The organism is Acidovorax sp. 69 (genome assembly GCF_002797445.1).
Classification (GTDB): Bacteria; Pseudomonadota; Gammaproteobacteria; order Burkholderiales; family Burkholderiaceae_C; genus Acidovorax.
In genome coordinates, this window is record NZ_PGEP01000001.1 from 2204233 (window position 1) to 2434918 (window position 230686).

Consider the following 230686-nt stretch of genomic DNA (forward strand, 5'->3'; position numbering starts at 1 on the left):
ATCGAGGCGATTTATTACTTGCTATTTCCTCTTCTGGGTTTTTGGGTTTTGAGAAATAATTGGTTTTTCTTGGCTTTTTTTCTTTCGGTTTTAATTCAGTTTTGGTGGATAACGGAAAAGATCGGTTCTCCGGGAGGCTATCAAGATAATATTGTTGCACTTCATCAGCCGCAGGCTTTTGTTGCCTATTTTTTTGGCGGCTGTTTTTTGGGCTACCTGCGATACAAGGAGACAGAGCCTTTGTTATCTAATCGTGTGATCGGACTATTGGTTGCGTGTGGGTTTTTTGCCATTGCAGCTTTGAGTCCTGAGAAGGCAGGAGACGAATTGCTGGGTGTGCGTGGTGTTGCTGGTTTTTGTGTGTGTTTTTTTCTTGTCTGGATCATTGGCGGAATGAAGCTTCAGAATAAGTTTGCAAAAACTGCTGAATTTTTGGGAGATGCCACCTATGGCTTGTATCTCATTCACCCCGTAGTTTTTTTTGGCGTGGTGTTGGTGATTTTTCCAAAAATGGGTTGGGCAGACCCTGTTTTGTGGACCCAGGGTTCGCGATTGGGATTGGTTTTTTTGATTTTGATCATTGCCGCTGTACTGGCTTTGTTGAGTGAAAAATTCTTTGAAAAGCCAATTCGAAATAAGGCAAAACTGCTACTGAATAAATAAATAATTGAATTTCTTTCATTATTTTTGAAATAAAGTATTCAGAAGCACTATTGAAATCGTTTTGCATTTGTTCGCTGCCGCACGCGGACCTCGATCTAATTGATCCCTGGCTTTGCGACAATAGGGCGCATGAAAGCACTGCGCATCCACGTCGGCCCCCGCGCCCGCGAACATATTGAACACAATGGCCTGCAGCCCGGGGACGTGAGTGTCATTCCCGCAGCAGCAGGGGGGCCCAAGGGATTGATCCTGGGGCCGCTGGACCGGTTCATCTTTGGGGATTGGCTGGCGCGCTCTAACCAGCCCGTGCATCTGGTAGGTGCGTCAATTGGCGCATGGCGCATGGCGACGGCATGCCTGAGGGACTCGGCGCCAGCCTTCGAGCGCCTGGAGCACGACTACGTCCACCAGGACTATGAATTGCCACCGGGCAAGAAGCGCCCGACGGCCGCGCATGTGAGCGAGCGCTTTGGGCGTAACCTGCAAGCCTTTTATGGTGGGCGGGTGGATGAGGTGCTGAGCCACCCCCGGTTTCACCTGCACATCGTGACATCGCGTGGCCGCCACCTGCTGGGGCGCGAGCATCGTGTGGCCACGCCGCTGGGTTACCTGGGGGCTTTTCTGACCAACACCGTGCACCGCAAGGCGATGGGGGCATGGCTGGAGCGGGTGGTGTTCTCGTCACCCGATGCGTCGGTGCCAGGTGCCGCCTGCGCAGCCTTGCCGTTTGGCACTTCGGACTACCGCACGCGGCAGGTGGGGCTGAGTGCAGCTAATTTCATGCCGGCGCTACAGGCGAGTTGCTCCATTCCATTTGTGCTGCAAGCGGTGCATAACATTCCCGGTGCACCGGCCGGTGCCTATTGGGACGGTGGCATCACCGATTACCACCTGCACCTCGCCTATGGCAGGCAGGGGGATAGCGCTTCAAAGTTGATAGCTACAAGTGAAGACGGAATAAGCGCTGGTGGCCAAAAAGACATGGGGTCGACTGCACGGGGGCTGGAAGGTGCCGACACGGCCACCTCCGGTATCGTTCTGTACCCCCATTTCCAGCACAGTGTGGTGCCCGGCTGGCTGGACAAGGGCCTCAAGTGGCGCCACCGCTCCACATCTGCGCTGGATAGCATGGTGGTGCTTTGCCCCAACCCTGATTGGGTGCGCACGCTTCCCAACGCCAAGCTGCCGGACCGCAAAGACTTCACCCACTATGGCACGGACAGCCGTGCCCGCGCCCGGGCGTGGCTCGCTGCCACGCGAGCGAGCCAGCAACTGGTGGACGAGTGGGCTGAGTGGCTGCAGCGGCCAGACATGGGTGTTTTGCAACCGTTGTAGGAGACTCTGGCGCCTGAAGCGATGGGACTTGCCGGGCGCAATGTGTGCGTATCAGGCGGCTGCAGGTCGTCGGGCAGTGTCTTGTGCTGTTCTGACGGCATGGCGGGCTGAATGCTCACGGGCCCAGCCCAGCACTTCGTGCGCAGGCATGGGCCGTGCAATGCCATAGCCCTGCGCCCGTTCGCAACCCAGCTCCAGCAGCTTGGCGCAGTGCTCGGCGGTCTCCACGCCCTCGGCCACTACATGGCGGTGGAATGCGGCGGCCAGCGCCACGATGGCTTGGACCAGGGTGAGGTCGTCGCCATCCTCCAGGATGCCGCGTACGAACGACTGGTCGATCTTGATCGTCTCGGCCGGTAGGCGTTTGAGGTAGGACAGCGATGAGAAGCCGGTGCCGAAGTCGTCCAGCGCAAAACGCACCCCCAGGGCCTGGCAGCTTTGCATCATTTGGCGCATGTACTGCATGTCCTCCAGGGCAGCGGATTCGAGGATCTCCAATTCCAGGCGCGTGGGAGACACTTCTGGGCAGGTGTGCAGGATGTCTTTGAGGCGCTGCACAAAGTTGGGCCGGTGGAAATGTGGCGCAGCGATGTTGACGCTGATTTCCCATGACATGCCCGCATCGGCCCACTGCCGCATCTGTGTCAATGCCTGCAGAAGCACCCATTCACCCAGTTCCACGACCAGGTCCGTGTCCTCGATGAGCGGCAGCACATGCTGCGGGCCCAGCAGGCCGTCTTGCGGGTGCTGCCAGCGGAGCAGGGCTTCCAGCCCGATGATGTTGCCCGTGCGCAGGTTGACCTTGGGCTGGTAGTGCAGCACCAGTTCGCCGGCGTGCAGGGCTTGCGCGACGCGGGTCTGGCGCGTGTGCTGGGTCTGCACGGCGTGGTCTTGCTGCACGTCGAACACATGCAGCTGGTTGCGGCCAAAGCGCTTGGCCTGGCACATGGCCTGGTCGGCGTGGCGCAGCAGGGTGTCGGGGTTGGTATCGTCGTGCGGGAACACGGCCACACCGATGCTCACCGTGGTGTTCACCTCGCGGCTGTCGATGGCATATGGGGCCGCCAGCTGCTGCATCAGCACCGCTAGGCGGGCTTCGATGGCCGGGATGTCCGGCTGCTCGCCCAGCAGCAGCACGAATTCGTCACCCCCCATGCGCGCTACGGCATCGCCCGGGGTGATGAAGGCCCCCAGGCGCCGGGCGGTTTCCTTGAGCAGGCGGTCGCCCACGCGGTTGCCAAATGCGTCGTTCACGGCCTGAAAGTGGTCCAGGTCGAGCATGCACACGGCCAGCAGCCGGCCTTTGTTGCGGGCCATGAACAGGGCGTGCGTGAGGCGCTCGGCCAGTGCCGCGCGGTTGTAGAGCCCCGTCAGCGGGTCGTGCCGGGCGTGCCAGGAGATCTGGTGTCGCAGGTTGCGGGCTTCGGTCACGTCGCGAAACACCAGCACACAGCCCACAGCCAGGCTGTCGTGTTTGCGGATGGGCGAGGCGGTGTATTCGATGGCGTAGCGCTCGCCCGAGCGGTGGATCAGTACCTCTTGCGTGGCCTGCTGCAGCGCGCCGGGCTGGCTGTCGCGCTCGGTGGCTGTGCTGGTGCTGCGGCTGGCGGGCTCTTCGTACAGGCGGAACACATCGTCCAACTGCCGACCTACGGCCTGCTGGGCTGTGAAGCCGGTCATGAGCTGGGCGGCCTCGTTGAGGGTGTCGATGCGTCCTGCCAGATCGGTGGTGATGACGCCGTCGCCAATCGAGGCGAGGGTGACCTCTGCGCGCTCCTTTTCGGCGTGCAGGGCCTCCTGGGCGCGCTTGCGCTCGGTCACGTCCACCAAGGTGCCGATGGTGCCCGCCAGGGCACCGCTGGTGCTGGTGAAGGGCGCTTCGTAGTAGGCCATGTCCAGCGGGGGCTGGTGGGCCGGGTGGATGCGGATGACGTTGTCCTGCGCGTTGGCGACCTGAGCGGAGTGTTCGGGCGACAGGGCTTCCGGCACGGTGGTCGCGGTGGTGGCCAGCCCGGTATGGGTCCCCGCGGGGTCCACTGGGGCCTGAAAGAGCCGCTGCCATGCGCGGTTGGTGTCGAGGTAGGTGCCGTCGGCATTGCGCACAAACACGGGCAAAGGCAGGGCGTCGATCAATTGCCGAGTGAAGTGCAACTGCTCGCTTTGCTGGCGCTGGGTCTCATGCAGGGACAGCACCAGCGACTGGACTTTGCCCGCCATGTCGTTGAACGTGTCGGCCATGGCCCGCGATTCGAGGGTGCCGGTCACCTCCATGCGGGTGCCCAGATAGCCTTGGCGAAACGCATCGGTGGCCTGCGCCAGGCGCCGCAGCATGCGCGCATTGGCGCGCAGCAGCAGCGTGAGCAGGAACAGGACCGTGAAGATATTGAGCGCCGAGATGCGCGCCTGGATGATCACGGTGCTCCAGACCCGGTCTACCAACGGTTGTGCATGCAGGGCGATGGTCAGGCGGCCCTGGGTGCCGTTCGCCAGGCGCTGGCCAGATTGCTGCAGGGGGCGGGCGATGTCCAGCCAGCGGGCAAACCAGCCGGGGGCCAGGGCGATTGGGGAGGGTGTGGATACCTCGGTGGCGGGGTGGTCGGCCGACTCCCATTTGAGCGCCTGAACACCGGGGCCCAGGTGGGTGATGCCCTCGCGCAAAAGGCCAGCGATGGCGGTGCTGTCCGGGACGGGCTCGGCGGCCAGGCGCGGCTGGAGGTATTCGCTCATGCGCCGGAACTCGGTAGCGGCATGGCGATGGACTTCCTCGGTTTCTGCTTGCAGCAGGTAGTGGTAGCGCACGCCGCTGACCAGCAGGATGATCACCACGATGGGGAGGTACAGCCGGGGGTAGGTGCCTCGCAGAAGCCAGGTGGTGAGATTTCCTGTGCGCATTGACGTTGGTCCTCTCCCACAACCCGGGGGTAATGAATGGTTAATTAATTGTTGACAGCAGGAAGTCTAGCGTGGAAGGGGTTGCGGTCCGATTCCTGGACAGCGCAATCCTGTGCGGTGTTGTAGATGTGTGACGGTTTGTAAACAACGCCAAGATCAGAGGGCGCCCCGCGTGTTCCCCGGCCGCGCGCACAGCCACCTAGCCGCAGTCGGCTGACGCTGCCGGGCGGGCCAAACGGGCGGGTGAAACGGGGGGCGGTGGGTCAGAGCGACTGCGCCAGCATGTCGCGGTATTCCTCGGGCGTGGCAACGCGGGGGTTGGTCTTGTGGCAGTGGTCTGCCATCGCGCCCTTGATGATGTCGTCGAACATGGCCTCGGTCACGCCCATGGCGGCCAGACCTGTGGGCAGGCCCAGGCGGGCATTCATGTCGCGGATGGCCTCGGGGATGTCGCCCGCAGCGGCGAGGCCCATGGCGTGGGCCATGCGTTCCAGTCGCTTTTCCTTGCGCACCGATTCGGCCTGCGCGTTGAAGCGGATCACGGCGGGCAGGAACATGGCGTTCAGGGTGCCGTGGTGCAGGCGCGGGTTCACGCCGCCCAGGCTGTGGCTGAGCGAGTGCACGGCGCCCAGGCCTTTCTGGAACGCCATGGCGCCCTGCATGCTGGCGCTCATCATGTGCAGGCGTGCATCGCGGTCGCTGCCGTTCTTGGTGGCCAGTTCGATGTTTGCCCAGCCGCGCGTGAGGCCGTCGAGCGCAATCCCGTCGGCGGGCGGGTTGAAGGCCGCCGACATGAAGGTTTCCATGCAGTGCGCAATCGCGTCCATGCCGGTGGCGGCCGTCAGCCCGGGCGGCAGGCCCAGCGTGAGGTCGGGGTCGCAGATGGCGGTCTTGGGCACCAGGTTCCACGAGTGGAAACCCAGCTTGCGGTGGTCGTCCACGATGATGATGGCGCCACGCGCCACCTCGCTCCCCGTGCCGCTGGTGGTGGGCACGGCAATCAGCGGCGCAGCGCGCTCGGTGATGCGTGGCGAGCCGCCTTCGATGGTGGCGTAGTGGGTGAGTGGCCCTTCGTGCGTGGCAGCAATCGCGATGCCCTTGGCACAGTCAATGGCCGAGCCGCCGCCCACCGCGATCAGGCCGTCGCAGCCCTGGGCCTTGTACATCTCCACGGCGGCGCGAACGGCGGCCTCGGTGGGGTTGGAGGGGGTCTGGTCAAACACCGCCACGGTCAAACCGGGCAGGGCGTCCAGCGCCTTTTGCAGCACACCAGCGGCCTTCACGCCGGGGTCCGTCACGATCAGCGGGCGCGTGATGCCGACGCGCTCGCATTCTTGCTTGAGCAGCCGGACGGCGCCGAATTCAAACTGGATCTGGGTGACGTAGTAGATGAAAGCCATGGTGCAACAGGATGTGTGAATGGGATTGCCAGCGATTACGATAGCCGTAGCGGTCCACTTTATAGGCAGGAGACACACATGAACACGAAGCAAACCCTGATGGTGGCCCTGGTAGCCGTCGCCTCTGTGACAAGCGCCCAGGCCCAGTGCCTGACGGACGCGCAGGCCGCCGAGCTGGTGGCCAGCTATGTCGCCAAGACCCCGGCGGCCAACCCCGAGAACCTCTCGGATGCCGACGGCGCCTGCACCCGGGGCAAGGTCAATGCCTTGCTGGCCCAGCGCCTGGGCAAGGTGATTGGCTACAAGGCGGGTCTGACCAACCCGGCGGTGCAAAAGCGCTTCAACACCGACAGGCCCGTGTGGGGCAAGCTCTACCAGGGCATGGTGTTGGCGAGCGGCGCCACGGTCGACCCCGCGTTTGGTGCCCGCCCCCTTTACGAAGCCGACATGCTCGTGCGTGTAAAAAGCGCCGCCATCAACCAGGCCAAGACCCCCATGGACGTGCTGGACGCCGTGGACCAGATCATCCCGTTCATCGAGCTGCCCGACCTCATGGTGCAGGCTCCGCCCAAGCTCAACGGTGCGGGCGTGACGGCCATCAACGTGGGTGCACGCCTGGGCGTCGCCGGTGCGCCTATTGCCGTACCCGCCTATCGCGGCGAGCGGTTTGCGATGCTGAAGGCGTTGGCCGACATGAACGTGTCGCTGACCGACGGTGCGGGCGTGCGCCTGGGCGGCGGCAAGGGCAGCGACATCCTGGAGCACCCGCTCAACGCCGTGGTGTGGCTGGCCGGCGCGCTGGCGCAAGAAGGCCTGGCCATGCAACCGGGCGACCTGATCAGTCTGGGCTCTTTCTCGCCGCTGTTGCCGCCCAAGCCGGGCCTGTCCGTGACGGCGACCTATGAAGGCCTGCCGGGTGCTGCGCCCGTGCGGCTGAGCTTCAAGTAAACCTTGCCTCCGTGGCCCGCGCAGAGCGGGTCTTTCTTTCTGCTGCCGAGACCCTGACCGTTGACCGACCTGCACATCCACCACACCCGCCTGACCCCCCAGATGCGCAGCGTGCTTGAACGCATGGCCCGCGCGGGGCACCCGCCGCTGCACACGCGCACGCCGCAGGATGCACGCATCGCCTACCAGGCAGGCGCCGATGTTCTGGAGGTGCCCAAGGCCGCGCTGGCGCGGGTAGAGGATCTGCAGATACCGGCCCGCGATGGCGTCCTGCTGCCCGCGCGGCTGTACGCCCCCAGCACCGACAAAGGCCTGCCTGTGCTGCTGTACACGCACGGCGGCGGCTTCACCATCGGCAACATTGCCACGCACGACATCCTGTGCCGCGAGCTGGCGCGCCTGGCTGGTTGCATGGTGGTATCGCTGGACTACCGGCTGGCGCCAGAGCACCGCTTCCCTACGGCCAGCAACGATGCGTGGGATGCGCTGCAGTGGCTCGCTGCCAACGCCAAGAGCCTGGGTGCAGACCCTGAACGGCTGGCCGTGGGCGGCGACAGCGCTGGCGGCACACTGGCCGCCGTCAACGCCATCCTGGCGCGTGAGGCAGGCTTGCCACTGGCACTGCAACTGCTGATCTACCCCGGCTGTGCGGCGCACCAGGACACGCCATCCCACACCACCTTTGCACGCGGCCTGGTACTGGAGGAGCCTGCCATCAGCTGGTTTTTTGGTAACTATGTGCAAAGCCGTGCAGAGCGTGAAGACTGGCGTTTTGCACCCCTGCTGGCCCCGGACCTGGAGGGTGTTGCGCCCGCCTGGATCGGGCTGGCCGAATGCGATCCGCTGGTGGATGAGGGCATCGAATACGCCGACAAGCTGCGTCTGGCGGGCGTTGCGGTGGACCTCGACATCTACCGGGGCGTGACCCACGAATTCATCAAGATGGGCCGCGCCATCCCCGAGGCGCGCAAGGCCCATGCCGACGCGGCCCGCGCGCTGCGGCTGGCTTTTCACCTGGAGTAACGAATCCATGCAACGCAGTGATTTCCGTTGTTTCCACCGGCTGCGCGTGCGCTGGGCCGAGGTGGACATGCAAAAAATCGTGTTCAACGCACACTACCTCATGTACGTCGATACGGCCATGTCTGAATACTGGCGCGCGCTGGCGCTGCCGTACGAGGCGAGCATGCTGGCCCTGGGCGGCGAGATGTATGTGAAGAAGGCCACCGTCGAATACCACGCCTCGGCGCGGCTCGATGACACGCTGGATGTGGGCCTCCAATGCACGCGCATCGGCAACTCTTCGTGCCTGTTCACAGCGGGCATTTTTTGTGGAGATCGCTCGCTGATCTCGGCTGAGCTGGTCTATGTGTTTGCCGACCCGGCCACGCAGACCTCCCGCCCCGTGCCGCCCGCGCTGCGCGCCATCTTCGAGGGATTCGAAGCAGGCACCGACATGGCCGAGGTGCGCACTGGCGACTGGAACACCCTGGGCCGCGATGCGGGCCGTGTGCGCACGGATGTGTTCGTGCGGGAGCAAGGCATTCCGGCAGAGGTGGAGGCGGACCTGAAGGACATCTCGGCCCGCCATGCCGTGCTCTACAACCGGCTGGGCATGCCGATCGCTGCAGGCCGCCTGCTGCAGCAGTCACCGGGTGTGGGCCGCATTGGCCGCATGGCGGTGGACCGCTCGGTGCGTGGCGCGCAATGGGGGAGGCAGTTGCTGGATGCGCTGGTGGATGCCGCGCGGGCGCGGGGCGACACCGAGGTTCAACTGCACGCCCAGCGCAGCGCCGAGGGCTTCTACCGCCGTGCCGGGTTCACCGTGGTGGGCGAGCCCTACGAAGAGGCGGGCATTGCGCACATCGCGATGGCGCGAAGGTTGTAGTGGTTTGCTATTAAAAAATGAGCTATCAGCGCATATTCAACAAGCGCTACAGCCCATTTTTATTCAAATGTCATCGAGCAGTGCATAGGGCAGGGGCTCCAGCGACAGCGCCACACCGTCCGCCGCACCCACCTGCAGGCTGCCTTCCTGCGTAGCTGCAATCTGCAGCGACACGATGGCATCGAAGCCGCCGGCGGGGGCCGGTGCCACTTGCACCACGGTGCCGCATGGCTGCTCCAGGTCGGTGGTGCTGAACACCTCGGCACCCACCGCCACCTCTGCCGCAACATGGGCCACATAGGCACGGCGCTTGAGCGTGCCCCGGAACTGGCTGCGTGCCACCACTTCCTGGCCGGGGTAGCAGCCTTTCTTGAAGTTCACGCCGCCCACGGATTCGTAATTGAGCATCTGGGGCACAAAGGTTTCCACCACGGGTGTGGTCAGTGTGGCCACGCCGCTTTTTACCTCGCTCCAGAGCCACAGAGCCGTATCCAGTGCCGGGCCTGCGGGGGCGGGGTCAGACGCGGGGGCCACCCACAGCGCGCGGGGCTGGCCGTCGGCGGGATACAGGTGGACCACAGATGCCGCTCCTGCATCGGACTTGGTCCAGGCGGGTTGACTGCCGTCTGGGACCGCATCTCCGGCCAGGCCGTACAGGGCGAAGTCGTTCGTGGCATCGGTCAACTTGGCCTTGGCGCGCAGCACAAACATGGACAGGCGCTTGAGCGTGGGGGGCAGCAGGTCGCGGCTGCAGACCAGCAGCACCTCGGTGGCGCTGCGCTTGAGTCCAATGAAGCTGGCCTGCATGCGGCCCTTGGCCGACAAAAAAGCGGCCAAGCGGGCCTGGTCCATGCCGAGCAAGGCGAAGTCCTGGGTGAGCTGGCCGTGCAGGAACTTGGCCGCGTCTTCGCCTTCCACGCGAATCACGCCGAGGTGGGAGAGGGGGGCAATGCCATTCAAGGGATAGGTCATCGCTGAATTATGATGCCCTGATTCATACATATCGGTAGCAGGGTTGTGCGACGTTTACTGGCTTTGATCGTGTTGGTTGGGATCGCACTGGGCGGCGCTGCGTATTGGTGGCTGCACCAGCCGCTGGACCTGGGCCCTGAGCCGCTGGAGCTTGCCATCGAGCCCGGCACCACGCCGCGCGGGGTGGCCCGCGATGTGGTGGCCGCAGGGGTCAAGACAGATTCCCGCCTGCTGTACGCCTGGTTTCGTGTCTCGGGGCAGGACCGTGCCATCAAGGCTGGCAACTATGAAATCCCGCCCGGCATTACCCCGATGGGTCTGCTGCAAAAGCTTGCCCGTGGCGAAGAGGCCCTGCGTGCATTGACGCTGGTCGAAGGCTGGAATTGGCGCCAGGTACGCCAGGCGCTGGCGCGGGAAGAGCAGATCAAACCAGATTCGGCCCAACTCACCGACGAGGCGCTGATGGCGCAACTGGGCCGCCCCGGCGTGGCTCCCGAGGGGCGGTTTTTCCCGGATACGTACACCTATGCCAAGGGGTCGAGCGACATGGCCCTGCTGCGGCGCGCGCTGCATGCGATGGACCGCCGCCTGGAGGCCGCCTGGGCGCTGCGTGCGGCCGACACGCCCCTCAAGTCGGCCGACGAAGCGCTGACCCTGGCCAGCATTGTCGAGAAGGAAACAGGCAAGCCCAGCGACCGGGGTCAAATTGCGGGCGTTTTCGTGAACCGGCTGCGTGTGGGCATGCTGCTACAGACCGACCCTACGGTGATTTATGGCCTGGGCGAGAAATTCGACGGCAACCTGCGCAAGCGTGACCTGCAGGCCGACACGCCGTGGAACACCTACACCCGTGCTGGCCTGCCGCCCACGCCGATTGCCATGCCCGGCAAGGCGGCGCTGCTGGCTGCCGTGCAACCGCAGGCCACGCGCGCGCTGTACTTTGTGGCCAAAGGCGATGGCACCAGCCACTTCAGTGCGTCGCTGGACGAGCACAACCGCGCCGTCAACCGCTATCAGCGGGGGCAGTGAGCGGCCTCTGTGAACGTCAAGCGCCCCGATTCAACCAAGGTTCCCATGTCACGACCCGGTCTGTTCATTACCTTTGAAGGCATCGATGGTGCGGGCAAGTCCTCGCACATTGAGGGCTTGGCGGCGGCGTTCCGTACCCAGGGCCGTACGGTCACCGTGAGCCGCGAGCCCGGCGGCACTCCGCTGGCTGAAAAGCTGCGCGAGATGGTGCTGAACGACCCCATGGACGCACTCACCGAGTCCCTCTTGATTTTTGCTGCCCGCCGCGACCACCTGCTTAACGTCATTGAACCGGCCCTGGCGCGGGGCGATGTGGTGCTGTGCGACCGGTTTACCGATGCCACCTTCGCCTACCAAGGGTCGGGGCGGGGCTTTGATCTGAGAGTGCTATCAGTTTTGGAGCGTCTGGCGCAGACGGGACTTGCGCCTGATGCCAATTTGATGCGTGAACCGGACCTGACGGTGTGGTTTGATCTGGCCCCCGAGGTGGCGGCCGAGCGCCTGGCTGGAGCACGTGTGCCTGACCGTTTTGAGGCCCAGCCCGTGGAGTTCTTCCGCCGCGTAGCCCAAGGTTATGCCGACCGCGCCGCCGCTGCGCCCCAACGCTTTGCGCGTCTGGATGCGGCGCAGGAGCGCCACCGTGTCTGGCAGCAACTCACCAGCGTGTTTGTGCGCAAGGGGTGGCTGGCCATCATGGTGGCCGCGCAGGGAGGGCCCCAATGAGCGTGCCCGCCGCCGCCATGGCGCCTTGGATTGCTTCGCAACGCACCAGCCTGCTGACCCAGCGTGGCCATGCGTGGCTGCTGCAGGGGCCGTCAGGGATGGGGCAGTACGCCTTGGGGCTGGAGCTGGTCCGCGCATGGCTGTGTGAGGCCCCTGGGGCCAACGGCGCTTGCGGCCAGTGCGGCAGTTGTCACGCCATCGACGTGCGCACCCATGCCGACCTGTGTGTGCTCATGCCCGAGGTACAGATGATGGCGCTGGGCTGGCCGCTGTCGGAAAAAGCCCAGGCCGACATCGACGACAAGAAGCGCAAACCCAGCCGCGAGATCCGCGTCGAGGCCATGCGTGATGCGGTGGAGTTTTCGCAGCGCACCTCGGCCCGTGGGCGGGGCAAGGCGGTGCTGGTCTACCCGGCAGAGCAGATGAACCACATCACGGCCAATGCGCTCCTCAAGACCTTGGAGGAACCACCAGGCGATGTGCGTTTTGTGTTGTCCAGCGAAGCGGCCCACCAGTTGTTGCCCACCATTCGCAGCCGTTGCCTGGGGCATACCATGGCCTGGCCTGCCGAGGCTGACATGCTGGCGTGGTTGCAGGCACAGGGCGTAGCCCGGGATGCGGCGACCTCCTTCCTGCGCGCCGCGGGCGGGCGGCCCGAGGATGCTCTGGCGCTGGCCCAGTCCGGTCGCAGCCCGCAGGCTTGGGGCGCCCTGCCACAGGCCATGGCCCGTGGTGACGTGACGGCCCTGGGCGACTGGGCCCCGGCCCAGGCCATCGACGCATTGCAAAAGCTTTGCCATGATCTGCTGGCCGCCAGCGTGGGCAGTGCTCCGCGCTACTTTGCGCAGGCAGACCTGCCCAAGGTGCCACCCCTGGGTGCACTCACACGCTGGTCGCGCGCATTGGCCAAGGAGGCGCGCACAGCGGACCATCCGTTCAATGCCGGCCTCATGCTGGAGGCGCTTGTCGCCCAGGCGCGAAACACCCTACACTCCAAACACTAAGCCGCTATCTCCTACTCATGAGCAGTCCATCCACCGCGCCCCGTCCCAGTGTCATGCAGCTGGCCATCAAGGAGAAGGCGGCCCTCTACGCGGCCTACATTCCTTTTTTTGCCGAAGGGGGCATTTTTGTACCCACCCAGCGCGACTACAAGCTGGGTGATGATGTGTATGTGCTGCTCACGCTGCCCGACGACCCGCAGCGCTACCCTGTGGCGGGCCGTGTGGCCTGGGTCACTCCTGCCCGCGCTGCAGGCAACCGCACGCAAGGTGTGGGCATCCAGTTTCCCAAAGACGAAAAATCGCGCCAGCTCAAGGCCAAGATCGAAGAACTGCTGGGAACTGCCCTGGGCTCCGACCGTCCTACCCAGACGATCTGACCGGCTCTGCCGCTGCCCTGTGCCGACCCGCGCTGGCGGGTCGGCTTTTTTGTTTAGGACTTGCGCAAAGAAGGATGTAAGAAATCGTTTCCCTTTGGGAGAAGCTGTTTCTCCAGCCCGTTTTGCGCAAGTCATATTGCTTTGAAACCGCATGTTCACTGATTCGCATTGCCATCTCAACTTCCCGGAGCTGGTCAGCCACTTGCCCGCCATCCGCCAGGCCATGGCCGAGGCCCAGGTCACCCGGGCCTTGTGCATCTGCACCACCATGGAAGAGTTTGAGGGCGTCCATGCCCTGGCCACGGCCCACGACAACTTCTGGAGCACGGTGGGCGTGCACCCCGACAACGAGGGCGTGACGGAGCCCAGCGTGCAAGACCTGCTGGACCGTGCAGCCCTGCCGCGCGTGGTGGCCATTGGCGAAACGGGGCTCGACTACTACGGCATGGAGGACCGCAAGGGCGGGCGCAGCATTGCCGACCTGGAATGGCAGCGTGACCGCTTTCGTACCCACATCCGCGCGGCGCGGGCCTGCAGCAAGCCCCTGATCATCCATACGCGCAGCGCATCTGACGACACGCTGGCTATCCTGCGGGAAGAGGGCGAGGACGGTGCTGGCAACCGCGCTGGTGGCGTGTTTCACTGTTTTACCGAGTCGATGCAGGTGGCGCGGGCCGCGCTGGATCTGGGCTACTACCTCTCGTTCTCGGGCATCGTGACCTTCAAGAGCGCGCAAGACCTGCGTGATGTGGTGGCATTCGTTCCACTTGACCGCATGCTCATCGAGACCGACAGCCCGTATCTGGCGCCGGTGCCTTACCGCGGCAAGACCAATAACCCATCGTACGTGCCCTATGTGGCCCGGCAGGTGGCCGAGACCAAGGGCCTTGCGCTGGAGGTCGTGGCTGAGGCCACCAGTCGCAATTTCGACACCTTGTTTCCTGGAGTGATGGCATGAGCTTGCACCGACGTTCTGCCTTGGCTGCTGTGGGTTTGGGGCTGGTCTCTGTCCGCGTTTGGGCGGGAGCCTATGAAGACTTTTTTGTGGCCATCCTGCGCGACGATGGGGATGCGATCACCACATTGCTGCGTCGGGGTTTCGACCCCAATACCCGCGACCCCAAGGGACAGGTGGGGCTCACGATTGCGCTGCAAAACGGCGCGAACAAGGCTTTTTCAGCACTGCTGGCATCGCGCAAAGTGAATGTGGACGCGCGCAACGCTCAGGACGAAAGCCCGCTCATGATGGCGGCGCTCAAGGGCAACGTAGAGGCTGTGAAGTCGCTCATCGTGCGCGATGCCGATGTGAACAAGACCGGCTGGGCGCCGCTGCATTACGCGGCATCGGCAGGTTCTCCGCAGCACGCGATGATCATTGCACTGCTGCTGGAGAACCATGCGTATATCGATGCGGGGTCGCCCAATGGCACCACCCCTCTCATGATGGCTGCGCACTATGGATCGATCGAGGCGGTGCAGCTTTTGCTGGATGAGGGTGCAGACCCCACGCTCAAGAACCAGCTGGGTTTGACGGCCACGGATTTCGCAATGCGCGTGAGCCGTACGGACTCGGCTGAAAAAATCGCTGCGGCCATACGGCGGCGGCAGCCAAATCGGGGCAAGTGGTAGCCGGGGCATCGTCTCCGCCGTTGAACCGCACTGAGGGTTCAGCGGGCGCTGGCGCGGTGGTGGGTCTATTCCAACGCAGCAGCGTTGTTGCCTGCCACCGGACGCGCCTGCAGGCGCGCATACAGCCCGCCTTGGGCCATCAGTTCGTTGTGCGTGCCTTGCTCTGCGATACGCCCCCGCTCCATGACAACCACCCGGTCAGCATGCTCGATGGTGGACAGGCGGTGTGCAATGACCACTGTGGTGCGCCCTTGCATCAGGCGCTGCAGAGCATCCTGTACCAGGCGTTCCGATTCGGTATCGAGCGCTGAGGTTGCTTCGTCCAGGATCAGAATGGGAGCGTCTTTGTAGAGGGCCCGCGCAATGGCAAGCCGCTGGCGTTGCCCGCCCGATAGCTGGGTGGCGTTGTGCCCCACCACCGTGTGAATGCCTTGCGGAAGGGCAGTCACATGTTCTGACAGATTGGCGGCAACCAGGCATTCGAGCACGCGCTTTTCATCCACGGTATGGCCGAGCGCAACATTGGCGGCGATCGTGTCGTTGAACATCACCACGTCCTGGCTCACCATGGCAAATTGTGAGCGCAGCGAACCCAGGTCCCAGTCAGGCAAGGCGTGTCCATCGACCAGGATGCTTCCCGATGCGGGCATTACGAACCGTGGCAACAGGTTGACCAGCGTGGTTTTTCCTGCGCCGGAAGGGCCGACCAAGGCGACGATCTCACCGGGTGCAACCTGCAGGCTCACGCGGTCCAGTGCGGGCGCATGCTCCGGGCCAAAGGCCACGGTCACGTTGTCGAGGGTGAGCGATCCTTGGACGCGGTCGACTCGGTATTGACCACCGGTTTCTGCACCGGTGTCGCCCAGAAGGCCCAGGCCGCGCTCCAGGGCCGCCACACCGCGTGTCACCGGACTGGCCACGTCGGCCAGGCGTCGGATGGGCGCGATGAGCATGAGCATGGCCGTGATGAACGAGACGAATCCACCCACCGTGACGTCCTTTGCATCAACAGTGCCCCTGCTTTGCCAAAGGGCGATACAGATCACCACCGAGAGTGCTGCGGCCGCGAGCAGTTGGGTCAGCGGGGTCATGGCCGCTGATGCAATCGTGGACTTGATGGCCAGACGCCGAAGGCTATGGCTCAGCCCCGCAAAACGCTGGGCCTGTCCTGCCTGTGCGCCATGCAGGCGAACCATGCGGTGGGCCAGCACGTTTTCCTCCACCACATACGCCAGTTCGTCGGTCGCCTGCTGGCTGCTCTTGGTGAGGTGGTACAGCCTTCGCGACAGGGTCTTCATGATCCATGCCACGCCTGGAACTACCACGGCGACGATCAGCGTGAGTTGCCAGTTGAGGTACAGCAGGTAGACCAGCAGCGCCACCAGTGTGAATCCGTCGCGCGACAGCCCCAGCAGCGCCTGCACCAGCAAGGTGGCGCCGGTCTGGACTTCATAGACCACGGTGTTGGACAGCGCGCTGGCAGATTGGCGTGAAAACAGGCCCATCTCTGCAGCCAGTACCCGGTCAAACAGGGCTTGCCGCAATGCCAGCATGCCCTCGTTGGCGATGCGCGCGAGCGCATACTGACCTACAAACTGGGAGATGCCCCGAACCAGGAAGACTCCGAGAATAGCCAGCGGCACCATCCAAAGCTGCAGAGTGCCTTGGGTGAAGCCTCTGTCGAGCAGGGGTTGCAGCAGGGCCGGAATGAGTGGCTCGGTGATGGCGCCGACAAGCGTCGCAACGATAGCCAGGCCCCAGGCCAGCCGCTGGTTGCCAAAGTAGATGGACAGCCGCTTGAGGCGCGCGGTCAGGCTGGCGGGAGGGAGGGAGGCGTTGGCAGGCGTGGCGCCCGTGTCATTGGCTTGCATGTGGCCCGGATTCTAAGGTTCCGTGGCTACGGACTACCTATACGCGCCATGGAATGACGCGCGCGCCCCTTGGAAGGTGTGAGAGAGAAGTTGATCGGCGCGCACAGTTTGTCACAGAGGGCTTTCTGCTGTGTGTAACATTCGGGGCCTGCCTTTCGGCATATGTTCGGCTACCGCTGGCTGCCAATGACCACAGATCGAATCTCCAAACACCCATCTCCTGCGGCTTTGCCGCTTCCCTTGCGTCGCCAATTGCTGGCTGCGTTGATCGCTACACCTTCTCTACCGGCTTTGGCGCAGTTTCGTGTCGAAGTGGTTGGTGTGGGCCTGACCCAGTTGCCCATTGCCATCGCCCCCTTTCGGGGCGATGCCCAAGCTCCACAGAAGATCGCTGCCATTGTCCAGGCCGATCTGGAGCGCAGTGGCCAGTTTCGAGCCGTCGATGCTGCGGGTGTGGCCTTGGATGAAACCGCGCGGCCCGATGTGGCGCTGTGGCGGCAGAAAAGCGCTGACTCGCTGGCGACGGGGAGTGTCACTCGTTTGGCCGATGGACGCTTTGATGTGCGTTTTCGTCTGTGGGATGTGATCAAGGGGCAGGACCTGGGAGGGCAGAGCTTTGTAGTCACGCAGGGCGATTTGCGTCTGGTGGCGCACCGCATTGCCGATTTCATCTACGAAAAGCTCACAGGCGAGCGCGGCGTTTTTTCGACGCGCATTGCTTATGTGACCAAGACCGGGCCCCGATACAGCCTGTGGGTCGCAGATGCCGATGGCGAGAATGCGCAGTCGGCGCTGTCGAGCCCTGAACCCATCATTTCCCCGGCCTGGTCGCCCAACGGCGGGCAACTGGCCTATGTGTCTTTTGAATCCCGCAAGCCGGTTGTCTATGTGCACGACGTGGCATCGGGTCGCCGACGCTTGATTGCCAACTTTCGGGGTTCCAACAGCGCGCCGGCCTGGGCCCCGGACGGGCGGTCGCTGGCCGTGACGCTGAGTCGCGATGGTGGCTCTCAGCTCTACAGCATCGACGCCAATGGCGGTGAGCCGCGTCGCCTGATGCAGAGCGCCGGCATTGACACGGAGCCGGTGTTTTCAGGCGATGGTCGCAGTATCTATTTCGTTAGCGACCGCGGTGGCGCACCGCAGATTTACAAGGTGGGTGCATCGGGCGGCAACGCCGAGCGTGTGACCTTCACCGGCACGTACAACATCTCGCCCACGGTGAGTCCTGACGGTCGCTGGTTGGCCTATATCTCCCGCGTGGGAGGCGCCTTCAAATTGCACGTGATGGATCTGTCCTCCGGTACCGTGAATGCCCTGACCGACACTACGGCGGACGAAAATCCCAGCTTTGCACCCAATAGCCGTCTCATCGTGTACGCCACTCAGCAACAAGGCCGTGAAGCACTCATGACGACCACGCTGGACGGAAAAATCAAAGCCCGTTTGGCAGGACAAGCGGGTGATCTTCGCGAACCGGATTGGGGTCCGTTTCAAAAGCAATGAACTTTCACGCACTTTCAGTTATCAAGTCTTCAGGAGAAATTTGGATGATCAAACGCATTACCCTTGCCCTTACCGTTGTCGCATTGATGGCGGGTTGTAGTTCCGGCGTGAAACTGGACGATGTTCCCGTCGAAGATAAAAATGCAACCTCCACCATGGGCGGTGCCAACGGTGGCGCCAATTCGGGCAACACTTCGCAAAGCGGGGTTGCCGGTGTCGATCTCGGGCAGTCCGGGCGTGATGGCGCGGGCCCTGTGGGCGTGGCACGCATCGTGTACTTCGACTACGACAGCTATGTCATCAAGCCCGAATTCCAGTCGCTGATTGAAGCGCACTCCCGTTTCATCAAGGCGGGCTCCGGTCGCAAGGTCATGATCGAGGGCCACACCGACGACCGTGGTGGCCGCGAGTACAACCTGGCGCTGGGTCAAAAGCGTGCAGAAGCCGTGCGTCGTTCACTGGGCTTGCTGGGCGTATCTGACAGCCAGGTGGAAGCGGTGAGTTTTGGCAAAGAGAAGCCAGCAGCCCAAGGCAATAGTGAAGATGTGCACGCGCAAAACCGCCGTGCCGAACTGTCCTACCGTTAATGCGAGCCACTGCCGTGGTCTTCCCTTTTAAGGTGCTGGCTGCTGCAGCACTGTCGGTGGTCTTGATGCCCACCGTCAATGCCGCCATTTTTGAAGATGGTGAGGCACGCCGAGCTATCTTGGAGATGCGCCAGCGTGTTGATGGAATGCAGTTGTCCAGCCAGCGTTCCACCGAAGAGCTTCGTAAGTTGGGTGAGGAAAACGCTCAGTTGCGTCGCAGCCTCTTGGACCTGCAGACGCAGATAGAGACCCTGCGGTCCGAGCAGGCGAAGCTCAACGGCCAGAACGAGCAATTGTTGCGTGATGTAGGGGACTTGCAGCGTCGCCAGAAAGACATCGCACAAGGTGTCGATGAACGGCTTCGCCAGTTCGAACCGATCAAAGTGACTGTCGATGGGAAAGAATTCCAGGCGGATCCTGCAGAAAAGCGGGATTTCGAAGCCGCTTTGGCAGTCTTCCGCTCTGGCAAGTTTCCAGACGCAAGTGTCGCTTTTTCTGGTTTTGTGAAGCAGTATCCCCGCAGTGGTTTTGTGCCGTCGGCACGTTTCTGGCTCGGCAATGCCCAGTATGCGACCCGTGAGTACAAGGACGCTATTGGCAATTTCAAGCAGATGCTGTCTGACGCCCCAGGACATGCCCGTGCGCCCGAAGCCGCTTTGTCAATAGCCAATTGCCAGATCGAACTGAAAGACACGCGTACTGCCCGCAAGACGCTGGAAGACCTCGTGCGGGCCTACCCACAATCTGAGGCGGCGGTTGCGGCCAAAGAGCGCCTTTCCCGTTTGAAGTAATGTCAGGCGAAGTACCTTCGCCTGCAGTGCCACTGCTGGATGACATGGAAGCATCTTTAGAGCGCCGATTTGGCGGGCTTGAGCGGCTGTACGGTGTTGTGGGTGCTGCACAGATTCGCCGCGCTCACATCGTCGTGATCGGTATCGGGGGCGTGGGCTCATGGGCTGCGGAGGCATTGGCTCGCAGCGGGGTTGCACAGATCACGCTGGTTGACCTCGACCATGTGGCTGAGTCCAATATCAATCGGCAGATCCACGCTTTGACCGAAACCGTGGGCCAGGCCAAAGTGCTGGCGATGCGGGACCGGATTGCCCAGATCAACCCTGTTTGCAGAGTTCACTGCATCGAGGAGTTTGTCGAGCCGGGAAATTGGCCGGGACTTCTGACGGAACCCGTAGATGCTGTCATTGATGCCTGTGATCAGGTGAAGGCTAAAGTGGCCATCGCAGTCTGGGCCAAGACCTCGGGGGTTTTGCACATCACGGTTGGGGCTGCCGGTGGCAAAAGGCAGGCACACAAGGTTGATGTGGATGATTTGGCGCATACAACCCATGATCCCTTGTTGGCTCAGGTGCGTTACCAGATGCGCAAGAACCACCGGGCACCACGTGAAGGTAAACGGATTGGAGTGACCTGTGTCTTCAGTCGAGAGGCTGTCGCACCGCCCGACGCTTCCTGCAATATCGAGGGAGATGGTTCCTTGAATTGCCATGGATACGGATCCGTGGTCGCGGTCACGGCAACATTTGGTCAATGTGCAGCTGGCTGGGTGCTCGACAAACTTGCGACAGCTTCAAAATCAGCTGAAAAAAAGACGCTATAATTCAAGGCTTTGCAGCAGGCAACTGATTGCTGCAATCGGCCGGGACGTTAGCTCAGTTGGTAGAGCAGCGGACTTTTAATCCGTTTGTCGTGGGTTCGACCCCCGCACGTCCCACCAAGGTATTCAAGGGCTTAGCCGTATGGCTAGGCCCTTTGTACTTTTGGACGTGACAAAAACGTGACCAAGTCGACTACGTTTTCATCACGGACGCGCTGGACGCGGCTTGCAGCGACAGCCAGATGTTCCGTGGCGTACTTTGCATAGCGATCCACCATCACCCTGGATTTCCAGCCGCCCAAGTCCTTGAGCTCGTCGCAAGACGTTCCCGCCTGGCGATGCCACGAGGCCCACGTATGGCGCAGGTCGTGAAACCGGAAATCCTCGATGCCAGCAGCCTCTAACGCGCTGTACCAAGCAGTGTTTGTAATCGCCCGCTGGATTGGTGCACCCCGGAAGGTGAAGCAATACTTCAGGTTCTTGCCTTGCTGCTCTTCCAATACTTCAATCGCATCTTCATTTAACGGTACTCCCCTAGGCGTTCCGTTCTTGGTTTTGTTGAGCCAGGCAGTCTTGCGTTGCAAGTCCACCCGGTTCCACTCCAAGCCTGTGATTTCGGATGCACGGCACCCCGTTGCCAGGGCAAACCGTACCAGGGCTGCAAGGTGACCCGGGCAGTGGGAAATCAATCTTTCTGCCTCTTCTCGTGTTAACCAGCGGTCCCGCTCAACCTCTCCAGTCAGCAGACGGATTTTCGGCATGGTGTCGATCCACTGCCATTCGTCGCGGGCCATCCGAAGAAGGCTGCGCACCGTGGCCAGATAGCGATTCACCGTGGCGGGTTTGTTGCCCTTCTTGAGCTCTCCCTGCACGATGCTCCAGATCAGATCACCATTGATTTGTCTGAGTGAAGCATCGCCCAGGTAGCGGTCCAGGTGGCGGCAAATCCGTTGCACATCCGAAAAACTCTTCAGCGTCCTTTTGAGTTCAAGGTACCGAATCACAGCCTCTTGCCAAGTGCGTTCCGGCTTAATCCCAAAATGGGTTTCCCGGTAAGCATCCAGCTTGAGTTTGGCTAAGTACGCTTCCGCGTCGGCTCGGTCGGCAGTCCCAGAGCTTTGGCGTATGCGCTTGCCGTTGGGGAGCGTTGCATTGATCCACAAGTGGCCGGAATCCGGCCGCTTGTAGACACCTTCATTACGGGCCATATCTGTTTCTCCTTTCCGGCCCGCCTTCGCTCGTCCTTATGGTCTTCGAGCCAAGCGTCGAGGTCAACCCTGTCGTACACACAGCGCCGTCCAAAACGAACAGAAGGCACGTCCAACTGGGCTAGGAGCGTGACGCCAATACCCAGATAGGCAGCGGCATGTTCCTTGGACAGACAGCGGGCCGCAGGCAAAGGCAGGCCGGTTTCTTCCATGGTTAGCCTCGTGACTGGCGTTCGTACTCGTTGCGCTGGTAGGTCTCAGGCGCTGGCGGCAATGGCGGATTCATGCGCGTGTTGTAGAGGCGTGTGAGGGCCTGGACTTTCTCGCGAAAGAACTGCTCATCGCCCACCCCGCTCAAGCCGCCGCCGTTCTGCTTGCCTAGGACGTCGTACGCGTGTTTCTTGGCCTCACGTGCCGCCGCATCGAAGTCCGTGATCCCTGTGATCGCACCGATGGAGGCATAGGCCGAGAGAGTGCGAGCACCGAGCCATGCGAGGGAAGGGGCCCGTAGCGCCTGGTAGCTGCGTAGCAACGGGCCTCCTTGCGCGCCCCAATCTACCGACGACAGAGCCATCCATAGGGGATGGATAGGCCAGCGGCTGCGGGTGTTGTCCGCTTCTGTTGGGAGGCACATACGCAGCCAATCAGTGGTGGCATAGCTCCACAGGCCTGCACGGTTTTCCATCACAGAGCCCAGGGTGTCCAGGTCCAGTTGCACCAAGACTTCGCGTTTGAATTGGAATTCGAGGCGCCAGACAGGCATATCTTGACCCCAACCCGCTCGTGCCCAAAGGTCGAGGAGGTATTCCTTCCCGCTTTTCTTGCACTCCAGGAGCTTGTGATACAGGCGCGCCATGAGAGCGCCACCCGCCCCGATGGTCCAGCCAGTGAAAGTCTTGTCTTCCGCGTACTGGTTGACGGCACAAGCGCGAGTGACCCAGGCCTCCCGGCCCCAGCCTTCCATACTCAGATCGCACGCGAAATCGAGGAACAAATCGACTCGGCTGACCTTTGGGGCGTGGACTTCCCCTAGTTGGCGCAGCAGGTCCCGCAACTCCGATTCAATCTCCATCGGCCCCTTGTGGCTCAAGAGTTGGCTGGAGACCTGGACATAGGCCATGGGCAACTGCTTGGATTTGCCAGCGCCCAGGCGGATCATGTACGAGCCGTCCACCAGGGTGAACGCGAACAGGCCAGAGCTTTTGTCTTTGACTTCGAAGACATGGGAGCCCAACTGCAATTGGGCTTTGGCCGCTTCATGCTCTGGTCCTTGGGCTATGGATTTGAGGTGGCGGAGTTGAGAAACGCGATCCGGCGAGAGGACGCCGGGGTAAGACAGGTACAAACTGTCGACGCCCCATCGCAGAGGTTGGTAGTGGAATTTGCTGTTATCAGGTGCTGTGTTACCAGGCGCCGCACCTGCAATACCTTCCGCATCGGATTCGCCGGTGCGCGCTCCGCGCGCCCCCATCGAATCCGACGCGGCCTGGTTTTGGGTTTGTGGGTGCTTCGTGGCCTCGCCACCAAAGTTTCGCTTCGACATGGATTCCATCCTTTAACCGCGCCAGGCATGCCACGCTGGCTTCCTGGAACGGTTATGGATTCAATACATCTACTGCCAACTGGACGACCATCTCAAATCGCGATTTCAGATGGTTTTTATTTTCTTGGAGCGCTGGTATTGGGCGCTGAGGTTTTTGGCGGCACCTGGGGCACGGGGGTACACCTTGAGCAGGTCCACCATCAGGTGTTCCAGGTCTTTTTCGGATAGATCATTTAGCCCCATTTCGCGAAGCATCAGCAAGACATAGCGCATTGGCTCCAAGCCAATCATGGGCTTCTTGGAGGGCCCCTTGAATGCGGCTTGCAAGTGCTTGAAGAACCTCTTGTCGCTTCGAATTTGAGCCCTGGCAAGATGCCGCATTGCCGTCGAGCAGCCGATGACTGTCCGGACCATACGAATCGCCTTGAACAATGAGTCGTGATTGTTGTATTCGCGAACGTCCTGGAGCAGGCTTGAGATACTCCGTCCATAGGTCACCATGCTTTGCATGGTCCGGTTCAAGGAGTAAATCAGCGTCAAAACTTCTTCATCGGTGAATGCTTCGTGCTGGGGCTTGTCCTCGACTTCATCACGCTGTCTCAGCATTTCGAGGGCGGCTTCCTGCGGATCGGAAGAGCTGGCAACGTCCCTCACTTCCTCTTGTCTGTTCAGCGCGAGGACTACCCAGCTAAGGTGTTCGACGAATGGCAACTCATACAAATGGCTGTAGTCGCCCCAGTCTCCAGGAAACACCTTGTCGAACCTTGCACTAGGCGTAAGAGCTAGCAGGTCATCTGAACCGCCCCGGGTTTTGCGGAGGCTGTTTGGTTTAAGTGCTCATGCCACTGCAGCCGATTGCTCGACGAGTTGGCGGTAGTAGTTTGCCTCAGCTTCAGCAGGCGGGATGTAGCCCAGCGGCCCCATCAGACGGTGGTTGTTGAACCACGAGACCCAGGTCAGCGTGGCGAGCTCGACGGCCTCGCGGGTCTTCCAGGTCCGTCGGTGGATCACCTCGGCCTTGTACAGACCGTTGATCGTCTCGGCCAAGGCGTTGTCGTAGCTGTCGCCCTTGCTGCCCACAGACGGCTCGACCCCCGCCTCTGCCAAGCGTTCCGAGTACCGAATCGAAACGTACTGCGACCCGCGATCCGAGTGGTGAATGAGGCTGCTGTCGCGCTCAGGTTGCCGGTCGTACAGCGCTTGCTCCAGAGCATCGAGAACGAAGTCCGTGGTCATCGATGTGCTCACGCGCCAACCCACGATGCGCCTGGCGAAGACGTCAACGACGAAGGCCACATAGAGCCAGCCCTGCCAGGTCGAGACATAGGTGAAGTCCGAGACCCACAGCTGGTTCGGCCGCTGCGCATGGAACTGCCGATTCACCTTGTCCAGCGGGCACAGTGCCTTACGGTCACTGATGGTTGTGCGAATCACCTTGCCGCGTCTGACACCCTGCAGCCCCATTCGCTTCATCAGGCGCTCGATCGTGCACCGAGCAACGACCTCGCCCTCGCGGTTCATCTGCATCCACACCTTGTCGGCGCCGTAGACCTGCAAGTTGGCGTTCCACACCCGAGCGATGGTCGGCATCAACACCGCATCGCGCTGGGCCCTGTGGCTGAGCAGGCCGGTGTCGCGCAACCGGGCTGCATGCCTGCGATAGGCCGACGGGGCGATCTGCAGCAGCCTGCACATCGGCTCGACCCCGTGGACTTCGCGGTGTTTGTCCACGAGCCGGTACATCACTTCAACCGGCGGTCGAGCTCCGCCTGGGCGAAAAACGCGCTGGCCAGCTTCAATATCTCGTTGGCCCGGCGCAGTTCTTTGACCTCGCGTTCCAGCTCCTTGACACGCTGGGCTTCGGCTGTGGTGACACCTTCTCGCGTACCTGCATCCACTTCAGCGCGCTTGACCCACTCGTTCAAGGTCTGCGGCACGCAGCCAATCTTGGGGGCGATGGACTCAATGGCGGCCCACAGTGACGGGTACTCCCCGCGCTGCTCTTGCACCATCCTCACGGCGCGCTCACGCACCTCAGGCGAGAACTTGTTTGTCTTCTTCATGGCTCAATCCTCTCAGAGTGTTGAGCCTCCTCAAAAACCGGGGCGGTTCAAGCTCTTGCGCCCTGGCATTCCAGCGCGCATTGACCCCTATAGCTACCACGTGAAGAACGACCCGGCAATGCTGGATTGGGAGTTGCGAGGAGGTGCCGCATGAGCCTCTACAAACGCGCAAATTCTCCGTATTGGTGGATACGTCTTCCCCCTACCAAAAACGAGCTCAAACCCCTGCAGATCTCCAGCGGCACGGCCAACAAGCGGCAGGCCCAGCAGTACCACGACAAACTCAAGTCCGAGCGCTGGGAGCAAGAAAAACTTGATGTAAAGCCACGTCGAACTTGGGACGAAGCCGCCGAGCGCTTTTTGATCGAAACAACGCACAAGCGCACGCAGGCCTGGGACAAATCCATGCTGCGCTGGTTCCACCCACATCTAGGGGGGAAAGCCTTGGACGAGATCAGCAAGGCCTTGCTTGACGAAGTGAAGGCCAAACGGTCAAAGGGCGTGGCTGCTGGCACCGTTAATCGGTACATGGCCCTTGTCCGAGCGATCTTGCGCAAGGCCTGCTACGACTGGGAATGGTTGGACCGAGTCCCAAAGGTGGGGATGTTGCGCGACAAGGGCGGGCGTATCCGCTCGCTCACAAAGGAAGAGTTCGCACGCTTACTGGATCAGCTTCCCGAGCACTTGCGGGACATGGCTGTTTTCTCGGTGGCAACCGGCCTGCGGCAAAGCAACGTGACCAAGTTGCAATGGCGTCAGATCAGCTTGGAGCGGCGGCACCTTTGGGTTGCGGGCGAGGACCACAAGAATGGCAAGGCCCATTCCGTGCCGCTGAACGAAGCTGCTATGCAAGTGTTGCAAAAGCGCCAGGGCGATCACCTGACCTATGTGTTTACCTACGAAGGCAAACCCATCGTGCAGGTCAACACCAAGGCATGGCGGGCAGCGCTAAAGCGAGCGGACATCGAGGATTTCCGATGGCACGACCTGCGGCATACCTTCGCCACGTGGCACCGGCAGGCGGGCACGCCCACCCATGAATTGCAGCGGTTAGGTGGTTGGAAGACGCTGGAAATGGTGGAACGCTATGCACACGTGGCGCCGGAAGGCTTGCAGATTGCGGCCTCGCGCCTTGATAATGTCCTCGCGGGCACATTCTGACTACATGAAAAAAGCCCTGACTCTTGCGAATCAGGGCTTTTCATTTGGTGCCGGAGAGATGAATCGAACACCCGACCTTCTCATTACGAATGAGCTGCTCTACCGACTGAGCTACACCGGCGTTAGCCTTGCATTATAGCGTGGAATGATAGCTCGTTGCGCGTTCTACTTCATTTTTTGAACCCAGAATCACGCTGACGCGCTCATGCAGCTGTGTAGGCTGGATGTCCAGGATGCGTTGCTTGCCGTTGGTGGCCGCGCCGCCAGCTTGTTCGACCAGCCAGCCCATGGGATTGGCTTCGTACATCAGGCGCAGCTTGCCAGGCTTATGGGGCTCGCGTTTATCCCAGGGGTACATGAAGACGCCGCCACGGGTCAGGATGCGGTGTACGTCGGCCACCATGCTGGCGATCCAGCGCATGTTGAAGTCCTTGCCGCGCGGGCCTTCCTTGCCTTGCAGGCATTCGTCGATATAGCGCTTCACGGGCTCGTCCCAGTGGCGCATGTTGCTCATGTTGATGGCGAATTCCTTGGTGTCTTCGGGAATTCGCACGTTTTCTTCGATGAGCACGAAGGAGCCCTGTTCGCGGTCAAGGGTGAACATGGCCACGCCGTCGCCCACGGTGAGAACCAGGGTGGTCTGCGGGCCGTAGATGCAATAACCTGCTGCCACTTGCTGGGTGCCGGGTTGCAGGAAGTCGCCTTCCTCCACGCCACGGTCGCCATCCGGCTTTTTCAGCACGCTGAAAATGGTGCCGATGCTCACGTTCACGTCGATGTTGCTGGATCCATCCAGGGGGTCGAACAGCAGCAGGTACTCACCCTGTGGATAGCGGTTGGGAACCAGGTAGATGCCATCCATTTCTTCGGACGCCATGGCGGCCAGGTGGCCGCCCCATTCGTTGGCTTCGATCAGAACTTCGTTGGCGATGATGTCGAGTTTCTTCTGGATCTCACCTTGCACGTTTTCGCTGCTGGCCGTGCCCAGAACCCCCCCAGCGCACCTTTGTTTACGGCGTGGCTGATGCTTTTGCAAGCACGGGCCACCACTTCGAGCAGCAGGCGCAGTTGCGAGGGAATGAGGCCGTCGACCCGCTGTTGCTCAACGAGGTAGCGGGTCAGGCTGATACTTTTTGCCATCTCAAATATTCCTTTCAATGAATCCGATATGCCGCTGGTGCCGCGACGGCCTTAGACGCCATCGCGGCCCACGCAAGTGCCACCTTGGAACCGGCTTTGCCGGGTCAGGAATGGAGCCCCCCGTGAGGGGGAAGACGCGAAGCGGCTCAGGGTGCGCATTTCAATCTGCGAGTGCACGGGTAACTACCTCGCGCACATCGTTGGAGAGGTCGGGCTTGGCGGCAACGCGGGCGATGGCTTCGCGTGCGGCACTGCGCCAGGGATTGGCCAGTTTCTTCCAGCGATCAAGCGCACGCGCCAGGCGGGCGGCGACCTGTGGGTTGATGGCATCCAGCTCGATCACGCGTTCGCTCCAGAACACGTAGCCCGCCGCGTCGGTACGATGGAAGGCGCCGGGGTTGGCGCTGCAGTAGCTGAAGATCACGCTGCGTGCGCGGTTGGGGTTTTTCAAGCTGAAGTCGGGGTGCTGCATGAGCTGGCGCACGGCCGGCAGCACGTTGCCACCCCGGTCGGGACTGCCGGCCTGCAGCGCGAACCACTTGTCGATGACCAGGGGTTCATCCTTGAACAGCGCATGAAAGCGTGCCAGTGCCGGTGTGGCCAGCTCGCTGCCACTGGCCACCAGGGCGGTCAGCGCATTGAAGCGGTCGGTCATGTTGCTGGCCACCTTGAAGCGCTGGTAGGCCTTGCCGGGCCACACCACATCGCCAGTGCGCTGTGCAGCGATGCATAGCATGTGCAGCGCCAGGCCGCTCAGGGCGCGGCGGCCAGAGGAGATGGGGTCTGGGCTGTAGCCCCCGGTGTCCTGGTTCTGCTCCCAGACCGCTTCCCAAACCGCCTGTAACGACAGGGCCAGTTGCTCGCGCATGGCCTCGCGCACGGCGTGAATGCGCTGCGGGTCGACCACTTCCAATTGCTCGGCGATGTAGGTTTCAGACGGCAAGGTGAGCACCAGTTCCTTGAACGCCGCATCGAGCAAGGGGTTGTGTAGTACGGCGCGCATCGCATCCACAAACTCTGTGGGGAGGATTTGGTGGTCAAAACGGCCGTCAGCGCTTGTCTTTTGTTCGCTATCAGCTATTGCATTGATAGCAATGCGCAGCGCCAGGCGCTGGCCCGCTTCCCAGCGGTTGAAGGCATCGGTATCGTACGCCAGCAGGGCCAGAAGTTGCGAATCGGTGTAGTCGATGTCCAGCACCACGGGCGCACTGAAACCACGCAGCAGCGAGGGCACAGGCTCAACATCCACGTTGGTGAAGGTCAGCGTCTGCGATGCTTCGGTGAGCACGACCACGCGCGAAGTGGGCGCGCTGCTGCCCACCGTGCCTTCGCCTGACAAGTGCAAGGGCAGGGTGGCGCCGGTGCTGGCGTCGATCAGTCCCAGGTCCACCGGGATGACGAAAGGCAGCTTCTCGCTCTGGCCGGGCGTGGGGGTGCAGCTTTGTGACAGTGTGAGCGCATAGCAGCGCGTGGCGGCGTCATAGCGGCCTGCCGCGCGCACGCGGGGGGTGCCCGCCTGGCTGTACCAGCGTTTGAATGGTGCAAGGTGCTGTGTGAGCGGACTGCCAGGGTTGGCATCGGCGATGGCCTGCACGAAATCATCACAGGTCACGGCCTGGCCGTCGTGGCGCTCGAAGTACAGCTTCATGCCTTTGGCAAAACCTTCACGGCCCACCAGGTTGTGCTGCATGCGCACGACCTCGGCACCCTTTTCGTAGATCGTGACGGTGTAGAAGTTGTTGATCTCGACATAGCTGTCGGGCCGCACGGGGTGGGCCATGGGCCCAGCGTCTTCCGGGAACTGTGCAGTACGCAGCACGCGCACGTCTTCGATGCGCTTGACGGCGCGGGCCGACGGGCTGCCTGCCAGGTCCATGCTGAATTCCTGGTCGCGGAAGACCGTGAGGCCTTCCTTCAGGCTCAGCTGAAACCAGTCGCGGCAGGTGACGCGGTTGCCCGTCCAGTTGTGAAAGTACTCGTGGCCGACCACGCTTTCGATGTTGCCGAAATCGGTGTCGGTGGCCGTGGCTTCGCTGGCCAGAACGTACTTCGTATTGAAGATGTTCAGGCCCTTGTTCTCCATGGCGCCCATGTTGAAGTCGCTGGTGGCGACGATCATGAACCGCTCCAGGTCCAGCGGCAGGCCAAAGCGCGCTTCGTCCCAGGCCACGCTGTACATCAGCGAATTCATCGCGTGTTCGGTCTTGCCCAGGTCGCCCGGGCGCACATACACCTGCAGCAGGTGGTCGGTGCCCGATCGGCTCTTGATCTTCTGCTCGCGGGCCACCAGCTTGCCTGCGACCAGGGCGAAGAGGTAGCAGGGCTTCTTGTGCGGGTCGACCCACTTGGCAAAGTGGCGGCCGTCCTCTAGGTCGCCACTGTCCACCAGGTTGCCGTTGCTGAGCAGCACCGGGTAGTGGGCTTTGTCGCCGCGCAGGGTGACGGTGTAGCTGGCCATCACGTCCGGGCGGTCGAGGAAGTACGTGATGCGGCGAAAGCCCTCGGCTTCGCACTGCGTGAAGAACGTGCCCTGGCTCACATACAGGCCCATGAGCTGCGTGTTCTTGGCTGGGCAACAGGTCGTGAAGATCTCCAATGCAAAGGGCTCGCTGCCCTCGGGCAGGTTCTCCAGCACCAGGCGCGAGCCCTCCATCTTGAACGAGGTGCCCTGGCCGTTGACCAGCACACGCGCCAGGTTCAAATCGTCGCCGTCGAGCTTGAGCGGTTGCGCGGCCACATCGGGGTTGCGGCGCAGTGTCATGCGGTTGAGCACACGGGTCTTGTTGGGGTCCAGGTCGAAAGTCAGCTCGACGCTGTCGATCCAGTAGGCGGGGGCGGTGTAGTCCTCGCGGCGGATGGCTGTGGACGGGCCTGTGCCGTCTCCGCTTCCGTCTGCGTTATGCAGTTGCAACATGGATGCTCTCCAGAAAATCGGTGTTCATGAGTTCGGTGTAGTCGCGCACGGCAGCCAGCACATGGGGCCCGGCCAATTGCTCGGGCGTGTGGGTGCTGCAAATGGCCACGGCGCGCATGCCTGCGCGGCGTGCGGCTTCGATGCCAAAAGGCGCGTCTTCAAAAACGATGCAGTGCTCGGGCGCTGCAGCAATGCGGCGCGCGGCTTCGAGAAAAATGGCGGGCTGGGGCTTGCCAGGCAGGCCCTCGTCGCCGCGCACGATGGCCAGCGGCGCAGGGTGCAGGCCCAGGTGGCCCAATGCAAATTCCACGTTGCCGATGTCCCCCGCAGTACCCACAGCCACCTTCAGCCCGCGCCGATGCACCTGCGCGGCAAACTGGCGAAAGCCCGCCACTTCGGCAAAGCGGGGGGCAAACAGCTCGCGGTAGATGGTTTCTTTCTCGTGCGTGAGTGCATCCGCCTCATCTTGATGCACGGCGCGGCCCAGCAGTTCGACGATGCACTCGTTGCCGTTCTTGCCGGTGGTGCGCGCCATGAGGTCGGGCACATCGATGTCCATCCCCCTGCGGCGCGCGAACTCGACCCAGGCCTTAGCGTGCCAGGGCATGGAGTCGATCATGGTGCCATCCATGTCGAAGATGATGGCCGCAGTGGGGGCAGTCATCGACTAAACGCCTTGCTTCAACGAGGCTTCTATGAAGGCGTCCAGGTCGCCGTCAAGCACCTTCTGCGTGGCCGAAATTTCGACGTTGGTGCGCAGGTCCTTGATGCGGCTGTTGTCCAGAACGTAGCTTCGGATCTGGTGGCCCCAGCCCACATCGGTCTTGGTGTCTTCCAGCTTCTGCGCTTCTTCCTGGCGCTTGCGCATCTCAAAGTCGTACAGCTTGGAGCGCAGGCGCTGCCATGCGATGTCGCGGTTGCCGTGCTGGCTGCGGCCGTCCTGGCACTGCACCACGATGCCGGTGGGCATGTGGGTCAGACGCACGGCCGAGTCGGTCTTGTTGATGTGCTGCCCGCCCGCGCCCGATGCGCGGTAGGTGTCGGTGCGCACGTCAGCCGGGTTGATGTTGATCTCGATGGAGTCGTCGATCTCCGGATAGACGAACAGCGAGGCAAACGAGGTGTGGCGACCGCCGGACGAGTCGAACGGGCTCTTGCGCACCAGGCGGTGCACGCCGGTTTCGGTGCGCAGCAGGCCGTAGGCGTATTCGCCCTCGACCTTGATCGTGGCGCTCTTGAGGCCGGCCACATCGCCTGGGGTTTCTTCTTCGACCGTGGTCTTGAAGCCCTTGCGTTCGGCGTACTTCAGGTACTGGCGCAGCAGCATGCTGGCCCAGTCGCAGGCCTCGGTGCCACCGGCGCCAGCCTGGATGTCGATAAAGCAGTTGAGCGGATCGGCCTCCATGCGGAACATGCGGCGGAACTCCAACTGCTCGATCTCGGGCTTGAGCTTGGCGGTCTCGGCCTCGATGGTCATCAGGCCATCTTCGTCGCCTTCTTCCTTGCTCATGTCATAGAGCTCGGTGTTGTCGGCCAGCTCGCGCGTGAGCTTTTCCAGCGTCAATACGACGCCATCAAGCGACTTCTTTTCTTTGCCCAGCTCCTGGGCCTTCTTTGGATCGTTCCAGACCGAAGGGTCTTCCAGCGACGCGTTTACCGTGCGCAGGCGTTCAAATTTGGCATCGAAGTCAAAGATACCTCCGTAACTCTTGCGTTCGCACGGTCAGGTCGGAAAGGGTGTTGCCAATGAGGTTGATACGTTCTGCGTCCATGATTCTTGTCCTGGGTGTTCTGTGGAATAACCCGCAATTTTCTCATGGGATGGGCCAGAGCCCTATCAATGTCCCCTGGCAGGGCAGATCGCGCCACAGAGACCCCGGTCCACCCACGTTCAGGGAGGGTAATTTTTTAAAATTGATAGCAGCTGACGCTTTGGGGATAAGCGCTAGCGGCCGATTTTATTCAAATTCTGATCACGCCTCGTTCAGGAACTGCTCAATGAGCTGCGCCACCTGCTCGGGCTGGTCGTGGTGCAGCATGTGGCCCGCTTCTTCCACCATGGCGGTGCGGCAGGCGCGCACATGGGTCAGGCGCTGGTGGTATTCATCCAGTGTGTATTTGCCTTTCCACCACTGGGTGAGGCTGTCTCCGCTGGCTTCGATGGCCAGTACGGGGGCCGAAATGCGCTCGTAGATGGCCAGGGCCTCGTCCACGCGATACAGCTGGGCGCTGGTGATCTTGTGGGCCGGGTCGCCAAGGATCTCCCACAGGCCCTGGGCGTTGGGCCGCGCCCAGTGCTGGGCCAGCCACTGGGCCTTGTCCTCGGACAGGCGGGGGTTGGTCTTCATCAGGCGGCGTGCCACGCCGTCAGCGCTCTCATAGGTCTTCAAATCCTTGTTGCCCTGGTGCAGCTGCTTGATTTCGTCGATCCACTGCGCATAGCGCGTGGGCGCTTGCGCCGGGCGCGTGGCGGGCATGCCAAAGCCTTCCAGGTTGACCAGCTTGCGGATGCGCTCGGGCCGCACCCCGGCGTACATCATGGCCACGTTGCCGCCCATGCTGTGGCCGACGAGGTCGATGGCCTGGCCTGGCGCGTAGTGGTCTAGCAGCAGGTCCAGGTCGGCCAGGTAGTCTGCAAAAAAATAATGATCGGCCTGCGCGCTGGACGTGAGCCCGAAGCCGCGCCAGTCGGGCGCGATGATGCGCCGCTCCTGCTGCAGCGCGTCCACCGTGAATTGATAGGAGGCGCTCACGTCCATCCAGCCGTGCACCAATACCAGCGGGGGCAGATCACTCTGCTCGGGGCCCCAGTGGCGGACGTGGTAGTTCAGGTGGCGCAGCGCCAGCGTGCTGCTGCGGGAGGGTTTGAGGGCTTGGTACATGGAGGGCAGGGCGGTCAGTGTGATGCATAGGGAGGGGCGCTGCGGCAACCGTTTGGGGCGGCGCAGGTGGCTGCACGGCGCGCATCCTGTGTGGCGGTGATGTTACGTCGGGCGCCAGCCTAGGGTGGGGCGGGGCCTGTCGCCTAGGTGGCTCGGGGTGGTAAGGGCAGTGCAGGCCGCGACAAGCATGGAGTTCGGCGGCATGCGGCCGGTCAGGACAAGCGGTCTGCAGCGGACAAAAGGCGGATCAAGCCCGCTGGGTATGGAAATTGCTCTTTTGATGCATATCAATGCCGTGCAACGTCGAATGTGCTGCACCCACTCCCCACGAAGAGGTTTTTTCTGATGGCGTCCCTGTCTGCCTTGTCTCTGGACCTGTCTGCCCTGCAGAGGCGGCCGGTGTTCACCTCGGACGCGCGGGTGGATTCGCATGATCTGGTGGCCCGCGAGTTCTCGGACCATGGCCTGAAATGGTGCGGCGGCGCGGTGGACACGGCGCTGTCCAAAGTGCGTATCCGCCAGTTGCAGATGTTCATGCTGCAATACGGTGCGGAGGTGGAGATCCGCCCGCGCCCCTTTGATGACTTCGTTTTGGTGCATCTGTCGCTCTCGGGCGTTGCCGAGATGGTGTCGGATGGTGTGCCCATCCGTTTGCCGGCCGGGGCCGCTGCACTCATCGCGCCGCGCCGTGACCTGCACATGCGCTGGCAGCAGGGCGCGCGCCAGCTCATCCTCAAGGTGCCGTGCCAGTTGCTGCGGGCGTTGGCGCCTGAATCCCTGCAGAACGACACCCGTTTTGTGCACCCCGTCGTTGCGCTGTCGTCAGTGCAGGGCCAGCAGTGGCATTTTCTGATGCAGTCGCTGCTGCACGTGAGCCAGCAAACGGTGGAGAGCGCCGCCCATGCCCGCTGGGTGGATCACATGGAGAGCAATGTGGCGCTGTTCCTGGCATCGTGTGCGCAGGGCATGCCGGTGCATACACCGCCCACGGTGCCGCAGATCGAGGTGTCGTCCAGCACGTCTGCGGCGGGTGATCTGCGCCGCCTGGAGCGGCTGGATGACTACCTGCGCAGCCGCCTCAGCGCCCCTGTGGCGCTGGACGACCTGGCGCGTGCCGCTGGCATGAGCGTGCGCGGGCTGAACATGCTGTGCCAGCGCCACCATGGCGAATCGCCCATGGCGCTGCTGCGCAATCGCCGCCTGGACGCCGTCCGTGCGCGCCTGCTGGCACAGCCGGGCCACTGCGTGACGGACACCGCCCTGGAATTCGGCTTTGGCCACCTGGGGCGCTTTTCGAGCTACTACCGCGAGCGCTTTGGCGAGCTGCCGAGCCAGACGGCTGGCGTCTGAACCCTTTTCCTGATACCGAGCTGATGTTGCTCTGCAACCCTTGCAACGCTTGCATGCGCTGCAGGGCGCTGGCTTGCGCCCTTTGCATCATGGCGCCGTCTGCAGATTTGCAAGAACCGGACAGGCATTGCGCGCATCGTGCCGATACTGGATAGCGCGAGTGCGCCGCGATTTTTAGCATGAGGCATCCCATCGAAAAGGTGCTGCCCATGTCCGAAATCCCTGTTGTTGAAGTTGCACCACCTGCCTCGCTGAAGGCCCAGCGCCAGGTGTTTTTCCCGCAGCCTGATGGCTCCAACGTACCGTACCGCGTGTTCAGTGCGCAAGAGGTTTACGACCGTGAACAAGAGCGCATCTTCCGGGGCCCCGTCTGGAGTTTTCTGGGGCTGGAGGCCGAGATACCCAACGTGGGCGACTTCAAGTCCACCTTCATTGGTGATACGCCCGTGGTGGTCACCCGCACCCCTGACGGCCTTTCGTGCTGGGTCAACCGCTGCGCCCACCGTGGCGCCATGGTGTGCCGCGAAAAGCGCGGCAATGCAGCGAGCCACACCTGCGTGTACCACCAGTGGAGCTTTGCGGCCAATGGCGACCTGCAGGGTGTGCCATTTCGCCGGGGGCAAAAGGGCATGGTCGGCATGCCCAAGGACTTCAAGCCCGAAGAACACAACCTGCATAAGCTGCGAGTGGACAGCTACAAGGGCCTGCTGTTTGCCACCTTCAGTGACGACACCCCGCCGCTGCCCGAGTACCTGGGCGCCGAGATGCGGCCGTGGATCGACCGCATCTTCCACAAGCCCATCGTCTACCTGGGCTGCACGCGCCAGTACTCCAAGTCGAACTGGAAGCTGTACTTCGAGAACGTGAAGGACCCGTACCACGCGAGCCTGCTGCATTTGTTCCACACCACGTTCAACATCTTCCGCGTGGGCATGAAGGCGCGCTCCATTCCCGACGCCACACACGGCCTGCACAGCATCATCACGGTGACCAAGCCCGAGGTGGAGACGGACACCGCTGCGGCCTACAGCGCACAGAACATCCGCTCGATGGACGAAGGCTTCTCGCTCGAAGACCCGACGCTGCTGGGGCAGATCAAAGAGTTCGATGAGATGACCACCAACCATATCCAGCCTATCTTTCCGCAGCTGGTGGTGCAGCAGATCCACAACACGCTGGTGGCGCGCCAGCTGCTGCCCAAGGGGCCCAGCAACTTCGAGCTGGTGTTTCACTTTTTTGGCTACGAGGACGACACGCCCGAGATGCGCGAGCTGCGCCTTTTGCAGGCCAACCTGGTGGGGCCTGCGGGCTACATCTCGATGGAAGACACCGAGGCCACCGAGCTGGTGCAGCGCGGCACCGTGCGCGATGGCGACAAGCATTCCTACATCGCCATGGCCCGCGAAGCGCCGGACCAGCAGGACACCGTCATCACCGAAAACCTGATCCGCCGCTTCTGGGTGGGCTACCAGAAGCTGATGGGCTATTGAGGAACCACCGAGATGACAACACAACAAAGACTGCAACTGTGGACCGAGTTGCTGGAACTTCAGCACCGCTATGTGAGTGCGCTGGACACCAACCGGCTGGAAGACTGGCCTGGCTTTTTCGTGGAGGACTGCCGCTACGAAATCATCCCCAAGGAGAACTTCGATGCGGGCTTTCCGGCGCCCATCGTGTATTGCCGCAATGCTGGCATGTTGCGCGACCGTGTGCTCTCGCTGCGCAACGCCAACATCTTTGAGGACCATGCTTATCGCCACGCCACGTCGGGCCTGGTCATCACCGGCGTGGAGGACGGCGTGGTGCGCACGCAGTCGAGCTACATCGTGGTGATCACCGGCCAGGCCGGGGATTCCAGCGTGTACCAGGCGGGCACTTACCTTGACGAAGTGGTGCAACACGAAGGCGAGTGGCGCTACCGCAGCAAGCGGGTGGTGTACGACACCTTGCGCGTGCCGACCTTGCTGGCCACTCCCATCTGAGGCCCACCATGCAAACAACCACAGACATTCAGAACACCGAACCCACCTGTGCCGCTTGGCACGACGTGGGCGAACCCGATGATTTCCCGGACGGCGCCGTCTGGCCCGTGGTGGTCGGTGGCCTGCCCGTCGCGGTGTTCCGTGAGGGTGAGGGCTTGTATGCCCTGTACGACCTGTGCACCCATGGCGCCGCCAAATTGTCCGACGGCTACGTGGAAGACGGCTGCGTGGAATGCCCCTTGCATCAGGGCACCTTCGACATCCGCACGGGCGCCCCTTGCAAGGCGCCGGTCACCGAAGCGGTGCGCACGTTCCCGGTGCGCGTGGTGGCGGGGCGGGTCGAGGTGGGCGTGTAGCGCCCTTGGTGGTGCATGCGCCCGCAGAGCGGGCGGTTGGCAGACCAGGTGGTTCGCACCGATTTTCTTTTGAACGTTGTTAGACAAGGACTGAACATGGCTCTCACATTTCGCTCAACCTCCCGTGTGCACGCAGTGGCGCGCCTGACAGCCCTGGTGGCCCTGGTGGCCTGCACCTCGGTGTCTGCCATTGCGCAGTCCGGCCCTATCAAGGTCGGTATGGCGCTTGACATCTCGGGCCCGTTTGCAGGCCCTGGGGCCGAGGCGCGTGACGGCTTTGCCCTGGCGATCAAACAGCTCGGGGGCAAGCTGGGCGGCCAGCCTGTCGAGTTTGTGCAGACCGACATGGCGGGCAGTCCTGATCAGGCCAAGCAGCTGGTAGACCGCTTTGTGCAGCGCGAGAAGATCGATCTGTTCACCGGCCCCATTGCCTCCAATGTGGCGCTGGCCGTGGCACCGTCGTTGTTTGCAGCCAAGGTGCCCTACCTGTCGAACAACGCAGGCCCCAGCCAGCTCGCAGGCGCCCAGTGCAATGCCTATTTCTTCGGCACGGCTTACCAGAACGACCAGTTCCATGAGGCCGCAGGCCAGTTTGCGGCCGACCAGAAATTCGGCCGCATGGTGGTAATGGCGCCCAACTACCCTGCGGGCAAAGATGGCATCACCGGCTTCAAGCGCAAGTACAAAGGCCAGGTGGCCGATGAGATCTACACCAAGGTCGGGCAGATCGACTACGCCACCGAGCTGGCCCAGCTGCGCGCAGCCAAGCCCGATGCGGTGTATTTCTTCCTGCCCGGTGCCATGGGCATCAACTTCATCAAACAGTTTGTGGGCGCAGGCCTGTCCAAGGACATCACGCTGGTCACCAGTGGCTTCTCGGCCGATGAGGACATCATTGGCGCGGTGGGCGACCCCATGCTGGGTCTGTTCAACACTACACATTGGGCGCACGACATGGACAACGCGGCCAACAAGGCCTTTGTGGCCGCCTTTCGCAAGGAATACGGCGGCCGCTATCCGTCCATTTACGCAGCCCAGGCCTATGACGTAATCGCAGCCATGGACGCCGCCGTGAAGGCCGCAGGGGGCAAGGTGAGCGACAAAGAGGCCCTCATCAAGGCCTTGGCCAAGGCGCAGTTCCCCTCGGTGCGCGGCTCGTTCCGCTATGCCAACAACCACTACCCGGTACAGAACTTCTATCTGCGCACCATCGGTAAAAACGCCGAAGGCCGCGTGACGAACAAGACCATCAAGACGGTGCTGGAGAACTATGGCGATGCCTATGCCAGCCAGTGCCCCTTGAAGTGATCGTTGGCAGCCCATTTGCACAGGCCATTGCGCACCATGAATCCGATACTTGTCTTCGAGCAACTGCTCAACGGCGCGGGCTATGGCCTCATGCTGTTCCTCATCGCTGCGGGCCTTACGCTGGTCTTCGGCATCATGGACGTGATGAACCTGTCGCATGGCTCGCTGTTCATGGTGGGGGCCTATGTGGCGGCCACAGTGCATGTGCAAAGCGGCTCGCTGGCAGGCGCCGTGCTAGTGGCCATTGCGGCCACGATGCTGGTGGCCGTGCTGCTGGAGGTGACGCTGATGCGCCGCCTGTATGGACGTGACCACCTGGCCCAGGTGCTGGCCACGTTCGGTGTCATTCTGGTGGCCGACGATGCCGTGAAGATGGTGTGGGGCCCGTCCCCCGTGATGGCGCCCACGCCCGCCGCATTGGCGGGGCCGGTGGAGCTGTTCGCCGGCTTGCCTTATCCCTCGTACCGGTTGGTAGTGCTGGGCGCCGGGGTGCTGGTGGCAGGGCTTTTGTACCTGTTGGTCAATCACAGCCGCGTGGGCATGCTGGTGCGGGCGGGGGCGTCCGACCGGTGGATGGCCGAGCTGATGGGCGTGCGCGTCAAGCGCGTGTTCAGCGGCATCTTTCTGCTGGGGGCTGCGCTGGCCGCACTGGCCGGTGCGCTGATGGGGCCCATCATGGCCGTGCAGGTGGGCATGGGTGAATCCATTTTGATCCCTGCGCTGGTGGTCATTGTCATTGGCGGCATTGGTTCGGTGCGGGGTGCCTTTGTGGCCGCGCTGCTGGTGGGCCTGGTGGACACCATTGGCCGGGCATTCTTGCCGCTGCTGCTGCGCGCCACACTGCCGCCGGCCGTGGCTGCGGACCTGGGACCGCTGTGCGCCGAAGTGGCCATGTACGCATTGATGGCCGCAGTGCTGTCTTTCCGCCCTGCGGGGCTGTTTTCTGCCAAGGGCTGAGATGTCTGCCTCCCTGACTTCCACATCTGCCGTACTGCAGCCCGCTGTGGCACCGCGTTGGCGCGGTGCGTTAGTGCCTCTGTTCCTGCTGGGTGCGCTGGCGCTGTTCCCCCTGGTGGCTGCGGCGCTGGGGCTGGATTTCTACATTGGCTTTGTGCGCCGTGTGCTGGTGGTGGCACTGGCCGCAGCCAGTCTGAACTTCATCATGGGTTTTGGCGGCATGGTGGCGTTGGGGCATGCCGGTTTTGTGGGCGCAGGGGCCTATGCGGTGGTCATGCTTTCAGACGCGGGGGTCACATCGGCCTGGCTGGTGTGGGCTGGGGCCATGGCTCTTGCTGCATTCGCTGCGTTGCTGATCGGCGCGGTATCGCTGCGCACCAAGGGCGTGTACTTCATCATGATCACGCTGGCTTTTGCGCAGATGCTGTATTACGTGTTTGTGTCGCTGCGCAGCTATGGGGGCGATGATGGCTACACGCTGATGATGCGGCCTGGGCTGGGCCTGGGGCTGAACAGTGCTGATGAGTCCCCGCTGTATTGGGTGGTGCTGGCGCTCGTGGCTCTGGTGCTGTGGTGGCTTGACCGGGCCACGGCCTCGCGGTTTGGTACAGCGCTCGCTGGCATTCGCGACAACGAGTCCCGCATGCGGGCGCTGGGATACCCGGTGTATCTGCTGCAGCTCACTGCGTTTGTGTTGGCGGGCGCCGTGGCGGGCCTGGCGGGTGCGCTGCTCGCCACAGGCAATAGCTTTGTGAGCCCGTCGATGATGCACTGGACGCAATCAGCCACGCTCATCGTGATGGTGGTCATTGGTGGCCTGGGCCGGCGCTGGGGCGGTCCGGTGGGGGCTGCGGTGTGGCTCACGCTCGAAGAGGTGCTCAAGCTCAACACCGACTACTGGCACATGCCCTTGGGGGCGCTGTTGATAGCCACCGCGCTGTATGCGCCCAAGGGCCTGGCTGCGCTGGCAGACCTGCGTGCAAGGAGCACCCGATGAGCCTGTTTCAAGTCGAAGGTCTGGTCAAGCGTTTTGGCGGCCTGCTGGCCACAGACCATGTGAGCCTGTCGGTGGAGCGGGGAGAGATCCACGCGCTGATTGGCCCCAACGGCGCGGGCAAGACCACGCTGGTCCACCAGATCTCGGGCCTGCTGCAACCCGATGCGGGGCGTGTGCTGCTTGATGGCGTAGACATCACGCCGCTGCCCATGCACCGCCGTGTGGTGCACGGGCTGTCGCGCTGCTTTCAGGTGACACGCATCTTTCCTGCGCAGACGGTGCGCGACAACCTGCTGCTGGCCGTGCAGGCGCACAGCGGTTCCAGCTTTCGTTTTTTGCAGCCACGTTCGCAAGCAATTGACCTGTACGCCAAGGCAGAACAACTGGCCGAACGCGTGGGGCTGCAACACCGCCTTGCCGACACAGCGGGTGCCTTGCCGCATGGCGCGCAGCGCACGCTGGATGTGGCGCTGGCACTGGCGGCGGCCCCCAAGTTGCTGCTGCTGGATGAGCCGATGGCTGGCATGGGCCCGGATGAGTCGCAGCAGATGGTGCAGCTCATCGAGGCCTTGCGCAAGGACATGGCGGTGTTGCTGATCGAGCACGACATGGAGGCAGTGTTCCGCCTGGCCGACCGGATCTCGGTGCTGGTGTATGGCCGTGTTCTCACCGCTGGCTCGCCCGACGAGATTCGCAACCACCCCGAGGTGCAGGCGGTGTACCTCGGCACCGAAACGTTGGAGACCACTGCATGAGCGCGCCAGAGCCCTTGTTGAGTTGCGAGGCCCTGGAGGCCGGCTACGGCGTGAGCCAGGTGTTGTTCGGCATTGACCTGCAGATCGCGGCAGGCGAAGTGGTCTCGCTGCTCGGGCGCAACGGCATGGGCAAAAGCACCACCATCAAGACCCTGGTTGGCGCGCTGCGCCCCACAGCCGGTGGCATCCGCTTTGCGGGGGAGGCGACCGGCAGGCTCAGGTCCGATGCGATTGCCCGCTTGGGCATGGCCATCGTGCCCGAGGGACGCCATGTGTTTCCCAACCTTACCGTGCGCGAGCACCTGGTGGCCTTTGCCGACCATCGCAATGGCCTGCGCGATGCGTGGGACCTGGAGCGTATCTACGGCGTGTTTCCGCGCCTCAAGGAGCGCCAGAACAACCTGGGCAACCAGCTCTCGGGGGCGAGCAGCAGATGCTGGCCATTGGCCGCGCGCTGTCCACCAACCCGCGCCTGCTCATTCTGGACGAGGCCACTGAAGGCCTGGCCCCGGTGATCCGCGAGGAGATCTGGCGCTGCCTGGCCACGCTCAAGGCGGCAGGGCAGACCATTCTGGTGGTGGACAAATACGTGCACCGGCTGGTGGATCTGGCCGACCGCCATGTGATTCTGGAGCGCGGGCGGGTGGTATGGCAGGGCGACTCTGCCGCGCTCAATGCAGACCGCAGCCTGTGGTCGCGTTACCTCACGGTGTGACGGGCAAAGGGCTGGGTCATGAAAGACTTTGATTTGGACTTGGACTTGGATCGATTGAACCCGCCATCTGCACCGGTATCTGGTGACCCCTCTGCGCAGGAGCACCGTGTCACGTTGCTTCCGGCTGGCAAGGTGTTTGTGGCCCGGGCCGGTGAGAGCCTGCTGGACGCTGCGGCACACGCGGGCATCCGCCTGCCCCATCAGTGCAAAACGGGCACCTGTGGCGCCTGCAGGGCGCTGGTGCTGAAGGGGCGGGTCGACGGCATGGCAGGGGCTTCACCCACCGCATTGACGACCGAAGAGCGGGCCCAGGGCCAGCGCCTGTTGTGCTGCTCGGCAGCGGCGGGTGATTTGGAGCTGGAGTGTGCCGAGATTCCCCACATTCCGGGTATCGAGGTGCGCAAGCTGCCGGTGCGGGTGGTGGCCATGGAGCGCCTGGCAACCGATGTGATGCGCGTGCAGTTGCAACCGCCTGCTGGCCAGCGCTTGCACTACGCGGCAGGCCAGTATGTGGATGTGCTGCTGCCTGGCAACCGGCGGCGCAGCTATTCGCTGGCCACCCCGGCGCGCGAGGGGACTGAACTGCTGGAACTGCATATCCGTCACCTGCCGGGCGGCCAGTTCACCGACCAGGTGTTCGGCAAACTCAAGGTCCGCGATGTGCTGCGTATCGAAGGGCCGCTGGGTACCTTTGGCATGCACACCGCCACCGATACCCCCGCCATTTTGTTGGCCAGCGGCACGGGCTTTGCCCCCATTCAAGCCCTGGTCGAACAATCGGCACGCAGTGGTAGCCAGCGCCAGGTGCACCTGTATTGGGGTGGCCGTACCCGATCTGACCTGTACCTGCACGGCCTGTGTGGGGAGTGGGAGCTGGCATGGCCTGGGCGGCTGCGCTATGTGCCGGTGCTGTCTGAAGCCTCGGCCGCTGATGGCTGGACCGGGCGCACCGGATGGGTTCACCAGGCAGTGCTGCAGGACCACCCCGATCTTTCGCAGCATGAGGTGTACGCCTGTGGCGCCCCTGCCATGGTGGATGCAGCGCGGCGGGATTTTGTGGCCCATGCAGGCTTGCCGTCCACCGCGTTCTTTGCTGACGCGTTTGTGGCGCAACGTGACCCAAAGGTGTAGTGCGCTACTGAATAGATAGCTGCTAGCGCTTGATGAATAAGCGCTTGTAGCCATTTTTGTTCAATTTTTCGATGGAATACGGGTGCGTGTCGGCAGGGGGCTCATGCGCGGCAGGCGTGTGTGGCGCGGCGTCTGCCGGAGCGGTGGGTCGCCCGATGCCCCCTGGCACACCCCCAACGGCGTTCGCTTGTACCATCCTCCACCGTAGCCGAGGCAGCCCACCGTACTGGCTGCGGCGGCGGCCGCCTCGTGCAGGTGATGGTCACGGGCGGTTCTCCGTCAGTGCTGCAGCATTTCTTTCCTTGTCTATTGGAGTTTTTTCCGCATGAACAAAGTCCCCTTGGGTCAGAGTGACCTGCTTGTCACCCCCATCTGCCTGGGCACCATGACGTTTGGTGAACAGGTCCAGGAAACCGATTCGCACGCCATCCTGAGCCGGTCGCTGGAGCGGGGCGTGAACTTCATCGACACGGCCGAGATGTACTCGGTGCCAGCCAAGGCCGAGACCTTTGGCGCCACCGAGACCATCATTGGCAACTGGTTTGCCAAGAACCCCGGCGCGCGTCAGAAGCTGGTGGTGGCTACCAAAGTGGCGGGCCCTTCGCGCGGCATGCCCTGGGTGCGCGAGGGCAAGAGCATGACCCCCGCAGACATCGTGGCCTCGTGCGAAGGCAGCCTGCGCCGCCTGCAGACCGATGTGATCGACCTGTACCAGATCCACTGGCCTGAGCGCCATGTGCCTGCCTTCGGCACGCTGTACTACGACCCCGCCAAGGAGACCTCGACCACGCCCATCCACGAGCAGCTCGAAGCGCTGGCGGGGCTGGTGAAGGCGGGCAAGGTGCGGTACATCGGTCTGTCAAACGAAACGCCCTATGGCGTGCACGAGTTCGTGCGCCTGGCTGAGCAGCACGGCTTGCCCCGTGTAGCGACGGTGCAGAACCCGTACTGCCTGATCAACCGCACCTGGGAAAACGGGCTGGATGAAACCTGCCACCGCCTGAATGTGGCGCTGCTGGCCTACTCGCCGTTGGGCTTTGGCCTGCTGACGGGCAAGTACGACGACAGTGGCATTACCGGCCCATCGGCACCCCAGGGCGCGCGCATTGCATCGTATGAGTCTGTGCGCAAGCAGCGCTGGGGACGCCCCGAGGCGCTGGAGGCCTCGCGCCGCTACAACGCACTGGCGCGTGCCAACGGCATGACACCCACGCAGATGGCGCTGGCCTTCTGCTACACCAAGTGGCAAGTCGCCAGCACCATCATCGGTGTGACCTCGGTGGTGCAGCTGGACGAAGACCTGGCGGCCTGGGGCACGACGCTGTCGCCCGAGGTGCTCAAGGCCATTGACGCCATTCGCTGGGAGATGCGCGACCCGGCGCTGTGATCGCGTGGTTGTCGGGGAAGCAAAAAAGGGGCTGAAAGCCCCTTTTTTTGTACGGCCTTGAGCTGGGCGCCTATGCCGCAGTGGTCAGGCGGCCTTCGTGCCATGGCGTGCCGTGCGCCTCGCCCAGATCCCAGAAAATACCCGCCATGACGGCCAGCCCTTCGCGCGCCACGGGGGCCAGAAGGTGCTCATTGGGGGCATGCTGGGCGCAGGCTGGGTATGAGTGGGGCACCCACAGCGTGGGCAGGCCCAACTGGTCGGCGAAGATGTCGTTGGGCAGTGAACCCGCCAGGTTGGGCAGCAGCGTGGCGGGTTGGCCCGCGCTGGCCTCCAGAGATGCCAGCGTCCAGTCCACCCACGGGTTGTGCAGGTCCAGCCGCGTGGCGCCGCACACCATACCCATGGTGATGGTCACTTCCGTGAATCCGTGTGCGTCCAGGTGCTCACGCAGCGTGGCTTCCACGTTTTTCCAGTCGGTGCCCACCACAAAGCGCAATTGGCAATGGGCCACCGCTTGGGAGGGAATGGCATTCACCGGCCGCTGTGCGTTGCCCGAGCCCAGTGCCAGCACCTCCAGCGTGTTCCAGCCCACCAGTTGCTCTGCAGGCGTGAGGCCGGGTTCGCCCCAGCCGGGCGTGAGCGCCGGGTCATCGGCACCCGTGCCAATGGCCACGTCTTTCAAGGCAGTGCGCAGCTTGTCGGGCACTGCGGGCGGCAGCAGGCCCTTGACCAGAATGCGGCCCTTGGCATCCATCAGCGTGGCCAGGGCGTGCGTGAGCACCGTCGCCGGGTTGGCCAGCACGCCACCCCAGTTGCCGGAGTGGTAGGCCTTGTCGCGGCTGCGCACCGTGAGCGAAAAGTTGATGGCGCCACGTGAACCCAGGAAGAGGGTGGGGCGCGCAGCGTTCACGCGCGGGCCGTCGCTGGCCACAAACAGGTCGGCCTTCAATGCGTCGCTGTGCTGCTCGCAGAAGGCGGCCAGGCCGGGGGAGCCGGCCTCTTCACCCATCTCCATCAGCAGCGTCACGTTGTAGCCCAGGCGGCCTTGGCGGGCTTGCAGCGTGTGCGCCAGCGCCGAGAGGCTGACCGTGTGCTGGCCCTTGTTGTCGGCGGTGCCTCGGCCGTACCAACGCTCGCCTTCAATGGTCAGATCCCAGGGCGACAGGCCCTCACGCCAGGCGCTGTCCTGACCGTTGACCACATCGCCGTGACCATAGGTCAGTACCGTGGGCAGAGCGGCGTCTTCCACGCGCCGCGCCAGCATCAGCGGGCCGCCATCGGGGGCTGGGTTGTCCAGCACCTGGCAGTCAAAACCCAGTGGCTCCAGCCAGGGAACGATCTCGTCCGTGAGGTAGGTGCGCAGCGCGGGCACCACCTGCCCCGTGTCGCTTTCAGTGCGCCAGGCCACGCGACGGCGCAGGTCGGTGGCAAAGCGGCCATCGTCGAAGTAGCGTTGCACGCTCTCCATCAGTTGTTGTCGGTTCATCGTGCTTGTCCTTGTCTGGTGTGTATCAATCCACCACGATCTTGGCGCGGTGGGCCAGTGCGCGGTAGCGACCAATCTCGTTGTCCATGGCAGCATGCATGGCCTTGGGGCCCACAAACACGGGTTCCATGCCCTGGGCACGAATCTGTTCCTGCAGGTGGGTGTCACGCATGGCGGCCTCCACCTCCTTGATCAATTTGTCCACGACGGGTGCGGGTGTGCGCGCCGGGGCGGCCACGGCATACCAGCCATCAAAGGCCGCGTCAGGCAGCTTTTGCTCCACCACGGTGGGCACCGAGGGCAGGGCACGGGCGCGCTCGTTGCCCGCGATGGCCAGTGCCCGCAATTTGCCGGAACGCACATGCGGCGCAGCACTGGCCACCGTATCGATGGCCATCTGGATCTCGCCGCCGATCAGCCCCATCATGGCCTGCGCACTGCCCCGGTAGGGCACATCCTGCAGGCGCACATTGGCTGCTTGCTCCATCAGCGCCCCGACCAGATGTGGGGCCGAACCTGATCCGAACGTGGCGTAGTGGATGGTTTGGGGCGCGGCCTTGGCTGCTGCCAGCAGTGCGGCCAGGTCTTTGTAGGGCGAGTTGGCGTTGACCACGATCACCAGTGGTGCGCGCGCAATGATGGCCACAGGGGCCAGGTCCTTGAGCGGGTCATACGGCAGCTTGTGTCGCAGCGCTGCGTTGACGGTGTAGCTGGTGGAGCCCGACACCAGCAGCGTGTAGCCGTCGGGTTCTGCTTTCACCACGCTATCTGTGCCGATGATGGTGGAGGCACCTGGCTTGTTGTCTATGACCACTGGTTGGCCCAGGCGCGCAGACAGCTTCTGGCCCAGGGCGCGGGCCACGGCATCGGTGCCGCCTCCGGGAGGGAAGGGTACGACCATGCGCAGCGGGCGCTGTGGCCAGGCCTCGGAGGAGGGGGTTGTCTGGGCAAAGGACAGGCCGCTGGTGCTGGCGAGGGCGGCCAGGGCAACGGACAACAACGAGATTCGAGCAAGGCGTTTCATGCGGACTCCGGTGGTAAGGCCCTGGCAACAGGTCGCACCGCCGGAAAAGCGGCGCGGCTGGTGCGCAAGGGCATGGATGAATTGGAGCCTCAAGACATGCAAGATGGATGCTGGTTTACCATTGCTTTGAATAGAGATTTGGCAATTGACCGTTGCCTTTATGTGAATCAATAAACCATGCCCATTTCACTGCTCAGCCTGCCTTTGCGCTACTTTCTGGAAGTGGCGCGCGCCGGCTCCGTCAATCAGGCAGCGCAGCGCCTGCACGTGGCCGGGTCGGCTGTGAGTCGCCAGTTGGGCAAATTGGAAGGCAGCCTGGGTGTGGTGCTGTTTGAGCGCCAGGCCCGTGGCATGAGCCTGACCGAGGCGGGCACCCGGTTGCTGGCCCATGCCAATGCCCACGATGCGCAGGCACTGGAGTTGGTGGAGCAATTGCACGACCTGTCGGTGCAAGGCGCTCTGCGGGTTCGACTGGCCTGCACGGAGGGTTTTGCGGCCAGCTTCATGCCGCTGGTGATGTCGGGCTTTCGTCAGGTCCATCCCCAGGTGCAGCTGCAATTGCAGGTGGCCGTGCCGCAGGAGGTGTCCACATTGGTGCTGCGGGGCGAGGTCGACCTGGCACTGAAGTACAGCGTCGCACCCGAGAAAGGGCTCCAGGTGCTGCATTCGGCCATTGCCCCGATCTACGCGATCATGCCGGTGCTGCATCCGCTGGCCCGCCAGCACAGCGTGAGTGTGGCCGATGTGGTGCGTTACCCGCTGCTTCTGGGGGCTGGCAACACGACTGGGCGGCAATTGTTTGACCTGAGCTGTGCCGTGCAGGGCGTGCGCTATGTCCCGGCGGTGGAGAGCAATTTTTCGTCGGCGTTGCTGCCCTTGCTTGAAGGGCACGATGTGGCGTTGGCCAGCTATTTGACGGCGGCGCGCTGGGTGGAGGCGGGGCTTCTGGCAGCCCGGCCCTTTGACGAGGCGCAGTTACAGCAGCGGCGCCTGCAGGTGTTGGCGGCCCAGGGGCGTTCTCCGTCAGCCTTGGTGCAGCAGTTCACGCAGGCGCTTGTGGCGGCCATCGAGGAGTATGGCAAGCGCAAGGTAGGGCGGCGCAAGGGGGCGACCAACGAGGCAACTAAGAGGGCTGGGGCCGTGTTCTGATCCTGCTGTGGTTTTGGGGTGTGCACAAATGGATACCATTGGCGATCCACGCACTTTGCACCATGGCCAAGAGAGATCACGTTTCCGAGACACCCGCCACCCAGTTGCTCAAGGCGAACAAGGTGGTTTTTACCGAGCACCCCTACGAATATCTGGAGCATGGTGGTGCGCTGCACAGTGCCCAAGTCTTGGGGCTCGACCCTTACACCGTGGTCAAGACATTGGTCATGCAGGACCAGGATGCCAAGCCCCTGTTGGTGTTGATGCATGGCAATCGCAAGGTCTCTACCAAGAACCTCGCGCGCCAGATTGGGGCCAAGTCGGTGGAGCCTTGTGCGCCGGAGGTGGCCAATCGGCACAGTGGTTACCTGGTGGGTGGCACATCGCCGTTTGGCACACGGCGAGCGATGCCGGTCTACGTTGAGGAGACCATTCTTGCGCTGCCGCGCATTGCCATCAACGGTGGACGCAGAGGTTTTCTGGTGCAGATCGATCCACAGGTCTGCCTGCAGCTGCTGGCCGCAAAACCTGTGCTTTGCGCGCTGGCAGAATAGCCCGCCCGCCATGAATCTCATCCATAAGGAGTTGCTTTGACCGCCGTGTATCCCGTTCTTGCCGCTGTGGCCGCCTACCTGCTGGGCTCGCTGTCGTTTGCCGTCATCGTGACGCGTGTCATGGGCCTGAGCGATCCCCGCACCTACGGCAGCAAGAACCCCGGGGCCACCAATGTGCTGCGCTCTGGCAGCAAGCCTGCGGCCATCGTGACGTTGCTGCTCGATGCCATAAAGGGCTGGTTGCCCGTGGCCCTGGTCATGTGGTTCGGACACCCCTATGGCCTGGAAGACGGTACTGTGGCGATGGTCGGATTGGCCGCTTTCCTGGGGCATCTGTGGCCGGTGTTCTTTCGTTTTGAGGGTGGCAAGGGGGTTGCCACGGCCTTGGGTGTGCTGTTCGGCATCAGTGGCTGGCTGGGCCTGGCCACAGCGGCCACCTGGCTCATCATTGCGTTCTTCTTCCGCTATTCCTCGCTGGCGTCTCTGGTGGCTGCCGCTTTTGCGCCGGTGTATTACCTGCTGGTGGATGGTGTGGTTTGGTATGCCGAGGGCACGATCGCTGCCTCGATGGTGGTCATGGCGCTGCTGCTGGCAGGGCGCCACAAAGAGAACATCCAGCGGCTGATTGCGGGCAAAGAATCACGCCTGGGCAGCAAAAAGGCCAAGGCTGCCGCAAATGGTTCGGGCAAGGCCCCGAAATAGGCGGCTAACTATTGCCAGTTCGATGGCCGCGCCTGGCCGATCGGGCTGCTGTGGAGGCTCAGAGCGAGCTTGGCCCGGTGATCAGTCCGCGCAGACCCGTGCTGTGCTGGGCTGCATACAAACCCAAACGCACCATGGTGCGGTGATTGAGTTCCAGGCTCACCGCAGAGCGTGCCAAGGCCGACTGGATGCGCGGTTTTCCAGAGGCAGTCTGGTACAGGCTAGGCTGGACCTGGTGCGTGCCAGTGTGGTCCAGCAGACTGGCTACCAGCGGGTGGTTGGCCTTTTCGCTGCGGCGCAGCACGATGGCGGTTTCACCGTTGTCCAGTTTCACAAAGGTGCCCGGAGGGCATAGGCCGATGGACCGCACCAGGGTGTAGCTCACCTCATCACGCTGGTCCACTTCTTGCCCCACGATGGCACGCACCGAATCGGTGGCGCTGCGGCCGGCGCGCGATTTACGGGGGCTGATCATGGCTGCATAACGGTCTATGGTTCCCAGAATGCGTGTGAGCCGGTCCTCTGGTTCCTGTTGGGCCAGAGGGATGCGCTCCGCAATGTTGGCGTGGTGCTGCCCTACCACGTCCAGCCACAGCGCATCGTTGATGAACAGGCGCTCCAGCAGCATCATGCTTTCTTCCGGATGGCTTTTGATGGCCTCCTGCTGCGTGGCGTTGGGCCGCTCGCGTTGCTCTGCCAGCTCGTCCTGCAGGGCCGTCATGCCAATGTTCATGGTGAGCGCAGCCCGCACCAGACTGTCGCGCTCCCGTTGCGGGAGTTGGAGTTCAAGCGCCATGATGTGGCACAGCGTGCCGCAGACCAGCGCATGGGACGCGCTGTAGCCCACGGTAGAGGTGGATGCCAGCTGGAACATCAGGTACAAGGCGGCATCGTTATCGTGCGCCACCAGGTCCTGCAACCACTTGTCGAACTGCCGCACCTTCCCCGGAAAGTCTTGCACTTGCAGGGGCCGGGACAACAAGACCGACAGGGCTGATTCCAGATCAGACCAGAGGCTCAGAAGATCCTCGTACTCACCTTCGGAGTGCGGGTGGCTGACGGGAGGGTGGGCAGACATTGCGCGGGCCGTGTCAGTTGCGTTTTTCCAGCACCATCTGGTCGTTGATGCGGGTCATCTGAAATTCGGTCAAAAAGCTGTTGCCCAGCAACACATAGGGCATGGATTGAGAGGTGATGATGGCTTCCACCCCAAACACCTCTACATCACCAATGCGGACGGAGTCGAGTTTCATCCGCCACCCCTGGCCCATGCCGTTGGCGGTATTCACCCGCACTGGCTGGCCGTTTTGGTACTTCAGTCCCATGCGTTCGGCGTCGGGCCGTCCAATGGCCACGGTGGAGGCACCTGTATCCACCATGTATTGCATCACCTGTCCGTTGATGGTGCCGTTGCTCACGAAATGCCCGCGGCTGTCTGCGACCAAAGTGACCTTTTTGCCGCCACTGCGACCGCCAACGCTCACGGGGGCCTCGCCCAGGCGAAGGGTGCGCCGCGCACCTTTGACCTCCACGGTGGCTTCTTCTTTAGTGACGGCAATCACTTTCACGCCCTGGTATTCGTCTCCGGCACCCACAGCACGGGGTGGGTTGGCATCCACCACCAGCAAAGCCTTGCTGCCCAAAACGCCCGCCAGTGCGACCGCCTGTGCTTGGGCCCCTGTCGGCACCAGCAACAGCCCACAAAGGGCTACCAGAGTGGGTAGCCGGCGCGGCGTCTGTAGGCGTGACATGGCAAGGGCGTTGTCTGTGAGGAATGCGGCGCGTTCGTTTGCCGCTCAGTCGCGAAAGTTGTCAAAAGACAGTGGCACGTCGGTCACGTCCTTGCGGATCAGCGCCATGGCGGCCTGCAGGTCGTCGCGCTTGGCACCGGTGATGCGCACCTTGTCCTCCTGGATGGCTGCTTGCACCTTCAGCTTGCTTTCCTTCATGAGTTTCTGGATCTTCTTGGCCAGCTCGCTCTCGATGCCATTGCGCACCTTGATGACTTGCTTGACCTTGTCTCCACCCATTTTCTGCACATCGCCCATGTCCAGAAAGCGCACGTCCACGTTGCGTTTGGTGAGCTTGTTGCGCAGCACGTCTTCGATCTGCGTGAGCTGAAAATCGGCGTCTCCGATCAGCGTGATGTCCTTGTCCTTGATCTCGATGCTGGCTGACGTGCCCTTGAAGTCAAAGCGGGTGCCAATTTCCTTGGCGGTGTTCTCTACGGCATTCTTCACTTCAACCAGGTTGGCTTCGCAGACGGTGTCAAAAGATGGCATGGTGGCTCTCAATCTCGGGAATACGGGGGCGGTCCGCTCGGCCCTCAGAGGGGCGGATGCGACAATCGGGCCAATGGTAGTCGAGAAAAACGTCCCTTTGCAGCCCTGGAACACCTTTGGCATCGCTGCACGTGCCCAAACCCTGGTGCGCGTGCGCTCCGCAGCAGATTTGCACGCGGTGCTGGCCGATTCAGCGCTGGCCCCCTTGCCAAAGTTTGTGCTGGGTGGTGGCAGCAACATCGTCCTGACGGGGGATGTAAAACCCCTGGTGCTCAAGATAGAGATCAAGGGGTTGCGCCTGGTTGAAGAAACCCCCAAGGCCTGGATCGTGGAGGCGGGCGCGGGAGAAGTATGGAGCGATTGTGTCGCCTGGACGCTGAAACAGGGATTTCCTGGGCTGGAGAACCTGGCGCTGATACCTGGCACCGTGGGGGCTTCGCCTGTGCAGAACATTGGTGCCTACGGTGTGGAGTTGCAGGACCGTTTTGAAGCGCTGGATGCCATTGATCTGGCCACGGGCCAGCCATTCAGGCTTGATGCGGCGCAATGTGGTTTTGGCTACCGGGATTCGGTATTCAAGCATGCCCCCTCGGATGCGCAGGGCGCCGGTGAATTGCCGCGTGGCATGGGGCTGGCGGGCCGAGCGGTGATTACGCATGTGCGGTTTCGTCTTCCCAAGCCGTGGAAGCCCGTATTGGGCTATCTTGATCTGGAGCGCCGCCGTATGGAGGAGGGTGTGGAGCACCCCAGCGCGCAGCAGATCTTCGACTGGATCTGTGACATCCGCCGCGCCAAACTGCCCGATCCCGCCGTGGTGGGCAACGCGGGCAGTTTCTTCAAGAACCCCACGGTGTCGCCCGACCAGTGCGCCGACATCATTGCGCGCGAGCCCAAGATCGTTCATTACCCCATGCCGGATGGCAGCATCAAGCTGGCCGCTGGATGGCTGATCGATGCGTGCGGCTGGAAAGGAAAATCCATCGGCAAGGCGGGCGTTTACGAGAAGCAGGCGCTGGTACTGGTCAACCGTGGCCATGGTGGAGATAGCGTGACGGGGGGCGAGGTCATGACGCTTGCCAAGGCGATTCAGACCAGCGTTTATGAGCGCTTTGGCATTCGCCTGGAGCCCGAGCCGGTGGTGGTGTGAGTTTTTCAGTGCACGGTTTTTTTCAATGCCTGGTGGCTGGGGTGTTGTGCTTCGCGGCCTCGCTGTCGGCCGCCCAGCAGCTCTCCGAGAGTGAGACGGTCTATCTGGCATCACAAAATCCCGTGAGCCTGTGTGTGGACCCTGACTGGTGGCCGTTTGAGACGATCAACACCTCCGGGCAGCATGTGGGTATTTCGGCAGATTTGCTGGATCTGGTGGCAAAACGTCTGGGAATGCAATTCAAGCTGCACCAGACCCGCACCTGGGAAGAGTCCCTGGTGGCGTCGCAGGCGGGAAACTGCCGTCTCATGAGCTTTCTCAACCGTACGCCTGAGCGCGAGCGCTGGCTCATTTTCACGGAACCCCTGCTCAGTGACCCCAATGTGCTGATCACCCGGGAGGAACACCCCTTCATCGCCAATTTGTCTACGCTGTCTGGCAAAACCATGGCCCTGCCGCGTGGCACGGCCATGATGGAGCGGTTGCGTGTGGACTACCCCCATCTCATTCTGGTGGGCACGGAGTCCGAGGCCGAAGCGTTGAAGATGGTGTCTGAGCGCAAGGCCGACATGACGCTGCGCTCTCTCATCGTTGCTGCGCACACCATCAAACAGCACGGCTGGTTCAATCTCAAGATATCTGGGCAGATACCTGGGTATGACAACCAGTTGCGTGTGGGCGTTCTCCAATCCGAAACGGTTCTCCGTGATCTGCTCGACAAGGGAATCGCCACGCTGACTGCCGAGGACCGGTCGCGTGTGGTGGATCACCATGTGTCGATCAATGTGGTGACTCAGGTGGATACCGACTACACCCTGGTTCTGTGGCTTTTGGCCTTGTTGGCCGCCGTGGCGCTCACCAGCCTGGTGTGGATGCGCCGACTGCACCAGCTCAATGCCCAGTTGCGTACACAGTCGCAGACAGACCTGCTGACCGGCTTGCTCAATCGCCATGGTCTTGCGCGCTCATTTGCACTCGACGTGGAGCGTGCGCAGCGGTATTTGCGCCCGTTGTCGGTGTTGATGCTCGACATCGACCATTTCAAGCGCATCAACGACGGCCAGGGCCATCTGATGGGCGACAAGGTGCTGGTCGAGTTGGCACGCGTGATCCAGGCGACGGTGCGACAGGTGGATACCGTGTGCCGCTGGGGTGGCGAGGAGTTTGTGGTGGTCTGCCATGAAACCACGGGCGAGCAGGCTGCGCAGCAGGCCGAGCGCTTGTTGCAGTGCGTGCGTCAGCATGCTTTCGCCCATGGGCAACCGGTGACAATCAGCGCGGGCGTGGCCACGGTACGGTCTGGTGACTCGGTGGAAACCCTGCTGGCACGGGCAGATGGTGCCCTGTACCAAGCCAAGACCACTGGCCGAGACCGTGTGTGTGATGAGCCACCGCAGTCGTGAGACAGACCTTCTTTTTGCTATGTAATTTGTAGCTACTGGCGCTTTATTGACGTGCGCTGCCGGCAAAAATGGCAATAAAAAAGCGCCCCGAGGCGCTTTTTTATCATTGCAGCGAGGTATCCGCTTTATTTGTCGTCGTTGCTCAGCTGCGGCAGCGGCGAGCCGTGCCCCAGTGTCAGCAGCCCAGACTTGGCATAGGTCATGAGCTTGCTGCGCGTGTCCACGATATCCAGATTGCGCATGGTCAGTTGACCGATACGGTCTGCGGGGGAGAACGGTGCGTCCTCCACCTTCTCCATCGACAGGCGCTCGGGGTGGTACGTGAGGTTGGGGCTTTCGGTGTTGAGCAGCGAATAGTCGTTGCCACGGCGCAGTTCCAGCGACACGGTGCCGGTCACGGCGCGGGCCACCCAGCGCTGGGCGGTTTCGCGCAGCATGATGGCCTGCGGGTCGAACCAGCGGCCCTGGTACAGCAGGCGGCCCAGCTTCAGGCCGTTCATGCGGTACTGCTCGATGGTGTCTTCGTTGTGGATGCCGGTCACCAGGCGCTCGTAGGCGATGTGCAGAAGCGCCAGGCCAGGGGCCTCGTAGATGCCGCGGCTCTTGGCCTCGATGATGCGGTTCTCGATCTGGTCGCTCATGCCCAGGCCGTGGCGGCCACCGATGCGGTTGGCTTCCAGGATCAGCTCTACGGGGTCGTTGAACTCCACGCCGTTCAGCGCCACGGGCTGGCCTTCTTCAAAGCGCACAGACACTTCCTCGGCCTTCACTTCGACTTCTGGCTTCCAGAACGCCACACCCATGATGGGGTTCACGATGCGGATGCCGCTGGACAGGAATTCCAGGTCCTTGGCCTCGTGTGTAGCGCCCAGCATGTTGCTGTCGGTGCTGTAGGCCTTCTCGGCGCTCATCTTGTAGCCAAAACCGGCCTGCGTCATGAACGCCGACATCTCGGCGCGGCCGCCCAGTTCGTCGATGAACAGCTGGTCCAGCCAGGGCTTGTAGATCTTGAGGGATGGGTTGGTCAGCAGGCCGTAGCGGTAGAAACGCTCGATGTCGTTGCCCTTGAAGGTCGATCCGTCGCCCCAGATGTTGACGTCGTCTTCCTTCATCGCGGCCACCAGCATGGTGCCGGTCACTGCACGGCCCAGGGGTGTGGTGTTGAAGTAGGTCAGGCCGCCGGTGGAGATGTGGAAGGCGCCAGCCTGCAGGGCGGCAATGCCTTCATGGGCCAACTGCGTGCGACAGTCGACCAGGCGGGCTTGTTCTGCACCGTATTCCATCGCCTTGCGGGGGATGGCGTCGTAGTCGGGTTCGTCGGGCTGGCCTAGGTTGGCGGTGTAGGCGTAAGGTATGGCGCCCTTGAGCTTCATCCAGTGCAGCGCAGCGCTGGTATCGAGGCCGCCTGAAAAGGCAATACCGACTTTTTGCCCGAGGGGCAGGTTTTGGAGAATGGTGGCCATGTGCGGAGTCCGTTGCAGTCTGGGTGCGATTAGCCGAAATGGCAGACGTAGTGGTAAGCCTCGGTGACGCGGATGTCAAACTTCGAGTTGCCGGGCACGCTGAACTTGTCGCCGGCTGAAGACTTCACCCAGGCGTCGGTGCCAGCCAGTTTGTATTCGCATGAACCAGCCACGCATTCCATGATTTCAGGAGCGCCGGTATTGAATGTGAGCGTAGCGGGCAGTACCACCCCCACCGACTTCTTGGTGCCATCAGGAAAGGTGATGCCATGGCTCACACACTTGCCGTCAAAGTACACATTGGCCTGGGTGGTGACGGACACGCCGTCGATTTTTTCGGTGGTCATGGATGCGCAGGTTTGGGTGAAGGAAACCCAAGATTTTAGGGCAGGGTGAAAGTGACGTTTGCTGCGCAGGCCTACGAAACCTGCAGGCGGGGCCATTGACTCCAACAAAAAGAGCCCCGAGGGGCTCTTTTCTTCATGTCCTGCTGGCGTTGCGCTGCAGATGCTTCGTGTCTAGCGCCAATAGGGATTGCGATGGTGCGGGTAGTAAGGCCGCCCGCTGTCGTAGCCGTATTCAATCACCGTGACGGGCGGTGTGACGTAAGTGGGGGGCTGTTGGTAGACCGGTTGCGCAGGGTAGGTGGATGTCACTACGCCGGGCTGGCTGTAGACACCTTGTGCGGCATATGGGTCTGGCTGGGTGGAGTAGGTTTGACCTGCAGGCTGGACGTTCACTGGAATCCAACGACCCGGATCGTTCTGGGTCCGCGTGGTGTATTGCCTGCCAGCGTATTCGTAGACCACGTTGTAGCCTACGGTGCGGTTTTCATAGTAAGTCTCGGTGGTGCAGCGCTGCACGTTTTGGTACTGCGGCTGACCGTTGCCCTCGATCTGATTGCCCACGACGGCCCCACCCAGCACGCCAATGGCGGTGGCGGCAGCACGGCCACTGCCTTTGCCAATGCTGTTACCGACAGCGCCGCCTGCGATGGCGCCAATCACGGCGCCAGTCCCTGTGGTGCGGTTGCCGTTGTAAACGGTTTCATTGCCGCATACCTGCTGAGGGATGCCGACCTGCTGAACGATGGGCGTCGCAGACAACACGCGGCCCTGTTCTTGCGCACTGGCCATGGTGGCGATGGCTGCCATGGCAGAAAAAATGACGATCTTTTTCATGGAGAAACTCCTTTTCGGGTCGGTACATAACGCACCAGACGGAAGAAAAGTTTAGGCCCGTAAGGTCAATTCGGGGCCTGGCCGTCGTAAATCTGCGTAAAGATTTGTGCGATTTTCCCGTGTTGGCTGGCAAATCTCAGCCAGATCCCTGTCAGTCAGATCCACTTCCGCGGGTTTGTCCGGTTTTGTGTTCTGCGTCCAGCCATGTTTGCCATTGATCGGGAGCGTAGCCCACAGAAAGCCGGGTATGGCCTGCGCTGCGCCACTCGACCACAGGGCGTTTGATCACGCTCGGCTGGCTTTGCATGAGAGCGCTGGCGCTGGCGTCGTCTTTCACTGCCGCCTGCACGTCGGCCTCCAGCTTTCTCCAGGTGGTCCCCTGGCGGTTGACCAGCTTGTGCCAGCCCAGGGCGTTCATCCAATCGGGGAGATGTTCCGTGGGGACGCCTTGTTTTTTGAAGTCATGAAACTGGTAGTCGAGCCCATGTTCGGTGAACCAGAGGCGGGATTTTTTGACGGTATCGCAGTTCGGAATACCGTAGAGGGTCATGCTCACGTTTTTCATGCCGAGCATCATCCTCGAAATTCAAATGGTGAAGTCAGCTCGGCGACAATCCCCCGCTGTATGCAAATCAAACCCCACACACTGGAAGGGTGGCTGCGCCACTGCGAGCAGTTGCACCCCCACAACATTGACATGGGCCTGGACCGGGTCAGTGAAGTTGCGCGTCGTATGGCGCTGCGTTTTGAGTGTCCTGTGATCACGGTGGCGGGCACCAATGGGAAGGGCTCCACCTGCGCCATGCTGGAAGCCGTGGCCCAGCAGTCGGGCTACCGAACCGGGGTGTACACATCGCCCCATTTGGTGCACTTTGAGGAGCGCTGCCGTGTACACGGGGAGAGCGTTTCTGCATCTGATTTGATAGCGCACTTTGATGCTGTGGAGTGCGCGAGAACGCAAAATGGCAATGAAATATCCCTGACCTATTTTGAGTTCACTACCCTGGCTATCCTTCGGTTGATGAGCCACTCGCTGCTGGATGTTGCGATTCTTGAGGTGGGGCTGGGCGGTCGTCTCGATGCGACGAACATCATTGATGCCGACTGCGCCATCATCACCAGCATCGACATCGATCACATTGAATATCTTGGGCCCGATCGCGAGAGCATTGGCCGCGAGAAGGCGGGCATCATGCGCACCGGTCGCCCTGTGATCGTGAGCGATCCCGTGGCCCCGCAGAGTGTGGTGGACCATGCGCGGGAGATTGGTGCGGACCTCTGGAGTTTCGGGCGCGATTTCAATTTCTCGGGTGACAAGCAGCAATGGAACTGGGCGGGGCGCGGTCGGCGTTATGCGGGGCTCGCATATCCCTCCTTGCGCGGAGCGAACCAGTTGGTCAATGCCTCGGGCGTGCTGGCTGCGCTGGAGGCCTTGCGGGATCGACTTCCCGTGACCGCGCAGGCGGTGCGCAATGGCTTGGCTTTGGTTGAGCTTCCAGGCCGGTTCCAGATCGTGCCGGGCCAGCCGACCTTGGTGTTGGATGTGGCACACAACCCCCATTCTGTGGCGGCACTCACGGCCAATCTGGATGCGATGGGGTTCTTTCCCACCACGCATGCGGTGTTTGGCGCCATGGCTGACAAGGACCTGGCGCCCATGCTGGCCAAGGTGGGCCCCTTGGTGGACCGTTGGTACTTCACCAATCTGCCAACCCCCCGCGCTGAGTCTGCGGCTACCTTGCAGCAGAAATGGAATGCCGTCCACATGGTGGCGGGCGGCCGGCGTGAAGTCACGTCCACCTTGCATGCCGACCCCATGCGGGCCTTGCAGGCAGCGGTCGCTGCCGCAGACCCCGCTGATAGAATCGTGGTCTTTGGCTCGTTTTACACGGTAGGTGGTGTGCTGATCAACGGAACACCTCGCCTGCACGCCAAACATCTGGGCGCATAAGGTCCGCACGAGTCGTTACTCCATGGCATTTTTCAAGTTTCGGTGGCCCGGTCAGGGCGAGCAGCAACAGGCCGAAAAGCCGTCCAAGCGCCCGCGAACCCCACAGGGCGAGAGTATTGAGGTCATGCGCCGTCGTGCCCGACATCGGCTGATTGGCGCTGCGGTGCTGGTGTTGCTGGGGGTGATTGGATTTCCGCTGCTGTTTGATACCCAGCCACGCCCTATTCCGGTGGATATTCCCATTGAGATTCCAGACCGGAACAAGGTAGCTCCCTTGGTGGTACCTGCGCCCGTGGCCGAGGTGCCTGCCGCGAAACCTGCGGCCCCTGTTGTGCCGCAAGCCGCAGCTGTGACCCCGCGTTTGTCGCCGTCGCGCAGCGCGGCTGCCAACGGGCTGTCGGAAGGCGAAGAACTGGTGCAGGGGACTCGCCCTGCGGTGTCCAAGCCTGCCTCGGTCGCTGCCGCGCCTGTGGTTGCGCCCAAACCGGAGGTAAAGCACGACACCAAGCCTCCCGTTGCACCTGCGCCCGAACCAAAGCCGACACGCACCGACGACTCCCTGCGCGCACGAGCGCTGCTGGAGGGCCGCAGTGCTGAGTCCGCACCGCCTGCAGTAGCCGGGGCCGAAGATGGGCGGTTTATTGTGCAAGTGGGGGCTTTTGCCGATGCGGACAAAGCCCGCGAAGCGCGCGCCAAAGTAGAGCGTTCCGGTCTCAAGACCTACACCCAGGTAGTGGATACCAAGGACGGAAAGCGCACGCGGGTTCGCGTGGGGCCTTTCACCAACCGGGTCGAGGCCGACAAGGCGGCTGCGCGCATCAAGGCGCTGGACCTGTCTGCTTCGGTGCTCACGCTGTAAAAGGCCCAGGTTTCTGGCATCTATGGCTGCGCTGGATTGGATTTTTGTCGCGGTGCTGCTCGCCTCGATGCTGATCGGGGCGTGGCGCGGTCTGGTGTTCGAGGTGTTGTCGCTCTTGGGGTGGGTGGTGTCTTTTTTTGTTGCGCAGTGGTTTGCGGCAGATATGGCGGCCCTGCTGCCCATGGGTGATTCCGCAGGTTCGCTGCGTTATGCGGCAGGTTTTGTGGTGGTTTTTGTAGCGGCGGTTTTTGTTTGCGGGTTTTTGACCTGGCTGGCCAAGAAGCTCGTGGAGGCCATTGGCCTGCGACCAGCCGATCGCACGCTGGGGGCTGTGTTTGGAGTGCTGCGGGGGCTGGTGCTGTTGTTGGCCTTGACCGTCGTGGTGGGTTTGACTTCACTGCACGAAGCCGCTTGGTGGCAGGAATCGCAGGGTGCCCCGGTACTGGCGGAAGTGCTCAGGGGCTTGAAACCGGCATTGCCGGAAGAATTTGGTAGGCATCTGCCTTCTTGAGATATCACTGCGGCAGCGGCCAGAAGCTGTTGTTGCATGGTTGCCGCGGGGCTGTTCCCGCAAACGGATGGAATACAACTATGTGTGGAATCGTCGGCGTCGTCAGTCCAGCGCCCGTCAATCAGCTGATCTATGACGCTTTGCTGCTTTTGCAGCACCGCGGTCAGGACGCAGCGGGCATCGTGACCCAGCAGGGCCGCAAGTTCTTCATGCACAAGGCCAAGGGCATGGTGCGCGATGTGTTCCGCACCCGCAACATGCGCGCGCTGCCGGGCAATGTGGGCCTGGGTCAGGTGCGTTACCCCACGGCAGGCAATGCCTACAGCGAAGAAGAAGCGCAGCCGTTTTACGTCAATGCTCCGTTCGGCATCGTGCTGGTGCACAACGGCAACCTGACCAATGCCCGCGAGCTGCGCACTGAGTTGTTCCAGACGGACCATCGCCATACAAACACGGACAGCGATTCGGAAGTCCTGTTGAATGTGTTTGCCCATGAGCTTGAACGTGCCACCCGTGGTGTGCCTCTGCAGCCCGAAGAGGTGTTCACCGCTGTGCGCGCTGTGCACAAACGTATCAAAGGTTCATATGCCGTGATCGCATCGATTGCGGGCCATGGTTTGCTGGCTTTCCGCGACCCGCATGGAATCCGCCCGCTGGCCATGGGGCGCAGTCAGGATGGCACCGTGATGGTGGGCAGCGAGTCGGTCGCGCTGGAGGGCACATCGCATGTGTTCGAGCGCAATATCAATCCTGGTGAGGCGATCTTCATCACGATGGACGGCAAGGTACATGCCAGCCAATGCGCGGACAACCCGCAGCTCAACCCCTGTATCTTTGAATTCGTCTATCTGGCGCGTCCAGACTCGGTGCTCGATGGCATTTCTGTCTACCAGGCCCGTCTGAACCTGGGCGAGGCGCTGGCCAAACGCGTGGTGTCCACCGTGCCACCCAGCGAAATCGATGTGATCATCCCGATCCCTGAGTCCAGCCGCCCCAGCGCGACGCAACTGGCGCATCTGTTGGGCGTTCCCTACCGGGAGGGTTTTGTCAAGAACCGCTACGTGGGTCGTACCTTCATCATGCCAGGGCAGGGCGTCCGCAAGAAGTCTGTGCGTCAGAAGCTCAACGTGATCGCCAGTGAATTCAAGGGCCGCAATGTGCTGCTGGTGGATGACTCGATCGTGCGTGGCACGACCAGCCGTGAAATCGTGCAGATGGCGCGCGACGCAGGTGCTCGCAAGGTGTATCTGGCCAGCGCGGCTCCACCGGTGCGTTACCCCAATGTGTACGGTATCGATATGCCAACCAGCAGCGAACTTGTGGCCCATGACCGCACAGTCGAAGAAATTCGCCAGGCGATTGGTTGCGACGCACTCATCTATCAAGACGTGGATGGCATGAAGAAGGCTGTGGGTTCGCTCAACAGCGCTATCGTGGGGTTTGATGCGTCTTGCTTCGACGGGGTCTATGTGACGGGTGACATTACCGCCGAAGGCATTGCCCGCCTGAACGAAGGGCGTGTAGGGGTGGAAGAAGGCGAGGAGGATACGTCCCGTCTCGCACTTCCGAACGCCCAGGAGGCGTGAAGAACTCCTCCCGTTCAAGGGCTTGTCGTGCGGTGGGGTGGCGCGTCGCCCTGTGCCCGTCGAATTGACTGAATCTTGAAACTGGCCCCTTGAGGGGCCAGAACTTATTGATATGACTGAAAACATTGCCTCCGGTACGGGCCGCATTCGCACCCGTTTTGCACCATCGCCCACGGGCTTTATTCACCTGGGCAACATTCGCTCGGCGCTCTATCCGTGGGCGTTTGCGCGTGCCACGGGTGGAGATTTCATTTTGCGTATTGAAGACACCGATCTGGAGCGTTCAAGCCAGGCGGCGGTGGATGTGATCATTGAGGGCATGGCCTGGCTGGGCCTCGATCATGATGAGGGTCCTTTCTATCAGATGCAGCGAATGGACCGCTACAAAGCAGTGCTCGCCGATTTGCAGTCTGCCGGTCATGTGTATCCCTGCTACATGAGCGTTGCGGAACTCGATGCCTTGCGTGAAAAGCAGATGGCAGCCAAGGAAAAGCCCCGTTATGACGGCACTTGGCGTCCTGAAGAAGGCAAGGTTTTGCCAACGGTTCCTGCGGGGGTGCAACCGGTGCTGCGTTTCAAGAATCCGCAGGGCGGTGTCGTGGCCTGGGAAGACAAGGTCAAGGGGCGCATTGAAATCAGCAATGATGAACTCGATGACCTCGTGATTGCGCGGCCTGACGGAACGCCCACCTACAACTTCTGCGTGGTGGTAGACGATATCGATATGGCCATCACGCATGTCATTCGGGGTGATGACCATGTGAACAACACGCCGCGCCAGATCAACATCTTCCGTGCACTGGGCCAGGAACCCCCGGTATACGCCCATCTGCCCACAGTGCTCAACGAGCAGGGCGAGAAGATGAGTAAGCGCAACGGCGCCAAGCCTGTCACGCAGTACCGTGATGAAGGTTATCTGCCCGATGCCATGGTGAACTACCTGGCGCGCTTGGGCTGGAGCCACGGCGACGATGAGATCTTCAGCCGTGAGCAGTTCCTGCAGTGGTTCAACCTGGACCACCTGGGCCGCAGCGCGGCGCAGTTCGATGAAGCCAAGCTGCGCTGGGTGAATGCCCAGCACCTGAAGGCCATGGCCGACGATGCGCTGGCGGTGCTGGTGATGCCGCAATTGCAGCAGCGTGGTGTTTCGGCGGAGGCGCTGGCCGATGGACGCTTGCCCCGTATCTGTGCACTGTTCAAAGACCGCTGCGATACAACCGTTGCTCTTGCCGACTGGGCGCATGTGTTTTATGGCGAGGTGACCCCTGTCGATGCCGAACGTGCTCAGCATGTCACGGAAGCTATTGCTCCTGCGCTGGATGCCTTGGCCGATGTACTGTCTGCCTGCGAATGGGACAAGGCATCTATCAGTGCTGCGTTGAAGCAGGTGCTGGCTGCGCAGGGCCTCAAGATGCCCCAGTTGGCCATGCCTGCGCGGGTCTTGACCGTGGGCACGGCACACACCCCATCCGTTGATGCCGTGCTGGAACTGGTCGGACGTGAAAAAGTTGTAGCGCGTTTGCGAAACCGTTAAAAATCTGTCTATAATTCAAGGCTCAGGTGATGACAAAAAACACAGTGTGATTGATGTCATTAAGTGGGGGTATAGCTCAGCTGGGAGAGCGCTTGCATGGCATGCAAGAGGTCATCGGTTCGATCCCGTTTACCTCCACCAAGATTTGTCAGTTTGTTGTTATCGGTTAGTTCCAAGGTTTTGACCCCATCGTCTAGAGGCCTAGGACATCACCCTTTCACGGTGAGTACCGGGGTTCGAATCCCCGTGGGGTCGCCAAGTTGTAGCGCTTGGCTTGTGTTGAGAAACGCAAGCGAAAAGCTGCCTGCCAGGAGTGGTAGTTCAGTTGGTTAGAATACCGGCCTGTCACGCCGGGGGTCGCGGGTTCGAGTCCCGTCCACTCCGCCAGTCAAAAACCTTTGCAAGTTTCTTGCATGCAGGGGTTTTTCTTTGGCTTAAGTCAAAGAGGTTTGGGGGTATAGCTCAGCTGGGAGAGCGCTTGCATGGCATGCAAGAGGTCATCGGTTCGATCCCGTTTACCTCCACCAAGATTTGTCAGTTTGTTGTTATCGGTTAGTTCCAAGGTTTTGACCCCATCGTCTAGAGGCCTAGGACATCACCCTTTCACGGTGAGTACCGGGGTTCGAATCCCCGTGGGGTCGCCAAGTTGTAGCGCTTGGCTTGTGTTGAGAAACGCAAGCGAAAAGCTGCCTGCCAGGAGTGGTAGTTCAGTTGGTTAGAATACCGGCCTGTCACGCCGGGGGTCGCGGGTTCGAGTCCCGTCCACTCCGCCAGTCATCCACCGCTGCAGTCGCAAGGCTGCAGCGGTTTTTTTGTTTCTGGGGCCGGATGCGTCTATTTTGGGTTGAAAATCGGCGGTGCAAAAATGTGTAACAGCCCCGCTGCGCTGAGGGCGGGGCGAGCGAAACATCAATAAGGTGCCCATGACCCTTTTCAGGTGGCAGATCCATCCTCAGCACATCGCCAGTTTCCGGAGCATAGCGCCCATCTTGTGGCTGCTGACGGGGGCGATGGTGGTCGCATGGGGCTATTTTTCGGTCGCGAGCCCTGATCGGGTGCAGCACTACCTCGTGTTGCACCAAGGGTTGGAGACCCTCTCGATTGTTGTGTCAGCACTGGTGTTTGCAGTCGGCTGGAAGGCGCACAGCATCAACCCTCAGCGAAATGTCTTCATCCTCGCCTGCGGTTTTCTGGGTGTGGCACTGCTGGACTTTTCGCACATGCTGTCATATGCCGGGATGCCCGACTACATCACCCCCAATTCGGTGGCCAAAGGCATCAATTTCTGGTTGCCCGCTCGCTACGTGGGTGCCGTGAGTCTGGTTTGGGCGTTGAGCCTGCATTGGCACGCACTGGGGGAGTCGGTATCTGAAAGCCCACGACGATTTGTGGTGCTTGCGCTGGTGCTGTGTGTCGTTGCTGCTGTTCATCTGCTGGTTTTGGGGTATCCGCACTGGTATCCGGCGACCTACGGCCCGGAAGGCCTGACGCCGTTCAAGATTTGGGCTGAATATGGTGTGATTGCCTTGTATGCCACTTCGCTGGTGTTGTTGTTGCGCTTGGCCAGGTTGCGCACGTCCTTTGATGTGGCCCGACTGTTTGCTGCGGTTTGGGTGATGGCGCTGAGCGAATTTTTCTTTACTTTTTATGTGACGGCCACAGACCCTTTCAATCTGCTGGGCCATGTGTACAAAGTGGTGGGGTACTACTATTTGTACCGGGCGATCTTCGTGGGCACCATTGAGGCACCTTATCGTGCCCTCAAGCAGTCTGACAAAGCCCTGCGTGCGGTGCTTGATGCAGTGCCTGATCTGATGTTTGAGGTGACGCGCGATGGCCACTACGTGCAGGTTCATACGCGTCAACCAGAGCTGCTGCTGATGCCCTCAGACCAGGTCCTGGGGCGTTCTGTTCGCGATACCCTTCCCCCGAGGCCGCCGCAGTGGCGCAAAAGGCTATCGACACGGCTGCGGAGCATGGTGTGGCGCGGGATTTTCAGTACACACTGGATTTGCCCGATGGGAAACACTGGTTTGAGCTTTCTGTGGCCCGAAAAGTGATGGACGAAGAGTCCCAGGCCCATTTCGTGGTGTTGTCTCGCGATATCACCCAGCGTGTGCAGACGTTGGATACGCTGCGCAAACTGCGCCATGCCGTGGAACAGGCACCCAATTCGATTTTTATCGCCGGAGCAGAGGGCAATATCGAGTACGTGAACCCGGCGTTTTCCGTTACCACCGGGTACAGTGCGAGCGAAGTCATGGGGCGCAATCCACGCCTGCTGAGTGCGGGCTCTGCGCCTCCGTCGTTGTACGCAGACCTCTGGGCACATCTGACATCCGGGCGAGCGTGGCGCGGCGAGTTTCTCAACCGCCGCAAGGACGGCCGCGAATACTACGAATCGGCCATCATTTCGCCACTCCATGACGAGCAGGGGAGGATCACCCACTATCTGGCCGTGCAGGAAGATGTCACAGAGCGCAAGCGTGATGAAGAGCGGATCCGCAATCTGGTCAACTTCGATGCGCTGACAGGGTTGCCCAACCGGACGATGTTTGCGTCGCGCTTCAGTCAAGCGTTGGCACTGACCCAGCGCAGCGGGCAGCATCTTGCACTGCTGTACCTGGATTTGGACCACTTCAAGAATGTCAACGACTCCCTGGGTCACCAGGTCGGAGATGAGTTGCTGGTGGAGATCGCGCGCAGATTGCAGTTGGTGGTGCGCGATGAAGATACCGTTTCGCGTCCGGGCGGGGATGAATTCATCATCGTGTTGCCCCTGGCGGATGCACAGCATGCCGCGCATGTGGCCGAAAGCCTGCAATCCGAGGTGCGCCGCGTTTGCCGGCTGGGTCATCATGAACTCGTGGTGACATCATCCATTGGTATTGCTCTCTATCCTGAAGACGGCCATGAGTTTGAAACTCTGGCCCAGTGCGCTGACGCGGCCATGTTCCGCGCCAAAGAGACCGGGCGCGATAGCTACCGGTTTTTCTCTACTGACATGCAAGCCCACTCGTTGCGCGTGTTGCAGATCGAAAACGCGCTGCGCAGTGCGGTGGTGCAAGACCAGTTGGCCTTGCACTACCAGCCCCAGATCCGGTTGCGCGACCGCAGGCTTGTCGGGGTCGAGGCATTGTTGCGCTGGAATCATCCGGATCTCGGTGCGGTCAGCCCGGCCGAGTTCATCCCGGTCGCAGAAAGCAGCGGGCAGATTTTGGGCATTGGCGAGTGGGTCTTGCGCACGGCGTTGGATCAAGCACGCAAGTGGCGCGCTGCAGGTCACACCGGGTTCACGGTGGCGGTGAATTTGTCGATGGTGCAGTTTCGCCATCCAGGGCTGGTGGAGATGGTGCGGCAGGCACTGGCTGACAGTGGCGTGCCACCCCAGATGCTGGAACTGGAGTTGACCGAAAGCATTGCCATGGATGCCCCGGAAAAAGTGATTGCGATTGTTCAGCAGTTGTTTGATCTTGGCGTCCAGCTGTCCATCGACGACTTTGGTACCGGATATTCCTCATTCAGCTACATCCAGCGCCTGCGCGTGCACAAACTCAAGATTGACCAGTCGTTCGTGCGCCATCTGGGCGAAGACCCCAGTGCCCAGCACATCGTGCACGCCATCATCGGACTAGCGCAAAGTTTGGCTCTGGAAGCCATTGCCGAAGGGGTTGAGACCGCCCAGCAATCTGCAATCCTGTTGTCTTTGGGTTGCGATACGGGTCAGGGTTATTACTTCAGCCGACCGGTGCCTGCTGCGCAGCTGGACGGTTTGCTGACGGAGCCCAGTTCAATCGTGGTCTGATCAGGGGCCGGTCGCGCGAGTGAAGAAGAGGCAAGCCCCACCGCAGGTGACGCAGAGTGTGCGGCGGCTGCGGGACCACGAGGGTGTTGCCCAGTGCCGGTGATGGCCGCCACACATCCTTTGTGGGGGTTTTCGGCCCCTAGCGCACGTTCTAAATGCAGTGAATGCTATCAATAAGAGAGCATTTCAGGCGATCGTGCGACCGCGTTGCAAAGGCAATCAGCGTGGGGCCAGGCGGATGGCGCCATCGAGACGGATGACCTCGCCATTGAGCATGTCGTTCTCGAAGATGTGTTGCACCAGCTTGGCGTAGTCCTGGGGAGTGCCCAGACGGCTGGGGAAGGGAACGCCAGCGGCCAGAGCATCCTGCACTTCCTGTGGCATGCCAAACAGCATGGGGGTGCCGAAGATGCCGGGGGCAATCGTCATGTTGCGGATGCCGTTGCGGGCCAGGTCGCGGGCGATGGGCAGGGTCATTCCGACCACGCCACCCTTGGATGCGGCGTATGCTGCCTGGCCGATCTGGCCATCGTAGGCGGCGACGCTGGCGGTGGAGATCAGTGCTCCACGCTCGCCCGTCGATTCGGGCTCGTTCTTGCACATGGCTTCGGAGGCCAGGCGGATCATGTTGAAGCTGCCGATCAGGTTGACCGTGACAGTCTTGCTGAACAGTGCCAGCGCGTGGGCGCCATTCTTTCCGACCGTTTTTTCAGCGGGTGCAATGCCGGCGCAGTTCACGAGCCCCATCAGTTTGCCAAGCGATACGGCCTTGGCCACCACGGCCTGGCCATCGGCCTCGTTGCTCACATCACACTTCACAAAGGCGCCACCGATCTCCTTGGCCACGGCTTCGCCTTTTTCTGCCTGCATGTCGGCAATGACCACCTTGCCGCCCTGCGCGGCCAGCATGCGTGCCGTGCCTTCACCCAGACCGGAAGCGCCGCCGGTGACGATGAATACCTTGCCTTTGATTTCCATGTTCTGTCTCCATTAAGTGACGTTAACGTAAACGTCAATTATGGCGCATCTCCCGTGCGCCATGCAGGCGTAAAAAAGCCCGGACAAGGCCGGGCTTTTGCTGGGGTGAAGCGCCGCCGCCGGGGCTCTTTTATTGGAAGCCCACGCGGTCCAGCATCTGCTGCACCTTGGTCATATTGGCGCCCACAGCACTGATCGGAATGGTTTCGCTCTTGAACGGCTTGCCACCCGTCATGGCCTTGAGCGCAGGGTTGTCCAGTGTCACGCCCTTGGCGGCGGGCCATTCGTTGTTGCCGTTGGCAAAGTAGTTCTGGGCTTCGGGGCTGGAGAGGTATTCCAGGAACTTGATGGCGTTGGCCTGGTTCTTTGCATGTTTGGCCACAGCGCCGCCTGCAATGTTCAGGTGCGTACCCCACGATTCCTGGTTGGGGAACACCACGCCCACTTTGTTGACCACGGCCACGTCTTCGGGCTTGTTCGAACGCATCATGCGCGCCAGATAGTAGGTGTTGGTCACTGCAATATCGCACTCGCCAGCAGCCACGGCTTTGATCTGATCAGTGTCGCCACCCTTGGGGGGACGCGCCAAATTGGCCACCATGCCCTTGAGCCATGCTTCGGCTTTTTGCTCACCCATGTGCTCGGTCACTGCGCCGAAGAGGCTCAGGTTGTAGGGGTGAGAGCCTGAGCGGATGCACAGCTTGCCCTTGTTTTTGGGATCACCCAGCTCTTCGTAGGTGTCCACATCGGTCTTTTGCACTTTGACCTTGTTGTAGACGATCACCCGGCCACGTGTGGACAAGCCAAACCACGAAATCCCCCCGTCGGCTGCCGGATTGCTGCGAAGGTTGGCGGGGATGGCGTCGTTAAGCACCTTGGATTGGATGGGTTGGAACAGGCCATCGACTTCACCCTTGTACAGCCGGGCGGCGTCCACCAGCAAGATCACGTCGGCAGGAGAGGCCGTGCCCTCGGCCTTCAGGCGGGCCAGGATGCCCGCATCGTCAGCGTCCACGCGGTTGATCTTGATGCCGGTGGCCTTGGTGAAGCCGGTGTACAAGGCTTCGTCGGTGGAGTAGTGGCGGGCCGAGTAGAGGTTCACCACTTGGTCCTGGGCATGGACGGCGCCAGCGGCAGCGGCCAGGGCGCAAGCGCTCAACAAGGCTTTCACAGTCTTCGACATGGGATGCGTCTTTCGGGGTTGGTACTTCGGCAATGATAAAGCAAACGCGAACTATTCTTAATAAACGCCTTGGTTGCGACCCGGATTCTCAGCAGCTTCATGATGCAACGCAACGGGAATGAGCGCGGTGCGTAGGCGCTTCAGCTGCGTGGCAAGGAGGAGGGCGCAGCAGGGGGGCTGGCGACAAAGGGGTCGCGCGGAACATCGGGGCAAAAAAAAGCCCGGTCGTAAAACCGGGCTTTAAAAGGATCCCTGAAACGGGGGTTTCGAGAGGATCCAAGGAGACAACTGGGGCGCTGTGAACGATGTTCGCAGCGCATGGTTGAATTATCAGGGTATTCCCTGAACGCGACCTAGAGTTTGCACTCCAGACCGCATGTGCTTGATTTAGCGCTTGCGGGGTGCAGCTGTCTTGGCGGCGTTGGCAGCGGTGCTGGCCACAGCGTTGAAGTTGGCTTCAGCCACGTCGGACGCTTGCTTGACAGCCTTCTGAACCGATTCAAATGCGTTGTTGGCGGCAGAAACGGCACTCTTCATGACAGCCACGGCGGTTTCGGAACCGGCAGGAGCGTTCTTGGCGGCGCTGTCCACCAGATTGGTGAATGCCTTTTGAGCGTCGGTGGTCTGGCTTTCGAAAGCCTTGCCGAATTCGGCGCCCGTGCCCGAAGCGATGTCATACAGGTGACGGCTGTAGGCAGCGGTTTTTTCAGCCAGGGGCTGGAACAGGCCAGCCTGCAGAGCCAGCAGCTCTTGTGCGTCCTTCACGCCCAGCACAGCTTGGGTGTGGTTGGCGGCTTCCGACAGGGCGGCGCGCGAAGCGGTCACGTTCAGTTCCACCAGCTTTTCCACGCCTTCGAAGGCCTTGGTGGTCAGACCAAACAGGGTTTCGATGTTGGCTTTGTGCGAGGCCAGGATTTGTTCAGCGGTCAGCGTCATGTCATATCTCCTAAAAATGGGACCCAAAGGGCCAGGGTGGCTTACAGACATCTGCGCTGACCTTGACTCGGTAAAATCATGTTGCAGTGCAGCATGGGTTGAATTTTAGGGGCTTGGTGCGCTATTGCAAGGGTTTTTTGTTGCGCTGCAGCAAATTAGGGACGATGCCCCAGAAATCCCTGGCTTGCCACAATCGTGTCATGCACGCCTATTACGCCGACCACTTTGTGTTGCCCCTGCCGGAAGGCCACCGTTTTCCCATGGCCAAGTACCGCATGCTGCGCGACCGGATTGCCCAGCAATTGCCAGGCGTTGCGCTTCAGGTCGCCTTGCCCGCCTCGAACGAGGAGCTGGCGCTGGTACATGCGGTGGGCTACATCGACGCCATCGAGCAAGGCAGCTTGCCGCCTGCTGCACAACGCGAGATTGGATTCCCTTGGAGCGACGCCATGGCCGAGCGCGCGCGGCGCTCGGTGGGGGCTACGGTGGCGGCCAGCCGTCAGGCGCTGCAGCAAGGGGTGGCGGGCAATCTGGCCGGCGGCACCCACCACGCTTATGCGGACAAGGGCAGTGGGTTCTGCGTGTTCAACGATGTGGCCGTGGCTGCCCGGCTCATGCAGGCGGAGCAGGGGCCGGGACGACATGCCAAACCGCTTCAGGTGGCCGTGATCGACCTGGATGTGCACCAGGGTAACGGCACGGCCCACATTTTTCGGGACGATGACAGCGTGTTCACGCTGTCGTTGCACGGGGCGCGCAACTTCCCTTTTCGCAAGGAACTGAGCGATCTGGATGTAGAACTACCAGATGGCTGCGCGGACGACGAATACCTGCAGGCCCTGGACCAGGCCCTGGACACGATCGAGCTGCGATGCACGCCAGATCTGGTGTTCTACCTGGCGGGCGCAGACCCGCATGTGGGAGACCGCTTGGGGCGCCTGGCCTTGAGCCATGACGGCCTGGAGGCGCGTGATCGGCGTGTGTTTGACTGGGCGTGGCAGCGGCGAATTCCGTTGGTCTTCGCCATGGCCGGTGGGTATGGCAACGATCTGGAAGACACGCTCCAAGCGCAGCTCACCACCTGGCGCGTGGCGTTGCAGTACCACCAGCGCTGGCAGAATGTGCGGCCATGACCTCCGCAGCCAGCACCCCCACCAATGCTCCTTGCGCGCCGGCACGCCCGGCGCCTCAACCACGCAGCGCTTACCGCGTGTTTCGTCCCATCACCACCCGCTGGGCCGACAACGATGTGTATGGCCATGTGAACAACGTCGTGTACTACAGCTGGTTCGATACGGCGGTGAATGCGCACCTGATCGATCAGGGCGTGCTCGACATCCATGCGGGCGAAACGATTGGTCTGGTCATTGAGACGCAGTGCAACTACTTTGCGCCGCTGGCTTTCCCCCAGACCGTGGAGGCCGGTATCCGCGTGGCTCGGTTGGGGGGCTCCAGCGTGCGCTACGAGGTGGGCCTGTTCGCACAGGGCGAGTCGCTCTGCGCTGCAGCCGGTCATTTCATCCATGTCTACGTAGACCGTGACAGCCGCCGGCCGGTGCCAGTGCCCGAAGCGCTGCGCAAGGTGCTGCAGGCTCTGGTGATGCCGGTTTGAGCGCGGTCCAATCGTCTGCAATGAATTTGATAGCGTAAGGTGTAAGTGCAATAAGCGCTAGGGCCCAAAATGCCTTCAATTTCAGCCTGCTGCTCAGTGGTGTCTGAACACTGGCTGACACCCCAGGCCTTGCCCTGCGCCCTGCGCCGCTATGGCCTACACTTTGCGGCTTTGTTGCCCGGTCTGTGGCCTGGGAGTCGCATTGGCGGTTTCCAAGGCTCGCCCTGCCCATGATCATCACCAGCCTGCTCGACACCGACCTGTACAAATTCACCATGATGCAGGTGGTGCTGCACCAGTTTCCGGGGGCGCAGGTCGAATACAAGTTCAAGTGCCGCAACCCCGGCGTGCAACTGGCACCGTTTGCCAACGAGATCCGCGATGAGATCCGTTCGCTGTGTTGCCTGCAGTTCCAGGATGCCGAGCTGGCCTATCTGCGCTCCATGCGCTTTATCAAGAGTGATTTTGTGGATTTTCTTGGGCTGTTCAAGCTCAACGAAAAATACATCACCGTCACGCCCCAGCACAACGGTGAGATAGAAATCTCCATCCGGGGCCCTTGGCTGCACACCATCCTGTTTGAGATCCCGGTGCTGGCCATCATCAACGAGGTCTACTTTCGCAACACCCAAAAGGTGCCCGATTTTCCCGAAGGCCGCAGGCGGCTGGACGCCAAGATCGCCTTGCTGCAGGGCGAGGGCCTTTCCGACCTCAAGATCGCTGACTACGGCACCCGCCGGCGCTTTAGCCGCGCCTGGCATGAAGAAGTGCTGCGCGTGCTGGTGGCGCGTCTGGGCACGGGCGACCGCCGCCCTGGCGCGCCCTCAGGCCCCGGGCAGTTTGCGGGCACCAGCAACGTGCTGTATGCGATGAAGCTCGGTGTTACCCCCTTGGGCACCATGGCGCATGAATACCTGCAGGCCTGCCAGGCGCTGGGGCCCCGGTTGCGCGACAGCCAGGTGTTTGGTTTTGAAATGTGGGCCAAGGAATACCGGGGTGACCTGGGTATTGCCCTGTCGGATGTGTACGGCATGAGCGCCTTTCTGCGCGACTTCGACCTGTATTTTTGCAAGCTGTTTGATGGCGCACGGCACGACAGTGGCGACCCGTTTGCCTGGGGCGAGCGCCTGTTGGATCACTACCGCAAGAACCGGGTCGATCCGCTGACCAAGACGCTGATCTTCAGCGATGCACTCACCATCCCGCGCACGATCGAGCTGTACCAGCAGTTCCGTGGGCGCTGTCAGTTGGCCTTTGGCATTGGTACCAACCTGACCAACGACCTGGGCAGCCCCCCTGAGCATGAACCCTTGCAAGTGGTCATCAAGATGACGCGCTGCAACGACCAACCCGTGGCCAAGCTGTCCGATACGCCTGGCAAAGGCATGTGCGATGACGAAAAGTACCTGGCCTATCTGCGCCAGGTTTTCGACATTCCCTCGCCGGTCTGACCTTTGCGGCGCCCCGGTGGCACCACTGTGCGCCCCCCGTTTTCTTGACAATGTGATGGAGACAAAAACCATGAAATTCTCGCGTGGGCTGGCGGTGGCCAGTCTTCTGGTTGCCCTGCCGGGTTGGGCCCTGGCGGCCGACATTGACGGCAGCGCGCTGTCCGCGCTGTGGGGTGTGCCGTTTGCGGGTCTGCTGCTGTCGATTGCGCTCATGCCCTTGCTGGCCCCCATCTTCTGGCACCACCACTTTGGCAAAGTGGCTGCGGGCTGGGCGCTGGCGTTTTTGCTGCCGTTTGCCGTGGTCTTTGGCCCGGGTGCTGCGGGTGCCAGCTTTGTGCATGCGCTGGTGGGTGAATACATTCCTTTTGTCATCTTGCTCACGGCGCTGTTCACTGTGGCGGGGGGTATCTACATCCGGGGCAACCTGCATGGCAGCCCCGCGCTGAACACCGCCATATTGGCCGTTGGCGCGGTGCTGGCCAGCTTCATGGGCACCACGGGTGCGTCGATGCTGATGATCCGCCCGCTGATCCGCGCCAACGACAACCGCAAGCACACAGCGCATGTCGTGGTGTTCTTTATCTTCATCGTCTCCAACGCAGGGGGCTCGCTCACGCCGCTGGGCGACCCCCCGCTGTTTCTGGGCTTTTTGAAGGGCGTGGACTTCTTCTGGACGGTGGGCCATATCTTCCCCGAGACCCTGTTCCTGGTCGGCGCGCTGCTGGCCCTCTTTTTTGCGCTGGACTCCTGGTACTACCACCGCCGTGAAGAGGTGCTCCGGGCCGACCCCACGCCCGACACCAAGGCCATTGGTTTTGATGGCAAGGTCAACTTTGCGCTGTTGGGCGTGGTGGTGGTGCTGGTGCTGCTCAGCGGCATCTGGAAGTCGCCGGTGTCGTTCAGCATGGCGGGCACCGACGTGGGCCTGCCCGGCATCGTGCGCGACGTGGGCCTGATTCTGGTCACGCTGGTATCGCTGTACCTCACGCCCAAGCAGGTGCATGAAGACAACCAGTTCAGCTGGGGGCCCATGCAAGAGGTGGCCAAGCTGTTTGCGGGCATTTTCCTGACCATCATCCCGGTCATTGCCATGCTCAAGGCGGGTTTGAATGGCCCCTTCAGCGCTGTGGTGGCGGCCGTCACCCGTCCCGACGGCACGCCCGACCCGGCCATGTACTTCTGGGCGTCGGGCGTGCTCAGTTCCTTCCTCGACAACGCACCCACCTACCTGGTGTTCTTCAACACCGCCGGTGGTGACCCGGCCGTGCTGATGACCACATTGGCCCCTACGCTGGCGGCCATCTCGGCGGGTTCGGTGTTCATGGGCGCCAACAGCTACATCGGCAACGCGCCCAACATGATGGTCAAGGCCATTGCCGAAGACCGTGGCGTGAAGATGCCCAGCTTCTTTGGCTACATGCTGTGGTCGGGCGGCATCCTGGTGCCGCTGTTCGTTGTGATGACTTTCATCTGGTTCAGGTAATGGACATCCCCCTGAGCGGCTGCGTCGCTTCCCCCTTCTTTCGTGCCGATGCGCGTTGCGGGAAGGAGGACGCCGCCATCGCTGCAGGGCGGCCTTTGCTCGGCGGCAACTGGCTTGGACCACGCCAGTTGCACAGGCCGGTCGGCCTCGCGAATAGTTTGGAGATTGAAGCCTTATGAGCAAACCCCGCATCCTGGTCGCCCGTGCGATCTTCCCCGACATCGTGGACCGCCTGCGCGCGCATTTCGACGTGCAGGACAACCCCGACGACGCGATCTGGACCCCAGCCGAACTGGCCGCCCGCCTGGCCGACAAGGACGGCGTTCTGACCACCGGCAGCCAGCGCGTGGATGCCGCGCTGCTGGCCGCTGCGCCGCGCCTCAAGATCTGCGCCAACATGGCCGTGGGCTACAACAACTTTGACGTGGACGCCATGACCGCCGCGGGCGTGCAGGGCACCAACACCCCCGATGTGCTGACCGAGACCACGGCCGACTTTGGCTTTGCGCTGTTGATGGCCACGGCCCGCCGCATGACCGAGAGCGAGCATTACCTGCGCGCCGGGAAGTGGACCAAGTGGAGCTACGACATGTTCGCGGGCAGCGACATTCATGGCAGCACGCTGGGCATCATCGGCATGGGCCGCATCGGGCAGGGCATTGCCAGGCGCGGCGCGTATGGCTTTGGCATGAAGGTGATCTATCACAACCGCTCGCGCCTATCGCCTGAGCTGGAAGCGGAATGCAAGGCCACCTATGTGGGCAAGGACGAGCTGCTGCGCACCGCCGACCATGTGGTGCTGGTGGTGCCCTACACAGCTGCATCGCACCACACCATAGCCGCGGCCGAGCTGGCGCTGATGCAACCCACGGCCACGCTTATCAACATCGCACGCGGAGGCATTGTGGACGACGCGGCGCTGGCCGTGGCGCTGCGCGAGGGCCGCATTGCCGCAGCGGGCCTGGATGTGTTTGAAGGCGAGCCCAGCGTGCACCCCGATCTGCTCACCGTGCCCAACGTGGTGCTCACGCCCCACATCGCCAGCGCCACGGTGCCCACGCGCCGCGCGATGGCCAATTTGGCGGCAGACAACCTGATCGCCTTTTTGGGCGGGCGCGGGCCGCTGACCCCGGTGAACCAGCCCGTACCCGGCCTGCGGGCGCGGTAGTGCATTCCCTTTAAGCGAAATAGGCTGCTAGCGCTTGATAGATAAGCGCTAGAAGCTATCAAAATAATAGTAAACCTGCCTTGACTACCGATACCCTCGTGCTGCTGGCCGCACTGGCCCTGGTGTTCATTGCCCTCGCGCTGCTGGCGCTGCGCCGCCCCCGTGTGGATTTGCCGCCCGAATGGCTGGCCCGTCTGCAGGCGCTGGAGCGCACCACCCAGGCCACCCAGCTGGCCGTGGCCAAGAACGATGGCGCGCTGGACGGCATGGGCCAGCAGCTGCGCGGCTTCACGCAAACCACGCAGACCACGCTGGAGGGGCTGCGCCACGCGGTCGATGAGCGCTTGTCGCAGGCGGTGGCCGAATCGCGCAACGGCCGTGCCGATCTGTTGGCCGCCTTTGGCGTGTTCGAGGCGCGGCTGGAGCAGCGCCTCACGGCCCTGGATGCCGCCACGCGCCTCACGCTCGATGCGCTCAAGAGCGACACCCAGTCGCAGCTGGGGGTGATGTCGCAAGCGCTCAAAGACCAGCTCGAAGCCAACAGCTTTCAGATCAAGAACCAGTTTGCGGTGCTGCAAGACGCGGTGTCGCAGCAGCTCACCGGGCTGGTGCAGGGCAGCCAGCACAACGCAGAGCAACTGCGCACCGCGCTCAACGAGCGCCTGGCCGCCATCCAGGCCGACAACGCCACCAAGCTCGAAGAAATGCGCCGCACGGTGGACGAAAAACTCCACGCCACGCTGGAGCAACGCCTGGGCGAATCGTTCAAGCAGGTCAGCGACCGGCTCGAACAAGTACACAAGGGTTTGGGCGAGATGCAGACCTTGGCGGGCAGCGTGGGCGACTTGAAGCGTGTGATGACCAACGTGAAGTCGCGCGGCACCTGGGGCGAAATGCAGCTGGGCGCCATCATCGACAACGTGCTCACGCCCGACCAGTTCGCCCGCAACGTCAAGACCGTGCCGGGCAGCGACGAGCTGGTGGAGTTCGCCATCCGCCTGCCGGGCAAGAACGATGAGCACCCGGTGTGGCTGCCCATCGACTCCAAGTACCCCGTGGAGCAATACCAGCGCCTGATGGACGCGCAGGACGCGGCCGACAAGGCGGCCACGCTGTCGGCGGGCAATGCGTTCGAGACATCGATCAAGCTCGAAGCGAAGAAGATCTTCGCCAAGTACGTCTCACCCCCGCACACCACGGACTTTGCCGTGCTGTACCTGCCCACCGAAGGCCTGTTTGCCGAGGTCATGCGCCGCCCCGGCCTGGTCGAAGCGGTGCAGAACGAATGCCGCGTGATGATCACCGGCCCGGCCAACCTGGCCGCCATGCTCAACAGCTTGCAGATGGGCTTCAAGACGCTGGCGATTGAAAAGCGTTCGTCCGAGGTGTGGAGCCTCTTGGGCATGGTCAAGACCGAGTTCGCCAAGTTTGGCGATGTCGTCGAGGCCACCAAGAAATCCATCGACGCCGCCGCCAAGAAGTTTGACGAGGTGGGCGTGCGCACCCGCGCCATCCAAAAGCGCCTGCGCGATGTGCAGGACCTGCCCGCGCCGGAAGCGCCGTTGCCAGTGACCATGCCATTGGCAGGGGAGGGCAGTGCTGCGCTGACCGGCTTCGATGCTGAGGACGACCTGCCGTGAACAGGGCATTGGCCCGGTTGATCGCTGGCCAGATCTGTGTGCACGCCTGCATGGCGGGGATGCGCCTGGCGGCACCGTTGTTGGCACTGCGCGAGGGCTACAGCGCTGCAGCGGTGGGCGTGTTGCTGGCGCTGTTTGCACTCACACAGGTGTTTTTGGCGTTGCCGGCGGGGCGCTACGCAGACCGCCACGGACTCAAACGGCCCGTGGGTTATGCGGTGGTGGTGGCGTCGGTGGGCGCTGGGATGGCGTTGGTGTTTCCGATCTTCCCGGTGCTGTGCCTGGCTGCACTGATGACGGGAGGCGCGACCGGCGCAGCCACCATCGCACTGCAGCGCCATGTGGGCCGTGCCGCACACGACGCCACGCAGCTCAAGCAGGTGTTCAGCTGGCTCGCCATCGGGCCCGCAGTGTCCAACTTCATTGGGCCTTTCTGTGCAGGGCTCATGATCGACAACGCAGGTGCCGTGGCGGGCAGTACGGAAGGCTACCGCGCCGCTTTTGCGTTGATGGCCGTGTTGCCCTTGCTCACATGGTTCTGGGTGCGTCACACGGTCGAGCTACCCCCGGTGATTGCTGCCGCAGGGGCGGCACCGCAGCGCGCATGGGATTTGATGAACGATCCGCCGTTTCGCCGCCTGTTGGTGGTGAACTGGATTTTGTCATCGTGCTGGGATGTGCACACCTTTGTGGTGCCGCTGCTGGGGCATGAGCGGGGTCTGTCGGCATCCGTCATCGGCTCCATCCTGGGCGCCTTTGCCATTGCTGCGGCACTCGTCCGTTTGCTGATGCCGCTGGTGGCCGAGCGCCTGCGCGAGCGGGTGGTCGTGGCCGGGGCCATGGTGGTCACAGCGGTATTGTTTGGCGTTTACCCGTTGTTGGCCAGCGCACTGGCCATGGGCGTCTGCTCGGTGCTGCTGGGTTTTGCACTCGGTTCTGTGCAGCCCATGGTGATGAGTCTGCTGCACCAGATCACACCGCCTGCCCGCCACGGTGAGGCGCTGGGCCTGCGGCTCATGGCGATCAATGCATCCAGTGTGCTCATGCCCATGCTGTTTGGCACGGCTGGGGCAGTGATTGGCGTTGGCGGACTATTCTGGGTTGTGGGGGGCGCCGTGGGGAGCGGGGCGCGTATGGCGTGGCGCATGGGTGAAAAGCACGACGCCGAAACACCCTAAAAAGCGTAAACAGGTGTAAATTGCCTACACCCGCCAGCGGGTTCCGAGAGGGGGCCGTCATGTACCTGCGAATTTGGTCACAGCGTTTGCTGCCATGGTGCATGGCGCTGGGGGGTTGCCTGTCTTGTGGCGCATGGGCCGACGATGTGGTGCAGCAAGCGCTCGCTCTGGGTCGCCAGGGGCAGGCGATGCAGGCCTTTCAGTTGCTTGACCCACTCGAATCCGAACGGGCGGGAGACCCCGTCTTTGATGCCGCCATGGGCGACGCCGCCCATGCGGCGGGGCAGTACACCCGGGCCATCATGGCGCGCGAGCGGTTGCTTGCCGCACAGCCCGGCAATCAGCAGGCGCAGGTGGCGCTGGGGCAGTCTCTTCAGGCGGTGGGTGACCGCCGGGGGGTTCTGGCTTTGCCGTCCGACGTGCAAGCCGCGCTGATCCCCGTGGATGCGGGGCACACACTCGATCAGTTTTTGTATTCGTACGACCGCCAGGAGTATGGCGGTCGCTCTTCGCTCAAGGGTTACGTGGAGCTGGGTGTGGGGCATGATTCCAACGCCAATGCGGCCCCGGTCGTGGGTGATTTGCAATCACCCGTTCCCGGTACACCGCCGTGGACACTGTTGCCCGAGGCGCTGGCGACATCGGGCAACTATGTGGTGGCGCAGGCGGGTTTGCGGGGGCGGGCGGTGCTCAATTCGCGATGGTCTGTGGTGGGCACTGCCATTGGCGCCACCCGCCACTATGCGGGCCAGGCGGATCGGTTTGATCACACCGCGCTTGATGGCACGCTGGGCATGGCTTGGCGCTCCGAGCGCCACGAGCTGATTGCGTCGGCCCAGGGCTCTTACTACGCACTGGACGGTGCGCGCCTGCGCACCATGGGGGGTGTGCTGGGAGAGTGGATCTACCGCATGGACGGGTTCCGCCAGTGGGGCAGTTTTGTGCAGGTGCTGGAGGTTCGATACCCCATGCAGGCCCTGCGCAACGTGCGGCGCAGCGTGGTGGGCACCTCGTACTCGCATCTCTTTCGCAATGGGTCTTCGGCTTATGCGGGTCTGTACGGTGGCCGGGAGCAACCCCAGGCGAGTGGCGCAGACCCGCTGGGGCACCGTCTTTGGGGTCTGCGCGCTGGCGGGCAGTGGCCGCTGGCGCCCCAGTGGGTGGCGTTTGCCAGTGCCGACTGGGAGCACCGACGTTATGGGGGGCAAGACCCATTCTTTGCCGTGACACGGTCTGACCGCCAGGCGCAGTTGGCACTGGGACTGAGCTGGACCCCCGCACCGGGCTGGCGTGTGACACCGCAGTGGATGGTGACGCGCAATGCCTCCGCGCTGCCGATCACTGACTACGAGCGGCGGGTGTTTTCCATCACCGTGCGCCGGGAGTTCTGAATGCCGCTGCATACCTGGGGTTCTTCGGCCACACCTTGGAGGTGCCTATGACGTCCGACCAAAAACGCGCGCGGCTGGCGCTGCTGATGGGCATGGTGGCGGCTTGGCCGCTGACGGGATTGGCTGCGGCCGGGCTGGTTCAGTTCACGGCGGGGGATGTGCAGCTGCGGCGGGGCGAGAGCCTGTCGCGCCTGTCCAAGGGGGCCGCGCTCGATGGTGGGGATGTGGTGGTCACGGGCAATGAGGGGCGGGCGCAGATCCGGTTTTCGGATGGGGGCCTGGTGGCCTTGTACCCAGACTCCCAGTTCACCGTGGCCCGCTATGCGGATGGTGCTGGCACGGGGGAAGACCATTTTGTGGTCAACCTGCTGCGTGGTGGCATGCGTGCCATCACGGGCCTGATTGGCAAACGCAACCCGGCAAACTACCGGGTGGTCACGCCCACCGCAGTGGTTGGAATCCGGGGCTCTGCCTTCTTGCTGGCCATTGATGCCAATGGCCAGGTGTTGGTGTCGGGCGAGCAGGACGAAATCGAAGTGTGCACACAGGCGGGCTGTGTGGGCGTGACGGCCGGTGAGGCGGTGCTGGTGGTGTCGGACCAGGAGCTGCCGGTGTACACCCACACCCGGGCCTTGCTGCCGGTGCCTGACGTGCAAACACCACTGCTGGCCGGTGACCAGATCGATCGGCAGGGGCGCCGCGCGTTTGTGTACATGATCCCGGCGCCAGCACCCATCCCGGTGCCACCGCCTGAAGCGGCACCACCGCCAGCACCCGTGCCCGTGGCGCCGCCACCGCCCACTGGTGCGCCCCAGCCCGTAACACCCGCACCGCCTGGGCCCACACCCACTCCCACCACACCGCCGCCGCCCACGCGGCCCACAGCGCCCACGCCACCAACCACGGCGCCTCCGACTACCACACCACCGCCGCCAACGGTCAGGCCACCGTTCGTGTTCATCCCGGTGTTGCCGATCATTATTCGGGTGCCTCCACCTCCACCACCTGTGATCCGGTAGTGGTTGTGGCGATGAGCGCTTATTGACGATCTCCCAGACGCTGTTGCGAAATTACTGCCACAGCGCATGAGGATGGACGTACCAGTGCAGCACAGCGGGTCATCCCTGTGCTGTAGGGCCCTTCACAGTTGATAGAACGCCCGGATCAGGTCCCAGGCTTCCTGTGGGTCGTCGGTGTAGTGAAACAGCTTCAGGTCCTGTGCCGAGATCGTGCCTTCTTCGACCAGCACATCAAAGTTGACCAGGCGTTTCCAGTAGTCGGTGCCAAAGAGCACGATGGGCACAGGCTTGGCCTTTTTGGTCTGAACCAGGGTCAGCACCTCAAACAGCTCGTCCAGCGTGCCAAAACCGCCGGGGAAGGCCACCAAGGCCTTTGCGCGCATCATGAAATGCATCTTGCGCAGCGCGAAATAGTGGAATTTGAAGGAGAGCGACGGCGAGATGAACCGGTTGCCGCTTTGTTCATGGGGCAGGGCGATGTTCAGGCCCACGTTCAGTGCACCCGCGTCGTGCGCGCCCCGATTGGCCGCTTCCATGATGCCGGGGCCGCCGCCCGTGCAGATGTAGATGCGGTCGGCGGGGCGCTGGCGCTCGCTGTAGTCGGCGACCAGCTTGGCGAACTGGCGGGCCAGGTCGTAATACCCTGCGTTGCGCACCGCCAGGCGTGCGCGGCGCACACGTTCCGCGTCACCGCTGGCCTCGGCTTCGGTCAGCTGGGCGGCGGCCTCGTCAGGGGCCACGAAGCGCGCGCTGCCGTACACCACCACGGTGCTTTCAATGCCTTGCTCGGCCTGGCCCAGGTCGGGCTTGAGCATTTCGAGCTGAAAGCGGATGCCCCGTGTTTCACGGCGGAACATGAATTCGGGGTCGGCAAAGGCCATGCGGTTGGCATCGGCCTGCAAGGGGTTGCCGTTGTGCGCGTGGTTGTGCAGTTCGGCCCAGGCATCGGCCAGGCGGCGTTCGTTGAGTTGGGTGTTGGCTTCCATAGGGGGCTCGCGTATCGGTCAGTGAATGGGGGAAGAAATGGCGGCACCGGCAGTGGCCGGTGAACGTCTGTAGCAGTGTGGCGTGGTTTTATGACGAAATAGCTTGCTGGCGCACAGGTATCAAGCGCGTGATGCTATGAAATACGAAGCACTTTGCATGCCAAGCACCGTGAGGCCGAGGGAGCCCAGCAGGTGCAGCGCCGTGGTGCCCAGCGCCATGGCGTAGCGCTGCAGCATCAGCATCTCGACCACTTCGGCCGAGAAACTGGAGAACGTGGTGAGCGCGCCCAGGAACCCCGTGACCAACGCCAGCCGCCACACGGGATCGAGTTCAGGCATGGCGTGGAACACGGCGACACACACCCCGATGAGGTAGCCCCCCACCAGATTGGCGGCCAGGGTGCCCCAGGGAATCAGGCCTCCGGGGCTGAGCCACAGGCCCAGGCGCCAGCGCGCCAATGCGCCCAGACAGGCACCAATGCAGATGGCAAAAACAGACAGCATCGGGCGATTATGGCCCTGGCATGCTGCGTTGTTTTCAGCGCGCCGACATCTGCTGTGGCAGCCAGGTCACGATGCCTGGGAAGATATAGAGCAACGCCACGGCACCGCACATGAGCAAAAACATGGGCATGGCCACCTTGGCAATCCAGGGGAGCTGGCGGCCTGTCATGCCCTGCAGCACAAACAGGTTGAAGCCCACGGGCGGTGTGATCTGCGCCATTTCGACCACCAGCACGATGAAGATGCCGAACCAGATGGGGTCGATGCCGGCGGCCTGCACCGTAGGCATCAGCACGCCCATGGTCAGCACCACCATCGAGATGCCGTCCAGGAAGCAGCCCAGAATGATGAAAAACACTGCCAGCGCAGCAATGAGCTGGGCCTTGTTGAGCCCCAGGGACGATATCCATTCCGCCAGATGGCGCGGCAGGCCGATGTAGCCCATGGCCAGTGTGAGGAATGCCGCCCCCGCCAGGATCAGCGCGATCATGCAGTACAGGCGCGTGGCGCCCATCAGCGATTCCTTGAAGGTGCTCCAGCTCATCGAGCCCTGCACGGTCGACAGCACCAGCGATCCCACTACGCCCACCGCTGCCGCCTCGGTGGCGGTGGCAAAGCCGGTGTAAATGGAGCCGAGCACGGCTGCGATCAGCAGCACTACGGGGATCAGGCTGCGTGATTCCGAGAGCTTCTCCATGAAGGTCATTCGGGTGTCGGCGGCCGGAACCTGGTCTGGGTTGCGCAGTGCCCACACCATGATGTAGCCCGAGAACAGGGCTGCCAGCAAGATGCCTGGGAACACCCCGGCAATGAAGAGCTGCGAGATCGACACCTCGGCCGACACGCCGTACACGATCATGATGATCGACGGTGGTATCAACAGGCCCAGCGTGCTGGCACCGGCCAGCGTGCCCACCACCATGTGCTCGGGGTAACCCCGGCGCGTCAGTTCGGGCAGGGTCATCTTGCCGATGGTGGCGCAGGTGGCAGCGCTGGAGCCCGACACGGCAGCAAAGATGGTGCAGCCCACCACGTTGGTGTGCAGCAGCCGACCGGGAAGTGCCTGCACCCAGGGGGCCAGGCCCTTGAACATGTCTTGCGACAGCCGGGTGCGAAACAGGATTTCGCCCATCCAGATGAACAGAGGCAGAGCGGTCAGGGTCCAGCTGGAGGCCGAGCCCCAAATCGTCACGGCCATCGCGTCCCCGGCGGGGCGCGCGGAAAACAGCTGCATGGCGATCCAGGCAACGCCCGAGAGGGTGAGCCCGATCCATACACCGCTGCCCAGAATAAGGAACAGCGACAGTACGAGCAGGCCGGTAATGGCGAGATCACTCATGGTAGGTGGTGCCCGGTTTATTCATTGCGCAATGCTTCGCCCGCGTTGGGCTCCACGCGTTTGCCCATCATCTCCAGCACCAGTTCATCGATGAACGCGATGGCGAGAATCACGGTGCCCAGGGCCATGGCGATTTGAGGAATCCACAGGGGCGTGGCGTCGCTGCCGGTGGAGATGTCGTGAAACTCGTGCGACTGCCAAGCCAGCTTGCAGCTGTACACCGCAAACAGCAGCGCCAGCAGCGAGGCAATGGCCAGTGCCCAGATCTCGAACGCTTTCTTGGCGCCGCCCTTCAAGAAGTTGAGCAGCAGCGTGACGCGGATGTGCTCCCCGCGCTTCAAGGTGTGGGCCAGTGCAAGGAAACCCGCCGCAGCCATCAGGTAGCCTGCGTAGGCATCGGTGCCCGGCACATGGAAGTGGAACTGGCGGCTGGCGATGGACAGCAGCACCATCCCCAGCAGGCCAACCATAAAAAGCGCCGCCAAAGCGGCGGCGCTGTCGTACAGAAAATCAAGCAAACGACGCATGGGCGTGGGTGCCTGGTTTACTTGCGGTAGGCGTCGATCAAGGCCTTGCCTTCAGGGCCGGCCTTGTCCAGCCACTCTTTGAGCATGGTGTCACCCACCTTGGCCATGTCCGCCTTCAGGGCGGCGGAGGGGGCTTCCACGCTCATGCCGTTGGCCTTGAGTTTGGCCACGGTGTCGGTGTTGACCTTGGCGCTGTTGGCCCAGCCGCGCGCTTCGGCGTCAGCACCGGCCTTGAGCAGGGCGTCCTGGCTGGGCTTGTCGAGGGCGTCAAACGCCTTCTTGTTCATCAGCACCGCGTTCTTGGGCAACCAGGCCTGGGTGTCGTAGTAGAACTTGAGGTGCTCGTACAGCTTGCTGTCCACGCCGGTGGCGCCCGAGGTCATGGTCGATTCGACCACGCCCGTGGCCAGGGCCTGCGAGAACTCTGCCGCTTGCACGGTGACGGGTTGCGCGCCCACCAGCTCGGCAATGCGCGCCGTGGCTGGGCTGTAGGCACGCCACTTGATGCCCTTCAGGTCTGCCGCGCTGGCCAGCGGCTTCTTGGTGTAGATGCCTTGGGGTGGCCAGGCCACGGCATACAGCAGCACCATGCCTTGTTCGGCCAGCTTCTTTTCGAGGAAAGGTTTTTGTGCTGCGTAGAGTTTCTTGGAGGCGTCATAACTGTCGGCCAGGAAAGGCAGGCCGTCCACGCCAAACAGTTGCCATTCGTTCTGGAAGTTGGCGAGCAGGATCTCGCCCATCTGTGCCTGGCCACCTTGCACGGCACGCTTGATTTCTGGCGCCTTGAACAGCGCCGCGTTGGCATGCACGGTGATCTTGAGCTTGCCGCCCGTGGCCTTGTCCACATCGCCCGCCATTTGCACCATGTTCTCGGTGTGGAAGTTGGTGGCCGGGTAGGCCGCAGCCAGGTCCCACTTGGTCTGGGCGAAAGCCGAGGTGGCGGACAGGCCCGCAGCCAGGGTCAGGGCGAGTGCGGTGACGGGGAAGATTCGACGCTTCATGGATATTGCTCCGCAGGGTTGGATGTAACAAATCACTGTATCGGAAGTCGATCGAATTGCGATAGGTGTTTTGCCTAAACGCTGACAAATTGCCAACAAATTATCATCGACTTGCCTACAATGCCACATGCATATCCCGTGCCAGTGCCCGTTCAACGCAGGACCGCCATCGCCATGAAAGCTGAAACCAAGCGCCCCAAGATCGACTCTGGCCCCATCGTGTCGTCGGCCCACCTGGTGTCGGCACAAAGCGCGGAGATGAGCGAGTTCGAGTTCGGCCTCATCGTGGCGGGCAATGCCTTTCACCGTTGGGTGGTGCATTGCATGTCGGCCGCAGGGCTCAAGGACCTCACGCCGCTCGATGTGGTGGTGCTGCACCATGTCACGCACCGCGCACGCGACAAACGCCTGGCAGACATCTGCTTCATCATGAATGTGGAAGACACACACCTGGTGAACTACTCGCTCAAAAAGCTGCAGACCTTGGGCGTGGTGGCCTCGCAAAAGAATGGCAAGGAAGTGACTTACGCCGCCACGGACGTGGGCCGCGCGTATGTGCAGCGCTACCGCGAGATCCGCGAAAGTTGCCTGATCGACGCCCTGAACGCCGACGACGCGCTCAACCGCGACATCGGCGAGCTGGCCCGTTTGCTGCGTGTGTTGTCGGGCATGTACGACCAGGCTGCGCGCTCTGCGGCGTCACTGTGACAGTGCGCACTGGGTCCTTAAAATTTGAACAAAAACTGGCTGTAGCGCAATCATTTAAAGCGCTGGCAGCTATTAATTAGATAGCACTACCATGTCCAACCAACCCTCTCCCATGTCCCGCTGGCAGTTCTGGATCGACCGTGGGGGCACGTTCACGGACGTGGTGGGCAAGCGCCCCGACGGCACCCTGGTCACGCACAAGCTGCTGTCCGAAAACCCCGAGCAATACAAAGACGCTGCCGTGGCGGGCATTCGCCATCTGCTGGGCCTCAAGCCCGGTGAGCCCGTGACGCCCGAGCAGGTGGAGTGCGTGAAGATGGGCACCACCGTGGCCACCAACGCGCTGCTGGAGCGCAAGGGCGAGCCCACGCTGCTCATCACCACCAAGGGCTTCAAGGACGCGCTGCGCATTGCCTACCAAAACCGCCCGCGTTTGTTTGACCGCCGCATCGTGCTGCCCGAGCTGCTGTACGAGCGCGTGATCGAGGCGCAGGAGCGTGTGGGCGCGCAGGGCGAGGTGATCGAGCCGCTCGACGAGGCGCACCTCAAGGAGCGCCTGTGGGCTGCGTACGACGCGGGCCTGCGCAGCGCGGCCATTGTGTTCATGCACGGCTACCGCTACACGGCGCACGAGCAAGCCGCAGCGCGCATCGCACGCGAGGCAGGCTTCACGCAGGTGAGTGCCTCCCACGCCACCAGCCCCATGATGAAGTTCGTGAGCCGAGGCGACACCACGGTGGTGGATGCCTACCTGTCGCCCATCCTGCGCCGCTATGTGGACCAGGTGGCCAGCGAGATGCCGGGCGTCAAACTGTTCTTCATGCAGTCGTCGGGCGGGCTGACGGATGCCCAGGTGTTCCAGGGCAAGGACGCGATCCTGTCGGGGCCTGCAGGCGGCATTGTGGGCATGGCGCGCACAGCGGGCCTCGCAGGCCACGACAAGGTCATTGGTTTTGACATGGGCGGCACCAGCACTGACGTGAGTCACTACGCGGGTGAGTTTGAACGCGAGTTTGAAACCCAGGTGGCTGGCGTGCGCATGCGCGCGCCCATGATGAGCATCCACACCGTGGCAGCGGGTGGCGGCTCCATCCTCGGTTTTGACGGCGCGCGGTTCCGGGTCGGCCCCGAGAGCGCGGGCGCCAACCCCGGCCCCGCCAGCTACCGCCGGGGCGGCCCGCTGGCCGTGACGGATGCGAACGTGATGGTGGGCAAGATCCAGCCGGCGCACTTCCCCAAGGTGTTTGGCCATGCGGCCAACGAGGCGCTGGATGGTGACGCGGTGGCGCAGAAGTTTGCCAGCCTGGCCCAACAGACGGGGCGTGTGGGCGAAGATGTGGCCCACGGTTTTATCCAGATCGCCGTGCAGCAGATGGCCAATGCCATCAAGAAAATTAGCGTGGCGCGCGGCTACGACGTGACGCGCTACACGCTGCAATGTTTTGGCGGCGCGGGTGGCCAGCATGCTTGTCTGGTGGCCGATGCATTGGGCATGACGCGCGTGTTTGTGCATCCGCTGGCGGGCGTGCTCAGCGCCTATGGCATGGGCCTGGCCGACCAGAACGTGATCCGCGAACAGGCCATAGAAACCAAACTCGTGCCCGAAGCACTGGCCGGTATTGAGGCGACGCTGGAGCAGTTGGCCACTGCGGCACGCACCGAGCTGGAACGCCAGCAAGCGGGTGCAGGCACTGCGGTGGTGCACCGCCGCGTGCACGTGCGCTATGAGGGCAGTGACTCGGCCCTGATCGTTCCGTTGGGCTCTTTGGCCGAAATCACCGCTGCGTTTGAGAATGCCTACCGCCAGCGCTTTGCGTTCCTCATGCAGGGCAAGGGTCTGGTGGTTGAGGCCGTCTCGGTCGAGGCCGTGGTGCCCGGCGATGCGCCCGTGGAACCACGCCATGCGCTGCAACCCACGCGCGACGTGCCGCGCCGCAGCACGGTGCGCATGTACACCGGCGGCGTGGATGGCGTTGCTGCATGGCACGACGCCGCGCTGGTGGTGCGCGAAGATCTGCGCCCCGGCGACGTGATCCCCGGTCCGGCCATCATTGCGGAGAAGAACGCCACAACAATAGTCGAGCCCGGCTGGGAGGCCGCGCTGACCGACCTGGACCACCTGCTGCTCAACCGCCGCGTGGCGCGCGCCGTGCAGCATGCCGTGGGCACCACGGTGGACCCAGTGCTGCTGGAGGTGTTCAACAACCTGTTCATGAACATCGCCGAGCAGATGGGGTTGCAGCTGCAGAACACCGCGTATTCGGTCAACATCAAAGAGCGGCTCGATTTCAGCTGCGCGCTGTTTGACACCGCGGGCAACCTGATTGCCAACGCGCCCCACATGCCGGTGCACCTGGGCTCGATGGGCGAGAGCATCAAGACGGTGGTGCGTGAGAACGCGGGCAAGATGCAACCCGGTGACGTGTATGTGCTCAACGACCCTTACCACGGCGGCACGCATCTGCCGGACATCACGGTGATCACCCCGGTCTACATTGCCGACGAAGCGGAGCCCACGTTCTATGTGGGCAGTCGGGGCCACCACGCGGACGTGGGCGGCACCACGCCGGGCTCCATGCCACCGTTCTCCACGCGCATCGAGGAAGAGGGCGTGCAGATCAACAACGTGAAGCTCGTGGAGCGCGGTGTGCTGCGTGAGGCAGAGATGATTGCGCTGCTCGAAAGCGGCGAGTACCCCAGTCGCAATCCCCAGCAGAACATGGCCGACCTGCGCGCGCAGATTGCCGCCAACGAAAAAGGGCAGCAGGAGCTGCGCCGCATGGTGGGCGAGTTTGGGCTCGATGTCGTGCAGGCCTACATGCGCCATGTGCAGGACAACGCAGAAGAGTCGGTGCGCCGCGTCATCACGCGCCTGAAGGATGGTGCGTTCACCTTGCCGCTGGACAACGGCGCGCAGATCAGCGTAGCCGTGAAGGTGGATGCAGCGAGCCGCAGCGCCACCATCGACTTCACCGGCACCAGCCCGCAGCAGACCAACAACTTCAACGCCCCCACGGCGGTGTGCATGGCGGCGGTGCTGTATGTGTTCCGCACGCTGGTGGACGATGACATTCCACTGAACGCGGGGTGCCTGAAGCCGCTGAACGTCATCATCCCGCCGGGCAGCATGCTCAACCCCAACCCTCCGGCCTCGGTGGTGGCGGGCAATGTGGAAACGTCCACCTGCATCACCAACGCGCTGTATGGCGCCTTGGGCCTGATGGCGGCGGGGCAGTGCACCATGAACAACTTTACCTTTGGCAGCACGCGCTACCAGTATTACGAGACGATCTCGGGCGGCAGCGGCGCGGGCGGCGTGTGGGATGCCAACGGGCAGCTCACTGGCGGCTTTGCAGGCACCAGCGTCGTGCAATGCCACATGACCAACTCGCGCCTGACGGACCCCGAGGTGCTGGAGTTCCGCTTCCCCGTGCGGCTGGAGGGCTACGAGATTCGCAAGGGCTCGGGCGGCGCCGGGCAGTACAAGGGCGGTGACGGTGGCATCCGCCGCGTGCGCTTTCTGGAGCCGATGACGGCCAGCATTTTGTCGAACGGCCGCCACCATGGCGCGTTTGGCATGGCGGGCGGCCAGCCGGGCGCGGTGGGCATCAACAAGGTGGTGCGCAGCGATGGCCGGGTGGAGCTGCTGGACCACATCGGGCAGGCCGAGATGCTGCCGGGCGATGTGTTTGAAATCCACACGCCGGGCGGCGGCGGGTTTGGTGTGGCAGGGCAGAAATAATAGAGAAAACCTCTGCAGGCGCATATTCCATAAGCGCCTGCAGCTATGAAATCAGGAGTCTTTGGTTTCTGTGCTCACGCGCGGTTGACTCAGGCTGGGCGGTACATCCTGCCCCGCCTGCCGCGCACGGAACAGCGCCGCGCGCATCAGGAAGATCGACATCACCGGCACTGTGATCGCCACGAACACCGCGATCAGCAGCGCATGCAGCGCCAGGCCACCATCGGCCACCGAGAAGTACAGCACCGTGCCATGCATGATCAGCCAGCAGCCCAGTGTGGCAATGATGGATGGGGCGTGCACGCGTTCAAAAAAAGTGGGCAAGCGCAGCAAGCCGATGGAGCCGAGCAGAGCAAGCGCAGCACCCGCCAGCACTAGCAAGGCCACGATGATTTCGAGCCACAGCGGAAGAACAGCGGTGGTGGCGGCTTCGGTCATTCGATCACCTCGCCGCGCAGCAGAAACTTGGCCATGGCCATGGAGCCGACAAAGCTGAACAGTGCCAGCAGCAGTGCGGCCTCGAAATAGTTTTTGCTGCCGTACAGCAGGCCCAGCACCAGCATCACCAGCATGCCGCTCAGGTACATGCAGTCGAGCGCCAGCACACGGTCCTGCGCCGAGGGCCCTTTGAGCAGACGGATCAGGGCGCAGCCCATGGCCAGTGCGAGCATGAACAGCGCCACCGGCAAGGCCCAATCAAGCACAGGGGTCATTCGAATATCTCCATGAGGGGGCGCTCGTAGCGCTGTTTCACTGCCGCAGCGATGGCGTCGGCGTCGTCCAGCTCCAGCACGTGCAGCAGCAGCATGCTGCGGTCCAGCGATATTTCGGCCCAGGCTGTGCCAGGCGTGATGCACACGATCATCGCCAGCACGGCCAGCGCATTGGGGTCGCGCACATCGAGCGGAATGTGCACAAAACCCGCCGGGTGCCGCCGGTGGCCGGGTGTCAGCAGCAGCCGCGCTATGGCCAGGTTGGACTGCACCGTGTCGGCCACTACCGCGAGCGCCAGGCGCAACACGGTGCCCGGTTTGCGGATGCGCACCGGCAGCGGGCGCAGCCCTGCGGTGAGCAGCGGGATGGCCACCGCCAGCACGGAGCCCAGTACGAAGTGGCCCGCGCTCAGGCTTCGGTTGAGCAGCAGCCACAGGCCCAGCAGTGCGAGCGAGAGCAGCGGAGCTGGCACCACCCGCCGCAGCCAGTGGGGGCGCGGCAGCGGGGCCTGGTCACCCGGGGCAGCAGGGTTGCGGGGCTTGGTCATCAAGGTGTTCCCCCAGGTATGGCGGGCACTGAGGGTGCAGTGGGCGCGGCAGCAGGGGCCACCGGGGCAGCCGTCATCACGGCACGCACGTAGATCGCGGGTGCGTGCAGGGCATCGGCCGTTGCCTGCGTGTAGCGCATCACGGCACCGGCCTGCCATACCAGCGCAGCGCAGGCCAGCAGCAACAGGGCGATGGGCAGACCTTCCAGCACCAGCAACTGGGGCGATGGCCTGCCTGGGGTCGACCAGAAGTGGCGTATGCCCGCCCGTGTCAGCGCCAGCAGCGCCAGCAGACCGGAACCGACCAGCAGCACCACCAACATCCAGCCCGCAGCGCCCAGTCGAAAGCCTTGGGACGCGCCCAGCCCCAGCGGGTTGAGCAGCGCATGGATCATGGCGAACTTGCCCACGAAACCGGGCAGTGGGGGCAGGCCTGCAATGACCAAGGTACAGGCGATGAATGCCAGCCCCAGGAAGGCCGCCGCAGCGGGGATGACCTGGCCGATCAGTGCCTGTTCCTTGTCGTCAAGGTTCATGCCTGTGGTGGGCACCAGATCGGCCGACAGGAACGGGGCATCGTCGGTCTGCTCGTAGGGGGCAAGGTTGGCGCCGTGGTTGCGCCACCGGTCGATCAGGTCCGTGAGTAAAAACAGCGCGCTCACGGCCAAAGTGGAACTGAGCAGGTAATACAGCAAACCGCCCGTGAGCAGGTTCTGCCCAAAGCCCACGGCGGCCAGCAGCGTGCCCGACGACAGGATGGCTGCAAAACCTGCCAGATGCCCCAGGCGCTGTGAGCCCAACATGCCAATGGCCCCAAAAGCCATCGTGAGCATGCCACCGCCAATGAGCCACTGGCTGCCAAACTGGGCCGAATCACCGGCCTCCGGGCCAAACAGCAGCGTCCACAGCCGCAGCACGCTGTACACGCCCACCTTGGTCATCAGCGCAAACAGCGCACCCACGGGCGCCGTGGCCGCGCTGTAGGCAGGCACCAGCCAGAAGTTCAGCGGCCATACGGCGGCCTTGATGAGAAACGCCACGGCCAGGATGGCGGCGGCGGCATGCAGAAGGCCGCGGTCTGCGGCGGCTACACCGGCCATGCTCTGCGCAAGGTCGGCCATGTTCAGCGTGCCGGTGATGCCATACAGCATCGACACACCGATGAGAAACAGCGACGAGGCAGCGAGGTTGATGGCGATGTAGTGCAGGCCCGCCGAAACGCGCGGGCGGCCAGAACCGTGCAGCAGCAGGCCGTAAGACGCGGCCAGCATGATCTCGAAGAACACGAACAGGTTGAACAGGTCGGCTGTGAGAAAGGCTCCAGCCAGCCCCATGAGCTGGAACTGGAACAGCGGGTGAAAGTGCACCCCCGCCCGGTGCCAGCGTGCTGCGGAGAAAAGTACCGTGGCCAGCGCGACGGTGCTGGTCAGCACCAGCATCATGGCCGACAGCCGGTCGATGGCCAGCACGATGCCATAGGGCGCGGGCCAGTTTCCGGGCAGGTACACCCCCAGACTGGTTTGCACACCGGGCTCCTTGGCCTGTACCAGCAGCAGCACCGCCACCACCAGGCCCAGAAACGTCGCCACGATGTTGAGCGTGACCTTGGTGCGCTGGCGTTCTTCGCGCAACAGCAGCATCAACCCTGCGGCGACCATCGGCACTGCGATGGGCGCGAAGATGAGGTGTGGCATCAGCAGTGCCGTGACGGACGCGGTGAAACTGGTCTCCATTACGGCATTTCCTGCGAATCTTTGGCGCGGGTGCCGTCCACATGGTCGGTGCCTGACATGCCACGCGAAGCCAGCAGCACCACGAGGAAGAGGGCGGTCATGGCAAAGCCGATCACGATGGCTGTGAGTGTGAGCGCCTGGGGCATGGGGTCGGCATAGTGGGCCAGGTCTTGTGGCACGCCGGGCTGCAGCACGGGCTCCTTGTCAATCGCCAGGCCCAGGCGGCCCATGCTGAAGATGAAAAGGTTGACCGCATACGACAGCAGCGACAGGCCCATGATGACCTGGAAGGTGCGCGGGCGCAGCAGCAGCCACACGCCAGAGCCGGTGAGCACGCCGATGGCCAGGGCCAGAATCAGTTCCATGGGCTTTCTCCTGGTGTGGTGGCGGCGCCAGTGGTGGCCTGCGCTTCATCGGAGGCGCGCGCATGGTTGTAGCGGTGGCTGCGCACCGACTGGTGGGCGATGCCGGTGAGGATGAGCATGGTGGAACCCACCACCAGGGTGAACACGCCGATGTCAAAAAACAGCGCGCTGGCCAGATGAATTTCACCCACCAAGGGCAGCGAAAAGTGCGCCGTATGGCTGGTCAGGAACGGATAGCCCCAGGCCAGCGCGCCCAAGCCGGTGGCCAGCGCCGTCAGAAGCCCCACGCCGATCCAGCGGCGCGGGTAGAGCGGCAGGTGGGCCTCGACCCACGAAGTGCCCGACACAATGTATTGCAGCAGCAGCGCCACCGAAAACACCAACCCCGCCACAAAGCCACCGCCGGGCTCGTTGTGGCCGCGCATGAACATGTACACCGCCACCAGCGTGGCAAAGGGCAGCATCAGCCGCACCAGCACGGCAGGCACCATGAGGTAGCCCACAGCGGTGTCGGCGGTCTGGCGCGGGTTGGACAGGTCGGTGTCCACGTCCGCCGGCAGGGCGCGTTGCTGTGGCGGCAAATCCATCACCTCGCGCGCAGGCCGAAAGCGCCGCAACAGCGCATACACAGTGAGTGCCACGATGCCCAGCACCACGATCTCGCCAAAGGTGTCAAAGCCCCGGAAGTCCACCAGCATCACGTTGACCACGTTGGTGCCGCCGCCTTCGGTCAAAGCACGCTCCAGGAAAAAGGTGGAGGTGCTGTCGGGAAAGGGGCGGCTCATCATTGCGAACGACAGCAGGGCCATGCCGGCACCGGCGGTCAGCGTCAGCGCCAGATCGCGGTAGCGGCGCAATTGTGTGAGCCGTTCTTCAGCGAGCGTGGGTACGCGCAGGCTTTCGTCGCGCCGGGGCAGCCAGCGCAGGCCCAGCAGGATGAGGATGGTGGTCACCACCTCCACCACAATCTGCGTGAGGGCCAGGTCGGGCGCCGAGAACCACAGGAAGGTCAGGCACACGCACAGGCCCGCCCCACCCAGCAGGGTCAAGGCTGCCAGCCGGTGGTATTTGGCCTGCCATGCCGCAGCCACGGCACACAGGGCGCCCAGCAACCACAGGAGTGCAAAGGAGGGCGATAGCGGCAGTTGCACTCGATCGCCAATAGGCAACCCGCGTGCCCACAGGGGCAGGGTGCCTGCTATCAGTGCTGCGCTTAGCAGCCACAGCATCTGCCACTGCAGCCGGCCCGTACCCAGCAGGCGGCGGCCATTACGACCCGCGAGGGTGACAACCGTCAACATTCCTTCGAACAGGCGCTGGCCATGGATGTGGTGCATGACCGGCGGTGCGTCCAGCGTGCCTTTGGCGCGTTGTCTGCGCAGCACGGCATACAACACAATACCGCCCCCCAAAGCCACCAGGCTCATGACAAACGGCGTGTTGAATCCGTGCCAGACCGCCAGGCTGTAAGTGGGCAATTCACCCCCCACCACCGGCCGAGCAGCGGCGGCCAGAAAGGCCCCCACCGACCAGGCTGGCAGCGTGCCCACTACCAGGCACGCGAGCACCAGCAGCTCGACCGGCACACGCATCCAATGCGGCGGCTCGTGGGGTGGGCGCGGCAGGTCGGTGGCAGGCGGACCCCAGAACACATCCACGGTGAAGCGCAGCGAATACGCCACGCTGAACATGCCTGCCACAGTGGCAGCCACAGGCAGCAGCCATTCCAGCATCGGCGTGGTGTTCACATACACCGTCTCGGCAAAAAACATTTCCTTGGACAGAAACCCGTTGAGCAGTGGCACGCCCGCCATGGCCGCACTGGCCACCATGGCCAGCGTGGCGGTGATGGGCATCATCTTGCGCAGCCCGGACAGGCGCCGTATGTCGCGCGTGCCACTTTCATGGTCCACGATGCCCACGGCCATGAAGAGCGATGCCTTGAAAGTGGCATGGTTCATGATGTGGAACACGGCGGCCACGGCAGCCAGCGGGCTGTTCAGGCCCAGCAGGAGCGTGATGAGGCCCAGGTGCGAGATGGTGGAGTAGGCCAACAGCCCTTTGAGGTCGTTCTGGAACATGGCCGCGTAGCCCCCCACCAGCAGCGTGCACAGACCGGCACCGCCCACCAGCCAGAACCATTGCTCGGTGCCCGCCAGCGCGGGCCACAGGCGCGCCATCAAAAACACGCCCGCCTTGACCATGGTGGCCGAGTGCAGGTAGGCCGATACCGGTGTCGGCGCCGCCATGGCGTGGGGCAGCCAGAAGTGGAAGGGGAATTGGGCGCTTTTGGTCAGTGCCCCCAGCAGGATCAGCACCAGCGCCGTCAGGTACAGCGGATGCGCCTTGATGAGCGCCCCTGCGGCCAGCACGTGATCGAGGTCATAGCTGCCCACGATGTGGCCCAGCACCAGCATGCCTGCCAGCATGGCCAGGCCCCCCGTGCCCGTGACGGTCAGCGCCATGCGCGCGCCGCGCCGCGCATCCTTGCGGTGGTGCCAGTAGCCGATCAGCAAGAACGAGAACAGGCTGGTCAACTCCCAGAAGAAAGCAATCTGGATGATGTTGCCCGACAGCACCACGCCCGCCATGGCGCCCATGAACGCCAGGAAAAACGAGAAGAAGCGCGGCACCGGGTCGGCCGCCGACATGTAGTAGCGCGCATACAGCACCACCAGGCTGCCCACGCCCAGCACCAGCATGCAGAACATCCAGGCGAAGCCATCCATGCGAATGACGAGGTTCAGGCCCAGCGCAGGGAGCCAGGTCAGCTCCTGCCGAATCACCCCGCCATCGGCAATGTCCGGGAAGTAGAGCGCTGCCTGCACCGTGCAGAACAGCGCGATGAGCCCTGCCAGCGTGGACTCGGTGTTGCGGGCATTGGCGGGCAACACTGCCGCCAGCAGGCTGCCGATGAAGGGGAGGAGGATGAGGGTGATCAGGGGCATGCGCAAACGATTTTAGGGGCAGCCCCTAAAAACCCTGCCCAGCCCCTGCTGTTGCGTCGGTGATGGCTTCAAAAAACAAGCCCGCTGGAGCGGGCTTGCAGCTTGCCGAGTGTGCTTAGTTTTTGCTAGCGCTGGTGGCCGGTGCGGGCGCAGGGGCTGCCGGTGCAGACGCAGCCGTTGCAGTGGTTGGGGCGATCACCGGTGTGGCCGTTTCCTTGCCCGTGCTGCCACGGGTCTTGTGATCCGCCGCCTGGGGGTTGGTGCGCTTCTTGTTGTTCTTGGCCTCGGCCTTGGCGGCGGCAGCCGCACTGTACTTCTTTCCGTTGACGGTCAAGCCTTCTTTGGAGAAGTTCACGGCGCTTTTGTTGCCCACACCGCCCACGCGGCCGATGAAGTCGCTCCAATCCTTGAACGGTGCGCCCTTGCGCTCTTCCAGGATGCGGCCCGACAGGCTGGGTCCGATGCCCTTGATGCCGTCGAGTTCGGCCTCTGTGGCAGTGTTCACGTCTACGGCGGCGATCGCGGCGGTGGCCAGCAGCATGGCGAGCAAGAGGGTCAGCAGTTTTTTCAACATGGGGGAGGTCCTTGGCGGTGCGGTGGAGCCTGGAGTGGGTGGGTCAGAGTTCTTCGACGCGGCGTGCGGGGTAGCTGTCCCAGGTCTGGCAGCCGGGGCATTGCCAGAAATGCTGGCGTGCCTCGAAGCCGCAGGCTGCGCAGCGGTAGCGTGTGAGGGGTTTGACCGCATGGTCGAGTGCGCGCTGGATCTGGGGGTGGAACTCCTCGTGTTCCAGCTTTTCGGTGGCCAGCCATTTCGCGGCGGCGACCAGAGAGCGTTCCTTGTCCAGGTGCTCCACATAGCGTTGCCGCGCTGATCCACGGGTGGCTTCGTCGGCCGTCTCCATGGCGACCATGCTTTCCAGTACATCCAGCGAGGGAGCCTGCGCATAGTGTGTCTGCAGCAGGGCGTGGACTTCACTGGTGCGCCCGGAGGCCGTGGCGGCCTCCACCATCAGCGGTGCAGCCAGGGGCAGCGCCGCAGGGTTGCGTTCACCCAGAGTCTTGAGCGTGGCCAGTACGGCAGCGGGCTGGCCCATCAGGCGTTGAAGCCGCGCCAGCTCGATGCGGGCGCGCGCCGCCTCAGGGGCGGCGTCCACGGCCTGCTCCAGCAGCGCCTGGGCGGCGGGCAGATCGCCCTGTGCGGTCTGCGCCAGAGCCTGCTCGCACAGGTAGTGCGCCTGCCGCGTGCTGAAGTCACCCTGGTCGGCGTCGTGCATCTTGCGGGCAATGGTGGCTGCATGGGGCCAGTCGCGCGAGCGTTCGTAGATCGCCAGCAAGGCCAGGCGGGCCTGGGGTTCGAAGGGGGTGCCCTCCAGGCGGTGCAGGGCATCTTCCGCACGGTCGAGCAGGCCGGCCTTGAGAAAATCCAGCGCCAGCGCGTGTTGGGCGCGCTCGCGGTCTGTGCGGCTGAGGTCGCCGCGCGACAGCAGGTGTTCATGCACACGCACGGCCCGGTCATATTCGCCCCGGCGGCGGAACAGGTTGCCCAGGGCGAAGTGCAGCTCCGAGGTGTCGGGGTCGTTCTGCACGGCCTCGATGAAGGCGTCGATGGCCTGGTCCTGCTGTTCGTTGAGCAGGAAGTTCAGTCCTTTGAAATACGCTTTGGGGGCCCGGCGGTTTTCTGCGCGCAACTGGCGCAGGTCAAAGCGTGATGCCAGCCAGCCCAGCACGAAGGCCAGTGGCAGGCCCAGCAGAATCCAGCTGAGGTCAAATTCCATGGATCGAGGGCAGGTCAGGAGGTGGTGGGGGCGCGGAGGGCGTGCCGTTGCTGGTAGCTGCCGTTGTCTGCACCGGAGCGGGTTTGGCGACGGCCGCAGCCGCCTGGGCGCGGCGGGCTGCAGTGCGGTGCCGCCACCAGCGAGGCACCATACCCAGCACACCCACGGCGAGCCCGGCTGAGAAGGCTGTCAGCACCACCAGCACCAGCGGGGCGCGCCACTGTGTGCCAAAGAAAAAATGCACGGTCGCGTCTTGCTGGTTATTCAGCGCGAAAGCGAAGAGCGTAAAAAAAATGGCTGCCTTGAGCAGCCACAGGAGGTATTTCATCGGTCTCCCCAGTGGTGGGGCGATTCTAAGAGCTTGCGCACACGCCCTGTCGCAGGCTGGTGTAGCGCTGGAATTGATCAAAAGGGCTTCAAGCGCTTATTCATCAAGCGCGTGCAGCTATCAATTTTGATTTGGTGGGGCCGAAGTTACCAGGGTCTTTTCTTCCATTTCGGCGGTGCGCTTGTCTACGGCTTCGCGCAGAGCCTTGCCAGGCTTGAAGTGGGGTACGCGTTTTTCAGGAATCGCCACAGCCTCGCCACTGCGTGGATTGCGGCCCATGCGGGGAGGGCGGTGGTTGACCGAGAAGCTGCCAAAACCCCGGATCTCGATGCGGTGCCCGCGCACCAGGGCTTCACCCACGGCGTCAAGAATGGTCTTGACGGCGTATTCGGCATCGCGGTGGGTGAGCTGGCCAAACCGAGCGGCCAGGTCTTCAACGAGGTCTGAGCGGGTCATGGAGTCTTGAGGCATAGGCTTCTAAATGAAGAGCGGGCGCACAAGGCGCCCGCTGTCTGACCGTTTAACGGGTCAGTGCTTTACTTTTCCGAGTTGTCCAGCTTGGCGCGCAGCAGAGCGCCCAGGCTGGTCGTGCCGGCGCTTTCGCGGCTCGATTGCTGGCTCAGGTTGGCCATGGCGCCTTGTTCGTCAGCCATGTCCTTCTGCTTGATCGACAACTGGATGTTGCGGGTCTTGCGATCCACATTGACCACCACAGCAGTGACTTCGTCGCCTTCCTTGAGCACGTTGCGGGCATCTTCCACACGGTCGCGGGAGATTTCCGAAGCGCGCAGGTAGCCGATGATGTCTTCGCCGAGGTCGATTTCAGCGCCACGGGCATCCACGGTCTTGACCTTGCCGGTCACCGTTTGGCCCTTGTCGTTCACGGTCACGAAGGTCGTGAATGGGTCGCCGTCGAGCTGCTTGATGCCCAGGGAGATGCGTTCGCGGTCCACGTCCACAGCCAACACGATGGCTTCGACTTCTTGGCCCTTCTTGTAGTTGCGAACAGCGGCTTCGCCGGTTTCGTTCCAAGACAGGTCGGACAAGTGCACCAGGCCGTCGATGCCGGCAGCCAAGCCCACGAACACGCCGAAGTCGGTGATCGACTTGATCGGACCCTTGACGCGGTCACCGCGCTTCGTGTCCTGGGCGAATTCTTGCCATGGGTTGGCCTTGCACTGCTTCATGCCCAGGCTGATGCGGCGCTTGTCTTCGTCGATTTCCAGAACCATGACTTCGACTTCGTCACCCAGCGAAACCAGCTTGGCGGGAGCGATGTTCTTGTTGGTCCAGTCCATTTCAGACACGTGCACCAGGCCTTCGATGCCGGGTTCGAGTTCGACGAACGCGCCGTAGTCGGCAATGTTCGTGATCTTGCCGAACAGGCGGGTCGATTGTGGATAGCGGCGGTTCACGCCCATCCATGGGTCGTCGCCCATTTGCTTCAGACCCAGCGAGACACGGTTCTTTTCGGTGTCGAACTTGAGGATCTTGGCGGTGATTTCCTGGCCAGCCGTCACGACTTCAGAAGGGTGACGGACACGGCGCCATGCCATGTCGGTGATGTGCAGCAGGCCGTCGATGCCGCCCAGGTCCACGAACGCACCGTATTCGGTGATGTTCTTGACCACGCCTTGAACGATGGAGCCTTCCTTCAGGGTTTCCATCAGCTTGGCGCGCTCTTCGCCCATGGAAGCTTCCACCACAGCGCGGCGGCTCAGCACCACGTTGTTGCGCTTGCGGTCCAGCTTGATGACCTTGAATTCCATGGTCTTGTTTTCGTACGGCGTCAGATCCTTGATCGGACGGGTATCGATCAGCGAACCGGGCAGGAAAGCGCGGATGCCGTTGACCAGAACGGTCAGACCGCCCTTGACCTTGCCGCTGGTCGTGCCAGTGACGAATTCGCCGGATTCGAGGGCCTTTTCCAGGCTCATCCACGAAGCCAGACGCTTGGCCGTGTCGCGCGACAGGATGGTGTCGCCGTAGCCGTTTTCGATGGAGCCAATGGCCACCGACACGAAGTCACCCACTTGGACTTCGAGTTCGCCCTTGTCGTTCTTGAACTCTTCCAGCGGCACGTAGGCTTCGGACTTGAGGCCAGCGTTGACCACGACGAAGTTGTGCTCGACGCGCACGACTTCAGCAGTGATGACTTCGCCTGGGCGCATTTCCGTACGCGTCAAGGATTCTTCAAAAAGGGCGGCAAAAGATTCGGACATGTGTTTCCTTGCCACAAACAGGATTCCAGTAGCACTATTGCTACTGTTTTTATAGCTGCTTGCGGTGGTTTTTTGCGGTGAAACCGCGGGTTAGGTTAAAAGATCCAGACCACCTGGGCGCTGGCGCGCGAGAGGGGCGGTATGGGCCTGTTGCAAGGCCTTTCGGCTTGCTGGGGGCCAGATGATGAGAAATGGCCCCGCACTTTTCAACCTTGCGCAGGCACTGCGAAAGGTTGGCGCTCTTGCCACCAGGCCAACACCTGCTCGACGGCTTCATCAATCGTCAAGGTGGAGTTGTCCAGGACCAGAGCGTCCTGCGCGGGCTTGAGAGGTGCAACGCTGCGGGTGCTGTCCCGGGCGTCGCGCGCTTCCAGATCTGCGCGAAGGTCTTCGATACTAGCTGAAAAACCCTTTGAAATCAACTGTTTATAACGGCGCTCGGCGCGGCAGGCGGCGCTGGCCGTGAGATACACCTTCAAAGGGGCCTCAGGGAAGATCACGGTGCCCATGTCGCGTCCGTCGGCCACCAGGCCCGGAAGGCGCTGAAAGCTGTGCTGCAGGTCCACCAGGGCCGTGCGCACGGCGGGCAGGGCGGACACGCGGGAGGCGTTCATGCCGGCTTCTTCGGTGCGGATGGCGTCGGTCACATCGTCGCTGCCAAGCAGCACCCGACCGTCTTCAAAGCGCACGGGCAAGGTTTGGGCCATGGTTGCGATGCGCGCCTCGTGGTCTGTATCAATGGCCAGGCCCGCGCGCAGCGCGGCCAGGGCGGTGATGCGGTACATTGCGCCCGAGTCGAGAAAACGGTAGCCCAGACGCTGCGCCACTGCAGCCGCCACCGTCCCCTTGCCTGAAGCTGTGGGTCCGTCGATGCAGATCACCGGGATGCGCGCAGTTTGCACCTGCGCGACGGAAAACAGGGCTTCAAAATAGTCCGGGAAGGTCTTGGCGACACATTTGGGGTCTTCGATGCGCACCGGCAGGCGGGCCGGATTGAACGCGGCGAGCGAGAAACACATGGCCACTCGGTGGTCGTCGTAGGTGTGAATGCTGGCGGCGTTCCAGTCTGCGGCCTGGGCGGGGGGGATGACGCGGATGAAGTCCGCGCCTTCCTCCACCGTGGCGCCGAGTTTGCGCAGTTCGGTGGCCATGGCGGCGATGCGGTCGGTTTCCTTCACGCGCCAGCTGGCAATGTTGGTCAGCGTGGTGGTGCCCTTTGCATACAAAGCCATCACGGCCAGGGTCATGGCCGCATCTGGAATGTGGTTGCAATCGAGGTCAATGGCCTGGAGGGGCCAGGCGCCGCGCTCGATGTGTAGCCAGTTGGGACCGCCGGTGATCACGGCGCCCATGGCGCGGGCCGCTTCCACAAAACGGATGTCACCCTGAATCGAATCCAGGCCCACACCTTGGATTTTGATGCCTTTTTGATCGCTACCGCTGGTTGTGATTGCACCAAGCGCTATGAAATAGCTAGCGGATGAGGCGTCTGCCTCCACATGGATGCTGCCAGGCGATTGGTAGCGGCTGCCCGCGGCAATGGTGAATTGCTGCCAGTTCTGGTGTTCGACCACGATGCCAAAGCGCGACAGCAACTGCAGCGTGATGGCAATGTAAGGTTTGGAGATCAATTCACCGACCACTTCAATCACTATGGCCTGCGTGCCCGCCGCCAGTGGCAGCGCCATGAGCAGGGCAGTGAGGAATTGGCTGGAGACGTCGCCGCGCACGCGGATGGGCTCGGCCAGTGCCAGGGCCGGGACACCCTGTGCATGCGCGATGCGCAGGGGAGGGTAGCCCTCGTTGCCCAGATAGTCGATCTGACAACCCAGTTGGCGCAGGGCATCGACCAGATCGCCAATGGGGCGTTCGTGCATGCGCGGCACGCCCGCCAGCTCGAACTCGCCGCCCAGCAGTGCCAGCGCGGCCGTGAGGGGGCGCATGGCCGTGCCGGCATTGCCCATGAAGAGTTGGGCGGGCGACTGGGGCGCACGGCCGCCCAGGCCTGTGATGTGCACGGTGCTGCCCGCCGTTTCATCCACGGTGCAGCCGATCTGGCGCAGCGCATCCAGCATCACGCGGGTGTCGTCGGAGGCCAGCAGGTCGTGCACGGTCGTGGTGCCGCTGCTCAGGGCCGCCAGCAAAAGCACGCGGTTGGAGATGCTCTTGGAGCCGGGCAGGTGGACTTCGCCCGCAGCGGCTTGCAGGGGGGGAAGGTCAAGGAATGCGGTGCTGTACATGGTTATCTCTTGTCCGTTAGCGCAAGCGCTCGACGCAACTGGCGCGTGCCAGGCCAGTGCCACCATGGAACTGGCTTCGCCAAGCCACGGGCGGGGTCACCCTTTGGAGAAGGCGCCGCAGGCGACTCGGGGGGTTACTTTCTCTTCGCGCCCATGCGCCAGTGGGCACGGGTTTCGCTGGCCAGGGTCAACATGTCTTCCAGGGCCTGGGCATTGCCCTTTGACATGGCCTGCTCGATGTTGCGCAGCGCTTGCTGGAAGAGTTGGGACTGGGCAATGAGTTCTTCCCGGTTGGACAGCAGGATATCGCGCCACACCTTGGGGTCGCTGGCTGCAATGCGGGTGAAATCCCGGAATCCGGGGCCTGCAAGGGACAGGAACTCGTCACCTTGCGACTGCCCGGTGATGCTGTTCATCATCGCAAAAGCCAGCACGTGGGGCAGGTGGCTGACGGCGGCAAAGGCTGCGTCATGTGACTCGGGTGACATGCTGGTCACGCGGCAGCCCAGCGCGCTCCAGATCTTTTCTGCATTCTGCAGCTGGACGGTGAGGGTGCGTTCTGTCGGGGTCAGGATGACCTGGCGTCCGCTGTAGAGATCCGCCTCGGCGTGCTCGACGCCCGATACTTCGCGCCCCGTGATCGGATGCGCTGGCACGAACGAGCCCACCTGGTCGCGCAGCGAGCGCTGTGCGGCGTGGACCACGTCAGCCTTGGTCGAGCCCACGTCCATGATCAGCATCTGGGGCGTGACCAAGTGCTTGATGGCCTTCAAGGTGGCTTCGGTGGCAGCCACAGGCACGGCCACCAGCACGACATCGGCACCGGCCACCGCCAGCAGGGCGGAAGGCGCCTCGACGTCGATGACTCCCAGTTGGCGCGCGCGGTCAGTGGTAGATGGTGACTTGCTGTAGCCCACCACGCGTTTGACGAGGCCCGCTTTCTTCATGGCCAAGGCGAACGAGCCTCCCATGAGCCCGCAGCCGATCAGTCCCAATTGTTCGAACATGGCGGCTACTCCTCAGGACGAAACGGGGTAAGTGCCCAGGACCTTGTAGAAAGCGCACAGGCTGCGCAATTCTTCCAGCGCCCGCGCCACGTGGGGCTGCGCGGGATGGCCGTCGAGGTCGATGTAGAAGTAGTACTCCCACTGGCCGGTGCGTGCGGGGCGCGACTCGAAGCGTGTCATGGACACGCCGTGCGTCTTGAGCGGCACAAGCAGGTCGTGCACGGCGCCGGGTTGGTTGGGTACCGACACCACCAGGCTCGTGCAATCCTTGCCAGAGGGTGGGGGCGTTTGCAGCGTGTGCGGCAGGCAAATGATGGCGAACCGCGTGCGGTTGTAAGCGTCATCCTGGATCGCATGGGCCACGATGTGCAGGCCAAACTGCGTAGCTGCGCGCTCGCTGGAGAGCGCCGCCCAACCGGGATGGGTGGTGGCAAGGCGGGCGCCTTCGGCGTTGCTCGACACCGGGCGGCGCTCGGCGTGTGGCAGGTGTTTGGTGAGCCAGGCCTGGCACTGCGCCAGGGCCTGGGGGTGGGCCATGACCACTTCGATGCCATCGAGCGAGTTGCTGGTGCGCAGCAGGTTGTGGCGCACCAACAGGCTGACTTCGCCCACCACATGGGTGGGGGTGTGCAGAAACAGGTCGAGCGAGCGTGTGACCACGCCCTCGGTGGAGTTCTCCACGCCCACCACGCCGTACTGGGCGCTGCCTGCGGCCGTGGCGTGGAATACCTCGTCGAAGTTGGCGCAATACATCAGGTCGGCGGCACCGCCGAAGAACTCGATGGCAGCCTGCTCACAGAAGGTGCCTTCAGGGCCGAGCACGGCCACGCGCTGGGGCGATTCGAGCGCCAGGCAGGCCGACATGATCTCGCGCCAGATGGCGGCCACATGGGGGCCCTTGAGGGGGCCTGGATTGGCGGTCTGGATTTTCTCAATGACCTGAGCCACGCGGTCGGGGCGGAAGAACGGCGTGCCTTCACGTTTCTTGACTTCACCCACTTGCTCGGCCACCAGAGCCCGCTGGTTCAGCAGCGTGAGCAGTTGCTGGTCGATGCTGTCGATCTGCACGCGCAGGCTGGAGAGGTCGGGGGAGGCTTGCGGATTGTTCATGGACGGTGGGGGTCTGTGCGGGCTCTTGAAGGAAGCGGTCTTGTACCGGGCGATCTTCAGGCGTGCTTTTGTTCAAATTCTCGCATGTAGTCCACCAGCGCCTGCACACCCGCGAGCGGCATGGCGTTGTAGATGCTGGCGCGCATGCCGCCCACGGACTTGTGGCCCTTGAGTTGCAGCAGGCCACGCTCCTTGGCGCCAGCCAGGAACGCATCGTTGCGGCTTTCGTCGCGCAGGAAGAACGGGATGTTCATGCGCGAGCGGCAGTTGGCTGCTACCTTGTTGATGTACAGCTGCGAATGGTCGATGGCGTTGTAAAGCAGCGCGGCCTTGGCGATGTTGCGTTGCTCCATGGCGGCCACGCCGGTCAGGCTGCCTTCAGTCTGGCGCTTGAGCCACTGAAAGGTCAGGCCCGCGATGTAGATGCCCCAGGTGGGGGGCGTGTTGTACATCGACTGGTTGTCGGCCAAGATTTTGTAGTCGAAGGCGCTGGGGCAGGCAGGCAGGGCGTGGCCAAGCAGGTCTTCGCGCACGATCACCAGTGTGAGGCCTGCAGGCCCCAGGTTTTTTTGTGCACCACCAAAAGCCAGGCCTACGCGCGACCAATCTACGGGGCGTGATGCCACGTGGGAGGAGAAGTCGATGACCAGGGGTGCATCGCAGCCCAATGCCTTCAGGTCGGGCAATTGGTGAAACTCGGTTCCGTTGATGGTTTCGTTGCTGCAAATGTGCAGATAGCTGGCCCCCCGGCTGATCGTCCAGGAGGCTGGCGCGGGGACGGTGGTGAAGCCAGTGTCTTCGGCCGTAGCGACGATGTTGACTTCGGAGGCATATTTGCGCGCTTCCTTTTGCGACTTCTGGCTCCAGCTGCCGGTCACCACGAAATCGACCCCACCGGCACGCGACAAATTGAGCGGAACGATGGCGTTTTCAGCCAGGCCACCGCCTTGCATGAAGAGGATCTTGAACTGCGGCGGGACTGCGAGCAGTTCACGCAGATCCGCTTCCGCCTGCTGGTAGATGGACAGAAATTCCTTGCCACGGTGACTCATCTCCATCACGCCCATGCCACTGCCATGCCAGTCCAGCATCTCGGCTGCAGCTTGTTGCAGCACGTCGGTGGGAATGGCGGCCGGGCCGGCGGAAAAGTTGTAGGGGCGTGTCATGGAGTATGGATAAAAACGCTGCTAGTGCTTGTTTAGCAAGCGCTAGCAGCTTCACTTTTGATAGCATTTAAGGTGCGATTGTCGAGGCAGTTCACCGAATGCGTCGGGTCAGGCGTCAGGCGTCTCCGTACCGGATGCTGTCGATGGATCGCCGTCCGTACTGCCTTCGCTGTCAGCCTCTGTGTCCGCGACATTGGCATCGTTCTCCACGATGCGTTGCAGGCCGCTGAGCTTGGAGCCTTCATCTAGAGCAATCAGCGTCACACCTTGGGTAGCCCGGCCCAGTTCACGGATTTCAGAAACGCGGGTGCGCACCAGCACGCCCTTGTCGGTGATCAGCATGATCTCGTCGTCGGCATGCACCAGGGTGGCGGCCACGACCTTGCCGTTGCGTTCGCTTTGCTGGATGGCGATCATGCCCTTGGTGCCACGGCCGTGGCGCGTGTATTCGGTGATGCTGGTGCGCTTGCCGTAGCCGTTCTCGGTGGCCGTGAGCACGCTTTGGGTCTCGTCTTCGGCCACCAGCATGGCGATCACGCTCTGCCCGTCTTCCAGCATCATGCCGCGCACACCGCGGGCCTGGCGGCCCAAGGGGCGCACATCGTTTTCGTCGAAGCGCACGGCCTTGCCGCCGTCGCTGAACAGCATCACATCGTGCTGGCCATCGGTGAGGGCGGCGCCGATCAGGTAGTCGCCGTCATCGAGGTTGACGGCAATGATGCCGCCCTTGCGCGGGTTGCTGAATTCGTCGAGCGCCGTCTTCTTCACGGTGCCCATGCTGGTGCCCATGAACACATAGCGGTCGGCCGGGAAGGTGCGCATGTCGCCAGTCAGCGCCAGCACCACGTTGATCTTCTCGCCTTCCTGCAGCGGAAACATGTTCACGATAGGACGGCCACGCGAACCGCGTGAACCTGCAGGCACTTCCCAGACCTTGAGCCAGTAGAGGCGACCGCGGTTGGAGAAGCACAGGATGTAGTCGTGCGTGTTGGCGATGAAGAGCTGGTCGATCCAGTCGTCTTCCTTGGTCGCCGTGGCCTGCTTGCCGCGTCCACCGCGCTTCTGGGCACGGTATTCAGACAGAGGCTGGCTCTTGATGTAGCCGGTGTGGCTGAGCGTCACCACCATGTCGGTGGGGGTGATCAGATCCTCGGTGGACAGATCTTGCGCGCTGTACTCGACGATGCTGCGGCGTGCGCCCAGCTTGTGTTGACCAAACTCTGTCTTGATGGATGTGAGTTCGTCGCCAATGATGGTGGAGACGCGCTCGGGCTTGGCCAGGATGTCCAGCAGGTCTTCGATGACCGCCATGACTTCCTTGTACTCGGCCACGATTTTGTCCTGCTCCAGACCTGTGAGGCGCTGCAAGCGCATCTGCAGGATTTCCTGGGCCTGCGTTTCCGACAGGCGGTACAGGCCATCCTGTCCCATGCCGAATTCCTTTTCCAGGCCATCGGGGCGGTAGTCGTCGGCATTGATCACGCCGCCGTCGGCACGCGTGCGCGTGAGCATCTCGCGAACCAGCTTGCTGTCCCAGGGGCGGGCCATCAGCTCGGCCTTGGCCACCGGTGGGGTGGGGGCGTTGCGGATGATGGCGATGAAGTCGTCGATGTTGGCCAGCGCCACGGCAAGGCCTTCGAGCACATGGCCGCGGTCGCGCGCCTTGCGCAGCTCGAACACGGTGCGGCGGGTGACCACCTCGCGGCGGTGCTGCAAAAAGACGCTGATCAAATCGCGCAGATTGCACAAACGGGGCTGGCCGTCGATCAGCGCCACCATGTTCATGCCGAAGGTGTCCTGCAGCTGCGTCTGCTTGTACAGGTTGTTGAGCACCACCTCGGGCACTTCGCCGCGTTTGAGTTCGATGACCAGGCGCATGCCCGACTTGTCGGACTCGTCCTGGATGTGACTGATGCCTTCGATTTTCTTCTCGTGCACCAACTCGGCCATGCGCTCCTGCAGCGTCTTCTTGTTGACCTGGTAGGGCAGCTCGTCCACGATGATCGCTTGGCGCTGGCCCCGGTCGATGTCTTCGAAGTGGCACTTGGCGCGCATGATCACACGCCCGCGCCCCGTGCGATATCCGTCCTTCACGCCATTGATGCCGTAGATGATGCCGGCGGTGGGGAAGTCGGGCGCAGGGATGATCTCCATCAGTTCGTCGATGGTGACATCAGGGTTGCGCAGCATGTGCAGGCAGGCGTCCACCACCTCATTGAGGTTGTGCGGCGGAATATTGGTGGCCATACCCACGGCGATGCCCGCCGAACCGTTGACCAACAGGTTGGGCAGCTTGCTGGGCAATACCAGCGGCTCCTTCTCACTGCCATCGTAGTTCGGGCCGAAATCGACGGTTTCCTTGTCGATATCGCCCAGCATTTCATGCGCGATTTTTGCCAGGCGAATTTCGGTGTACCGCATGGCGGCGGCGTTATCTCCGTCCACGGAGCCGAAATTGCCCTGACCGTCCACCAGCATGTGGCGCAGCGAGAAATCCTGAGCCATCCGCACGATGGTGTCGTAGACAGCAGAATCACCATGCGGGTGATATTTACCGATCACATCGCCCACGATACGGGCCGATTTTTTGTAAGGTCGGTTCCAGTCGTTATTGAGTTCGTGCATCGCAAAAAGCACGCGGCGGTGCACGGGCTTCAAGCCGTCGCGCGCGTCGGGCAATGCCCGGCCCACGATCACGCTCATCGCGTAATCGAGGTAACTGCGCCGCATCTCTTCTTCGAGGCTGATCGGCAGGGTTTCTTTGGCAAACTGGGTCATTGGGACGGCGAGGACGGCAAAGGAGACTCATTTTAGGGGTAAGACCGTGTAGCGACCACGCAACATATCGAAGCAATTCAGGTTTTGTCCTACGGGCCACAAGCTGCCCGCTCTGCTTTTGCCCTGTTACGTATGGCACAATCGTTTGAACGCTTTGGGTGGTGGTCACCCCAAGCGTCCTGATTCGCAGCGCGGCTGCGGCTTTTTCCCCAAGAGGAGAACCATGAAGAAACTGAACAAAGTGGCGATGTTGTTTGCCTCTGCAGCGCTCGCAACCGCCGCTGGCGCACAAACCGTTGACAACTGGAGAGATGCTTCTGGCCAACTGGTCTGGAAGAACGGTACCAACGAATACTGCTGGCGCGATGCCAACTGGACGCCTGCAACGGCTGCTGCTGGTTGTGACGGTGCTATCGCTGCTGCTGCTCCTGCTGCCGCTGCTCCTGCTGCCGCGCCTGCCCCCGCAGCTGCTCCAGCTCCTGCAGCTGCTCCAGCTCCAGCTGTCGCCACCAAGGTGACTTACGCTGCTGACGCTTTCTTCGACTTCGACAAGTCGGTGCTCAAGCCAGAAGGTAAGGCCAAGCTGGACGACCTGGTTTCCAAGGTCAAGGGCATCAATCTGGAAGTCATCATCGCCGTGGGTCACACTGACTCCGTGGGTTCCGATGCCTACAACCAGAAGCTGTCGGTTCGCCGCTCCGAAGCCGTCAAGGCTTACTTGGTGTCCAAGGGCATCGAAAAGAACCGCGTTTACACCGAAGGCAAGGGCGAAAAGCAACCTGTGGCTGACAACAAGACTGCCGAAGGCCGCGCCAAGAACCGTCGCGTGGAAATCGAAGTGGTTGGTACCCGCGCCGCTCAGTAATCTTCAGATTGCTCCAAAAAAAGCCCCGTCACCGGGGCTTTTTTTCGTTTGGAGTACTTATTGCATCGCCTTCATGGACAATTACCGGCATGAGTGACACCGTCAATGCAGATCCGGCCGAACTGGCCAAATTTTCAGAATTGGCCCACCGCTGGTGGGACCCGGAGAGCGAATTCCGTCCCTTGCATCAGATTAATCCGTTGCGACTCGATTGGATCAACGGGTTGTGTGGCGACTTATCTGGCAAACGGGTACTTGATGTAGGTTGTGGTGGCGGCATTCTGGCCGACTCCATGGCGCGCAAGGGGGCCAATGTGCTGGGTATTGATTTGGCGTCGAAGGCATTGCGTGTAGCGCAGTTGCACGCGCTGGAAGCTGGTACTCCGAATATTCGCTATCAGGAGATCAGTGTGGAAGCACTGGCCAAGGAGCAGCCAGGGAGCTTTGATGTGGTGACCTGCATGGAAATGCTGGAGCATGTTCCTGACTCTGCATCCGTGGTGCGTGCATGCTCGGAACTGGTAAAGCCAGGGGGATGGGTATTTTTCTCCACCATCCATCGCAATGCCAAGGCATTCATGCTGGCCATTGTTGGTGCGGAATATGTATTGAACATGCTACCGCGCGGCACGCACGAGTATGCAAAGATGATTCGCCCCAGTGAACTTGCAGCCAGTTGCCGCAGCGCCCACCTTGATGTTTTGCATACGAAGGGTCTTGAATACAACCCGCTAACGAAGCGGTATTGGCTCAGCGCCGACACGAGTGTGAATTACCTGTTCGCCACTCGGCGCGTTGTTTAAGGTGGCTCCCATGTTTCATGACATTCGCGCGGTCCTGTTTGATCTGGATGGAACGCTGATCGACAGTGCTCCGGATCTGGGTGCTGCTGCCGACAAAATGCGTACAGATCGGGGTTTGCCATCTCTCCCCTTGGCCCGGTATCGGCCAATGGCGGGCGCGGGCGCGCGGGGCATGTTGGGGGAGGCGTTTGGCATGACCCCGGACCACCCCGAGTTTGCGGCTTGGCGTGAAGAGTTTTTTGTGAACTACGAGTCGCGGATGACCGAAAGCACCACGATTTTTGATGGTGTACCAGAACTGGTGAGCCAACTTTTACAACACAACCTGGCGTGGGGGGTTGTGACCAACAAGGCTGCAAGGTTTACAGAGCCGTTGACCAGGGCGCTTCCATTGTTTCGCACTGCAGGAGCGGTTGTGAGTGGTGACACCACCCCCCATGCGAAGCCACATCCCGCCCCCCTGTTGGAGGCGGCCGCACGCCTGAAGTTGCCCCCTGAGCAGTGCGTTTATGTGGGAGATGATGAGCGCGATATCGTTGCAGGCCTTGCCGCAGGCATGAGGACGGTGGCTGCTACATATGGGTATCTGGGTGCCACTACGGATCCCAAGGAATGGGGGGCGCATGCTGCAATTAAATCTCCGTCGGATCTCTTGCAATTGCTCGCATGCGCCTAAAATAGAGTGCTTGGGGCTGTCCTGGTTTCGACGTGGGTTCGGAGCCGGTGTGGTGCATGTCGAGCTTGATTCACGCTCGTAAATCTCGATTTAACAAACTAACTGCAAACGACGAACGTTTCGCACTCGCTGCTTAATTGCCAGTGAGCCTTGCAACAGTTGGCCGATGGGCTGGGCAAGGGGGTTCTGAGTAATCAGCGCCTCCCGGCTGCAAGGATAATTACATGGGCTGGCTCCTATCCGGGTACCTTGGATGGGGGCGAGATTTAAGGGTACTGGCGGCCGGTGTAGCGTGCGACTGCGCGACAACGGTGGCGAGACTCAAATCAGACCGCTAAACATGTAGATCTGCCCGGTAAAGGCTTGCGGACGCGGGTTCAATTCCCGCCAGCTCCACCATAACCCCATCCAAGGGCGTCCACACTAATCCAGTGGACGCCCTTTTTCTTTGGTGAATCAACGACTTGCAGTCCATGGCCGTCTACAGCCGTCCATGCCCAGCCAAGCAAAAGTGGGGGTACAAGTGGGGGTACAGACCCAGAAATCTGGTGAAATCGGAGTTTTGTACCCCCACTTCCCCCTGTAGAAGGGGGTTCGCCATAGGGAAAGTTGTACCCCCACGGTGCACCCCTCACCATCGTTTTGTACCCCCATGCTGACTGACCTTGAATGCCGCAACGCCGTATGTCCTGCCCACCGAAAACAGGCGCGCTTCAGCGATTCAGGTGGGCTCTATCTGCAAGTCAGCCCGAACGGCTCCAAGCGCTGGTTTCTCAAATACCGGGTCAACAACAAAGAAAAGCAGCTCGCGCTGGGCAGCTACCCGGCTGTTTCGCTGACGGCTGCCCGCCGGGCCAGGGATGCCGCCAAACACCAAAAGGCCACCGGCGTCGATCCGGTGCAGGCCCGCAAGGTGGAAAAGCTCAAGGCGACGAACCCCGAGGGAGACTCTTTTCAGGTGGTGGCGCTGGAATGGCATGCCAAACAGAGCCCGGTTTGGAGCGAGGGCCATGCCGCGCGAGCTCTTCGCCAGTTCGAACGCGATCTGTTTCCATGGATAGGCGAGCGCAGACTGTTCGATATCAAGTCCGTCGAGCTGTTGGCCACCCTTCGAAAGATCGAAGAACGTGGTGCGATAGAGACAGCAGACCGGGGTTTGATGCTGGCCAGACAGGTGTGGCGCTATGGCGTGGCCACAGGACGGGTAGGGCGGGACATCACCGGCGACCTCAAGGGAGCGCTGTCGCCATACCGGGGGCGGCATTTTGCTGCCATCACCGACCCGGCCAAGCTGGGGGAGCTGCTGCGCGCCATACAGGCGTACCGGGGCGGGCCTGTCGTGCGCGCTGCATTGCAGCTTGCACCCCTTTTGTTCCAGCGACCGGGTGAACTGCGCGCCGCCACCTGGGCCGAAATCAATTCGGATGCCGCTCTGTAGACGATCCCCGCCGCTCGCATGAAGCGCGGCAAGGATGGCAAGGAGCATGGCGAGCCACATCTGGTGCCTTTGCCCAAGCAAGCCGTGGCCGTCTTGCAGGAGTTGCACCCGTTGACCGGCCGGGGTGCCATGGTGTTCCCAGGCGAGCGCAACCACGACCGCCCCATCTCTGAAAACTCAGTGCGTACCGCGTTGATCTCTATGGGCTACACGCCGGATGTGCATACATGGCACGGCTTCCGGGCCACAGCCCGCACCATGCTTGCGGAGCGCTTGGACGTGGACCCCTTGGTGATTGAGGCCCAGCTGGCCCATGCCGTGAAGGATGCCAACGGCCGCGCGTACAACCGCACGCAGTACATGGCCCACCGCACGAAGATGATGCAGCGCTGGGCCGACTACCTGGACGAGCTGCGCGCCGGTTCGGCCGAGGACTGAACTGTCGGCCGCAGCACGCGCCGAACCTTCACACCATCCATCTACAGCGCCGGTGGCCACCTGCCATGACCAGGCCCCTGCACGGGCGGGCGGGGCAGGGCGGCCCAGGCCCCTCAAGGTGAGCGCAACCCTTGGCGCGCTGTCGAGACCCCGCCGCGCCTGCTCGCTTCGTGTGTTGATTTCGTCGGGGGTGCCGCATGGGTGCTTCGCCAAGCCTGATGCGGACTTGCGGGGCGCTGCAGGGCCGCTTTCACTGCCGGGAATCGATGGACTTTTGAGGCCGTGTGCTGGGTGGCGCCGGAGCCTGTGACGTAACGGGAAGAGGATTTTTTCAAACTAGAAATACTTGGAATCAACTACCTACAAACCCACCAATGAAGACCATTTTGTAGGCTTTGTAGGTAGTTCTCTTCGGGTATCTCAAATTTGAATTGGTATGGGTTCCAGCAGGGTTCAGGCTGGTGAGTTGGGCAAAACGCTGGCTCGCGCTTCGACGGTCAGTAAACACTTCAAAGCCTACAAACCCCACCAAACACGGGCTGTCAAGAGACGTTTGTGGGGGAACGCCGGATCAGACGCAAGGCACTCTCTACACAGATGTCAGAGCAAAACACTTGCTTGCGCTTCGACGGTCGGTAAACCCTTCAAAGCCTACAAACCCTACCAATTCCAACAAGTCTTGAAAGGCGAACGCCTAGCGTGCTCGCAAGGCCGGGCGCAAATGACGGGCTATGGCTTGAGTCTTCGCTCGAACTCAGCCATGTGTTGATTCATTTCCAAAACTGTGCCATTTCGGGACGCATTCACGTTGACATTTGAGCCACGTTGCCGCTCTATCCTGCTGAATTTTTCAGCACGGGAGAGCAGGAGTGATCAACGTGAGCATATTGAGCAAGTTACGCCGCCTCGTGCTGAGGCAGGACGTGTCGGTGCGAGAGGCCAGCCGGTGGCTGGGCATCTGGCGCAACACAGCCACCAAGTGGCTCAAGGACGGGGAGATGGCCGAACCCAGATACCCGCAGCGGGTGTCAGGCCCCAGCATCCTGGATCCGTACAAGGAGCAGTTGAGCCAGTGGCTCAAGGCCGATAGCCACCGCAGCAAACGCGATCGACGCGGGATCAAGGCGATGTTTGAAGCGCTGCGGGCGCAGGGCTACAGCGGCAGCCGAGGGCCGGTCTACGCATTTGCCCAGCGCTGGCAGCAAGAGCAAGGCAACGCTGCGCGCGGCGCGGGGTTCGTGCCGCTGAGCTTCGAGTTGGGCGAGGCGTTCCAGTTCGACTGGAGCTGCGAGTACCTCTTCATTGGCGGGTTGCGTCGCCGCCTGGAGGTGGCACACACCAAGCTGGCATCCAGTCGCGCCTTCTGCCTGGTGGCGTACTACAGCCAGGCGCACGAGATGCTGTTCGATGCACGCGCACGGGCGTTTACTCTCTTTGGCGGCGTGCCACGGCGGGGCATCTACGACAACATGAAGACTGCTGTCGACAAAGTCGGCCAAGGCAAGCAGCGCAGCGTCAATGCACGCTTCGAAGCGATGACCGGGCACTACCTGTTCGAGCCAGAGTTCTGCAACCGGGCCGCTGGCTGGGAGAAGGGGGTCGTGGAGAAGAACGTCCAGGACCGGCGCAAGGACATCTGGCGCGAGGCCAGCGAGCGGCGCTGGGGATCGCTTGGCGAGCTCAACGACTGGCTGGAGCAGGCGTGTGTGAAGGTCTGGGCTGAGATGAGTCACCCCGAATGGACACAGCTCACGGTGGCCGATGTCTGGCAGGACGAGCGTGTGCGCCTCATGCCCAGCCCCCGTGCGTTTGATGGCTATGTGGAGCAGCCGGTGCGGGTCTCTGCCACCTCGCTGATCCACTTCCAGCGCAACCGCTACAGCGTGCCGTGTGAATGGATCCATGCGGTGGTCAGTCTGCGGGCCTACGCGGATGGCCTGCTGGTGGTCGGGCCCGATGGGCGGCAGGTGCGCTTGGCGCGCAGCTTCGAGCGTGATCAGACGCTCTACGACTGGATGCACTACATCGCGCTCATCGAGCGCAAGCCCGGCGCGCTGCGCAATGGCGCGCCGTTCAAGACCATGCCCGAACCCCTGCAGGAACTGCAGCGCCAGTTGCTGCGCCACAGCGGTGGCGACAGGGTGATGGCGCAGGTGCTCATGGGGGTGAGTCTGCATGGGCTGGAGGCCGTGTTGGTGGCGGTGGAGCTGGCCCTGCAGTCCGGGCGGGTGAGTGCCGAGCACGTGCTCAACGTGCTCTCGCGCCTGAAGGAGCAGCGCGTGCCCGAGTCACTGGTGGCCACGATGCTCACGCTCAACACGCCGCCACTGGCCAACCTGCAGCGCTACGACGCACTGCGCAACGTCCAGCCTCATGAGGCGTCACCGGAGTCCGACCATGCATGACGTCATTGATGCATTCAAGGCGCTGGGCCTGTACGGCATGGCCAGTGCCTGGCCGGAGGTGCTGGGTACCGCCCGCATGAAGTCGCTCGATCATGAGGCCGTGTTGCACCAGCTCATCAAGGCCGAGACTGCTCAGCGAGAGGTGCGCTCCATGGCCTACCAGATGCGCGTGGCGCGGTTCCCGTCGCACCGCGATCTCGCCGGCTTTGACTTCGCCCACGCGCAACTCGATGAGGCGCTGGTGCGCCAGCTGCACACCCTGCGCTTCGTGGAGTCGGCGCACAACGTGGTCCTGGTCGGTGGCCCCGGCACGGGGAAGACCCACCTGGCCACCAGTCTGGGGATCGAGGCGATCCGCATGCATGGCAAGCGGGTGCGCTTCTTCTCCACGGTGGAACTGGTCAACTCCCTGGAGCTGGAGAAGGCGCAGAACAAGGCGGGACAAATGGCGCACCGCCTGATGTACGTCGATCTGGTGATCCTGGATGAACTGGGCTACCTGCCGTTCACGCAGTCGGGCGGTGCGATGCTGTTCCACCTGCTCTCCAAACTCTACGAGCGAACGAGCGTGGTGATCACTACCAACCTGACCTTCTCGGAATGGAGCAGCGTCTTTGGCGACGCCAAGATGACCACTGCCTTGCTCGACCGCCTCACGCACCACTGTCACATCGTCGAGACGGGCAATGAGAGCTGGCGATTCAAGCATTCCAGTGCCGCTGGCGCGGCACCGCCAAGGCAACGCTCAAGGGGCCAGAAAGGAGATCGAAAAACAGCAGACCCGATAGACTTATCCACAATCGAGTAGCCAAAGAATCCATCAACCCAGTGGCTCAATCTTCGACGTGATCACTGGCTCAGTTTTGCTGATGAATCAACAGGCAGCAGCTCTCCGACTTTTTTCGTAGAACGCGTAGTGTTGGACAGGAGCGGTCACTTGAAGCGTAGGCTTGCGTACCGAAGGGCCGCTCAAGCGGTTCCGTGGTGTTGCCGCCAGCGTGAAAGTGACCATGAATGCCAATCCTGCATCGACCATCGGTTGCTATCGCCAAATGGAGTGCTGGCAAGCGGTCTAGCTCGCTTTCAGATGATCACATATCGATCGGCTAATTTCGACAAATCTGGCCGATCTGTCACGCGCGCCATCAGTATGACTACTCATTCACCACTCGCAGATCCGAGTCCGACTGGGCTGCATTGACCAAAGCATCGATCTCCGCACCAAACCTACCTCTTTTCGATACTACGCAGATCGATTCGGCCATTCGGAAGTTTGCGCACCTGTAAAAGCGAGTCCGGGCAGCGGAGACCGTTCGCAAAGTGCATCTTGCCCTGGATCGGGCATGCCCACAAATTCCGGCATGCTGCCAATTATCAGGAGGTGTTCGGACGTTCACACCACCTTTCATACAAATTAATTACGGGCACGCTGGCGCTGCCTATGCCAGCCCATCAAACCAATCATGGCCGACAGCAACGCCAGCGCCCACGGTGCATCCACAGGAATCGCCACGGCATCGCTTGCCACAGGGCCCACCACCGGTGCGAACGGATCGCTGATGCTACCGACCGCTCCGTCCGAGTCACCCACGCCGTTATCCGTAATGCTGTAGGTCACAGTCTTGCGGTCACCGCTGAGTGATGCGCCGCTGAACTGGAACCAGCTGGATGCAGCCACCACCCCGCCCACTGCCGGTGTCGCAGGGCCGTACTTCCAGAACTGAATGCCGGCCGGAAGGGCTTCAGGGTAAGTGATCGCCATCGTCACGGTCCCGACGCAGCTGGTGGACTGAAATGCATATTCCCCATAAGGCAGGGTTTTGCCCGCAGGAGCAGGGTTGGACAAACTCGCAAAGCCGCTGGTGGGGTTCAGCGTGCAGGATGAGCCGCCTCCCGAAAGGGTCGCCGTAGCCGTACCGACCATGCCAGGCACCGTGCCCGACACGGTGAGCAACTGGGGTGTCACCGCGGCAGATGCAGCCGATGCAGCGCTGGCGCCTACGGAATTGTTGGCGGTTACCGTGAAGGTGTACGACGTGCCGTTGGTCAGGCCGGGCACTACGATGGGGCTGGCCGCGCCGGTGGCGGTGATGCCGCCCGGCGCGGATGTCACCGTATAGCTTGTGATCGGTGCCCCACCACTGACGGCCGGGGCCGTGAATGACACGCTGACCTGGGCATTGCCGGCCGTAGCCACACCGATGGTCGGTGCGCCTGGAACCGTTGCGGCGACTGTGAAGCTTTGAGACACCTGGGGGGCCGCCAGATAGCTGGCATTGCCGGCCTGGTCGGCATTGATGGTGCAGAGGCCGACAGTGACAAAGGTCAGCGCGCCACCGGGGGCAACGGTGCAGACGCCCGTTGTTGTCGACGTGAAGGTCACGCTCAAGCTGGATGTTGCGCTGGCAGCCAGCGTGGGGATCGTGCCAAAGTTCTGTGTGCCAGGGTTGTTGAAGCTAATGGCCTGTGCCGCCTTGGGTGTCACGGAATTCGACGCGGCAGACGCAGAGCCGGTGTTTACAGCGTTGGCGGCGGTCACGGTGAACGTGTAGGCCGTGCCGTTGGTGAGCCCAAGGACAGTGATGGTGCAGGCACCAGGACCTGCGCAGCTGCCTGTCGCTCCGCCAGGAATCGCCGTTGCCGTATACGTGGTGATGGGTGAGCCACCGTTGGACGCCGGCGTAGTGAAGGTGACCGAGGCTTGGGTATCACCCGCTGTCGCCGTGCCGATCGTCGGTGTGCCGGGTGCGACAGCGTTGACCGTGAAGGTTTGCTGGACCTGCGGAGCGGCATTGAAGCTGCCATTGCCCGCTTGGTTTGCGCTGATGGTGCAGCTACCCGCTGTCACGAAGGTCAATGTGCCGCCGGGCGTGATCGTGCAGACACCGGCAGTGGCGGTCGTGAAGGTGGGTATCAGGGCCGATGTCGCCGTGGCCGTCAAGGTGAGCGGGGTGCCAAAGTTTTGTGTGCCAGGGTTGTTGAAGCTAATGGCCTGTGCCGCCTTGGGTGTCACGGAATTCGACGCGGCAGACGCCGAGCCGGTGTTTACAGCGTTGGCGGCGGTCACGGTGAACGTGTAGGCCGTGCCGTTGGTGAGCCCAAGGACAGTGATGGTGCAGGCACCAGGACCTGCGCAGCTGCCTGTCGCTCCGTCAGGAATCGCCGTTGCCGTATACGTGGTGATGGGTGAGCCACCGTTGGACGCAGGCGCGGTGAAGGTGACCGAAGCTTGGGCATCACCCGCTGTCGCCGTGCCGATCGTGGGCGTGCCGGGTGAGACTGCAGCGATCATGAATGATTGCTGGACCTGGGGTGCCGCGGCGTAGGTTGCGTCACCGGCCTGGTTGGCATTGATGGTGCAGGTGCCGGTGGTCACCGTGGTCAATACACCGCCGGTGGAGATGGTGCAGACACCGGCGGTGGTGGTCGTGAAGGTGGGCGCCAGGCCCGATGTGGACGTCGCAGGCAGCGTGGGTGTGGTGCCAAACGACTGGGTGCCGGGGTTGTTGAAGGTGATGGTCTGCGGGCACTGGTTGGTAGTGAACGTGGCGTCACTGCCGTTGGTGGTGCCCTCGCTGTTGACCCCTTTAACCCTGAAATGGTACGTAGTGTTGCAGGTCAGGCTGGAAATAGCGACGGAGGCAGCGGTGGCACCAGCGCCTGCGCCCACGGTGCCGCCGGTGGTGGCGGCTGCGGAGCTGCCGTAGGCGTTGGTCAGGCCGTAGTCGAATGTGACCGTGGTGGATGCGCCTTTGTCGTTGACGGTACCGTTCAGGGTTGCGCTAGTGGTAGTGATGCTGGTGGCGGTGTCTGTCGTGGCGGTTGGAGCGGACGGCACCGCATCTGCGATCACGATGTTGTTGATGGAGATGTTGGTAGCCGATTGGTCGCCCACATAGCCACCTGCGGTGATGTAAAACCGGACATCGTCAACATTGTCAAAACCATTGCCCAAAACAACATCAAATGGCAGGTAGGTTGGTATGAAGGCTTCAAAAGTCGTTGATGCAACCTCCACGCTGTTGCGATAGCCCTTTACGGTCATGGTGGTGGTCGATGATTCCCCCCAGTTGTAATGCTTGAACTGTGTGAGCTTAAATTTGATGCCACCAATGGATTTGATCCGCATGCCTTTGGTACCGCCATTCTGGTTGGAGGTGATCGCGGAGTACATGGCGTCGTTGCTGTTCAAGAAAATATTGTCTTGCCACGACACGGTTCCGGCTTGCGTTCCGGCAGTATCGGATATGTTGGATATCTGAATCACGATACCTGGCAAATCGATCGATCCGCCCTGTCCGTCCGTTGCGATGCCACCGGTCCCCACCCCACCAGTACTGTTGATGAACGTTATTGTCCCGTTCGCCAACAGATGGGAATAACCAGGACTTGACAGGCTCGCAGTTTGAATCGTGCCGGAGCGCTGCTCCAACACCCAGTCCCCGCCAAGGCTCTTGGCTCCCGTTTTATTGACTGAGGCAGCAACAGCAACTTGTGTTTCGCGGGATAACGCAGACACAAAATTTTGGCCCGTTTGACCCGCAGCAACTTCGCACCCATAGAGCAGAAGGTCACCGCCCGGCTTCAAAGCCCGCCGTACTGCAGCCAACTCTTTCACATACAAGCCGAGATTGCTCTCGGTCAAAGTGACGGAGCCCAGATGCAGAGCGCCAGAAGCACCGTGCGATACAAGGTGTATGGCGTCCACCTTGTCGTATTCGCTCAGAACACGGGCGATTTCCACGAGCCCGTTTTGCTTGGCGTCCAGCACGTAGGTATGAACATCGGGTCCAAAATCACGCACGAGTGTACTGTGGCCCTCCACGTTGCCTTCTATGAAAACAAGTTCCTGCCGAGCGTTGCCTGAGGATGGGTGAGTCCCAGCTAACGTTGAAGGGTGCGCAAAAAGCAGCATGGCCAATGTAATCGCAAACAGAGCGAGTTGATACAACGTTATGCGCTGGCTACTGAAAGCTTTTGACATATATCCCTCTTACTTATTTTTAGTTAAAAATTGGTGCGCAGTGCTGAAAAAACCGGAGGCATTGTGAAGTCACATCGGCTTCTTTTATTAGCTACGACGCAAACGTCGTAGCTTTAGGTATTACCACCGGATGAGGTGAACCGCCACTAAAAAGCCGCCAGCGTTTTTGAATCACGCGCCGCCGAAGCACTATATCAGGGCGTCTGAGTATTGGGACAGATACTTCAATGAGCTAATCACCGCACCTTGAGCCAGTGGCGCTAGGGATGTCCTTAATAACTCGAATTCGTGAGTGCTAAAAGGCCGCTGTTTTTTATCTGGGTACACCGATCTTGAGTGCATTGCCGACGCGATCAATCGGGAGCCATCTACAAGTTCCACACGAAGCCCTGAGAAGATGGCTTACTGAGCGAGAATACTAGTGAGGTATTCACCCATCATGACGCTACCCGCCATCGAGTCATACGACAGTCGACTTTTCATTGAGCGGTGCGGTACAAGTGAATGGCGGGTCACGGAGAGATCACGAACATTCATTTCGCGAATCCATGGACCGCTACCAGGCTGAAACAGTCATCCAGCCGATCAGGCCGACTGTCAGCAACTGGCCGATTGCAGTCGTCCGGTATGCGCTGCGATCAAGCTTAAGCCAACGTGACACTCTTGGCAAGCTTGCGCGAAATATAGCGAGCGAAGGCGAGCTAAGTTATTGAAAAATATGGGGTTTTAGCCCCCTTTTAATCCGTTTGTCGTGGGTTCGACCCCCGCACGTTCCACCAAAATTTGAGAGGAGTTGGCTGTCATGGTCAGTTCCTCTTTTCATTTGGCGTAGCCAAAACGCAGGCTGAAAGCCCATCATCCTGTTTTGTGCGCCCTGCCACTCGATTCATAACGTACGCGTTTAATTTCAAAGGCCTCCAAGTGGAGGCCTTTGCTTTTCTCGAAGCTGAAAAAGTGGTCGTCGATGTAGATGTCCCGGTCGGCATGAGTGAGCCGGGTTTGTCAATCGGCAGAGGTATCGCTCGCCTGATGCGGTGCAAAAAGATCCCAGCTTGCCATGAACAAGGCGGCAATCACCGGGCCAATCACGAACCCCGTCAATCCGAATAGCGCCATTCCTCCGAGGGTGGAGATAAGCACCACGTAGTCAGGCATCTTGGTGTCTTTGCCGACCAGTATGGGGCGCAGGATGTTGTCCACAAGCCCGATCACACCGATCCCGAAGGCGGTCAGCACAGCCCCCTGCCACACGGCGCCTGTCGCCAGAAAGTAGATGGCAACTGGAACCCAGATCAGTCCCGCACCGACGGCGGGTAGCAGGGATAGAAAAGCCATCAGCACGCCCCAGAGTACCGGGCCCTGGATGCCTAGCACCCAAAAAATCATGCCGCCCAACGCCCCTTGGGATGCTGCCACCACGATATTGCCTTTGACCGTGGCGCGGATCACGGTGGTGAATTTGCTGACCAACTGCCGTTTGTGGGCTTCGTCCAGAGGCGTTGCTTGGCCGATGCGCACTGCAAGGCTTGAACCATCGCGCAACAGGAAAAAAAGCAGATACAGCATGATGCCGAAGCTCACGACGAATTCCAGTGTGTTCTGTCCGATGCTCAGTGCCTGAGTCGCGACGAATTGGCTGGCCTGCACGGCCACAGACGAGAGTTTTTGCTGGAGTTCGCCCACGCTGGTGAGGTGCAGTCGGTCCAGCAACCCGGCGGCCCAGGCGGGCAGGGCGGCAATCACTTGTTGCAGATACAGTCCAAAATTGATCTGACCGGAGCGCATCCGCTCGTAGATCGCGGTGGCCTCCTGAATCAGTGAAATGGTAATGGCCGTCATGGGCAGGATGACAACAATGAGGCAAAGTCCCAGTGTGCAAAGGGCCGCGAGCGTGGGGCGTTTGGGCATTCGTTTGAGCAACTTGCGGTGCAAGGGGGCAAACAGGATCGCCAGAATGACACCCCAGAAAACGGCGCCGTGAAACTGCCACAAGATGGCCCGAATGCGATGGTCACAAGGGTCAGCAGCAACAGAAAGGCTTTGTCCTGGAGGTTGTTGGATGTCATGTTTTAGTGTGGCAATGGAATACCCGGAATGTACGCGAGGCCCCACCGGGCACTGCCCATTTCTGCTGGCAGCCCGTTGATCCAATCCCCGTCGGGTTGGGTGATTGCCAGTTCGGTGGCACAATGCTTGCCGTACCAAGGCCCTTCCCTAGCCACAGTCGCATCCGCCAACCGGTTCAGCCGTGCCGCGGAAGGTTTCTCAACCAGCTAATGCTTTCCCAAGGAAAGCGGAGGTCAGCGGAATATGAGCGATACGACATCTGTCTATCAAGCCTACCAAGGCAACACCTACCTCTTCGGCGGCAATGCGCCCTATGTCGAAGAGATGTACGAGAACTACCTCGCAAATCCCGGCAGCGTGCCAGACAACTGGCGTGAGTACTTTGACGCGCTTCAGCACGTTCCTGCTGTGGACGGTAGCAACGCCAAAGACGTGCCCCACCTGCCGGTCATCAATGCGTTTGCAGAACGTGCAAAGCAAGGTGGTACCAAGGTTGTGGTGGCGACCGGTGCCGATTCGGAACTGGGCCGCAAGCGCACTGCCGTTCAACAGCTGATTGCGGCTTACCGCAACGTTGGCCAACGCTGGGCCGACCTCGATCCGCTGAAGCGCACAGAACGCCCTGCGATCCCTGAACTCGAGCCCTCGTTCTATGGCTTCAGCGATGCGGACCAGGAAACCGTGTTCAACACCAGCAACACCTTCTTCGGCAAAGAATCGATGCCGCTGCGGGAGCTGATCAATGCGCTGCGCGAAACGTACTGCGGCTCCATCGGTGCCGAGTACATGTATGCCACTGACCAAAACCAGAAACGCTGGTGGCAGGAGAAGCTGGAAAAAATCCGCAGCAAGCCCAGCTTTGGCTCAGAAAAGAAGAAGCAGATTTTGGACCGCCTGACGGCTGCAGAAGGCTTGGAGCGTTTTCTCCACACCAAGTATGTGGGTCAAAAGCGTTTCTCCCTTGAAGGCGGTGAAAGCTTCATCGCCGCGATGGATGAGCTCATCCAGTCTGCTGGCGCCAAGGGCGTCCAGGAAATCGTGATCGGCATGGCCCACCGTGGTCGCCTGAATGTGCTGGTGAACTCCATGGGCAAGATGCCCAAGGACTTGTTCGCAGAGTTTGATCACACGGCCCCCGAAGAGCTGCCCTCTGGCGACGTGAAATACCACCAAGGCTTCAGCTCCGATGTGACCACCCCCGGCGGGCCGGTTCACTTGTCGCTGGCGTTCAATCCTTCCCATCTGGAAATTGTGAACCCCGTGGTGGAAGGTTCCGTGCGTGCTCGTATGGATCGCCGCGCTGATCCCCACGGCAAGCAAGTGCTGCCTGTGCTGGTGCACGGTGACGCGGCTTTTGCAGGCCAGGGCGTCAACCAGGAAACCCTGGCGCTGGCCCAGACCCGTGGTTACTCCACGGGTGGCACGGTGCACATCATCATCAACAACCAGATCGGTTTCACCACGTCCGACCCCCGCGACACGCGTTCCACGCTGTACTGCACCGACATCGTGAAGATGATCGAATCGCCCGTGCTGCACGTGAATGGTGATGACCCAGAAGCGGTGGTTCTGGCCACCCAGCTTGCGCTGGAGTTCCGCATGGAATTCGCCAAGGACGTGGTCGTGGACATCATCTGCTTCCGCAAACTGGGCCACAACGAGCAGGACACGCCTGCCCTGACCCAGCCGCTGATGTACAAGAAAATTGGCCAGCATCCCGGCACGCGCAAGCTGTATGCCGACAAATTGGCTGCGCAAGGCATGGGCGAAACTCTGGGCGACGACATGGCCAAGGCCTACCGTGCCGCGATGGACGCTGGCAAGCACACGGTTGACCCGGTGCTGACCAACTTCAAGAGCAAGTACGCCGTGGACTGGAGTCCATTCCTGGGCAAGAAGTGGACCGACGCAGGCGACACCGCGATTCCCCTGGCCGAGTGGAAGCGCCTGGCAGAGAAGATCACGACCATTCCCGAGAGCGTGACCCCGCACCAGCTGGTCAAGAAGGTGTACGACGACCGCGCTGCCATGGGCCGTGGCGACACGCCGGTGGACTGGGGCATGGGCGAGCACATGGCGTTTGCCTCGCTGGTGGCCAGCGGCTACCCGGTGCGTCTGTCGGGCGAAGACTGCGGCCGTGGCACGTTCACGCACCGCCATTCGGTCATCCATGACCAAAAGCGCGAGAAGTGGGACATCGGCACTTATGTGCCGTTGCAGAACGTGGCCGAGAACCAGGCGCCGTTTGTTGTCATCGACTCCATCCTGTCCGAAGAGGCTGTGCTGGGCTTTGAGTACGGCTACGCTTCCAACGACCCCAACACCCTGGTGATCTGGGAAGCCCAGTTCGGCGACTTCGCCAACGGTGCACAGGTGGTGATCGACCAGTTCATCGCCTCGGGTGAAGTGAAGTGGGGCCGTGTGAACGGCATCACGCTGATGCTGCCACACGGCTACGAAGGTCAGGGCCCTGAACACAGCTCTGCCCGCCTGGAGCGTTTCATGCAGCTGTCGGCCGATGCCAACATGCAGGTGGTGCAACCCACCACGGCCAGCCAGATCTTCCACGTACTGCGCCGCCAGATGGTGCGTGATCTGCGCAAGCCGCTGATCATCATGACGCCCAAGTCGCTGCTGCGTAATAAGGACGCAACTTCCCCGTTGTCCGAGTTCACGAAGGGCAGCTTCCAGACGGTGATCCCGGAGCAGAACGAAGCCATCGTCAAGAAGGCGGCCAAGGTCAAGCGCGTGATCGCCTGTTCGGGCAAGGTCTACTACGACCTGGTGAAGAAGCGCACGGAGCGTGAAGACGACGATGTGGTCATCCTTCGCGTGGAGCAGCTCTACCCCTTCCCGCACAAGGCTTTTGCGGCTGAACTCAAAAAGTACCCCAACGCCACCGACGTGGTGTGGTGCCAGGATGAGCCGCAAAACCAGGGCGCATGGTTCTTCGTGCAGCATTACATCCACGAGAACATGCTGGAAGGCCAGAAGCTGGGTTACTCCGGCCGTGCAGCATCCGCGTCACCTGCTGTGGGGTATTCGCACCTGCACCAGGAACAGCAAAAGGCGCTGGTGGATGGCGCGTTTGCCAAGCTCAAGGGTTTTGTCCTGACCAAGTAAGGCCAGTTGCACCCTGAAAACAGAACAGAACAGAACCCATTCCGAAAGAATTGATATGGCTATCGTAGAAGTCAAAGTCCCCCAGCTGTCTGAATCCGTGGCTGAAGCCACCATGCTGACCTGGAAGAAAAAAGCCGGTGAAGCTGTGGCGATCGATGAAATCCTCATTGAAATCGAAACCGACAAGGTAGTGCTTGAAGTGCCTGCCCCAGCAGCGGGCGTGTTGGCCGAGATCATTCAGGCGGACGGCGCCACGGTGGTGGCAGAGCAGCTCATCGCCAAGATCGACACCGAAGGCAAGGTCGGCGCGGCTGCGCCCGCTGCTGCCGCAGCGGCACCTGCTGCAGCGGTGGCTGCGGCCCCGGCATCGGCCCCTGCCGCTACGGGCGGCTCCAAGGGTGATGTGGCCATGCCGGCAGCCGCCAAGCTGCTGGCGGAAAACAACCTGTCTGCGTCGGCTGTGGCTGGCAGTGGCAAGGATGGCCGCGTGACCAAGGGCGACGTGCTCAGCGCAGTGGCTGGTGGTGCAGCGAAGGCGGCGGTGGCGGCCCCGAGCAGCATTCCGACGGGTGTGCCCACCAAGGCATTGCCGCAAGTGGCGGCCCCCGCAGGCAAGGAAGATCTGAGCGGTCGCCCTGAGCAGCGCGTTCCCATGAGCCGCCTGCGTGCCCGCGTGGCCGAGCGTCTGCTGCAGTCGCAATCGACCAACGCCATCCTGACCACGTTCAACGAAGTGAACATGGCCCCGGTGATGGACATGCGCAAGAAGTTCCAGGACGCGTTCACCAAGGAACACGGCGTGAAGATCGGCTTCATGAGCTTTTTCGTGAAGGCGGCCGTGCATGCCTTGAAGAAGTATCCCGTGCTCAACGCATCGGTGGATGGTAACGACATCGTCTATCACGGCTTCTTCGACATCGGTATTGCCGTGGGCTCGCCCCGCGGCCTGGTGGTGCCCATCCTGCGCAACGCAGACCAGATGAGCTTTGCCGACATCGAGAAGAAGATCGCCGAATTCGGTAAGAAGGCAGCCGAAGGCAAGCTGGGCATTGAAGAAATGACCGGTGGCACCTTCTCCATCTCCAATGGCGGCACCTTTGGTTCGATGATGTCCACCCCCATCATCAACCCGCCCCAGTCTGCGATCCTGGGCGTGCACGCTACCAAGGACCGCGCCGTGGTCGAAAACGGCCAGGTTGTCGTTCGCCCCATGAACTACCTGGCGATGTCTTACGACCACCGCATCATCGACGGCCGTGAAGCCGTGCTGGGCCTGGTGGCGATGAAGGAAGCGCTGGAAGATCCTTCGCGCCTGCTGTTTGATATCTAAGCCCTGAACCGTATTGACCCACCCGCGTGGCCTGACCTCTGGTCTTGCCCGCCGGTGGGTCTTTCTCCAACAGACTGAACGAGATTTCCCATGAGCAAACAATTTGATGTGATCGTCATCGGCGGCGGCCCCGGTGGCTACATTGCCGCCATCCGCGCAGCCCAACTGGGCTTCAACGTGGCCTGTATCGACGAATGGAAGAACGAGAAGGGTGGCCCTGCACCTGGCGGCACCTGCACCAACGTGGGCTGCATTCCTTCCAAGGCGCTGCTGCAATCGTCTGAACACTTCGAACACGCCAACAAGCACTTTGCCGAGCACGGCATCACGGCCACTGGCGTCAAGATGGACGTGACCAAGATGATTGCCCGCAAGGACACCGTCGTGAAGCAGAACAACGACGGCATCCTGTACCTGTTCAAGAAGAACAAGGTCAGCTTCTTCCATGGCCGTGGTTCCTTCACCAAGGCGGTCGAAGGCGGTTATGAGATCAAGGTGGCTGGTGCCGCCGAAGAATCGCTCCTGGGCAAGCAGATCATCATCGCTACCGGCTCCAACGCCCGTGCGCTGCCCGGCACACCGTTCGACGAAGAATTCGTGCTGTCCAACGACGGCGCACTGCGTGTGGGCGCTGTCCCCAAGAAGCTGGGTCTCATTGGTTCTGGCGTGATCGGCCTGGAAATGGGCTCCGTGTGGCGCCGCCTGGGTGCCGAAGTCACCATCCTCGAAGGTCTGCCAACCTTCCTGGGCGCGGTGGACGAGCAGATCGCCAAGGAGGCCAAGAAGGCGTTCGACAAGCAGGGCCTGAAGATCGAACTGGGCGTGAAGGTCGGCGAGATCAAGACCGGCAAGAAGGGTGTGAGCATCGCCTACACCAACGCCAAGGGCGAAGCCGTGGCGTTGGATGTGGACAAGCTCATCGTCTCCATCGGCCGCGTACCCAACACCATCGGCCTGAATACCGACGCTGTGGGCCTGGCGCTTGACGAGCGTGGTGCCATCGTGGTCGACGGCGACTGCAAGACCAACCTGCCCGGCGTGTGGGCGGTGGGCGACGTGGTGCGTGGCCCGATGCTGGCACACAAGGCCGAAGAAGAGGGCGTTGCCGTGGCCGAGCGTATCGCTGGTCAGCACGGCCATGTCAACTTCAACACCGTGCCCTGGGTCATCTACACCAGCCCCGAAATCGCATGGGTCGGCCGTACCGAGCAGCAGCTCAAGGCCGACGGCGTCAAGTACAAGGCCGGTACCTTCCCGTTCCTGGCCAATGGCCGCGCGCGTGCTCTGGGCGACACCACCGGCATGGTGAAGATGCTGGCCGATGCCGACACCGACGAAATTCTGGGCGTGCACATCGTAGGTCCAATGGCCAGCGAGCTGATCTCTGAAGCCGTTGTGGCCATGGAGTTCAAGGCCAGCAGCGAAGACATTGCGCGCATTTGCCACGCTCACCCTTCCTTGAGCGAAGCCACCAAGGAAGCAGCCCTTGCGGTGGACAAACGCACGCTGAATTTTTGATATTTAGGTGAAAACGGGCTCTAGCGCTTGATTAATAAGCGCTAGGTGCTATTAAATTTGTAGTATCAGAGCATCCACAACGTGACTGTCAAACAGGCTTATCTGGCCGAGTTGGCCGCCAAAGGCTACCAAAGTGACCCTGCCCAGCTACGCGCTGTGGATGCCCTTCAGCGCTGTGCCGACGATTGGGCTGCGTACAAGGCACGTCGCTCCAATGCGATCAAGAAGCTCATCAACCGCCCCGACATTCCACGGGGCGTGTACATGTACGGCGGGGTGGGGCGTGGCAAGAGCTTCCTCATGGAGTGCTTTTTTGACGCCATACCGCTGAAGCGCAAGGTCCGTCTGCACTTCCATGAGTTCATGCGAGAGGTACACCGCGAGCTGGCAGCTCTGCAGGGCACGGTGAACCCGTTGGACGTGCTGGGCGAGCGCATTGCCAAGCGCTACAAGCTCATCTGTTTCGACGAGTTTCATGTCGCCGACATCACCGACGCCATGATCTTGCACCGGCTGCTGGCCGCGCTGTTCGACAACGGTGTGGGGTTCGTGACCACCTCGAACTTCGAGCCCGATGGGCTGTACCCAAACGGTCTGCACCGGGATCGCATCCTGCCGGCGATTGCTCTTCTCAACGAGAAACTCGAAGTGGTCAATGTTGACAACGGTACCGACTACCGGCGGCGGACCCTGGAGCACGTAAAGCTGTACCACACGCCACTGGGACCCGAGGCTGACGCCGAGATGAGCCAGGCGTTCGACCAGTTGGCGGAAGTACACGACGAGGATCCGGTGTTGCACATTGAGGCCCGCGAGATTCGCGCACGCCGAAAAGCGGGTGGTGTGGTGTGGTTCGACTTCAAGACCCTCTGTGGTGGCCCGCGCTCCCAGAATGACTATCTGGAGATTGCGACCCAGTTTCACACGGTTCTTCTGTCCGATGTTCCCCACATGCCTGTGAGCATGGCATCACCCGCGCGGCGCTTCACGTGGCTGGTGGATGTTCTTTATGACCGGCGGGTCAAACTCATCATGTCTGCAGCGGTTGCCCCCGAGCAGCTTTACACCGAGGGCCCGTTGGCCCATGAGTTTCCGCGCACGATCTCCCGGCTCAACGAGATGCAATCCAAGGAATTCCTGGCCTTGGAGCGGCGCTCCGTGGATACGGGGCTCACATGATCATCAATGCGCGTTCTGCGGTGGTGGTTTGGGCGCTGCTCTCGTCGCTTTTGAACGTTGTCTGGGCACAAGCTGTTGCAGCCACGGAGGATGAGGGGCGTGCCGCCGCAGCAGCACACCGTAAGGCAGAGCATGAGCGCATCCGCCACGAGCGGGAAGCACTGGTTGCGGCACGCCATAGGGAGGACGCGGCCTGCTACCAGCGCTTTGCCGTTGAAGACTGTCTGCGGGATGTTCGCGCAAAAGCGCGTGAGGCTGAAGATCGCCTGCGTGCCCGCGAGGTGAATCTCAACGATGCAGAACGCAAGGAAAAAGCGGCCGAACGCTTGCGCTCCATTGAGGAGAAGCAGAAAGCCGTGCCCGCCGTCCTACCCGCTGACAAAGGGCCGGATGCCGTGGTGCGCAAGCCTTCTTACGTCGATCCCTTGGCTTCCAAGGCGCAGCGAGACCGCGACGCTGAGCAGCGTGCACAGCAGCAGCGCAGCCGGGCACAGGTGCAAGCCAGCGAGCAGGCTGCCCGCGCCGCAGGCAATGCAGATCGCGCTACCAAGGCGCGCGCCCGGCATGAAGAGTCGCTCAAAGCAGCGGAGGAGCGGCGTGCACGGGTTGAAAAATCGCAGGCCGATGCCGCAGCTCAGGGCCACAAGTCTGCAGCACCACTACCCTCACCATCGGCGCCAGTGTTCCCACGCTGAAGCCGCAGGGTTGGGACGGTTTCTCCGTCGCACCTACGGTTCTTTTGGTGGCCGGCAGGCCAATGGGGTGCGTCAGCCGAAAGGGGTAATGACGGCTCGCTGTGCGCTGACGTCGGTGGGCCGGGCAATGATCAGGCTCGGCCCGCATCGACGGGGGTGAGGCGGGCGATTTTTTTCTCTTCCACCAGCGCTTCGATCTTGACGATGACCAGCGACAGGTTGTCGCCGCCGCCACGGGCCCGGGAGCGGGCCTTTTCGATCAGGAACTCCGTGGCTTCGCGCGGGGACAGGGAGTCCACTACCGAAGCAAGTTCGGTGGGCGAAAAGTAATGCCATACGCCATCGCTGCAAGCCATCAGAACGTCGCCGGGCTGCAACTGCGGAATGATGTGCGTCGTGATCGGTGGATCGCTTTCGGTGCCCAGGCAGCCGACCAGTATGTTGGAGTGCGGGTGGTTGTTGGCCTCTGCTTCGGTCAACTCACCCCGATCCACCAGCGCCTGGACATAGGAATGATCGCTGGTGCGGAACACCATGCGGGACCCTTGAAAATGGTAAATGCGCGAGTCCCCTGCATGGACCCAGTGGCAGTCCCCTCGGGGGTTGATCAGGAACGCCGCGATCGTGCTGTGGGGTTCCTGCTCGGCCGAGATGGCGGTCAGCCGGATGACAATGTGGGCCTCTTCGACCATGTTCTTGAGCATCGACACCGCATCATCGGTGTCGGGCGAGTAACGCTCGAACAGCTGTCGTGCGGTCATCATGACCTGGTCGGAGGCCTTGCGCCCGCCGCTTCGGCCTCCCATGCCGTCTGCCAGTACGCCCAGCACGCAGCCGTTGTGCCGCTCGTGGGAGATCAGGGCCACCTGGTCTTGCTGGTATTCCCGGTCGCCCTTGTGGATGCCGGTGGACGCGATGAGGCGAAACGCTTTGGTCATGCTGGTGATTGTGGGGGCGCGTGCGCAAACTGCCGTGTTGGAAAACGGGGCAAGCGCGTATTATCCGCCCGCCTGTGGCATTTTCGCCATGCCATTGCCGCCCCTGCCTTGAAACCCAGCCTCCACTCCCCCACCGACAGCTGATTGAATTGCGCATGGAACATGCGGACATTGATGCTTTGATTGACCGGTGCGCACCTGGCGCTGCGCCAGATGAGCTGACGTTGCGCCGCCTGAAGAAGCGTCGCCTGGTGTTGCGCGACGCCCTGGACCGGCTGGAGCGCGAGCTTCTGCCCCAAGAGCCCGCCTGATGGGGTTGATCGAAATGGTGCCGGAGGTGTTCGCTCCCGGTGGCGTGTTGGCGCGGGCAGACACGCACTTCCAGCCCCGGGAGGGGCAGACCCAGATGGCCATGGCGGTGGCGCGGACCATAGAAGCGGGGGGTGTCCTCGTTGTGGAAGCGGGGACAGGGGTGGGTAAAACGTTCTCGTACCTGGTTCCCGCCCTGCTCAGTGGTGAGCGGGTGCTGCTGTCCACGGCCACCAAGGCTCTGCAGGACCAGCTTTTTGCGCGCGATCTGCCCCGGCTGGTGCAAACGCTGGGCCTGCCCGTGCGCATGGCGCTGCTCAAAGGGCGGGCCAGCTATTTGTGCCTGTACCGCATGGAGCAGGCGCGCCAGGAGGTACAGGCGCAGGACCGGGGCGTTGCGCGTGTGTTGGCCAAGGTGGAGGATTGGTCGCGCCACACCCAGTCGGGCGACCTCGCGGAGCTGACGGGGCTGGACGACCGCTCGCCCGTGATTCCCCTGGTCACCTCGACCCGTGAGAACTGCCTGGGGTCGCAGTGCCCCCGGTTCCGTGAATGCCATGTGCATCGGGCGCGTCGCGAGGCGTTGGCGGCCGACATCGTGGTCATCAACCACCATCTTTTTTTTGCCGATGTGGCAGTGCGCGAGTCGGGCATGGCCGAGCTGTTACCCACTGTGCGCGTGGTGGTGTTTGATGAAGCGCACCAGATCAACGAAACCGGAGTGCAGTTTTTGGGGGCCCAGCTGTCCATGGGGCAGCTGATGGATTTCAGCAGGGATCTGTTGACCGCAGGCCTTCAACATGCCCGGGGCTTGGCGGATTGGGCAGGGTTGTCTCGTCTGGTGGAGATGTCAGCCCGGGATTTGCGTCTGGCCGTGGGTGCTGCGGCGGGTGGGGCCAAGTTGCGCTGGACGGACGATGCCCCGGACGGTGTCTCGGACAGCGACTGGCGCAGCGCGATGCGCAATGCAGCACTGGCCTGTGCGCAGGCCCAGGACGCGCTGGACACCGTCAGCGAGATCGCTCCAGATTTTGTGCGCCTGTATGAGCGAGGTACCGAGTTGCTGGCGCGCCTGGCCCGGTTTTCTGGCCCAGGAGATCCTGATGTGGTGCGGTGGGTGGATGTAGGCCCCCAGCTTCGCCTGATCGAATCGCCCTTGGACATCGCAGAGGCCATGCGCACGCGCCTGCTTGTGTCGCCCGCCGAGTCGGCAGACGAGGTCGATGGCTGGCCCGACGAGCCCTCAGCCGGCCCTGGCCGCGCCTGGATCTTCACGTCAGCCACCTTGGGTGATGACGAGCGGCTGACCTGGTTTACCGAGCGGGCCGGGCTGCAGGATGCAGAAATCCTCCGGGTGGCCAGCCCCTTTGATTACCCCACGCAGGCCGCACTGTATGTGCCGCGCAATCTACCCTCGCCAGCGGACCCTTCGCACAGCCACATGCTGGCGCAATGGGTGGGAGATGCCGCAGAGCAGCTGGGCGGGCGCACGCTGGTGCTTACCACCACGCTCAAGGCCTTGCGTGCTGTGGGCGACGCGCTCAAGGCGCGGTTTGCCGCTGGGGGTGGGCTGGAGGTACTGGTGCAGGGCGAGTGGCCCAAGCGCCGGCTGATGGAGCGTTTCCGTGAAGGGTCCGAGCGGGGCCAGCCGGGTTGTCTGCTGGTTGCGTCTGCCACTTTTTGGGAGGGGTTTGACGTACCGGGAGACGCGCTGCAGTTGGTCGTCATCGACAAACTGCCATTTCCCCCGCCAGGGGATCCGTTGGTGGAGGCGCGTGCGCAGCGTATCGAAAGGGCGGGGGGGAAGGCGTTTAAGGCCTATGCGCTGCCCGAGGCGGCCGTGGCCCTCAAGCAGGGGGCGGGGCGGTTGATCCGGCGGGAGTCGGACCGGGGGATTCTCGTGGTGGGCGATGTTCGCCTTGTCACCATGGGTTATGGCAAGCGTCTGTTGGCTGCGCTGCCGCCAATGCGGCGGTTGGAGTCGGCGGACGAATTTGACGAAGCCTTGCGGGCGCTTACCAGACCTTCCACCACGGATCCGATTTGCCCTTGAGGCCGCCATTCATGTACGTGCTTTGTGGGTAGGACTTGTCCATGACGCGGCGCGCATCGTCGCGCAGTTGTGTCATGCCCAGGGCGTCGTAGGACTGAATGAGGATATACAGCGCTTCTTCCAGTGCTGGAACGCCCTGGTAGTCGGCAACGGCCACCTGGGCACGGCTGATGGCCGCCACATACGCGCCCCGCTGGAAGTAGTAACGCGCCACATGCACCTCATACTGCGCAAGCGAGTTGACGATGTAGGTCATGCGCTGGCGCGAGTCCTGCGCGTAGCGGGACTCCGGGAAACGGGTGACCAGCTCACTGAAGGCCTCGAAGGAGTCTTTGGCAGCCTTTTGGTCACGTTCGGACAGGTCTTGGCGCGAAATGAATGAGAACAGGCCGAGGTTGTCGTTGAAGTTCACCAGCCCCTTGAGGTATAGCGCGTAGTCCAGTGCAGGGCTGGCGGGGTGCAGCTTCATGAAGCGGTCCAGCGTGGCGACGGCCTGGGCTTTTTCACCCGCCTTGTAGTGCGCGTAGGCCTTGTCGATCTGGGCCTGCTGGGCCAAAGGGGTTCCAGCTGCGCGGCCTTCAAGTTTTTCGAGCAGCGGAACCGCCTTGTCGTAGGCACCGCTGTTCATCTCGTCCTGTGCTTCGGAGTGGATGCGATTGGGGCTCCATCCGGCCGTTTTGTCTTCGGGGGTGCTGGAGCAACCAGCCAGCAGACCCGCGAACAGCAGGGCGGAAACGAGGGGCAGTGGGGCACGCAGCATCGCAGGCAGCTTTCAGCAAATAAGGAAACAGGTGCGCAAGGGGCTTTCTCCTGCCGGGTGCACCGTGGGCAGAAAGGGCATTGTACTGGTGGCCGTTGCTGCAAAGCGCGCATTGCGCGACAGGCTTTCGGTTGGGTGCGCACGAGGCTTTCTACAATGACCGCATGTTTGTTCACTTGCGCCTGCACACCGAATTTTCCGTCGTAGACGGTACCAACCGAATCGATGAGGTGGCCAAAGCGGCTGCCAAGGATGGCCAGCCCGCGCTGGCGATCACCGATCTCAATAATCTCTTTGGCGCGATCAAGTTCTACAAGGAAGCCCGGGGCAAGGGTGTCAAGCCCATTTTGGGCGCCGAAATCTATCTGGAGGGCGAGGCCGGGGCTGGGCCGTCGCGGCTGATCGTTCTGGTGCAAAGTCGCCAGGGTTACCTCAACTTGTCGGAGTTGCTCGCCCGTGCGTGGACCCGCAACATCGTCAAGAACCTGGCGCAGTGCACCTGGGCTTGGCTGGAAGAGCTTTCCGAAGGATTGATCGCCCTTGCTGGAGCCCAGGCCGGCCCCGTGGGGCAGGCGTTGCTGAAGGGCGATGAATCGGGCGCCGCCGATCTTGCCTTGCGTTTGGCGGGGATCTTTCCACACCGGTTTTACATCGAGTTGCAACGTGCGGGGCGGGTGGACGATGAAGTCCATGTGGCTGCTGCAGCGCAGTTGGCTGCGCGTCTGAATCTGCCCGTGGTGGCCACGCATCCGGTGCAGTTCGCCACGGCGGACGACTATGAGGCCCATGAGGCCCGCATCTGCATTTCGGAGGGCGAAATACTGGCCAACCCACGCCGGGTGCGCAAGTTCACCCGCGATCAGTATTTCAAGTCATCTGCGGAGATGGAAGCCTTGTTTGCTGATGTGCCATCGGCTATCTCGAACACGGTGGAAATCGCCCAGCGCTGCAACCTCACCCTGGTGTTGGGTAAGCCACAGCTGCCCGATTTTCCGACCCCCAACGGCATGCCGATCGACGAGTATTTTCGGGTGGCGTCATTCGAGGGGCTGGAGGAGCGGCTCAAGCTGTTGTTTCCTAAAGAGGCCGATCGGGACCAGCAGCGCCAACGCTATCAGGAGCGGTTGGAATTTGAAATTGGCACCATCCTCAAGATGGGCTTTCCAGGTTACTTCCTCATCGTGGGGGATTTCATCCAGTGGGCCAAGGCCAATGGATGTCCGGTGGGGCCTGGCCGGGGGTCGGGTGCCGGCTCGCTGGTGGCGTATGCGCTCAAGATCACCGACCTGGACCCGCTGGAATACAACCTGCTGTTCGAGCGGTTCTTGAACCCGGAACGGGTTTCGATGCCCGACTTCGACATCGACTTTTGCCAATCGAACCGCGACCGCGTCATTGACTATGTGAAAGACAAATACGGCAAGAACGCGGTCAGCCAGATCGCAACGTTCGGAACGATGGCCGCCAAAGCGGCTATTCGGGACGTGGGCCGGGTGATGGACATGAGTTACATGTTTGTCGATGGGATTTCCAAGCTGGTTCCCGGAAAACCCGGAATGTCGTACACCTTGCAGTACCCGCCCGATCCCAAGAAGGAGGGTGACAAGAACAACTACGCGCTTGAGCTGGAGCCCATGCTCTACGAGCGGGTGCGCAAGGAAGAAGACGTCAAGACTGTCATCGAGATGGCGCAAAAACTCGAAGGCATGACGCGCAATATCGGCATGCATGCGGGGGGTGTGCTGATTGCGCCAGGCAAGCTCACCGATTTTTGCCCGCTGTACCAGCAGCCGGGCAGTGAATCGGCGGTAAGCCAGTACGACAAGGACGACGTGGAGGCCATTGGCCTTGTGAAGTTTGACTTTTTGGGTCTCGCCACGCTCACCATCCTGGAAATCGCGCGCGAGTTCATCATCAAGCGCCACAAGGGGCAAGAGAATTTCGCTTTCGAGACCATACCGCTGGACGATGGGCCGACGTACCGCTTGTTCTCGGAGGGCAAGACCGAAGCAGTGTTCCAGTTTGAAAGCCGCGGCATGCAGGGCATGCTCAAGGAGGCCAAGCCGAGTCGGCTGGAAGACCTGATTGCGTTGAACGCGCTGTATCGCCCGGGCCCCATGGACCTGATCCCGAGCTTTGTGAACCGCAAACACGGCAAGGAGGTGGTGGAGTACCCGCACCCGCTGGTGGAGCCCGTTCTGGCCGAGACCTACGGGATCATGGTGTACCAGGAACAGGTGATGCAGACCGCCCAGGTGCTGGGGGGCTACAGCCTGGGTGGTGCCGATATGCTGCGCCGCGCCATGGGTAAAAAGAAGGCCGAGGAAATGGCCGAGCACCGGGAGATCTTCCGCAAAGGTGCCGCAGAAAAGAACATCAGCCAGCAAAAGGCGGATGAAGTGTTCGACCTGATGGAGAAGTTTGCGGGTTACGGCTTTAACAAGTCACATGCGGCTGCCTACTCCCTGCTGGCATACCACACGGGCTGGCTCAAGGTGCACTTCACCGCTGAGTTCTTCTGCGCCAACATGACCGTGGAAATGGATGACACCGACAAGCTCAAGGTGTTGTTCGAGGACGCGAACAAGATGGGGCTTTCTTTCGAGCCGCCAGACGTTAATCGGGGGTTTTACCGGTTTGAGCCTGTCACCGACAAGATCATTCGCTATGGACTGGGTGCCGTCAAAGGCACCGGACAGCAGGCCATAGAGGCCATGGTGGCATCGCGCGAAGGGCGTGGCGAAGGGCCTCATGGCTCTACCACCGGGCCCTTCAAGAGCCTGTTCGAGTTCTGCCTGCGTGTGGACAAGGCGCGCATGAACAAACGCACGGTGGAGGCCTTGATCAAGGCGGGTGCTTTTGATTCGATCAACATGAACCGGGCAGCGATGGTGGCGTCCATCGACCGGGCCTTTGACTTTGCGGCCGCTACGCTGGCCAACGTGAACCAGGGCGGGCTGTTCGACATGATGGGCGACGATGCCCACGGCTCCAGCACACAGGAGCCTGAACTGGTGGATGCGGTGCCTTGGGGGATCAAGGAGCGACTTACGCTGGAAAAAACGGCGGTCGGCTTCTACCTGTCGGGCCATCTGTTCGATGAAGTGGCCACCGAGGTGCGTCGTTTTGTGCGCACCCAGATTGATGAGCTGCTGGACAGCCGCGAACCCCAGGTGCTGGCCGGGATCATCAGTGATTTTCGGGTCATCAATGGGCAGCGTGGCAAGCTGGGCCTGTTCAAGCTCGATGACAAGTCGGCCGTGATTGAGGCGTCAGCCGACGAGGCCTTGCTCACTACGTACCGCAACCAGCTCAAGGAAGATGAGTTCGTGGTGATGATGGGGCGCCTGCAGCTCGACCATTTCAGTGGTGGCCTGCGTGTGAAGGTGCAGCAGGTGTGGGACTTGGCAGGGGCGCGTTGCCGGTTTGGCAAGTACCTGCATGTGATGATGGGCGACAAGGTGCCGGATGTTCCGCGTCTGGTGAAAGAGTTCCCCCCCGCCGTGAAGAGGTGGCCGACGGCGAGTTGATGCATGGCCTGCGCGTGCGCATGGGCGTGCGCTGCGCGGCCGAAGACGCAGCGGCGGTTGCTGAACTGCAATTGGGCGAGAACGCACGCTTTTTCCCGACGGATGCCGCCTTGGCGGCTTGGACGGCGCAGGCGGGATCGGGGTCTGCCACGGTGGTCTACGAGTAAGGCGGGGCCGCCAAAAATATCCATGGCGCTGTGGCTTGAAAAAACAAGGTCAACAACCAACTTCTCTTGCGGCAGCCCCTCGCGTGGGTCGCTAGAATGATTTTCATGGCAACAAAACCACCTTCACCTCCCACCGCGCCGCCTGTGACCCGGCCAGCGCGGGATGATGGCGGTTCTGTCGTGCTCGAAAGACGCACGCAAAAGACCCAGCCGCCCCAGATGTATCAGGTGGTCATGCTCAATGACGACTACACCCCCATGGAGTTTGTCATCGTGGTGCTGCAGGAGTTTTTCAGCAAGGACCGCGAACAAGCCACCCAGATCATGTTGAAGATTCACCTCGATGGCAAAGGCGTCTGCGGCGTTTATTCGCGTGATGTCGCCGCCACCAAGGTTGAACAAGTGCTTGACGCCGCCCTCAAGGCGGGCCACCCACTGCAATGTGTCAGTGAGCCTGTTGAATAACAGGTTTTTGATCCCGATCTACAGTTATCCCTTCCACGCAAGCACAAAGGAGTTCACATGATTGCCCAGGAACTGGAAGTCAGCTTGCACATGGCCTTTGTTGAGGCCCGCCAGCAGCGCCACGAGTTCATCACCGTGGAGCATCTGTTGCTTGCACTGCTCGATAACCCCAGCGCAGCGGAGGTGCTGCGCGCATGTTCGGCCAACATCGATGATCTGCGCTCATCGTTGTCGAATTTTATCAAAGACAATACCCCGCAGGTGGCCGGCACCGACGAGGTGGATACACAACCCACGCTGGGTTTCCAGCGGGTGATCCAGCGCGCCATCATGCACGTGCAGTCCACGGGCAATGGCAAGAAGGAAGTCACTGGCGCCAACGTGCTCGTGGCCATCTTTGGTGAGAAAGACTCGCACGCCGTGTACTACCTGCACCAGCAGGGCGTGACGCGCCTGGACGTGGTCAACTTCATCGCCCATGGCATCAAAAAGGGCGAGCCCCCAGAACCCGCCAAGGCCGAGAACCAGGCTGAGGGCGAAGAGGGCGGTGGTGGCGAGCGCAATGAAAAAGCCTCGCCCCTGGAGCAGTTCACCCAGAACCTGAACCAGGCTGCCAAGGATGGCAAGATCGATCCGCTGATCGGGCGCCACTACGAAGTGGAGCGCACCATCCAGATCCTGTGCCGTCGCCGCAAGAACAACCCGCTGCTGGTGGGTGAAGCGGGCGTGGGCAAAACGGCGATTGCCGAAGGCTTGGCCTGGCGTATTACGCAGAACGATGTGCCCGAGATTCTGGCCGAGGCCGTGGTGTATTCGCTCGACATGGGCGCGCTGCTGGCGGGCACCAAGTACCGCGGCGATTTCGAGCAGCGCCTGAAAGGCGTGCTCAAGTCGCTCAAGGACAAGCCCAACGCCATTCTGTTCATCGACGAGATCCACACCCTGATCGGTGCGGGCGCAGCCTCGGGCGGCACGCTGGATGCGTCCAACCTGCTCAAGCCAGCGCTCTCAAGCGGCCAGCTCAAGTGCATCGGCGCGACCACCTTCACGGAATACCGTGGCATTTTCGAAAAAGACGCCGCGTTGTCGCGCCGCTTCCAGAAGGTGGACGTGGTCGAGCCCACGGTGCAGGAAACCATCGACATCCTGAAGGGCCTGAAGTCGCGCTTCGAAGAGCACCACAGCGTGAAGTACGCTGCGGCGGCCCTGCAAGCTGCGGCTGAGCTGAGCGCCAAGTACATCAATGACCGCCATCTGCCCGACAAGGCGATTGACGTCATCGATGAAGCCGGCGCTGCCCAGCGCATCATGGTGCCGAGCAAGCGCAAGAAGACCATCGGCAAGGCCGAGATCGAAGAGATCGTGGCCAAGATCGCCCGCATTCCGCCCGCCAATGTGTCCAACGACGACCGTGGCAAGCTGCAGACGCTGGAGCGCGACTTGAAGAGCGTGGTGTTTGGCCAGGACAAGGCCCTCGAAGTGCTGGCGTCGTCGGTCAAGATGGCGCGCTCGGGCCTGGGCAAGGGCGACAAGCCGATTGGCTCCTTCTTGTTCAGCGGCCCCACGGGCGTGGGCAAGACCGAAGCGGCCAAGCAACTGGCCTACATCATGGGCATCGAGCTGATCCGCTTCGACATGTCGGAGTACATGGAGCGCCATGCCGTGAGCCGCCTGATCGGCGCGCCTCCGGGCTACGTCGGTTTTGACCAGGGCGGCCTGCTGACCGAAGCCATCACGAAGAAGCCACACGCGGTGCTGCTGCTCGACGAAATCGAGAAGGCGCACCCCGACATCTTCAACGTGCTGCTGCAAGTGATGGACCATGGCACGCTGACGGACAACAACGGCCGCAAGGCCGACTTCCGTAACGTCCTGATCATCATGACGACGAACGCTGGCGCCGAGACCATGAACAAGGCGACCATCGGCTTCACCAACCCGCGCCAGGCGGGCGATGAGATGGGCGATATCAAGCGCCTGTTCACGCCCGAGTTCCGCAATCGGCTGGATGCCATCGTCAACTTCAAGGCACTCGACGAGCAGATCATCCTGCGGGTGGTGGACAAGTTCTTGCTGCAACTGGAGCAACAGCTGGCTGAAAAGAAGGTGGAAGTCACCTTTACCGACACGCTGCGCAAGCATCTGGCCAAGAAGGGCTTCGATCCACTCATGGGTGCCCGCCCCATGCAGCGCCTGATTCAGGACACGATCCGCCGTGCGCTGGCCGACGAACTGCTGTTCGGCCGCCTCACGGAAGGTGGCCGTCTCACCGTCGACATCGAACTCAAGACCGATGACAAGGGTGTGGAAACCTCGGAAGTGCTGCTGGACATCCAGCCGCTGCCCAAAAAAGAACGTTCGGCCAAATCAGAGCCGACAGAGCCAGAAGAAGCCACGGCCGACTGAAAGTCGTCAGGCGGGCGGGCCGGCACCGTGGTTTTGCCCCGGTGCGTAGCGCCCTGAAAGTGAAAGCCAGCCGTCATTGAGGTGGCTGGCTTTTTCTTTGGTCGTTCCATCGTGTCACGTCTCGGCCACACCTGGGGTGTAGGCCGAGGGCGCTGGTGTGTGAGAGGCAAAACGAAGAGGCACTGCGCGGCAAACACCCAATCTGAACAGGTCGCGCATCGAGTTGCGTCAGTGCCGGTTGAATCGCTCTCCAAGCTGCTATGTTTCTGGTTTTGGCGACGCGGCCGCTTCGCTCTTGCATGCAACCGCCGCTAGCTGCTTTCCATTTTTCAAGGAGTCTTCCCATGATCACGACCAGTCCTTCCATGACCCATCTGTTTGAGCAACTCGGGCTGGATGCCAGCACGCAGGGAATTGCCGAGTTCATCAAGGGCCACCAGTTGGCCACTGAGGTAGCGCTTTGTGATGCGCCTTATTGGAGCGAGGCGCAGCGGCAGTTTCTGGGGGAGCAGATCAAGTCCGATGCGCCATGGGCGCTGATCGTGGACCAGTTCAGCGAGTCACTGCATTCCGACGCGGTGCACCGCAGCTCGGGGCTGAACTGAACAAACAAGTGCCATCGGTGCGGCCAGGCCTCAGCGCGCGGGTGCTGATGAGGGGCCAAGGGATTGGGCTCCTCTGAGCCGATCCAGCAGTTCGAGGGTGGCGTAACCATCGGCCACCAGGCCTTCGCTTTGCTGGTAGCGCCGCAGACCTGCTCGGGTGGCGGGCCCCTGCACACCGTCGGGGGTTCCCGTGTCAAAGCCGCGCAGGTTCAGCGCGGTTTGCAGCGCCTGCACTTGTTCGCGTGACAGGGGCGGCAGGTCACGCGGCCACGCTGCGGCAATGGGGGCACCGCCCTCGATCTGTTGCGCCAGCTGTGCCACTCCCAGGGCATACGTCACGGCATTGTTGTAACGCAGCAAGGTACGGAAGTTGTGCCCCACCAGAAACGCGGGTCCGCGTGCGCCTGCTGGTGTGAGGATGGAGGTGTTGTCCAGCGCCGGCATGGGTTGCCCATTCATGGGCTGCACGCCTTCGGCAGCCCACTGTTGGGACGACTGCCGTACCGTCAGTTCTGTGCGTGCGTAGTCAAACCCCACAGGCAACCGGACCTCCAGGCCCCACATTTCTCCCCGGCGCCAGCCTTCGCCCGCCAGAAACGCTGCCGTGGACGCCGCCACATCCGGCACGCTGCCCCAGATGTCGCGATGGCCATCGCCATCGGCATCCACCGCGTGTGCAAGGAACACCGATGGCAGGAACTGGGTGTGGCCCATGGCGCCCGCCCAGGATCCGATCATGCGGTCAGCGGCAATGTCCCCCTGGTCGATGATGCGCAAGGCCGCCAGCAGCTCGGTTTGCGCCCAGCTGCGGCGCCGGCCTTCATAGGCCAGCGTGGCCAATGCATCGACGGTACGGAAGCTGCCGAAATTGCTGCCGTAGTTGCTTTCCATGCCCCAAATGGCGGTGATGACGGCCGCAGGCACCCCAAAGCGGCTGGAGGCCGCTTGCAATGGGGCGGCGTGCTCGGCCAGCTTGGCCTGCCCCTGCGCTACGCGCTGCGTAGACACGGCACTGTCCAGGTAGGCCCAGGGTGTGCGCGTGAACTCGGGTTGGGCGCGGTCCAGCTCAATAATTCTGGGCTGCCATTGGGCGCTGGCGAGCACATTGCGCACCGTGTCGGGACGGATTCCTGCTTTCAGGGCCTGGTCCAGGAAGGCTGTTCGCCAAACGATAAACCCGGCGGTATGGTCTGCGCTGCCGGTGTCCGCTGCGGGTGGGGGGCTCACAGAGGGGCGGGTGGCGCTGACCGGCGCGGAAGACGCGGTTGGCGATGCTGCAGAAGTTGCGCTGGCAGGATGATCCCGGGGCGCGGGTGCCGAGGCGCAGCCCGTGAGCACCAGGGCGGTCATCAGCGTGGGGCCGAATGCGAACATTGCGGCCTTGTTACGCCGTGGCCGAATCGGTAGATGGGTATTGCTTTGCATGCGCCATTGTCCTGCGTGGCAGCGACGCCCTTCCGGTGCAGGTGTATCACTGCGTGCTGGGCGATGGATGTTGCTCACTATTATTTTGATAGCTGCTAGCGCTTTATCTGTATGCGCTAGAGGGCAAAATGGCGTCAAATCCGGTTACAGTTGCTGCCTCGCCCCTGTCTTGCACTCTCGCGCTCACTGACCATGGCCCCCCACACTTTTCTCTGGCACGACTACGAAACCTTTGGTGCCAACACGCGCCGTGACCGGCCCGCGCAGTTCGCAGCCATTCGCACGGATGCCGAGCTCAATGAAATCGGCGAGCCGCTGATGCTCTATTGCCAGCCCGCCAACGATTACCTGCCTGACCCGGTCTCGTGCCTCATCACCGGCATCACGCCCCAGCAGTGCCTGGAGCAGGGCGTGCCAGAGCACCAGTTCGCCGCCCGCATTGAGGCCGAGTTTGCCCAGCCCGGCACCATCGGCGTGGGCTACAACACCATCCGGTTTGACGACGAGATCACGCGCTTCATGTTCTGGCGCAACCTCATCGACCCCTATGCGCGCGAATGGCAGAACCAGTGTGGCCGCTGGGATTTGCTGGACGTGGTCCGCATGACCTATGCGCTGCGGCCTGATGGCATTCATTGGCCAAAAAAGGAGGACGGCACCACGCCCAGCTTCAAGCTGGAGCACCTGTCCAAAGCCAACGGCCTGCTGCACGAGGCCGCGCACGATGCGCTGTCGGACGTGCGCGCCACCATTGCGCTGGCGCGGCTGATTCGCCAGCACAACACCAAGCTGTTTGACTTTGCGCTCAGCCTGCACAAAAAAGACCGCGTTGCCGCCGAGTTGCGCCTGCCTGCCACCACCACCACGGCCAAGCCGTTTCTGCATGTGTCTGGCATGTTCCCCACCGAGCGCGGTTGCTTGGCCGTGATGTGGCCGCTGGCCAGCCACCCCACCAACAAAAACGAACTGATCGCCTGGGACCTGGCCCACGACCCGGCGCCGCTCGCCACCATGGGCCCCGATGAAATCCGCCTGCGAATGTTCAGCAAGGCCGACGCGCTGCCCGAGGGCATGACGCGCCTGCCGGTCAAGACCATTCACCTGAACAAATCCCCCATGGTGGTGGGCAATGTGAACACGCTTACCCCCGCGCTGGCGCAGCGCTGGGGCATCGACATGGCCCAGGCCGCAGCGCATGCTGATGTGGCGCGGGGGCTGCCCGACATGAGTGGCATCTGGCCCGCCGTGTTTGCGTGCCCGCCAGAGGCGTCTCCGGACGTGGACCAGGACCTGTACGGTGGTTTTGTGGGCAACAACGATCGCCGCCTGCTGAATGACCTGCGCACCTTGAGCGGCGACAAGTTGGCCAAGGCGCGCGCGAACTTTGATGACCCGCGCCTGGCAGAGCTGTTCTGGCGCTACCGGGCGCGCAACTTTCCGCAAACGCTGTCGCCCGAAGAGACTGAACGTTGGGAGTCCCACCGTGCCGTCTGCCTGTTTGACGGGCAGGGCGGGGCGCGCACGGTGGAGCAACTGTTCACCGAAATCGACGAACTCTCTGAGACGGCGGACGACGACCGTACGCAGGACATCCTGGGCGCCTTGTACGATTACGCAGAACACATCGCACCGGAACGGTAGCCCCCTGAGGCGCTGCGCGCCTTCCGCCCAGAGGGGGGACGCACCCCGGTGGCCTGGCAGAGCCAGTTCCAAGGGGGCGCTGGCACCAGGGCGTGCCAGTATTGTTCGCCCCACCTTGCACGTAGACCGCAGAAACAGCGCAGATTTTTATGATGACATCACCAAACCACCGCTTCACCACCCAGATCGTGCACGCCGACCGCCTGGGCGGCGCCGAGCAGGGTGCCATCCACCAGCCCATCCACACCTCGGTGCAGTACGGCTATGACAAGGTCGAAGACCTGATCGCCGTGTTTCAGGGCACCGCCAAGGGTGGCTTCAACTACGCGCGCCAGGGCACGCCCACCACGGCGGCGCTGGAGGCCAAGTTGACGCAGATGGAGCGCGGGCACGGTTCCATCGTGTTTTCTACCGGCATGGCCGGCATCTGCGCGGTGTTTCTGACCTTGCTGAAGGCGGGAGACCACTTGGTGTGCAGCCAGTTCGTGTTTGGCAACACCAACAGCGTGCTGGGCACACTGGCTGACCTGGGCGTTGATGTGACCATGGTGGACGTGACCCGCGCCGCCAACGTGGCCGCCGCGCTGCGCCCCAACACCCGCATGGTGTTTGTCGAAACCATTGCCAACCCCGGCACGCAGATCCCCGACCTCGAAGGCATCGGTGCCCTTTGCAAAGCGCATCGTGCCCTGTACGTGGTGGACAACACCGTCGCGTCGCCCTACCTGTTTCGCGCCAGCAGCGTGGGGGCGGGCCTGGTGGTCAACTCGCTCACCAAGAGCATTGGCGGGCATGGCGACGCGCTGGGCGGCGCCATCACTGACACCGGCTTGTTCGACTGGTCGGGCTACCCCAACATTTTTGCGGCCTACCGCAAGGGCGACGCCAAGGGCTGGGGCCTGCAACAGCTGCGCAAAAAGGGCCTGCGCGACATGGGCGGCACCTTGTCGTCGCATGCCGCGCACCAACTGGCGCTGGGGGCCGAAACGCTGGCGCTGCGCATGGACCGCACCAGTGCCACCGCGCTGGCGCTGGCGCAATGGCTGGAGCAACACCCCGCCGTGTCGCGCGTGCTGTACCCCCTGCTGCCATCACACCCGCAGCACGAAAGGGCGCGCAAACACCTCAAGGCAGGCTCCTGGCTGCTGTCGTTTGAGCTGCGCGACCCTGCGCAATGCCTGCCCGTGTGCAACCGGCTGCAGCTGCCCATCAAGGCCACAGGGCTGGCCGACACGCGCACCCTGATCATCCCGGTGGCGCACACCATCTTCTGGGAGGCCGGCCCGGCTGTGCGCGCCACCATGGGCATGGCCGACAGCATGATCCGCCTGTCGGTAGGGCTCGAAGAAGTGGAAGATCTGCTGGCCGACTTTGAGCAGGCGCTCGCCGAAGCCTGACCCCATCTACACCGACCCCTTCCCGAACCGCCCACCCTGACCGGGAGCCCCACCATGGCCACAGCCACCTCTGCCCCACCTGCCACCATCGGCAAGTACCGCATCGAACGCGAATTGGGCCGGGGCGCCAGCGGCGTCGTGTATTTGGGGCTGGACGGCTTTCGGGGCCGCAAGGTGGCCATCAAGCAGACGCACGCCCACCTGCTCAAACAACCGGAGCTGGCTGACCGCTACCGCAAGCTGCTGCGCAACGAGGCCGCACTGTCGGGCCGCTTGCGGCACCCCAACATCGTTCGCCTGCTGGACGCCGACGAAGAAGCTTTTCCGCCGTATCTGGTGCTGGAATTCATCGACGGCCAGGCCCTGTCTGACTTTGCAACGCCCGATACCTTGCTGCCCGTACCGCAGGTGCTCGACATTGCCTTCAAGTGCTGCAACGCGCTCGAATACGCTTGCCGCGAAGGCTTGGTGCACCGCGACATCAAACCCGCCAACCTGATGCTGGCGCGCGATGGCGACGTCAAGCTGACCGACTTTGGCGCCGCGCTGTCCCTGCGAAGCGACGCTACCCAGCTGTCGGGCCTGGTGGGCTCGCCGTCTTACATGTCGCCCGAGCAAGTGCGCGAGCAAGACCTCACGCACCACAGCGACATGTTCTCGCTGGCCGTGGTGGTGTACGAACTGCTCACCGGCCGTCGCCCGTTTGATGGCGACACCGACTTTGCGACGCTCTACAAGATCAGCCACGAAACGCCCACACCGCCCAGCCTGCTGCGTGCCTCGCTGCCCGCGCATGTGGATGACGTGTTGCTGCGCGCCCTGGCCAAGCAGCCTGCCGACCGCTTTGCCACCTGGGACGACTTTGCCCAAGCCCTGCTGGCCGCCCACCAGAGCCTGCCTCGCCAACGATCCCAAGACACCGAAGCCGAGCGATTTGCCTGCTTGCGTGCGCTGCCCTTCTTTGCCGATTTTCACGACGTGGCGCTGTGGGAGTTGATGCGCCTGGGCCACTGGCGCAGGCTGGAGGCAGGCACCGTGCTGATGCGCGAAAACACCCCCGGCGACTCGTTCTGCATCCTCATCGAAGGCCAGGTCGCCATCAGCCGCCAAGGCTGGAGCCTGAGCACCCTGGGCGCCGGTGTCACCTTGGGCGAAATGACCTACCTGCGCCCCGAGAACAAAATGCGCACCGCCTCCGCCGTGGCCGAGACCGAGGTGCTGGTGCTCAAGGTGCGCAACCCCGCGCTGCGCGAAGCGTCCGAAGACTTGCAGTCACGCTTTGACAAGGCCTTTATCAAACTGCTGGTGGGGCGGCTGGTGGCCACCAACGAGCAGTTGGCGGAATGGGAGCAGGGGTTGAGTGAGCCGGAGTGAGGGGGTATGACCGCCCAGAGCCAAAGATGAGGCCGCTCGGCTCATGTGAGATGTTGACTATTGAATTCATAGCTGCTCGCGCTTTATGGGTAAGCGCTAGAGACCCAAAAGGCATTAAAAGTGGGTGCTGAGCGTTTCTGCCCCACGGGCCGAAGTAGAGCTTGTTTCCACTGGCTTACAAGCTGCAGCTGCAAGCCAGTTTCAGGAGAAATGAGTGTCCGGAACCCGGCACTGCAGTGGATCGGCTGCACTGCCCACTGAATCTAGACGTCAGGCGTCCCCAGTCCGTTGAACCGAGAGATTTGCATGAAGCCATTTGCCAGCGCCGAGGTTGCCGCGAAGTTCGCTGCGTATCCGCCCAACGTGCGAGCCAAGCTCTTGGCTCTGAGGGAACTCGTTTTCGAAACCGCCGCTACTGCGGACGGCGCTGGAGAAATCGAAGAGACGCTGAAATGGGGTGAGCCTGCTTACGCCACGAAGAACAAAAATGGCAGCACGGTGCGGATGGACTGGAAGAATCAGCATCCCAATCAGTACGCGATGTACTTCAACTGCCAGACCGATCTGGTCGAGACTTTTCGAACCATTTTCCCCACTGACTTCACGTTCGAAGGAAACCGGGCATTGGTGTTCTCACTGGAAGACAAGGTGCCGAAAGACTCCCTGGCAATGTGCATTGCCGCATCTTTCACCTATCACTTGAAGAAGAAGGGTGCAAAGGGTGCGAGGTGATGCCCAACCCTTCCATCGAGTTGTCACTCCCCGGCAAGCTGGCTTGCTCCTCTCATGCCAAACGTTGAGCGGAGGCATCGTTTGGTCCTCACTGCTGCTATTGGCTGCGCCTGTCCGTTAGCCGTCGCAGGATCGCGCAACGAGAAGACTTGAGGTCGAAGGGCCAAGATCGCAATAAGCGGCGGGTCACCTTGTGTCTTCCACGCAGACAGGCGCACATTGAACTATCAAAAGAATAGCTGCTTGCGCTTAATGGGTAAGCGCTAGAGGCCAATTTGGCTTGAATTTTTTCCATCAGCCAAAGAACCAGTAGCACACCCCAATGGCCGCCACCACACCGGCCAACTCGGCCAGCAAGGCGCAGCCCACAGCGTGGCGTGCGCGCTGGATGCCGACGGCGCCAAAGTACACGGCCAGCACGTAGAAGGTGGTCTCGGTGCTGCCCTGGATGGTGGCGGCGGCCAGCGCGGCGAAGCTGTCCACGCCCTGGGCCTGCATGGTTTCGATCAGCATGGCGCGGGCTGCGCTGCCTGAAAAGGGTTTGACCAGGGCGGTGGGCAGGGCGTCCACAAACCGGGTGTCGGCGCCCAGCAGCTCCACGCACCAGCGGATGCCATCCAGCACATAGCCCAGCGCCCCCGACGCGCGAAACACCCCGACGGCGCACAACATGGCCACCAGGTAGGGCAGCAGGCTTTTGGCCACGTCGAAACCTTCGCGGGCTCCGTCGATGAACGCCTCGTACAAGGGCACCTTGCGCCATGCGCCCACCGCCACAAACAGCACGATGAGCGAGAAAAGTGTGAGGTTGCCCAGCAGCGATGACAGTTGCGCGAGGGCTGTGGCGCTCAGTGTGGTCAGCAGCGCCATGAAGCCACCCAGGCCCAGCGCTACCGGCAGCAGGTAGGCCAGCACCACGGGGCTCCACAGCGGCAGGCGCTGCACCACGGCCACGCTGAGCAGGCCCACCAGGGTGGATGCCGAGGTGGCCAGCAGGATGGGCAGGAAGACGAGCGTCGGGTCGGCCGCGCCCTGCTGCATGCGGTACATGAAGATCGTCACCGGCAGCAAGGTAAGTGATGAGGCGTTGAGTACCAGAAACAGGATCTGCGCGTTGGTGGCCGTGTCGGGCCGGGGGTTCAGCTCTTGCAGGGCCTTCATGGCCTTCAGGCCCATGGGGGTGGCGGCGTTGTCCAGCCCCAGGGCGTTGGCGGCAAAGTTCAGCGTCATCAGGCCCAGGGCAGGGTGGCCGCTGGGCACCTCGGGCATCAGCCGCCGGAACAGCGGCGCCAGCCAGCGGGCCAGCGCGTCCACAATGCCGGCCTTTTCGGCAATGCGCAAAAAGCCCAGCCACAGCGTGAGGGTGCCAAACAGCAGCACCATCACCTCGACCGAGAGCTTGGCCATGGCGAACAGCGACTCGACCATGGCGGCGAAGATCTGCGCGTTGCCGCCCAGCAGCCACTGCGCCAGCGCGGCGACGGCAGCGGTCAGAAAAAAGCCCAGCCACAGGGTGTTGAGCATCAATGGTCCTGCGGAGCGAAGGGTGGAGGGGGGCGCATGGTGCCGAGGTTACCCGTCCCTAGGCGCGAGCGGGTCGTTTGGCGTGGCGGCAAGGCAACGGGGCCGTCAGTGGTAACCTATAGGGTTCGGTTCAGATGTGCATGGCGCCTTTTTTCAAGGGCTCCCAGGGTGCAAAGGGGCCGCAAACAGATTCACAGGCGCCGTGGCGCGCCGCAACTCCAAGAAAGACATCACCATGGGCGCGCAGTGGAAAGCAAAAGGCAAGGCACAGGCCGCAGATGCCAGAGGCAAGCTGTTTGGCAAGCTGGCCAAGGAAATCATGGTCGCCGCACGCGGCGGCGCTGACCCGGCTGGTAATTCCAAGCTGCGGCTGGTGGTGGAGCAGGCGCGCAAAGTTTCTATGCCCAAAGAGACGCTGGACCGTGCCATTAAAAAAGGCGCTGGCATTGGTGGTGAGGCCGTCAGCTTCGAGCACGTGATCTACGAGGGTTACGCCCCGCACCAGGTGGCCGTGATGGTCGAATGCCTGACTGACAACGTCAAACGCACGGCGCCCGAGATGCGCGTGCTGTTCCGCAAGGGCCAACTGGGTACCTCGGGTTCGGTGTCCTGGGACTTTGACCATGTCGGCATGATCGAAGCCGAACCGACCGTTGCGGGCGCCGACCCCGAAGAGGCCGCCATTGAAGCGGGTGCACAAGACTGCGAACCGGGCGACGAAGACGGTACCACCACCTTCTGGACCGACCCTGCAGAACTTGACCTGGTGAGCCGGGCGCTGCCCGCCCACGGTTTCAACGTGCTGTCGGTCAAGCTGGGCTACAAGCCCAAGAACCCCGTCAACCCGGCCAACCTCACCGCTGAACAGCTGGAGGAAGTCGAAAGCTTTCTGGCGGCCATTGACGGCAACGACGATGTGCAGAACGTGTTTGTGAGCCTGGGCGGTTGATGCGGCCCTTGCCCGCAGGCCGTGGCATTTGCCAGCAACCGCTGGAAGCCGCTTTGAATTTTTGCCCATGACCGCAGACCACTACGCCGCCCTCGGGCTCGCGGCCAACGCGTCGCTGGCCGACATCAAGAAGGCGTTTCGCCAGAAGGCGTCGTTCTACCACCCGGACCGCAATGACGCGCCTGACGCAGCCCTGCAGTTTCAGGCGGTGCAAAAGGCCTATGAGGTGCTGTCTGATGACACCGCCCGCCAGGCCTACGACGACAACCGCCGCCGCAACCTGCTGGACGACCCGCTGCAGACCGCGCAGGAGATCTGGCAGGCCTATTCCACGCGCATTTTTTCTTCTTCTTCGTCTTCTACGTGAAACTTTCTCCTTATTTTCAAGACCTGCGCTCCGCCTACCAGGCCGAGCTGGATGACTTGGTATCCGATTCCGAGGGCAACGATGTTCTGCGCAAGCGCCTGGCCGAAAAGCGCAATGAGATTGCGTTTTTGGTGCAGATGATGGAACTGGCCCCCGAGATGGTGGCTGTGGTGTTTCACCGGGGATTCCGTTTCGTCAAGCCTGCAGCCGTCGAGCACCTGCTGGGCCTGCCCGTGGACGATTTGCCCGAATGGCACAGCCTGACCCACGCCATCACGCTGGAGCCCTGGGCCGCCAGCCTGGCGGAAACCGTTCTGCGCGAGCCGCAAGGTGCGCGTTTCTTGGCCGTGGCCGCCGGGTTGGAATACCTGCAGCAACACGCCCGCATGGCACCTGCGGCGGCATCGCACGCGGACGGCGATGGTGAATCGGATGACGCCGAAGATGCCGCAGAACATGACGACGGCTACGACGCGCTGAGCGCCGATGACGCGGCGGATCCAAAAAACAACCGCAGCCGCGAAGAAGCCAGCTCCAACTGGTTGTCTGATGTGGGCTTTGACCGGAAGGACTAGCCCACGCTAGCCCCCCTGAGTCGCTTCGCTCCATCCGCCGAGGGGGGCGGCTCCGGAGGCCCGGTGGAGCCGGTTCCACGGCGGCGCTGGCCTTGGCAAGCGTCAGTTTCAACCGCTTGCGCAATGCGTACAGCGCAACGGACCAATGAAAAGGAATTCGCATGAGCAACAACACCCATCTCGCGCTGATCACCAAAACCACCAGCCTGATTGCGGCCGGTGACATCGTGGGCGCTGAATCGGCGTTGGCCGAACTGGCCGACACCGACGGTGACGGCGCGCTGATGGTGGTCCTGGACCAGCTCGCGCCCAAGGACATCCTGGCCGTGATGCGCGAGTACGACGAGTCCAAGGCCTCCGTGGTCAACATGCTGGTCACGCCCGCGCAGTTTGCCCGCGCCATGGTGCTGGAAAAGCAGTACAAAGACCTCACGCACACCCACCTGCGCAGCATGGTCAACGCGGTCATCTTCCGCGACGATGCCGATACCGTGGAGTTTTTGACAGCCATTGGCGACCTCGACGGGGGCGCCGAGGCGCTGGCCAACTACTTTGCCGAAAAGTGGAGCCGTATCGAGGCCTTCGCCCGCACCGGCACTTTTGACGCGGTCGAAGACTACGGCCTGACGCTGACTGACGATGAACTGCTGGCCTCGGGCTATGTGCAGCCGCGCATTGACCAGGACGAGGTGGCCGATCGCGACTGGATGCAAATGGCCTGGTTGCTGCGCTACGAGTGCCGTGACTTGTTCATCGAAACCCTGCTGGTGCTGCGCGCCAAGGCCCGCGCCTTTGAGTTGGGCCTGGAAGAGGGCGACGAACCCGCCGCTGAAGAAGACGACGGCAAGTTTGAAACCAGCGACACGGACCGCGGCAAGGCCACGCCGGCTGCGCGCGCATCCGACGAAGAATCCGCTATCTGACGCAATGAGTAGCAGTCCTAGCACCCCACAGGAGTTTGCTGAGCAGGCGCTTTCGTCAGCCTTGTCGCTGCACGACGCCCGTCCATTTTTAGAAAAGGCGTTGGCCTATGGCGTGCAGCATGGCGTGCTGGGTGCGGACAAGATCGCGGCCATCAATGCCGATGCGCCCAAGGGGATCGTGCAGATTGCGCGGTACTTTGGCAGCGAGTTTTTGCGCCCCGAGCTGGAAAAGGCACGAGACCGCATGGTCAACCTCATCAGCCTGTACCTGCTGGACACCACCGAAGGGGATCTGCACAAGGCCGCCGTGTCGCTGCGGGACCATTCGTTCCTGTCGCGCTCCAAAGGCGGCTCGGACATGCTCAAGCGCCTGATTGCCCTGCCCGAAAGCAGCAACTTTGGCATGGCCGGGTATGCAGATGCCGAGACTCCGCTGCTTGCGATGTGGTCGCTGCGCAGCCATGCCGACTACCGCGCCGAGCTGGCCCGCCGCACGCAAATAGCGCAGGCTATCTCCGCCGCCCAGTGGCTGGCAGAACAATACGACCTGGATACTGACGAGTTGGAAGCCGCAGGTGCTGATGCCGAGGCGGTGATTCGCACCGGGCTGTTGATGCAGGTCCTGGCCCCCAAGGCCATGGAGCTGGGTGAATGGCCCCATGCCACCGCGTTCGAAAAAAGGATCACCGAGCAGCGCAAGAAGAAGCTGACCGTTTCGGCCCCATTGCGGCTGCCTGGGGGCGTGCCTCCAGATCTGCGCGATGCCATGCTGGCCCAGTGCGCCACTGTGCTGGCTGACCTGCCCAAGCTGCTCGATGCCACGGCGCCCCTGCGTACGCTGCTGCGCGCCACGGGTGCTTTCCGCGCGCGGTACTTCCTGCTGGACGACCCTCTGGCAGAGGTGGACGACTACCACCGCAGCCTGGATGACCTGGAGCAGGGCGGGGATGAGCCTCCGCAGCCTGCCAGCAAGATCTGGATCAAGACCACCGGAGGCAACGACGATGAGCATTCACTGCTCACGCTGTTCCTGTGTCTTGCAGCGGGTGCGCCCAAGAAGACGCTGTTGACCGAGAAGACTGCTGCCAGCCTGGTGCGCAAGATTCGCAAAGCGGGTCTTCAGCCCGCACTGGCCAGCGACTTCATCCGGGGCCATGCACCCGGCGCCTACCACCAGGACTATCTGGCGCTATGGGCGGGTTTTGTGCAGGAAGCTGAAAAGACGTTGACCAGCGACATGGACTACCAAATGCACGATGCGCTGGCCTTGTTGCGCAGGGAGTGCCACGTCGCTGGATGAGTGCAGTGGGGCGCCTCGGGCTGCCCCCTCTGGTACTGATGGGGCGGTGCAGCCCCTTCGGTCTCGGTTTTCTCTCAGGCGATGGCCGGATACGCCCCTGTGCCTTCGGGCCAGGGCGTGAGCACTTCGAAGCCGTCGGCCGTCACCGCCACCATGTGTTCCCACTGCGCAGACAGCGAGTGGTCGCGGGTGACCACGGTCCAGCCATCGGCCAATTCTTTGGTTTCACGCTTTCCGGCATTGATCATGGGCTCGATGGTGAAGACCATGCCTTCCTCCAGGCGCAGGCCCTGACCGCGGTGGCCGTAGTGCAGCACCTGTGGTTCGTCGTGGTAAACCTGCCCGATGCCGTGCCCGCAATATTCGCGCACCACACTGAAGCGCTCGCGGTGCGCCACCGTCTGAATAGCGTGCCCCACATCACCCAGCGTGGCGCCGGGCCGCACCTGCAAAATGCCCGCCCGCATGGCTTCGTAGGTGGTGTGGACCAGCCGACGCGCCAGAGGTGTGGGTTCGCCGACAAAATACATGCGGCTTGTGTCACCGAACCAGCCATCCTTGATGATCGCCACGTCGATGTTGATGATGTCGCCCGCCTTCAGCACCTTGTCGGGCGCTGGGATGCCGTGGCAGATCACATGGTTCACGGAGGTGCACACCGTCTTGGGGAACCCCAGATAGCCCACGTTGGCGGGGATTACCTTTAATTCGTGCACGATGAAATCGTGACAGCGCTGGTCCAGTTCTTCCGTGCTCACGCCGGGCTTCACGTGGGGGCCGATCATGCGCAACACCTCGGCCGCCAGTTGCCCGGCATCTCGGGCCATGCTAATTTCTGCGGGCGACTTCAGCGAGATACGGGGCTTCATTGTGGAGCCCTTTGTGCGGAGAGACTGGACGGGGTGGCCAGTGACGCAGCCACCGTCGCCATGTCGAACCCCCCGGCCTGCTCGACCCGGATCAGCAGCTGACAGATTTCGCGATGATCGAGGTCTGGATGCAGTTCGGCGAGCATGCCGACACGCATCCAATGTTCAGCCTGCGCGTTGATGGAGCGAGACAGCGCATTGCTGGTCACCCGGAGGTTTTCATGCATTTGGTCGGAAATTTTGACGATACCCATGGCTGAATTATACAAAACATATGCGTTTCGTATGTTTTGTGACAAAGATAGTCGCTTCGTGTGGCGGAGTGCGGCGATTTGGAGGGGCCGCTGCATGCGGTTGACGGTGGCTTTGGTGGTTGGCTTGTGGTGCAGGCCTTCAGCCCCTCAAAGAACACTCACGGAATCTGCGGTTTTGATGCGGCGGCCGGTTACTATTTAGCCCGCTTTCCAGCCAGGTTTGTGAGGCCTGTGGTGCCCACAGATTTTTCGCTGTAGCCGCGCCTTTCAAACCGATTCTCCAGCCCACGCCCTTCAGTGCACAGCCCCACACTCATCATCGTTGCGGCCATTCTTTCGGCGCTGGTCACCGTCGTGCTCTATGCGGTCTGGTATTTCAACCAGCACATACCCGGCCTGCGGCTGTGGATGCTGTCGTTTTCTTGTGCGTCGGTGGCCTGCATCAATCTCTTGGTGCGTGACCATTTTCCGCAAGCGCTGTCGGTAGTCCTGGCACAGGGCTCCATCGCGATGGGCGCCTACCTGTGTTTTTTAGGAAGCCGGGCGTACATGGGCAGGGCGCCTGTTCGGCACGCAATAGCAGCGTGCGCCCTGGCCATGCTGCTGCTGTTGTCTGTGTATTTCACGGTGGTGCAGCCTCACCTGGGGGCCCGTTTTGTGCTGTCGGGCCTGGTGTCGGGTGTTTGTTATCTTTTGACCGCACGCACCATGGCCCATGGTGGCTTTCACAAGGTACCCGCGAGGTATCTGTTTGCGGGCACGATAGGCTTTCACGGCATCTTTTTGCTGGTCAGGCCTGTGCTGTTTCGGTTGGCAGCACCCAATGGCGTGTTGGACTCCGAATCCAGCATGGTGGCAATGTTGTCGCAGTTTGTGGTGCTGGAAGCCACTTTGGCGCTGGTGTTGACAGCATTTGGTGCGCTGATGCTCATCAACGAGTTCATTGCCAGCGAGCTTCGCCACCTTGCCGAGGTAGACCCGCTTACCAACGTGTTCAACCGCCGGGCATTCCTCACGCTGCTGGACAAAGCCATTAGTAATGCGCAGCGCATGCAGACCGCGCTCCCGGTTCTGGTGATGGATCTGGACCATTTCAAGAAGGTCAACGACACCTGGGGGCACCGGGCGGGTGATGATGTGCTGCGCCATTTTGTGGTGCTGGCCAATTGCTGCCTGCGCAAGGAGGACGTGATCGGTCGCCTGGGGGGCGAGGAGTTCGCCATCTTTTTACCCAACGCCGGTGGGGGCGGCGCCATTGCCGTCGCGGAGCGACTGCGCGCCCTGGTCGAGGCGCACCCGGTGGTCACTGGCCAGCGCTCGATTGCGCTCACCGTGAGCGTCGGGGTCACCCTGTGCACCGGCGACGAATCGGCCGACGCAGCGTTGCAGCGAGCCGATGAGGCCATGTACCTGGCCAAGGAGCGGGGGCGCAACCGCGTGGAAATGTCACCCCGGATGTCGATGGCCGCCTGACTTACCGAAGGTACGGGGCCGGGGCGGTGCTTGGCCAGCACTCAGGAACCATCCACGGCAAAAATGGGGGCAGTGTCGGCTGGCCGACCCTGCGCAGGATGTGGCGTGGCCTGGGCTCAGCCCCGTGTCGCAAAATGATTGTTTCCCCATTTTTCTTCACCCATGGCTGTGACACCTCCTCGTGGCGCCCAGAGCGTCCCACCCCATCCAGATACCTATGTCGCCCAGGGGCCCACGGCGTTGCCTGCAAACCCCGCGCGCAGGTCGTTTGTACGGTGGGGGGTGGGCTTGGCTACGGTGGGCGGGGTCGTGGCGGGGGCTGGCTACTTCCTGCATCGGCCCGGGAATGACCGGCAACTGGTTTTTGGCACGATCAGCGAGGCCTTGCGCGAGGTGGAGCGCTTGAACGCAGCCTCGGTGCATGCACTCGTGCCCGCCACGGCGTGGAACTGGTCGCAGACGCTGGAGCACTGCGCGCAGAGCATCGAATACTCGCTGCAAGGGTTCCCGGAACCCAAGTCGGCACTGTTTCAGAACACCGTGGGCACCGCCGCGTTCAGCGTGTTTGCACAGCGCGGCCGTATGAGTCACAGCCTGGAAGAGCCTATTCCGGGTGCGCCGGTGCTGGATGCATCGGCACCCGATGCTGCGGCTGCCCTGGCGCGCTTGCGCAAAGCTGCGCAGGATTTTGCGGCCTATTCAGGAACCCTGCACCCGCACTTTGCCTATGGGGCGTTGAGCCGCGTGCAATACGAGCAGGCGCATGCCATGCACCTGGCCAATCACCTGTCCGCCTTCGACGGTCGCCCCCAGGGCTGAGGGGACCCACTCCCGCACTGGTGCCGTGTGGGTGCCGCTGCAGGGCGCCACAGTGCTCCTGGCAATTGTCAGCAGCTTGATGCAGGTCAAGCGTTGGCGCCTCGCAGCGCAATGTGAACAGGTGCGCCGCGCGTACCATGCCTCGGGGCGGGATGCTGCAATGGCAGGCGTGGCTTGGTGTGCCCTCCTGCCGCTACGCCAACAAGGATCTAAACCATGGGCAGCAAGTGGAAAATTTACGCGACAGCGGCAGCGCTGCTCTTACTGGGTGCCGTGCTGGTAGTGCGGTGGGCGCCTTGGCGTGTGGACGGACCGGGCCCCGGCTTTGTGAGCGGCAATGGTCGCGTGGAGGCCACAGAGATCGCCGTAGCCACCAAGCTGGCGGGCAGGGTGCAGGACATTCTGGTGGCCGAAGGTGAGTTCGTGAAGGCCGGTCAGCCCGTGGCCCACATGCAGATTGACGGATTGCAGGCCCAGCGCGAAGAGGCTGTGGCGCGCCTGCAGCAGGCCCAGCTGGCCATCAGCAGCACCGAGGTACAGGTGGCGCAACGCGAAAGTGACCATCAGGCAGCCCTTGCAGTGGTGGCCCAGCGCGAGAGCGACCTGGATACCGCCCGTCGCCGCCTGCCGCGCTCCGAGCAGTTGGCGCGCGAGGGGTTTTTCTCCAGCCAGTTGCTCGATGATGACCGCGCCAAAGTGCACAGTCTGCAGGCCGCCGTGGTGGCTGCACGGGCACAGGCCAAGGCGGCGCAAGCAGGTATTGGAGCGGCCCGCACCCAGGTGACGAGTTCGCAGGCCAACGTGCGCGCGCTGGAGGCCACGCTGGCCCGCATCGATGTGGAGCTGGCCGACAGCGAGCTCAAGGCCCCGCGCGACGGCCGTGTGCAGTTCCGCGTGGTGCAACCCGGTGAGGTGGTGGGTGCCGGTGCACGCGTGCTGCAACTGGTGGACCTGACCGATGTGTACATGACTTTCTTTTTGCCCGAGACCTTGGCGGGCCGCGTGGCGCTGGGCAGCGAGGTGCGCATCGTGCTCGATGCCGCGCCGGACTTCGTCATCCCTGCAGCCGTCTCGTTTGTTGCCAGCACCGCGCAGTTCACGCCCAAAACGGTAGAGACTGTCAGTGAGCGGCAGAAGCTCATGTTCCGCGTGCGGGCGCAGATCGACAAGGCGCTGCTGCTGCGCCACCAGGAGCAGGTCAAGACGGGCCTGCCAGGCGTGGCCTGGCTGCGCGTGGACCCCGCGGTGGAATGGCCTGCAGTGCTGGCCGTCAAGGCCGGGCAGTGAATCTGCCGGACACCGACGCCGCCCCCGTGGCCCGCCTGCGTGGCGTGGGCCAGCGCTACGGGCGGACTGTGGCGCTCGATGGGATTGACCTGGAATTGGCCGCAGGCCGCATGGTGGGCCTGATCGGGCCGGATGGCGTGGGCAAGTCCAGCCTGCTGGCCCTGGTGGCGGGCGCACGCGCGGTGCAGCAGGGCACCGTGGAGGTTCTGGGCGGCGACATGGCCCAAAGCCGCCACCGCAGCCGGGTGTGCCCCCGCATCGCCTACATGCCGCAGGGGTTGGGCAAGAACCTGTACCCCACGCTGTCGGTGGAAGAGAACCTGCAGTTCTTTGGCCGCCTGTTCGGGCACGACGCGCCCGAGCGGCGCCGCCGGATTGATGAACTCACGCGCAGTACCGGCCTGTATCCGTTTTTGGCGCGGCCCGCGGGCAAACTCTCGGGCGGCATGAAGCAAAAGCTGGCGCTGTGCTGCGCGCTGATCCACGACCCGGACCTGCTGATCCTTGACGAGCCCACCACGGGCGTGGACCCGCTGGCGCGCGCCCAGTTCTGGGACCTGATCGGCCGCATCCGCGCCGCGCGGCCGGGCATGAGCGTCATCGTGGCCACGGCCTACATGGAAGAGGCACAGCGCTTTGAATGGCTGGTGGCGATGGACGAAGGGCGCATCCTGGCCACCGGCACCCCCGCCGAGTTGATGGCCCGCACTGGGCACGATACGCTGGAGCAGGCCTTTGTAGCCCTGTTGCCCGAGGCCAAGCGCCGGGGCCACCAAGCGGTGCAGATCCCGCCGCTGGACCGTGCGCAGGCCCATGACGCCGCCAACGTCGCCATCGAGGCGCGCGACCTGACCATGCGCTTTGGCGATTTCGTGGCGGTGGACCATGTGAGCTTTCGCATCCAGCGCGGCGAGATCTTTGGCTTTCTGGGCAGCAATGGTTGCGGCAAGTCCACCACCATGAAGATGCTCACCGGCCTGCTGCCCGCCAGCGACGGGCAGGCCTGGCTGTTCGGCCAGCCGGTGGACCCCAAGGACATGGCCACGCGGCGGCGTGTGGGCTACATGTCGCAGGCGTTTTCGCTGTACAGCGAGCTGTCGGTGGAGCAAAACCTGGTGCTGCATGCCCGGTTGTTCCATGTGCCTGAACCCGAGGTCCCAGCGCGCGTGTCTGCCATGCTGGAGCGCTTTGACCTGCAGGCCGCCTGCAGCGCACTGCCCATGAAGCTGCCCCTGGGCATGCGCCAGCGCCTGTCGCTGGCCGTGGCCATGGTGCACCAGCCCGAGCTGCTGATCCTGGACGAGCCCACCTCGGGCGTGGACCCGATGGCGCGCGACAACTTCTGGCGCCTGATGGTGGAGCTGGCACGGCGCGACAAGGTCACCATTTTCATCTCCACCCACTTCATGAACGAGGCTGAGCGCTGCGACCGCATCTCGCTGATGCACGCGGGGCGGGTGCTGGAGAGCGCTGCGCCGCAGGACATCGTGGCAAAGCGCGGCGCCGCCACGTTGGAAGAAGCCTTCATCGGCTATCTGGAGGATGCTGCGAGCACCTCACCGGTCCAGGCAGCCGTGGACGCTTCCGAGCACCCCGCGCCACCCCCGGCGCCCATCCCCACCGCTCCCACCTGGCCCACCCGCCTGCGCCAAAGCCTGGCCCGCATCCACAGCACCCAGTGGCGCGAATCGCTGGAGCTGCGCCGCGACCCGGTGCGCGGCGCCATGGCGCTGCTGGGCTCCTTGATCCTGATGTTTGTGATGGGCTACGGCATCAGCATGGACGTGGAGAACCTGCGTTTTGCCGTGCTGGACCGCGACCAGACCGCGCTGAGCCGCGCCTACACGCTGAACCTGGCGGGCTCGCGCTACTTCACCGAGCAGCCCCCGCTGTCCACCTACGCTGAGCTGGACCAGCGCATGCGCTCCGCCGAGATATCGCTGGCGCTGGAGATCCCGCCCGGCTTTGCGCGCGACGTGGCACGCGGCCAGCCGGTGCAGATCGGCGCGTGGGTGGACGGCGCCATGCCCCAGCGCGCCGAAACCGTCATCGGCTACGCCCAGGGCCTGCACCAGCAGTGGCTGGTGGAACAAAGCCGCAGCCGCACGGGCGTGGTGCCCCGGGGCCTGCTGGAGGTGGAGCCGCGCTACCGCTACAACCCCGATGTGCGCAGCCTGCCGTCCATGGTGCCCGCCGTGATCCCGCTGCTGCTGCTGATGCTGCCCGCCATGCTCACGGCCCTGGCCGTGGTGCGCGAGAAGGAGTTGGGCTCCATCATCAACCTGTATGTCACGCCCACCACGCGCACCGAATTCATGCTGGGCAAGCAGCTGCCCTATGTAGTGCTGGCCTTGTTCAATTTTGGCCTCATGTGCCTAGCCGCAGTGACGGTGTTTGGGGTGCCCATCACCGGCAGCTTTGCAACCCTGACGCTGGGCGCCGTGCTGTTCAGCCTGTGCTCCACGGGCATGGGCCTCTTGGCCTCTACCGTCACGCGCAGCCAGATTGCGGCGATGTTCTTTGCCATGGTGGGCACTCTCATCCCAGCGGTGCAGTTTGCGGGGCTCATCAACCCGGTGTCGTCCATGACGGGTTTTGCGCGCTGGGTGGGCGACGTGTACCCGGCCAGCCACATGTTCACCATCAGCCGGGGGGTGTTCAACAAGGCACTCGCTTTGCAAGACCTGCAGGCCGAGTTCTGGCCCATGCTGGTGGCGGTGCCGGTCATCGTCGGTGCTGCGATCGCACTCCTTAGAAAGCAGGAGAGCTGAGTGACGCACAACCTTGCTATAGCTGTCTTCGAGCCTTTGCCCGCAGAAACTGGCGCGGCACAGGCCAGTGGCTGCCGCGCAAGGGCCGCCCCGCCGCGCTGGCAGCGTCCCCCTTCCCGCGCAAAGCGCGAGAGAAGGGGGAAGGCGCGCAGCGCCACAGGGGGATGGGCATGATTCACTGGTCGAACATTTTCAGGTTGGGCATCAAGGAGCTGTGGAGCCTGTGGCGCGACCCGGCCATGCTGTTCCTCATCGTCTACACCACCACGCTGGCGGTGTATTCGGCGGGCATGGCGCAGCCCGAGACGCTCTACCACGTGCCCATTGCCATCGTGGACGAAGACGATTCGGCCCTGTCCCAGCGCATCGCCACCGCGTTCTATGCGCCCCAGTTCACGCGCCCGGCCATGATCAACATGCGCGAGGTGGACCCGGGGCTGGACGCCGGCCGCTTCACGCTGGTGTTGCACATCCCCGCCCACTTCCAGCGCGAGGTGCTGGCGGGCCGGGTGCCGCAGGTGCAGCTCAACATCGACGCCACGCGCATGGGGCAGGCGTTTGCGGCCAACGGTGCCGTGCAGCAGATCGTGCAGCTGGAGGTGGCTGAGTTTGTACAACGCGACCGCACCGTGGCCGCCCAGCCCATCGAACTGACCGTGCGTTCGCGCTTCAACCCGGCGCTGAACCCCGCGTGGTTCGGCTCGCTCATGGAGCTGATCAACATCGTGACCATGCTTTCCATCATCCTCACCGGTGCCGCGCTGATCCGCGAGCGCGAGCATGGCACGGTGGAGCACCTGCTGGTCATGCCTGTCACCCCCGGCGAGATCATGCTGGCCAAGGTCTGGGCCATGGCGCTGGTGGTGCTGGTCGCCACCTGGGTGTCGCTCACGGCGGTGATTCGCTGGGCGATTGGTGTGCCCATCGAAGGCTCGGTGCCGCTGTTTCTGCTGGGGGCCACGCTGCACTTGTTTGCCACCACGTCCATGGGCATCTTCATGGCCACGGTGGCGCGCAGCATGCCGCAGTTTGGGCTGCTCATGGTGCTGGTGATGATGCCGCTGCAGATGCTGTCGGGCGGCGTCACCCCGCGCGAGAGCATGCCGCTGTGGGTGCAGTACGGCATGGCCCTGGCGCCCACCACGCACTTCACCGAACTGGCCCAGGCCATCCTCTATCGGGGCGCGGGCTGGGCGGTGGTGTGGCCGTCGCTGGTGTGGCTGCTGGGGATTGGGGCTGTGCTATTCAGCCTGGCGCTGGCGCGGTTTCGCAAGACGATTGCACGCATGGCGTAAAATGCGGGAAATGCTATTGAATGTATAGCTGCTAGCGCTTGGTAGATAAGCGCTAGAGGCTAGTTTGACGTGAAATTCACGCTGCCAGGCCGCCCGGGCAAGTGCAGCTCCGCCGTGGGGGCAGGCTGACTGGCCACCCGCTGGCCGCGCCGCCATACCCCCAGGCGCGCTGCGCGCAGGCGAATGGCCTCCACGGGGTTGCGCGCATGCAGCAGCACCAAGTCGGCATGGCAGCCGGGCGCAATGCCGTAGCCCTCCAGCCCCAGCAGGCGCGCGGGGTTCACCGTCACCGCATCAAAACACTGCCGCATCGCCGTCTGGCTGGTCATCTGGCCCACGTGCAGGCCCATGTGCGCCGCCTCCAGCATGTCGGCGCTGCCGCCGCTGTACCAGGGGTCGAGCACGCAGTCGTGGCCAAACGCCACCGTCAGGCCTGCGGCCATCAGCTCGGGCACGCGGGTCATGCCCCGGCGCTTGGGGTAGGTGTCGTGGCGGCCCTGCAGCGTGATGTTGATGAGCGGGTTGGCCGCCACGCCCAGGTCGGCCTCGGCCATCAGGGGGATGAGTTTGCTCACGTAGTAGTTGTCCATGCTGTGCATGGAGGTGAGGTGCGAGCCCGTCACGCGGCCGTGCAGGCCCAGGCGCTGGGTTTCAAAGGCCAAAGTTTCCACATGGCGTGACAGCGGGTCGTCGGACTCGTCGCAGTGCATGTCCACGCGCTTGCCTCGCTCCGCGGCCAGTTCGCAGAGGATCTTCACGCTCTCGGCGCCCTGGGCCATGGTGCGCTCGAAGTGTGGGATGCCACCCACCACATCCACGCCCATGTCCAGCGCCCTCTTCAGGTTGTCGAGCCCGCCGGGCGCACGCAGCACGCCGTCTTGCGGGAAGGCCACGAGTTGCAGGTCCAGATACGGCGCCACGCGCTGTTTCACATCCAGCAGGGCCTGCACCGGCAGAAGGCTCGGGTGGCTGGTGTCAACGTGCGAACGGATCGCCAGCAGCCCGCGTGCCACAGCCATGTCGCAGTACCGCAGGGCGCGCTCTACGATGGCGTCGTGCGTCAGCGTGGGCTTGAGTTCGCCCCACAGCGCAATGCCTTCGAGCAGGGTGCCGCTTTCGTTCACGCGCGGCTGGCCGTAGCTCAGGGTCGAATCCATGTGGAAATGCGCGTCCACAAACGGGGGGCTGACCAGCAGGCCGCCCGCGTCCAAGGTTTCGTGCGCGGGGGCTTGCAGGCCCTCGGTCACTTCGGCAATGCGGCCGTCTTGCACGGCAATCGACATGTTCTGGCGACCGTCGGGCAGGGTGGCGTGGGTGATGAGCAGGTCAAGCATGGGGTGGGCAGTTCGTATCGGGGTGTCGGGTTTTTTCAAGACCTGGGCAGGTTCTGTCCCTAAGCTCTGTGTCTTGTTTTGCGCATCAACGTGTCAGCGCATCCATTCATTCTTACAAAGGCAGTTTTCATGCAATTTGGCTACACGATTCTCTACGTCGAAGACGTCCCCAAAACCATCGCTTTCTACGAAGCCGCCTTTGGTTTTGTGCGCCGCTTCGTGCATGAGGCAGGCGACTTCGGCGAGCTGGAGACCGGTGCTACGGCGCTGGCTTTCTCGTCGCTGCGGTTGATGGCCGAGCTGGGCAAAAACCCGACGCGCGCGTCGGCCGATGCGCCCAGTTTCGAGATTGCTTTCACCACCGCCGACGTGGCCGCCGCCGTGCAACGCGCGGTGGACGCCGGTGCCCGGTTGGTGCAGGCGCCCGAGCAAATGTCCTGGGGCCAGACTGTGGCGTATGTGGCGGATATCAACGGTGCGCTGGTGGAGCTGTGCACGCCCATGGGTGCCGCCGTTGCCTGAGTGACGGGGCCCGCGCATCAGCGCCTCTGACGGGTGCGAAAGCGCACCTCGCCCGGTTTGTGCCCTGCGTCGATGGTGATGCGAAACACGCTGTTGTCATGGCCCGACTGCGCCCGCGCGGTCCAGCGGATGCCGTTGCGCGTGGGCTGGCAGTTCATCTGGCTCAGGGTGATTTCAGCGTGGTCGTTGTTGATGGCCTCAAAACTCTGGGTGTGCACTTCCCTCGCGCTGTCGTTGCCATCACGCACGATCCACTGCAGGTACACGAACGATTGCCCATACCGCGTGGCGTGCACGATGCGGTACACGCCGCGGCCTTCGCTCGGCGGCTGCACGGGCCATTCGCCGCAGATTTTGATCCAGTCCACATCCGGGGCGGTGGCAAACGATTCAAAGGGAACGTCCATGCCCAGCGCATGGGCCTGGCCTGCGCAGGCCAGCAGTGCAGCCGCCAGCCAGCGGGCGACCAGGTGAGGCACCGACCTCATCGCTCCCCCTTGCGATACGGTTTCATCAGCGCCTGTGGATACGCCGCCTTGCGCGCCACCAGCACCAGCGCCAGGATAGACAGCAGGTAGGGCAGCATCAAATACACTTGGTAGGGCAACCACGCATCGCCCGCCTGCTGCAGCCGCAACTGCAGCGCATCGAAGAACGCAAACAGCAGCGCACCCAGCAGCGCCTTGCCCGGCCGCCACGATGCAAACACCACCAGCGCCACGCAGATCCAGCCGCGCCCGTTCACCATGTTGAAGAAGAACGCGTTGAACGCCGACAGCGTGAGAAACGATCCCGCCACCCCCATCAGCGCCGAGCCCGCGACGATGGCGCCGGTGCGCGTGGCTGCCACCGAGATGCCCTGGCCCTCGGCCGCCTGCGGGTTCTCACCCACCATGCGCACCGCCAGGCCCAGAGGTGTGCGCAGCAGTACCCAGGCCAGCAGCGGCACCAGCAGCAAGGCCAGCAGTGTGAGCGGGGTTTGCGCAGAGAGGATAGGAATGGGCAGCCAGTCCATCGCCGCAAACGGCTCAATGGTGGGCGGCGTGTTGACCTTCGGAAAGCTCACGCGGTAGCCGTAGTAGCTGAGCGCCGTGGCCAGCAGCGTGATGCCCAGGCCCGACACATGCTGCGACAGCGCCAGCCCCACAGTAAGCCAGGCGTGCAGCAGCCCAAACACTGCACCAGCCAGCGCTGCCACCAGCACCCCCGTCCACAGCCCGTAGCCTGCATACACCGCCAGCCAGCCGGTGAAGGCACCCGCCACCATGATCCCTTCAATGCCCAGGTTGAGCACGCCTGCGCGCTCGCACAGCAAAACCCCTAGCGTGCCCAGGATGAGCGGCGTCGCCACGCGCAGGGTGGCGATCCAGAAAGCGGGGTTGGCCAGGATGTCGAGCAACTCGGTCATGTACCCGCCTCGATCTGAGTTACTTCTTTTTTGATAGCGGGTGGTGCTTGATAAATAAGCGCCAAAGGCCAATTTTGCTTGAAATGTGGGTGCACGTGCTTGTTCATGGCGCCCTCACTTCCAGCGCACGCGGTACTGCGTCAGCAAGCCTGCCACCAGCACCGCAATCAGCGAAGTCGCCACGATCACATCGGCAATGTAGGTGGGCACGCCCACCGCGCGGCTCATGCTGTCCGCCCCCACCAGCACACCCGCTACAAAGGTGCCTGCCGCAATCACGCCCAGCGGGTGCAGCCCGGCCAGCATGGCAATCACGATGCCGCTGTAGCCATAGCCGGGCGACATGTCGAGCGTCACATAGCTGGTGCGGCCCGCCACCTCAATGGCACCGGCCAGCCCCGCCAGCCCGCCCGAGAGCAGCGCCACCAGCACGACAGTGCGCGTGATGGGCACGCCCGCAAACGCCGCAGCCCGCGCATTGGCCCCGGCGGCGCGGATATCAAAACCCGGCACCGTGCGTGCCAGCAGCGCCCACAACATCACGGCCAAAGAGACAGCCCACAGCAGCCCGGTGTGCAGCCGCGTCTGCGGCACCAGCTTGGACAACTCCATATCGCCTTGCAGCGCCACGCTCTGCGGCCAGCCCATGGAGAGCGGGTCTTTCATCGGCCCGTCGAGCAGGGCCGACACCAGCAGCAGCATGATGAAGTTGAGCAGCAGCGTGGTCACCACCTCGTCCACCCCCAGCCGCGCCTTCATCAGCGCCGGGCCCAGCAGCAGTGCCGCCCCGGCGAGGACTGCCGCCAACATCATGAGCGGGAAGAGCACGTAAGGCGACCACTCCAGCCCAGTGCCACCATGCATGCCGCCCACGGCCACGGCGGCCAGCGCCCCGGCGTAGAGCTGCCCTTCAGCCCCGATGTTGAACAGCCGGGCACGAAACGCCACGGCAGCCGCCAGCCCGGTCAGGATCAGCGGCGTGGCGCGGGTCAACGTTTCGGTCAGCGCAAACACGGAGCCGAACGCGCCTTGCAGCAGCAGCGCATAGGTCTGGCCCACGGGCGCGCCTGCCCACAGCACCAGCAGGCCGCTGATGAGCAGCGTGAACACCACAGCGCCCACCGGTGCCAGCACATAGGCGGCGGGGGAGGTGTGGTTGCGTTTTTCGAGTCTCATGTTGGGTATTGTTCTTGTGTGTTCGGTCAGTGCGCGGCACCCGCCATCGCCAGCCCGATCGCCTCGCGCGTCCAAGCATCCACAGGCCGCGCGTCGCTCAGTTTTCCGTCATGCATCACCGCCACACGGTCGCCAAGGGCCAGCACCTCGTCCAGGTCGTCGGAGATGAGCAGCACCGCCGCGCCGGCGTCGCGGGCGTTGATGAGTTGCTGCTGCACAAACATCACGGCGCCAATGTCCAGCCCCCAGGTGGGCTGGTGGGCGACGATGAGCTGGGGTGCCGCAGCGGTGTGGCCTGCCGCGTCCTGCGGTGGCATCAGCGCCCGACCCAAAATGAGTTTCTGCATGTTGCCCCCTGACAGCGACCGGGCAGGGGCATCGGGCCCGCCGCCGCGCACATCGAAGGTTTGGGCCACCCTCTGGGCATGCTGGCGGGCTGCGCCGCGTTTGACCCAGAGGGCCTTGAACCATGGGTGCGCGAACCAGTGGCTGCGCAGGCGCTCAGAAACAGCGTTTTCCCACACCGGCAAATCGCCCACTACGCCCACGGCGTGGCGGTCTTCGGGGATGCGGGCCACGCCCTGGCTGACCAGCCACGCGGGCCGGGCTTGCAGCGGTGCGCCGCGCAGCGTGACCTGGCCGGTGGTGGCGCTGCGCACGCCGGACAGCACATCGGCCAGTGCCACCTGGCCGTTGCCGCTCACACCGGCAATGGCCACGATCTCGCCCGCGCGCAAGGTGAGGGATACATCGTTCAACCGGTCTCGCCCCGGGGGGGATGTGCTGACGTTGGTCAGGGTGCAGATGGGATCGCCCACGTTCTGTGCCGGGCGGCGCTCTGCGGCCTCAATCGCGTGGCCCACCATCCATTGCGCCAGCTGCCCCTGCGTGGTGCCCTGCGCGGGGGCCTCCGCCACCAGTTGGCCCTGGCGCAGCACGGCCACGCGGTGCGAGACGCGCAGCACCTCGCCCAGTTTGTGGCTGATGAAGATGATGGACAGGCCCTGCGCCACCATCTGCGCCAGGGTGTCGAACAAGGCCTCGCTCTCCTGCGGGGTGAGCACGGCGGTGGGCTCGTCCAGGATGAGGATGCGGGCGCCCCGGTAGAGCGCTTTGAGGATCTCGACCCGCTGGCGCTCACCCACCGAGAGGCTGCCGACCTTCGCATCGGGGCTGACCGGCAGGCCAAACTGCTGCGACACGGCCAGCAGCTTGGCACGCGCCTCGCTGCGGCGAGAGAAGGGTTGCCACAGCGGTTCGGTGCCCAGCAGCACGTTGTCCAGCACGGTGAGGTTGTCTGCCAGCGTGAAGTGCTGGTGCACCATGCCGATGCCCGCCGCCAGCGCCGCGCGCGGCTGGCCAGGCGGCAGGGGCTGGCCAAAGACTTCAATGCTGCCTTCGTCTGCCACGTAATGGCCGAACAGGATGGACATCAGCGTGGACTTGCCCGCGCCGTTCTCGCCCAGCAGCGCCAGCACCTCGCCACGTGCCAGAGTCAGGCTGATGCCAGCGTTGGCCACCAACTTGCCAAAACGCTTGGTAATGCCCGACAGGCGAAGAACGGGGGCAGCAGCTTCTGTCATTTATTTCCAGCTCGCCAAGAAGGCTTGCAGCACCTTGGCCGAGTTGGCCGCTGCCAGGCCCATGAAGGTGCCCATTTCGTTCTCGCCGTCGCCGCCACCGGCCAGGTCGCTCAGCGAGCGAAAGGCGATGTACGGCACGCCGTTGCTGTGCGCCACCATGGCAGTGGCGGCGGTTTCCATGTCGAGCACGTTGGCCTCGAAAGTTTTGAATGCGTATTCGCGGAAGGCCTTGTTGTCTACAAACGCCTGGCCAGACACGCCGCTGCCGCCCACCACCAGTTGTGGGCGCTGCTTCAGGCAGGTGGCGGCCAGGCAATGCTCCAGGCCCACGTTCTGCAGGCTGCGGGCGGTGGCCAGCATCTTCGGGTCGGCCTCGAACCAGAACTTCTTGTTGAGCTGGGGGTTGGCGGCAGACCGCACCTCCACGGGGCGTGGGTGCATCATGCCGAAGGCGGACATGGTCAGCTCGCTTTTCATCCAGACGGGGGCGCTGTACTGGCCGGGCGTGTCTTCACGCGCCATCAGCCATTCCATGTACTGGCCCCACTGCGCGGGCACGGTCACGTCGCCAATGTGCAGGCGGAGGTTCACGCCGCCGGCAATGCCGCTGAAAACAATGTGGCTCACATTGAACCGGTCCAGCACCAGCTGGGTGTTCATGGCCGCGTTGGTCATGCTGATGCCCGACAGGAAGACGACGACAGGCTTGCCTTCGAGCGTGCCCGTGGTGAAGTCCACACCGTTGACGCTGTGTTTGACGGGCTGTTGCACTTTGGGCAGCAGCACCGTCAGCTCGGGCGCAAAGGCGGAGATGACGGCGATGCGGGGTGTGTCATCCAGCCGCACAGCAGTCTTGCTAGGCGCGGGCGGGGGCGGGGGCGCAGCGCAGCCTGCCACCACGGCGGCCAGGGCCATGGCGCCCAGCAGGCGGGTGTACCGGGTCATCCGTGAAGGCTGGGGTTGGCAGGTTGTAAGCATGCGGCGGCGCTTTGAGAAGGAAACAGAGAACAGGAAAAACAAACAGGCCACCGCGTTGTAGAGGTGGCCTGTTCGCAAGAAGAAAGCGGGCGGGGGCCCGCCACACCCAGTGTTACTTGGCCGTCGACTTGGGCTGGCTGTCGTCCACCTTCACGGTGAACTTGCCGGCCAGGATGTCGGCCTCTTTGGCCTTGACCTTGGCGACGATGTCGGCGGGCACTTTTTTCTCGAAGGTACCCAGCGGCGCCAGCTCAGAGCCCTTGTGCTTCATCATCGAATACGGGCCGTAGTCCTCGGGCGTGAACTTGCCTTCTTTGACCAGCTTCAATGCGCGTTCGATGCTGGGCTCCATGTGCCACAGGGCCGATGCCACCACGGTGTCGGGGTACTGCTCTTGCGTGTTGATCACGTTGCCGATGGCGAGCTTGCCTTTTTCCTTGGCGGCATCCGACACACCAAAACGCTCGGCGTAGAGCACGTCGGCGCCTTTGTCGATCATGGCAAAGGTAGCTTCCTTGGCTTTTGGTGGGTCGAACCAGCTGTTGATGAAGGTGATGGTGAACTCGACCTTGGGATTCGTCTCTTTCGCGCCCGCCATGAAGGCGTGCATCAGGCGGTTGACCTCGGGGATGGGGAAGCCTCCCACCATGCCGATCTTGTTGGACTTGGTCATGCCGCCCGCAATCATGCCGGACAGGTAAGCGGGCTCCTGGATGTAGTTGTCGAACACGCTGAAGTTGGGCGCCTGCGGCTTGCCCGACGAGCCGAGCAGGAACGATGTTTTGGGGAAGTCTTTGGCCACCTTGCGGGCGGCGGCTTCTACCGCAAAGGCCTCGCCCACGATGAGCTGGTTGCCACCGGTGGCGTACTCGCGCATCACGCGTTCGTAGTCGGCGTTGCTGACGTTTTCGCTGGCCTTGTATTCGATCTCGCCACGGGCTTCGGCGGCCTTCAGCGCCTTGTGGATGCGGCTGACCCATTGCTGCTCAAAGGGCACCGTGTAGATCGCCGCGACCTTGGTCTTGGACTGCGCTGTGGCCAAAGAGGGTGCCATTGCCATGGCGGCCGAGAGGGCCATGGAAGTGCAGAGCAGGCGTCCGGTGAAGATGCGGCGAGTGGTCATGGTGGGGGTCCTTTAGACAAGCAAACAAGGAAGTGGGATTTGCCATTACCAAGCAAGGAGCGCGCCAGTGGGCCGGGGACTTGGGCAAACCGCAGGCAAGTCTGCCAGAGGAAAGCCACCAAGTGGTAAAAAATGTGACGGCTTGATGAGGCCCCATGCAAAAAGCCACCTCCAGGCGATGAGGCCTTGCGGTGGCTGGTGTGGGTGGCGTGGCGCCGTGCGCTTATTTGGTGCCAAAAATGCGGTCGCCCGCATCGCCCAGGCCCGGCAGGATGTAGCCATGGTCGCTCAGCTCGCGGTCGATCGCGGCGGTGAAGATCGGCACATCGGGGTGGGCTTTTTGCATGGTGGCGATGCCTTCCGGTGCAGCCAGCAGGCACACGAACTTGATGGAGCGGGGGTTGAGCTTCTTGAGGCGGTCCACGCAGGCAGAGGCAGAGTTGCCGGTGGCCAGCATGGGGTCGACCACGATGATGTCGCGCTCGTCCATTTCGGCGGGCATCTTGAAGTAGTACTCCACGGGCTGCAGCGTGGCCGGGTCGCGGTACAGGCCGATGTGGCCCACACGGGCGCCGGGCACCACGTTGAGCATGCCGTCCAGAAACCCGTTGCCCGCGCGCAGGATGGACACCAGCACCAGCTTCTTGCCGTCGATCATCTGGCCGGTCATGGTCTCCAGCGGGGTCTCGATCTGCACGTCTTGCAGCGGCATATCGCGCGTCACCTCGTAGGCCATCAGCGTGGACAGCTCGCCCAGCAGGCGGCGAAAGCTGTTGGTGCTGGCGTCCTTTTTGCGCATGAGCGTGAGCTTGTGCTGGACCAAGGGGTGGGTGATGACGGTGACGTTACTCATGGGAAACCTGAAATGAGGGCCGAGGGTCCTGCGCCTTGGCACAGCCAAACCTCTACCAGACAGTAAAAAAAGTGTGGGCTAGTCTGCCAGAAACCGGGCGTAGCGCGACAAATCCACGTTGCCGCCGCTGATGAGGATGCCCACACGCGCCCCATGCACGTCCACATTGCCGTGCTGTGCCCCGGCAAACGCGAGCGCGCCTGTGGGTTCCACCACGATCTTCATGCGTTCGGCAAAAAACCGCAGGGCCTCGACCAGCTGCTCGTCGGTGGCGGTGACCATGTCGTCGGCCAGGCGCTGGATGATGGGGAAGGTGAGTTGGCCCAGCGCCTGGGTCTGCGCTCCATCGGCAATGGTGTGGGGTGTGGGGATCTGCACCACATGGCCTGCGCGTACCGACTGCTGCCCGTCGTTGCCCGCCTCGGGCTCAACGCCCACCACGCGGCAATGAGGGGCCAGTGCCTCGGCCGCCAGCAGGCTGCCCGCCAGCAGGCCACCACCGCCTACGCACACAAACAGGTAGTCCAGGTCGGGCACTTCCTCGAAGAGTTCTTTGGCCGCGGTACCCTGACCGGCAATGACCTGTGGGTGGTCGTAGGGCGGCACCAGGGTCATGCCGCGTTCCAGGGCCAGGTGGCGGCTGATGACCTCTCGGTCTTCGGTGTAGCGGTTGTAGGTAACGACCTGCGCGCCGTAGTCGCGTGTGGCGGCCATTTTGGAGGCGGGGGCGTCCTCGGGCATGACGATGACGGCTGGCATGTCGAGCAGCCGGGCCGACAGTGCAATGGCCTGGGCGTGGTTACCCGCCGAGAAAGCCAGCACACCGCGCTCGCGCTGCTCGTCGGTGAACTGGGCCAAGGTATTGAACGCGCCCCGAAACTTGAAGGCGCCGGTGCGCTGCAGGTTCTCGCACTTGAAGAACAGTTGTGCGCCCAGAAGGGTGTCGGCGGTGGTGGAGCGCAGCACGGGCGTGTGGTGTGCCATGCCCTTGAGGCGGTGCGCGGCGACTGCCACGTCGTCGTAGGTGGGGGGGGTGAGGCTGAGCAAGGTCATGGCGACGGCATCCTTGTGGCTGGGGGCGGGCGGTGGCCTGCTCCCGTGTGCATCAGATGATAGCCCGTTGCCTTGCCATTTCAAGCAAAAAGACCCGCAAGCGCCGGTAGCGTTTGCCTGAGCAGCTATAGATTTTGATACCGCAGCAGCGTCAGGCCCGGTATCGTTCAGCCCAGTTCGCTGAACCGTTTCAGCGGTGTGAGCGCCGGGAACTCTCCCGCGCGCTTGTGCTTCATGGCTGTGACCGATTCGCGCACATGCTTGTTGCTCCAGATGGCGCCTTGCAGCCAGCCCATCTGGCGCAGGCTGTCTTCCACGCTGTGGTCGCGCGCGTAGTTCACGGCCTGTTTGGTGCCCCAGATCGCCACGGGGGGTTTGGACGCGATCTCCTTCGCGCATTGCAAGGCGGCGGCGACCATGGCTTCCTGGGTGTCGAACACTTCGTTGACCAGACCGTAGCCGAGGGCCTTGGCGGCACTCAGGCGGCGGCCGGTGTAGGCCAGCTCTTTGACCACGCCCAGCGGGATGAGCTTGGGCAGACGCTGCAGGGTGCCCACGTCGGCCACCATGCCGATGTTGATTTCCTGGATGCAGAAGAACGCGTCGGCCGTGGCGTAGCGGATGCAGCCTGCCGTGACCATGTCCACTGCGCCACCGATGCAGCCGCCATGGATGGCCATGATGACGGGGATGCGCAGGTTGTCGATGCGGGTGAAGGTGGCCTGCATGTCGGTCAGCAGGTCAAAAATGGCGGCGCGGCCTTCGGGGCTCTGGTCGTCCATGGTGATGGCGCCGCCAAAGGTTTCGAGCGCCATGCCCGCGCTGAAGTGCTTGCCGGTGCTGCTGATGACCAGTGCCCGCGCCTCGCCCGCCTGGTGCAGTTGGGCCAGCACCGCGTCCAGCTCGCGCCAGAAGGTGGGGTGCATGGTGTTCATGGCCTCGGGTTTGTTCAGTACCAGATGGGCCACATGGTCAGTGATGCTGAGGGAAAAGCAGGTGAGGGTGGTGTTCATGGGCTGGCACTGTAGACCCGTCGGCGCACTGCGGGTCGTCACCTGGGTGACTTGAAGTGGATATGGGTGAAATGGGCCTCCAGCGCTTGTAAATAAAGCGCTGACAGCTATCAAATCAGGAGTTTTTGTGGCAAGGGCCGTGGTTTTGAGGTGTTTCGCCGGGAGGCGTGCTGCTCAATCGCCGCCGCCCCCTCCGCAGCCACCGCCGCCATCTCCACCACCATCCCCGCCGCCGTCGCCACCTCCGCCGTCCGAACTTTCGGCGCCGCCGAAGTCGCCCGAGCTGCCGCTGTAGCTGCCGTCTGAGAAGCTGGTGCCGCAGTAGCTGTCACCACCACTGCCGCCCGCGTCGCTCTTGCGGGCGATGTCGGAGCAGTCGGGCACATAGGTGAAGCCTGCAGCGATGGCGAACTTGGCATCCAGCGCAAACAGCAGGGGCAAGCGGCTGGGAGCCTTGGGGTCGATGGATTCCTCCTTGCACACCCAGTACCAGCAGCGGCGCAGGCCATCGTTGTGGCGCGCCTTTTTGCCCAGCGCTTCGGCGGGGGTGTGGTGCAGAAAGAAACCCAGGGCGTTGTGGCACCAGGTTTTGTAGGCCTGGGTGTGCAGAATGAACTCATGCCACAGCGCATCGACCGCCTTGGAGGGCATGGCCACAAACTGTTGGTTGCCACGCAGGCAGGCCATGAAAAACTGGCGCAAGCCGCGCTCGACCAGTTCGCAGTCGCGGGGGCTCAGGTGGGGGTAGGTTTCGCGCAGTTTGCGCTGTAGAAAACGGGGCAGGGGGGCTTCACGGATGTAGCGCTCGCGGACTGCGGTGGTCCAGCGGATGACGAGTGCAGTGATCGCCACCGTGACAAATACATAGAGCACCCAGGTCCACTTCGGCCGCCATGCGCCGGCAAACACGCCGATGAACGCGAGGACCCAGAGGAGGATGGCCGCCTGGGCCGCTTTGTGGCCCCAGCGCACCAGGGCGTGTTCGACTCGTTGCATCGTCCCTCCTTGTTGTTGTGATGTGGTTCAGCCATTGCACGGCGGCAATGTGACGAATGCATGACATTCGTGTGGCATTGTCGTCACGCTGTCATCTTTTGACACCACATCAAGGAGGGCCCGTGTGCGGGCGCAGGGGTGGTGCGCATCCCTGCGACGGCCGCAACGTTCAGCGCCGCTTGCTGTTACCCCCGAAGATGCCGCCCAGTACGCCGCGCAGAATCTCCTTGCCCAGCGAGGTGCCCATGGTACGCACGGCCGACTTGGCCATGGTTTGCGCCAGGCCGTCGCGTTTGCCGCCGCGTGGGCCGGTGGTGCCAAACAACACATCGTTCAGGCCGCCGAGCAGGCCACCGCCTTCTTCGGCAGGTACTCCGGTAGCGACGCTGCCATTTCCGCCGCCCGCAGCGTTGCCCGCCTGCTCGCCCGCTTCAGCGGCCCGGCCCTTGAGTTTTTCGTAGGCCGATTCGCGGTCCACCACCTTTTCATACACGCCGGCCACGAGCGAGCTGGCCATCAGCGCCTGGCGCTGCTGCGGGGTGATGGGGCCCAACTGGCTGCCGGGCGGCAGCACAAACACCCGCTCGGTGATGCTGGGGCGACCCTTGGCATCGAGAAAGCTCACCAGTGCCTCGCCCACGGCCAGTTCGGTGATGGCGGTTTCGATATCGAGGCCTGGCTTTTGCCGCATGGTGGTGGCGGTGGCCTTGACGGCCTTCTGGTCGCGTGGGGTGAAGGCGCGCAGCGCATGCTGCACGCGGTTGCCCAGCTGGGCCAGCACGCTGTCGGGGATGTCGAGCGGGTTCTGCGTGACGAAGTACACCCCCACGCCCTTGGAACGCACCAGGCGCACCACCAGTTCGATGCGCTCGACCAGCACCTTGGGCGCCTCGTTGAACAGCAGGTGGGCCTCGTCGAAGAAGAACACGAGCTTGGGTTGCTCGGGGTCGCCGATTTCGGGCAGCTGCTCGAACAGCTCGGACAGCATCCACAACAAAAACGTGGCATACAGGCGTGGCGAGTTCATGAGCTTGTCGGCGGCCAGGATGTTGACCACACCGTGGCCATCCACCGTCTGCATGAAGTCGTTGATGTTGAGCATGGGCTCGCCAAAGAACTGCGTGCCGCCCTGCTGCTCGATCTGCAGCAGCCCGCGCTGGATGGCGCCCACGCTGGCAGCGCTGACGTTGCCGTATTCGGTGGTGAACTCCTTGGCGTTGTCGCCCACGTACTGGAGCATGGCGCGCAGATCCTTCAGGTCCAGCAGCAGCATGCCGTTGTCGTCGGCGATCTTGAACACCAGGTTGAGCACGCCCAGCTGGGTCTCGTTGAGGTTGAGCATGCGGCCCAGCAGCAACGGCCCCATGTCCGACACCGTGGCGCGCACGGGGTGGCCCTGCTCGCCAAACACGTCCCACAGCGTGGTGGGGCAGGCCAAGGGGGCGGGCAGGTCCAGGCCGCGCTCCTTGAGCACAGCAGCCAGCTTGTCGCCAATCTTGCCGGGTTGGCTGGCGCCGGTCAGGTCGCCCTTCACGTCGGCCATGAACACTGGCACCCCGATGCGCGAGAAATTTTCGGCCAGGGTCTGCAGCGTCACCGTCTTGCCGGTGCCGGTAGCGCCGGTGATGAGCCCGTGGCGGTTGGCCAGGCCCGGCAGGAGGTGGCATTCAATCGTGTCGTGCTTGGCAATCAGCATGGGTTCGGCCATTTCAGGTTTCCTAGGAGGTGCGTGTCAGGCAAAAAGTAAAATCGCGCTCAGTAGATTAAATCAATACAAAAGGACTTCCCGTGGCAGGACACAGTAAATGGGCGAATATCCAGCACCGCAAGGGGCGGCAGGATGAAAAACGCGGCAAGATCTGGACCCGCATCATTCGTGAAATCACTGTGGCAGCCCGTTCGGGCGGGGGCGATCTGTCGGCCAACCCCCGTTTGCGCCTGGCGGTGGACAAGGCCAAGGCGGCCAATATGCCCGCCGACCGCATCAAGTACAACATCGACAAGGCCACCGGCAACGCCGAAGGCCTGACCTACGAAGAAATCCGCTACGAAGGCTATGGCATTGGTGGCGCGGCCATCATGATCGACACCATGACCGACAACCGGGTGCGCACCGTGGCCGAAGTGCGGCACGCTTTCAGCAAACTCGGCGGCAACATGGGCACCGAGGGCTCGGTGGTGTTCCAGTTCAAGCACTGTGGCCAGCTGATTTTTGCCCCCGGCACCAGCGAAGACAAGGTCATGGAGGTGGCGTTGGAGGCGGGCGCCGAAGACGTGGTGACCGATGACGACGGCGCACTGGAAGTGTTGACCGCCCCCGCCGACTTTGAGGCCGTGAAGAACGCTCTGGAGGCCGCAGGCCTGACCCCCGAACTGGCCAGCGTGACCATGCGGGCCGAAAACACCATCGAACTGACGGGTGACGACGCCGCTCGCATGCAAAAACTGCTGGATGTGCTGGAAGACCTGGATGACACCCAGGAGGTGTATCACAACGCGGCGCTGTGAGCTTGCGCGGGCGCACCGCTTTTTCTTGCGTTGACCTGGTTTCCGACTGATATTTCCCCGAACTCCTCCCCGTAGCGAAGCGTTGCGAGTGGGGTTCACCAAAGGCTCCTATGAAAGTACTTGTGATTGGTGGCGGCGGCCGTGAACACGCGATGGCGTGGAAACTGAGCGAGTCCCCCAAGGTGACCAAGGTGTATGTGGCGCCCGGCAACGGGGGCACGGCCTTGAACTCCAAGCTCGAAAACGTCGCCATCTCCGATGTGCGTGATTTGCGCGTCTGGGCCCAGGCCGAGAAAATCGCGCTGACCGTGGTGGGCCCCGAGGCCCCGCTGGCAGCGGGTGTGGTGGATGAGTTTCGCGCCCACGGTATGCGCATCTTTGGCCCCACCAAGGCGGCTGCACAACTCGAAAGCTCCAAGGCGTTCAGCAAAGCCTTCATGCGCCGTCATGGTATTCCCACGGCTGACTACGACACCTTTACCGACCCGGCAGCCGCCCACGCCTTTGTGGAACGGCTGGGCGCCCCCATCGTCATCAAGGCCGACGGCCTGGCTGCGGGCAAGGGTGTGGTGGTGGCCATGACGCTGCAAGAGGCCCACGACGCCGTGGACTTCATGCTGGTGGACAACAAATATGGGGTGACACACAACGAAGGCGGTGCGCGCGTGGTGATCGAAGCCTTCCTGGAAGGTGAAGAGGCGTCGTTCATCGTGTTGTGTGATGGCAAAAATGTGGTGGCCCTGGCCACCAGCCAGGACCACAAGCGCCTGAAAGACGGCGACGAAGGCCCCAACACCGGTGGCATGGGCGCGTACTCGCCCGCGCCCGTGGTCACGGCCGACGTACACGCCCGCGCCATGCGCGAAATCATCCTGCCCACCATCCGTGGCATGGAAAAAGACGGTATTCCGTACACGGGTTTCCTGTATGCGGGCCTGATGATCGACGCCAAGGGCCAGCCCAAGACGTTGGAATTCAACTGCCGCATGGGCGACCCCGAGACGCAGCCCATCCTGATGCGCCTGAAAAGCGATTTCAGCGACGTGATGGGCGCTGCGGCCGATGGCAAGCTCGACCAGATGGAACTGCAATGGGACCGCCGCACCGCGCTGGGTGTGGTGATGGCAGCCCATGGATACCCTGAGAACCCGCGCAAGGGTGACGCCATCACCGGCCTGCCAGCAGACGCGGATGACGCCGTGGTGTTCCACGCAGGCACGCAGTTGAAAGACGGCGTGGTCAGCGTCACGGGCGGCCGTGTGTTGTGCGTGACGGTGCTGGCAGACAGCGTCAAGCAGGCGCAGCAACGCGCCTACGACGTCGCGCGGGGCATTCATTTTGATGGCGCGCAGTACCGCCGTGACATTGGCTTTCGCGCCCTGAAAAGCTGATGACAGGCGCTCAGACCTTGAATCCCGCCGATACGGTGGCCCAAGTGCGTGGCTATCTGCAGGGCTTGCAGGCGCGCATCACTGATGCGTTGGAGGCCGTGGAAGGCGAGGGCGGTGCACGTTTCCTGGCCGACGCCTGGAGCAAACCGCCCGGCGAGCCCCTGCAGGGCAACGGCATCACCAAGATCATGGAAGGTGGCCGCGTGTTCGAGCGCGCAGGCTGTGGCTTCAGTCATGTGCGCGGCCCGCAGTTGCCGCCATCGGCCACGCAGCACCGGCCCGAGTTGGCGGGCGCGCCGTTTGAGGCCATGGGCGTGTCATTGGTGTTCCACCCGCGCAACCCGTATGTGCCCACGGTGCACATGAATGTGCGCATGATCGCGGCGGGCCATCCGGGGCAGGCGCCGACCTGCTGGTTTGGCGGCGGCATGGACCTCACGCCGTACTACGGCTTTGAGGAAGATGCGGTGCACTTTCACCGCACCTGCCGCGATGCGCTGGCGCCGTTTGGCGGCGATAAATATCCGCGCTTCAAGCAGTGGTGCGATGAATACTTCTACCTCAAGCACCGCGCCGAGCAGCGTGGTGTGGGTGGCGTGTTTTACGACGACTTCTCGGAGCTGGGCTTTGAGCAGAGTCTGGCGATGACGCAGTCGGTGGGCGATGCTTTCCTGAAGGCCTACCTGCCCATCGTGGAAAAGCGCCAGAACCTGCCTTTTGGGGAACGTGAGCGTGACTTTCAGCTCTACCGCCGGGGCCGCTATGTCGAGTTCAACCTGGTGTGGGACCGGGGCACGCACTTTGGCCTTCAGTCGGGTGGGCGTACGGAGTCGATTTTGTTGTCCATGCCGCCACTGGTGTCGTGGTCGTACCAGCGTTCTGATGCCTCGGATTCGGCCGAAGCGGCGCTTTTGCAGCGCTTTTTGGTGCGCCGCGATTGGCTTGTGGATGGGGCTGCCGCTGCATCCTGAAAGCCCTGAAAAGCGCAAAAGCTATAATTTCAATAGCTGCCCGCGCTTTTCACACGAGCGCAAGAGGCCTAAAACACGTCAAACCGACGCAGCGTCCAAGCTCAACACCAGCGCAACACCCAAGGCGCAGCCCACTGGCTGCACGATGCGTTGCACGCTATATTGATTCCATTCTCTTTCTATTCACCGCCTGATGACCACCTCCACCAAATCGGAAACCGCCGCCAAAAAAGACGTCACCAAACTCCAGCGCGCCATCGTTGATGGGCTGGAGGACGTCAAGGCGCAAGACATCCAGGTCTTCAACACCGAGCATCTCTCGCCGCTGTTTGAACGGGTGATCGTGGCATCGGGCACTTCCAACCGCCAGACCAAGGCCCTGGCCGCCAGCGTGCGCGACGCGGTCAAAGAAGCCGGCTTCAACAAGCCGCGCATCGAAGGTGAAGACAACGGCGAATGGATCATCGTGGACTGCGGCGCCGCCGTGGCGCACATCATGCAGCCCGCCATCCGCCAGTACTACCGCCTGGAAGAGCTGTGGGGCGACACCCCGGTGCGCCTGAAGCTTGGTGCCGCCAAGCCCGTCTCCAGCGCTGCCACCGCGTTGGCTGAAAAGAAGTCGGCCCAGAAAGCCGCCAAGTCAGACGCGAAGTCTGCTGGCAAGGCCCCTGCCAAGAAGGCAGCTGCACCTGCGGTAGCCGCCCGGTCGGGCAAGGCCACGGTCAAGGCTGTTGCCAAATCAGCCCCCAAGCCTGCAGCCACAACAGCGAAACCTGCAGCCAAATCTGCTGGCAAGACCACAGCCAAAGCGCCGGCCAAAACCATCGCCAAGGCGCCAGCCAAGGCCCCGGTCCAACGCAGCAGCACTGCCAAGGCCGCACCGGCCAAGGCCACCGCAAAGCCCACCACGGCCGCCAAGAAGCCTGCGGCCCCCAAGGCCCCGATCAAGACCGTGGTGGTCAAGCCATCGGCCCCCCGCAGCAAGACCGCTGCTGCCGCCAAAACAGGCGCCAAGCCCGCCCCAGCAGCGCGCGGTGGTGCTGCCGCCGCCAAGCCTGTTGCCAAGAGGGCACCGGGCCGCAAGTGACCGGAGCCTTGGCCCGTCGCTATTGCCTTGCTGCGCACAGCGCCTGACCTGCCATGAAGCTGCTGATCGTGGCCGTGGGCCAGCGTGTGCCCGACTGGGCGCAGACGGCGTACGACGACTATGCCAAGCGGTTTCCGCCGGAGCTCAAAGTCGAGCTGAAAGCCGTCAAGACCGAACCGCGCGGCTCCAAGACGCTGGAGACGCTGTTCGCTGCTGAACGCGAGCGCATTGAAGCCGCCATCCCCCGTGGCACCCGCGTGGTGGCGCTGGACGAACGCGGCACCAACCTCACCACCAAGGCCCTGGCCGAGCGGCTCAAGGGCTGGCAACTGGGTGGTGATGACGTGGCGCTGGTCATTGGCGGCCCGGATGGGCTCGACCCCGCGTTCCGCCAGGGCGCGCACGAACGCATTCGCCTGTCAGACCTGACCTTGCCCCACGCCATGGTGCGCGTGTTGCTCATTGAGCAGCTGTACCGCGCCTGGTCGGTCAATGCTGGGCACCCTTACCACCGTGAGTGAGGTCGGTAGCGCGGTGTGGATGGTTTGCTCAGTTTTTTATAGCTACTAGCGCTTGATGGATAAGCGTCAGGGAGCCTCTGAACGCATCACCGCGCCGTGTGCATCTGCGGACCCTGGCGGTCTGCGTTGTTGCAAATACTCGCAATAGCACCGGCTATTGCTGTGTTTTGCGCCTAGCAGCCCATCCCGAACCGCAGCGCACACTTGTCGCTCGATGCGTGCAGAGGCTCCCTCCGCCGATTTAGATTCAAAATCCGTTCATGCCCGACTTCATCTACCTTGCCTCCCAAAGCCCACGCCGTCGCCAACTGCTTGAACAGCTGGGCGTGCGCCACGAACTGCTGTTGCCCAACGCAGACGGCGACGAGCCCGAAGACGCTGAAGCCATAGAGGTGATCTTGTCTGGCGAAGCGCCCACGGCTTATGTCGAGCGCGTGACGGGCCTCAAGCTCGACGCTGCCGTGGCCCGGCGCGCTCGGCGCCAGTTGCCCGATGCGCCCATTCTTTGTTCTGACACCACTGTGGCCCTGGGCCGCACCATCTACGGCAAGCCCGACGACACTGAACATGCAGCGCGCATGCTGGCCGAGCTGGCGGGGCACGAACACCGCGTGCTCACGGCCGTGGCATTGCAGGTAGGCCCCAAGCGCCTGTCGGCGCTGTCGGTGTCGCGTGTGACCTTTGCCGCCATGACGCCTGCACAGATCGATGCGTACGTCGCCACCGGCGAGCCGCTCGGCAAGGCGGGGGCCTATGGAATACAAGGCCGGGCGGCGGCGTATGTCGAGCACCTGGCGGGCAGCTATTCGGGCATCATGGGGCTGCCCATGTACGAGACAGCGCAGCTGCTTCGTGCAGCGGGCTTTCAGATATGAATCCCCCCTGAGTCGCCTGCGGCGCCTTCCCTCCCCAGGGGCCTGGCAAAGCCAGCTCCCCGGCGGCACTGGCCTGGCGCTGGGGTGTTTCGACAGGCAGCGAGAACGTTACCGATCCAAGAAAAGAAGAAGCCATGCAACAAGACATCCTGATCAACTGGTCGCCCCAGGAAACCCGTGTGGCCGTGGTGGAGCATGGTGCGGTGCAAGAGCTGCACATCGAGCGCACGCTGGAGCGCGGCCTGGTGGGCAATGTCTACCTGGGCAAGGTGTCGCGGGTGCTGCCGGGCATGCAATCGGCCTTTATCGACATTGGCCTTGAGCGCGCGGCGTTTTTGCATGTGGCCGATGTCTGGCAGCGCCAGCCCGACGGCGAGCCGCCCGCATTTGCCCGCAAGAACGAGCCCCAGGTGCCCATTGAAAAGCAGGTGTTCGAGGGCCAGGCGCTCATGGTGCAGGTCATCAAGGACCCCATTGGCACCAAGGGCGCGCGCCTGTCCACGCAGATCAGCGTGGCGGGGCGGCTGCTGGTGTTTTTGCCGCAGGACGACCATGTGGGTGTGTCGCAGAAAATCCCGCCCGCCGAGCGCGACGCCCTGCGTGCGCGGCTCCAGGCGCTGGTGGGCGACAAGTCCACGGGCGGGGGCGGCGGCTTCATCCTGCGCACCAATGGCGAGGATTCGACCGACGCCGAGCTGGCCGAAGACATTGCCTACCTGCGCAAAACCTGGGCCCGCATCAAAGAGGCTTCGCTCAAGCTGCCCGCCATGTCGATCCTGCACCAGGACCTGGACCTGCTGCAGCGCGTGCTGCGCGACCTGGTGGGTGACCACACGCAGACCATCCGCCTGGATTCGATGGAGCAGTTCCAGCGCCTGCGCGCCTTTGGGCAGGAATTCATGCCTGCCGCCTACGGCAAGCTGCAGCACTACAAGGGCGAGCGGCCCATTTTTGACCTCTACTCCATCGACGAAGAAGTGGCCAAGGCCCTGGGCCGCAGGGTGGACCTGAAATCGGGCGGCTACCTCATCGTGGACCAGACCGAGGCGCTCACCACCATCGACGTGAACACCGGCGGCTATGTGGGTGCGCGCAATTTCGACGACACCATCTTCAAGACCAACCTGGAGGCCGCGCAGGCCATTGCCCGCCAACTGCGCTTGCGCAACCTGGGCGGGATCATCATTGTGGACTTCATCGACATGGTGCGCGACGACCACCAGCAGGCCGTGCTGGCGGAGTTCAAGAAGCAGCTGGCGCGCGACCGGGTCAAGACGATGTCGTCTGGCACGTTCTCGCAACTGGGCCTGGTGGAGATGACACGCAAGCGCACCCGCGAATCCCTGGCCCACATGCTGTGCGAGCCCTGCGAGGTGTGCCAGGGCAAGGGCAGCGTGAAGACCGCGCGCAGCGTCTGTTACGACGTCCTGCGCGAGATCCTGCGCGAAGCCCGCCAGTTCAACCCGCGCGAGTTCCGCGTGGTGGCCTCACCGCGGGTGGTGGAGCTGTTTCTCGATGAAGAAAGCCAGCACCTGGCGGGGCTCTCGGACTTCATCGGCAAACCGATCTCGCTGCAATCTGAAAGTGCGATGGGGCAAGAGCAGTACGACATCGTGCTGCTGTAGCTGGTTTCCCATCTGCATGGCGAGTCAGGCGTCAGGCTTCGATCTGCATCGCCGGACGCGCCTGCACCCGTTCCAGCCAGGCCTGCACGTGCGGGTGCGCATTGACCGGCGCGCCCAGGTACACGCTGTAGCCCAGCACCGACCCCACGACCAGGTCCACCAGCGAATAGTCGGCACCCAGCATCCAGGGCTGCGCGGCCAGGCGAGCCTCCAGCACTTCCAACAGATCGTTCAGTCCGCGCATGGTGGCTTCCGCTTGGGCGGCGCTTCGCCAAACGGTCTCGCCCTGGGTCGCCACATGCAGGCGCCCCACCAACGCGCCGTAGGTCACATAGGACCAGGCGCACCACGACAGCGCCTGCAGTGCCTCGGGTGTGCCAGCGGCAGGCCACAGGCCCCGCTCCACGCCATACCGATGACCCAGCCACAGATGGATGGCCAGGGCCTCGAACATGGGTGCGCCGTCCACCGTCAGGGTGGGCACCTTGCCGTTGGGGTTGAGGGCCAGATAGTCCGGGCGGTGTTGTTCGCCAGTGCGAATGTCGATCTTGACGCGTTCGTGGGGCACGCCCAGCTCGGCCAGGGCGCAGGCGATGGGGGTGGCGCTGGACATGGGGTGCCAGTAGAGGACGATGGACATAAAAAGCTCCGAGGGGTGGTGGAAGAAAAGGTGGTGCCACTGTAAGAACCATTGCGGACAGTTTTGGCCCTCAATGCGCATTACAGTCGCGCCATGCTCACGTCATCGACCCGCCTGCTGCGTTTGCTCTCGTTGCTGCAGACCCGCAGCCACTGGATGGGGCCGGAACTGGCCGAGCGCTTGGAAGTGCACCCGCGCACCTTGCGGCGCGACATCGACCGCCTGCGCCAGCTGGGTTACCCCGTGCAGGCCAGCAGCGGGGTGGCGGGGGGTTATGCCTTCAGGGCCGGACAGGCGTTGCCGCCGTTGCTGCTGGATGACGACGAGGCGCTGGCCGTATCGATTGCGCTGCGCACCGCCACGGCGGGTGCGGTGGGCGGCATCGAAGAACCGGCCTTGCGCGCCTTGGTCAAGCTGGAGCAGGCCATGCCCGCCCGCCTGCGCCAGCAGGTAGATGCGCTGCGCTCCGCCATCTTGCCCATGGATCGTGCAGGGCCCGTGGTGGATGCCTCGCTGCTGGCCACACTCGCATCGGCCTGCCGTGACCAGGTGCGCCTGGCGTTCACATACGGCGACAGCCGGGGCCGCAGCGCCGAACGCAGCGTGGAACCTCAGGGTCTAGCCCACACCGGTCAACGCTGGTACTTGGTGGCGTGGGACTTGTTGCGGGAGGATTGGCGCACTTTCCGCATTGACCGCATCGTCGGAGCCCCCATGGTCGGCGCCCATTTCGCGCCCCGAATGTCGCCCGATGGTGGGGATCTGAAGGGGTATGTCTCGCGCTCGCTGGCCGTGGCCCCCTATGCAGAGCAGGCGCGCATTGTGTTGCACGCGCCCTTGTCAGAAGCGGTGCACCGCATTCCCCCGTCGGTCGGTGTCCTCAAGGCCTTGGATGCCGAGCGCTGTGTGCTGGAATGCGGCGCCCATTCGCTCGATACGCTGGTGTATTGGCTGGTGGTGTTGGACCTGGATTTTGAGGTGCTGGCCCCACAGGCGTTGAAGGACCGGCTGAAGGCGATTGGCGAGCGGGCCCTGCGCTGTGCACCCTGAGAGAAAACAGGGCTTTCAGGCCTACGGCACAAACCGATAGCCGATTCCCGCCTCGGTCACCAGGTGCCGGGGCATGGAGGCGTTCAACTCCACCTTCTTGCGCAGGTTGGCCAGGTGCACGCGCACGTAGTGGGTGTCCTCCGCGTGGCCCGGCCCCCACACGGCCTTGAGCAGTTGCTGGTGGGTGATCACGCGGTCGGGCTGGGACGCCAGGTGCGTGAGCAGCTTGTATTCGATGGGCGTGAGGTGCAGGGCCTCGCTGCCATGCCCTTCCGTGTGGCGCTCCACGGTGCGGCGAACCAGGTCCACGGTAATGGTGCCGAACTGGATGACGGGAGTGGCTTCGGCGCCGGATGCCCGCTGGCTGCGCCGCAGCTGGGCGCGCACGCGGGCCATCAGCTCGCCCGATCCAAACGGCTTGACCAGGTAGTCGTCAGCCCCCGCATCCAGCGCCGCGATCTTGCTGGCCTCGGCGCTGCGGGCCGACAGCACGATGATAGGCATGGCCGACCAAGTGCGCAGGTCGCGGATCAAGTCAACGCCATCCCCATCGGGCAGCCCCAGGTCCAGCACCACCAGGTCGGGGCGGCGTGTGCCGGCTTCGATCAAGCCGCGCTGCAGGGTGGCGGCCTCGTGCACGGTGTGGCCTTCGGTCTCCAGCGTCAGGCGCACAAAGCGGCGGATGTCGGCTTCGTCTTCGACGATGAGGATGTGGGTGGGCAGATCGGTCATGGCATGGATGCTAGGGTGTCATTCCGTTTCCAAATTCTCCGTGTCGTTGTTGCTTCGCCTTGCCGTGCTACAGCACTGTCTGCGGCTTCGCGCCTAGACAAGAATGATATGGAAACAGAATCAGGCGTCGGCGTCATCGCCCAGGTCGGTGGGTGGTGTGCCGCGTGGCAGCAGCAGCGTAAAGCGTGCACCTGAAGGATGTCCCTGTGCGTTGTGGATCGTATCGCCCCGGATGCTGCCGCCATGCGCCTGCACGATGGCGCGGCAAATCGCCAGCCCCAGGCCCACGCCGGGTGTGGCGCTCTCGCGGGCGCCGCGCTCGAACTTTTCAAACAGCAGCTCTTCGCGGCCTTTGGGCAGGCCGGGGCCTTCATCGGTGAGGGTCAGTGCCACCGCGTCGCTTTGTGGCTGCGCGCTGATGTGGATGGTGGTGTCTGCGGGGGTGTATTTGGCGGCGTTTTCCAGCAGGTTGACCAGCACGCGCTCCATCAGCACGGCATCGATCTGCAGCAGCGGCAGGTCGTCGGGCAGAGTCACTTCGACCCGGTGCGTTGCTATGGCCGGGGCGCTGGCGGCCAGCGCGCTGCCCACCACTTCTTCCAGTGGCTGCCAGGCCTTGTTGAGCTGCACGGCTCCGGCTTCCAGCCGGGCCATGTCCAGCAGGTTGTTGACCAGCGCGCTCATGCGCTGGGCCGATTGCTGGATGGAGTCGGTCAGCCCTTGCTGCTGCGGGGGCAGGGGCGGCTGCACCATGGCCAGCGATTCGGCCAGGCCCACCAGTGAGGCCAGCGGCGTGCGCAGGTCGTGCGAGATGGCCGAGAGAAGTGAGTTGCGCAGGCGCTCGGATTCGATCTGCACCGTGCTCTTTTGCGCCACGTCGATGTAGTGGATGCGTTCGAGCGAGATGGCCAGCAGCGAGGCGCAGGTCTGCAGCAGGCGGCGCGGCTCCACGCCCGGCACTCCGCTCGGTGCCTGGCCCTGGGGCATGGCCACCACTAGCACGCCACGGATGCGCATGGGCGCCTTCAGCGGCAGCACAAGCGTGGGGCTGGAGTGCAAGGTGTCCGTGCCCCGGCCTGCGGGCTCGCCGCGTTCAAATGCCCATTGCGCCACGGCCATGTCCACGGGGGCGGTGCCACCGGGCAGTATCTGAAGGCGGTTGTCGTCGTCGGCCACCACCAAGGTGCTGCCTGCGCCGAACTCGCCGGTCATGAAGCGCGCTCCGATCTCGGCCACCTGTTCGGGCAGCAGCGCGGCAGACAGGTCGCGCGCCATGTCGTACAGGCTGCGCACGCGGTGTTCGCGTTCGGTGGCGGACTCTGCCTGCACCTTGAGCCCGGCGGTGAGCTGGCCCACCACCAGGGCCACCACCAGCATCACGGCAAAGGTGACGAGGTACTGCGCGTCACTGACCGCAAAGGTGAAGCGCGGCGGCACAAAGAAAAGGTCGAAGAACGCCACCCCCAGAACGGCGGCCATCACGGCGGGGCCGCGTCCAAACCGCAAGGCCACGCCCACCACCACCAGCAAAAACAGCATGACGATGTTGGTCAGCTCCAGCACATCGGCCAGCGGCGTGGCCACCACGGCGGCAATGCAGCAGGCCAGGGCCGCCGCCAGGTAGCCAGACCAGAAGGCAGCGCCCTTGCCAGTGGTTTTAGGCGATGCCTTGGAGGTTGAGGTGCGCGCGAGGTCTGCGCGGCCAGCCAGCGTGCCCACCTGAAGCAGATCCAGGTCGCTGGCGCGCTGCGCAATCTGCTCGGCAAGGGTGGTTTGCCAGGGCCAGCGGCGTGCACTGCGCCCCATCACCACGCGCACCAGGTTGTGTTCGCGTGCATAGCGCACCAGGGCCTGTGCGGGCTGCGCGGCAGGCAGCACGGCGCAGGCGGCGGCGCCCAGTTGCTGGGCGATCTTCAGCGTGCGCTCCACCTGCGGGTGCAGGGTGGCCGACTGGCCTTGCTGCTCGGGCGTTTCCACATGCACGGCGTGCCACGGCAGGTCGAGCTGGGCGGCCAGGCGGGCGCAGCTGCGCACCACTTTTTCGGCGTTGTCGCCGGTGCCCACGCAGGCCAAAAGGGCCTCACGGTTGGGCCACACGGCCTCGGCGGTGGTGGTGCTGGCGCGGCGGTAGGCGCGCATTTCGTCGTCCACGCGGTCGGCGGTGCGGCGCAGGGCCAGCTCACGCAGGGCCAGCAGGTTGCCTTTGCGGAAAAAGTTGGCGGCGGCGCGCTCGGCCTGCTGGGGCAGGTAGACCTTGCCAGCTTTGAGGCGCGCCAGCAGCTCGTCGGGCGGCAGATCCACCACCACCACTTCGTCGGCGGCGTCAAAGAACTGGTCGGGCACCGTCTCCCACACGCGGATGCCGGTGATGCCGCTCACGATGTCGTTCAGGCTCTCCAGGTGCTGCACGTTCATGGTGGACCACACGTCGATGCCTGCGGCCAGCAGTTCTTCGGCGTCTTGCCAGCGCTTGGGGTGGCGCGAGCCTTGCACGTTGCTGTGGGCCAGTTCGTCCAGCAGCACCAGGCCCTCGGGGTGCTCTGCACCCCAGGCCAGGGCGGCGTCCAGGTCGAACTCGGGCAGGGTGCGGTCTTTGTAGGGCAGGGCGCGCAGCGGCAGGCGCGGCAGGTGTGCGGTCAGCGCCTCGGTGTCGGTGCGGCCATGCGTCTCGACCACGCCGATGGTGACGGGCAGGCCCTGCGCCTGTGCCGCCCGGGCGGCAGACAGCATGGCAAAGGTCTTGCCCACCCCCGCGCAGGCGCCAAAAAACACCTTGAGCCGCCCGCGCTGCTGCTGGGCCTGCTCTTGCTGGATGCGCTGCAGCAGCGCGTCGGGGTCGGGGCGATCCTGCATGGGCACAGTGTATCCGTCGAATTTGAGTCACATTGGCCTCTGGCGCTTGTTCATCAAGCACAAGAAGCTATTGTTTTAGTAGCGAATCGAGTGCCAGGTTCAAGGCCAGAACGTTCACACGCGGCTCGCCCAGCAGTCCCAGCCAGGGGCTTTGGGTGTGCTGCTGCACCAGCTCCTGCACTTGCGCCAGGGGTAGGCCCCGGGCGCGGGCCACGCGCTCGGCTTGGTAGGCGGCGGCTGCAGGGCTGATGTGCGGATCGAGCCCGCTGGCCGATGCGGTGACAAGGTCCACGGGCACGGGGCGGGTGTTGCCGGGGTCGGCAGCGCGCAGGGCTTCGATGCGTGCCTTCACGGCATCTGTCAGCGCCGGGTTGGTGGGGCCTAGGTTCGATCCGCCTGATGCCGTCGCGTTGTAGGGCATGGCCGCCGTCGCCGAACGGCGGCCCCAGAAGTGGCCGGCCTCGGTGAACGACTGCCCGATCAATTCAGAGCCCACCACCTTGCCACCCTGGGTGATGAGGCTGCCGTTGGCCTGTTGCGGGAAGGCTGTTTGTGCCACGCCGGTGACGGCCAGCGGGTAGAGCAGGCCTGTGATGAGGGACAGCACGACAAACAGCGTGAGGGCAGGGCGCAGCAGGCCGCCTGGGCTGGCGGGCACGTCGTCGCGGGGGATACGGATAGGCATACGATTTTCCTTTCAATGAAATTCCGGGAGCTGCACATCAGACTGGCGCTGCTCAGGCGAGGGTGTCGTCCCCCTCCCCGCGTAGCGCAGCAAAGCGAGAGGAGGGGGAAGGCGCGAAGCGACACAGGGGGAGGTCCTTATTCAACTCAACCCGACTGCCGCCAGCACCATGTCAATCAACTTGATGCCAATGAACGGCACCACCATGCCCCCCAGCCCGTAAATGGCTAGGTTGCGGCGCAGCAGCGCGGCGGCGCCCACGGCGCGGTAGGCCACGCCCTTCAAGGCCAGCGGGATCAAAAAGATGATGATCAGCGCGTTGAACACCACGGCCGACAGGATGGCCGACGAGGGGCTGGCCAGGTGCATGAAGTTCAGCGCCGACAGCTGCGGGTAGGTGGTGACAAACGCCGCAGGGATGATGGCGAAGTACTTGGCGATGTCGTTGGCAATGCTGAAGGTGGTGAGCGAGCCACGTGTCATCAGCATCTGCTTGCCGGTCTCCACGATCTCGATGAGCTTGGTGGGGTTGCTGTCCAGGTCCACCATGTTGCCCGCCTCCTTGGCGGCCTGGGTGCCGGTGTTCATGGCCACGGCCACGTCGGCCTGGGCGAGGGCGGGCGCGTCGTTGGTGCCATCGCCCGTCATCGCCACCAACTGCCCGGCGGCCTGGTAGCCGCGGATCAGCTGCAGCTTGGCCTCGGGTGTGGCCTCGGCCAGGAAGTCGTCCACACCCGCTTCGGCGGCAATGGCGGCGGCCGTCAGGCGGTTGTCGCCCGTCACCATCACGGTCTTGATGCCCATGCGGCGCAGCTCGGCAAAACGCTCCTTGATGCCGCCCTTGACCACGTCTTTGAGCTCCACCACGCCTAGCACATGGGCACCATCGGCCACCACCAGCGGGGTGCTGCCACGGCGCGATACATCGTCCACCGCCGTCTGCACGGCGGTAGGAAAGCGCCCGCCCAGTGCCTCCACATGTTTGCGGATGGCATCGGCCGCACCCTTGCGCAGCAGGCGTGGGCCGGGCAGGTCCACCCCGCTCATGCGGGTTTGGGCAGTGAACGGCACAAACACGGCTTGCAGGCTGGAGAGGTCGCGTTCGCGCAGGTTGAACTTGTGCTTGGCCAGCACCACGATGCTGCGGCCTTCGGGGGTTTCGTCGGCCAGCGATGCGAGCTGGGCGGCATCGGCCAATGCGGCATCGGTCACCCCGGGCGCAGACACGAACTGGCTGGCCTGGCGGTTACCCAGGGTGATGGTGCCGGTTTTGTCCAGCAGCAGCACATCCACGTCGCCCGCAGCCTCCACCGCGCGGCCCGAGGTGGCAATCACATTGGCCTGCATCATGCGGCTCATGCCTGCCACGCCGATGGCGCTGAGCAGGCCCGCAATGGTGGTGGGGATCAGGCACACCAGCAGGGCCACCAGCACCACCAGGCTCACGGGCTCGCCCGCGCCGCTGGCCTGCACGCTGAACAGCGAGAACGGCATCAGGGTGACCACCACGCCCAGGAACACGATGGTCAGCGCCACCAGCAGGATGGTCAGCGCGATCTCGTTGGGTGTCTTGTGGCGCTTGGCGTTTTCCACCATGGCGATCATGCGGTCCACAAAGGTCTCGCCGGGGTTCACCGCCACGCGCACCACCATCCAGTCGGACAGCACGCGGGTGCCGCCCGTCACGGCCGAGAAGTCGCCGCCCGATTCGCGGATCACCGGGGCCGATTCGCCGGTGATGGCGCTTTCGTCCACCGAGGCCACGCCATCGATCACCTCGCCATCAGCGGGGATAGTGTCGCCCGCTTCCACCAGTACCACGTCGCTCTTGCGCAGCTGGTCAGCCTCCAGCGGCAGCCAGGTCATGGCCGTGCGTGGGGTGGTGCGGTCAAACTGGCCGTCGAGCTTTTTCGCCCAGGTCTGCTTTTTCAGGCTGCGCAGTGAGGCTGCCTGGGCCTTGCTGCGGCCTTCGGCCATGGCCTCGGCAAAGTTGGCGAACAGCACGGTAAACCACAGCCACAGCGCTACGGCAGCGGTGAAGCCTTCGGGCTTGCTGGCGGCCAGCGCGGTGGTGAAGGCGCTGCCCACGTACACCACAAACATCACCGGGTTGCGCCATTGCACGCGCGGGTCCAGCTTCTTGAAAGTCTCCAGCAGCGCGGGGCGCACCAGGGCAGGGTCGAACAGGGTCAATGTTTTGCGAGTCATCACAATCTCCCAGCCATTTATTAACGGGGTGTGAGCACGAGATGCTCAACCACCGGGCCCAGCGCCAGGGCGGGCACATAGTTCAGCAACCCCACCAGCAGCACGACGCCCGCCAGCAGCGCCACAAACAGCGGGCCGTGGGTGGGCAAGGTGCCGTCGGTGGCGGTGGCGCGCTTCTTGGCGGCCAGAGATCCGGCCATGGCCAGCACCGGCACGATCAGACCAAAGCGCCCCAGCCACATGGCCACGGCCAGCAGCACGTTGTAGAAGGGGGTGTTGGCCGACAGGCCCGCGAAGGCGCTGCCGTTGTTGTTGGCAGCCGATGACAGCGCATAAAGCACCTGGCTGAAGCCGTGTGCGCCAGGGTTGGAGAGGCCTGCGCGGCCTGCCTCGCTCATCACTGCGACGGCGGTGCCGAGCAATACGAGTAACGGCGTCACCAGGATGGCGATGGAGACGAGCTTCATCTCATGCGTCTCGATCTTCTTGCCCAGGTATTCTGGCGTGCGGCCAATCATCAGCCCGGCGATGAACACCGCCATGATGGCGAACACCAGCATGCCGTACAGGCCCGAGCCCACGCCGCCAAACACCACCTCGCCCATCTGCATCAGCACCATGGGCACCATGCCGCCCAGCGGGGTGAAGCTGTCGTGCATCGCAATCACCGCGCCGCAGCTGGCCGCCGTGGTGATGACGGCGAACAAGGCCGAGGTGGCAATCCCAAAGCGCGTTTCCTTGCCTTCCATGTTGCCGCCTGCCTGCAGGGCGCTGGCAGCCTGGTCTACGCCCAGCGATGCCAACAGCGGGTTGCCCTGCTGCTCAAAGGTGGTGGCTGCCACCACCGCGATCACAAACAGCAGGCTCATCGTGGCCAAAATCGTCCAGCCCTGGCGCTCATCGCCCACCATGCGGCCAAACACCAGGCACAGCGCGGCTGGGATGAGGAAGATCGCCAGCATCTGCAACAGGTTGCTGGCGGCTGAGGGGTTCTCGAACGGGTGGGCCGAGTTGGCGTTGAAGAAGCCGCCACCGTTGGTGCCCAGCATCTTGATGGCCAACTGCGAGGCCACGGGGCCCATGGCCAGCGTCTGCGTGGCTTGCGTGGCGGGTTCCGTCACAGGGGCGCCCTGAGCGTCCAGCACCGGCTGGCCTGTGCCATCGAGCTTGGGCGCGTCGTAGTGCACAGGCTCCAGCGTCTGCACTTCGGTGTAGGGCGACAAGTTCTGGATCACGCCCTGGCCTGCAAACACCACGGCCAGCACCAGCGACAGGGGCAGCAGCACCCAGAGCGTGGCGCGGGTCAGGTCGGCCCACACGTTGCCAATACTCTGCGCTGAATGCCGCGCAAACCCGCGCACCAGCGCAATGACAACGACCAGGCCCGTGGCGGCAGATAGAAAGTTCTGCACCGTCAGCGCCAGCATCTGCGTGAGGTAGCTCATGGTGCTCTCGCCGCCATAGCCTTGCCAGTTGGTGTTGGTGACAAAGCTGATGGCCGTGTTGAAAGCCGAATCGGGTGCCACGGCAGCCATCCCTTGCGGGTTGAGCGGCAGCACGCCCTGCCAGCGCTGCAGCGCATACACGGCCAGCACGCCCAGGCCGTTGAATACCAGCAGGCCCAGCGCGTAGCGTAGCCAGCCGGTCTCTTCGTCGGGCCGCACGCCGGCCAGTCGGAACAGCGGCCCTTCCAGCCGCCGCCCCAAGGCAAAGCGGCCTGCCATTACGGTGTCGATGTAACGCGCCAGCGGCCAAGCCAGCGCCAGCAGCAGTGCCAAAAACACTGCCAATTGCAGCCAGGCACCGGTGCTCATGAAAAGTCCTCCGGCCGCAACAGCACGGCGACCAGGTACACCAAAAGCGCAGCGGCGAGCACGGCCGCCAAAATCATCCAGCCGCTCGTCATGACCGCCCCCCTTGCGCCTGCCGTTGCAGCAGCGCGCACCCTGTTGCCAAGCCATAGACGGCCAGCCAGAGCAGGCCTCCAACCGCCATCAATATCCAGTCCATAGCGTCCTCCTTGAGACATGGACCGATGCTAGGAACGGACGCATCAAGATGGGCGCAAGAGTGCGGTGTGGGGTATCAAGATCGCATCAAGATGCGCGGGCGCCAGGCCTGGCTGGCAGAAAGGTTCATGGCAATTTGCTATTGAATTTATAGCTTTATGCGCATGATATTCAAGCGCTACAGGCCATTTCTATTCAAAGTGTTGCCTTGTAGCGCGGGTTTGCCGGTTCTCGCACTGGTTTCGGGCGTCAGCACGCTCGGCAGGTGTGGCGCACCTTGATGTCTATCCGTTCTCCCAACGGGTCATTAGAGAACGCTCACATTGGCCTGCAGCAAAAGCGCTCGCAAGCTGCGATCATCCCCACCCTGCATCACGCTTCTGTTCTCCATGACCCAGGCCACACCGCTCCGTCCCAGCGCTTCCAGTCCGCTCGATTCCCTCGTCCCTCTGCTGTTTGTGGCGCTCTGGAGCACCGGCTTTATCGGCGCCAAGTTGGGGTTGCCGTATGTGGAGCCGCTGACCTTTCTGGCGCTGCGCTTTGCCATCGTCATCGTACTCATGCTCGCGGTGGTGGCCGTGGCGCGTGCACCGTGGCCGCCGTCAGGCAGGGCCTGGCTGCACATTGGGGTGTCGGGCCTGCTGGTGCACGGCGTGTACCTGGGCGGGGTGTTCATGGCCATCGGGCACGGGCTACCGTCGGGCATCACCGCGCTGGTGGTGGGCCTGCAGCCGCTGCTGACAGCTCTGGTGGCCGGGGCTTTGCTGGGCGAGAAAGTGCGGCCTGCCCAGCGGGCGGGCCTGGCGCTGGGGTTTACCGGTGTGGCGCTGGTGGTGGCCGGCAAGGTGGCCACCGTGCCGGCGGGTGCTTTGCTGGGCATGCTGCTGCCCGCGGTGGTCGCGCTACTCGGCATCACGGCGGGCACGCTGTACCAGAAGCGGTTTTGCCCCTCGTTCGACTTGCGCACGGGCTCCGTCATTCAGTACCTGCCCTGTGCGGTGGCCATGGCCGCCGTCGCCTACGCCACCGAATCCATGGCCATATCGTGGACGGGAGAGTTCGTGTTTGCGCTGGGCTGGCTGGTGCTTGTGCTCTCACTGGGGGCCGTGAGCCTGTTGAACCTGCTCATCCGCCGGGGCGGCGCCGTCAATGTGGCCAGCCTGTTCTACCTGACCCCTCCCACCACGGCGCTGATCGCTTGGGCGATGTTTGGTGAGACGCTCAGCGGCTGGGCGCTGGTGGGGATGGTGCTGGCGGTGGCGGGTGTGTGGCTGGCGCGTCGGTAGAGAGCGCTGATGCACTCAAATAGGTAACGCTGACTCATGTTGCAAATGGCTCATAACCAAGCTGTTTACAGCTTGCTTGAGCCCTCCAAGCGCCCGTCTGTACCCCATGTAGTCTGCATATATTTTTATGCCAGATTTACCTCTTTTTGCCGCCCGAAATGATGATTGGGCGTGTAGATGAATGGGTGGGAGACATCCAGCATGTGGACCACGGTGTAGAGGGCTTGAATATGGACAGCACAGCGCCTGATAGCCGTATACAGCTGAAAAAGTGATGGTGCTTCACCTATAGCGTTATGTATGTTTGCTAGTGCTTCTCGCTTTTGGTGCTCCGAGTGAAAAAACTCAGAGTTGAACCAAAGATCGATGATGTCCTTATTGGATGTCGCATGGCCAAGATCTCTTGTAACTTGGGCGTCGTTCTCTGCATCGTGATACAGACTGCGCAGCTTGGCCAAGTAACCTTGGGCCCAATCGTCGTTAACTCGACGCCCCACAGAATTCAAAATTCTCTTGAAGTGCGTTGGCTCTTTTTGCGCATATATGAGCCGGAACCTCGTTGCTAGAACGAGCACTTCATCCACTTCCGGAGTGTTGGCCTCAAATGCGATAACTTCGCCTGTGTTGCGGTCAATCGTTTTCTTGGCGATGGGCGGGCTTGTACTTTTTGTTAGCGATCGTGCAAATTGTTCAACGCGCTGCCGAAATAGAAAAATGTCTGCGAACTCGCTGGTCTCCATTCCAACTACAGCACTTTGATGTGTAGTCATATGTGGCCAGATGACTATAGTCATGTGAGCTCCTTATGAAGGAGTGTTGCAAATTCCCGCTTATCTCTCACAGCTTGCGCAGCCGCTCCAGCGCCGCCCGCAGCGTCTCATCCTTCTTGGCAAAGCAGAACCGCACCACGCGCTGGTCAAACCCATCACCATAAAAAGCCGACAGCGGAATCGCCGCCACGCCCACTTCACGGGTCAGCCACTGGCAGAAGTCGGCCTCGTTCAGATCACTGATGGCCGAAATGTCCACGCACTGGAAGTAGCTGCCGGTGCTGGGCAGCAGCTTGAAGCGCGAGCCCGCAAGGCCCTGGCGGAACAGGTCGCGCTTGGCCTGGTAGAACGCGGGCAGCTGCAGATAGGGTGTGGGGTCTTGCAGATAGGCGGTCAGGCCGTGCTGCATGGGCGTGTTCACCGTGAACACGTTGAACTGGTGCACCTTGCGGAACTCAGCCGTCAGGGCGGCTGGGGCCGCGACGGTGCCGACTTTCCAGCCGGTGACGTGGAAGGTCTTGCCAAAGCTCGACACGATGAACGCGCGGGCGGCCAGGCCCGGAAAGCGTGCGGCGCTCTGGTGCTCGGCGCCGTCGAAAACCATGTGTTCGTACACCTCGTCGCTGATGAGCAGGATGTCGGTGGGGGCGAGCAGGTCTTCGAGCTGGCGCATTTCCTCGGCGGTCCAGATGGTGGCGCTGGGGTTGTGCGGGCTGTTGATGAGGATGGCGCGGGTGCGCGGCGTGATGGCGGCGCTGATCTTGGCGAAGTCGGGGCGGAAGGTGCCGGGTGTGAGCGGCACGCGCACGGCTTTGCCACCGGCCAGGTCGATGTTGGGCACGTAGCTGTCGTAGCACGGGTCGAGCACGATCACCTCATCGCCCGGGTGCACGATGGCCAGGATGGCGGTGATGATGGCCTGCGTGGCGCCAGCGGTGATGGTGATTTCGGTGTTGGGGTTGTAGGCCCGGTCGTGCAGCGCCTCGATCTTGCGGGCCACGGCCTCGCGCAGCGCGGGGATTCCGGGCATCGGCGGGTACTGGTTGTGGCCCGCTTGCATGGCCTGCGTGACGGCGTTCACCAGCTCGGGGGCACATTCAAAGTCCGGGAAACCCTGGCCCAGGTTGACGGCCTTGTGCTCTGCGGCCAGGGCCGACATCACAGTGAAGATGGTGGTGCCGACGTGGGGCAGCTTGCTGGGAAATGTGGGCGTGCGGGCGGGGCTGGTGGCTTGGGTCATGGCGCAACAACGATGAATGCGGGGTGTTGAAAAAAAGTAAAGATCGCGTGCGCGATCAAACAGGCGTGCTTGAATACGGCGCGCGTTGGGATGGAGCTTGGCGGGCGACGGATCACCCCCTCACAGTTCGTAGTCGTTGACATGGCCTGTCATGGCGCGGGCGATGAGTTCTCGGCTGAGGCGGTCGCTGAGCAACTCGGCAAATTTGTACACGAAGTTGCGCAGGTAGGCGCCGCGTTTGAAGGCCACGCGTGCCACGCTCTGGCCAAACAGGTGGCCGACAGGCCGCACCACGAGGTCGCCCAATGGGTCGTCGCGCATGGCCATTTCGGCCACGATGCCGATGCCCAGGCCCAGGCGCACATAGGTCTTGATCACGTCCGAGTCAATGGCTTCGAGCACGATGCGGGGTTGCAGTTTGCGGGCGGCAAATGCCTGATCGATCTTGCCGCGCCCGGTGAAAGACGGGTGGTAAGTAATGAGTGCTTCGTGGGCCAGGTCGTCAATGCCTATGCGCTCTTTCTGGGCCAGCGGGTGGTCATTGGGCACCACCAGCACATGTTGCCATTCGTAGCAGGGCAGGGTGACGAGTTCGGGGTAGTCGGCCAGCGACTCCGTGGCCATGCCGATTTCGGCCACTTCGTCGATGATCATGCGGGCCACTTCGTGCGGCGTGGCTTGGTGCAGGCTGATATTGACCTTGGGGTAAGCCTCGCGCAGGCGGGCCACGGGCACGGGCAGTACGTAGCGGGCCTGGGTGTGGGTGGTAGCAATGCTGAGGGTGCCGCTGTCTTGCGCGCTGAACTGCTCGCCAATGCGCTTCAAGTTGCCCACCTCGCGCATGATGACTTCGATGCTTTTGAGTACGTGCTGGCCCGGCTCGGTGATGCGTTTGAGGCGTTTGCCATGACGGGCAAAGATATCAACACCCAGTTCTTCTTCCAGCTCGATGATGGCTTTGGAGACGCCGGGCTGCGAGGTGTGCAGGGCCTTGGCGGCTTCGGTCAGATTCAGGCCCCGCCTGGCGGCCTCCTGAACAAAGCGGAATTGGTGCAGGTTCATATCCGATATCGCCTAAAGAATTGCATTATTATGATGCAATTGTCTAAGTGGTGCGCCAACTCGATAGAAGTTTCAGGCCTGTGGTGCCTCGCAGGCGATTTCGGCCATGAGGGCGGTCATGCGTGGGTCTTCGCCAATAGCGGCTTGAACATGCAGTGGTACGCCGGGGTGGGTGGTGCGCAAGGTTTTCACCAGCAAGGGGAGATCTTCGCGGGCGTGTTTGCCAGTGCCCAGGAACATGGGGACCACGGTCACGTTGGTGGCGCCCTCTGCAATCAGCTGACTGACTGCATCTTCGAGCGATGGAGAGCACAGTTCCAGGTAGGCACAGCGAACACGGCGATCAGGGTTCTGGGCGGAAATGTGTGCCGCTACGGCCTCCATGGGGGCGCGCCACAGGGGGTCGCGGGACCCATGAGAAAACAGGACGATGGCGTTGCTCATATTTTGTGCAGGCTCCAACAAATCAACGGCGAAGCACCAGCCAACCAAAGGCCGCCAGCGACAGCACCGAATAGATCAGCCCGGGTGCTGCAGCGGTAAGCCAAGGTGACCAGTTCTGCAGGTTGCCGGCATAGCCGAACACGTTGTTGAGCAGGAAGAAGCTGATGCCCGCCATGACGCCGCCAAATACGTAGCCTGCGATGCCGCCCGACCGAAAATGCAGGTAAGCAAAGGGCAGGGCCAGTACCACCATCACCAGGCAACTCAAGGGGTAGAACACTTTGCGCCAGAACTCGATTTCGTACTTCTGGGCTGACTGGCCATTGGCGTTCAGGTGCCGGATGAACTGAAACAGGTCCAGCGTCGCCATGCGATCAGGTTTGAGCAGGGAAGCAGCCACCATGTCCGCACTGATGCGGGTAGGCCACTGCAACGTGGGGGCGTCGAGGTGCTCCACACGGGCCTCATCCTTGTCGCCTTTTTGTTCGAAGCGGCTGCGTTGTACTTTTTCCAGGGCCCAGGCTCCGTCCGATCCGAACTGGCCCGACGCCGCTTGCGTTTGCGAAGCCAGGCGCCCCTTTTCGTCAAACTCAAAGATGCGCACGTCGAGCATTCCGCCGTTGGGCGTGAGTGCACGCACATTGACCGCGAAGGAGTGGTCTTCCTGGCGCTCCTTGAGCCAGGCCCCCGTGGCGCCTGTGGTCAGCCGCCCAAGGTAGCGGACCTTGATGAGTTGCGCTGTGCGGTCAGTGAGGGGGGCCAGGTAGTCACCCACGGCAAAGGTCAGCAACACAAAAAAACCGCCGAGCGTGAGCAAGGTGCGCAGCGCGCGCCACGGGCCCATACCACTGGTGCGCATGATGGTGAATTCCGAGCTTTGGGCCAGGCGGGCCATCACGAAGATGGTGCCAATCAGCACGGTGATGGGAAGCAGCTCATAGAGATGGCTGGGAATACTCAAGACCACGAACAGGAGCGCGTGTGACAGTTGATAGCCCTCGGCCCCAGTACGACCGACCCAGCGCAGTTCATCGACCAGGTCGAAGAAAAAGAACAAGGCGAGAAAGCCCACAGTGACGAAGGCGACGGCAGACAGGGCTTCGCGGTGGATGAGGCGGCGAATCGTTTTCATGCGGGGTAACCTTCAGCGCGCCGCAGCTGCCACAGGCGCCGGACAGTCCATTGGTTGTGGCGCACCGCCAGTACCAGCAGCGAGATGGCCAGCATGCCACCATGCAGCAGCACCATGAAGCTCAGCAGGCCAAGCCGACCTGCGCCGACCCAGCTTTGACCGAGGGTCATGAGGTTGTAATAAACGATGAAACCGAAGAGAGCAAACACCATGCTGGTGCTGCGCGCTGCACGTGGGTTGACGCTGGCCACAGCCAGCCCGAGGAGCACAAAATTAAGTGCTGCAAAGGCCAAGCCAAGCCGCCAGCCCAGTTCGGCCTGGTAGGCGGGCAGGGGCTGCATCAGCAGGTCGTAGGTGGTGCGCGTCTTGACGGCGAGTTCTTCGGCGGAGCCCGTAGGGGCAGAGCCGATGCGGGTTCCATACTCAGAAAACTCGCTGATCTTGACGCCGGGTTTGTCTCGCGCAGTCTCCAGCCGTTGCCCGTCGGTGAGCATGGCCATGCGCTCGCCGCCCTGGGTCTCCAGGCGTGCGCTGCGGGCTGAGGTGACGGATTCGCGCTTGCCATCGTTGGCTGCAATGAACACGTTGTTGCCCGCCTGGGTGTCGGGGCTGTCCTTGTCGATGAAGAACACCCGGCTGCCATTGGAGGATTCCTGGAATTCACCGGGCGCAACGCGATCGATGTCACTGCGCTGCTCATACCGGGTTTTGAGTTCCTGAATCTGCGAATTGGCCCAGGGCCACACGAGCAGAGACAGCACGGCAATCACCACCATCACCGGCCAGGCAAACCGGATCAGGGGCTTGACGAGGCTCAGGAGGCCTCGACCGCTGGCAAACCAGATCACCATTTCGCTGTCGCGATACATGCGTGACAACGTGCCGACCACGGCAATGAAAAGGCTCAGACTGAGAATGGTGGGCAATTGCCCCAGAACGGTGAAGCCCATGACCAGCATCACGTCAGAAGGGCTGACGCTGCCTTTGGAGGCTTGGCCCAGGGTACGGATGAGCATCATGGTCATGACCACGGTCACCAGCACCACAAGTGTCGCTCCGAAGCTGCGCGCCAGCTCCTTGCGGATGGATGAATCGAATAACATTGGCTCGAAGGAAAACACCGATTATGAACTTTGATCTCAAGACCCTTGACCTCGCGGCAGCTGTTTCGGAGAAATGTGACCTGCTGATCGTGTTGATCCCTGAGGGCTTCAAGCCGGGCAAGGATGCACTGTCTGCACTGGCCGCGCTGGCGCTCAAGAATGGAGATCTGAGTCTCAAAGCGGGCAAACACCTGGCCATGTACCAGGCGCCTGCGGTCGCTGCGCGCCGGGTGGTCCTGGTCGGGGCCGGTGATGGTTCTGCCCGCGCATGTCGCCAGGCGTTGCTGGCCTTGGGAGGCGCGATCAAGGCTCCCCAAACCAAGCGTGTGGTGCTGTGTTTTGCCGCGGGGGTGGCGGGCGATGTGGTGGGCGCAGCCGTGCAGGCAGTGGCTGAAACGAGTTATGTGTACACCACCACCAAGTCCAAGGCCGAGGTGCGTAGCCTGAGCCGCTGTGTGGTGGGTGTCACCAATGTGGCCGAGGTCCGCGACGGCTTTGACGGCGGCGTGGCGCTGGTAGCGGGCGTGGAGTTTGCCCGCGAATGGGGTAACCGCCCGGCCAACCATGCGACCCCCAGCCTATTGGCCGACGCTGCCAAGACGCTGGCCAAGCTGCCGCGCATTCAGTGCAAGGTCCATGGCCCGGCCGAAGTGAGCCGCCTCGGAATGGGGGCTTTTTTGGCGGTGGCGCGTGGCTCCGAAGAGCCATTGCGCTTTATCGAGCTGCGTTACAACGGTGCGGCGAAGGACAAAGCGCCGGTGGTGCTGGTGGGCAAAGGCATTACCTTTGACACCGGCGGCATTTCAATCAAGCCTGCGCCCGAGATGGACGAGATGAAGTTCGACATGTGCGGTGCAGCGAGTGTGCTGGGCACTTTCCGTGCTTTGGGCGAATTGCAGCCCGCGATCAATGTGGTCGGATTGATACCCGCTTGCGAGAACATGCCGGACGGGCGCGCTGTAAAGCCCGGCGACGTGGTCACCAGCATGAGCGGGCAGACCATCGAGATACTGAACACCGATGCCGAAGGGCGCCTGGTGCTGTGCGATGCGTTGACCTATGCCGCCCGCTTCAAGCCCGCCGCTGTGGTGGATATCGCCACGCTGACCGGCGCCTGCGTGATCGCGCTCGGGGGGTGCGCAGTGGCTTGTTCGCCAACAATGATGGCTTGGCCTCTGCCCTTCAGGCCGCTGGCGAGGTGGCCCAGGACCCTTGCTGGCGCATGCCTTTGGATGACGACTATGCGGACGGCCTCAAGAGCAATTTTGCCGACATGGGCAATGTGGCCGGTCGTGCGGGTGGTTCCATCACCGCCGCCAAGTTCTTGCAGAAGTTTGTGGGCGACATGCCATGGGCGCATCTGGATATCGCCGGTACCGCGTGGCGGGGGGGCGCTGCCAAAGGGTCTACAGGGCGACCTGTGGGCCTTCTCGTGCATTTCCTGTTGGGGCAGGTCCACGCCAAGTCGGCTCCGCTGGCAACCCGCGTGGCTGCCAAGCCAGCCGCAAAGCGCGCACCGCGCGTCAAGGCTGTTTGAGTACGCCATGACGGAGGTCGCTTTCCACTTCAACGCGCCAGACAAACTGGCCTATGCCTGCCGCTTCGCGCGCAAGGTGCAGCGCAGTGGGGCTCGCCTGGTTATTGCCGCGCCTGCTGATGCGTTGGATGCCCTGGATCGCATGCTTTGGGCGATGGCTCCGCAAGACTTCGTGGCACATTGCCGCAGTGATTCAGATGAGGAACTGGTTCATGCGTCTCCGATACTGCTGACGCTGGATGCGCGGTCTGCACCGCACCACGAAGTGCTGCTGAATCTGACGGCGCAAGTTCCTGAGGGTTTCGGACAGTTCGACCGATTGATCGAAGTGGTGAGCGCCCAAAATGAAGCGGACCGCACCGAAGCCCGCACACGCTGGCGCCACTATGCCTCCAGGGGCTATGCCATCACGCGCCATGATCTGGTGCTGAAGGCCGATTGATGGCGCTGCCCCCCAAAACACCGCCGCGCTTTGTACCAACACTCACCGAAGTGGTGCAGGTGCCCGATGCGCTTTTGGCTCAGAGCCCGCTGCCCCCTTCCGGGCGCACCACCGTGATGTCATCTCCGATGCCAGCGGGGGTTCCTCGGCCCGTTGCCGGCGCTCCATCACCTGCTGCAATGTCTCGGCCCGTGTCATCACCGTCGGCTTGGAGTTCTGCAAAAGCGCCGGCCCCCGTAGCTCCAGGGTTTGCGAATTCGCTGCGCGCATCTGGCACCGGCGTGCCGCCCCGCAACAACCCGACGTTCGACACCGTTGCGGTTCCTTCCGTGCCCCGTCCCTTGCCTGACGGCATGGAGGAATACATGGTGCACCGTGTCATGCAGCGTGTGGACGTTGTGCTGGATCAGCGCCTTCGTGAAGCGATCGCCACCGTGGTGCAGGAGCAGACCCGATCCGTGCTGCCCAGGTTGCGCGAAGAGATCGAATCAGTGGTTCGCCATGCGGTTTATGAGGCTGTCGCCGATGAGTTGGCCAGTGGTGGGCCGCCCGTGACCAAGGGATGACAGGGTATTCCCCTGTGGTTTCTCTCGCGTTTAATCGTGTTCCCTAATGATCTGGCCCGTAAATTGCGATATGTTCGCCTGCGTTGAGACACAAGAACATTCTCAGCGTTTATCTTTACTGGAGATTGATATGCAATTGAAGTTGAAACTGACCGTGGTTGCTGCTATCGCGGCTGCTGCTGGTGTGGCCTCTGCACAAGAGCAGGTGGTCAAGATCGGCCATGTGGCTCCGGTTTCCGGCGCCCAAGCCCACTACGGCAAGGACAACGAAAATGGCGCCCGCATGGCCATTGAAGAGCTGAACGCCCAAGGCATCACCATCGGCGGCAAGAAGATCAAGTTCGAGCTGCAGGCTGAAGATGACGCTGCTGATCCAAAGCAGGGCACGGCTGCCGCACAGAAGCTGTGCGATTCCAAGGTTGCTGGCGTTGTGGGCCACCTTAACTCCGGTACCACCATCCCCGCATCCAAGGTCTACAACGACTGCGGTATCCCCATGGTGACGGGCGCTGCGACCAACCCCAACCTGACAAAGCCTGGCTACAAGACCACGTTCCGTATCATCGCCAACGACAACGCCCTGGGCGCTGGTCTGGCGTTCTACGCTGTGGACACGCTCAAGCTGAAGACGGTTGCCATCATCGATGACCGTACCGCTTACGGCCAAGGCGTGGCAGACGTGTTCAAGAAGACGGCCACAGCCAAGGGCATGAAGGTGGTGGACGAGCAGTTCACGACCGACAAGGCCACCGATTTCATGGCCATCCTGACCGCCATCAAGTCCAAGAACCCTGATGCTGTGTTCTACGGCGGCATGGACCCCCAAGGCGGCCCGATGCTGCGCCAGATGGAACAACTGGGCATGGGCAACGTGAAGTATTTTGGTGGTGACGGTATCTGCACATCGGAAATCGCCAAGCTGGCCGCTGGCGCCAAGACCCTGGGCAACGTGATCTGCGCGGAAGGCGGTTCTTCGCTGGCCAAGATGCCTGGCGGTACGGCCTGGAAGGCCAAGTATGATGCCAAGTACCCCAACCAGTTCCAGGTTTATAGCCCTTACACCTACGACGCTACGTTCTTGCTGGTTGACGCCATGAAGCGCGCCAACTCCGTGGATCCCAAGGTGTATGTGAACGAACTGGCCAAGTCCAGCTTCAAGGGCGTGACTTCCACGATCGCCTTCGAACCCAATGGCGAAATGAAGAACCCCGCCATCACGCTGTACGTCTACAAGGACGGTAAGAAGACCCCTCTGTAAATGGAGTGGTTGGCCCCGGATTTTGCTGGGGTTGACCCGTCCTGAATAGCGTTGACACCCGGACCGGTTAAATCTCCAGCCAAACTACCCGGCCAAGGACGCCCGATGCACCGCATCGGGCGTTTTCATTTTCAGCGACAGATGGGGCCTCTCGCAGTTGTAGATCCCTACCGACTGCTCGACCATGCGTCTGGCCTGGGCAAGATCCGCAGGACGCTGCAGCAGCAACTCTGTCTTCAGTATGCCGTTGACCCGCTCGGCCAGTGCATTCTGGTAGCAGTCATAGCCATCTGTCATCGAGCAGGTCACGCCGTGCCGCTGGTGCAGCGCCTGGTAGTACGCCGAGCAGTACTGGATGCCACGGTCTGAATGGTGCACGAGTTGCTGACGACTGCTCCGCCCTGACAGCGCCATCTTCATGGCTTGCGCCACCTCTTCGGTCTGCAGGCTCTCATGCACGTGCCAGCCCACGATCTTTCTGGAGTATGCATCCGTGACTAGGCTCAGGTACACGAACTTGCCTTGCGTGGGCAGGTAGGTGATATCAGCCACCCAGACCTGTTCACTGGCGCTGGCGCGTACTTGTTGCGGCCCGGCCTTGAGCAGATTGGGGTGGCGCCTGAAACGATGGTGGCTGTCTGTGGTCTTGTGGTACGCCCGACGAGGCGCCACCAGCAGCTTGGCATTGCGCAGTACGTCGAACATCGCATCGCGGCCCAGGGCGATCCCTTGGCGCTGCAGTGGCTCGTGCAGCAGATGGTGTAGCTTGCGCGTGCCGATTCGCGGCTGGCGCATACGCAGCTCACGAACCAATCCCACCACCGCCTGCGACGTAGCCAGGCGACCGGCCTCGCGGCGCCTGCTTTGGTAATACGCCTGCCGGCTGTGGCCCATGTACTGGCAAGCCCTCTTCACGCTCAACCCCTGGATGAGGTCTTGCGAGAGGACTTGCCCGAAGGCTTTTTTACGACACGCACCCCGTAGTCCTTGCGCAGCACGTCGATGATGGACTCGAACAGCTGGGCCTTCTGCTGCGCCTGCTCAAGCTGTACCTTCAGCGCCTTGATCTGCTGCTCGGGGGTGAACGTCTCTTCGCTCTTGTCTATTGGCATGGCTGCAGATGATGCCCCAGCCGTCCAGCCCAGGCGGCCGTGCTTGCGAAGCCACGCCAACACCGTCGAGTTACCCTGGATGCCGTACTTGCGCTGCGCCCCTTTGCAAGTGAGTTGGCCTTTTTCTACTTGCTCGACCACCGCCAATTTAAAGGCGAGCGTGTAGTCGCGCTGTGTGCGTTTGATCCCCGATTCCATGACACATCTCCCTTTTGAAAGGTCCACGTGTCAACGCTGGGTAGGACGGGTCAGGTGCAAGCAAAAAGGCTTCCTGCGGGAAGCCTTTTTGCTTTTTTGGGGTCCGTCTGCCCGCGCAGCGAATGGCGGTGCCTGTAGAGGCTTTTGCTTGACTGGCTGACTAGCGGCGCACCTGGAGTGAGCCTGGGTTCACGATGTTGGTTGGGGTGCCTTTGATGAAGTTCACCACGTTGTCAAAGGCAGCACCAAAGTACAGCTCGTAGCTGTCCTGTTCGACATAGCCAATGTGAGGCGTGCAGATGCAGTTTTCCAGCCGCAGCAAAGCATGGCCTTGCAGGATAGGCTCGCTCTCGAACACGTCGATGGCCGCCATGCCAGGGCGTCCCCGGTTGAGGGCCGCGATCAGAGCATCGGGTTCGATCAACTCTGCGCGCGATGTATTGACGAGCAATGAGGTTGGTTTCATGCACGAAAGGTCTTCAAGCGAGATGATTCCGCGTGTTTCGTCATTCAGTCGAAGGTGCAACGAAATGACATCGCACTGCGAGAAAAATTCTTCGCGTGTGGTCGCTGCCTGGTAGCCGTCTGTCAGTGCCTGCGCACGAGAGCCTTCACGGCCCCAGATACGTACATTCATGCCGAAGGCCCGGCCGTAGCTCGCAACCAGTTGTCCGATGCGCCCATAACCCCAGATGCCCAACGTTTTGCCGCGCAATACATTGCCAAGACCGAAGTTGGCAGGCATGGATGCCGTCTTCAGTCCAGACTGTTGCCAGGCTCCATGCTTGAGATTGGAGATGTACTGGGGCAGCCTGCGCATGGATGCCATGACCAGCGCCCATGTCAGCTCTGCAGGGGCCACCGGGGAGCCCACGCCTTCAGCCACGGCAATCCCACGTTCTGTGCAGGCGGCCACATCAATGTGGCTCCCTATCTTGCCCGTCTGCGCAATGAGCTTGAGTCGCGGGAGCTTCTCGACCAGTTGCCGTGTGATTTGGGTGCGTTCTCTGACCAGCACGATGATGTCGGCATCTTTGAGTCGCACAGAGAGCTGGCCCAGTCCCTTGACCGTGTTGGTGTAAACCTTCGCGGTGTATGCGTCGAGCCGAGATGCGCAATGCAGTTTGCGCACTGCATCCTGGTAATCGTCGAGAATCACAATGTTCATCCCGACATTGTGCCTTGGCAGGGAAAGCCGCACCGCGTCCGGTGGCTGCCTTGCTCATCAAAATCCACAGCTTTTGGTGACCGAGTGTTGACTCGGTCAAAGCAATTCCTGCCAGGCACAGCGTGGCTGGCAATGCGCGCTGCATAACGGCGCCAAGAGGCTGCCGCCCGCGCCCCGGCAAGACTTGGGGATGGGTTCTATGCCTGAATGGCCTCTGAAGCGGCGATGCGGTCCAGTTCTGCGCACACATCGGCCATCCGCCCTGCGATCACCAATCGGCCTGTGCCGGAGTCTGATTTTCGCCGCAGGACCCGGGTGGTTTGGTGCGTGCTTGCATCCGCTGTCAGAGACGCAAGAAAGGTGTGGCGATTACTGCCCATCGATGGGATGGAAAGAAAAGACCGACTGGCAGCGGCTGGTGGCCGGATGGGGGCTTCGGGACTGCGAACTGGCGGTTTGACTGTGAATGGCCAATTGCCACGCATGGGGCGTGTGCCTTGTGCATCCGCCGGGCGCTGGGGAGACGGGGAGATGCGGCTGTCCTCACCGCTGCGGCTGCTGAGACCGGCTTCGTTGCTCCATTGCGGCCGGTCGAGGATAGCCGATGCCGTTGTTGGACGATGACCCGTTGGCGCGACGCCAGTCGGCACTTGGAGTGAAAGCCGGCGCATCAGGTCGCGCAGCGGGTTGCGAAATACAGGAAGGGTGAACAATGCAATTCCCATGTGAAAACTCCGAAGGTCGGGGGTTGGACATAGGCAGGATTGCAAAGTGATTTCATGCCTGGTACTTACTTACTGACTGGCATGAAACGAGCCTGGCACCGCAGGGCTGGCGTGCCGTTGCCAGCACACCAAACGCCCGCCACCTGCGGTGTGGCCCTGACAGGAGGCTGGGGCCTACATCAACATGGTGTTGCGGATCAAACCGACCGCAAGGCCTTCGATTTCGAAGGGCTCGCCGGGCTGCACGACGATGACCGGATAGTCGGGGTTTTCGGGCAGGAGTTCGATGGCCGTGGCGGTGCGGCGCAGGCGTTTGACGGTGACATCATCGCCCAGGCGAGCCACGATGATCTGACCATTGCGTGCTTCACGCGTGGACTGCACGGCCAGTAGATCGCCGTCCATGATGCCGGCATCGCGCATGGACATGCCGCGCACCTTGAGCAGGTAGTCGGGTTTGTGCTGGAAAAGGCTGTTTTCCACGCTGTAGGTTTGGTCTACATGTTCCTGCGCGAGAATGGGCGAACCCGCTGCGACGCGCCCCACCAAGGGTAGCACCAGTTGCGACAAACCGGGAATGGGCAGGTTGAACTGGCTGCCGCGCGCCGCGTTGATGGAGCGAACAGTGTCGCTGCGCAGACGGATGCCGCGCGAGGTGCCGCTCACCAGTTCGATCACGCCTTTGCGGGCGAGGGCCTGCAGATGCTCTTCGGCGGCGTTGGCCGACTTGAATCCCAGCTCGGTCGCGATTTCTGCACGGGTGGGGGGCGCGCCAGTGCGTGCAATGGCGGTCTGGATCAGATCCAGGATCTGCTGCTGGCGGGCGGTGAGTTTCGGGTTGTCGAGCATGGTGGTTTCCGGTGCAGGCGGTTACAGTGGCGAACAACTGTTTTTTAATCCAGTAACTGTATTTTTCACCAGTTTTTCGGAGTACGCAAGTGAGTGGGCAAAAAATTGTGGTTTTGGGCACCGGAGGCACGATTGCGGGCACCTCGGCACAAGCGGGGGACAACATTGGCTATACCGCTGCCCAGGTGGGTGTGGACGAGTTGCTGGCCGCAGTGCCCGGCCTTCAGGTGTTGGCGGGCGGTGCATTGGTGGCGGAGCAGGTGGCACAGATTGACAGCAAGGACATGGACTACGCGGTGTGGCGTGCGCTTGCCTTGCGTTGCGCGCACCATTTGAAGGACCCGCAGGTGCGGGGGCTGGTCATCACCCATGGCACAGACACCTTGGAGGAGACGGCGTGGTTTCTGCAGGAAGTGCTGGATACACCCAAGCCCGTAGTGCTGACCTGCGCGATGCGCCCTGCGTCAGCCCTCACCCCCGATGGCCCACAAAACATGCTGGACGCTGTGGCAGTGGTGCTGGCACCGGGGGCTGCGGGGGTGATGGTGGTTGCTGCTGGCGAGGTGCATGGCGCGCGGCATGTGCAGAAGATCCATCCCTATCGGGTGCATGCATTCAACTCAGGCGATGCAGGCCCCCTGGGCTGGGTGGAGGAAGGACGCGTGCGTTTGGTGCAAAACTGGCCTCTGGCGCAAGTGAAGTATGTTCATGATGCTATTGAAAATATAGCAAATCCTGGCGAATGGCCCTGGGTTGAGGTGGTTATGAGCCACGCGGCGGCTTCGGGTAAAGCCGTAGATGCGCTGGTGCGAGAAGGGGTGCAGGGATTGGTCGTGGCATGCACTGGCAACGGAACCATTCACCATAGCCTGGAGGCTGCCTTGTCGCGTGCACAAAACACGGGGGTGAGGGTGGTGCGCTCCACCCGATGTACAGAGGGGCAGGTGCTTCCCAAGCCGGGGGATCTGCTGCCAGACTCCCAGGGGCTGTCGCCTGTCAAGGCACGTGTGACTTTGATGCTCGATCTGCTTCGGGCTGATTGAAGGGGCTGCACCGATGTTTGCCGTGCTCAAGACACATGCCTGGGCCTATCCGGCCCTGGAGGTTGCGCACATTGTGGGCATAGCGCTGCTGCTCGGCAATTTGGTCTTGCTGGAGCTGCGGGTGTTTGGGTGGGGTGCCGCCTTGCCGGTGAAAGATCTGGCCCGGCTCAGCCTTTCGCTGGCGCTGTGCGGGTTTGGATTGGCAGCGGCGTCGGGCTTGCTGATGTTTGCCACCCAGCCTGCCGAGTTGCTCAGCAGCCGGGCATTCACCTTGAAGATGCTGTTGTTAATGCTGGCGGGCTGCAATGCCGCATGGTTTCATGCGCGGGGATCGCTCACGCTGCTGGACGGCTTGGCCCGCTTTCAGATGCTGGCATCCACCATGGTTTGGTTGGCGATGGTCGTGTGTGGCCGCTGGATAGCCTATCTGTGATGGTGGCAGTCGCGCGACCCGTCTCATCTTCATTGCTTCAGGAGCCCCTATGACATTGCAACGCCGCCATGTGCTCGCCGCCGCCGCCACCGCCTTGCCGCTGGGGGTTCATGCACACCATGGCTGGAGCAGCTTTGATCCCGACCGCCCCATTTATCTGGAGGGCACGGTGCGCAAAGTGCGCTGGCAAAACCCGCATGCCGAATTGGAACTGGAACTGCCCGACCTTTTGAAGTTGCCGACGGATTTGGCACAGCGGCCGATACCCGCTCAGACGGCACCGGTGGACGGGCGGGTGCTGCTGGCCAAGGTGGTGTTGCCTACCCGCAAAGACCGGCTATGGGCGGTCGAATTGGCGCCGCTGACGCGTATGCAGGCCTGGCAGGTGCAGGAGATCAAACCGGGCACTCTGTTGTCGGTGGTGGGGTTTACCTTGCGGGGCGAAAAGGGCGAGGCGGTGCTGCGCGCAGAGTACCTTTTCGTGGATGGCAAAGCGTATGGGCTGCGGTCCGGCCCTGCTTGAACAAGAGGACCTGGGGGGCTGCCCTATAGCCTGCATTGTTGAGTGCTTCGCTCGCCCTGCCGGTTGGATACCGCACCCGCAAGTGGCGCTATGGCACTGCATGAAAAAAGCGACGCTTCTTTGCAGGGCGCCGCTTCTATTCAATCTGAATCATGGGCTGGTTGACCGGCCGGGGCCGACCCAGGCCGCGTATCAGCTGGCCAGCGCCTGCAAGGCACGCGCCGTGATTTCGTCCACGCTGCCCGTGCCGCTGATCGCGCGGTACTTGGGGGCAGCTGCCGGCTCACCCTGGGCCCAACTGCTGTAGTAGTCCACCAGGGGGCGCGTCTGGTCGCTGTAGACCTGCAGGCGCTTCTGGACAGTGTCTTCCTTGTCGTCTTCGCGCTGGATCAACTCCTCGCCGGTCACGTCGTCCTTGCCTGCCACCTTGGGCGGGTTGAACTTGACGTGGTACGTGCGGCCGCTGGCGGGGTGCGAGCGGCGGCCACTCATGCGTTCAATGATGGCGTCAAAGGGCACATCGATTTCAAGCACGTAATCCAGCTTGACCCCCGCCGCCTTCATGGCGTCGGCCTGGGGAATGGTGCGGGGGAAACCATCGAACAGGAAGCCTTTGGCGCAGTCGGGTTGCGTAATGCGTTCCTTGACCAGACCGATGATGATGTCGTCACTGACCAGGGCACCCGAATCCATCACAGCCTTGGCCTGCAGGCCCAGGGGTGTGCCAGCTTTGACGGCTGCGCGCAGCATGTCGCCGGTAGAGATCTGGGGAATGCCGTATTTCTGGCAGATGAACGTGGCTTGCGTGCCCTTTCCGGCGCCAGGCGCGCCCAACAAAATCAGTCTCATGGATGTCCTCGAAGGTTAGAAATCGGTTGGCGCCGCTGGCGGGGACGCTCGAAAGGCGCCTGAAGCCGTTCTTTGCGCCCGGGATGCGGTGCTCTCGTTACAGTTGAGGATAGCATGTGACCACCTTGCGCTGACTTACATGAGCGACCGCTTCCCCATAGGTGCCCCGCAAGGGGGTAACGTCAAGCGCTGAGGGGCGGGGCGCTCAGCGAAACAGGCTGCGCACCCGCTCCAGGTCTTGCGGGGTATCTACCCCTGGCCCGGGGGCCGTGGCAGCCAGATGCACGGCGATGCGGTGTCCATGCCAAAGCGCACGCAATTGCTCCAATGCCTCGACCGCTTCGGTCGGTGCAGGGGCCAGTTGCGGAAACTGCCGCAAAAATCCCGCGCGATAGCTGTAAATGCCCACATGTCGCAGCGGCGCAAATCCCGACAGGGCGGCCACACCGGGGGCGGCGGCCTGTGCGGCGCCATGCCACCAGGCAGAGTCTGTGTGGTCGCGCGCAAAAGGAATGGGTGCACGGCTGAAATAATGCGCCAGGCCCCGCGCATCCAGGACCACCTTCACCACGTTGGGATTGGCGTAGTCGCCCAATGACGCAATGGTGTGTGCGGCTGTGCCCATGCTGGCTTCCGGCCGGGCAGGCAGCAGGGCGGCCACGGCGTTGATGAGACCAGGGTCTATCAACGGCTCGTCGCCTTGTACGTTGACGACAATGTCGTCACCATCCAGATCAAGTTGTGTGCAGGCCTCAGCCAGCCGGTCGCTACCGCTGGGGTGGTCAGCGCGGGTCATGATGGCTGTCACGCCATGGGCAGCGCAGGCTTGCAAGATGCGGGCGTCGTCTGCCGCCACCACCACGCGGGTTGCAGCGCTTTGGGCAGCACGCTGGGCCACCCGCACCACCATGGGCAGACCGGCGATATCGGCCAGGGGCTTGTCCGGCAGGCGGCTTGACGCGAGGCGGGCCGGGATCAGCACCGTGAACGGGCTGTCAACTGCCGCAGCGGCCGTGGCGCTCACTGCTCCAGTTCCTCGTCGGTCAGTGTGCGGGCTTCGTTTTCGAGCAACACAGGAATGCCGTCGCGCACCGGGTAGGCCAGCCGAGCGCTGCGGGAGACCAGTTCCTGGGCCTCGCGGTCATAGGTCAGGGGGCCTTTGGTGACGGGGCAGACCAGCAGTTCAAGCAATTTGGGGTCCATGGAGTGGGGAGCTTTCCGGGAGGGTACGGCGGGTTCGTTCAGGCAGGGGGGGATGATAGCGGCGCCCCGGGGGCTGCGATCCTTGGCACCAAGGCAGACAGGCTGCCATCCAGGGCATCAAAAAATCGGGGTTCGATCTGCACCACCAAGGGCACGGCCAGCGCATCGGGGTGATGAGCCCACAGCTTGACAGCATCTTTTTCGGTGCAAACTACGGTCAAGCGCTTGTCTGATAAGCGCTGCCAGCTATTGAAATCATAGTGATCTGGCAAGGCCTCCGCGTGTTGCAGCACCAAGCCCTCCGCCCTCAGCATGTCAAAGAAGTCCTCCGGCCGTGCCACCGCCGCCAGCGCATGCAGGGGTTGGCCTCGCAGGTCGGCCAGTGGCACCTGGCGCCCATCCGATCGCAGGGCATGGGGCGCCAGACCGCGTTGCAGGCCAAATGCGGGTGCGGGTGAACCGTGGGGGGGGCACCGCCTGCATGCAGCACAAAATCGACAGGGCGTGGCCACGCCTCCCGCAGCGGACCTGCAGGCAGCAGCAAGCCGTTGCCGATGCCCTGGTCGTTGAAGATGCAGATCTCCAGATCCCGCTGCAGTGCGAGGTGCTGCAAGCCGTCGTCGCAGATGAGTACGTCGGTATCGGGGTGGGCGGCCAGCAGGGCGCGCGCGGCAGCGATGCGGTGCTGGGCCACGAAGACTGGCACGGCAGCTTTGCCCGTGCCACTGCGTGCAATCAACAGGGGCTCGTCACCCACCTCGCTGGCCAGGCTGTCCGGCTGCACCGCACGGCAGTCCCGGGTGCTGCGGCCATAGCCGCGCGAGATCACGCCAACACGCAGGCCACGGGCCTGCAGGTGCCTGACGAGTGCGATGACCACCGGGGTCTTGCCCGCCCCGCCGGCAATCACATTGCCGACCACTATCACGGGGCGGCCCGGATGCTCGGCCTGGAGCAGGCCGCTGCGATACAACGCCCGGCGCACTGCCACCAGGGCGGCATACAGCATTGACACTGGCCATAAGGCCCAGGCAGCTGGACCCCGTGTTTGCCAGATGGCGTGCAGACGCCGCTCGGCGGTGGCTCGGTGTGGGCGCGCGGCAGGGGGCGGCGAGGGCGGCGGCAGCTGCGGCCCGGAGGCAGCCATGATGCCCGTCAGCGGCTGGCCGCGCGTGCCGCCGTGGACGACGACTGCGTGGCAAACGTGATCTGTGTGAGGCCGACGCGGCGCGCGGCTTCCATCACCGTGACCACGGACTGGTGGGGCGACATCGCGTCGGCGCTGATGATGACCACACTGTCACGGCCCGCCTTGGCTTCGTTGCGCAGCGCCTGGGCGATAGCGTCCACACTTTTGCCGTCCACACCGGTTTTGTTGACGGCATAGCGGCCATCGGCCGCCACGGAGACGATCACTTCTTTGGGGTGGTCGCGCTGCTGCTCGGCATCGGCCACGGGCAGGGTGAGCTGCAGTTCCGTGAACTTGCTGTAGGTGGTGGTCAGCATCAGGAAGATGAGGATCACCAGCAGCACGTCGATGAACGGGATCAGGTTGATCTCGGGCTCATCCTTGGCGCGGGGGCGGAAATTCATTATTTGATCTTGCGCAGGCGCAGGATGTGGCGGACGAACTGCTCGGAAGCCAGCTCCAGTGTGAGCAGGTAGGCGTCCACGCGGGCGCGAAAGTAGCGCCAGAAGATCAGCGAGGGGATGGCCACGATCAGGCCAAAGGCCGTGTTGTACAGGGCGATGGAGATACCGTGTGCCAGCTGGGCCGGGTTACCGCCGCCCATGGCCTGACCCACGCCACCGCCGCCCGCCTGCGAGCCGAAGATCTCGATCATGCCGATGACGGTGCCCAAAAGACCCAGCAGCGGAGCGGCCGATGCGATGGTGGCCAGGGCCGGAAGGTATTTTTCCAGCCGGTGTGCCACGGCGCGCCCAGTGCCTTCCATGGCGGCGCGCAGGTCGGTTTCGCTGCACTGCGGGTTGCTGTTGAGGGTGCGCAGGCCGCTGGCCAGCACTTCGCCCAAGGCGGAGTTTTGCGCGAGCTGGTTGACCACGTCGGGGGTAGGAAGCGCTTTGGACGAGACCGTGATGGCCTCGTCGAGCAATTTGGGGGGGGCGACGCGGGCCGTTTTCAGGGCCAGAAAACGTTCAAAAATCAGTGCCAGTCCCAGGACGGAACACGCGATCAGGGGCCAGATGGGCCAGCCTGCGGCTTGTATGATGGACAGCAAATCTCTCTCCGCGCAGATGAAAGCAATCGGCGATTATGGCCTAGCTTGTGGGTGCCGCTGCGTCACAAACCGTTACCTTGTTGTGCGCGCGATCCGCCGCACCGTTCACCCACAAAATCTGTGGATAACTTTGTGGGCAACCCATGTCGAGAACCCCGCAAAGTGGCGCCACACCGTGCTTGCAACAGATTGATGAAAAATTGCGCAATGAAAAATACATATAAATCAATGACTTGCACGTGTACTGGTGTTTTGCGGCCGATTTTTGTTGCTTTGAAAATGACCTTTGCTGCTTCTCCTTTGCTGTGGAGTACTCGCAGGGTGTGTGCGCCGCAAACGCGCGCCGTTTCTCATGTTTGAGCGCACAGGCCCAGCAGTGGCGCCGCGTGTATGGGAAGTTGGCGCGCTATGCCGCGCCATTGCTGATGCCCTGGAGGCGCGCTTCAATCCTGTGGCCGTGCGCGGCGAGATCACCGGCTTCTCACGCGCATCCAGCGGACATTGCTATTTTTCGATCAAGGATGCGACCGGGCAGTTGCGCTGTGCCATGTTTCGCCGCGCAGCCAGCCTGCTTGACTTTTCGCCGCGCGATGGCGAATTGGTGGAAGTGCGGGGCCGTCTTGGGGTGTATGAGGCACGCGGGGATTTGCAGTTCATTGTGGAAAGCATGCAGCGCGCCGGACAAGGGGCGCTGTTCGAGCAGTTTCTTCGCCTGAAGGCCCAACTCGATGCCGAAGGCCTTTTCGATACCGCCCGCAAGCGCCCCTTGCCCCTGCAGCCCCGGGCCATCGGTCTGGTCACATCGACCGGTGCAGCGGCGCTGCACGACGTGGTCACGGCGCTCAGGCGCCGGGTGCCGCACATCCCCGTGGTGCTGGTGCCCGCCCAGGTGCAGGGCGTGGCGGCTCCGTCGTCCCTCGTTGCCGCGCTATCAAAACTGTATCTGCTAGCGCAAGAGAGTCGTGCGCCAGGGGCAGATGGAGCCCTGATTCCGCCCATTGACGTGATTTTGCTGGTGCGCGGAGGTGGCTCCATCGAAGACCTGTGGGCCTTCAACGACGAGCGCCTGGCGCGCATGATCGTACAAAGCCCGGTGCCGCTGGTCAGCGGTGTGGGGCACGAGACAGACTTCACCATCGCCGACTTTTGCTCCGACCTGCGCGCCCCGACGCCCACGGCGGCGGCCGAATTGGTGGCCCAGCCCCGCGATGTGTGGCTGGGTGCGCTGGGCCTGCTGGCCGGCCGCATTGGCGACGGTGTGCAGCGCCAGCTCGACATACGCCACCAGCGGGTGGATCAGGCCGCCGCGCGCCTGGGCCGCCCTTCGGGTCTGGTGGCCCGCCAACAGATGCAACTGGCCCGCCTGGCGCAGCGTATGCGCCACGGCGTGCTCCTGAAAATGCAGCGGCTAGCGCAATATCAACAAGCGCTGGAGGCCAATTTGCCTCAAAAATTGCAGCGCAGTGTGGCGCAGCATACCGAGCGGTTGGACCGTGCCGCATTGCGGCTGGAGTTGCTGGACCCGCGCCTGGTTCTGCAGCGTGGCTACGCATTGCTCACCGACACGGATGGGCAGGCCGTGACCAGCGTGCGCCAGGCCCAACCCGGCGATGCCCTGCGCGCTACGCTGGCCGACGGCGTGGTGGATGTGACGGTGGCGCAGCCGCGACTGCTGTAGCAGGGTGGCGTCTCGGTGTGATGGACGCCGCGCTTGCGTAGGACAGCAGCGGTTTGTGGCGTTGCAGACCGGGTCTGTGTGGCCCCATGCTGCACAGGTCACCTGATGTTCCTACAATGCCTCCTTCGCGCTGTGTCCGACTGCCTTGCTCAGGAAAACCCGCGTTGCAGACGGCATTCCAGAATTTCAAACCACGAGGAAACACCACCATGGAACATACCCTTCCCCCGCTGCCCTATGCCATCGACGCCCTGGCGCCGAACTACAGCCAGGAAACCCTGGAGTACCACCACGGCAAGCACCACAACGCCTATGTGGTCAACCTCAACAACCTGCAAAAGGGCACCGAGTTCGAGGCCATGACGCTCGAAGAGATCATCAAGAAGGCCAGCGGCGGCATCTACAACAACGCTGCGCAAATCTGGAACCACACGTTCTTCTGGAACTGCATGGCCCCCCAAGGCGGCGGTGAACCTTCGGGCGCGCTGGCCGCGGCCATCAATGCCAAGTGGGGCAGCTACGCCGCCTTCAAGGAAGCCTTCGTGAAGAGCGCCGTCGGCAACTTTGGTTCGGGCTGGACCTGGCTGGTGAAGAAGGCCGACGGCAGCGTCGACATCGTCAACACCGGCGCTGCCGGCACGCCGCTGACCACCGCCGACAAGGCCCTGCTGACGGTGGACGTGTGGGAGCATGCGTACTACATCGACTACCGCAACATGCGCCCCAAGTTCGTCGAGACCTTCCTCGACAAGCTGGTGAACTGGAAGTTTGCCGAAGCCAACTTCGCCTGATCCACAGCGCAGGATGACCGCTGGGTTGTTTCAGGCGGGCACCCCGTAAAAAACGGCCTGAGGGCCGTTTTTTACGGGGGTCAAAATTTTTAAGCCATTTTGGCTGATGGTGCCCGTGTATACAGCGGAAACAGCTATTAAAAATGTAGCATTCGGCAGCGCAGCCTGGGGGTCATTTCCGGCTGAACGGCGTACCTCCCAACTTGGTGCCGGCCTTGATGCCCTTTTTGGCAAACCAGCCCTGGTTCATTTCGAGCACATAACGCACGGGCTTGGCGGAGCAATGCGAGTCCAGTGTCTGGGGCTTCATGTCCTCTAGATTGACGATGGTGCCGTCATCGGCCACGAAGGCGGCCGTGAGTGGGAGCAAGGTGTTTTTCATCCAGAAGCATTGCTGGGAGGGTTGCTCGAACACGAACAGCATGCCTTCGTGCTGAGGCATCTCCTTGCGGTGCATCAATCCGGTCTGGCGCTCCTGCGGCGCCAGGGCTACCTGGGCATCGATGCGGTGCATGCCGGCAGAGAGTTCGACCCGTTGCAGGTTCAGTTGCGGCCCTTCCTGGGCTGTCGCCATTGTGGGCAATGCGAGCAAGGAGACCCATACCGCCATGCCCCAAGCGCAGGTGGCGCGGCGTGCAAGGTGGTCAAAACGCTGGGGACCTGGGATTCCTGTGATCGTGGTCGGGGTGGCGCGAAAGGCGGTCATGGGCAAGGCTTTCTGATCAACACATACACAAGGGGCAGACTGCTCGACGCACGGAAAGTTCGCTGGGCGGTCCGTCCAACAAAAACGCCCGCGGATGCGGGCGATTTTGAATCAGCGGGAACCTGAGAAACGGGTAAGTGTTTCGGTCAGGTCGCTATTCGTGGTTTCAGCCTGCCTTGTGGGCAGTCTTTTTCTTGGCGACCTTCTTGTGGGTCGCCTTCTTCTTGGCGGTCTTGCTTGCCTTGGCCTTGGCTACCGGTGCGGGAGCCTGGGCAGCCATGGGCGCCGCTGCGGGTGTCGTGGCAGGGGCAGGAGCGGCTGCGGGCGCCTGTGCAAAAGCACCAGCGGTGAACAGACCGGCCACGAGGACAGCGAGGAGTTTTTTCATATATGCCGTTTCCAGTGTGAACGAAGGGTTAAGGGCCGTGCGAAAACCCGTACGGCTCCACTCGCAACGATAGCAGTGCCCAGTGGGTTGACAGGGATTTGGGCGAAATTTTTTGTCATTAGAATGGTTTGAAACCACACTGCTTTGCCTTATTTGCCGAATCCATTTCGGTGCACACAGGAGACACCCCACCCATGACCACGTACCAGCACATTGTGGTGCCCGCGGAAGGCCAGAAAATCACCGTCAACGCCGACATGTCCCTGAATGTGCCGGACGAGCCGATCATTCCTTTTATCGAAGGCGACGGGACGGGGCTGGATATCACGCCGGTGATGATCAAGGTGGTGGATGCCGCCGTGGCCAAGGCCTATGGCGGCAAGAAAAAGATCCACTGGATGGAGGTTTATGCCGGTGAAAAATCCACCAAGGTCTATGGTCCCGATGTCTGGCTCCCTGAAGAAACCCTGCAGGTGCTGCGCGAGTACGTGGTGTCCATCAAGGGGCCGCTGACAACGCCTGTGGGCGGTGGCATCCGCTCGCTCAATGTGGCCCTGCGCCAGGAGCTGGACCTGTATGTCTGCCTGCGACCCGTGCAGTATTTCAAGGGCGTGCCTTCGCCGTTGAAAGAGCCCGAAAAGACCAACATGGTGATCTTCCGTGAGAACTCGGAAGACATCTACGCGGGCATTGAGTTCGAAGCCGAGTCTGACAAGGCCAAGAAGCTCATCAAGTTCTTGCAGGACGAAATGGGCGTCAAGAAGATCCGCTTCCCCAACACCTCGGGCATCGGCGTCAAGCCCGTTTCCATCGAGGGCACTGAGCGCCTGGTGCGCAAGGCCATCCAGTACGCCATCGACAACGACAAGCCCAGCGTGACCATCGTGCACAAGGGCAACATCATGAAGTACACCGAAGGTGGCTTCCGTGACTGGGCCTATGCCCTGGCGCAAAAGGAGTTTGGCGCCGAGCTGATCGACGGCGGTCCCTGGTGCCGTCTGAAAAACCCCAAGACGGGCAAAGAGATCACCATCAAGGACAGCATCGCCGATGCTTTCCTGCAGCAGATTCTGCTGCGCCCCGCCGAGTATTCGGTGGTGGCCACTCTCAACCTCAATGGCGACTACATATCGGACGCTCTGGCAGCCCAGGTGGGCGGCATCGGCATTGCGCCCGGCGCCAATATGTCCGACTCGGTGGCCTGCTTTGAGGCCACGCATGGCACAGCGCCCAAGTACGCGGGCAAAGACTATGTGAACCCCGGCTCCGAAATCCTGTCGGCCGAGATGATGTTGCGCCACATGGGCTGGATCGAAGCGGCGAACCTGATCATCCGCTCGCTCGAAAAGTCGATTGCCTCCAAGAAGGTGACTTACGACTTTGCGCGCCTGATGGACGGTGCCACGCAGGTCAGCTGCTCCGGCTTCGGCCAGGTCATGATCGATCACATGTAAATTGCGCAGGGCAGGGGGCGTGAGCCCTTCGTGTCCACAGTGAGCCAGGCACTTTGGTGGCCCCTGATTCCATACCGGGATCAGGGGCTTTTTGCTGGTGGCCGCGTCCGCGAACGCGCGCGGGGCCGCGTCGGCATTTCAGAGTTGGTGTTTTTGAAGGTTCCCGCCTAACATGGACTCAATCTGTGGGCGTGCTGTGCGGTGTGCCCGTCGCCCCAAAGAGGGTGAGGCCGGGCCCGTGCAGTTTTGTGGCGTGGGTAGCGGCGATGCATCGACGGGGGCAGGCTCGGTACTACGACCGGCCCTCCAACGCTATAGATACCGGAAAGTGGTGCTTCCTGGTGCGCTGCAGAGGCAAAGCGCAGGGATGCTCCACCCGCAACAAGAGGGCTGCATGGCGTCTGACTTTTCCGTCGCGTACTGGGAGCAAAACCCCGATGCATTGCTGGTGCTGTCGCCAGACGGCAGGGTGCTCAACTGGAACCCAGCCGCCGAGGTGATCTTCGGCTACCCGCAGGCGGAGGTGCTGGGGCGCTCGGTGCTGGAGCTGATCGTGCCCCCAGACCGGGCACAGGAAGAAGCACTCATGCGGGCCGAGGCACTGCGTGGTAGTTCGGTGGTGCATGAATCGGTGCGGCGCCGCAGGGATGGATCGCTGGTGCATGTCAATGTTTCTACCAAGGCGGTGCGCGATGGGGGCGGGCAACTACTGCACTTCCTCTCCAGCACCAAGGACGTCACCCAGCTCAAGGTGCAACGTGATGCCAAGCTGCTGGAGGCGCGCTTTCGGGATCTGCTCGAATCCACTCCAGACGCGATCGTGATGGTCAATGTGACGGGGCGCATTGTGCTGGTCAACTCACAGGCCGAGCGTGTTTTTGGCTACCCCCGCGCCGAGTTGCTGGGCCAGGCGGTAGAGGTGCTGTTGCCGCACCGCTACCGGGGCACGCACCTGGGGCACCGCAGCGGTTTTTTTGGACAACCACGCACGCGAACGATGGGGGCGGGGCTAGAGCTGCATGGTCTGCGCAAGGATGGTGGCGAGTTTCCGGTGGAGATCAGCCTGAGCCCGATCGACACCGAAGAAGGCACGATGGTGATGAGCGCTATCCGCGACATCACCGATCGCAAAAGGGCAGACCAGAAGTTCAAGGATCTGCTGGAAGCAGCGCCCGATGCCATGGTCATCGTCAACCGCGAAGGGCGCATGGTGCTGGTCAACTCCCAGGCGGTGAAACTGTTTGGCTGGAGCCGTGATGAACTTCTGGGGCAACCCATAGAGCTGCTGGTGCCTGGGCGATTCAGTGCCCGGCACCCCGAGCACCGCCACCAGTTTTTTGCCGAGCCGCGCGCTCGCTCCATGGGGGCTGGGCTGGAGTTGCACGGCCTGCGCAAGGACGGGTCGGAGTTCCCGGTGGAGATCAGCCTGAGCCCGCTGGAGACGGAAGAAGGCCTGTTTGTCTCCAGCGCCATCCGTGATGTGACCGAGCGCAAGCGCATCGAGCAGGTGCTGCGCGACAAGAACCTGGAGCTGGAGAACGCCGCGTTGGTCAAAGACCGCTTTCTGGCCAGCATGTCCCACGAGCTGCGCACGCCGCTCAACGCCATCATCGGTTTCACGGGCACATTGCTCATGAAGCTGCCAGGCCCCCTCAATGCCGAGCAGGACAAGCAGTTGCGCATCGTGCAGACAGGCGCCAAGCATCTGCTGTCCCTCATCAACGATCTGCTGGATGTGGCCAAGCTCAGCGCCAACAAGGTCACCCTCAACCTGGAGCGGTTGGACTGCAAGGCCCTCATCGAAGAGGTGTCCGCCAGCCTTGAGCTCGAGGCGCGGCGCAAGGGTCTTGTGTTCACGGTTCAGACGCCGCAGGATGCGGTTTCCTTGCAGACCGACCGGCGGGCGTTGAGCCAGATACTCATCAACTTGGTGGGCAATGCCATCAAGTTCACCCAGCAAGGCCAGGTGGACGTGGTGTTGCAGGAGCTGTTGCTACCCGGTGGCGGCCGCGCAGTGCGACTGCAGGTGCAGGACAGCGGGCCGGGCATTCCGCTTTTGGAGCAGCCCCGCTTGTTCGAGGCGTTTTCCCGCGTGGAAAGCGCGGATCGCCGCCACCATGAAGGCACGGGCCTGGGTTTGCACCTGAGCCGCAAACTGGCGGAGGCCCTGGGTGGAACCCTTTGCTTTGACAGCGATGAGGGGAGGGGCAGCACGTTCACGCTGGAACTCCCGGAGGGCAGCGCATGACCAAAGCCCGTATCCTGGTCATCGAGGATGACGAGGCCAGCCGACAACTGGTCACCTATTTGCTCGAAGCGGCAGGCCACGATGTGCTGGCCGCCGAGAACGGCGCCATAGGGCTCGCCATGGCGCTGGCCGAGAGCCCGGACATCATCCTGTGCGACTTGCAGATGCCGGTGATGAATGGCTACGAGGTGGCCCGCAACCTGCGCACCAACCCCCAATGGCGCGTGGTGCCACTGGTGGCCGTCACGGCCTTTTCGATGCCTGGCGACCGCGAGAAGGCGCTGGAAGTCGGTTTCAATGAACACCTGTCCAAACCCATCACGCCAGAGACCTTTGTCCGGCAGATTGAGGCGTTTTGGGGTACTGTCTTTTCTGAACCGCCCCCCGGGGGCTGACATCACAACGGGCGCAGCATGGCGAAGATCCTTGTCGTCGATGACCTTCCCGCCAACCGGGCGTTGGTGGTCACGCTCGTCGGGCACAGCGGCCACCAGGCGCTGGAGGCGGCCGATGGTGCCGAGGCGCTGGCCCTGGTGCGTGCCGAGCGGCCCGACCTGGTGATCTCCGACATCCTGATGCCCACGATGGACGGGTACGAGTTTGTGCGGCAGTTGCGGGCCGACTATGGCCTGGCGGCTACACAGGTGATCTTTTACAGCGCGCACTACCGGGAGCAGGAGGCCCGCAACCTGGCGTTGGCGTGTGGCGTGACGCAGGTGTTGGTCAAGCCGTGCGAGCCACAGGACATTCTGGCAGCCATCGAGCAGGCCTTGTCGCAGGGGGTGCCACAAGCCTTGGTGTCGCTGGAGCATGGTTTCCAGACCCGCCATCTGCAGCTCCTGACGGACAAGCTCACCGGCAATATCGCTGAGCTGGAGGCCATGAACCGGCGCCTGGCGGCATTGACCGACCTGAACCTGCAACTGGCCTCCGAGCGCGATCCTCAGGTGCTGCTGGCCAATGTGTGCCGGGGCGCCCGCGACCTGGTTGGTGCGCAGTATGCGGTGTTGTGTGTGGTGCGCAAGCACAGCGACAGCACCATCACCTGCACCAGTGGCATCGAGTCTGCGCTGACAGGACCGCAGGATCTGCCCCGGGAACTGCCCGTGGTCTCGCACGGCCGGCTCGGGCAACTGCGGGCTGACCGGCGCTCAGAGCGCCTGGTCAACCCCGGTGGCAACCCCAGTGAAATTGGCTTGCCCGCCAGCTACCCGCCGCTGCACACCGGTCTGATCGCGCCCATCACTTCGCTGTCGTTTTCCTATGGCTGGATCTGCCTGGCCAACAAGCAGGGGGCCGAGGCTTTCAGTGCCGACGATGAAAAAGTCCTGGCCATCCTGGGGGCGCAGGTGGGGCGCATCTATGAAAACGGCAGCCTGTACATCGAGATCCAGAAGCACGCGGAGCAGTTGCAGGTAGAGGTTTTCGAGCGCCAGCGCGCCGTGGATGAACTGCGCGCCAGCAAGGCCAGCCTGCGCAGGGCGCAGGCGCTCGCCAAGATCACCCACGTGATCAGCGGACGCGACGGCGCGTTTGAGAGTTGGCTGGACACCTTGCCGGATATGCTGGGGCTGGAGCCCGAGGCCATGCCCCAATCGGCCCGCGACTGGTTGGCGCTGGTGCACCCTGACGACCGCGACATGTTCCGCCAGCATGCGCTGCAGGCAGCGACCTTGGGGGCACGCATGGATTTCACCTACCGCGTGCTGCGTGGCGATGGCCAGATGTTGCACCTGCGGCAGGTAATGGAACCCCTGGAGGACGAGGCGGGCCGGGGCGAGCAGGGCCGTTGGTTCAACACCATTCAGGACATCACCAAGGAAAAACGCGCCGAGGAAGAGCTGAACGAAAGCGACCGGCGTTTCAACAACATGCTCGACAAGGTCGAGATGATTTCGCTGATGCTCGACTGTGAAGGCCGCATCACCTATTGCAACGACTATTTGCTGCGCAAGACGGGCTGGCAGCGCGACGAGGTCTTTGGGCGCAACTGGTTTGAGCTGTTCCTGCCGCCCGAAGTGGGTAATGTGCGCGGCGTGTTTGCCGATGTGCTGGCGGACCGCCCGTCCGCCTGGCACTACGACAACGAGATACTCACCCGCTCGGGTGAGCGGCGTCTGGTGCACTGGAACAACACCGTGCTGCGCTCGGTGGGCGGGCAGGTGACCGGTGTGGCAGCCCTGGGGGAAGACATCACCGAACGCCGCGAGGCCGAGCGCAAGATCAAGCGGCTCAACCGTGTGTACGCCATGCTCAGTGGCATCAATACCCTGATCGTGCGTGTGCGTCAGCGCGATGAGCTGTTCCGCGAAGCTTGTCGGGTGGCGGTCGAGCATGGCCAGTTCAAGATCGCCTGGATTGGCCGTGTGGACCGTGGCCTCAACCAGGTGGTACCGGTGGCGTTGTCGGGTTCGGAATCCGATTTCCTCATGGACATCAAAGACCGCCTGTGGCTTTACGACGTGCCCACGCCCGGTGAGAGCCTGAGCGCCGGTGTGATCCGCTCCCAGAGCCCTGTGGTGTGCGATGACGTTGTGAACGACCCGCGCATTGTGCTGTCTGAGCAACTGGTGACGCGGGGCGTGGCCTCCATCGCTGTGTTGCCCCTGCTGGTGGCCCATGATGTGGTGGGGGTGCTGGCGCTGTTTGCCGACGAAGTGGGCTTTTTTGACGATGCGGAGATGCGGCTGTTGACCGAGCTGGCCGGGGACATCGGTTTTGCCATGGACCACCTCGACAAAGAAGACCGGCTGAGCTACCTGGCCTACTACGACGAGATCACGGAGCTGCCCAACCGCACGCTGTTTCTGGAACGCAGTGGCCAGCACCTGCGGCCCCGCGAAGGCGCCAAGGCCGTGCTGGGCATAGCACTGATGGACATCAGCCGGTTTCGCATTGTCAACGACACCCTGGGGCGGCAGGTGGGGGATGAGCTGCTCAAGCAGGTGGCGCAGCGGCTGCAGCAGGCGGCGGGCGATATGTACGACGTGGCCCGCATTGGCATCAACAGTTTTGGCATCGCGGTGACCGAGGCGCGCGATGCGGGTGCCGTGGCCGTGGCTGTGGACCACCTCATGCGGGCCTGTTTTGATGCCCCCTTTGCGCTGGGTGGCACCGAGCTGCGCATGGCGGCCAAGGCGGGTGTGGCGCTGTACCCGATGGATGGCCACGATGCCGAAACGCTGCTGCGCAATGCCGAAGCGGCCGTCAACAAGGCCAAGGCGTCCGCGGACAGCCTGCTTTTCTACACCTCGGAGATGAACACCCGTGTGGCCGAGGCGCTGAGCCTGGAAGGGCGTCTGCGCGAGGCCCTGGCGCAAGGCCAGTTCGTGCTGCACTACCAGCCCAAGTTGCATCTGGCCAGCGGCACCATCGCGGGGGCCGAAGCGCTGATCCGCTGGAACGACCCCCGCCGGGGCCTGGTGCCGCCTGCGCAGTTCATCCCGATCCTGGAAGAAACCGGTCTCATCTACGACGTGGGCCACTGGGCGCTGCGCCAGGCGCTGGCCGACAACCTGCGCTGGCGCCAGTCGGGCTTTGCGCCCTTGCGGGTGGCGGTCAACGTCTCGATCTTGCAGTTGCGGCACAGGGGTTTCATTGCCGAGGTGCGCGATGCCGTGGCCCATGACGCCGAGGCTGCCATGGGGCTGGAGCTGGAGATCACCGAAAGCATGGTGATGGACGATGTGGAGCGCAGTACGCAAAGCCTGCACGCTCTGCGCGAGATGGGCATCACCATCGCCATTGACGACTTTGGCACCGGGTTCTCCTCCCTGAGCTACCTGGCCAAGCTACCGGTGGACACGCTCAAGATCGACCGCTCCTTCATCATGAACATGGCCACAGGACCGCAGGGGCTGGCGTTGGTGTCCACCATCGTCAATCTGGGGCACTCGCTGGGCGTGAAGGTGGTGGCCGAGGGGGTGGAAACCGATGAGCAATCCCGCCGCTTGGCGTTGCTGGGTTGCGATGAGATTCAGGGCTATCTGTTCAGCAAGCCTGTGACGGCCGAGGTGTTTGAAGCGCAGTTTTTGCAAGTCTTGGTGGGGTGACGCCACCCTGAAAAGGCAACGCCGACCCGGGGGTCGGCGTCCATGCCCGCAGTGAGCGAATGCGTTTCGCTCAGCTTTCCTGTTGACCCCTCTTACCCCTTCTGCACCATCTTGATGATGCTGGAGAAGTCCAGCGCGCCATGGCCGGCAATGCTGTGTGCGGCGTACAGGTTGCGCGCCAGACCGCCCAGCGGGGTGCTGGCCTTGACCGCTGCGGCATTCTCTTGCGCCAGGCCCAGGTCCTTGAGCATCAGGTCCGTGCCAAAGCCGCCCGCGTAGCCCTTGCTGGCGGGCGCAGTTTCCATCACGCCCGGCATGGGGTTGTACTTCTCCAGCGCCCAGTTGCCGCCCGAGCTGCGGCGCATGATCTCGCTCAGCACCTTGGGGTCGAGGCCGTTGGCCACGCCCAGGGCGATGGCTTCGCTGGTGCCGGCCATCAGGATGCCCAGCAGCATGTTGTTGCAGATTTTGGCCGTCTGGCCTGCCCCTACGGCACCGGCGTGGAAGATGTTGGCGCCCATTTTTTCGAGCAGGGGGCGTGCGCGCTCCAGTGTCGCCACCTCGCCACCCACCATGAAGGTCAGCGTGCCGGCAATGGCACCGCCCGTGCCGCCCGAGACGGGGGCGTCGATGAAGTCCACACCCCGTGCCTTGGCGGCCTCGGCCACCTTGCGCGAGGTGGCGGCAGCGATGGTGGAGCAGTCAATCACCAGCGTGCCGGCGGGCAGTTGCGCCAGCAGCTCGCCCTGGCCCAGAAAAAGCGAATCCACATGCTGGCTGGCGGGCAGCATGCTGATGACCACCTCGGCGCCTTGTACGGCGGCCTTGGCGTCGGCGGCCACTGGCACACCGTCGGCAGCGAGTTTGTCGCGCGCGGGTTGCGAGAGGTCGAACGCGCTGACGGTGTGGCCTGCCTTGTGCAGGTTCAGGGCCATGGGGCCGCCCATGTTGCCGAGGCCGATGAATGCGATTTTCATGGTGTCTATCTCCTTGGTGTCGTTGTGATGCTGAATGGATAATGGTGGTATGAATTTGATAGCTGCTAGCGCTTATCCATCAATCGCTAGAGGCCAAAAAGGCTTGAATATCAGTCGATGAGGTCTGCGCCACGGGTGTGTAGTTCGGTGCGAAGCACCGAGCGGTGGCAGCGCGCTTCATCCTCGCAATAGCAGCCCAGCGACATCGCACTGTGGTGCGACAGCGCGGCCAGCAGGTCCAGCGTGCGGCTGGCCTCGGGCTGGGCCAGCTCCTTGCGGAATTGCTTCACAAAAGCATCCCACTCCTTGTCCCCTTCCTTGCCGGTTTGCGCCTGCTGGCCCTGGGCCATCAAGTCGGCGCTGGGGGACAGCAGGGGGTACCACACGTCGTAATAGTCGCGACTGGCGAACTCGGCCTTGGGCACACCACGCGGCGGGCGGCGCACGGTGCCGATGCGGGTGCCTTCCCCCACAGCGCGTGGGGTGCCAAGGCGGACGATGCGAAGGGGCATGGGGGTGGATTCCAGGTGGGGCAGGGCAGAGGTCTCAGTCGTCGGCCTCGAAGATGCTGTGCTTTTTGGTCGCGGGTTGTGCCGCAGCGGGGGCGGTAGCGCGGGCTGTGGGTCTCTTTCCCCGGGTCGTGGTGGCGGGTGCCTTCTTGGCGGCAGCAGTTGATTTGGCCTTGCGTGGCGGCGTGGCCTTGGCCAGCGGGTTGTAGGCCAGGGCTTCGTCCAGCCAGAAGCTCCACTGCATCCGCGTGGTGTAGCCGTTGGGTTCCACCCAGAAGTAGCCCTTCATGCCCCCGCCGGGGGACAGCTCGCGGGTGTTCTGCATCTCCTGCAGCTCGCCGTGGCGATGGGGCGGCAGGCGCACCAGCAACTCTTCGTTTTTGACCCCAATGCACAGCTTGCCGTCGACAAAGAAGCAGTAGCAGCCAAACATCGTGCGCTCGTCCACATCGCTGCGCTGCGCGAGGGCCGTGCGCACGGCGTCGATCAGGTGCAGCGTTTCGTCAGACAGAGGGCGGGCGGGCATGGGTTTTTAGGTCAAATTGGCTGCTAGCGCATATTGAATATGCGCTGGCAGCTATAAAAACAGGAGTCTCCGCAGTTAGCGAATCACCTCCGTCGCATCCCCGTCGAGCATGCGGCGCGCAATGATCACCCGCATGATTTCGTTCGTGCCTTCCAGAATCTGGTGCACGCGTGCGTCGCGCAGCAGGCGCTCCAGCGGGTACTCGCGGATGTAGCCGTAGCCACCGTGCAGTTGCAGCGCGTCGTTGATGACGGTGAAACCCGCATCGGTGGCGAAGCGCTTGGCCATCGCGCAGTAGGTCGATGCATCCCGCGCACCGGCGTCGAGCTTGCTCGCTGCCAGGCGCACCATCTGGCGCGCGGCAACCAGCTCGGTCGCCATGTCGGCCAGCTTGAACTGCAGCGCCTGAAAACTGGCGATGGGCTTGCCGAACTGCTTGCGGTCCTGCATATATTGCTGGGCGGCGTTGAGCGCGCCCTGCGCCGCGCCCACCGAGCAGGTGGCTATGTTGATGCGGCCGCCGTCCAGGCCTTTCATGGCGATCTTGAAGCCTTCGCCCTCGCGGCCCAGCAGGTGGTCGGCAGGGATGTGCACGTTGTCAAAACTGATGGTGCGCGTGGGCTGGCTGTTCCAGCCCATCTTCTGCTCCTTCTTGCCGTAGCTGATGCCGGGCGCATCGGCGGGCACGGCAAAGGCGCTGATGCCGCTGGCGCCCGAGTTCGCATCGCCCGTGCGTGCCATGAGCACCAGCACATCGGTGCTGCCCGCGCCGCTGATGAAGGCCTTGCTGCCGTTGATGACGTAGTCATGGCCCACCAGCTCGGCGCGGGTTTTGAGCGAGGCAGCGTCCGAGCCCGCACCGGGTTCGGTCAGGCAGTAGCTGGCGAGCTTTTCACCCGTGGTGAGCAGCGGCCCCCAGTGGTCGCGCACGGCGGGCGTGGCCCAGGTGCCCAGCATCCAGGTTGCCATGTTGTGGATGGTGATGAAAGCGGTGGTGCTGGGGTCGATGGCCGCCATTTCCTCAAACACCAAGGTGGCATCCAGCCGGGGCAGGGCGAGGCCGCCCGCGGCTTCGGGGGCGTACAGGCCACAAAAGCCCAGTTCGCCCGCCTTGGCAATGGCGTCCTTGGGGAAGATGCCTTCTTCATCCCAGTGGGCGGCGTGGGGCGCGAACTCGGCCTGCGCAAAGTCGCGGGCCGTCTGGGCAAAGGCGCGTTGTTCTTCGGTGAGTTCAAAGTCCATGGTGTCCGTCTCGGTAGGTTTTTATTGTTCTAGGGCTTGGCGGACGGGTGGTCCAGCGTCAGCCAGCGCATCAGGCCCTTGCGGCGTGCTTCGGTTTCGGTCGTCAAACACGCGTGGTACAGACGCGGCCATTGGGGCTGCGATTCAGCGCTGCGTGTGGCCTGCTTGCACCGTGTGGTGCGCTCGCGTTGCCAGGCCATGTGCTCCTGGCGCAACTGGGGGCGTTCATGGGCCGACAGGGCGCGCATCACGTCGCCATAGAGGATGGCGATCTGCGTGTCTGCCGCCTGAAAGGTCTGCACTGCACAGGCATTGGTTTCGTCCACGCTGCCATCGGGCTTGCAGGCAGCGCCAGCCTGGGCTTGGGCACTGGCTCCCATCAGCATCACGCATGCAGCACCGAAGACCATGACCCATCCCCGCTTTGTCGTCTTGAAAATTTGCATGCCCCGCTTTTACCACCGACCACAGCGGTCGAAACCGGTGCGGCCCAAGGCCAGCGGAAGCCGCGCAAAGGCCGCCCCGCCGCACTGGCCGCGTCCCCTTCCGCATCGCGCTGCGCGCAGCGCGATGCGGACAAAGGGGCGGGAGGTCGCGGCTCCCAGCCTGCCTGCGCAAGCTTGGACCTGCCTGAAGGGCTGCCGTTTCCGGCGGTTGCATGGAGGCGCGCTTCGTCCGGGAATTACTTCAAACTGATCGTCGTGTTCACGCCGTGCGACGTGGTGCTGTCATCAAACCAGCGGGCCGTCACCGTCTTGGTCTGCGTGTAGAACATGATGACCTGCTTGCCGTAAGGGCCCAGATCGCCCAGCTTGGACGCACGCGAGCCACTGAACGAGAACAAAGGCACTGGCACAGGGATTGGCACGTTGATACCCACCTGGCCCACGTCGATGTCTTCCTGGAACTTGCGCGCTGCCGCGCCCGATTGGGTGAAGATGGCCGTGCCGTTGCCGTTGGGGTTGCTGTTGATGAACTCGATGGCTTCGTCGACGTCAGCGGCCGGCACCAGGGCCAGCACAGGGCCAAAAATTTCCTGGTCATAGATGGCCATGCCGGGTTTCACGTTCGAGAAGATCGTTGGGCCCACGAAGTTGCCCTTTTCATAGCCGGGCACCACCGGCTTGCGGCCGTCCAGTTCCAGCGTGGCGCCGTCGGCAATGCCGCGTTCGATCAGGCCTTCGACACGCGCCAGGGCTGCGCAGGACACCACGGGGCCCACATCGGTGCCTTTTTCGGTGCCACCGTTGACCTTGAGCGTCTTGGCCTTGGCCACCAGGTCGGGAATCCACTTTTGGGCCTCGC

At 62.7% G+C, this 230686-nt stretch carries 192 protein-coding genes, 8 tRNA genes, 1 other RNA gene, 10 pseudogenes and 1 other annotated feature (2 of these 212 running past the window's edge); of the genes and pseudogenes, 112 read left to right on the forward strand and 99 right to left on the reverse strand.

Annotated features, from left to right (window positions below):
- Positions 1 to 663, forward strand: the 3' portion of a protein-coding gene (locus CLU85_RS10135) for an acyltransferase (RefSeq protein WP_100410155.1). Its footprint begins 444 nt before the window's first position; the window shows 663 of its 1107 coding nt (coding positions 445-1107); its start codon lies off the left edge, out of view; the stop codon is at positions 661 to 663.
- A gap of 129 nt (positions 664 to 792) precedes the next feature.
- Complete coding sequence (locus tag CLU85_RS10140; RefSeq protein WP_100410156.1) at positions 793 to 1998, forward strand: phospholipase; 1206 nt, start codon at positions 793 to 795, stop codon at positions 1996 to 1998.
- 51 nt (positions 1999 to 2049) lie between these two features.
- Here the strand turns inward: CLU85_RS10140 and CLU85_RS10145 are convergent, their stop codons facing one another.
- Entirely contained in the window at positions 2050 to 4890 is a 2841-nt protein-coding gene (locus CLU85_RS10145) for an EAL domain-containing protein (RefSeq protein WP_100410157.1), read from the reverse strand.
- A gap of 263 nt (positions 4891 to 5153) precedes the next feature.
- Positions 5154 to 6290: an iron-containing alcohol dehydrogenase gene (locus CLU85_RS10150; RefSeq protein ID WP_100410158.1), complete on the reverse strand. Its 1137-nt coding sequence runs from the start codon at positions 6288 to 6290 to the stop codon at positions 5154 to 5156.
- A 78-nt stretch (positions 6291 to 6368) separates the two neighbouring features.
- On the opposite strand from CLU85_RS10150, the gene CLU85_RS10155 reads away from it, so the two are divergent.
- The 3 genes from CLU85_RS10155 (at position 6369) to CLU85_RS10165 (ending at position 9126) form a co-directional block, all read left to right on the forward strand.
- Positions 6369 to 7238, forward strand: a complete 870-nt coding sequence (locus CLU85_RS10155) for a 2-keto-4-pentenoate hydratase (protein ID WP_100410159.1) — start codon at positions 6369 to 6371, stop codon at positions 7236 to 7238.
- 102 nt (positions 7239 to 7340) lie between these two features.
- Entirely contained in the window at positions 7341 to 8261 is a 921-nt protein-coding gene (locus CLU85_RS10160; RefSeq protein WP_232727937.1) for an alpha/beta hydrolase, read from the forward strand.
- Positions 8262 to 8268: 7 nt separating this feature from the next.
- Positions 8269 to 9126, forward strand: a complete 858-nt coding sequence (locus CLU85_RS10165) for a YbgC/FadM family acyl-CoA thioesterase (RefSeq protein WP_100410161.1) — start codon at positions 8269 to 8271, stop codon at positions 9124 to 9126.
- A gap of 63 nt (positions 9127 to 9189) precedes the next feature.
- On the opposite strand, the gene CLU85_RS10170 is transcribed toward CLU85_RS10165, so the two are convergent.
- The gene (locus tag CLU85_RS10170) at positions 9190 to 10098 is read right to left on the reverse strand and encodes a folate-binding protein YgfZ (RefSeq protein ID WP_100410162.1); all 909 of its coding nucleotides are present in this window, start codon (positions 10096 to 10098) and stop codon (positions 9190 to 9192) included.
- 45 nt (positions 10099 to 10143) lie between these two features.
- On the opposite strand from CLU85_RS10170, the gene mltG reads away from it, so the two are divergent.
- The 6 genes from mltG (at position 10144) to CLU85_RS10200 (ending at position 14860) form a co-directional block, all read left to right on the forward strand.
- Positions 10144 to 11127 (forward strand): endolytic transglycosylase MltG, encoded by a 984-nt coding sequence (mltG, locus tag CLU85_RS10175; RefSeq protein ID WP_304528983.1) that lies wholly within the window; start codon positions 10144 to 10146, stop codon positions 11125 to 11127.
- A gap of 45 nt (positions 11128 to 11172) precedes the next feature.
- Positions 11173 to 11850 (forward strand): dTMP kinase, encoded by a 678-nt coding sequence (gene tmk, locus CLU85_RS10180; protein WP_100410164.1) that lies wholly within the window; start codon positions 11173 to 11175, stop codon positions 11848 to 11850.
- Positions 11847 to 12854, forward strand: a complete 1008-nt coding sequence (locus CLU85_RS10185; RefSeq protein WP_100410165.1) for a hypothetical protein — start codon at positions 11847 to 11849, stop codon at positions 12852 to 12854. Before tmk ends, CLU85_RS10185 begins: the two co-directional genes overlap by 4 nt.
- A gap of 17 nt (positions 12855 to 12871) precedes the next feature.
- Positions 12872 to 13231, forward strand: coding sequence for a PilZ domain-containing protein (locus CLU85_RS10190; RefSeq protein WP_100410166.1), 360 nt, complete (start codon positions 12872 to 12874; stop codon positions 13229 to 13231).
- Positions 13232 to 13382: 151 nt separating this feature from the next.
- Positions 13383 to 14189, forward strand: coding sequence for a TatD family hydrolase (locus CLU85_RS10195; RefSeq protein ID WP_100410167.1), 807 nt, complete (start codon positions 13383 to 13385; stop codon positions 14187 to 14189).
- Entirely contained in the window at positions 14186 to 14860 is a 675-nt protein-coding gene (locus CLU85_RS10200; protein ID WP_100410168.1) for an ankyrin repeat domain-containing protein, read from the forward strand. The genes CLU85_RS10195 and CLU85_RS10200 overlap by 4 nt, the downstream gene beginning before the upstream one ends.
- 65 nt (positions 14861 to 14925) lie before the next feature.
- Here CLU85_RS10200 and msbA read toward each other — a convergent pair whose 3' ends face one another.
- Complete coding sequence (gene msbA, locus CLU85_RS10205; RefSeq protein WP_100410169.1) at positions 14926 to 16731, reverse strand: lipid A export permease/ATP-binding protein MsbA; 1806 nt, start codon at positions 16729 to 16731, stop codon at positions 14926 to 14928.
- A 186-nt stretch (positions 16732 to 16917) separates the two neighbouring features.
- On the opposite strand from msbA, the gene tolB reads away from it, so the two are divergent.
- The 5 genes from tolB (at position 16918) to CLU85_RS10230 (ending at position 20556) form a co-directional block, all read left to right on the forward strand.
- Complete coding sequence (gene tolB / locus CLU85_RS10210) at positions 16918 to 18237, forward strand: Tol-Pal system beta propeller repeat protein TolB (RefSeq protein ID WP_100412474.1); 1320 nt, start codon at positions 16918 to 16920, stop codon at positions 18235 to 18237.
- Between the two features lie 44 nt (positions 18238 to 18281).
- Positions 18282 to 18824, forward strand: coding sequence for a peptidoglycan-associated lipoprotein Pal (gene pal, locus CLU85_RS10215; RefSeq protein WP_100410170.1), 543 nt, complete (start codon positions 18282 to 18284; stop codon positions 18822 to 18824).
- Positions 18824 to 19615: a tol-pal system protein YbgF gene (gene ybgF, locus CLU85_RS10220; protein WP_100410171.1), complete on the forward strand. Its 792-nt coding sequence runs from the start codon at positions 18824 to 18826 to the stop codon at positions 19613 to 19615. The genes pal and ybgF overlap by 1 nt, the downstream gene beginning before the upstream one ends.
- 44 nt (positions 19616 to 19659) lie before the next feature.
- Positions 19660 to 20439 carry a ThiF family adenylyltransferase gene (locus tag CLU85_RS10225; protein WP_232727788.1) on the forward strand — a complete coding sequence of 260 codons (780 nt, stop codon included), beginning with the start codon at positions 19660 to 19662 and terminating at the stop codon, positions 20437 to 20439.
- A 41-nt stretch (positions 20440 to 20480) separates the two neighbouring features.
- A tRNA-Lys gene (locus CLU85_RS10230) sits at positions 20481 to 20556 on the forward strand.
- 26 nt (positions 20557 to 20582) lie between these two features.
- Here the strand turns inward: CLU85_RS10230 and CLU85_RS10235 are convergent.
- From CLU85_RS10235 to CLU85_RS10250, 4 genes are all read right to left on the reverse strand, one after another.
- Complete coding sequence (locus tag CLU85_RS10235) at positions 20583 to 21644, reverse strand: site-specific integrase (protein WP_198509167.1); 1062 nt, start codon at positions 21642 to 21644, stop codon at positions 20583 to 20585.
- Between the two features lie 214 nt (positions 21645 to 21858).
- Positions 21859 to 23187: a replication initiation factor gene (locus CLU85_RS10240; protein WP_157803952.1), complete on the reverse strand. Its 1329-nt coding sequence runs from the start codon at positions 23185 to 23187 to the stop codon at positions 21859 to 21861.
- Between the two features lie 105 nt (positions 23188 to 23292).
- Complete coding sequence (locus tag CLU85_RS10245) at positions 23293 to 23940, reverse strand: hypothetical protein (RefSeq protein WP_157803953.1); 648 nt, start codon at positions 23938 to 23940, stop codon at positions 23293 to 23295.
- Between the two features lie 84 nt (positions 23941 to 24024).
- Positions 24025 to 25250, reverse strand: a protein-coding gene (locus tag CLU85_RS10250) for an IS3 family transposase (RefSeq protein ID WP_100410175.1) whose coding sequence is annotated in 2 segments (ribosomal slippage) — positions 24025 to 24962 and positions 24962 to 25250 — 1227 coding nt in all. Because the reading frame shifts where the segments join, the coding sequence is not laid out codon by codon here.
- Positions 24856 to 24972: a sequence feature (AL1L pseudoknot), on the reverse strand. Its footprint overlaps the gene before it by 117 nt.
- A gap of 150 nt (positions 25251 to 25400) precedes the next feature.
- Here CLU85_RS10250 and CLU85_RS10255 point away from each other — a divergent pair.
- Complete coding sequence (locus tag CLU85_RS10255; RefSeq protein WP_100410176.1) at positions 25401 to 26411, forward strand: site-specific integrase; 1011 nt, start codon at positions 25401 to 25403, stop codon at positions 26409 to 26411.
- A gap of 45 nt (positions 26412 to 26456) precedes the next feature.
- On the opposite strand, the gene CLU85_RS10260 is transcribed toward CLU85_RS10255, so the two are convergent.
- From CLU85_RS10260 to CLU85_RS10285, 6 genes and pseudogenes are all read right to left on the reverse strand, one after another.
- Positions 26457 to 26532: transfer RNA gene (locus tag CLU85_RS10260), tRNA-Thr, on the reverse strand.
- A 12-nt stretch (positions 26533 to 26544) separates the two neighbouring features.
- Positions 26545 to 27551 (reverse strand): annotated as a pseudogene (locus CLU85_RS10265) (class 1 fructose-bisphosphatase).
- A 160-nt stretch (positions 27552 to 27711) separates the two neighbouring features.
- Positions 27712 to 30465 (reverse strand): aminopeptidase N, encoded by a 2754-nt coding sequence (gene pepN, locus CLU85_RS10270; RefSeq protein ID WP_100410177.1) that lies wholly within the window; start codon positions 30463 to 30465, stop codon positions 27712 to 27714.
- Complete coding sequence (locus CLU85_RS10275; RefSeq protein WP_100410178.1) at positions 30449 to 31129, reverse strand: HAD family phosphatase; 681 nt, start codon at positions 31127 to 31129, stop codon at positions 30449 to 30451. The genes pepN and CLU85_RS10275 overlap by 17 nt, the downstream gene beginning before the upstream one ends.
- A gap of 3 nt (positions 31130 to 31132) precedes the next feature.
- A protein-coding gene (prfB, locus tag CLU85_RS10280) for a peptide chain release factor 2 (protein ID WP_100410179.1) occupies positions 31133 to 32237 on the reverse strand; the annotation gives its coding sequence in 2 pieces (ribosomal slippage) (positions 31133 to 32155 and positions 32157 to 32237; 1104 coding nt in all).
- Positions 32238 to 32438: 201 nt separating this feature from the next.
- Positions 32439 to 33347, reverse strand: a complete 909-nt coding sequence (locus CLU85_RS10285) for an alpha/beta fold hydrolase (protein WP_100410180.1) — start codon at positions 33345 to 33347, stop codon at positions 32439 to 32441.
- Between the two features lie 345 nt (positions 33348 to 33692).
- Here CLU85_RS10285 and CLU85_RS10290 point away from each other — a divergent pair, with 345 nt between their 5' ends.
- The 11 genes and pseudogenes from CLU85_RS10290 (at position 33693) to CLU85_RS10340 (ending at position 44288) form a co-directional block, all read left to right on the forward strand.
- A complete protein-coding gene (locus tag CLU85_RS10290) occupies positions 33693 to 34697 on the forward strand; it encodes an AraC family transcriptional regulator (RefSeq protein ID WP_232727789.1) in 1005 nt (334 codons plus the stop codon).
- A 209-nt stretch (positions 34698 to 34906) separates the two neighbouring features.
- The gene (andAc, locus tag CLU85_RS10295; RefSeq protein ID WP_100412476.1) at positions 34907 to 36187 is read left to right on the forward strand and encodes an anthranilate 1,2-dioxygenase large subunit AndAc; all 1281 of its coding nucleotides are present in this window, start codon (positions 34907 to 34909) and stop codon (positions 36185 to 36187) included.
- 12 nt (positions 36188 to 36199) lie between these two features.
- Entirely contained in the window at positions 36200 to 36682 is a 483-nt protein-coding gene (andAd, locus tag CLU85_RS10300) for an anthranilate 1,2-dioxygenase small subunit AndAd (RefSeq protein WP_100410181.1), read from the forward strand.
- Between the two features lie 8 nt (positions 36683 to 36690).
- Positions 36691 to 37038, forward strand: a complete 348-nt coding sequence (andAb, locus tag CLU85_RS10305) for an anthranilate 1,2-dioxygenase ferredoxin subunit AndAb (protein ID WP_100410182.1) — start codon at positions 36691 to 36693, stop codon at positions 37036 to 37038.
- Between the two features lie 96 nt (positions 37039 to 37134).
- The gene (locus CLU85_RS10310) at positions 37135 to 38346 is read left to right on the forward strand and encodes an ABC transporter substrate-binding protein (protein WP_198509168.1); all 1212 of its coding nucleotides are present in this window, start codon (positions 37135 to 37137) and stop codon (positions 38344 to 38346) included.
- Positions 38347 to 38382: 36 nt separating this feature from the next.
- Positions 38383 to 39303 carry a branched-chain amino acid ABC transporter permease gene (locus CLU85_RS10315; RefSeq protein ID WP_100412478.1) on the forward strand — a complete coding sequence of 307 codons (921 nt, stop codon included), beginning with the start codon at positions 38383 to 38385 and terminating at the stop codon, positions 39301 to 39303.
- A gap of 1 nt (position 39304) precedes the next feature.
- Positions 39305 to 40300 (forward strand): branched-chain amino acid ABC transporter permease, encoded by a 996-nt coding sequence (locus tag CLU85_RS10320; protein WP_100410183.1) that lies wholly within the window; start codon positions 39305 to 39307, stop codon positions 40298 to 40300.
- Positions 40297 to 41055 (forward strand): ABC transporter ATP-binding protein, encoded by a 759-nt coding sequence (locus CLU85_RS10325; RefSeq protein ID WP_100410184.1) that lies wholly within the window; start codon positions 40297 to 40299, stop codon positions 41053 to 41055. Before CLU85_RS10320 ends, CLU85_RS10325 begins: the two co-directional genes overlap by 4 nt.
- A 14-nt stretch (positions 41056 to 41069) precedes the next feature.
- Positions 41070 to 41770, forward strand: a pseudogene (locus tag CLU85_RS10330) (ABC transporter ATP-binding protein).
- A gap of 18 nt (positions 41771 to 41788) precedes the next feature.
- Positions 41789 to 42901, forward strand: coding sequence for a CDP-6-deoxy-delta-3,4-glucoseen reductase (locus CLU85_RS10335; RefSeq protein ID WP_100410185.1), 1113 nt, complete (start codon positions 41789 to 41791; stop codon positions 42899 to 42901).
- Positions 42902 to 43226: 325 nt separating this feature from the next.
- Positions 43227 to 44288 (forward strand): aldo/keto reductase, encoded by a 1062-nt coding sequence (locus tag CLU85_RS10340; RefSeq protein ID WP_100410186.1) that lies wholly within the window; start codon positions 43227 to 43229, stop codon positions 44286 to 44288.
- Positions 44289 to 44358: 70 nt separating this feature from the next.
- Here CLU85_RS10340 and CLU85_RS10345 read toward each other — a convergent pair whose 3' ends face one another.
- The gene (locus CLU85_RS10345) at positions 44359 to 45774 is read right to left on the reverse strand and encodes a M20 family metallopeptidase (protein WP_100410187.1); all 1416 of its coding nucleotides are present in this window, start codon (positions 45772 to 45774) and stop codon (positions 44359 to 44361) included.
- 25 nt (positions 45775 to 45799) lie between these two features.
- Positions 45800 to 46798 (reverse strand): tripartite tricarboxylate transporter substrate binding protein, encoded by a 999-nt coding sequence (locus CLU85_RS10350; RefSeq protein ID WP_100410188.1) that lies wholly within the window; start codon positions 46796 to 46798, stop codon positions 45800 to 45802.
- Between the two features lie 177 nt (positions 46799 to 46975).
- Here CLU85_RS10350 and CLU85_RS10355 point away from each other — a divergent pair, with 177 nt between their 5' ends.
- The 3 genes from CLU85_RS10355 (at position 46976) to plsY (ending at position 49203) form a co-directional block, all read left to right on the forward strand.
- A complete protein-coding gene (locus CLU85_RS10355) occupies positions 46976 to 47947 on the forward strand; it encodes a LysR family transcriptional regulator (protein WP_100410189.1) in 972 nt (323 codons plus the stop codon).
- 62 nt (positions 47948 to 48009) lie between these two features.
- Positions 48010 to 48501 carry an aminoacyl-tRNA deacylase gene (locus CLU85_RS10360; protein ID WP_100410190.1) on the forward strand — a complete coding sequence of 164 codons (492 nt, stop codon included), beginning with the start codon at positions 48010 to 48012 and terminating at the stop codon, positions 48499 to 48501.
- Between the two features lie 36 nt (positions 48502 to 48537).
- Positions 48538 to 49203, forward strand: coding sequence for a glycerol-3-phosphate 1-O-acyltransferase PlsY (plsY, locus tag CLU85_RS10365; RefSeq protein WP_100410191.1), 666 nt, complete (start codon positions 48538 to 48540; stop codon positions 49201 to 49203).
- A gap of 58 nt (positions 49204 to 49261) precedes the next feature.
- On the opposite strand, the gene CLU85_RS10370 is transcribed toward plsY, so the two are convergent.
- From CLU85_RS10370 to CLU85_RS10380, 3 genes are read right to left on the reverse strand one after another with little or no spacing between them, the layout of a single operon-like run.
- A complete protein-coding gene (locus CLU85_RS10370) occupies positions 49262 to 50281 on the reverse strand; it encodes an HD-GYP domain-containing protein (protein ID WP_100410192.1) in 1020 nt (339 codons plus the stop codon).
- A 13-nt stretch (positions 50282 to 50294) separates the two neighbouring features.
- Positions 50295 to 50954 carry a TIGR02281 family clan AA aspartic protease gene (locus CLU85_RS10375; protein WP_100410193.1) on the reverse strand — a complete coding sequence of 220 codons (660 nt, stop codon included), beginning with the start codon at positions 50952 to 50954 and terminating at the stop codon, positions 50295 to 50297.
- Between the two features lie 45 nt (positions 50955 to 50999).
- Positions 51000 to 51485 (reverse strand): YajQ family cyclic di-GMP-binding protein, encoded by a 486-nt coding sequence (locus CLU85_RS10380; protein WP_008906652.1) that lies wholly within the window; start codon positions 51483 to 51485, stop codon positions 51000 to 51002.
- Between the two features lie 73 nt (positions 51486 to 51558).
- Here CLU85_RS10380 and murB point away from each other — a divergent pair, with 73 nt between their 5' ends.
- Both murB and CLU85_RS10390 read left to right on the forward strand, forming a co-directional pair.
- On the forward strand, positions 51559 to 52632 hold the full coding sequence (gene murB / locus CLU85_RS10385; protein WP_100410194.1) for a UDP-N-acetylmuramate dehydrogenase: 1074 nt from the start codon (positions 51559 to 51561) through the stop codon (positions 52630 to 52632).
- A 41-nt stretch (positions 52633 to 52673) separates the two neighbouring features.
- Positions 52674 to 54035 carry a diguanylate cyclase gene (locus CLU85_RS10390; protein ID WP_198509169.1) on the forward strand — a complete coding sequence of 454 codons (1362 nt, stop codon included), beginning with the start codon at positions 52674 to 52676 and terminating at the stop codon, positions 54033 to 54035.
- Positions 54036 to 54160: 125 nt separating this feature from the next.
- Here the strand turns inward: CLU85_RS10390 and argG are convergent, their stop codons facing one another.
- The 4 genes from argG to CLU85_RS10410 form a co-directional block, all read right to left on the reverse strand.
- Positions 54161 to 55498, reverse strand: a complete 1338-nt coding sequence (gene argG / locus CLU85_RS10395) for an argininosuccinate synthase (protein WP_100410195.1) — start codon at positions 55496 to 55498, stop codon at positions 54161 to 54163.
- 29 nt (positions 55499 to 55527) lie between these two features.
- Positions 55528 to 55845 carry a pyrimidine/purine nucleoside phosphorylase gene (locus CLU85_RS10400; protein WP_100410196.1) on the reverse strand — a complete coding sequence of 106 codons (318 nt, stop codon included), beginning with the start codon at positions 55843 to 55845 and terminating at the stop codon, positions 55528 to 55530.
- Positions 55846 to 56016: 171 nt separating this feature from the next.
- Positions 56017 to 56679 carry a glycine zipper 2TM domain-containing protein gene (locus CLU85_RS10405; protein WP_100410197.1) on the reverse strand — a complete coding sequence of 221 codons (663 nt, stop codon included), beginning with the start codon at positions 56677 to 56679 and terminating at the stop codon, positions 56017 to 56019.
- Positions 56680 to 56830: 151 nt separating this feature from the next.
- Positions 56831 to 57256, reverse strand: a complete 426-nt coding sequence (locus CLU85_RS10410; RefSeq protein WP_100410198.1) for an ArsC family reductase — start codon at positions 57254 to 57256, stop codon at positions 56831 to 56833.
- 48 nt (positions 57257 to 57304) lie between these two features.
- Here CLU85_RS10410 and folC point away from each other — a divergent pair, with 48 nt between their 5' ends.
- The 13 genes from folC (at position 57305) to CLU85_RS23345 (ending at position 66925) form a co-directional block, all read left to right on the forward strand.
- A complete protein-coding gene (folC, locus tag CLU85_RS10415) occupies positions 57305 to 58630 on the forward strand; it encodes a bifunctional tetrahydrofolate synthase/dihydrofolate synthase (RefSeq protein WP_100410199.1) in 1326 nt (441 codons plus the stop codon).
- A gap of 22 nt (positions 58631 to 58652) precedes the next feature.
- The gene (locus CLU85_RS10420) at positions 58653 to 59489 is read left to right on the forward strand and encodes an SPOR domain-containing protein (RefSeq protein ID WP_100410200.1); all 837 of its coding nucleotides are present in this window, start codon (positions 58653 to 58655) and stop codon (positions 59487 to 59489) included.
- Between the two features lie 22 nt (positions 59490 to 59511).
- Complete coding sequence (locus tag CLU85_RS10425; RefSeq protein WP_100410201.1) at positions 59512 to 60000, forward strand: CvpA family protein; 489 nt, start codon at positions 59512 to 59514, stop codon at positions 59998 to 60000.
- Between the two features lie 80 nt (positions 60001 to 60080).
- Positions 60081 to 61586, forward strand: a complete 1506-nt coding sequence (gene purF / locus CLU85_RS10430) for an amidophosphoribosyltransferase (protein WP_100410202.1) — start codon at positions 60081 to 60083, stop codon at positions 61584 to 61586.
- Positions 61587 to 61698: 112 nt separating this feature from the next.
- A complete protein-coding gene (gene gltX / locus CLU85_RS10435) occupies positions 61699 to 63120 on the forward strand; it encodes a glutamate--tRNA ligase (protein WP_100410203.1) in 1422 nt (473 codons plus the stop codon).
- A 65-nt stretch (positions 63121 to 63185) separates the two neighbouring features.
- Positions 63186 to 63261 (forward strand) — tRNA-Ala (locus CLU85_RS10440).
- Between the two features lie 41 nt (positions 63262 to 63302).
- Positions 63303 to 63378 (forward strand) — tRNA-Glu (locus tag CLU85_RS10445).
- Between the two features lie 52 nt (positions 63379 to 63430).
- Positions 63431 to 63507 (forward strand) — tRNA-Asp (locus CLU85_RS10450).
- Positions 63508 to 63571: 64 nt separating this feature from the next.
- Positions 63572 to 63647: transfer RNA gene (locus tag CLU85_RS10455), tRNA-Ala, on the forward strand.
- A 41-nt stretch (positions 63648 to 63688) separates the two neighbouring features.
- Positions 63689 to 63764, forward strand: a tRNA-Glu gene (locus tag CLU85_RS10460).
- A 52-nt stretch (positions 63765 to 63816) separates the two neighbouring features.
- Positions 63817 to 63893: transfer RNA gene (locus tag CLU85_RS10465), tRNA-Asp, on the forward strand.
- Positions 63894 to 64043: 150 nt separating this feature from the next.
- Entirely contained in the window at positions 64044 to 65180 is a 1137-nt protein-coding gene (locus CLU85_RS23340) for an MASE3 domain-containing protein (RefSeq protein ID WP_232727938.1), read from the forward strand.
- Positions 65063 to 66925, forward strand: a complete 1863-nt coding sequence (locus CLU85_RS23345; protein WP_232727790.1) for a bifunctional diguanylate cyclase/phosphodiesterase — start codon at positions 65063 to 65065, stop codon at positions 66923 to 66925. The genes CLU85_RS23340 and CLU85_RS23345 overlap by 118 nt, the downstream gene beginning before the upstream one ends.
- Positions 66926 to 67144: 219 nt before the next feature.
- On the opposite strand, the gene CLU85_RS10475 is transcribed toward CLU85_RS23345, so the two are convergent.
- From CLU85_RS10475 to CLU85_RS10485, 3 genes are all read right to left on the reverse strand, one after another.
- On the reverse strand, positions 67145 to 67903 hold the full coding sequence (locus CLU85_RS10475) for a 3-hydroxyacyl-CoA dehydrogenase (protein ID WP_100410204.1): 759 nt from the start codon (positions 67901 to 67903) through the stop codon (positions 67145 to 67147).
- Positions 67904 to 68033: 130 nt separating this feature from the next.
- Positions 68034 to 69086, reverse strand: coding sequence for an extracellular solute-binding protein (locus CLU85_RS10480; RefSeq protein ID WP_100410205.1), 1053 nt, complete (start codon positions 69084 to 69086; stop codon positions 68034 to 68036).
- Positions 69087 to 69473: 387 nt separating this feature from the next.
- Complete coding sequence (locus tag CLU85_RS10485) at positions 69474 to 70022, reverse strand: phasin family protein (RefSeq protein ID WP_010465778.1); 549 nt, start codon at positions 70020 to 70022, stop codon at positions 69474 to 69476.
- 200 nt (positions 70023 to 70222) lie between these two features.
- Between CLU85_RS10485 and CLU85_RS10490 the strand changes: the two genes are divergently transcribed.
- The 9 genes from CLU85_RS10490 (at position 70223) to CLU85_RS10535 (ending at position 80964) form a co-directional block, all read left to right on the forward strand.
- A complete protein-coding gene (locus CLU85_RS10490) occupies positions 70223 to 71155 on the forward strand; it encodes a histone deacetylase (RefSeq protein ID WP_100412480.1) in 933 nt (310 codons plus the stop codon).
- Positions 71152 to 71634 (forward strand): thioesterase family protein, encoded by a 483-nt coding sequence (locus CLU85_RS10495; protein ID WP_100410206.1) that lies wholly within the window; start codon positions 71152 to 71154, stop codon positions 71632 to 71634. Before CLU85_RS10490 ends, CLU85_RS10495 begins: the two co-directional genes overlap by 4 nt.
- Before the next feature lie 230 nt (positions 71635 to 71864).
- Entirely contained in the window at positions 71865 to 73085 is a 1221-nt protein-coding gene (pncB, locus tag CLU85_RS10500) for a nicotinate phosphoribosyltransferase (RefSeq protein ID WP_100410207.1), read from the forward strand.
- A 70-nt stretch (positions 73086 to 73155) separates the two neighbouring features.
- Positions 73156 to 74568: a sodium:proton antiporter gene (locus CLU85_RS10505; RefSeq protein ID WP_100412481.1), complete on the forward strand. Its 1413-nt coding sequence runs from the start codon at positions 73156 to 73158 to the stop codon at positions 74566 to 74568.
- Between the two features lie 175 nt (positions 74569 to 74743).
- On the forward strand, positions 74744 to 75736 hold the full coding sequence (locus CLU85_RS10515; protein ID WP_100410209.1) for a D-glycerate dehydrogenase: 993 nt from the start codon (positions 74744 to 74746) through the stop codon (positions 75734 to 75736).
- Between the two features lie 80 nt (positions 75737 to 75816).
- The gene (gene rmuC / locus CLU85_RS10520; protein ID WP_100410210.1) at positions 75817 to 77376 is read left to right on the forward strand and encodes a DNA recombination protein RmuC; all 1560 of its coding nucleotides are present in this window, start codon (positions 75817 to 75819) and stop codon (positions 77374 to 77376) included.
- Complete coding sequence (locus CLU85_RS10525) at positions 77373 to 78554, forward strand: MFS transporter (RefSeq protein WP_100410211.1); 1182 nt, start codon at positions 77373 to 77375, stop codon at positions 78552 to 78554. Before rmuC ends, CLU85_RS10525 begins: the two co-directional genes overlap by 4 nt.
- A gap of 59 nt (positions 78555 to 78613) precedes the next feature.
- The gene (locus tag CLU85_RS10530; protein WP_100410212.1) at positions 78614 to 79945 is read left to right on the forward strand and encodes a surface lipoprotein assembly modifier; all 1332 of its coding nucleotides are present in this window, start codon (positions 78614 to 78616) and stop codon (positions 79943 to 79945) included.
- Between the two features lie 47 nt (positions 79946 to 79992).
- Complete coding sequence (locus CLU85_RS10535) at positions 79993 to 80964, forward strand: FecR domain-containing protein (protein ID WP_100410213.1); 972 nt, start codon at positions 79993 to 79995, stop codon at positions 80962 to 80964.
- Between the two features lie 122 nt (positions 80965 to 81086).
- Here the strand turns inward: CLU85_RS10535 and CLU85_RS10540 are convergent, their stop codons facing one another.
- The 5 genes from CLU85_RS10540 to CLU85_RS10560 form a co-directional block, all read right to left on the reverse strand.
- Entirely contained in the window at positions 81087 to 81950 is an 864-nt protein-coding gene (locus tag CLU85_RS10540; protein ID WP_100410214.1) for a TIGR00730 family Rossman fold protein, read from the reverse strand.
- A 120-nt stretch (positions 81951 to 82070) separates the two neighbouring features.
- Positions 82071 to 82454 (reverse strand): fluoride efflux transporter CrcB, encoded by a 384-nt coding sequence (crcB, locus tag CLU85_RS10545; RefSeq protein WP_100410215.1) that lies wholly within the window; start codon positions 82452 to 82454, stop codon positions 82071 to 82073.
- Between the two features lie 34 nt (positions 82455 to 82488).
- On the reverse strand, positions 82489 to 83793 hold the full coding sequence (locus CLU85_RS10550; RefSeq protein ID WP_100410216.1) for a TRAP transporter large permease: 1305 nt from the start codon (positions 83791 to 83793) through the stop codon (positions 82489 to 82491).
- A 17-nt stretch (positions 83794 to 83810) separates the two neighbouring features.
- On the reverse strand, positions 83811 to 84320 hold the full coding sequence (locus CLU85_RS10555) for a TRAP transporter small permease (protein ID WP_100410217.1): 510 nt from the start codon (positions 84318 to 84320) through the stop codon (positions 83811 to 83813).
- A gap of 17 nt (positions 84321 to 84337) precedes the next feature.
- A complete protein-coding gene (locus tag CLU85_RS10560; protein WP_100410218.1) occupies positions 84338 to 85321 on the reverse strand; it encodes a TRAP transporter substrate-binding protein in 984 nt (327 codons plus the stop codon).
- A gap of 174 nt (positions 85322 to 85495) precedes the next feature.
- Here CLU85_RS10560 and CLU85_RS10565 point away from each other — a divergent pair, with 174 nt between their 5' ends.
- Both CLU85_RS10565 and CLU85_RS10570 read left to right on the forward strand, forming a co-directional pair.
- Complete coding sequence (locus CLU85_RS10565) at positions 85496 to 86029, forward strand: winged helix DNA-binding protein (protein WP_100410219.1); 534 nt, start codon at positions 85496 to 85498, stop codon at positions 86027 to 86029.
- 91 nt (positions 86030 to 86120) lie between these two features.
- Entirely contained in the window at positions 86121 to 89771 is a 3651-nt protein-coding gene (locus CLU85_RS10570; RefSeq protein WP_100410220.1) for a hydantoinase B/oxoprolinase family protein, read from the forward strand.
- Positions 89772 to 89822: 51 nt separating this feature from the next.
- On the opposite strand, the gene mnhG is transcribed toward CLU85_RS10570, so the two are convergent.
- The 16 genes from mnhG to gyrA all read right to left on the reverse strand — a co-directional run bounded on the left by mnhG (position 89823) and on the right by gyrA (position 108704).
- Positions 89823 to 90209, reverse strand: coding sequence for a monovalent cation/H(+) antiporter subunit G (gene mnhG, locus CLU85_RS10575; protein WP_100410221.1), 387 nt, complete (start codon positions 90207 to 90209; stop codon positions 89823 to 89825).
- Entirely contained in the window at positions 90206 to 90484 is a 279-nt protein-coding gene (locus tag CLU85_RS10580) for a K+/H+ antiporter subunit F (protein ID WP_100410222.1), read from the reverse strand. The genes mnhG and CLU85_RS10580 overlap by 4 nt, the downstream gene beginning before the upstream one ends.
- The gene (locus CLU85_RS10585; protein WP_100410223.1) at positions 90481 to 91032 is read right to left on the reverse strand and encodes a Na+/H+ antiporter subunit E; all 552 of its coding nucleotides are present in this window, start codon (positions 91030 to 91032) and stop codon (positions 90481 to 90483) included. Before CLU85_RS10585 ends, CLU85_RS10580 begins: the two co-directional genes overlap by 4 nt.
- The gene (locus tag CLU85_RS10590) at positions 91032 to 92765 is read right to left on the reverse strand and encodes a monovalent cation/H+ antiporter subunit D (protein ID WP_100410224.1); all 1734 of its coding nucleotides are present in this window, start codon (positions 92763 to 92765) and stop codon (positions 91032 to 91034) included. The genes CLU85_RS10585 and CLU85_RS10590 overlap by 1 nt, the downstream gene beginning before the upstream one ends.
- Positions 92765 to 93130: a Na+/H+ antiporter subunit C gene (locus tag CLU85_RS10595; RefSeq protein WP_100410225.1), complete on the reverse strand. Its 366-nt coding sequence runs from the start codon at positions 93128 to 93130 to the stop codon at positions 92765 to 92767. The genes CLU85_RS10590 and CLU85_RS10595 overlap by 1 nt, the downstream gene beginning before the upstream one ends.
- On the reverse strand, positions 93121 to 96078 hold the full coding sequence (locus tag CLU85_RS10600; RefSeq protein ID WP_100410226.1) for a monovalent cation/H+ antiporter subunit A: 2958 nt from the start codon (positions 96076 to 96078) through the stop codon (positions 93121 to 93123). Before CLU85_RS10600 ends, CLU85_RS10595 begins: the two co-directional genes overlap by 10 nt.
- 115 nt (positions 96079 to 96193) lie before the next feature.
- Complete coding sequence (locus CLU85_RS10605) at positions 96194 to 96652, reverse strand: helix-hairpin-helix domain-containing protein (RefSeq protein ID WP_100410227.1); 459 nt, start codon at positions 96650 to 96652, stop codon at positions 96194 to 96196.
- A gap of 43 nt (positions 96653 to 96695) precedes the next feature.
- The gene (gene lapB / locus CLU85_RS10610) at positions 96696 to 97853 is read right to left on the reverse strand and encodes a lipopolysaccharide assembly protein LapB (protein WP_100410228.1); all 1158 of its coding nucleotides are present in this window, start codon (positions 97851 to 97853) and stop codon (positions 96696 to 96698) included.
- Positions 97843 to 98181 carry a lipopolysaccharide assembly LapA domain-containing protein gene (locus tag CLU85_RS10615; protein ID WP_100410229.1) on the reverse strand — a complete coding sequence of 113 codons (339 nt, stop codon included), beginning with the start codon at positions 98179 to 98181 and terminating at the stop codon, positions 97843 to 97845. Before CLU85_RS10615 ends, lapB begins: the two co-directional genes overlap by 11 nt.
- 120 nt (positions 98182 to 98301) lie before the next feature.
- Complete coding sequence (locus CLU85_RS10620) at positions 98302 to 98652, reverse strand: integration host factor subunit beta (protein WP_100410230.1); 351 nt, start codon at positions 98650 to 98652, stop codon at positions 98302 to 98304.
- 65 nt (positions 98653 to 98717) lie between these two features.
- Positions 98718 to 100418, reverse strand: coding sequence for a 30S ribosomal protein S1 (gene rpsA, locus CLU85_RS10625; RefSeq protein ID WP_255409652.1), 1701 nt, complete (start codon positions 100416 to 100418; stop codon positions 98718 to 98720).
- A gap of 191 nt (positions 100419 to 100609) precedes the next feature.
- Complete coding sequence (locus CLU85_RS10630) at positions 100610 to 102643, reverse strand: bifunctional 3-phosphoshikimate 1-carboxyvinyltransferase/cytidylate kinase (RefSeq protein ID WP_100410232.1); 2034 nt, start codon at positions 102641 to 102643, stop codon at positions 100610 to 100612.
- Positions 102644 to 102777: 134 nt separating this feature from the next.
- Positions 102778 to 103650 (reverse strand): prephenate dehydrogenase/arogenate dehydrogenase family protein, encoded by an 873-nt coding sequence (locus CLU85_RS10635; protein WP_100410233.1) that lies wholly within the window; start codon positions 103648 to 103650, stop codon positions 102778 to 102780.
- A gap of 12 nt (positions 103651 to 103662) precedes the next feature.
- Positions 103663 to 104760, reverse strand: coding sequence for a prephenate dehydratase (gene pheA / locus CLU85_RS10640; RefSeq protein ID WP_100410234.1), 1098 nt, complete (start codon positions 104758 to 104760; stop codon positions 103663 to 103665).
- A gap of 56 nt (positions 104761 to 104816) precedes the next feature.
- Complete coding sequence (gene serC, locus CLU85_RS10645) at positions 104817 to 105926, reverse strand: 3-phosphoserine/phosphohydroxythreonine transaminase (protein ID WP_100410235.1); 1110 nt, start codon at positions 105924 to 105926, stop codon at positions 104817 to 104819.
- A gap of 108 nt (positions 105927 to 106034) precedes the next feature.
- The gene (gene gyrA, locus CLU85_RS10650; protein ID WP_100410236.1) at positions 106035 to 108704 is read right to left on the reverse strand and encodes a DNA gyrase subunit A; all 2670 of its coding nucleotides are present in this window, start codon (positions 108702 to 108704) and stop codon (positions 106035 to 106037) included.
- Between the two features lie 223 nt (positions 108705 to 108927).
- Here gyrA and ompA point away from each other — a divergent pair, with 223 nt between their 5' ends.
- From ompA to istB, 7 genes and pseudogenes are all read left to right on the forward strand, one after another.
- Positions 108928 to 109569, forward strand: a complete 642-nt coding sequence (gene ompA / locus CLU85_RS10655) for an outer membrane protein OmpA (RefSeq protein WP_100410237.1) — start codon at positions 108928 to 108930, stop codon at positions 109567 to 109569.
- 89 nt (positions 109570 to 109658) lie between these two features.
- Positions 109659 to 110372 (forward strand): bifunctional 2-polyprenyl-6-hydroxyphenol methylase/3-demethylubiquinol 3-O-methyltransferase UbiG, encoded by a 714-nt coding sequence (gene ubiG, locus CLU85_RS10660; RefSeq protein WP_100410238.1) that lies wholly within the window; start codon positions 109659 to 109661, stop codon positions 110370 to 110372.
- 10 nt (positions 110373 to 110382) lie between these two features.
- Positions 110383 to 111048: an HAD family hydrolase gene (locus tag CLU85_RS10665; RefSeq protein ID WP_100410239.1), complete on the forward strand. Its 666-nt coding sequence runs from the start codon at positions 110383 to 110385 to the stop codon at positions 111046 to 111048.
- Between the two features lie 12 nt (positions 111049 to 111060).
- Positions 111061 to 111447: a transfer-messenger RNA gene (gene ssrA, locus CLU85_RS10670) on the forward strand.
- Positions 111448 to 111700: 253 nt separating this feature from the next.
- Positions 111701 to 112924, forward strand: a pseudogene (locus CLU85_RS10675) (tyrosine-type recombinase/integrase).
- A gap of 878 nt (positions 112925 to 113802) precedes the next feature.
- Complete coding sequence (gene istA, locus CLU85_RS10680) at positions 113803 to 115329, forward strand: IS21 family transposase (RefSeq protein ID WP_100412482.1); 1527 nt, start codon at positions 113803 to 113805, stop codon at positions 115327 to 115329.
- Positions 115322 to 116137 carry an IS21-like element helper ATPase IstB gene (istB, locus tag CLU85_RS10685; RefSeq protein WP_100410240.1) on the forward strand — a complete coding sequence of 272 codons (816 nt, stop codon included), beginning with the start codon at positions 115322 to 115324 and terminating at the stop codon, positions 116135 to 116137. The genes istA and istB overlap by 8 nt, the downstream gene beginning before the upstream one ends.
- A gap of 606 nt (positions 116138 to 116743) precedes the next feature.
- Here istB and CLU85_RS10690 read toward each other — a convergent pair.
- The 3 genes and pseudogenes from CLU85_RS10690 to CLU85_RS10695 form a co-directional block, all read right to left on the reverse strand.
- Complete coding sequence (locus CLU85_RS10690) at positions 116744 to 119521, reverse strand: IPTL-CTERM sorting domain-containing protein (RefSeq protein ID WP_232727791.1); 2778 nt, start codon at positions 119519 to 119521, stop codon at positions 116744 to 116746.
- 213 nt (positions 119522 to 119734) lie between these two features.
- Positions 119735 to 120313: pseudogene (locus tag CLU85_RS23620) on the reverse strand (DUF4347 domain-containing protein); the annotation flags it as partial.
- 1002 nt (positions 120314 to 121315) lie between these two features.
- Positions 121316 to 122379: pseudogene (locus CLU85_RS10695) on the reverse strand (AI-2E family transporter).
- A 244-nt stretch (positions 122380 to 122623) separates the two neighbouring features.
- Between CLU85_RS10695 and CLU85_RS10700 the strand changes: the two are divergent.
- From CLU85_RS10700 to CLU85_RS10720, 5 genes are all read left to right on the forward strand, one after another.
- Entirely contained in the window at positions 122624 to 125503 is a 2880-nt protein-coding gene (locus CLU85_RS10700; protein WP_100410242.1) for a 2-oxoglutarate dehydrogenase E1 component, read from the forward strand.
- A 55-nt stretch (positions 125504 to 125558) separates the two neighbouring features.
- Positions 125559 to 126833 carry a 2-oxoglutarate dehydrogenase complex dihydrolipoyllysine-residue succinyltransferase gene (gene odhB, locus CLU85_RS10705; protein ID WP_100410243.1) on the forward strand — a complete coding sequence of 425 codons (1275 nt, stop codon included), beginning with the start codon at positions 125559 to 125561 and terminating at the stop codon, positions 126831 to 126833.
- A gap of 90 nt (positions 126834 to 126923) precedes the next feature.
- Positions 126924 to 128351 carry a dihydrolipoyl dehydrogenase gene (lpdA, locus tag CLU85_RS10710; RefSeq protein WP_100410244.1) on the forward strand — a complete coding sequence of 476 codons (1428 nt, stop codon included), beginning with the start codon at positions 126924 to 126926 and terminating at the stop codon, positions 128349 to 128351.
- Between the two features lie 81 nt (positions 128352 to 128432).
- Positions 128433 to 129530, forward strand: a complete 1098-nt coding sequence (zapE, locus tag CLU85_RS10715; protein ID WP_100410245.1) for a cell division protein ZapE — start codon at positions 128433 to 128435, stop codon at positions 129528 to 129530.
- Positions 129527 to 130225, forward strand: a complete 699-nt coding sequence (locus CLU85_RS10720; protein ID WP_100410246.1) for a hypothetical protein — start codon at positions 129527 to 129529, stop codon at positions 130223 to 130225. Before zapE ends, CLU85_RS10720 begins: the two co-directional genes overlap by 4 nt.
- A 131-nt stretch (positions 130226 to 130356) precedes the next feature.
- On the opposite strand, the gene CLU85_RS10725 is transcribed toward CLU85_RS10720, so the two are convergent.
- The gene (locus CLU85_RS10725; RefSeq protein WP_100410247.1) at positions 130357 to 131163 is read right to left on the reverse strand and encodes a PP2C family serine/threonine-protein phosphatase; all 807 of its coding nucleotides are present in this window, start codon (positions 131161 to 131163) and stop codon (positions 130357 to 130359) included.
- 108 nt (positions 131164 to 131271) lie between these two features.
- Here CLU85_RS10725 and CLU85_RS10730 point away from each other — a divergent pair.
- Both CLU85_RS10730 and CLU85_RS10735 read left to right on the forward strand, forming a co-directional pair.
- Positions 131272 to 131474, forward strand: a pseudogene (locus CLU85_RS10730) (YdcH family protein).
- On the forward strand, positions 131474 to 133525 hold the full coding sequence (locus CLU85_RS10735) for an ATP-dependent DNA helicase (RefSeq protein WP_100410249.1): 2052 nt from the start codon (positions 131474 to 131476) through the stop codon (positions 133523 to 133525). The pseudogene CLU85_RS10730 and the gene CLU85_RS10735 overlap by 1 nt, the downstream one beginning before the upstream one ends.
- Here the strand turns inward: CLU85_RS10735 and CLU85_RS10740 are convergent.
- Positions 133488 to 134285, reverse strand: coding sequence for an outer membrane protein assembly factor BamD (locus tag CLU85_RS10740; RefSeq protein WP_100410250.1), 798 nt, complete (start codon positions 134283 to 134285; stop codon positions 133488 to 133490). The genes CLU85_RS10735 and CLU85_RS10740 overlap by 38 nt on opposite strands.
- A 164-nt stretch (positions 134286 to 134449) precedes the next feature.
- Between CLU85_RS10740 and dnaE the strand changes: the two are divergent.
- The 4 genes and pseudogenes from dnaE to CLU85_RS10760 all read left to right on the forward strand — a co-directional run bounded on the left by dnaE (position 134450) and on the right by CLU85_RS10760 (position 141458).
- Positions 134450 to 137982, forward strand: a pseudogene (gene dnaE / locus CLU85_RS10745) (DNA polymerase III subunit alpha).
- A gap of 96 nt (positions 137983 to 138078) precedes the next feature.
- Positions 138079 to 138447 carry an ATP-dependent Clp protease adapter ClpS gene (clpS, locus tag CLU85_RS10750; protein WP_029414237.1) on the forward strand — a complete coding sequence of 123 codons (369 nt, stop codon included), beginning with the start codon at positions 138079 to 138081 and terminating at the stop codon, positions 138445 to 138447.
- A 57-nt stretch (positions 138448 to 138504) separates the two neighbouring features.
- Positions 138505 to 140853, forward strand: a complete 2349-nt coding sequence (gene clpA / locus CLU85_RS10755) for an ATP-dependent Clp protease ATP-binding subunit ClpA (protein ID WP_100410251.1) — start codon at positions 138505 to 138507, stop codon at positions 140851 to 140853.
- A gap of 344 nt (positions 140854 to 141197) precedes the next feature.
- A complete protein-coding gene (locus CLU85_RS10760) occupies positions 141198 to 141458 on the forward strand; it encodes a DUF2789 domain-containing protein (RefSeq protein ID WP_100410252.1) in 261 nt (86 codons plus the stop codon).
- A gap of 30 nt (positions 141459 to 141488) precedes the next feature.
- Here the strand turns inward: CLU85_RS10760 and CLU85_RS10765 are convergent, their stop codons facing one another.
- Entirely contained in the window at positions 141489 to 142832 is a 1344-nt protein-coding gene (locus tag CLU85_RS10765) for a lytic murein transglycosylase (RefSeq protein ID WP_100410253.1), read from the reverse strand.
- Between the two features lie 243 nt (positions 142833 to 143075).
- Here CLU85_RS10765 and sbcB point away from each other — a divergent pair, with 243 nt between their 5' ends.
- The 4 genes from sbcB (at position 143076) to CLU85_RS10785 (ending at position 148027) form a co-directional block, all read left to right on the forward strand.
- Positions 143076 to 144524: an exodeoxyribonuclease I gene (gene sbcB / locus CLU85_RS10770; protein WP_100410254.1), complete on the forward strand. Its 1449-nt coding sequence runs from the start codon at positions 143076 to 143078 to the stop codon at positions 144522 to 144524.
- 149 nt (positions 144525 to 144673) lie between these two features.
- The gene (locus CLU85_RS10775) at positions 144674 to 145921 is read left to right on the forward strand and encodes a cystathionine gamma-synthase family protein (protein WP_100410255.1); all 1248 of its coding nucleotides are present in this window, start codon (positions 144674 to 144676) and stop codon (positions 145919 to 145921) included.
- A 54-nt stretch (positions 145922 to 145975) separates the two neighbouring features.
- A complete protein-coding gene (locus CLU85_RS10780; RefSeq protein ID WP_100410256.1) occupies positions 145976 to 147295 on the forward strand; it encodes a protein kinase in 1320 nt (439 codons plus the stop codon).
- A 306-nt stretch (positions 147296 to 147601) separates the two neighbouring features.
- Positions 147602 to 148027 (forward strand): DUF1801 domain-containing protein, encoded by a 426-nt coding sequence (locus CLU85_RS10785; RefSeq protein ID WP_100410257.1) that lies wholly within the window; start codon positions 147602 to 147604, stop codon positions 148025 to 148027.
- 294 nt (positions 148028 to 148321) lie between these two features.
- On the opposite strand, the gene CLU85_RS10790 is transcribed toward CLU85_RS10785, so the two are convergent.
- Entirely contained in the window at positions 148322 to 149551 is a 1230-nt protein-coding gene (locus tag CLU85_RS10790; RefSeq protein ID WP_100410258.1) for a nucleoside recognition domain-containing protein, read from the reverse strand.
- 235 nt (positions 149552 to 149786) lie between these two features.
- On the opposite strand from CLU85_RS10790, the gene CLU85_RS10795 reads away from it, so the two are divergent.
- The 5 genes from CLU85_RS10795 (at position 149787) to CLU85_RS10815 (ending at position 153665) form a co-directional block, all read left to right on the forward strand.
- The gene (locus CLU85_RS10795) at positions 149787 to 150500 is read left to right on the forward strand and encodes a YebC/PmpR family DNA-binding transcriptional regulator (protein WP_100412483.1); all 714 of its coding nucleotides are present in this window, start codon (positions 149787 to 149789) and stop codon (positions 150498 to 150500) included.
- 67 nt (positions 150501 to 150567) lie between these two features.
- Complete coding sequence (locus CLU85_RS10800; protein WP_100410259.1) at positions 150568 to 150867, forward strand: J domain-containing protein; 300 nt, start codon at positions 150568 to 150570, stop codon at positions 150865 to 150867.
- Complete coding sequence (locus CLU85_RS10805; RefSeq protein WP_100410260.1) at positions 150864 to 151442, forward strand: hypothetical protein; 579 nt, start codon at positions 150864 to 150866, stop codon at positions 151440 to 151442. Before CLU85_RS10800 ends, CLU85_RS10805 begins: the two co-directional genes overlap by 4 nt.
- Positions 151443 to 151603: 161 nt before the next feature.
- Positions 151604 to 152365 (forward strand): hypothetical protein, encoded by a 762-nt coding sequence (locus CLU85_RS10810; protein ID WP_100410261.1) that lies wholly within the window; start codon positions 151604 to 151606, stop codon positions 152363 to 152365.
- 4 nt (positions 152366 to 152369) lie between these two features.
- Positions 152370 to 153665 carry a hypothetical protein gene (locus CLU85_RS10815; RefSeq protein WP_100410262.1) on the forward strand — a complete coding sequence of 432 codons (1296 nt, stop codon included), beginning with the start codon at positions 152370 to 152372 and terminating at the stop codon, positions 153663 to 153665.
- A gap of 74 nt (positions 153666 to 153739) precedes the next feature.
- Here CLU85_RS10815 and map read toward each other — a convergent pair whose 3' ends face one another.
- Both map and CLU85_RS10825 read right to left on the reverse strand, forming a co-directional pair.
- The gene (gene map / locus CLU85_RS10820; RefSeq protein WP_100410263.1) at positions 153740 to 154534 is read right to left on the reverse strand and encodes a type I methionyl aminopeptidase; all 795 of its coding nucleotides are present in this window, start codon (positions 154532 to 154534) and stop codon (positions 153740 to 153742) included.
- A complete protein-coding gene (locus CLU85_RS10825) occupies positions 154531 to 154788 on the reverse strand; it encodes a ParD-like family protein (RefSeq protein WP_100410264.1) in 258 nt (85 codons plus the stop codon). The genes map and CLU85_RS10825 overlap by 4 nt, the downstream gene beginning before the upstream one ends.
- Before the next feature lie 297 nt (positions 154789 to 155085).
- Here CLU85_RS10825 and CLU85_RS10830 point away from each other — a divergent pair, with 297 nt between their 5' ends.
- The 5 genes from CLU85_RS10830 (at position 155086) to CLU85_RS10855 (ending at position 162433) form a co-directional block, all read left to right on the forward strand.
- A complete protein-coding gene (locus CLU85_RS10830; protein ID WP_100410265.1) occupies positions 155086 to 156261 on the forward strand; it encodes a GGDEF domain-containing protein in 1176 nt (391 codons plus the stop codon).
- Positions 156262 to 156423: 162 nt separating this feature from the next.
- A complete protein-coding gene (locus CLU85_RS10835) occupies positions 156424 to 157080 on the forward strand; it encodes a DUF1569 domain-containing protein (protein ID WP_100410266.1) in 657 nt (218 codons plus the stop codon).
- Positions 157081 to 157296: 216 nt separating this feature from the next.
- On the forward strand, positions 157297 to 158367 hold the full coding sequence (locus CLU85_RS10840; protein WP_100410267.1) for an HlyD family secretion protein: 1071 nt from the start codon (positions 157297 to 157299) through the stop codon (positions 158365 to 158367).
- Positions 158331 to 161138, forward strand: a complete 2808-nt coding sequence (rbbA, locus tag CLU85_RS10845) for a ribosome-associated ATPase/putative transporter RbbA (RefSeq protein ID WP_198509170.1) — start codon at positions 158331 to 158333, stop codon at positions 161136 to 161138. Before CLU85_RS10840 ends, rbbA begins: the two co-directional genes overlap by 37 nt.
- Positions 161139 to 161308: 170 nt before the next feature.
- Positions 161309 to 162433 (forward strand): ABC transporter permease, encoded by a 1125-nt coding sequence (locus CLU85_RS10855; protein WP_369858188.1) that lies wholly within the window; start codon positions 161309 to 161311, stop codon positions 162431 to 162433.
- Between the two features lie 59 nt (positions 162434 to 162492).
- Here the strand turns inward: CLU85_RS10855 and CLU85_RS10860 are convergent, their stop codons facing one another.
- Entirely contained in the window at positions 162493 to 163767 is a 1275-nt protein-coding gene (locus CLU85_RS10860; RefSeq protein WP_100410270.1) for an amidohydrolase family protein, read from the reverse strand.
- 129 nt (positions 163768 to 163896) lie between these two features.
- On the opposite strand from CLU85_RS10860, the gene CLU85_RS10865 reads away from it, so the two are divergent.
- The gene (locus tag CLU85_RS10865; RefSeq protein WP_100410271.1) at positions 163897 to 164289 is read left to right on the forward strand and encodes a VOC family protein; all 393 of its coding nucleotides are present in this window, start codon (positions 163897 to 163899) and stop codon (positions 164287 to 164289) included.
- A gap of 17 nt (positions 164290 to 164306) precedes the next feature.
- Here the strand turns inward: CLU85_RS10865 and CLU85_RS10870 are convergent, their stop codons facing one another.
- From CLU85_RS10870 to CLU85_RS10920, 11 genes are all read right to left on the reverse strand, one after another.
- The gene (locus CLU85_RS10870) at positions 164307 to 164777 is read right to left on the reverse strand and encodes a hypothetical protein (RefSeq protein WP_100410272.1); all 471 of its coding nucleotides are present in this window, start codon (positions 164775 to 164777) and stop codon (positions 164307 to 164309) included.
- Positions 164774 to 165697, reverse strand: a complete 924-nt coding sequence (locus CLU85_RS10875) for an ABC transporter permease (protein ID WP_100410273.1) — start codon at positions 165695 to 165697, stop codon at positions 164774 to 164776. Before CLU85_RS10875 ends, CLU85_RS10870 begins: the two co-directional genes overlap by 4 nt.
- Before the next feature lie 114 nt (positions 165698 to 165811).
- Positions 165812 to 166873 (reverse strand): ABC transporter permease, encoded by a 1062-nt coding sequence (locus CLU85_RS10880; protein ID WP_100410274.1) that lies wholly within the window; start codon positions 166871 to 166873, stop codon positions 165812 to 165814.
- A gap of 26 nt (positions 166874 to 166899) precedes the next feature.
- Positions 166900 to 168456 carry an ABC transporter ATP-binding protein gene (locus tag CLU85_RS10885; protein WP_100410275.1) on the reverse strand — a complete coding sequence of 519 codons (1557 nt, stop codon included), beginning with the start codon at positions 168454 to 168456 and terminating at the stop codon, positions 166900 to 166902.
- Positions 168457 to 169401: a 5'-methylthioadenosine/S-adenosylhomocysteine nucleosidase gene (locus tag CLU85_RS10890; RefSeq protein ID WP_100410276.1), complete on the reverse strand. Its 945-nt coding sequence runs from the start codon at positions 169399 to 169401 to the stop codon at positions 168457 to 168459.
- A 145-nt stretch (positions 169402 to 169546) separates the two neighbouring features.
- Entirely contained in the window at positions 169547 to 170557 is a 1011-nt protein-coding gene (locus tag CLU85_RS10895) for a BMP family protein (protein ID WP_100410277.1), read from the reverse strand.
- Between the two features lie 223 nt (positions 170558 to 170780).
- Positions 170781 to 171410: a uracil phosphoribosyltransferase gene (upp, locus tag CLU85_RS10900; RefSeq protein ID WP_100410278.1), complete on the reverse strand. Its 630-nt coding sequence runs from the start codon at positions 171408 to 171410 to the stop codon at positions 170781 to 170783.
- A 78-nt stretch (positions 171411 to 171488) separates the two neighbouring features.
- Complete coding sequence (locus CLU85_RS10905) at positions 171489 to 172463, reverse strand: threo-3-hydroxy-L-aspartate ammonia-lyase (RefSeq protein ID WP_100410279.1); 975 nt, start codon at positions 172461 to 172463, stop codon at positions 171489 to 171491.
- 167 nt (positions 172464 to 172630) lie between these two features.
- Positions 172631 to 173476 carry an enoyl-CoA hydratase-related protein gene (locus CLU85_RS10910; protein ID WP_100410280.1) on the reverse strand — a complete coding sequence of 282 codons (846 nt, stop codon included), beginning with the start codon at positions 173474 to 173476 and terminating at the stop codon, positions 172631 to 172633.
- A gap of 174 nt (positions 173477 to 173650) precedes the next feature.
- Positions 173651 to 174472, reverse strand: coding sequence for a hypothetical protein (locus CLU85_RS23120; protein WP_100410281.1), 822 nt, complete (start codon positions 174470 to 174472; stop codon positions 173651 to 173653).
- Between the two features lie 169 nt (positions 174473 to 174641).
- On the reverse strand, positions 174642 to 176180 hold the full coding sequence (locus tag CLU85_RS10920) for a helicase HerA-like C-terminal domain-containing protein (protein ID WP_100410282.1): 1539 nt from the start codon (positions 176178 to 176180) through the stop codon (positions 174642 to 174644).
- A gap of 80 nt (positions 176181 to 176260) precedes the next feature.
- On the opposite strand from CLU85_RS10920, the gene CLU85_RS10925 reads away from it, so the two are divergent.
- The 7 genes from CLU85_RS10925 (at position 176261) to rng (ending at position 183450) form a co-directional block, all read left to right on the forward strand.
- Entirely contained in the window at positions 176261 to 176980 is a 720-nt protein-coding gene (locus CLU85_RS10925; protein ID WP_100410283.1) for a YebC/PmpR family DNA-binding transcriptional regulator, read from the forward strand.
- Between the two features lie 110 nt (positions 176981 to 177090).
- Positions 177091 to 178371, forward strand: coding sequence for a phosphoribosylamine--glycine ligase (purD, locus tag CLU85_RS10930; RefSeq protein WP_100410284.1), 1281 nt, complete (start codon positions 177091 to 177093; stop codon positions 178369 to 178371).
- Positions 178371 to 179342 carry an oxygen-dependent coproporphyrinogen oxidase gene (gene hemF / locus CLU85_RS10935; RefSeq protein ID WP_100410285.1) on the forward strand — a complete coding sequence of 324 codons (972 nt, stop codon included), beginning with the start codon at positions 178371 to 178373 and terminating at the stop codon, positions 179340 to 179342. Before purD ends, hemF begins: the two co-directional genes overlap by 1 nt.
- A gap of 193 nt (positions 179343 to 179535) precedes the next feature.
- Complete coding sequence (rsfS, locus tag CLU85_RS10940) at positions 179536 to 180429, forward strand: ribosome silencing factor (protein ID WP_100410286.1); 894 nt, start codon at positions 179536 to 179538, stop codon at positions 180427 to 180429.
- A gap of 53 nt (positions 180430 to 180482) precedes the next feature.
- The gene (rlmH, locus tag CLU85_RS10945) at positions 180483 to 180950 is read left to right on the forward strand and encodes a 23S rRNA (pseudouridine(1915)-N(3))-methyltransferase RlmH (protein WP_055395985.1); all 468 of its coding nucleotides are present in this window, start codon (positions 180483 to 180485) and stop codon (positions 180948 to 180950) included.
- A gap of 260 nt (positions 180951 to 181210) precedes the next feature.
- Complete coding sequence (locus tag CLU85_RS10950; protein WP_100410287.1) at positions 181211 to 181825, forward strand: nucleoside triphosphate pyrophosphatase; 615 nt, start codon at positions 181211 to 181213, stop codon at positions 181823 to 181825.
- Between the two features lie 134 nt (positions 181826 to 181959).
- Complete coding sequence (gene rng / locus CLU85_RS10955; protein WP_100410288.1) at positions 181960 to 183450, forward strand: ribonuclease G; 1491 nt, start codon at positions 181960 to 181962, stop codon at positions 183448 to 183450.
- A gap of 31 nt (positions 183451 to 183481) precedes the next feature.
- On the opposite strand, the gene CLU85_RS10960 is transcribed toward rng, so the two are convergent.
- Positions 183482 to 184090 (reverse strand): glutathione S-transferase family protein, encoded by a 609-nt coding sequence (locus CLU85_RS10960; protein WP_100410289.1) that lies wholly within the window; start codon positions 184088 to 184090, stop codon positions 183482 to 183484.
- A gap of 93 nt (positions 184091 to 184183) precedes the next feature.
- On the opposite strand from CLU85_RS10960, the gene CLU85_RS10965 reads away from it, so the two are divergent.
- On the forward strand, positions 184184 to 185140 hold the full coding sequence (locus CLU85_RS10965; protein ID WP_100410290.1) for a YafY family protein: 957 nt from the start codon (positions 184184 to 184186) through the stop codon (positions 185138 to 185140).
- A 21-nt stretch (positions 185141 to 185161) separates the two neighbouring features.
- Here CLU85_RS10965 and CLU85_RS10970 read toward each other — a convergent pair whose 3' ends face one another.
- The 6 genes from CLU85_RS10970 to kdpF all read right to left on the reverse strand — a co-directional run bounded on the left by CLU85_RS10970 (position 185162) and on the right by kdpF (position 193524).
- Positions 185162 to 185872, reverse strand: coding sequence for a response regulator (locus CLU85_RS10970; RefSeq protein WP_100410291.1), 711 nt, complete (start codon positions 185870 to 185872; stop codon positions 185162 to 185164).
- 120 nt (positions 185873 to 185992) lie between these two features.
- Positions 185993 to 188725, reverse strand: coding sequence for a DUF4118 domain-containing protein (locus tag CLU85_RS10975; RefSeq protein ID WP_100410292.1), 2733 nt, complete (start codon positions 188723 to 188725; stop codon positions 185993 to 185995).
- 67 nt (positions 188726 to 188792) lie between these two features.
- A complete protein-coding gene (gene kdpC / locus CLU85_RS10980; RefSeq protein WP_100410293.1) occupies positions 188793 to 189410 on the reverse strand; it encodes a potassium-transporting ATPase subunit KdpC in 618 nt (205 codons plus the stop codon).
- Between the two features lie 141 nt (positions 189411 to 189551).
- A complete protein-coding gene (kdpB, locus tag CLU85_RS10985) occupies positions 189552 to 191618 on the reverse strand; it encodes a potassium-transporting ATPase subunit KdpB (protein ID WP_100410294.1) in 2067 nt (688 codons plus the stop codon).
- Positions 191619 to 191638: 20 nt separating this feature from the next.
- Positions 191639 to 193432 (reverse strand): potassium-transporting ATPase subunit KdpA, encoded by a 1794-nt coding sequence (kdpA, locus tag CLU85_RS10990; protein ID WP_100410295.1) that lies wholly within the window; start codon positions 193430 to 193432, stop codon positions 191639 to 191641.
- Complete coding sequence (kdpF, locus tag CLU85_RS10995) at positions 193429 to 193524, reverse strand: K(+)-transporting ATPase subunit F (protein WP_010458774.1); 96 nt, start codon at positions 193522 to 193524, stop codon at positions 193429 to 193431. Before kdpF ends, kdpA begins: the two co-directional genes overlap by 4 nt.
- 492 nt (positions 193525 to 194016) lie before the next feature.
- Between kdpF and CLU85_RS11000 the strand changes: the two genes are divergently transcribed.
- Positions 194017 to 194913, forward strand: a complete 897-nt coding sequence (locus CLU85_RS11000; protein ID WP_100410296.1) for a DMT family transporter — start codon at positions 194017 to 194019, stop codon at positions 194911 to 194913.
- A gap of 125 nt (positions 194914 to 195038) precedes the next feature.
- On the opposite strand, the gene CLU85_RS11005 is transcribed toward CLU85_RS11000, so the two are convergent.
- The 6 genes from CLU85_RS11005 to lptF form a co-directional block, all read right to left on the reverse strand.
- Positions 195039 to 195707, reverse strand: coding sequence for a hypothetical protein (locus CLU85_RS11005; RefSeq protein ID WP_157803956.1), 669 nt, complete (start codon positions 195705 to 195707; stop codon positions 195039 to 195041).
- Positions 195708 to 195750: 43 nt separating this feature from the next.
- A complete protein-coding gene (locus CLU85_RS11010) occupies positions 195751 to 196923 on the reverse strand; it encodes a pyridoxal phosphate-dependent aminotransferase (protein WP_100410298.1) in 1173 nt (390 codons plus the stop codon).
- Between the two features lie 120 nt (positions 196924 to 197043).
- Positions 197044 to 197985, reverse strand: coding sequence for a CysB family HTH-type transcriptional regulator (locus tag CLU85_RS11015; protein ID WP_100410299.1), 942 nt, complete (start codon positions 197983 to 197985; stop codon positions 197044 to 197046).
- Positions 197986 to 198057: 72 nt separating this feature from the next.
- Positions 198058 to 198429: a sirohydrochlorin chelatase gene (locus CLU85_RS11020; protein WP_100410300.1), complete on the reverse strand. Its 372-nt coding sequence runs from the start codon at positions 198427 to 198429 to the stop codon at positions 198058 to 198060.
- A gap of 22 nt (positions 198430 to 198451) precedes the next feature.
- Positions 198452 to 199561 carry an LPS export ABC transporter permease LptG gene (gene lptG, locus CLU85_RS11025; protein WP_100410301.1) on the reverse strand — a complete coding sequence of 370 codons (1110 nt, stop codon included), beginning with the start codon at positions 199559 to 199561 and terminating at the stop codon, positions 198452 to 198454.
- Positions 199558 to 200664: an LPS export ABC transporter permease LptF gene (lptF, locus tag CLU85_RS11030; RefSeq protein WP_100410302.1), complete on the reverse strand. Its 1107-nt coding sequence runs from the start codon at positions 200662 to 200664 to the stop codon at positions 199558 to 199560. Before lptF ends, lptG begins: the two co-directional genes overlap by 4 nt.
- 23 nt (positions 200665 to 200687) lie before the next feature.
- On the opposite strand from lptF, the pseudogene CLU85_RS11035 reads away from it, so the two are divergent.
- The 4 genes and pseudogenes from CLU85_RS11035 to CLU85_RS11050 all read left to right on the forward strand — a co-directional run bounded on the left by CLU85_RS11035 (position 200688) and on the right by CLU85_RS11050 (position 204467).
- Positions 200688 to 202201 (forward strand): annotated as a pseudogene (locus CLU85_RS11035) (leucyl aminopeptidase).
- A gap of 19 nt (positions 202202 to 202220) precedes the next feature.
- A pseudogene (locus CLU85_RS11040) lies at positions 202221 to 202643 on the forward strand (DNA polymerase III subunit chi); the annotation flags it as partial.
- A gap of 329 nt (positions 202644 to 202972) precedes the next feature.
- Positions 202973 to 203209 (forward strand): hypothetical protein, encoded by a 237-nt coding sequence (locus tag CLU85_RS23625; RefSeq protein ID WP_369858189.1) that lies wholly within the window; start codon positions 202973 to 202975, stop codon positions 203207 to 203209.
- Between the two features lie 130 nt (positions 203210 to 203339).
- On the forward strand, positions 203340 to 204467 hold the full coding sequence (locus CLU85_RS11050; RefSeq protein ID WP_100410305.1) for a branched-chain amino acid ABC transporter substrate-binding protein: 1128 nt from the start codon (positions 203340 to 203342) through the stop codon (positions 204465 to 204467).
- 84 nt (positions 204468 to 204551) lie between these two features.
- Here CLU85_RS11050 and CLU85_RS11055 read toward each other — a convergent pair.
- From CLU85_RS11055 to lexA, 4 genes are all read right to left on the reverse strand, one after another.
- Positions 204552 to 205777 (reverse strand): IS3 family transposase gene (locus CLU85_RS11055; RefSeq protein ID WP_369858190.1). Its coding sequence is split into 2 segments (ribosomal slippage): positions 204552 to 205435 and positions 205435 to 205777, totalling 1227 coding nucleotides; the frame shifts between segments, so codons are not numbered across the junction.
- 160 nt (positions 205778 to 205937) lie between these two features.
- A complete protein-coding gene (locus CLU85_RS11060; RefSeq protein ID WP_100410306.1) occupies positions 205938 to 206945 on the reverse strand; it encodes a D-2-hydroxyacid dehydrogenase family protein in 1008 nt (335 codons plus the stop codon).
- A 197-nt stretch (positions 206946 to 207142) separates the two neighbouring features.
- Entirely contained in the window at positions 207143 to 207670 is a 528-nt protein-coding gene (locus CLU85_RS22990; protein WP_157803957.1) for a hypothetical protein, read from the reverse strand.
- Positions 207671 to 207844: 174 nt separating this feature from the next.
- Positions 207845 to 208519, reverse strand: coding sequence for a transcriptional repressor LexA (gene lexA, locus CLU85_RS11070; RefSeq protein WP_100410308.1), 675 nt, complete (start codon positions 208517 to 208519; stop codon positions 207845 to 207847).
- A gap of 89 nt (positions 208520 to 208608) precedes the next feature.
- Here lexA and CLU85_RS11075 point away from each other — a divergent pair, with 89 nt between their 5' ends.
- From CLU85_RS11075 to CLU85_RS11085, 3 genes are read left to right on the forward strand one after another with little or no spacing between them, the layout of a single operon-like run.
- The gene (locus tag CLU85_RS11075; RefSeq protein WP_100410309.1) at positions 208609 to 209562 is read left to right on the forward strand and encodes an asparaginase; all 954 of its coding nucleotides are present in this window, start codon (positions 208609 to 208611) and stop codon (positions 209560 to 209562) included.
- A gap of 13 nt (positions 209563 to 209575) precedes the next feature.
- Positions 209576 to 209995, forward strand: coding sequence for a hypothetical protein (locus tag CLU85_RS11080; protein ID WP_100410310.1), 420 nt, complete (start codon positions 209576 to 209578; stop codon positions 209993 to 209995).
- Between the two features lie 49 nt (positions 209996 to 210044).
- Positions 210045 to 210518 (forward strand): DUF6152 family protein, encoded by a 474-nt coding sequence (locus CLU85_RS11085; RefSeq protein WP_198509172.1) that lies wholly within the window; start codon positions 210045 to 210047, stop codon positions 210516 to 210518.
- Between the two features lie 192 nt (positions 210519 to 210710).
- Here CLU85_RS11085 and adk read toward each other — a convergent pair whose 3' ends face one another.
- The 6 genes and pseudogenes from adk to CLU85_RS11115 form a co-directional block, all read right to left on the reverse strand.
- Entirely contained in the window at positions 210711 to 211367 is a 657-nt protein-coding gene (gene adk, locus CLU85_RS11090; protein ID WP_100410311.1) for an adenylate kinase, read from the reverse strand.
- A 205-nt stretch (positions 211368 to 211572) separates the two neighbouring features.
- Positions 211573 to 212391: a 3-deoxy-manno-octulosonate cytidylyltransferase gene (gene kdsB / locus CLU85_RS11095; RefSeq protein ID WP_100410312.1), complete on the reverse strand. Its 819-nt coding sequence runs from the start codon at positions 212389 to 212391 to the stop codon at positions 211573 to 211575.
- A complete protein-coding gene (locus CLU85_RS11100) occupies positions 212388 to 212570 on the reverse strand; it encodes a Trm112 family protein (protein ID WP_056062396.1) in 183 nt (60 codons plus the stop codon). The genes kdsB and CLU85_RS11100 overlap by 4 nt, the downstream gene beginning before the upstream one ends.
- A 38-nt stretch (positions 212571 to 212608) precedes the next feature.
- Positions 212609 to 213717 (reverse strand): annotated as a pseudogene (gene lpxK, locus CLU85_RS11105) (tetraacyldisaccharide 4'-kinase).
- An 8-nt stretch (positions 213718 to 213725) separates the two neighbouring features.
- Positions 213726 to 214163: a biopolymer transporter ExbD gene (locus CLU85_RS11110; RefSeq protein WP_100410313.1), complete on the reverse strand. Its 438-nt coding sequence runs from the start codon at positions 214161 to 214163 to the stop codon at positions 213726 to 213728.
- Positions 214163 to 214810 (reverse strand): MotA/TolQ/ExbB proton channel family protein, encoded by a 648-nt coding sequence (locus tag CLU85_RS11115; protein WP_100410314.1) that lies wholly within the window; start codon positions 214808 to 214810, stop codon positions 214163 to 214165. Before CLU85_RS11115 ends, CLU85_RS11110 begins: the two co-directional genes overlap by 1 nt.
- Before the next feature lie 352 nt (positions 214811 to 215162).
- Here CLU85_RS11115 and xseA point away from each other — a divergent pair, with 352 nt between their 5' ends.
- Together xseA and CLU85_RS11125 are read left to right on the forward strand one after the other, a co-directional pair.
- Positions 215163 to 216488, forward strand: a complete 1326-nt coding sequence (gene xseA, locus CLU85_RS11120; protein WP_100412485.1) for an exodeoxyribonuclease VII large subunit — start codon at positions 215163 to 215165, stop codon at positions 216486 to 216488.
- A 209-nt stretch (positions 216489 to 216697) separates the two neighbouring features.
- Positions 216698 to 217279: a superoxide dismutase gene (locus CLU85_RS11125; protein WP_100410315.1), complete on the forward strand. Its 582-nt coding sequence runs from the start codon at positions 216698 to 216700 to the stop codon at positions 217277 to 217279.
- 172 nt (positions 217280 to 217451) lie between these two features.
- Here CLU85_RS11125 and CLU85_RS11130 read toward each other — a convergent pair whose 3' ends face one another.
- Together CLU85_RS11130 and CLU85_RS11135 are read right to left on the reverse strand one after the other, a co-directional pair.
- The gene (locus tag CLU85_RS11130; protein WP_100412486.1) at positions 217452 to 217889 is read right to left on the reverse strand and encodes a DUF192 domain-containing protein; all 438 of its coding nucleotides are present in this window, start codon (positions 217887 to 217889) and stop codon (positions 217452 to 217454) included.
- 262 nt (positions 217890 to 218151) lie between these two features.
- Complete coding sequence (locus CLU85_RS11135; protein WP_100410316.1) at positions 218152 to 218373, reverse strand: hypothetical protein; 222 nt, start codon at positions 218371 to 218373, stop codon at positions 218152 to 218154.
- A 194-nt stretch (positions 218374 to 218567) separates the two neighbouring features.
- On the opposite strand from CLU85_RS11135, the gene icd reads away from it, so the two are divergent.
- The 4 genes from icd (at position 218568) to CLU85_RS11155 (ending at position 226127) form a co-directional block, all read left to right on the forward strand.
- The gene (icd, locus tag CLU85_RS11140; RefSeq protein ID WP_100410317.1) at positions 218568 to 219827 is read left to right on the forward strand and encodes an NADP-dependent isocitrate dehydrogenase; all 1260 of its coding nucleotides are present in this window, start codon (positions 218568 to 218570) and stop codon (positions 219825 to 219827) included.
- A 394-nt stretch (positions 219828 to 220221) separates the two neighbouring features.
- The gene (locus tag CLU85_RS11145; RefSeq protein WP_100412487.1) at positions 220222 to 222075 is read left to right on the forward strand and encodes a PAS domain S-box protein; all 1854 of its coding nucleotides are present in this window, start codon (positions 220222 to 220224) and stop codon (positions 222073 to 222075) included.
- The gene (locus tag CLU85_RS11150; protein WP_100410318.1) at positions 222072 to 222470 is read left to right on the forward strand and encodes a response regulator; all 399 of its coding nucleotides are present in this window, start codon (positions 222072 to 222074) and stop codon (positions 222468 to 222470) included. Before CLU85_RS11145 ends, CLU85_RS11150 begins: the two co-directional genes overlap by 4 nt.
- 18 nt (positions 222471 to 222488) lie before the next feature.
- Positions 222489 to 226127 carry an EAL domain-containing protein gene (locus tag CLU85_RS11155; RefSeq protein WP_100410319.1) on the forward strand — a complete coding sequence of 1213 codons (3639 nt, stop codon included), beginning with the start codon at positions 222489 to 222491 and terminating at the stop codon, positions 226125 to 226127.
- A gap of 92 nt (positions 226128 to 226219) precedes the next feature.
- Here CLU85_RS11155 and mmsB read toward each other — a convergent pair whose 3' ends face one another.
- The 6 genes from mmsB to CLU85_RS11185 form a co-directional block, all read right to left on the reverse strand.
- On the reverse strand, positions 226220 to 227140 hold the full coding sequence (mmsB, locus tag CLU85_RS11160) for a 3-hydroxyisobutyrate dehydrogenase (RefSeq protein WP_255409689.1): 921 nt from the start codon (positions 227138 to 227140) through the stop codon (positions 226220 to 226222).
- Positions 227141 to 227214: 74 nt separating this feature from the next.
- Positions 227215 to 227616 carry a DUF488 domain-containing protein gene (locus tag CLU85_RS11165; RefSeq protein WP_100410321.1) on the reverse strand — a complete coding sequence of 134 codons (402 nt, stop codon included), beginning with the start codon at positions 227614 to 227616 and terminating at the stop codon, positions 227215 to 227217.
- A gap of 34 nt (positions 227617 to 227650) precedes the next feature.
- Complete coding sequence (locus CLU85_RS11170; RefSeq protein WP_100410322.1) at positions 227651 to 228139, reverse strand: TfoX/Sxy family protein; 489 nt, start codon at positions 228137 to 228139, stop codon at positions 227651 to 227653.
- 75 nt (positions 228140 to 228214) lie between these two features.
- Positions 228215 to 229381: an acyl-CoA dehydrogenase family protein gene (locus CLU85_RS11175; protein ID WP_100410323.1), complete on the reverse strand. Its 1167-nt coding sequence runs from the start codon at positions 229379 to 229381 to the stop codon at positions 228215 to 228217.
- A gap of 29 nt (positions 229382 to 229410) precedes the next feature.
- Complete coding sequence (locus tag CLU85_RS11180; RefSeq protein ID WP_100410324.1) at positions 229411 to 229827, reverse strand: lysozyme inhibitor LprI family protein; 417 nt, start codon at positions 229825 to 229827, stop codon at positions 229411 to 229413.
- Positions 229828 to 230063: 236 nt separating this feature from the next.
- Positions 230064 to 230686 carry the 3' portion of a CoA-acylating methylmalonate-semialdehyde dehydrogenase gene (locus CLU85_RS11185; RefSeq protein WP_100410325.1) on the reverse strand. It continues 901 nt past the right edge of the window, so only the last 623 of its 1524 coding nucleotides appear in the window; its start codon lies beyond the right edge, outside the window; it ends in the stop codon at positions 230064 to 230066.

Bases quoted from the DNA above. Each gene is read 5' to 3' on its own strand.
- CLU85_RS10140 (WP_100410156.1), top strand. From the start codon at position 793: ATGAAAGCACTGCGCATCCACGTCGGCCCCCGCGCCCGCGAACATATT.
- CLU85_RS10145 (WP_100410157.1), bottom strand. From the start codon at position 4,890: ATGCGCACAGGAAATCTCACCACCTGGCTTCTGCGAGGCACCTACCCC.
- CLU85_RS10150 (WP_100410158.1), bottom strand. From the start codon at position 6,290: ATGGCTTTCATCTACTACGTCACCCAGATCCAGTTTGAATTCGGCGCC.
- CLU85_RS10155 (WP_100410159.1), top strand. From the start codon at position 6,369: ATGAACACGAAGCAAACCCTGATGGTGGCCCTGGTAGCCGTCGCCTCT.
- CLU85_RS10160 (WP_232727937.1), top strand. From the start codon at position 7,341: ATGCGCAGCGTGCTTGAACGCATGGCCCGCGCGGGGCACCCGCCGCTG.
- CLU85_RS10165 (WP_100410161.1), top strand. From the start codon at position 8,269: ATGCAACGCAGTGATTTCCGTTGTTTCCACCGGCTGCGCGTGCGCTGG.
- CLU85_RS10170 (WP_100410162.1), bottom strand. From the start codon at position 10,098: ATGACCTATCCCTTGAATGGCATTGCCCCCCTCTCCCACCTCGGCGTG.
- tmk (WP_100410164.1), top strand. From the start codon at position 11,173: ATGTCACGACCCGGTCTGTTCATTACCTTTGAAGGCATCGATGGTGCG.
- CLU85_RS10185 (WP_100410165.1), top strand. From the start codon at position 11,847: ATGAGCGTGCCCGCCGCCGCCATGGCGCCTTGGATTGCTTCGCAACGC.
- CLU85_RS10190 (WP_100410166.1), top strand. From the start codon at position 12,872: ATGAGCAGTCCATCCACCGCGCCCCGTCCCAGTGTCATGCAGCTGGCC.
- CLU85_RS10195 (WP_100410167.1), top strand. From the start codon at position 13,383: ATGTTCACTGATTCGCATTGCCATCTCAACTTCCCGGAGCTGGTCAGC.
- CLU85_RS10200 (WP_100410168.1), top strand. From the start codon at position 14,186: ATGAGCTTGCACCGACGTTCTGCCTTGGCTGCTGTGGGTTTGGGGCTG.
- msbA (WP_100410169.1), bottom strand. From the start codon at position 16,731: ATGCAAGCCAATGACACGGGCGCCACGCCTGCCAACGCCTCCCTCCCT.
- tolB (WP_100412474.1), top strand. From the start codon at position 16,918: ATGACCACAGATCGAATCTCCAAACACCCATCTCCTGCGGCTTTGCCG.
- pal (WP_100410170.1), top strand. From the start codon at position 18,282: ATGATCAAACGCATTACCCTTGCCCTTACCGTTGTCGCATTGATGGCG.
- ybgF (WP_100410171.1), top strand. From the start codon at position 18,824: ATGCGAGCCACTGCCGTGGTCTTCCCTTTTAAGGTGCTGGCTGCTGCA.
- CLU85_RS10225 (WP_232727788.1), top strand. From the start codon at position 19,660: ATGGAAGCATCTTTAGAGCGCCGATTTGGCGGGCTTGAGCGGCTGTAC.
- CLU85_RS10235 (WP_198509167.1), bottom strand. From the start codon at position 21,644: ATGGCCCGTAATGAAGGTGTCTACAAGCGGCCGGATTCCGGCCACTTG.
- CLU85_RS10240 (WP_157803952.1), bottom strand. From the start codon at position 23,187: ATGTCGAAGCGAAACTTTGGTGGCGAGGCCACGAAGCACCCACAAACC.
- CLU85_RS10255 (WP_100410176.1), top strand. From the start codon at position 25,401: ATGAGCCTCTACAAACGCGCAAATTCTCCGTATTGGTGGATACGTCTT.
- pepN (WP_100410177.1), bottom strand. From the start codon at position 30,465: ATGTTGCAACTGCATAACGCAGACGGAAGCGGAGACGGCACAGGCCCG.
- CLU85_RS10275 (WP_100410178.1), bottom strand. From the start codon at position 31,129: ATGACTGCCCCCACTGCGGCCATCATCTTCGACATGGATGGCACCATG.
- CLU85_RS10285 (WP_100410180.1), bottom strand. From the start codon at position 33,347: ATGTACCAAGCCCTCAAACCCTCCCGCAGCAGCACGCTGGCGCTGCGC.
- CLU85_RS10290 (WP_232727789.1), top strand. From the start codon at position 33,693: ATGGCGTCCCTGTCTGCCTTGTCTCTGGACCTGTCTGCCCTGCAGAGG.
- andAc (WP_100412476.1), top strand. From the start codon at position 34,907: ATGTCCGAAATCCCTGTTGTTGAAGTTGCACCACCTGCCTCGCTGAAG.
- andAd (WP_100410181.1), top strand. From the start codon at position 36,200: ATGACAACACAACAAAGACTGCAACTGTGGACCGAGTTGCTGGAACTT.
- andAb (WP_100410182.1), top strand. From the start codon at position 36,691: ATGCAAACAACCACAGACATTCAGAACACCGAACCCACCTGTGCCGCT.
- CLU85_RS10310 (WP_198509168.1), top strand. From the start codon at position 37,135: ATGGCTCTCACATTTCGCTCAACCTCCCGTGTGCACGCAGTGGCGCGC.
- CLU85_RS10315 (WP_100412478.1), top strand. From the start codon at position 38,383: ATGAATCCGATACTTGTCTTCGAGCAACTGCTCAACGGCGCGGGCTAT.
- CLU85_RS10320 (WP_100410183.1), top strand. From the start codon at position 39,305: ATGTCTGCCTCCCTGACTTCCACATCTGCCGTACTGCAGCCCGCTGTG.
- CLU85_RS10325 (WP_100410184.1), top strand. From the start codon at position 40,297: ATGAGCCTGTTTCAAGTCGAAGGTCTGGTCAAGCGTTTTGGCGGCCTG.
- CLU85_RS10335 (WP_100410185.1), top strand. From the start codon at position 41,789: ATGAAAGACTTTGATTTGGACTTGGACTTGGATCGATTGAACCCGCCA.
- CLU85_RS10340 (WP_100410186.1), top strand. From the start codon at position 43,227: ATGAACAAAGTCCCCTTGGGTCAGAGTGACCTGCTTGTCACCCCCATC.
- CLU85_RS10345 (WP_100410187.1), bottom strand. From the start codon at position 45,774: ATGAACCGACAACAACTGATGGAGAGCGTGCAACGCTACTTCGACGAT.
- CLU85_RS10350 (WP_100410188.1), bottom strand. From the start codon at position 46,798: ATGAAACGCCTTGCTCGAATCTCGTTGTTGTCCGTTGCCCTGGCCGCC.
- CLU85_RS10355 (WP_100410189.1), top strand. From the start codon at position 46,976: ATGCCCATTTCACTGCTCAGCCTGCCTTTGCGCTACTTTCTGGAAGTG.
- CLU85_RS10360 (WP_100410190.1), top strand. From the start codon at position 48,010: ATGGCCAAGAGAGATCACGTTTCCGAGACACCCGCCACCCAGTTGCTC.
- CLU85_RS10370 (WP_100410192.1), bottom strand. From the start codon at position 50,281: ATGTCTGCCCACCCTCCCGTCAGCCACCCGCACTCCGAAGGTGAGTAC.
- CLU85_RS10375 (WP_100410193.1), bottom strand. From the start codon at position 50,954: ATGTCACGCCTACAGACGCCGCGCCGGCTACCCACTCTGGTAGCCCTT.
- CLU85_RS10380 (WP_008906652.1), bottom strand. From the start codon at position 51,485: ATGCCATCTTTTGACACCGTCTGCGAAGCCAACCTGGTTGAAGTGAAG.
- murB (WP_100410194.1), top strand. From the start codon at position 51,559: ATGGTAGTCGAGAAAAACGTCCCTTTGCAGCCCTGGAACACCTTTGGC.
- argG (WP_100410195.1), bottom strand. From the start codon at position 55,498: ATGGCCACCATTCTCCAAAACCTGCCCCTCGGGCAAAAAGTCGGTATT.
- CLU85_RS10400 (WP_100410196.1), bottom strand. From the start codon at position 55,845: ATGACCACCGAAAAAATCGACGGCGTGTCCGTCACCACCCAGGCCAAT.
- CLU85_RS10405 (WP_100410197.1), bottom strand. From the start codon at position 56,679: ATGAAAAAGATCGTCATTTTTTCTGCCATGGCAGCCATCGCCACCATG.
- CLU85_RS10410 (WP_100410198.1), bottom strand. From the start codon at position 57,256: ATGATGCTCGGCATGAAAAACGTGAGCATGACCCTCTACGGTATTCCG.
- folC (WP_100410199.1), top strand. From the start codon at position 57,305: ATGCAAATCAAACCCCACACACTGGAAGGGTGGCTGCGCCACTGCGAG.
- CLU85_RS10420 (WP_100410200.1), top strand. From the start codon at position 58,653: ATGGCATTTTTCAAGTTTCGGTGGCCCGGTCAGGGCGAGCAGCAACAG.
- CLU85_RS10425 (WP_100410201.1), top strand. From the start codon at position 59,512: ATGGCTGCGCTGGATTGGATTTTTGTCGCGGTGCTGCTCGCCTCGATG.
- purF (WP_100410202.1), top strand. From the start codon at position 60,081: ATGTGTGGAATCGTCGGCGTCGTCAGTCCAGCGCCCGTCAATCAGCTG.
- gltX (WP_100410203.1), top strand. From the start codon at position 61,699: ATGACTGAAAACATTGCCTCCGGTACGGGCCGCATTCGCACCCGTTTT.
- CLU85_RS23340 (WP_232727938.1), top strand. From the start codon at position 64,044: ATGACCCTTTTCAGGTGGCAGATCCATCCTCAGCACATCGCCAGTTTC.
- CLU85_RS10475 (WP_100410204.1), bottom strand. From the start codon at position 67,903: ATGGAAATCAAAGGCAAGGTATTCATCGTCACCGGCGGCGCTTCCGGT.
- CLU85_RS10480 (WP_100410205.1), bottom strand. From the start codon at position 69,086: ATGTCGAAGACTGTGAAAGCCTTGTTGAGCGCTTGCGCCCTGGCCGCT.
- CLU85_RS10485 (WP_010465778.1), bottom strand. From the start codon at position 70,022: ATGACGCTGACCGCTGAACAAATCCTGGCCTCGCACAAAGCCAACATC.
- CLU85_RS10490 (WP_100412480.1), top strand. From the start codon at position 70,223: ATGCACGCCTATTACGCCGACCACTTTGTGTTGCCCCTGCCGGAAGGC.
- CLU85_RS10495 (WP_100410206.1), top strand. From the start codon at position 71,152: ATGACCTCCGCAGCCAGCACCCCCACCAATGCTCCTTGCGCGCCGGCA.
- pncB (WP_100410207.1), top strand. From the start codon at position 71,865: ATGATCATCACCAGCCTGCTCGACACCGACCTGTACAAATTCACCATG.
- CLU85_RS10505 (WP_100412481.1), top strand. From the start codon at position 73,156: ATGAAATTCTCGCGTGGGCTGGCGGTGGCCAGTCTTCTGGTTGCCCTG.
- CLU85_RS10515 (WP_100410209.1), top strand. From the start codon at position 74,744: ATGAGCAAACCCCGCATCCTGGTCGCCCGTGCGATCTTCCCCGACATC.
- CLU85_RS10530 (WP_100410212.1), top strand. From the start codon at position 78,614: ATGTACCTGCGAATTTGGTCACAGCGTTTGCTGCCATGGTGCATGGCG.
- CLU85_RS10535 (WP_100410213.1), top strand. From the start codon at position 79,993: ATGACGTCCGACCAAAAACGCGCGCGGCTGGCGCTGCTGATGGGCATG.
- CLU85_RS10540 (WP_100410214.1), bottom strand. From the start codon at position 81,950: ATGGAAGCCAACACCCAACTCAACGAACGCCGCCTGGCCGATGCCTGG.
- crcB (WP_100410215.1), bottom strand. From the start codon at position 82,454: ATGCTGTCTGTTTTTGCCATCTGCATTGGTGCCTGTCTGGGCGCATTG.
- CLU85_RS10550 (WP_100410216.1), bottom strand. From the start codon at position 83,793: ATGAGTGATCTCGCCATTACCGGCCTGCTCGTACTGTCGCTGTTCCTT.
- CLU85_RS10555 (WP_100410217.1), bottom strand. From the start codon at position 84,320: ATGCGTCGTTTGCTTGATTTTCTGTACGACAGCGCCGCCGCTTTGGCG.
- CLU85_RS10560 (WP_100410218.1), bottom strand. From the start codon at position 85,321: ATGAAGCGTCGAATCTTCCCCGTCACCGCACTCGCCCTGACCCTGGCT.
- CLU85_RS10565 (WP_100410219.1), top strand. From the start codon at position 85,496: ATGAAAGCTGAAACCAAGCGCCCCAAGATCGACTCTGGCCCCATCGTG.
- CLU85_RS10570 (WP_100410220.1), top strand. From the start codon at position 86,121: ATGTCCAACCAACCCTCTCCCATGTCCCGCTGGCAGTTCTGGATCGAC.
- mnhG (WP_100410221.1), bottom strand. From the start codon at position 90,209: ATGACCGAAGCCGCCACCACCGCTGTTCTTCCGCTGTGGCTCGAAATC.
- CLU85_RS10580 (WP_100410222.1), bottom strand. From the start codon at position 90,484: ATGACCCCTGTGCTTGATTGGGCCTTGCCGGTGGCGCTGTTCATGCTC.
- CLU85_RS10585 (WP_100410223.1), bottom strand. From the start codon at position 91,032: ATGACCAAGCCCCGCAACCCTGCTGCCCCGGGTGACCAGGCCCCGCTG.
- CLU85_RS10590 (WP_100410224.1), bottom strand. From the start codon at position 92,765: ATGGAGACCAGTTTCACCGCGTCCGTCACGGCACTGCTGATGCCACAC.
- CLU85_RS10595 (WP_100410225.1), bottom strand. From the start codon at position 93,130: ATGGAACTGATTCTGGCCCTGGCCATCGGCGTGCTCACCGGCTCTGGC.
- CLU85_RS10600 (WP_100410226.1), bottom strand. From the start codon at position 96,078: ATGCCCCTGATCACCCTCATCCTCCTCCCCTTCATCGGCAGCCTGCTG.
- CLU85_RS10605 (WP_100410227.1), bottom strand. From the start codon at position 96,652: ATGTTGAAAAAACTGCTGACCCTCTTGCTCGCCATGCTGCTGGCCACC.
- lapB (WP_100410228.1), bottom strand. From the start codon at position 97,853: ATGGAATTTGACCTCAGCTGGATTCTGCTGGGCCTGCCACTGGCCTTC.
- CLU85_RS10615 (WP_100410229.1), bottom strand. From the start codon at position 98,181: ATGAAATACCTCCTGTGGCTGCTCAAGGCAGCCATTTTTTTTACGCTC.
- CLU85_RS10620 (WP_100410230.1), bottom strand. From the start codon at position 98,652: ATGCCTCAAGACTCCATGACCCGCTCAGACCTCGTTGAAGACCTGGCC.
- CLU85_RS10630 (WP_100410232.1), bottom strand. From the start codon at position 102,643: ATGTACAGCACCGCATTCCTTGACCTTCCCCCCCTGCAAGCCGCTGCG.
- CLU85_RS10635 (WP_100410233.1), bottom strand. From the start codon at position 103,650: ATGTTCGAACAATTGGGACTGATCGGCTGCGGGCTCATGGGAGGCTCG.
- pheA (WP_100410234.1), bottom strand. From the start codon at position 104,760: ATGAACAATCCGCAAGCCTCCCCCGACCTCTCCAGCCTGCGCGTGCAG.
- serC (WP_100410235.1), bottom strand. From the start codon at position 105,926: ATGACACGCCCCTACAACTTTTCCGCCGGCCCGGCCGCCATTCCCACC.
- gyrA (WP_100410236.1), bottom strand. From the start codon at position 108,704: ATGACCCAGTTTGCCAAAGAAACCCTGCCGATCAGCCTCGAAGAAGAG.
- ompA (WP_100410237.1), top strand. From the start codon at position 108,928: ATGAAGAAACTGAACAAAGTGGCGATGTTGTTTGCCTCTGCAGCGCTC.
- ubiG (WP_100410238.1), top strand. From the start codon at position 109,659: ATGAGTGACACCGTCAATGCAGATCCGGCCGAACTGGCCAAATTTTCA.
- CLU85_RS10665 (WP_100410239.1), top strand. From the start codon at position 110,383: ATGTTTCATGACATTCGCGCGGTCCTGTTTGATCTGGATGGAACGCTG.
- istB (WP_100410240.1), top strand. From the start codon at position 115,322: ATGCATGACGTCATTGATGCATTCAAGGCGCTGGGCCTGTACGGCATG.
- CLU85_RS10700 (WP_100410242.1), top strand. From the start codon at position 122,624: ATGAGCGATACGACATCTGTCTATCAAGCCTACCAAGGCAACACCTAC.
- odhB (WP_100410243.1), top strand. From the start codon at position 125,559: ATGGCTATCGTAGAAGTCAAAGTCCCCCAGCTGTCTGAATCCGTGGCT.
- lpdA (WP_100410244.1), top strand. From the start codon at position 126,924: ATGAGCAAACAATTTGATGTGATCGTCATCGGCGGCGGCCCCGGTGGC.
- CLU85_RS10720 (WP_100410246.1), top strand. From the start codon at position 129,527: ATGATCATCAATGCGCGTTCTGCGGTGGTGGTTTGGGCGCTGCTCTCG.
- CLU85_RS10725 (WP_100410247.1), bottom strand. From the start codon at position 131,163: ATGACCAAAGCGTTTCGCCTCATCGCGTCCACCGGCATCCACAAGGGC.
- CLU85_RS10735 (WP_100410249.1), top strand. From the start codon at position 131,474: ATGGGGTTGATCGAAATGGTGCCGGAGGTGTTCGCTCCCGGTGGCGTG.
- CLU85_RS10740 (WP_100410250.1), bottom strand. From the start codon at position 134,285: ATGCTGCGTGCCCCACTGCCCCTCGTTTCCGCCCTGCTGTTCGCGGGT.
- clpS (WP_029414237.1), top strand. From the start codon at position 138,079: ATGATTTTCATGGCAACAAAACCACCTTCACCTCCCACCGCGCCGCCT.
- clpA (WP_100410251.1), top strand. From the start codon at position 138,505: ATGATTGCCCAGGAACTGGAAGTCAGCTTGCACATGGCCTTTGTTGAG.
- CLU85_RS10760 (WP_100410252.1), top strand. From the start codon at position 141,198: ATGATCACGACCAGTCCTTCCATGACCCATCTGTTTGAGCAACTCGGG.
- CLU85_RS10765 (WP_100410253.1), bottom strand. From the start codon at position 142,832: ATGTTCGCATTCGGCCCCACGCTGATGACCGCCCTGGTGCTCACGGGC.
- sbcB (WP_100410254.1), top strand. From the start codon at position 143,076: ATGGCCCCCCACACTTTTCTCTGGCACGACTACGAAACCTTTGGTGCC.
- CLU85_RS10775 (WP_100410255.1), top strand. From the start codon at position 144,674: ATGATGACATCACCAAACCACCGCTTCACCACCCAGATCGTGCACGCC.
- CLU85_RS10780 (WP_100410256.1), top strand. From the start codon at position 145,976: ATGGCCACAGCCACCTCTGCCCCACCTGCCACCATCGGCAAGTACCGC.
- CLU85_RS10785 (WP_100410257.1), top strand. From the start codon at position 147,602: ATGAAGCCATTTGCCAGCGCCGAGGTTGCCGCGAAGTTCGCTGCGTAT.
- CLU85_RS10790 (WP_100410258.1), bottom strand. From the start codon at position 149,551: ATGCTCAACACCCTGTGGCTGGGCTTTTTTCTGACCGCTGCCGTCGCC.
- CLU85_RS10795 (WP_100412483.1), top strand. From the start codon at position 149,787: ATGGGCGCGCAGTGGAAAGCAAAAGGCAAGGCACAGGCCGCAGATGCC.
- CLU85_RS10800 (WP_100410259.1), top strand. From the start codon at position 150,568: ATGACCGCAGACCACTACGCCGCCCTCGGGCTCGCGGCCAACGCGTCG.
- CLU85_RS10810 (WP_100410261.1), top strand. From the start codon at position 151,604: ATGAGCAACAACACCCATCTCGCGCTGATCACCAAAACCACCAGCCTG.
- CLU85_RS10815 (WP_100410262.1), top strand. From the start codon at position 152,370: ATGAGTAGCAGTCCTAGCACCCCACAGGAGTTTGCTGAGCAGGCGCTT.
- map (WP_100410263.1), bottom strand. From the start codon at position 154,534: ATGAAGCCCCGTATCTCGCTGAAGTCGCCCGCAGAAATTAGCATGGCC.
- CLU85_RS10825 (WP_100410264.1), bottom strand. From the start codon at position 154,788: ATGGGTATCGTCAAAATTTCCGACCAAATGCATGAAAACCTCCGGGTG.
- CLU85_RS10835 (WP_100410266.1), top strand. From the start codon at position 156,424: ATGGCTGTGACACCTCCTCGTGGCGCCCAGAGCGTCCCACCCCATCCA.
- CLU85_RS10840 (WP_100410267.1), top strand. From the start codon at position 157,297: ATGGGCAGCAAGTGGAAAATTTACGCGACAGCGGCAGCGCTGCTCTTA.
- rbbA (WP_198509170.1), top strand. From the start codon at position 158,331: ATGGCCTGCAGTGCTGGCCGTCAAGGCCGGGCAGTGAATCTGCCGGAC.
- CLU85_RS10855 (WP_369858188.1), top strand. From the start codon at position 161,309: ATGATTCACTGGTCGAACATTTTCAGGTTGGGCATCAAGGAGCTGTGG.
- CLU85_RS10860 (WP_100410270.1), bottom strand. From the start codon at position 163,767: ATGCTTGACCTGCTCATCACCCACGCCACCCTGCCCGACGGTCGCCAG.
- CLU85_RS10865 (WP_100410271.1), top strand. From the start codon at position 163,897: ATGCAATTTGGCTACACGATTCTCTACGTCGAAGACGTCCCCAAAACC.
- CLU85_RS10870 (WP_100410272.1), bottom strand. From the start codon at position 164,777: ATGAGGTCGGTGCCTCACCTGGTCGCCCGCTGGCTGGCGGCTGCACTG.
- CLU85_RS10875 (WP_100410273.1), bottom strand. From the start codon at position 165,697: ATGACCGAGTTGCTCGACATCCTGGCCAACCCCGCTTTCTGGATCGCC.
- CLU85_RS10880 (WP_100410274.1), bottom strand. From the start codon at position 166,873: ATGAGACTCGAAAAACGCAACCACACCTCCCCCGCCGCCTATGTGCTG.
- CLU85_RS10885 (WP_100410275.1), bottom strand. From the start codon at position 168,456: ATGACAGAAGCTGCTGCCCCCGTTCTTCGCCTGTCGGGCATTACCAAG.
- CLU85_RS10890 (WP_100410276.1), bottom strand. From the start codon at position 169,401: ATGACCCGGTACACCCGCCTGCTGGGCGCCATGGCCCTGGCCGCCGTG.
- CLU85_RS10895 (WP_100410277.1), bottom strand. From the start codon at position 170,557: ATGACCACTCGCCGCATCTTCACCGGACGCCTGCTCTGCACTTCCATG.
- upp (WP_100410278.1), bottom strand. From the start codon at position 171,410: ATGAGTAACGTCACCGTCATCACCCACCCCTTGGTCCAGCACAAGCTC.
- CLU85_RS10905 (WP_100410279.1), bottom strand. From the start codon at position 172,463: ATGACCTTGCTCAGCCTCACCCCCCCCACCTACGACGACGTGGCAGTC.
- CLU85_RS10910 (WP_100410280.1), bottom strand. From the start codon at position 173,476: ATGAACACCACCCTCACCTGCTTTTCCCTCAGCATCACTGACCATGTG.
- CLU85_RS23120 (WP_100410281.1), bottom strand. From the start codon at position 174,472: ATGCAACGAGTCGAACACGCCCTGGTGCGCTGGGGCCACAAAGCGGCC.
- CLU85_RS10920 (WP_100410282.1), bottom strand. From the start codon at position 176,180: ATGGCCGAACCCATGCTGATTGCCAAGCACGACACGATTGAATGCCAC.
- purD (WP_100410284.1), top strand. From the start codon at position 177,091: ATGAAAGTACTTGTGATTGGTGGCGGCGGCCGTGAACACGCGATGGCG.
- hemF (WP_100410285.1), top strand. From the start codon at position 178,371: ATGACAGGCGCTCAGACCTTGAATCCCGCCGATACGGTGGCCCAAGTG.
- rsfS (WP_100410286.1), top strand. From the start codon at position 179,536: ATGACCACCTCCACCAAATCGGAAACCGCCGCCAAAAAAGACGTCACC.
- rlmH (WP_055395985.1), top strand. From the start codon at position 180,483: ATGAAGCTGCTGATCGTGGCCGTGGGCCAGCGTGTGCCCGACTGGGCG.
- CLU85_RS10950 (WP_100410287.1), top strand. From the start codon at position 181,211: ATGCCCGACTTCATCTACCTTGCCTCCCAAAGCCCACGCCGTCGCCAA.
- rng (WP_100410288.1), top strand. From the start codon at position 181,960: ATGCAACAAGACATCCTGATCAACTGGTCGCCCCAGGAAACCCGTGTG.
- CLU85_RS10960 (WP_100410289.1), bottom strand. From the start codon at position 184,090: ATGTCCATCGTCCTCTACTGGCACCCCATGTCCAGCGCCACCCCCATC.
- CLU85_RS10965 (WP_100410290.1), top strand. From the start codon at position 184,184: ATGCTCACGTCATCGACCCGCCTGCTGCGTTTGCTCTCGTTGCTGCAG.
- CLU85_RS10970 (WP_100410291.1), bottom strand. From the start codon at position 185,872: ATGACCGATCTGCCCACCCACATCCTCATCGTCGAAGACGAAGCCGAC.
- CLU85_RS10975 (WP_100410292.1), bottom strand. From the start codon at position 188,725: ATGCAGGATCGCCCCGACCCCGACGCGCTGCTGCAGCGCATCCAGCAA.
- kdpC (WP_100410293.1), bottom strand. From the start codon at position 189,410: ATGCCTATCCGTATCCCCCGCGACGACGTGCCCGCCAGCCCAGGCGGC.
- kdpB (WP_100410294.1), bottom strand. From the start codon at position 191,618: ATGACTCGCAAAACATTGACCCTGTTCGACCCTGCCCTGGTGCGCCCC.
- kdpA (WP_100410295.1), bottom strand. From the start codon at position 193,432: ATGAGCACCGGTGCCTGGCTGCAATTGGCAGTGTTTTTGGCACTGCTG.
- kdpF (WP_010458774.1), bottom strand. From the start codon at position 193,524: ATGACGAGCGGCTGGATGATTTTGGCGGCCGTGCTCGCCGCTGCGCTT.
- CLU85_RS11000 (WP_100410296.1), top strand. From the start codon at position 194,017: ATGACCCAGGCCACACCGCTCCGTCCCAGCGCTTCCAGTCCGCTCGAT.
- CLU85_RS11005 (WP_157803956.1), bottom strand. From the start codon at position 195,707: ATGACTATAGTCATCTGGCCACATATGACTACACATCAAAGTGCTGTA.
- CLU85_RS11010 (WP_100410298.1), bottom strand. From the start codon at position 196,923: ATGACCCAAGCCACCAGCCCCGCCCGCACGCCCACATTTCCCAGCAAG.
- CLU85_RS11015 (WP_100410299.1), bottom strand. From the start codon at position 197,985: ATGAACCTGCACCAATTCCGCTTTGTTCAGGAGGCCGCCAGGCGGGGC.
- CLU85_RS11020 (WP_100410300.1), bottom strand. From the start codon at position 198,429: ATGAGCAACGCCATCGTCCTGTTTTCTCATGGGTCCCGCGACCCCCTG.
- lptG (WP_100410301.1), bottom strand. From the start codon at position 199,561: ATGAAAACGATTCGCCGCCTCATCCACCGCGAAGCCCTGTCTGCCGTC.
- lptF (WP_100410302.1), bottom strand. From the start codon at position 200,664: ATGTTATTCGATTCATCCATCCGCAAGGAGCTGGCGCGCAGCTTCGGA.
- CLU85_RS11050 (WP_100410305.1), top strand. From the start codon at position 203,340: ATGCAATTGAAGTTGAAACTGACCGTGGTTGCTGCTATCGCGGCTGCT.
- CLU85_RS11060 (WP_100410306.1), bottom strand. From the start codon at position 206,945: ATGAACATTGTGATTCTCGACGATTACCAGGATGCAGTGCGCAAACTG.
- CLU85_RS22990 (WP_157803957.1), bottom strand. From the start codon at position 207,670: ATGGGAATTGCATTGTTCACCCTTCCTGTATTTCGCAACCCGCTGCGC.
- lexA (WP_100410308.1), bottom strand. From the start codon at position 208,519: ATGCTCGACAACCCGAAACTCACCGCCCGCCAGCAGCAGATCCTGGAT.
- CLU85_RS11080 (WP_100410310.1), top strand. From the start codon at position 209,576: ATGTTTGCCGTGCTCAAGACACATGCCTGGGCCTATCCGGCCCTGGAG.
- CLU85_RS11085 (WP_198509172.1), top strand. From the start codon at position 210,045: ATGACATTGCAACGCCGCCATGTGCTCGCCGCCGCCGCCACCGCCTTG.
- adk (WP_100410311.1), bottom strand. From the start codon at position 211,367: ATGAGACTGATTTTGTTGGGCGCGCCTGGCGCCGGAAAGGGCACGCAA.
- CLU85_RS11100 (WP_056062396.1), bottom strand. From the start codon at position 212,570: ATGGACCCCAAATTGCTTGAACTGCTGGTCTGCCCCGTCACCAAAGGC.
- CLU85_RS11110 (WP_100410313.1), bottom strand. From the start codon at position 214,163: ATGAATTTCCGCCCCCGCGCCAAGGATGAGCCCGAGATCAACCTGATC.
- xseA (WP_100412485.1), top strand. From the start codon at position 215,163: ATGTTTGAGCGCACAGGCCCAGCAGTGGCGCCGCGTGTATGGGAAGTT.
- CLU85_RS11125 (WP_100410315.1), top strand. From the start codon at position 216,698: ATGGAACATACCCTTCCCCCGCTGCCCTATGCCATCGACGCCCTGGCG.
- CLU85_RS11130 (WP_100412486.1), bottom strand. From the start codon at position 217,889: ATGGCGGTATGGGTCTCCTTGCTCGCATTGCCCACAATGGCGACAGCC.
- CLU85_RS11135 (WP_100410316.1), bottom strand. From the start codon at position 218,373: ATGAAAAAACTCCTCGCTGTCCTCGTGGCCGGTCTGTTCACCGCTGGT.
- icd (WP_100410317.1), top strand. From the start codon at position 218,568: ATGACCACGTACCAGCACATTGTGGTGCCCGCGGAAGGCCAGAAAATC.
- CLU85_RS11145 (WP_100412487.1), top strand. From the start codon at position 220,222: ATGGCGTCTGACTTTTCCGTCGCGTACTGGGAGCAAAACCCCGATGCA.
- CLU85_RS11150 (WP_100410318.1), top strand. From the start codon at position 222,072: ATGACCAAAGCCCGTATCCTGGTCATCGAGGATGACGAGGCCAGCCGA.
- CLU85_RS11155 (WP_100410319.1), top strand. From the start codon at position 222,489: ATGGCGAAGATCCTTGTCGTCGATGACCTTCCCGCCAACCGGGCGTTG.
- CLU85_RS11165 (WP_100410321.1), bottom strand. From the start codon at position 227,616: ATGCCCCTTCGCATCGTCCGCCTTGGCACCCCACGCGCTGTGGGGGAA.
- CLU85_RS11170 (WP_100410322.1), bottom strand. From the start codon at position 228,139: ATGCCCGCCCGCCCTCTGTCTGACGAAACGCTGCACCTGATCGACGCC.
- CLU85_RS11175 (WP_100410323.1), bottom strand. From the start codon at position 229,381: ATGGACTTTGAACTCACCGAAGAACAACGCGCCTTTGCCCAGACGGCC.
- CLU85_RS11180 (WP_100410324.1), bottom strand. From the start codon at position 229,827: ATGCAAATTTTCAAGACGACAAAGCGGGGATGGGTCATGGTCTTCGGT.